This window comes from Streptomyces ardesiacus, from assembly GCF_003112575.1.
Taxonomy (GTDB): Bacteria; Actinomycetota; Actinomycetes; order Streptomycetales; family Streptomycetaceae; genus Streptomyces; species Streptomyces ardesiacus.
The window spans coordinates 285,435-480,673 of the sequence record NZ_BEWC01000003.1 but is presented as its reverse complement, the minus strand read 5'-3'; the positions used below and the strand labels follow the sequence as shown (position 1 = coordinate 480,673).

Below are 195,239 nucleotides of genomic sequence, written 5' to 3'. Positions count from 1 at the left end.
CCCGTGAGGACCGACCACGTTGCTCAAGTTGGCTGCCAACTTCTCTGTACTTATCTCCGCTTGGGAGCGGCTCATAACCACCTTTCCGTGAACTGCCCAAAGATGGCGGGAAGTTGTAGTGTTTGGTCGTGGAGCCGGAACACGTCGCCGTCAACGGGCGGAGGAGACCGCAGCCGCCACAGCCCACCCCTCGCGAAGTGGCCGACGAGCTGCGTGCCCGGATCAGGTCCGGGCGGCTGCGGCCGGGGCAGCGCATGCCCACGCAGGCCCGGCTGGCCGAGGAGTTCGGCGTGGAGCGCGGCGCCGTCCGCCAGGCCCTGCGCATCCTGCAGTCGGAACGTCTGCTCACCAACGTGTCCAAGGGGAGCCCCGCGACGGTCGCGCCCGAGCCGTACGGCCCCCACGACGGTCCCGAGGCGCGGCCCATGCCCACCACCGTCGCCCTCGCTCCCCGGATCGCGGCGGCCTTCGCCGCCGAGCACGTCGAGATCGACGCGCTGTGCCTGACCTCCGTCTCCCTCACCCTCGCCATCGGTGAAGCGCTGAGCCAGGTCCACGCCGGACGGCTGAAACCGGCCAAGGTCGACGTCCGGGTCCTGCTGCCGGGCAGCGACATCGACCTCGCCTTTCCGGTGGCGGTGACGGGCGGCGCGGCGGGCGGTCCGGTGCACGACCGCTGGCTGGCGATGCGCAACGCCCAGGGGCAGGTGCTCCGGCACAGCCTGCTGAGCCTGCGCGCCACGCACGGCATCGACGTCCGCGTCTCCTTCCGCGCGCTGCCCTTCACCCCGCCGGTGAAGCTGTACGTGCTCAACGGCGAGGAGGCCCTCTTCGCGTACTACACCCTCGGCCGGCGCGAACGGGAGATCGGGCACGAGCAGGTGGAGATGTACGACGCGGAGGGCATCCGCTCGACGCTGTTCGCCTTCGGCCGGGGCGGTGACCTGCGCGACGGCGTGTTCGTGAAGCAGTCCCGGCTGTGGTTCGACGCGCTGTGGGAAACGATCAGCTCGGAGCTGCGGCTCACCCGCTGACCGCCCCCGTCACCGTGCGGGGCCCGTGAGCAGGAGGGCCAGCAGCACCGCGCCGGCGGAGCTGACGGAGGGACTCTTGGCCTTCACGCCGATGGTGAGCAGGAGCAGGCCGACGATTCCGGTGGCGCCGTACTTCCACTGGACGATCTGCTCGAAGGCGACGACGAAGACCGCGGAGACCAGGGCGAGGACGGGCATGGTCTTCCTCCCTTCGGGACGTTGGGGAGTGCGCGGTTCCGGTGGATACCGGCTGGGTGAACTCCCACCAAGTGGGGAAAGTTGGCAACCAACTCTCCCTGTGTTGTCCCCACTTGGTACCTATCTATAAACAAGTTGCAAACAACTCGCTGTAGATAGGGCGAAGTTGTAGCGTTTGGTCGTGACTCAGGAGAACGTGTCCGTGAACGACGGCAGAAGGCTCTCGTCCCAGGAGATCGCCGAGGTACTGCGGGAGCGGATCCGCGAGGGAGACCTCAGGGCGGGCGACCGCCTGCCCACCCAGGCGGAGCTGGCCGAGGAGTTCGGGGTGGAGCGCGGCACCGTCCGCCAGGCCCTGCGCGCCCTTCAGGAGGACGGCCTGCTCACCAACGTCAGCAAGGGCAGCCCGCCGCGCATCGCCGAGCCGGCCGTGCCCCGGGCCGAGCCGCAGTCGACGATGGTCACCCTCGGGCCGCGCCTGTCGGAGGCGTTCGCGGCACCGCACGTCCGGATCGACGTCGTGTGCCACACCTCGGAGACGCTGATGCTGGCCCTCAGCGAGCCGCTCCGCCTGATCCACGAGGGCCGCATCCGACCGGAGTCGATCGACTTCCGGGTGCTGATGCCCTCGCGCGACATCGCGCTGGCCTTCCCCGTCCTGATCGAGCGGGAGGAGGGCGACCCGGTCCACCAGCGCTGGCTCCAGATGCGCAACGCCCAGGCCCGCGTCCTCCAGCACAACCTCCAGGCCGTGCGCTCCACCCACCGCATCGACGTGCGCATCGCCTTCCGCGCCCTGCCGTTCACCCCGCCGATGAAGCTCTACCTGCTCAACGGCGAGGAGGCCCTGCACGGCTACTACACGGTGACCCGGCGCGAGGAGGAGTACGAGAGCCGGACGCTGGAGATGTACGACGCGCTCGGCTCGCAGTCGCTGCTGTTCTCGTTCCTGAAGCAGGCCGGTCACCGGGACGCCGTGTTCGTGGAGGAATCACAGAAGTGGTTCGACGCCCTCTGGGAAACCATCACCACGGACATGACACTCTCCTAGTGACCTCCGACACGGAAAAGACGGAACCGGTGAGCGAGCGGGCCGGGCACGAGAAGGAGTCCCGGGCGCTGCGGGACCTGGTCGTGGGCGCCCGCGTCGTCCTGTGGGACTTCGACGGCCCCATCTGCAGACTCTTCGCGGGCTACGCGGCCGACCGGGTGGCGCGCGAACTCGTGGACTGGCTGGAGACGCAGGGCCTGAAGGACCTGCTGACCCGGGAGGAGCAGGTCCACCCGGACCCGCACGTCCTGCTGGGCGCGGTCGACCGCAGCCGCCGCCAGAGCGACCTGGTCGCCGAATTCGAGGAACGGCTGACCCGGGAGGAGCTGCGCGCCGTGCCCACCGCCTGGCCGACCGCGTACGCCGACCCCCTGATCCGCACCTGGTCCGCGCTCGGCGTCGGCCTCGCGGTCACCACCAACAACTCGCCCCGCGCGGTGAGCGAGTACCTGGAGAACCGGGGCCTGCTGGGCTGCTTCGCCCCGCACATCTACGGCCGCACCCAGAACCTGCACCGGCTCAAGCCGGACCCCTCCTGCCTCAACCGCGCCCTCAGCGCCACGGGCGTCGCCCCCGAGCGGGCCCTGATGGTCGGCGACTCCCCCTCCGACCTGACCGCCGCCCGGCGGGCCGGCGTGCCCTTCCTGGGCTACGGCCACAACGAGCGCAAGGTGAAGGCCCTGAAACAGGCGGGCGCGGACACGGTCGTGGACTCCCTGGAACCGGTGCTGCGGCTGTTGTGGGAGTCGGGGGATCTCGCACCGCAGGGCGCCTGAACCCTCCCGGCCGGACCCGGGTCTCGCACGCGTGCCCGTCGGTTCGCCCGGGCGGCGGGACGGCGCGGCCGGGTTCGACCGCGTTTCGGGCGGATCGCGGGGGCGGCAGGAGTACCGTTCTCCCACTCCTGCACCTCCGCAAGGGTCAAAGGCGAGAGAAAAACGGTAGATGCCGCCTGAATCGGCCTCCCCCGCCCGGCTCCGTGCCGTCGGGGTGAGCGGTGACGAACGTACGGTCGAGGGTCCGCTGCGCGGCTACCACCACGAGACGTACGTGGTGCCGCTGCCCGCGGCGACGGGCGCCGTGGCGGCGGCGCGCTGGAAGTGCCGGGAGCCGCGGAGCAACCTGTTGTGGTTCGACCGCCGGTGCTTCGCCTCCGAGGAGCGGCTGCTGCCCGCCCTGCACGGCCGGATCGACCACGTGCCGGACGTCTTCGAGTTCGAGGGACTGCACCTGCAGCGCTTCATCGAGGGCCGGACCCTGGGAACCCTGTACGGGGCCGGTCGCGCGGTGCCGCCCGACCTGGTGCGGCAGATCGTGCGGCTCTTCGGGCAGACGGCGGCCGTGACGTCACGGGCCCTCCCCGTGGAGCGGGTGTGCCGCCCCGAGGACCGGCCGGCGGACGGCGACAGCGACGGCTTCATGGAGCGGCTCGTCTGCTTCACGCAGGAGCGCGTCTACGCGGCCAACCAGCCGGAGTTCGGGGCCCTCTTCGCCGAGCTGGGCCTGGACGACGACGCGTTCACGCGGCTGCGCAAGCACGTCGCCGGGCTCCGTGAGCGTCCGTTCTGCCTGCTCCACGCCGACCTGCACCGCGAGAACCTCGTCGTGGACGCGGAGCGGCGGCTGTGGACCATCGACTGGGAGCTGGCGATGGTCGGCGACCCGCTCTACGAACTGGCCACCCACCTGCACCTGATGCGGTACCCGCCCTGGCAGCGCCGTCAGGTGGCGGAGGGCTGGCGGCGCGCGGTCGAGGCCGCCCGCCCCGGCGCGACGCACGGCTGGCGGCAGGACCTGGACCTGCTCCTCGGGTACAAGCGGGCCCAGTCGGTGTTCACCGACGTCGTCCGGGAGGCCGTGTCGCTGGGGCGGGCCGCGCGGTCGCCCGGCGTCCCGGTCTCGCTCGCGGCGGCCCGGCTGCACGGCATCCTGTCCGCCGCGGTCCTGCCCCTCGGCCTCGACGCGGTGCCCGGCCCCGCCGAGATCTCCGCCGCCCTGGTGCGGTGGGGCCGCACGCACGCGGACGAAGAGCCGCCGGGCACGCAATAGGCTCGGCCCCATGAACGCCCCCGGTCTGCGCGAGCGCAAGAAGCAGCGGATGTTCCGGACCCTGTCGGACACCGCCGTCGCACTCTTCCTGGAGAAGGGCTTCGACGCGGTGTCCGTCGCGGAAGTGGCCGCCGCGGCCGAGGTCTCCAAGCCGACGCTCTTCCGGTACTTCCCGGCGAAGGAGGACCTCGTCCTGCACCGCATCGCCGACCACGAGGACGAGGCGGCCCGGGTGGCGCGCGGGGCCGCTGCGCCGCTCGACGCGCTGCGCCGCCACTTCCTCGCCGGACTGGAGCGGTGCGACCCGGTCACCGGTCTCAACGACCACCCCGCCGTGCTCGCCTTCCACCGGCTGCTCTACGGCACCCCCGCCCTGGTCGCCCGGATGCACACCCAGTTGGAGCGCTCCGAGGCCGCGCTCGCCGAGGCCCTCGGTGGCGACCTGGAGGCCAGGCTGGCAGCCGGCCAGATCATCGCCGTCCAGCGCATCCTCGCCCTGGACAACTGGCGGCGGATCGCGGCCGGGGAGCGGGTGGAGGACGTACGGGAGGACGCGGTGGCGGCGGCGGAACGGGCGTTCGCGGGGCTGGCGGCGGGACTGCCCGCCCGCATGACGAAGTAAAGAATGTAACTCGGTAACGTCTTTCCCCTATGCTTGCCGGAATGACGTCGACCGAACCCGCCCTCCGGCGCGCCCTCGACCGCGAACGCGCCCACCACGAGCACTGCCGTACCGTCCTCGCCGCCATGGTCGAGGGCGCCCGGGAGCACGTCGTCACCGGGGAGGACGTCTCCGCCTCCGGTGCCGACGCCGAGGTCCTCGGACACCGGCTGCGCAGCAGGGCCAGGGAGATGCGCGAACTGCCGCAAGGCCCGCTGTTCTTCGGGCGGCTCGACTTCGCCGAGGGGGAGGAGGCCGGGCGGGCGCTGCACATCGGGCGGCTGCGGATCACCGAGCACCCGGCCGCCCCGCCCCTCGTCGTGGACTGGCGGGCCCCCGTCTCCCGCGCCTTCTACCAGGCCACCGCCGCCGACCCCCGGGGCGTCGCCGTCCGCCGCCGCTTCGGCTGGGCGCCGGACGGCCGAGGCGACCGGGCCGACCTCACCGGCCTGGAGGACGAGCACCTCGGCCGGGGCGAGTCCCCGGCCGGCGCCCTCGTCGTCCGGGAGATCGAACGGCCCCGCCTCGGGCCCATGCGGGACATCGCCGCCACCATCCAGCCCGAGCAGGACGACCTGGTCCGCGCCGGGCTCGGCGACACCGTCTGCGTCCAGGGCGCCCCGGGCACCGGCAAGACCGCCGTCGGCCTGCACCGGGCCGCGTACCTCCTCTACACCCACCCGCAGCGCATCCGGCGCGGCGGCCTGCTGATCCTCGGCCCCGACCCGGTCTTCCTCTCCTACATCGCCGAAGTGCTCCCCGCCCTCGGCGAGACCGGCGTGCGGCAGTCGACCCTGGCCGAGGAGATCGCCCGGCACCCGGTCACCCGCACCGACGGCGCGCGGACGGCCGCCCTCAAGCACGACGCCCGCACGGCCGAGGTGCTGCGCCGCGCCCTGTACGCGCGCGTGGACCCCGGCGCGGCGTACGACCTCGCCGTGCCGGACGGCTCCTACCGCTGGCGCGTCCCGGCCGGGACGCTGGCCCGCGTCGTCGCGGACGTCCGGGAGGAGGAGCCGCCGTACACCGTCGGGCGGGAGCGGGTCCGGGCCCGGATCGCGGCCCGCGTCCGGGAGGGGGCCGAACGGCGCGCCGGGCCCCGGACCGACGCCTGGCTGCGCCGCGTCGAACGGTCCCGGCCCGTCGGCGCCGCCCTGGACGCCGTGTGGCCCCGGGTGCGCCCCGAGGAGGTCCTCGCGCCGCTGCTCACCGACCCGGACGTGCTGGCGCGGGCGGCCGACGGGATCCTGGACGCCGACGAGCAGCGGGCCCTGCTGCGGCCGGGGCCCGCGCCGCGGTCGTGGAGGTCGGCGCGCTGGTCCGCGGCCGACCTGGTCCTGCTCGACGAGGTCGCCGGACTCCTCGGACACCCCGAGGGCTACGGCCACGTCGTCGTCGACGAGGCCCAGGACCTCTCCCCGATGGAGTGCCGGGCCATCGCCCGCCGCTGCGCCTTCGGATCGCTCACCGTCCTCGGCGACCTCGCCCAGGGGACGACGCCGTGGGCCGCGCGCACCTGGCGCACCACCCTCGCCCACCTGGGCCGCCCGGACGCGGCCGTGACGCCGCTGACCACGGGATTCCGGGTGCCGAAGGAGGTCGTGGACCTCACCAACCGGCTCCTCGCCCGGCTCGGCGTGGACGTTCCGCCGGCCCGCTCCCTGCGCGGCGGCGGCGAGCTGACGCTGCGCGCGTGTGCGCCCGGCGCCGTGCCGGAGACGGTCGTGGAGGCCGTACGGCACGCCCTCGCCCGGGACGGCTCGGTGGGCGTCGTCGCCGTCGGCCCGGACGTCCCCCGGCTGCGCGCGGCCCTCGGCGCGGCCGGCCTCCCGGCGGCGGGTCCCGAGCACCTGGGCGCCCGGGTCGCCGTGGTCCCGGCGAGCGCGGTCAAGGGCCTGGAGTACGACCACGTCGTCGCCGTCGAACCGGCGGCGATCGCGGAGGCGGAGGAACGCGGCCTGCACCGGCTCTACGTGGTCCTCACCCGGGCGGTGTCCCGCCTGGACGTGGTCCACACGCGGCCGCTGCCGTTCTGAGCGGGGGCGGGCGGCCCGGTCAGAGGTCGGTGATGCCCTCGGTCCTGCGCAGTGCGGAGTCGAGCCGGTCCAGCACGGCGTTCTGCCGGCGCGCACCCGCCGCCCGGTCCGCCGGCACCAGCCGGGCCGCGACCCGCACGGCGTGGGCGTCGGGGTCGCCGAAGGCGGTGCGCGGGTCCTCCCCGTGGTCCGCGCAGTGCGTCGTGACCTCCTTGACCGCCGCGAGCACGACGGCCCGGTCCACCCCCGGCTGGAGGGCCAGCCGCACCTGGAAGCGCGCCATCCACTTCTCGCGGTCCTTCTGCCGCGCCTCCTCCGGCGTCCGCGTCCTCTTCGCCACGAGCCCTCCTCGGTGATCGGCCGTCGTCCGTCACGGAGGGGGACGTCGGAGCGCCGGGAGGGGTTGCGGAGGCCGCCCGGATCCCGCCGGATCCGGCTCGCCCCGCCCTGGACGCACTATTGCAAGCAGCTTGCTTGCAATAGTTAGCGACCTGCTGCATGGTGGAGGCATGGCATCGCTCAACGTCGGCAACCTCGGTGAGTACCTGCGCGAGCAGCGTCGCAACGCGCAGCTCTCGCTGCGGCAGCTCGCCGATGCCGCGGGCGTTTCCAATCCGTACCTGAGCCAGATCGAGCGCGGGCTGCGCAGGCCGAGCGCGGAGGTGCTGCAGCAGGTCGCCAAGGCGCTGCGGATCTCCGCCGAGACGCTGTACGTCCGCGCGGGGATCCTCGACGCAGAGCGCGACAGGGACGACGTGGAGACGCGTGCGGTCATCCTCGCCGACCCCTCGCTGAACGAGCGGCAGAAGCAGGTGCTGCTCCAGGTCTACGAGTCCTTCCGCAAGGAGAACGGATTCGGGGCCGACACGGAACCGGGCGCCGGCGCCGATGCCGCAGTCGACGGGGCTGAACCAGTAAAAAACCCTCATTCATAAGCCATTCCGGAGGACCATCACCATGGCCATCACCGACGACCTGCGCAAGACCTTCAGCGACCCCACCCCGCTCTACTTCGCCGCGGGCACCGCCGACCTCGCCTTCCAGCAGGCCAAGAAGGTGCCGGTGCTGGTGGAGCAGCTGCGCGCGGAGGCCCCGGCGCGGATCGACGCCGTACGCAACACCGACCCCAAGGCCGTCCAGGAGAAGGCGACGGCCCGCGTCAAGGAGACCCAGGGCAGCCTCCAGGCCAAGGCCAACGAGCTCTTCGGCAACCTCGACGCCGACTTCAAGAAGCTCGGCGAGACCGCGCAGGACCTGGCGCTGCGTTCCGTCGGCGTCGCCGCCGAGTACGCCATCAAGGCGCGGGAGACCTACGAGAAGGTCGCCGAGCGCGGCGAGCAGGCGGTGCGCACCTGGCGCGGCCAGGCCGCCGACGGCATCGAGGACCTCGCCGAGGACGTGGAGGAACTCGCGGTGGCCGTCGAGCCGGCCAAGCCCGCCCCGGCCAAGCCCGCGACGGCCAAGTCGGAGCCGGTCCGGGTCACCGAGGACAAGCCGGCCGCGGCCAGGAAGACCCCCGCCGCGCGCAAGGCCCCGGCGAAGAAGAGCACCGCGAAGAAGGCGACGCCGCCCGCCGAGTAGTGCGGGGCGTCACGAATGCGGCGGGCCGGGCACCCTTGGGGTGTCCGGCTCGTTCTGCGGGTACGGTGACCGCGTAATGATGAACCGAGTCTGGTGGTGGACGTTGTGCTGATGCAGGGGTTCGCAGGCTTCATGTGGCTGCTGAGCACCGCCCTGATCCTTTTCAGCGGCTTCGCTTTGATCGACGCCGCCACGCGCCGCGAGGACGCCTACCGCGCGGCCGACAAGAAGACCAAGCCCTTCTGGCTGATCATCCTCGGGCTCGCCTTCGTGGTGAACCTGATCTTCAACATCCTGTCGTTCCTGCCGATCATCGGTCTCATCGCGACGATCGTGTACATGGTCGACGTACGGCCCGCCCTGCGCGGCCTGTCCGGCGGCGGCCGCAGCAGCCGCCGCGGCTCCAGCAGCGACGGACCGTACGGGCCGTACAACGGCGGGCGCTGACCCGGGCGCCCGCACGCGGGGACACCGGGTCCGGGGCCGGGCGGCTCAGGCCGTCCGGTCCAGCAGGACCACCGCCAGGTCGTCCGCCAGCTCGCCGCCGTTGAGCCGGCGGACCTCGTTGACGGCCGCCCGCAGCAGTTCCTCGCCGTCCAGGCCCTCGGACCGCTGGCGGCGGACCATTTCCACCATGCCGTCCTGGCCGAGCCGCTCCCGGCCCTCGCCGACGTGGCCCTCGATCAGGCCGTCGGTGTAGAGCATCAGGCTCCACTCGGCGCCCAGCTCCACCTGCATCCGCGGCCAGCGGGCGCCCGGCAGCAGCCCCAGCGCCGGGCCGTTGTTGTCGTACGGCAGCAGACGCGCGGGCACGCCCGGTGCGGCGAGCAGCGGGGACGGGTGACCGGCCAGGCACAGGCCCGCGCGGCGGCCGTCCGGAGAGATGTCCACCGCGCACAGGGTCGCGAAGATCTCGTCGTCCGAGCGTTCGTGCTCCAGCACCTGCTGCAGCGTGCCGAGCAGTTCGTCGCCGCAGAGCCCGGCCAGGGTCAGCGCCCGCCAGGCGATCCGCAGCTCCACGCCGAGCGCCGCCTCGTCCGGACCGTGCCCGCAGACGTCGCCGATCATGGCGTGCACGGTGCCGTCCGGGGTGCGGACCACGTCGTAGAAGTCGCCGCCCAGCAGTGCGCGCGAGCGGCCCGGACGGTAGCGGGCGGCGAAGCGCAGCGGGGAGCCCGCCAGCAGCGGGGTGGGCAGCAGACCGCGCTCCAGCCGGCGGTTCTCCTGCGCCCGCAGCCGGCCCTCGGCCAGCCGCCGCTCCGCCGAGTCGGACCGCTTGCGCTCGACGGCGTAGCGGATCGCCCGGCTCAGCAGGCGCCCGTCCAGCTCGTCGCGGAACAGGTAGTCCTGCGCGCCGACCGCCACGGCCTCGGCGCCGCGCTCGGCGTCGCTGGAGGAGGTGAGCGCGAGCACGGCGTGCCGGGGCGCCAGCTCCAGGACGTGCCGGAGCACCGCCAGCTCGTCGGCGCCCTCGCCGTCGCCCTCGCCGTCGGCGGTGCCGTCGCCGCCCGGACGGGCCGGTGACGGGGCCGACAGGGCGAGGTCCAGCAGGATGCAGTGGACGTCGTCCGTGAGCAGCCGCTCGGCCTCGGTGAGGTTGCGGGCGGTGCGGACGCGGATCGGCTTGCCGGCCTGGTCGATCAGGTCGGGCACGATCGGCGAGCCGGCCGGGTCGTCCTCGATCAGCAGCACCGTCAGGTTCGTGGGCGCCGCGCTCTCGGTCCGGTCACGCGGGCTCCGGTCGGGGCCGGCGTCCGTGCCGGTGTGGGTGCCTGTCCTGGTGTCCGTGGGGTTCTCGCGCTTCTCCGTGGCGTTCTCTGGGGTCTTCTCGTGCCGGGTGGCGGGGTGCTCGGCCGGGTGCGTCCCGGACGGGGCCTGTTCCGTGGAAGGGCCGCGGTCCGGGGACGCGGCGGGCGCCTGACCGCACTCCACGGCCGGGATCGCCCTTGGCCGCGGTACGGGTACGGGCATGGTGGTGTCTTCCTTCCCTCCCCCCGAGGGCATGGCGGGGCGAGGGACCTCGACCCACCGACGGGGACCATAGCGGGTGACGGCGCCGCTGCGGAATGGTCCAGAACACGTCGGACGGCCGCCGGCCACTGTCATAAGCCGCGTTATCGCCCGCAGTTGGACACGTCGGCCGGCCGCGGGGGATGACGAACGTCACGCGGGTGCGGGTGCCGGGCGTGCACTGGGTCACGTGTCCCGCCTCACCTCCCCGGGGCCGGGCGCGTGACCCGCCTCACTGCCCGGGCGTCCGCTCCGTGTCCGGCCGGACCACGCCGAGGATCGGCATCGAGCCCGCGCCCGCGAGGGTGATCGAGCGCCCCGGTCGCGGGGCGTGCACCATGGAGCCGTCGCCGACGTACATGCCGACGTGGCTGGCGTCGTCGAAGTAGATGATCAGGTCGCCGGGGCGCATGTCCTTGATGTCGACGTGCCTGAGCTGCTTCCACTGCTGCTGCGAGGTGCGCGGGATCGCCTGCCCGGCCGCCACCCAGGCCTGCGAGGTCAGACCGGAGCAGTCGTACGACGACGGGCCCTCGGCGCCCCACTGGTACGGCTTGCCGATCTGGGCGGTGGCGTACTCGACCGCCTTGCGGCCCCGCTCCGTCGCCCCCGCGTCGAGGTCCTCCAGGATGCCGGAGTCGAGCCAGGCGGTCTGGGCCCTGGCCTGGGCCTCCTTCTCCAGCCGGGCGAGGCGCTCCTTCTCCTCCTTCTCCAGCTCGGACTCCAGCTTCTCGGCCGCCGCGATCTGCTGCTCGACCTTCTTACGGGCCCTGGCCTTGGCCTTGCGGTTCGCCTCCAGTTCCTTGAAGCGGGCGGAGGCGTCCGCCGCGAAGGTCTCCAGGTCCTCCTGGGCCCGGGTCAGCTCGCCGAGCAGGCCCTTGGTGGCGCGCTGGCCCTGGAGCACCCGGCCGGTGCCGTCGAGGAAGTCCTCGGGGTCGTCGCTCAGGACGAGCTTGGCGCCGTCGGGCAGGCCGCCGGTGCGGTACTGGGAGCGGGCGGCGGCTCCCGCGCGGTCCTTCAGCCCGTCCAGCTTCTCCTGGCCCTTGACGATCTTCTTGGCCAGCTCGACGATCCGGGCGTTCTGCTGCTCGGCCTTCTCCTCGGCCGCGTTGTACTCCTCGGTGGCCGCGGCCGCCGCGCGGTAGAGCGCGTCGAGCTTCTTGCGCACGGCTTCCAGGTCCTTGCCGGGCGCGGCCGCCGGGGCGCCGGACGAGGGCGACGGCGAGGGGCCCGGGTCCGCGAACGCCGTGCCGGGTGCCGCCAGTACGGTGACCGCGCAGACCACGGCCACGGCGGCGGTCGTCACGCCGCGCTTCCCCGTACGCATACCGCTCCCCCCACCTGGTTAACCGCCAGTAACATAGCTCGCTCGGGGGATCGTGCCATGCCGGAGCGAAAAGCGACAGAGGTCGACAGAGGCCGACAGAGGTCGCGCCTTGCTCCCGCCTCCCGCAGGCGCGCTCGCCCCGGCCGCCGTCCCCGCGGCTGCGCCGGTCACGCGCGGGGCGCCAACGCCTCCCAGGCCACGGTGACTTCGCCCTGCCGCCACCGCACCGGCCCGTCCGTCACCGGCCAGTCCGCCGCGAGATCCCGCACGGTCCGCATCCAGCGCTGCCGGGCGCCGTAGGAGGCGTAGGGCGCGGCCGCGGCCCAGGCGCGGTCGAAGTCGCGCAGGAAGGCGTGCACGGGCTCGCCGGGGACATTGCGGTGGATCAGCGCCTTCGGCAGCCGTTCGGCCAGGTCGGAGGGGCGGTCCAGGGAGCCGAGCCGGGTGGCGAGGGTGACCGTGCGCGGCCCCTCGGGCCCGAGCGCCACCCACACGTGCCGGCGCCCGATCTCGTCACAGGTGCCCTCGACCAGCAGCCCCCCGCGCGAGGACCCCGACGCCGGCGCGAGCCGCGCGCACAGCCGCTGCCAGACGGCCGCGACCTCCCCCTCGTCGTACTGGCGCAGCACGTTCGCCGCGCGGATCAGCAGCGGGGGAGCGGCGACGGGGACCTCGAAGCCGCCGTGCCGGAAATCGAGCCCCGCGCGCGCGTACGGCCGGGCCGCCGCCACCCGGGCCGGGTCGATCTCGACGCCCACCACGCGCGCGTGCGGTGCGACCGTGCGCAGGCGCAGCAGCAGTTCGACGGCGGTCCAGGGGGCCGCGCCGTAGCCGAGGTCGACGGCGACGGGCTCGGCGGCGCGACGCAGTTCCGCGCCGTGCACGGCCGCGATCCAGCGGTCCATGCGGCGCAGCCGGTTGGGGTTGGTCGTCCCGCGCGTGACCGTGCCCACGGGACGGGTGGCGGTGGCGCGGGGTGGCATGCCTACGAGGGTAGGCGGCGCCCGCCGCTCCCCGCGCCGGAGGGGACCCGTGGAGGACCCGCCCTCGGATCGAACGGTTGAGCGAGGAAGGGTAATGATTCGGCAAAGTTGATTCCGTGGAGCCCGGAACTCCGGAATGGAGCACCGCCCGTCCGGTGTTCCCACCCCCTGGAGGGCAACCCGGGTCCTCCGACCGGCATGCCCGCAGCGAGGAGGAACGGCCCGTGAGCCAGTACGTCAGCAGGCTCGGGCGCCGCTCACCGGCGGCCTCCCCCCGGCTCCGGCTGCTGCGCAGGCCCCGCCGCGTCGCCATGCTCTCCGTGCACACCTCACCGCTGCACCAGCCCGGCACCGGCGACGCCGGCGGCATGAACGTCTACATCGTGGAACTGGCCCAGCGCCTCGCCGCGATCAACATCGAGGTCGAGATCTTCACGCGGTCGACCACCGCCGCCCTCCCGCCCGCCGTCGAACTCGCCCCCGGCGTCCTCGTCCGGCACGTCGACGCGGGCCCCTACGAGGGCCTGGCCAAGGAGGAGCTGCCCGCCCAGCTCTGCGCCTTCACCCACGGCGTGATGCAGGCCTGGGCCGGCCACCGCCCCGGCCACTACGACCTCGTGCACTCCCACTACTGGCTCTCCGGCCACGTCGGCTGGCTCGCCGCCCAGCGCTGGGGCGCCCCGCTCGTGCACGCCATGCACACCATGGCCAAGGTCAAGAACGCCAACCTGGCCGAGGGCGACACCCCCGAGCCCGCCGCCCGCGTCATCGGCGAGACCCAGATCGTCGCCGCCTCCGACCGCCTGATCGCCAACACGGCCGAGGAGGCCGACGAGCTGATCCGCCACTACGACGCCGACCCCGGCAAGGTCGCCGTCGTCCACCCCGGCGTGAACCTCGACCGCTTCCGCCCCTTCCCCAAGGGCGCCGTGCCCGGCCCCGGACAGCACGGCAACGCCCGCGCCGCCGCCCGCGCCCGCCTCGGCCTGCCCCAGGACGCGCTGATCCCGCTCTTCGCCGGGCGCATACAGCCCCTGAAGGCGCCGGACATCCTGCTGCGCGCCGTCGCCGTACTCCTCGACGAGCGCCCCGAGCTGCGCTCCCGCATCGTCGTCCCCGTCGTCGGCGGCCCCAGCGGCAGCGGCCTCGCCAAGCCGGAGGGCCTGCAGAAGCTCGCCGCGCGGCTGGGCATCGCCGACGTCGTACGCTTCCGGCCGCCCGTCGGGCAGGAGCAGCTCGCCGACTGGTTCCGGGCCGCGTCCGTGCTGGTCATGCCGTCCTACAGCGAGTCCTTCGGGCTGGTCGCCATAGAGGCCCAGGCGGCCGGCACCCCGGTCCTCGCCGCCGCCGTGGGCGGCCTCCCGGTCGCCGTGCGCGACGGGGTCACCGGCCGCCTCGTCGACGGCCACGACCCCGCCGCGTACGCGCGGGTGCTGCGCGACTTCGCCGACAACCCCGAGCTGACGCCCCGCATGGGCGACGCCGCCGCCCGGCACGCCCAGTCCTTCGGCTGGGACAGCGCCGCCGCCGCCACGGCCGACGTCTACACGGCCGCGGTCCAGTCGCACCGCCGTCGCGTACGCTCGCACCATGGCTGAGGCACCGGACAAGGCAGCACAGGTCGTCGAGGCGGCGCTCAAGGACGCCGGCCTGGAGTGGGAGAGCCCGGAAGCCGGCGCCTACGTCGTCAAGCTCCCCGGCACCCGCAAGCTCTCGACGACGGTCTCCCTCGTCCTCGGCCGCCACTCCCTCTCCCTCAACGCCTTCGTCATCCGCCACCCCGACGAGAACGAACCGGCCGTCCACCGCTGGCTGCTGGAACGCAACCTCAAGCTCTACGGCGTCGGTTACGCCGTCGACCGCCTCGGCGACGTCTACGTCACCGCGAAGCTCCCCCTGGCCGCCGTCACCCCCGACGAGATCGACCGGATCCTCGGGCAGGTCCTGGAGGCCGCCGACGGCGCCTTCAACACCCTGCTGGAGCTGGGCTTCGCCTCCGCCATCCGCAAGGAGTACGCGTGGCGGACCTCGCGCGGGGAGTCGACGCGGAACCTGGAGGCCTTCCAGCACCTCATCGAGCGCCCGGACAACGCCGGGGAGTGAACCGGCCCCGACCCACGGCAGTCACCGTGCGCTGGTGCGGTAGCGCCCCGGCGTGACGCCCACCAGCCGCTTGAAGTGCCGGGTCAGATGGGCCTGGTCGTAGAACCCGGTGGCGGCGGCCACCTCCGCCGGGGACCGCCCGGCCAGCAGCAGCCGCCGGGCCCGCTCGACCCGGCGGGACATCAGGTACTGGTGCGGCGCGATGCCGTACGCCCCGCTGAACGCCCGTACGAGGTGCGCCGGATGGGCCGGCACGAGCGTGGCCGCCTCCTCCAGCCCGATCCCCGCGACGATCCGCTCGTCCAGCAGTTCGCGCAGTCGCCGGGCCAGCGCGGGGTCCCGGCGGGCGCCGGGCGCGCCGCTCCCGGGCTTCAGATGCTCGTGCAGCCGGTCGCCGATCAGCGTCAGCCGGCTCTCCGCCTCCAGTTCGTCCCCGGGCCGCGCGAGCGCGGCGTGCAGGTGCCCGACCCGCCGCCGCAGCACCGGGTCGCGCAGGTCGGGGGCGTCCACGGCCGGCCCGATCAGCTCGTCGCCCAGCCGGGAGGCGTCCAGGTACAGGACGCGCTTGCGGAAGCCGTCCGGGGTGGCCGGGGAGCCGTTGTGCGGCACGTGCGGCGGCAGCAGCGACACCGTGTCGTGCGGGGTGCCGTGCTCGTGCCGGTCCAGGTCGTACCGTACGGCGCCGGCGTCGACGATGAGCAGCGTCCAGGCGTCGTGGACGTGCATCGGGTAGGCGTACTCGGTGTAGTGGGCGTGGAAGACCTCGACGACGCCGGGGACGCCGGGCCGCCACGCGGAGACGTTCCCCCCGGTCCTCCGCTGGTCGTCGCGCCGGCTGCCCATGCAAAAAACGTACAAGACCGGGTGGGGCGCGGGTCGGCAGTCTCACCCTATGAGCACCGATGACACGGCCCCCGGGCCCGAGACCCCCGTCCGCTTCGACACCAAGATCGCCGTACTGCTGCGCGAGGACCTGGAGACCTGGCAGCGCCTCAACGTCACGGCCTTCCTGGTCAGCGGCCTGGGCAGCCAGTTCCCCGAGGTGATCGGGGAGCCGTACGAGGACGCGGACGCCGTGGGCTACCTGCCGATGTTCCGCCAGCCGGTCCTGGTCTTCGAGGGCACGAAGGAGACGCTGACCAAGGCCCACGCGCGCGTGCTGTCCCGCGCCCTGCCCCGCGCCCTGTTCACGTCGGACCTCTTCACCACCGGCAACGACCGCGACAACCGCGCGGCCGTGAAGGCCGTGACGACGGCGGACCTGGACCTGGTGGGCCTCGCGGTGTACGGGCCGAAGAACGCGGTGGACAAGGTGCTGAAGGGGGCGCGGATGCACCCGTGAGCGGGGTGCACGCGGGGGGGGGGTGTCCACGTGCGGGCGCGGAATGCGGGTGCGGGTGCGGATGTGGCGCGGGGTGGGATCGGACGGCGCCGGCGCCGGCGCGGGCGTGGCGCCGTGCGGGTCAGACGGCGCCGGCGTCGACCCGGGGCGCCGGGACGGCGTCCTGCGCTCCCTGCGCTCCCTGCGCTCCCTGGGCGTCCTGCGCTTCCTGGGCGTCCTGCGCTCCCTTCGCCCCCTGGGCTCCCTTCGCTCCTTGGGCGACCGGTGTCTCCTCCGACAGCCCTCGCATGAGCCACCAGTACCCGGCCGCCGTCACCGTGCCGACGACGGCGCAGATGCCCCACAGCCACTCGGCGCCCCAGTGGTCGATGACGAACCCGGACATCAGCGGGGCGACCAGGGCGGCGACCGCCCAGGACATGGTGTACATCCCCTGGTACCGCCCGCGCCCGTGAACCGGCGACAGCCGGACGACGAGCCCCGTCTGGGTCGGCGCGTTCACGACCTCGGCCAGCGTCCACACGCACACCGTGAGGGCGAAGACCCCGACCGACCCGGCGAAGGCGGTGAGCCCGAAGCCGTACCCGGCCAGCAGCGAGGAGGCGACCAGCAGCAGCCGTGGATCGCGGTGCTCGATGAACCGCGTGACGGGGATCTGCAGGACGACGATCAGGACGCCGTTGACGGCGATGGCCAGACCGAAGTCGGCGGGCGTGAACCCGGCCTCACCCATGGCGACGGGCAGCCCCAGGTACCCCTGCTGGAAGATCACGGCGACGAGGAAGGACAGTCCGACGACGCTCATGTACCGCCCGTCGCGCAGCACGGTCCACAGCGAGACGGCGGGCTCCTCGCCCCCGCCGGCCTCGGCGCTCTCCGTCTGCTCCGGCCGGGACTCGGGCAGCTTCACGAAGATGAGGACGGCGCAGGCGAGCGTCATCCCGGCCTCGATCAGGAACCCGGCGAGATAGCTGACCTCGGCGATGAACCCGGCCGCCATGGAGGAGATCGCGAAGCCGAGGTTGATCGCCCAGTAGTTGAGGGAGAACGCCCGGACCCGGTCCTCGGGCCGCACGATGTCCGCCATCATCGCCTGCACGGCGGGCCGGGAGGCGTTGCTCGCCATGCCGACCAGGAAGGCGACGGCGGCGATGGTCACCGGGTCCCGCACGAAGCCGAGCAGCGCGACGGACAGCGCGGTGGAGGTCTGCGCGACCAGCAGCGTCGGCCGCCGCCCCATCCGGTCGGTCATCACCCCGGCGCCCAGCGAGGACACGACCCCGCCGAGCCCGTGCAGGGCGGCGACCAGACCGGCGTACGAGGCGGAGTAGCCGCGGTCGATGGTCAGGTACAGTGCCATGAAGGTGGCGACGAAGGCACCGAGCCGGTTGACCAGGGTGCTGGTCCACAGCCACCAGAACTCGCGGGGGAGCCCGGAGACGGTCTCCCGTGCGGCACGTCTGAGTCCGGCGACTGACATGGGTCCCCCGAGGTGGCTGTAAGCGGCTGATGCGGTAGGCACAACTTACAAACCGCTCTCTCGGCGAAGCCATTCAATTAACACTTCCCGTCAACCGTCCGCCCACCGGGCGCACGCGCGGGGGATCGCGGCCTTGGATTACGCTCGGGAGCATGGCCGACGCACCGTACAAGCTGATCCTCCTCCGCCACGGCGAGAGCGAGTGGAACGAGAAGAACCTGTTCACCGGCTGGGTGGACGTCAACCTCACACCGAAGGGCGAGAAGGAGGCGACGCGCGGCGGCGAGCTGCTCAAGGACGCCGGCCTGCTGCCCGACGTGGTCCACACGTCCGTCCAGAAGCGCGCGATCCGCACGGCCCAGCTCGCGCTGGAGGCCGCCGACCGCCACTGGATCCCGGTCCACCGCCACTGGCGCCTCAACGAGCGCCACTACGGCGCCCTCCAGGGCAAGGACAAGGCCCAGACCCTCGCGGAGTTCGGCGAGGAGCAGTTCATGCTGTGGCGCCGGTCCTACGACACCCCGCCGCCGCCGCTGGACCGCGACGCCGAGTACTCCCAGTTCTCCGACCCGCGCTACGCGGTCCTCCCGCCGGAGCTGCGCCCGCAGACGGAGTGCCTCAAGGACGTCGTCGGCCGCATGCTGCCCTACTGGTTCGACAGCATCGTCCCCGACCTCCTCACCGGCCGCACGGTCCTGGTCGCCGCCCACGGCAACTCCCTGCGCGCCCTGGTCAAGCACCTCGACGGCATCTCCGACGCGGACATCGCGGGCCTGAACATCCCGACGGGCATCCCGCTGTCCTACGAACTCGACGCCGAGTTCAAGCCGCTGAACCCGGGCGGCACGTACCTCGACCCGGACGCGGCAGCGGCAGCGATCGAGGCCGTGAAGAACCAGGGCAAGAAGAAGTAGGCACCCACGAAGAAGCCCCCTGCCTGCGGTTCTTCCGTCAGGAGGGGGCTTTTCGCTACCTCTTGCCTGGGACCTCTCCGGCGCTGTCGTCGTCACGCGCGCCGCATGCGTTTCTTCGTCGACCGGTACAGGCGGAACGTGCCGAACGAGAGGAACAGCATCCGTAGTGTGGGGTCTCCGCGGCGCAGGCGGGACTGGCGATACACGTCGTGTGAAGCGATGTCCTTGACCCACGAGAAACCGTTGGCGTCTTGGAAAGCGATACCACGGGCAAGAGTGCGCCGGCCGTTCGTGTATCGCGGTACTTCCAAGGTGATTTCTTCGTCCTTCAGCACTATGGGCGCGTTGGAGGGCAACCGCTTGATGCCCTCGGTGCCCTCGTAGAGCGCACCGACGTACAGGATGGGGCGATCAGCGGTGTTTCGGACATGGATGCGGATGAAGCTACGTTCATCGTTGGCATCGCGTTCCGCCCATGTGACGACCTTCAGAGCTTCATTCCGCTCCTCCTTCTTCCTGTCACGCAGAAGGATGTGGAAGCCCATGAGGAGGGAGCCCCCTGTGAGTACGGCGCTGAGCCATGCGGGGACCGTGCCCCATTCCCATCCGTTCATGACTGGGTCTTGCGTCGCCTACTTCGTACAGAAACACGGCTTGAGCCACTTCTGAGCCGCGGGAACGCGCCCCTGGCCCCAACGTCCTTCTTCAGCGGGCAGGTCCACCCCCTGGCACCGACGACCGTCCGGAACCGCCCTCACCGCGACCCGCCCGTCGCGATCGTCGCCCTGCTTGCCCCCCCCCCGGAGCCGTCCGCCCTGCGATCCCGACCGCGTCACCGACATCGTCCCGCTCAGAGGGCCTCCAAAGAGCGTCGGCTGACCGTCACCGATCACCGGGCCAGCCGGTCTGACGGTGGGCTGGCCCGCCACGGTCAGGTCTCCGACCGCAGCCGGTCCAGCTCGCTGCCGATCGCTTCCCGCAGCGCGCCATGCTGCGGACCGAGTCTGAACTGCTCGTCACTCCACCGTTCACGCGGATAGAGCCATACGGGAGCACCCACCATGTCAGCCGGCTCCCACTCGAACCGCGGCCAGACATGCGCATGCAAGAACGGGTCCGTGTTCCCCAGGATCTCCAGGTTGACCCGGCGGAATGCCGGGTCCAGCCGCCGACAGGCACGCTCGACCGCTTCGCCGAGCTGGTCCATGTCGGACAGGAACGACAGCCGCTTCGCCCTCGGCAGGTCCGACAGCCGCTGCACATCCGGTTCGTCCACGAGCAGAACCGAGTAGCCCGGCAGGAACTGAACGTCCCCGATCACCGCGAACCCCGCCGTCAACCGTCGCAGCACGGTCGGGTTCTCACCTCTCAGCGCAGTCCCGATTCGGTGCGTCCGCCAGTCACCAGTCATGGCCAGAAGCTACATCTGGGATCAAGAACCGCTCTTCGATCCCACCCTTCTCAGACAGTTCACAGATCAAGGTGATCTGCGAGGGCTTGCGGCGAGGTGGGTGCGGACGACCTGGGGGCTGCCCCGGTGGCCGCGCGCCTGGATCTCCAAGAACAGCCGGGTGCCGCACTCCTGACCTTGGGCGTCGGTGAAGTGGGCGTCGAGGCACGCCATTAACTACATGACGCTGGACGCCGCCTCCTTCTTCACAGGTTCAAGGTGGCGCGGGCCGGCCCCCGGCCGGAATCAGTCGGCCCTCTTGATCACCCGGGCAGGGACTCCCGCGACCAGGGTGCCGGCAGGGACATCACGCGTGACCACCGCGCCGGCAGCGACCACCGCGCCGGCGCCGACGGTCACCCCCTGCGTGATCACGGCGGCCGTCCCGATCCAGACGTCGTCCTCGATGACGATGGGGGCGAAGGAGAGGTACTCGCCGCGCTCGGCCAAGGGCAGTGGATGGCCTCCGGTGATGAGGCTTGCCTTCGGGGCGATCATGACGCCGTTCCCGATACGGATGCCTCCCTTGTCCATGAAGGTGCATCCCTGATTGACGAAGACGTTCTCCCCGAACGTCGTGTTCAGCCCGTGCTCGGTGAAGAACGGCGGGTAGATCGTCACCGATTCCGGCAGCGGGCCGCCAAATACAACTGAAAGTAGTTCCTTGCGGCCTTCGCTGTCGCTGAACGGAAGGACGTTCAGCCGAGACGTCGCGTCGGTCACTTCCACGACCCGCTCCGCGTGGCGTGCGAACTCGGGCGTGCGGACGTACATGACCTGCTCTGTGCGGGTAGACATGCGTCGATCTCACCACCGCGCAGAACAGTCGATCAAACAACCCCGGTCGGACCAGACACAACGGAAGGTTGTGGAAGTAGGGTTGGGGGCGTGGATGTTGAGGCGCTGCGGACGTTCGTGACCGTCGCTGAGGTCGGTCAGTTCCAGGCCGCGGCCGATGAGTTGGGGGTCAGCCAGCAGGCGGTCTCCAAGCGGATCGCGGCCCTGGAACGGCACATCGAGGTCCCGCTGCTGGTGCGGACCTCCCGAGGTTCTCGGCTGAGCCTGGACGGGCAGGTCTTCCTGCCCCACGCCAAGAAGGTCCTGGCGGCCGTCGCGCAGGCCGAGCAGGCCGTGCGTCCCGGAAGCCGTCCCTTGCGCGTCGACGTCCTCAACCGGCGTATCGCCCCGGCCCAGGCTGTCTACCGGTTCTACCGCTCCCATCCCGAGGTGGGTCTCGACGCGGTCACGCTGAGCACGGAGAACGCCGCCCAGGCCGCCCAAGCGGTACTCGAAGGGACCGTAGACGCGTCCTTCCGTGCCCTGCCGGCAGATCAGGTCCCGGCCGGGATCAGCGGCGAACGACTCCTGGACGCACCTCTGGAGCTCCTCGTCGGCCCCGGTCACCCGCTGGCTGACGCGCCCTGGGTCAGACCTGCGGACCTGGCCGGTCACCGCATCTGGATCCCCGGGATCCAGCCGGGCACGGAGTGGGCGGCGTTCTATCGGGCGCTGTCCGACGCCTTCGGCCTGAGCATCGACGCGCTCGGCCCCAACTTCGGTGACGAGGCCCTGATGGACGCGCTGGCCGACTCGGCCTCGCTGGCCACGCTGGTCGGCAGCGGGGACCGGTACCTGTGGACACAGACCCACGACCTGCGGCGTATCCCGTTGCGCGACCCGACTCCGGTCTACCCGCACGTGCTGCTGTTCCGCAGCGGAGACCAGCACCCCGTGCTGGCCGCGCTGCGCGAGCATCTGCGCACCACAGGCCCGAGAGCCCCGCACGACGTGTGGGCACCGAGCTGGGTAGACCGCTGACCAGACAACCGAACAGGTAGGGCGATGTCCCCTCCTTGCGGTGCTCCCGCCGAGGGAGGGGACCTGTCGCTGGTTTTCGGTCATCCCCGGACGCTCCCCGCACCCGGGGTCTAGCTCGTGCGGGCGCAGTTCCCCCGGTTTGCGTGCTGGGGGCCGTTGGCGGACGGGCGGATGTCGAAGTCGAAGATGGCGGTGGGCAGGTAGAGCGTGGCGCAGGAGTTGGGGATGTCGACCACGCCGCTGAAACGGCCTTCGACCGGGGCGGCGCCGAGCAGCAGGTAGGCCTGCTCGGGGGAGTAGCCGAACTTGGTCAGGTACTCGATCGCGTTCAGGCAGGCCCGCTGATAGGCGAGGTGGGAGTCGAGGTAGTGCTGGCGGCCGTCCTCGTCGACGGAGATGCCGACGAAGGTGAGGAACTCGCTGTAGCGCGGCTCCACGTTGCCGGGGAAGAAGACGGGGTTCGTCGTCACCCCGTAGGTCTGCATGCCGCCCTTGATGAGGTCGACGCCGAGGTCGAGGTAGCCGCCCATCTCGATCGCGCCGCAGAAGGTGATCTCGCCGTCGCCCTGGCTGAAGTGCAGGTCACCGGCGGAGAGCTTGCCGCCCTCGACGAAGACCGGCAGGAAGATGCGGGCGCCGCGGGTGAGGTTCTTGATGTCCTGGTTGCCGCCGTTCTCGCGCGGCGGCGCGGTGCGTGCCGCCTCCTGTGCCGCGCGTTCGAACGCGTCGCCCTCCAGCGTGCCGAGGAGCGCCCGCTGCGGTTCCGGCGGCAGCGCGAGCGGGGGTACCCGGTCGGGATCGGTCGCGATCAGCTCGGCCTCCCGGGCGTTCCACCGGGCGAGCAGGTCGTGCGAGGGGGCGGTGCCGATCATGCCGGGGTGGGTGATGCCGGTGAAGCGCACGCCGGGCAGGTGGCGGGAGGTGGCGATCTGCCCGTGGAAGTCCCAGACCGCCTTGTACGCGTCCGGGAAGCGCTCGGTGAGGAAACCGCCGCCGTTGGACTTGGCGAAGATGCCCGTGTAGCCCCAGCCCTGGCCGGCGACCGGGCCGGTCTCCTGCGGGACGGGGCCGACGTCGAGGATGTCGACCACCAGCAGGTCACCGGGCTGCGCGCCCTCGACGGCGACCGGTCCGCTCAGCGGGTGGACGATCGAGAGGTCGAGGTCGCGGATGTCGTTGGCGGAGTCGTCGTTGTGGACCATGCCGTCGAACCACTCGCGGCATTCGAGGCGGAACTCGGCGCCGGGCCGGACGGTCGCCACCGGCGGGATGTCGGGGTGCCAGCGGTTGTGCGGCGGGACTGCCTGGTCGTAGAACGACCGGGACTGGTCGACGCTGAAGAGCACTTCGGGCATCTGTCGTTCCTTGCCTGTCGGTCACGGTTTGGGGAGGCGGGCGTGCAGGGGATTCGGTGGGCGAGCAGGGCGACGGGGTGGTGCGGGCGGGCTGTGCAGTACCGCCGGCTCGTGTGCGCTGGCCTCGGCGGTGTCGCGTGCCCGTCGCAGGGCGGAGCGGGGAGAGGTGAGGGCAGGCGGGGCGTACAGACGCGTCGCCGCTCCGCCGCAGGTGGCGCACGTCGGCGGCTCGGGTGTCGGGGCGTCGATCGGGCGGACGACCTCGAACACGCCGCACCGGCCGCACGTGTAGTCGTACCTCGCCATGGGGTGCCTCCGCGTCGCTGGGGGCCGGGGGTGGGTGGTGCTGGGCGGGCTTCCCCCCCACTGCCGCTGAAGTGATTTGTGGCGGTTTGACCATAATGTTCGTTCAGCGGTGCGGCGGGGCGACGCGGTGCGGAGTAACTCTGTCGGGTACGGCGGCGCGCAGATGGGGGTCCCGCGCTGGTTCCGGCGCCCAACTCGTGTGCGCCGGGGCGCGTCGGCTGCGTAGAGTCGCGGCGTGCCCGAGTTGGAGCAGTTGGATGCCGGTCATGTCCAGGCGGTCCTGGACTTCGAGGTGGCGAACCGTGCGTACTTCGCCGCCTCCGTTCCCGATCGGGGCGACGCGTACTTCGAGCGGTTCGAAGAGCGGTACCGCGCCCTGCTCGCCGAGCAGGAGGCGGGTGTCTGCGTCTTCTACGTGCTGGTCGCAGAAGGCGGTCGCGTGCTGGGGCGGTTCAACCTGTACGACCTCGCGGAGGGCTCCGCCGGCCTCGGGTACAGGGTCGCGCGGGAAGTCTCCGGGCGCGGTGTGGCGACCGGGACCGTACGGGAGGTGTGCCGGCTGGCGGCGGAGCGGCACGGACTGCGGACGCTGCGGGCAGCCGCCGCCGACGCCAACCCGGCGTCGCAGAAGGTGCTGACCAAGGCCGGGTTCGTCGCGGTCGGGCCGGCCGGTCCCGCCGACCTCGGCGGGAAGACCGGGCTCTGGTACCGGCGCGACCTGGTGGTCCCGGCGTAGGCGGCGCGGTCGGTCACGGTCGGTCCAGCCGGTCCAGCCGGTCCAGCCGGTCCGGTCGGTCCGGTCGGCTCAGGGTGCCGGGTCCGGCGGTTCCACGATCGCGCGCAGTGCCGCGAGGTGGCCCTGGTACGCGGCGTGGCCCTGCTTGGTCAGGCGGAGCCAGACGCGTTGGCGGGTGTCGCGGACGGCCTTGCGTTGTTCGGCGTAGCCGGCGTCCATCAGTACGGTGACGTGTTTGCTCAACGCCGATGCGGACAGGCCGAGTTGCTTCTGGACCAGGGCGAACTCCGCCTCCCCGGCGCCCTCCAGCAGCGCGCAGATGCGCAGGCGGTGCGGGGCGTGGATGGTGGTGTCGAAGCCCGCCATCGGGTCGCCCGGGTCGCCGCTGCCGGCGCTCACGCGGACCTCCGGTGCAGGCGTACGAAGGTCAGGTGGAAGCCGACGGACACGGCCGCGCCGATCAGTGAGGACGCGATCAGCCAGGCCGCCCGGCCCGTGGCGTGGAAGGCGTACGGTCCGCCGACCAGCAGGAGGGGCAGGCCGACCGCGAGCGGCATGGTCGCGCGCTTCGGCAGGACGTCCAGCCGCAGGGCCACGCCGGTCCTCTCGCGCCACGACTTCGAGGCGACGGCGAGGAGTGCCGCGTAGAGGGCGGTGGCCGCCAGCATCACGGCCATCCAGGCGGGGCGCGGGAGCAGCCAGTCCCGGTCGGCCACGATGCCTCCGACGGTGACCGGGAGGGCGGCGACGTAGAGCGTCAGCGTGATGAAGAACCAGGTCGGCCAGGGTGTGGCCGCCAGCGCCGTGGCCGAGGCCCGGACGCGGTCGGTGTCGGCCAGGGCGGCGCGGGCCTGCTCCGGCGTCAGGGGGACCCCGTTTGTTTCCATGCCGGAAAGAGTAGCCTTTTGTTTCCGGTGTGGAAAGTCTTGGGTTTCCGGTGTGGCAAGTCTTGGGTTTCCGATGTGGCAAGTGAGGGAGTGGTTCAGCTCAGTGGCTCAGCTCCCCGCCGACGGCGCCCCGGAGCCGTTCCCGGCGTCGACCGCGTACCCGGGCACGGACGGCCACCGCACCGTCAGCACCACCGCGTCCTCCTCCGCGTACCAGGAGTGGTCGACGCCCCGGCCCCACACGACGTAGTCGCCCTGCCGGGCCAGGACGACGCTGCGGCCGGGCAGTTCCACCCGGAAGCGGCCGCTGACCAGGACCTGCAGCGTGGTGCGCTGCTCGCCGGTGACCCAGTGGACGCGCTCGTCGCCCTTCGGGTGGACGCCCCACTTGATCTCCACGTCCTCGCTGTGCCGGGGATCGGAGGCGTCCTTGAAGTGCCCCAGCAGCCATCCCCGGTCCAGTGCCGCGTCCTCGCCCGCGTTGCCCACGTACACGCTGTCCGTCATGGCTCCGGAAGCTAGCAGCCCGCTCGGCCCGGGGGCGGGCGCCGCCCCCCTTCAGGCCGGTTCCACCGGCAGCCACAGTTCGGTGGTCGCCGTCGTGAAGTCGGCCGTTCGGTCCAGGACCGCCACGATCGACGGGCCGGGGCGCAGGCGCCACGGGTGGGAGGGGAACCACTCGGACGCCGTGGCCGCCCAGGTGGTCTGGAGGGATTCCGGGTAGGGGCCCGAGCTGCGGAAGACCGCCCAGGTGCCCGCCGGGACCTCGATGGCGTCGAGGTCGTCGGGGGCGGGGGTGCCGGCGGAGACGGCCACGCCGTGGAGGTAGGTCAGCTCCGTGCCCTCCGCGCCGTCCTGGGCCACGTCGTCGCAGACCTGGAGCAGTCCGGCCGGGTCCGTGTCGCCGAGGGACTTCAGGCGGACGTGGGCCTCCTGGGGGAGTGCGGCGATGTGCTGCCGGATGTGCGGGTTGACGCCCTCGTGGATGAGGGGGACGCGGGCCGCGTGGCCGATCAGGCGGAAGGCGGGGCGGTCGGTGAAACGGGTGTCCATGGGGGTGCTCCCTTCGACGGTCAGGCGGAACCTGAGCTGCGGTTGGCTCCGAAGGGGGCCGCCGTCGCGGCGTACGTCGCGCGGGGCGGCGCCGTGCACCGACCGGAACGCGCGCCCGAACGCCTCCGTCGAGCCGTATCCGTACCGGACGGCGATGCCCAGCAGGTCGTCGCCGCCCCGTACGACGTCGGCGGCGGCGACGGTCATGCGGCGCCGGCGGACGTACTCCGACAGCGGCATGCCCGCCAGCGACGAGAACATCCGCCGCAGGTGGTACTCGGTCGTGCCGAGCCCCGCGGCCAGCGCGGGTACGTCGGGTTCCTCGCCGAGGTGCTCCTCGACCAGGTCGACGAGCCGGTTCAGTGCCGGGATCATGCGGCCTCCCTTCGGCGTCCACCGTGGCAGCGGGTGCCGTCGCGGCGCCCGATCGCCGCGGACCGGTTCGGTCGGCCGGGTTCGGGCGTTCCGGTCAGGCGGGCGCGGACACCTGCGGCTGGTCCGGCCACGTGAAGGCGTAGCGGGGGTCGCCTCCGCGGGTCAGGCGGACGTGGCGCAGGAGTTCGCGCACGATGCCCGCGCCGCCCATCGCCCAGCCGGTCCGCGGTTCGAGGTCGCCCGGCGTGGACCGGAAGTCGACGTTCGACCAGCGGGCGCCGTCGGCGTCCCGGGTCGCGCGGGCGGTCAGGTCCGCGACCAGGACCCCGGCGAAACCGGACGCGTCCCGCTGCTCGGCGAGCCGGTCGCAGGCCAGGGCCAGGACGCCCGCCGTGCCGCAGCAGCGGCCGTTGTTGTCCCAGAAGCCGGGGCGCAGCCGCCGGGGGAGGCCCGAGTGGGTGACCGTGTGCCAGCAGCGGTCGGCCAGTGCGGTCCAGGCGGCATCGGACGTGACGTCGCGCAGGGTGCGGAAGAGCTGGGCGTCGCCGGCCGGGCCGTGGCACCAGCCGTAGCTGACCGGGTCGATGAGGTCCGGGAGGTACTGCGGGGTGGAGTGCGGGGCCAGGAAGCCGTCGGGGCCCGCCGAGTCGCGGGACACGACGTCGGCCGCGGCGGACAGCGCGAGGTCGAGCAGATCGCCCCGGCCGGTGGCCGCGCCGACGCGGGCGAGGGCCAGGGCGATGCCGAGGGTGCCGTGCGAGACGTGGTGCAGGCGGGCCTCGACGCCTGTGCGGTGCGGCCAGTGGACGCCGTTCGGCGTCCGTTCCGCCGTGCGCAGGTACGGCTCCACGGCCAGGACGGCCAGGTCGGGGTCGCCGGCCAGCAGGGCGCCGAGGCCGATGCCCGCGTTGCCGCCCATCAGCTCGAACAGCTCGCCCCAGCGGGTGCCGTCGAAGCGGGAGCGGACGAGGCGGAGGGCGCGGTCCGCCGCCTCGCCCGCGGCCGTGTCGCCCAGGGCGTCGTGGACGGCGCGCAGGACCAGCGCCAGTCCCGTACGGCCGAAGTACAGGGAATCGTCCTCCAGGCTGTCGACCGAGGACGCGAGGGAACGGGCCGCGCGCAGGGCGGTGTCGGCGTAGGCGTCGTCGCCGAAGTGGTGCCATGCCTCCAGGAACACCGGGACGATGCCCGCCGTGCCGTCGTAGAGCATCTGCTCCACGGCTTCGTCGGAGGGCTTCGTCGGCCAGGCGAGACCGCCGCCGGGGGTTTCCCGCGCCGTCCCCGTCAGCCACCGCAGCCCGTCCACCGCGAGGTCCTCGACCTCGTCGGCCGTCACGAGCGTGGTTCCCGGTGCCGTCATGGGGCCACTCTCGCACCCGGGTGTTCCCCGGCCCCAGGGGGGTGCCGCGGTCAGTTCGCCGGCGTCAGGTGCCGCGTGCGCCGTCCGCGCAGCGTCTGCCACACGGCACCCAGGGCCAGCGACTGGACCAGCGCCGAGAGCACGATGCCGCCGACGAAGAACCACGTCGGGGTGTCGCCGCCCCAGCCCGCCTCGCCGAGCCAGGCCACGAGACCGAAGGCCGGGAAGGTGAACAGGGCCGGCCAGACCCAGACGAGGGAGGCGTCGGGGCCGGAGCCGAAGAGGGGCTCCGCCGCGGCGAGCGCCGTCGCCCCGCCGACCAGGGCCAGGTAGACCGCCGAGACGCGGTTGGCGACGGCCAGACGGGCCAGGGCGCGCATCCGGTCGGCGCGTATCGGGTTGAGGCGTGTCCGGCTGGTGGTCTTCGTCATCAGGTCTCGGCCCCCGGGGGTCGTGTGCGTCCGGCTTCCTGTCTCCAGGGTCGGACGGAACGGTTTCGGGGGCCTGAGTACCCGTACTCAAGCCGTACGACGCGGCACTCAGGGACGGTCGTACGACTTGAGTACGGCGTACCGCTACCGCGTCAGCCGCACTGGCAGGGGCTGCCCGACTGGCAGCCGCAGCCGCAGCCCGAGCCGCAGCCGCACGCGGCGATCAGCGGCAGGCTGCGGATCTCGGCGGGCTGCTCGGTGGGGCGTTCCTGTGCGGGGTCGGGCTTCGTGCTGGGGGAATCGGCCATGGTTCCTCCTGGAAGCGGGTGCCGGGGACCGGGTGTGCGGGTCCATTGCACGCCCCCGGCGGCCGTCGCATCAACGGCGCACTGGAGCGGACGCGCGCCCCCGGCCCGCTCCCGCGCGGCTCAGGCCCCCTCGGCCTGCGTCGCCGGCTGGATGTCCGCCTGCAGGTTGTCCGCGTGCTCGCCGGTGACCAGGTAGACCACCCGCTTGGCGACCGCGACCGCGTGGTCGGCGTACCGCTCGTAGTAGCGGCCCAGCAGCGTCACGTCGACCGCCGTCTCGATGCCGTGCTTCCAGCGGTCGTCCATCAGGTGCTGGAAGAGGGTGCGGTGCAGGAGGTCCATCGCGTCGTCGTCCTGCTCCAGCTGGAGCGCCAGGTCGACGTCCTTGGTGATGATCACCTCGGCGGCCTTCGCCATCAGGCGCTGCGCGAGCTGGCCCATCTCCAGGATGGTCGCGTGCAGGTCGTGCGGCACCGCGCGCTCCGGGTAGCGCAGCCGGGCCAGCTTGGCCACGTGCTGGGCCAGGTCGCCCGAGCGCTCCAGGTCGGCCGACATCCGCAGCGAGGTGACGACGATGCGCAGGTCCGTCGCCACCGGCTGCTGGCGGGCCAGCAGCGTTATCGCCCGCGCCTCCAGCTCGTGCTGGAGGTCGTCGACCTTCTGGTCCGCCTCGATGACGGCCTCGGCCAGCTTGAGGTCGGAGTCGAGGATCGCGGTCGTGGCGCGTCCGATGGCCGACCCGACCAGCCGGGCCATCTCCACCAGACCGTCACCGATCGAATCAAGTTCCTCGTGGTACGCGTCCCGCATCAGGATTCCCTCTCGTACGTCCGTTTAAGGGCGCGAAGAGCGGCCTCGTGCCCCTCGCCGTGCCCCCACGCTTACACGTTCCGGCCCGTACGCGTCCGTTTCCGGCACCCCACGTGAACCGGCCCTGGCTCCAAGGTGAACTCTGGGCGACGAGTGTTCGAGGTCGCACCCCGATGGCTGGGGCGCGGCCGTTCGGCGTGCCTAACCTGGAGACATGGACGTGAACGCGGCGGTCGCCGCAGTGGCGGCGATCGCCGGAGTGCTCACCGGTGTCATCGCCGTGCTGGCGTTCCGCTGGAGCGAGCGGGAGCAGAAGCGCCCCACGCGCAGCTCGCTGCACACGGACCCGGTGCTGCCGCCGGGTGTCGACACCGTCCTGTCCGTACTGCGCTCCTCCGCGGTCGTCCTCGACGAGGCCGACGCGGTGGTCAAGGCCAGCTCGGCGGCGTACGCCCTCGGCCTGGTCCGGGGCGGCAAGCTCGCCGTCGAGCCGATGCTGCAGATGGCCAGGGACACCCGGCGGGACGGGGAGATACGGCAGGTCGAGCTGGACCTGCCGCGGCGCGGCAACGGGCGGGGGGAGGCCCTGGCCGTCTCCGCACGCGTCGCGCCCCTCGGCTCCCGGCTGGTGCTGCTGCTGGTCGAGGACCTCACCGAGGCCCGCCGCATCGAAGCCGTACGGCGCGACTTCGTCGCCAACGTGAGCCACGAGCTGAAGACGCCGGTGGGGGCGCTCTCGCTGCTGTCCGAGGCCGTCATGGACGCCTCCGACGACCCGGAGGCCGTGGAGCGGTTCGCCGGACGGATGCAGATCGAGGCGACCCGGCTCACCAACCTCGTGCAGGAGCTCATCGACCTCTCGCGGGTGCAGAACGACGACCCCCTCGACGACGCCGAGCCCGTCCGGGTGGACGAGCTGGTCGACGAGGCCATCGACCGGTGCCGGCACGCGGCCGGCACCAAGCAGATCACCATGGCCGCCGGAGGCACGGCGGACCTGCACGTACGCGGCAACCGCGGCCAGCTCGCCGCCGCCCTCGGCAACCTCGTCGAGAACGCCGTCAACTACTCGCCGGCCCGCACCCGCGTCGGCATCGCCGCCCGCCGCGTCGCCGCCACCGGCGGCGACCTGATCGAGATCGCCGTGACCGACCAGGGCATCGGCATCTCGGAGAAGGACAAGGAGCGCGTCTTCGAGCGCTTCTACCGCGTCGACCCGGCCCGCTCCCGGGCCACCGGGGGCACCGGTCTGGGTCTCGCGATCGTCAAGCACGTGGTCGCCTCGCACGGCGGGGAGGTCACGGTGTGGAGCGCCGAAGGCCAGGGCTCCACGTTCACCCTGCGACTGCCGGAGGCGGGCCTGGCCCGCGACCGCGCGCAGCAGCGGTCCGACCGCGCCGGGCTCAGCGACGAGACCGAGCGGTCGTCCTCATCCCCGCATTCCCCCCATACATCCCCGTACGAAACGTTTCCCGCCCCGGAGGTCCTTCCGTGACCCGTGTGCTCGTCGTCGAGGACGAGGAGTCCTTCTCCGACGCCCTGTCGTACATGCTCCGCAAGGAGGGCTTCGAGGTCGCCGTCGCGGCCACCGGCCCCGACGGACTCGACGAGTTCGAGCGCAACGGCGCCGACCTCGTGCTCCTCGACCTGATGCTGCCCGGCCTGCCGGGCACCGAGGTCTGCCGCCAGCTGCGCGGCCGCTCCAACGTCCCCGTGATCATGGTGACCGCCAAGGACAGCGAGATCGACAAGGTCGTCGGGCTGGAGATAGGGGCGGACGACTACGTCACCAAGCCCTTCTCCTCCCGCGAGCTGGTCGCCCGCATCCGTGCCGTACTGCGCCGGCGCGGCGAGCCGGAGGAGGTCGCCCCGGCCGCACTGGAGGCCGGGCCCGTCCGGATGGACGTCGACCGGCACGTGGTGACCGTCGGCGGCACCAAGGTCGACCTGCCGCTCAAGGAGTTCGACCTGCTGGAGATGCTGCTGCGCAACGCGGGCCGCGTGCTGACCCGCATGCAGCTCATCGACCGGGTGTGGGGCGCCGACTACGTCGGTGACACCAAGACCCTCGACGTCCACGTCAAGCGGCTGCGCGCCAAGATCGAGCCCGACCCGGGCGCGCCGCGGTACCTGGTGACGGTGCGCGGGCTGGGGTACAAGTTCGAGCCGTAGGCCGGTCCACGGGCCGGACGTGACGAAGGGCGGGACCTCACGCAGAGGTCCCGCCCTTCGGCGTGGTCGCGTACGGCGGTCAGTGGCCGGCTTCGGCGTCCGTGCCGGTGCCGTTCTCCTGGGAGGTGCCGTCGGCCGGGGCGCCGGACTCGCCGGTCGAGGGGGCGCCCGAGGAGGCGCCGTCGGACGGCTCGCCCGAGGCGTCGGCGGAGGCCTGGCCGGAGGCGTCGTCGGAGGGCGTCGCGCCCGGGGCCGAGGGGACGTCGCTCGGGCCCCACTCGGAGAAGTAGCTCTCGGCCGGGACGACCAGGGCGCGCAGGCTCACCTCGCCGGTCTTGCTGAATGTGAAGGTGATCTTCTGCGCGTTGCCGTCCTGGACCGCCTCGCGGCTGCTGGGCAGGACCGCGGCGGCGTTGTCCTTGCCGCCGAGGATCAGGGAGCCGCCGGCCGGGACGACCAGGTTGCCCTTCCCGCCCTTGGCGGGCTTCAGCTCGGCGGTCTTGCCGCCGCCCGGGACGGTGATGGACTCGAGGGTCTGGTCCGACCGGCCGTTGTTGAACAGGGTGACGGCGACCACGGCCGGGCCGGTCGACTTCAGATCGGGCTGCGTGATGACGACCGCGTTCTGGACCTCGATGTCACCGACGGTCGTCGCAGCGTGATCCGGCTTGATATCCAGCGTCTGGGCGTTGTGACCGGCACCGCACGCGGCGAGCGAGGCGATCGAGAACGCGATGGCGGCGGCGGCGAGGGCACCGCGTCGAAGGCTGCTGCTCACGGCGGCGGCAACTCCTTGGACTCGAGCGTGGTGGCGGCAACGGATAAAGCCGCCCTAAGTGGCTGTCAGCGGCCTTAGGCTACCGAGCCGTTCTCCGGCTGCCGCACCCGACCCTCCCCGAAGACGCCCGGCGTCGCCCGGCAGGCGGTAGGACGCGGGCGGGGCCGGAGCGCGGTGCGGGTGCGGTCCAAGCGGGGTTCGAGCGGGGTTCGGGCGGGGTTCGGGCACGCTTCACGGTCGTTCCGTGCGTCGTTTTGCCGCTCGTACTCGTCCGACATTCAGCTATGCGGCCCTCCGCCATACCGGCCGTGGATCGGTGTGCGAAATGCCGGTGAAGGAATGCGCCGGCGGGCCGTGGAATTGATCACCGACGCGCCGGGCGGAGCGTGTCGTGATCAATTCGGGATTCGTCCGGAACCCCGCCGCGGCCACCGAACGGAGTAGCGGAAGTCGCACGCGTGGAACCGGACATATCGGGACCTTCGGGCGCGTGGCGCGGGCCCCGGACGTGTGTGACGTGCGTGTTTCGCCCGCCCTGGACAGCCGCTCCGACCTGCGAATACTTTCTTCCGCTCGCCCCGCGCAGCACGTTCCTGTTGCTGTTGTCAAGCCCCGAGATATGCCCTGACCTGCGAAAACGCCATTCAGAAGACGCCGTTTCCGTGTTACCCTGGATAGCCACGGAAGGGGTACCTGTCACATGACGTTCAAGGTTGGCGACACCGTGGTCTATCCCCATCACGGGGCCGCGCTGATCGAGGCTATCGAAACTCGCCAGATCAAAGGCGTGGACAAGACCTACTTGGTGCTGAAGGTCGCCCAGGGCGACCTGACGGTACGTGTGCCAGCGGACAATGCGGAGTTCGTCGGCGTGCGTGATGTGGTCGGTCAGGACGGGCTGGACCGGGTCTTCGAGGTGCTGCGCGCGCCGTACGCCGAGGAGCCCACGAACTGGTCGCGTCGTTACAAGGCAAACCTGGAGAAGCTCGCCTCCGGCGACGTCATCAAGGTCGCGGAAGTCGTGCGCGACCTGTGGCGGCGCGAGCGCGAGCGCGGACTCTCCGCAGGTGAGAAGCGCATGCTCGCCAAGGCCCGCCAGATCCTGGTGAGCGAGCTGGCCCTCGCGGAGAACACCAACGAGGACAAGGCGGAGGCCCTGCTCGACGAGGTGCTCGCCTCCTGAGCCCACTGGATCCGGGGCGAGGCGCACACCGTCAGCCACTCGGTTCAGCGCACTGAAATGCCGCGGTGCCCGATGACATCCTTGCTGTCGCCGGGCGCTGCGGCATGTTCGTACCCGGACACCCGTTTCCGGCATCCGGGCGTGCGGACGACCATGATCCTCGTACGCTCGTCCCGGGAAGGCTCGCCCGGTTCCTGGCGTGCCGGGCCCGGGCTGCTGGCTCGACCAGGGTCACGGAAGGGTCCGGTCAAGCCGTCGCGCCCGGCACGGTGAGGCCATACCCACGTAGGTCGAGCACACAAACCTGACAGGAACCGATGTCTGACGAATCGCGTCCCTCGCCCACCGAAACCTCCGCCGCGGCGCATGCCGAGGCGCCGGCCGCGGACCGCACGCGCGCCAGGGCCGCCGCCGTGATCCCGGCCGCGGGCCGGGGCGTACGGCTCGGCCCGGGCGCCCCCAAGGCGCTGCGCGCGCTGGGCGGCACGCCCATGCTCATCCACGCGGTCCGGGCGATGGCCGCCTCCCGGGGGGTCTCCCTCGTCGTGGTCGTCGCACCGCCGGACGGCGCGGCCGAGGTCAAGAACCTCCTCGACACGCACGCGCTCCCCGAGTGGACCGACTTCCTCGTCGTGCCCGGCGGCGAGAGCCGGCAGGAGTCCGTACGGCGCGGCCTGGACGCCCTGCCGCCCGAGTACGCCGTCGTCCTCGTCCACGACGCCGCCCGGCCGCTGGTGCCGGTGGACACCGTGGACGCCGTGATCGACGCCGTGCGGGAGGGCGCGCCCGCCGTGGTGCCGGCGGTGCCGCTCGCCGACACCGTCAAGCAGGTCGAGCCCGCCGCGGCGCCGGGGGAGCCGGAGCCGGTGGTGGCGACGCCGGAGCGGGCGCGGCTGCGCGCGGTGCAGACCCCGCAGGGATTCGACCGCGCGACGCTGGTGCGGGCCCACGGGACGGTGACCGACGACGTCACCGACGACGCGAGCATGGTCGAACGGCTCGGGCTCACGGTGGTGGTGGTGCCGGGACACGAGGAGGCGTTCAAGGTGACGCGCCCGCTCGACCTGGTGCTCGCCGAGGCGGTACTGGCGCGCAGGAGGCTGAACGATGGGTTCTGAGGCGGACGCGGGGCTCGTGCTGCCGCAGGTGGGGATCGGTACGGACATCCACGCCTTCGAGGACGGGCGCGAGCTGTGGTGCGCGGGGCTGAAGTGGGAGGGCGAGGGGCCGGGGCTCGCCGGGCACTCCGACGCGGACGTCGTCGCGCACGCGGCGTGCAACGCGCTGTTCTCCGCGGCGGGGCTCGGGGACCTGGGGCAGCACTTCGGCACCGGGCGGCCGGAGTGGTCGGGGGCGTCCGGGGTGACGTTGCTGACGGAGGCCGCGCGGATCGTGCGGGAGGCGGGGTTCCGGATCGGGAACGTCGCGGTGCAGGTGGTGGGCGCGCGGCCGAAGATCGGGAAGCGGCGGGGGGAGGCGGAGGCGGTGCTGTCCGGAGCCGTGGGAGCGCCGGTGTCCGTGTCGGGGGCGACGACGGACGGGCTGGGGTTCCCCGGGCGGGGGGAAGGGCTGATGGCGGTGGCCACGGCGCTGGTCGTGCGAGCGGGTTAGACGGCGGGCCGCCCACCCGCCACGCGGCTCGGGCGGCCAGGAGGGTGCCGCTCGGGGTTCTGGTCCGGGCGGCCAGGTGGGTGCCCCTCGGGGTTCTGGTCCGGTCGGCCAGGTGGGTGCCGCTCGGTGTTCCGGCGCGGGCGGCCAGGTGGGTGCCGCGCACGGTTCCGGCCCGGTCGGTCGAGCGGTTGTCCGACGGCGTATCGGCCCCGGTGGGGGAGGGGGGCGGTGCACCGGTTGCGACTCGGTCCGGCAACAACCGGTATGTGCGCCCTGGGCACTGTCCGGGGCCTACTACCCTGGACTCGTGACTATTCGCCTGTACGACACCAGCGCCCGGCAGATTCGTGACTTCGCCCCCCTCACGCCGGGCTGTGTCTCGATCTACCTGTGCGGTGCCACCGTGCAGGCGGCCCCGCACATCGGGCACGTCCGGTCGGGACTGAACTTCGACATCATGCGCCGCTGGTTCGCCTACCGCGGCTACGACGTCACCTTCGTCCGCAACGTCACCGACATCGACGACAAGATCATCAAGAAGGCGGCCGAGCAGAACCGCCCCTGGTGGTCCATCGGGTACGAGAACGAGCGGGCGTTCAACGACGCCTACGACGCCCTCGGCTGCCTGCCGCCCACCTACGAACCGCGCGCCACCGGCCACATCACCGAGATGGTCGAGATGATGCGCGGCCTCATCGAGCGCGGCCACGCCTACGAGGCCGACGGCAACGTCTACTTCGACGTACGGTCCCTGCCGGGCTACCTGTCGCTGTCCAACCAGGACCTCGACGAGCTGCGCCAGCCCGCCGGGGAGGGCGAGACCGGCAAGCGGGACCCGCGCGACTTCGCCATGTGGAAGGCGGCCAAGCCCGGCGAGCCGAGCTGGGAGACGCCGTGGGGGCGGGGACGGCCCGGCTGGCACCTGGAGTGCTCCGCCATGGCGCACAAGTACCTGGGCGAGGAGTTCGACGTCCACGGCGGCGGGATCGACCTGATCTTCCCCCACCACGAGAACGAGATCGCCCAGGCCAAGGGCTTCGGCGACGCCTTCGCCCGCTACTGGGTGCACAACGCCTGGGTCACCATGAGCGGCGAGAAGATGTCCAAGTCGCTCGGCAACAGCGTGCTCGTCAGCGAGATGGTGAAGAAGTGGCGGCCGGTCGTGCTGCGGTACTACCTCGGCACCCCGCACTACCGCTCCACCATCGAGTACAGCGAGGAGTCCCTGCGCGAGGCCGAGTCGGCCTACGCGCGCATCGAGGGCTTCGCGCAGCGCGTCACCGAACTGGCCGGCCACGCCGTCGAGCCCGCCGACGAGGTGCCGCCCGCCTTCGCCGAGGCGATGGACGACGACCTGGGCGTCCCGCAGGCGCTCGCGATCGTGCACACCACCGTCCGGCAGGGCAACAGCGCGCTGGCCGCCGACGACAAGGAGGCCGCCGTCGCCCGCCTCGCCGAGGTGCGGGCCATGCTCGGCGTGCTGGGCCTGGACCCGCTGGACGCGCAGTGGGCGGGGGAGCAGGAGCAGGGCGAGGACCTGCGGCACGTCGTCGACAGCCTCGTACGGCTCGTGCTCGACCAGCGCGAGGCCGCGCGGGCGCGGAAGGACTGGGCCACCGCCGACGCCATCCGCGACCGGCTCGCCCAGTCCGGACTGGCCATCGAGGACAGCCCGCAGGGACCCCGCTGGAGCCTCGGCGCCCGCTGACCCGGCGGGGCGGCGGGAGCCGGGTCCGGAGATCGATTGTGCCGCCCGGCCCTCCGGGCGGCACACTGCATACGACACAACACCACGCCAAGCACCACGCACACTCCCGTAGAGAGCGGAGACAGGTAACTCATGGCCGCGAACAACCGCCGCATGTCCGGCAAGAAGGGCGCGCAGGTCGGCAGCGGCGGCAAGCGACGCCGGGGCCTGGAAGGCAAGGGGCCCACGCCCCCCGCCGAGATGCGCAAGGGGCACGCCAAGCAGCGCGCCGCCAACGCCAAGGCGCGCCGCGCCACGGGCCGCCCGCAGGCGCGGCGCGGCGGCGGCCGGTCGACGTCCGAGCTGGTCGTCGGCCGCAACCCGGTCTACGAGGCACTGCGCGAGGGAGTGCCCGCCTCCACGCTCTACGTCCAGCAGTTCATCGACAACGACGAGCGGGTGCGCGAAGCCCTCCAGCTCGCCGCCGACCGCGGCGGGATCAACCTCATGGAGGCCCCGCGTCCCGAGCTGGACCGGATGACCAACGGGCTGAACCACCAGGGGCTCGTGCTCCAGGTGCCGCCGTACGAGTACGCGCACCCCGAGGACCTGGTCGCCGCCGCCCACGACGAGGGCGCCGACCCGCTGATCGTCGCCCTCGACGGCGTGACCGACCCGCGCAACCTCGGTGCCGTCGTCCGCTCCGTCTCCGCCTTCGGCGGTCACGGCGTCGTCGTGCCCGAGCGGCGCGCGGCCGGCATGACGGCGGGTGCCTGGAAGACGTCCGCCGGCACGGCCGCCCGTACGCCGGTGGCGCGCGCCACCAACCTCACCCGGGCGCTGGAGTCGTACCAGAAGGCCGGGCTCACGGTCGTCGGCCTCGCCGCCGACGGCGAGGCCGAACTCGGCGACCTGGAGGCCCTGGACGGGCCCTTGGTCGTCGTCGTCGGCAGCGAGGGCAAGGGCCTGTCCCGGCTCGTCGGCGAGACCTGCGACGTCCGGGTGCGGATCCCGATGCCGGGCGGCGCGGAGTCGCTGAACGCCGGTGTGGCGGCGGGGATCGTGCTGTACGAGGCGGCGCGTCGGCGCTCCTGAACAAGCGTTCGCCATATAGCTCGAACGGGGCGTTCGAGGCTGTCCGGACATGCTTGACGCGGTCCGGACAGATCGGGGCGGTCAAGGCAGTGTCCTAACGACACATCACTCGGTTAGATGAGTGTGGACACCAGAACACCCCGCACACCCACGGGGGACCGCTCGTCGGGATACGACGACGCTCCCGCGCTGAGCATGGTGAAGGTGCCGAGCGATCCGGCCCAGGTCATCGTCAACCACGCGAGTTTCCGCGTGCAGTTCGGTGCCTCCGCGCGGCGGACCCAGTCCCCGCGGATCGCGCGGCACCTGAGCGCCACCCAGAACACCGCCCGCATGCCCGCAGCCCCGGGCCGCCGCCGCCCCGTCGTGTGGAGCGGGCGCTCCGACCCGGACGACACCGGCGCGCACCGGCTGCTCCAGGCGGTGCGGGCGGGAGCCGGTCACCACGCCGGGGACGACGCGGCCGCCGACGCCGGGGCCACCCAGGTCATCCCCCGGGTCGACCTGGACGGCGGCCCCCTCGACTACGACGACGGCCCCGCCACCCAGACGCTGGAGACCCCCCTCGTCGGCGCCCAGCGCGGCCCCGTCCCCGAGGGCACCCGGCTGCTGCCCGCCATGCGCCCCGTGGGCAGCGCCTACGACGAGCCCGGCTACGACACACTGGACTTCGGGACCGGACCCGACGGCCACCACGACGACGGACACCGCCCCGACGACTACGCCGGGCACGACGACCCGGACCAGGGCGAGCCCCGCAGCAGGCGCCGCACCGACGACCCGGCGCGCCACGCCTACTTCCCCGGCCGCCGTATGAACCTCGGCGTCGTCCTGCTGCCCCTGCGCGTCTTCCTCGGCTTCATCTCCATCTACGCCGGCATGGGCAAGCTCTGCGACCCCGTCTACTTCGACGGCGGCGAACGCGGCTCCATGGTCAAGTGGCTCAACACCCTGCACCCCTGGGACGTCGCCGAACCGCTGCGCCAGTTCGCCCTCGCCCACCCCGTGGGCGCCGGACTCGTCATCGCCTTCCTCCAGGTGCTGGTCGGCGTCCTGACCGTCCTCGGCTGCTGGCAGCGGGTGGCCGCCGTCGTCGGCGCCGGCCTGTCCGCCGCGCTCCTCGTCACCGTGAGCTGGAAGAGCGTCCCGGCCTACGACGCGCCCGACATCATCTACCTCGCCGCCTGGTCCCCGCTGATCATCGCGGGGGCGCCCGTCTACTCCGTGGACGGCAGGCTCGCGAGCAGCGCCTGGCGGCGCCTCGGCCCCCGCTCCGACATCTGGGACCTGCGCCGCTACGTCCTGCGCCGCGGCGCCCTCGTCACCTTCCTCGTCGCCGGGGTCACCCTCCTCGTCGGCTCCGTCCTCGGCGGTGCCGTCCGGGATGCCGACCGCGTGGTCGTCCCCGGGCCCGGCGAGGCCCCGCGCAACGAACTGCCTGGCTCGCCGCTCCCGCAGGAGCCCGGCACCGGCAAGCCGAAGACCTCTTCCCCGGCGGAGGCGTCCGCCTCGCCCACCCAGGGCGCCACCGGCGACGCGGCCACCCCCTCCCGGGAGTCCGCGACCACTCCGGGAGCGACCCGGGACAGCGGCAGCGCCACCGGCGGCGGTGCACCGAGCCAGACCCAGGGCACCACGGGCCAGGCCCCGCCCCAGCGGCAGTCCTCCCCGGCCGGCCAGGCCCCGAGCACCACGTCGGGCCCGACCGCCGGCGGCACCTCGACCGGCGGCACCGGCGGCTCCGCAGACGACACCGACGGCGGCGGCGACGGCGGCTCGTCCTCCACCGGAGAGCCGGGCGGACGCCTGGTGGGCGGCCTGTTGGGCTGAGCGGGCAGCCGCGCCCGCGCACACGGCAGCAGGGCCCCGCACCCGATGTGCGGGGCCCTGCTGCCGTACGCCTGCGCGCGGAAGGCCCTCAGCGGCCGGCCAGGGCCGCCAGTTCCCTGGCCGCCTCCGTCAGGTCCTTCGCGGTGTCGATCGCCCGCCAGTAGGAGCCCTGCGGGATCGGGAAGCCGGCCAGGCGGCGTTCGCGGGCCAGGCGGGGGAAGGTGGTGCGCTCGTGGTCGCCGCGCTCCGGGAGCATCGCGGCGAACTCCGGCGAGAAGACGTACACGCCCGCGTTGATCTCGAACGTCGACGGCGGCGCCTCGATGAAGTCGGTGATGTGGCCGAAGCCGTCCGTCTGCACGGCGCCCCAGGGCAGCCGCGGACGGGCCAGGGCGAGGGTCGCGACGGCGCCCCGCTCGGCGTGGAAGTCGGCCATGTCGCGCAGCGAGAAGCGGGTCCAGATGTCGCCGTTGGTCGCGTACCAGGACCGGTCGGGGTGCGGGAGGTGGGCGGCGGCGTAGCGGAGGCCGCCGCCGCGGCCGAGCGGTTCGGTCTCCACGACGGTGGTGACGGAGAGGGGCAGGTCGGCGCTCTCCAGCCACTTCTGCAGCACCTCGGCGAGATGGCCGCAGGAGACCACGACGTCGGTGACGCCCTCCTCGGCGAGCCAGGCGAGCTGATGGCCGATGATCGGAGTCCCGGTGCCCGGGATCTCGACCATGGGCTTGGGCCGGTCGTCGGTGTAGGGGCGCAGCCGGGAACCCTGCCCGCCGGCCAGGACGACGGCTTGAACGGGGCGGCGGGACGCGGCGTTCGGATCGGTCATGCCCGAACTGTACGCGGCGCCCCGCCCGCCTCCGGCCGACAGGTCCTAGCCGTGCGCGGCCAGCACGCCCGAGGCGAAGGCGGTGTCGCAGACGGGACGGGCGTAGGACTGGGCGCGTGTCGGGCCGTACACCTTCACCGCGGCGCGGCCCAGCGCGCGGGCGATGGTCGCGCAGTGGTCGGCCAGCGACGGACGCTCGTTCACCGCCTGCTGGAGGTGGGTCAGCGCGACGCCCGGGTCCTCCTCCTGCAGCTCGGTCAGCAGCCGGTCGCGCAGCACCTCGTGCGGGGCGCGGGCGGCGCGGGCGGTGGACGCCTTGGCCGAGGAGGCCTCCGACGCGGCGAGCACCGAGTCCGAGGGATCCCCGGACCAGTCGACGCGGGTGACCGCGAGAGTCCCGGAGAGCACCAGGACGACGGGCAGGACGAAGGCGAGAGAGCGGCCGATCCGGCGGGCGGGGCCCCGGCCGCGTCGCGTCTGTCGGGTGGTGGAGTGCTTCACGGAGTGCTTCACGCGAGTGAGGGTAGCGCCCGGTAATGATTTGGCGACATTTAGTCACCCTTTCGGGGGATGAAGAGTCCCCGCGAAAGGGATAGGGGATTGACGAACACCGGTCGAAACGTCCGGTGTGCCGGGGTATTTGTCGACAACGAAAAGAGCCCCGCAGCAGGCCGCGGGGCTCTTTTCGTCAACGCGGGTGAAATCACCCGGTCGCGTGGTTTCTCAGTCGGTGAGACGCTCGCCCGTGGAGGTCGAGAACACGTGGGTCTCGCCCGGACGCGGCACGACGTGGACGGTCGCGCCCTTCTCCGGCACCGCGCGGCTGCTGACGCGGACCACGAGGTCCGTCGTCTCGCCGCCGACCTCGACCGTGCCGTAGATGTAGCCGTCGGCGCCGGTCTCCTCCACGACGTTCACCGAGACCGCGAGGCCCGCCGGGGCGTCCGCCGAGTCCTTCGACAGGGTCTTGGCGGCGCCGCCGTCCAGCTCCACCACGTCGAAGTGCTCGGGGCGCACACCGACGGTGACCGTGCGGTCGCCCTTGTCGGCGGCGGCCTTCAGGGCGTCGCGGTTGACCGGGACGACGCTGTTGCCGAACTTCACGCCGCCGTCGGTGATCGGGACCTCGACCAGGTTCATCGCCGGGGAGCCGATGAAGCCGGCGACGAAGAGGTTCGCGGGCTTGTCGTACATGTTCCGCGGGGTGTCGACCTGCTGGAGCAGACCGTCCTTGAGGACCGCCACGCGGTCGCCCATCGTCATGGCCTCGACCTGGTCGTGGGTGACGTAGACGGTGGTGATGCCCAGACGGCGCTGGAGCGAGGCGATCTGCGTGCGGGTGGAGACGCGGAGCTTGGCGTCCAGGTTGGACAGCGGCTCGTCCATGAGGAACACCTGCGGCTCACGCACGATCGCGCGGCCCATCGCCACACGCTGGCGCTGACCGCCGGAGAGCGCCTTCGGCTTGCGGTCCAGGTACTCGGTGAGGTCGAGGATCTTCGCGGCCTCCTCGACCTTCTGCCGGATCTCCGCCTTGTTGACGCCGGCGATCTTGAGCGCGAAGCCCATGTTGTCGGCGACCGTCATGTGCGGGTACAGCGCGTAGTTCTGGAACACCATGGCGATGTCCCGGTCCTTCGGCGGCAGGTGCGTCACGTCGCGGTCACCGATGCGGATGGCGCCGCCGTTCACGTCCTCGAGCCCCGCGAGCATGCGGAGCGAGGTGGACTTGCCACAACCGGAGGGACCGACCAGGACGAGGAACTCGCCGTCCGCGATGTCGATGTCGAGACCGTCGACGGCGGGCTTGGTGGAACCCGGGTACACACGGGTCGCCTTGTCGAACGTAACAGTGGCCATGGTGAATGGGCCCCCTTCTACCGGCAGGAACGTGCCGGACGATCCGTTGTAGGAAGGTGGTGGTGTAGTCCACACGGGTGAAGCTGAGCAGGACGGTACCCGGCGTTCACCTGATCTGTCAGTAGCTGGGGGCCTGTGAACTTCGCCGGAATTCTCGAATCACATCGTTCACCTGCTCTGTGTACAGTGGTGCAGCCTGCGCGCGCCCGCCGCGCGCGTGCCTCCTTAGCTCAGATGGCCAGAGCAACGCACTTGTAATGCGTAGGTCGTCGGTTCGAATCCGACAGGGGGCTCTGCCAGGGGAAACGCCCCCGCGATCTCGGATCGCGGGGGCGTTTCGCGTGGGTGCCGCTACTTGCCCTTCGGGAGCGGGTCCGCCTCGCAGATCGTGTCGGGGGCGGGGAGCTTGCCGGTCAGGAGGTAGGTGTCGACCGCGTTCCGGACGCAGTCGTTGCCGCTGTCGTAGGCGCCGTGGCCCTCGCCCCGGTAGGTCAGCTCCACGCCCACCTTCTCGCCGAGGCGTTCCGCCATGCGGGCCGCGCCCTCGTACGGGGTGGCGGGGTCGCCGGTGTTGCCGACGAGGAGGACCGGGGGTGCGCCGGGGGCGCTGACCTCGGGGTGCGGGGCGGTGCCGGGGACGGGCCAGCCGTCGCAGGTGAGGGCGCTCCAGGCGAGGCCGGGTCCGAAGAGCGGGGAGGCTTCGAGGAAGTCGGGCAGGCGGGACCGCACGTCGGCGACGGTGTAGCGGTTGCTGGAGTCGTCGCAGGTGATGGCTCTGAAGGCGTCGTCCTCGTTGCTCGGGTGGTCGTCGTCGTCCGGGGCGCCGCCCCTGCCGCGCTGGCCGAGGGCTTCGGCGAGGTCGTGGAGGACGTCGGCGTTGTCGTCGGCGGCGGCTTCCAGGCCCACGCGGAGGGCGGGCCAGTAGTCCTGGCGGTACAGGGCGCCGCTGATGGCGTCGATGAGGGCGTCGCCGTCGAGTGCGCCGCCGTCGGGGGTGGGCAGCGGGGTGTCGTCGAGGGCCGCTTCGAGGGCGACGGCGAGTTTCACGATGTCCTCGGCGTCGTCGCCGAGCGCGCAGCCCTGCCGGGCGCACCAGGTGGCGAAGTGCTCGAAGGCGAGCTGGAAGCCCCGGGCCTGGGCGAGGGCTTCCTGCATGGTGTCGTGGGTGGGGTCGACGACGCCGTCGAGTACGGCGCGGCCCACGTGGTCCGGGAACAAGTGGGCGTAGACGCCGCCGAGTTCGGTGCCGTAGGAGATGCCGAAGTAGTGCAGCCGGGCGTCGCCGAGGACGTGGCGGAGGAGGTCCAGGTCCTGGGCGGCCTGGGTGGTGCCGACGTGGGGGAGGACGTCGCCGGAGTTCTTCTCGCAGGCGGCTGCCGTCGCGCGGTTGAACCGGACGAGGGCGTCGGTCTCGGCGGTGCCGTCGTCGGGGGTGTGGTCGATGTCGTCCTCGTCGGGGAGGCCGGCGTCGTGGCAGCGGACGGGGGCGCTGTTGCCGACGCCGCGGGGGTCGAAGCTGACGAGGTCGTAGCGGGTGCGGAGCTTTTCGTAGTCGGCGGCGAGGCCGGGGAGGGTGGCGACGCCGGAGCCGCCGGGGCCGCCGAAGTTGAAGAGGAGGGAGCCGATCCGGTCGTCGGGGGTGCCGCTGGAGCGGGCCCGGACCAGGGCGAGGCCGATGGCGTCGCCGGAGGGGTTCTTCCAGTCCAACGGCGTGCGCAGGGTGGCGCATTGCCACCGGGTGCCGTCGGGGAGGGCCGCGGGGGCCTTGCCGCCGCCCTGGGCGGGGGAGGGGGCGGGGCAGGGTTTCCAGTCGAGGGACTGGTCGCGGAGGCTGGTGAGGGCCTGTGCGTCGGTGGTGCCGCCGGTGCCGTGGTGCCGGTCGCGCTGCTGGTCCGCCGGCGCGCAGGCCGTCAGGGACGAGGCGAGCAGGGTGGCCGTGGACAGCAGGACGGCGGTGGATATCGCTCGTGCTGTGGGCATGGCCTCAGCCTCTGGCGGCCGGGCGGGGGACGCATGGTGTGGCGTCCGTTCGGGTGGGGCCCCGCCGGCCGGGGTGTGCCCGGCGGCGGGGCTCCGGCGGGGTCAGGAGGAGCGGTTGGCGCTGGAGGGGCCGAAGAACTCGATCTCGGCGATGGCGACCTGCTTGTCGGCGGAGGCGGCGTGGGCGGACTCGATGGTGAAGCGGACCTTGGTGACCTCGCCGACGCGGAAGGGGCGCCGCTGGCCGCCGGCGCCCTGGTCGAGGGTGAGGTCGCGGGTCTTGATCGAGCCGTCCTTCATGGTGATGGTCGCCTTGATGCGGTGGGGCAGGGCCGATTCCTGGAGCTTGTTGGCCCGGGAGGAGACGCCGGGCGTGATGATCACGTCCAGCAGGCGGGTCGGCTCGGTGAAGGTGGCCTCGACCCATTCGCCCTGGCCGGACTCCGAGATGCCGGGGCCCCACCAGGTGTTGCTGAGCTTGTCGATGAGGAGTTCGGGCTTGTGGCCGGGGAAGGAGTGCGAGGCCTTGATGCCGTCGGGGGAGACGGGGGCGCGCTTGGCGAAGTGGTCGCGGGTGTTGTCGATGCCGTCGGGGACGTAGACGAAGCCGAGGACGGCGAGGGAGCCGACGACCGCGATGGTGATCCAGGTGCCGATGCGGTCGAAGACGCGGCGCAGGCGGGGGCGGTCGCCGGCCCAGGGGGTTTCCCGGCGTCGTCCGCCGAAGAGGCGGCGCCACCAGGGGGCGCGTCCGGGGTCCTGGTCGTTGCTCGCGGCGAGGGGCATGGCGCAGCGGGCGCAGTAGTGGCGGTCGGGGCGGTTGGGGGTGGAGCACCAGGGGCAGGGCGGGCCGTTGGCGATGTCGGGCTGGTGGCCGGGGGCGCGGACCTGGGGGCGGTCGGCGTCGGGGCGGCCGGGCAGGACGGGGGCGACGGCCGGGGGCGGTGTGGGGGCCGGTGCCTCGGGGTCGGCGACGGGGACGAGGAGGGAGCGGGCGCGGTCGGACATGGTGTCGGTGAGGGCGCCCGGGGCCGCGGCGGCGGGCACCGGGGCGGTGGGGGCCGTCTCGTCGGTGGCGGGTTCGCCGGTGCGGGTGCCGGCGCCGGTGCCAGCACCGGTGCCGGCGGGTCGGCCGGCCCCGCCCGCCGTGGTGCCGTCGTCGGGGTCCGGGGCGTCCGGAGTGTCCGCCGTGTGGGGGGACCGGGGCGGGGCGGGGCTGTCGCCCGGGGTGCCCGCGGCCGGTTCGTCGGGTGCGGGCGCGGTGGCGGGGCGGTCGGTGCGGGCCGGGGGGACGCCGGCGTTGCCGAAGGCGTCGAAGGCGGGGCCGCGGTCGGGCTTGGCGGTGGCGGACTGGGCGCCGCGGGCCTGGTCCCAGCTCAGTACGGCGCCGCACGCGTCGCAGAAGGACTGGCCCGGTTCCGCGCGGGTGCCGCACTCGGCGCAGTTCTGCGTGGTCATCTCTCCGGGGTCCTTTCGGAGGCGGTCACTTCGACCGTGTAGGGCATGTGGGCGGGGCGGGCGGCGGCGACGAGGGCGTCCAGCCGGTGGGTGTCGGCCGGTTTCGGGTCGGGCAGCCGGAGGGCGACGTGCAGGTAGGGGCGGGGGCGGCCGGGGAAGGGGCCGAGGGGGCGGGCGTTCCATGCGGCGCCGCCGCTCTCGGTGATCTCCGGTTCGACGCCGAAGGCCAGCCGTACGGCTTCGGAGAGTCCTTGCCGGGTGCCGCGTACGCGGTGCAGGCGGGTGGCGGCGGCGACGGCGGCGCGCAGCCGGTCCTCGGGTTCGGTGCCGTCGGTTTCGGCACCGACCCAGGTGCCGAGCCACTGGGCGAAGTCGGCCGGGGTGAGGGCGGGGTCGAAGTAGGTGTCGAGGCAGTCCAGGACGCTGAGGATGGGGGCGAGGACGTCGTCGAGTCCGCCGACGAAGCGCAGCGCGAGGTCGTCGTCGGCGAAGACGGCCGGGAGCATGGAGGCGATGGGCAGGGAGGAGCCCAGCCCGTCGACGGAGCCCCGCTGCGAGGCCGGGGCGGTCGTCACGTGTTGTCCCCGATCACGCGGACCCGGTGGTCGTAGGAGAAGACCAGGGCGGGTGCTTCGAGGTCGATGCGGTCGGTGGGGTCGCCGCGCTTGCCGGTGAGGGGGTCGGCGGGGTGCAGGACGACTTCGTCGACGAGTTCGACGCCGGGCACGCGCTGGAGGACGGCGAAGACCTCGCCCGCCTGCACGGGGCGTCCGAAGGGCCAGCCCTTGCCGTCGGCGCCGCCGGTGAGCGGGTCGAGGTGGCGGTAGAGGGCGTCGTGGGTCTGGCGGCGGACGCGGTCGGCGTCGACGTCGCGGAAGGCGTGGACGGTGGCGACGACGGTGATGCCCTGGTAGTAGGGCGGTCCGACGGACAGGCGGGTGCCGATGAGGCGGCGTTCGTCGAGGTGGCGGGTGATGCGGCTCAGGAGGGCGTCGCCGGGGACGAGTTGCTCGAAGCGCAGGCGGCCGCCGGGGTCGGGGACGGCCTGGGGGACGACGAGGACGCGGACGGCGTGGGCGCCGTATTCGTTCTCCTGGCCCTCCAGGCAGGTGATGCGGGCGGTCTCGGGGGCGGCGCGGCGGGCGAGTTCCTCGTAGTCGCGCAGGGTGACGGCGCGTTCCTGGGCGCGCAGGGTGATGGGGGCGCGGAGTTTGGCCTCTTCGACGGTCTCGCCGTCGACGCCGCCGCGGGCGGCTTCGCGGTTGACGACCTCGGAGACGTACGGGATGGAGGTGCGCAGGACCTGTACGGCGCCGCGGGCGACGTTGCCGGCCCTGCCTCCGCCGGTGCGGTAGCGGCGGGCGCGGACGACGGAGCCCTTGGGAGGGACGGCGCCGTACTGGCGCAGGGTCCCGTCGGCCTCGCGGACGGCGGGACCGAAGGCGATCTCGCCGGTGGCGGCGTCGAGGGTGATGTGGTGGTCGTCGGGGCGGGAGCCGGCGAAGTGGGGGACGACGTCCCAGTCCTGCCAGCCGTTGTCGTCGGCGGTCTGGAGGAGGACGGGCGGGTCGCCGGCGACGACGGGGGCGTGCTCGAGCCGCAGCCGCTGGCCGGGCAGGCCGGTGGACTCGCCGAGGAGTTCGTCGAGGACGGTCTCGGCGTGGACGGCGCCGGTGGTGCCGCCGATGGTGTAGGCCTCGGCGGAGCGCACGGTCGGCGAGGTGGTGTAGAAGGGCTGGCCGTTCAGCGGTTCGGTGACCCGGCAGCGGATCCAGCCGGCCTCGTGGCCGCCGTTGCGGGACAGGACGTGTCCGCCGGGTATGTGGAGCACGATGTCGCCGGGGCGGTTGAGGCCGCCGGTGCCGTCGCGGTCGACCTCGCAGGGCTGCCAGCCGTCCTCGGTCCACGCCTCCCAGACCAGCGGGGGCTGGCGCGGGTCGACACCGACGCCGTCGACGCGGCTGTCGAGTTCGAGGGCGAGGGCGCAGTCGGGGATGGCGGCGGTGAGGCCGATGAGCATGCAGTCGCCGGGGTTGGGCGACTCGGCGAAGCACATCACGTCCTTGCTCTCGGCGAGGTCGGTGGTGCGGTCGCTGACGGCCTCGCCGCGGATCTGCGTCACCAGGCGGTCCAGGGTGCAGGGGACGATGCGCAGGTCGCGTTCGGTGGCGAAGACGACGGCCTCGTCGCGTTCGCTGCGCAGGGTGGCGATCTCGGCGCCGACGGGGACCAGGATCGTGTCCTCCTGCGGTGCGGACAGCCAGAAGGTGACGTCCGTGCGCGCGGCCGACGGCGGGAAGAGCGTGATGCCGACCAGGTCCAGGAAGGCGAGGTGGTTCTTGTCCGGGACGCGGTTGAGCCGGTAGACGATCTGGTCGGCCATGTGGGCGAGCGTCTCGACGAGCGTGATGCCGGGGTCGGAGACGTTGTGGTCGGTCCACTCCGGGGCGCGCTGCTGGATGTAGCGCTTGGCGTCGTCGACGAACTGCTGGAAGCGGCGGTCGTCGAGGTTGGGGGAGGGCAGGGGCATCAGCGGTCGCTTTCGGGAGAGCCCGGGAGACCGGCCGGCGCGTCGGGGAGGTCGGGCTCGTCGTGGGAGGGGATGACGTAGAACGGGAAGACGAGGCTGCGCGGGTTGTTGGTGCCGCGGATCGAGTAACGGACGTCGATGAAGAGGACGTTCTGGTCGCCGTCGGAGGTGACCTCGACGTCGTGGACCTCGATGCGCGGCTCCCAGCGGTCCAGGCTGATGTACACCTCGTGCTGGATGCGGCCCGCGGTCTGTTCGTTGACCGGGGCGAAGACCAGGTCGTGGATGGCGCAGCCGAACTCGGGGCGCATCGGCCGCTCGCCGGGGGCGGTGGCGAGGACGAGCCGCATGGCCTCCTCCACCTCCTGCTCGCCGCTGACGAGGGCGATCCCGCCGGTGGGTCCGATGCGCAGGGGGAACGACCAGCCGGAGCCGACGAACTGTTCGGCCATCAGAGAGCAACCTGCCTTCCTCGGAAACGCTTCGTCACAGGCCCGGTACGGGGATGGTGGCGACCTTGAAGATGGGCGTCTTGGCCTCGAGGGTCGCGCCGATGATCCGTGTCATGACGGAGTTGATCTGCACGTTGACGGTACCGGAGATGGTCGTCGCGGCCCCGGCGCTCAGGGTCGCCGCACCGCCCGCACCGAGGTTGAGGGCGGCTCCCGCGGTGACTCCGATCTGGCCGCCGCTGCGCATGTTGATCATGCTTTCGCCCCGGATGGTGAGGGGGCCGCCGCTCTTGATGCTCAGTGAGCGTTTGGCGGAGAGCGAGAGGTCGGTGCCCGCCTCCACCGACACCGAGCGGCTGCCGGTGATCTTGACGGTGCCCTTGCTGTCGACGGTGATCTCCGTCTTGGTGCGGTCGAGGTTGATGGTCAGTTTGTCGTTGCCGCTGGCGATCCGCACGCCCTGCTTGCGCCCGCCGGTGCGCTGGCTGAGCAGGTCGACGCGGTTGCCCTGGCGGTCGGACAGGGTGTGCCGCACGGCCTTCTTCTTCAGGCCGTCGTGCAGGGGCACGTCGTTCTTGGTGGGCACGTCCCGGCCGTTGTAGAGGCCGCCGATCACGAAGGGGTGGTCAAGCGCCCCGCGGTCGAAGGCGACCAGCACCTCGTCGCCGACGTCCATGGGGAAGACGCCGCCGCCCGCCACGCCGCCCATCTGGACGCTGCGCGCCCAGTCGCTGACGTAGGTGTCGTCCAGCCACGGGAACTGCAGCTTGACCCTGCCCTGTTTGAGGGGGTCCGCCACGTCGGTGACGACGGCGTTGGCGACGCTGGGCAGCCGGGCGGCGCTCGCCGGGTCCGTGCCACCGCTGCCGCCGGAGGCGAGGCCGTACAGGGAACGCCACTGGCGTCCGCTGACCGTGATCCAGGACTCGTAGGGGACGCCGTCGCCGAAGTGGTGGCGCACCGAGGTGACGGTGTACTTGCCCTCGAAGGGCGTGCCCACGTCGGCGAGGGCGACGGGGACGCCGGGCCGCAGGTCGGGGTGGCCGTTGGCGGCGACCTCCAGCTCGGCGAAGGAGGCGGTGACGTCGGCGGCGAGGGCCTTGGCGGCGTTCTGGACCTCGTCCTGCCGGTCGTAGGGGTTGGCGGTCTCGACGAGTGTGCCGGGCTTGAACTTGCCGGCCGCGGTGCCGGGCGTCCACTTGATGTCGATGCCGGGGTCGGTGGTGGCGGGCGCGGTCTCGGTGATCTTCCTCTTGGTGGTGACGTTCCAGCCGCGCGACTCGACCTCGCCGATCTGGTCGGCGGCGGTGACGGCGGCGCGCAGCCGCAGGATGTCGTGGCCGGCCTGGAGGACGAAGGTGCTCTTGTCGCCGTCCGTGCTCGGCGAGGGCGCCCCGGCCGACGGCTTGGGCGTGACGAAGCGGAACTTCCCGTGGGAGTCCAGGTACATGACCATCTTGTTCTCGTCGGCGAGCCGGGCGAGGAAGTCCCAGTCGGTCACGTTGGGCTGGGCGAGGAATCCGTAGGTGCCCTTGGTCGCCTGGATGCGGCCGATGGAGACGCCGTCCAGGGCCACGAGTTTGCGGGCGATGTCGGAGGCCTTCTGGTTGCGGTACGCGGCCACGCGGCGCTGGCGCATCAGCCGGTGCCCGTAGTCGTAGCCGCGGATGACGGTGAAGCTGCCGGTGCCGTCGTAGTCGGTCTCCAGGCCGGTGACCTCACCGGTCAGCAGGGGGTTGCCCTTGCCGTGTCCGTCGGCGATCGGGGTGATGACGACCTTGGTGCCGAACTGCACGTTCAGCTTGCCGAGGAGCCGGTGGTAGGGGTCGCGGAAGGTGAGGCGGAACGCCGCGGGCACGTTGACGCCCTGGTCGACCCAGCCGTCGGTGAGCATCGGGGCGATGGTGTCGGGCAGCTTCGCGCCGCCGATCTTCACCTCGACGATGCTGGAGAAGGAGGGGCGCACCATCAGCGGGGCACCTCCTCGGTGGCGGGCAGGATCAGCTCCGTACCGGTCGGCAGGTGGGACGGGTCGTCGATGCCGTTGGCCTCGGCGATCACCCGCCACGCGTTGGCGCTGCCGTACTCGCTCCAGGCCAGCGACTGCAGCGAGTCCCCGGCGACGACCCGGTGCATGCGCTGGGCGGTGAGGGCGCCGGAGGTCGGGTTCTGGTTCGGGGTGGGGCCGGGGATCTCCACCAGGGCCAGCCGGCAGGTGGCGCGGATGGGGACGCCGGAGGTGCCGAAGAGCGTGTACTGGGTCTCGATGGACTGCACGTAGGCGTTGAACCGGGCCGTGGAGAACGAGCCCCACTCGAAGATCACCCAGGGCGGGGACGGCTGGTCGGCGCCCAGGCTGCTGGCCGTCACCTCGCAGCAGACCAGCAGCGACTCGACCTTCTTCATCACGGTGGTGTCGCCGGGCTTCATCGAGGAGTCCAGGAAGATCTCCAGGGTCATCTCCCGCGGCTCGGCACCCATGAACTGCGGCTTGGCGGCCTTGCGCACGGCCGCCGTCGGGGTCGACTTCCACTGGGCGCGCTGACTGATCGACAGGTGCGCCGGGTTGAACTCGAACGGGAACCGCTTGATCAGCCCACCGGGCGAGGTGGAGTCGCCGGTGGGCGGCTCGTGGATGGCGAGGTTGGCGCGTACGAGGCTCTTGCCGGCGCCACTGCTGCTGGCCATGGGTGTTCCTTTCTGCTGTCCGGCGCCGTCAGTCCGTGAAGCCGTGGTGGGCGATCTCCAGCACCTCGGTGGCCACGGACAGGTTGCCGGGGTCGAGGCTGGGGCCCTGCCAGCTCACCGGCAGGACGTCGATCAGTCCCCAGCGGGCGACCAGCGACCCGTCGGCGCGCAGGGCGGAGATCTGCGCGGTGGGGCGCTGGATGCCGGTCTGCACGGACGAGATCCACTTGGCGACCTTCGCCGTGTCGGGGGTCAGCGGGCGGGTCAGCCGGATGTTGGAGAAGGTGACACGGGTGGGCAGTTGCCACACGAAGGCGTTGTTGCCGCCCTCCTGGCGCTGTTCCACCTCCACCTGGGTCGACAGGCCCTCGCACCCGTTGAAGTAGCCGAGGCTCTCGCCGTCGATGGCGAGGCTGAACCAGATGGAAGAGCCCGGGTCCTCACGGGTCATCGGGGGTCGACCTTTCTTGTCGGGGAACGGTGGCGGGCGGGCGGGGCCCTCGGGGCGTCCGGCGGTCCGGCGGGGCCGGTGCGGTCCGGTCAGCGCGGGTCGCGCAGTCTGCCGATCCGTTCGCGGTCCATGCGCAGTTCGGTGCGGACGAGACGGGTGACGCGGCCGATGATCCGGTGCACCAGTTCGTCGAGCTGGAAGTCGGTGAGTTCACGCGGGTCGAACCCGCCGGCCGGGACCGCCGTGTACTCGGGCGGCGGATCGCCCGCTCCCGGTGACGACTGTCCCGAACCCGCCGAGTACGGGGGCGGGCTGCCGGGCGGGGAGGACTCGTAGGGGGGTGGCGGCTCGGCCGGGCCGTGCTGCGAGGAGGAGGACGACGAGGCCGAGGGGGTCCGGAAGCGCGCGAGGCTCTCGGACACGGCGGCCGCGGCGCTCGCGGCCAGGGCACTGGTGGTACGACCGGAGCGGCTGCCGAGGCCGAACGCACGCTGGACCGGCGGCGCGGAGGCGCCGCCGGAGGCGGGGGCCGCGGCCGTGACGGCGGGCTCCGCGGGCGGCGGAGTCCCGGTCGACGGCGCGGGTGGCGTCGCCGTGCCGACGGGCAGGGGCGGGCGGGGCGCCGACGCCGCGGGCGGCGTGAGGGGGGCCACCGGGAGCGGTGCGCCGGTGGCGCCCGGGCGGGCGGGCCGGCGCAGCGGCACGGCCTGCGTGGCGGCGCGCTGGACGGGGGGCGGCTTGGGGCCGCCGCCCGGTGCGGGCGGGGGAGGCGCGAGGGCCGTCATGGGCGGGGCCGGGGGCGTGAGCGCGGGCGCGGCCGGCCGGGGCATCGGGGAGGACACCGGCAGGGGCGGGGGCGCTGCCGCGAAGGGCGGCACGGCGGGGCTCGGCGCGGCGGACCGCTGGACGGGCACGGCCGTACGGGGCTCGGCGGCGGCCGGGCCGGGGGCCGCCGCCGGGAGGAGCGGAGCCGACGGCGCGGTGCCGGCCGGCGGGAAGGGGGCACCGGGCGGGGAGGAGCGGGGTGCGGGCGCTGTCGGGGGGACCGGGGCGGCGGGGGGTGCCGCCGGGCGTACGGCGTCGGCCGGTCCGGAGGAGGTGGGGGCGCCGAGTCCCGGACGCCGGGGCGCGGCGCTGCGCTGCACGGGGTGGGCGGGGGCGGCCGGGGAACCGCTGCGCCCCGGGCGGCTGCCGCCGGTCCGGCCGGTCTCCCCGCGCCCTGCCTCCGGCCGGCCGAGCGGTACGGAGCCGAGCGGTACGGAGGGGACCGGGCCCGAGGGGCTCGGGGCCGAGGGGCTCGTCGCCGAGCGCTGGACGGGGGCGGCCGCGGCCGTGCCGCCGTGCGGCGCGCGTGCCGGGGCCGCGGAGGGCGTGCCGGGGAGGCCGGCGGCCGGGCTCTGGGCGGACCGCTGGACCGGGGGCGCCGGGGTGGCCGGGGTGGCCGGGGTGGCCGCCTCGGAGGGGCGGGGGGACGCCGGCGTCTGCGTCGGCTGCACCGGCCGGTCGGCGGGCGTCCGGCGCTGGACCGGGGGCCGTGCACCGGGCGGGGTGCCCGGGGACGCGGAGGAGCCGGGGGACGCCGAGGCGCGGTTCGTCGGCCGGGGAGGGGACGCCGGCGGGGTGGCGGGGGAGGCCGCCCGTCGGCCCGGCGCGGGCGTGGGGTCCGGTGCCGGGGCGTTCGCCGACGCGGCGGCCGCAGGGGGAGTCCCCGGGGTCCCGGCCGGTGCGGCTCCCGCCACGGGCGTCGGCGCCGAGGACGGCGTCGCGGGGCCGGCACCCGGGCTCTTGGCCCCGGGCGCGGGGGCGGTGACGGGGTCGGACACCGACGCCCGCTGCACCGGCAGGCCGGACGCCGTGCCGTCGGGGGCCGGGGCGGTGCGGGGGCGCGTGGGAGGTGCCGGGTGGGCTGCCGGTCCGGAGGCGGCGCCGGACTCCGGTCGCCGTACGGCGCGTTGGACGGGAGCGGGGGACGTCGCGTCGCCGCCGGAGCGCGAAATGGCGGGCCCGAGGCCCGCCCTGGGCCGCCGCTCCGCCGACCGCTGGACCGCGGGCCCCGATGACGCGGAGCCCGGCGAGGCCGTCGGACGCTCGCCGGAGTCCCCGGCGGGGGCGGGCGCGGTGCGGGGCGTCTGCGCGGGGCCGTGCTGCGGGGCGGACGCGCGGTGCACCACCGGGCCGGGCGCCGTCGCCGGGCTGCCGCCGGACTCGCGCGGCGCTCGCCGGACCGGGGTGGTGTCCGACGCGGGGCGCGGGGCCGGAGGCGTGGTCGCCGGGGCGGGGGCGCCGGTGGGCTCGGGTGCGGGTACGGGGGCCGGTGGTGGGGTGGGGTTGGGCTCGCGGGTGGCGCGCTGGACGGGCGCGGCGGGTTCGCGTGCGGGCGCGGGCGCGGGCGTTGGGGCCGTGCCGTCGCTGCGGTCGCGGGTGGCGCGCCGCGCCGGTGCGCTGGGCTCGGGTGTGCCGGTGTCACGGGTCGGGCGCGTGGGGGTCGGGTCGGCGCTGGTGCCGGGTTCCCGTACGGCGCGCTGGACGGGTGTGCCGGTGTCGCGGGCCGGGGGTGTGGGTGTCGGGTCGGTGGTGCCGCCGGGTTCGCGTGGGGCGCGTTGTACCGGCGGTGTTGCGGGTGGTGGCGTGGTGCGGTCCCGCGCGGGGGTGGGGCTGGGTTCGCGGGTGGCGCGCTGGGCGGGCGTACCCGCGTCGCGGGTCGGGCGCGTGGGGGTCGGGTCGGCGCTGGTGCCGGGTTCCCGTACGGCGCGCTGGACGGGTGTGCCGGTGTCGCGGGCCGGGGGTGTGGGTGCCGGGTCGGCGGTGCCGCCGGGTTCGCGTGGGACGCGTTGCACCGGCGGTGCTGCGGGTGGTGGCGTGGCGCGGTCCCGCGCGGGGGTGGGGCTGGGTTCGCGGGTGGCGTGCTGGGCGGGCGTACCCGTGTCGCGGGTCGGGCGCGTGGGGGTCGGGTCGGCGCTGGTGCCGGGTTCCCGTACGGCGCGCTGCACCGGCGTACCGGACGACGACGTGCCGCCGTCCCCGGCCGGTGCCGTACCGCCGTCGGGCCGGGGTCCGGTTCCGCGCACCGGGGCGGCGGAGGCGGGCCGGTCGTCCGGAGCGGACACCGGTGCCGGTGCCGTGCCGGCGGATGCCGCGCGCTGTACGGGAGGGCCGGCCGGGGACGGTGCTCCGGCGGAGGCCGGGGGCTGTTGCCGCGGAACCGAGGCGCGCTGCACCGGAGCGGCGGGCTCCGCTCGGTCGCCGTCCGCCGACGTGGGCGCCGTTGCGGAGGACTCCGGCGGGGAGCCGGTGGTCCGGCGGCTCGCGGGCAAGGAGCGGCGCTGCACGGCCGACGCCCCGGACGGAGCCTTGGTCAGGGCCTGCCGGGGGCGGGGCGCGGCGGGCGGTACCGGCGTCACCTGGACGCCGCGCGCGGCCCGGGCGGGCGGTGTGCCCGCCGGTGCCCCGGAGGACGGGGCCGGGGCCGGCGCCGGCGCGGGTGCGGCGGAACGCGCGGCCCGCTGGACCGGCGACGGCGACGGCGACGGCGACGGGGACGTGGGCGCGGGAGCCGACGCGGCCCTGCGCGACCCGGGTGTGCGCGGCGGCGCACCCGAGGCGGAGGTACGCGTCGGCGCCACGGAACTCGCGGGAGGGCCGGGAGTTCCGGGCTCGGTCGTGTCCTGCGGTATCGCGCGCAGGGGCGCGACCGGCATCCGCTGGGCCGGTGCGCCGGGCGGGGGCGCCAGGCGCGTGGAGGACGTCTGGCGGGACGGCGTGCCGAAGGCGCCCGACAGCAGGCTGTCGCCGGCCGCCGGGTTCAGTACCGCCGGGGACGGCGCGCTCGTGAACGACGGGTTCTGCCACGTCGGAAGGCGGCCGCCGAAACCGGCGTCCGCCACCACTCCCGTACGTGCCGCTCCCGTGGCCCGCTGGATCGGCGGCAGGCCCGTCCAGGCGGCGACGGCCACGGGCGCCGGGCCGGTCGCGGGCGCCGGGCCGGTCGCGGCACCGGACTCGGACGCCGTGCTCCCGCCCGCGTCCGGGTGCGCACCCGAAGCCGTGCCGGAGCCCGGGTCGGGGGAGGCACCCGCGGTCGGCGCGGCCCCGCCCCCGTTCCCGTCGACGCCGCCGTCCCCGCGGCCCCGCAGCCGGTCCAGGAATCCCACCGATCAGCCCTCCGCCGTGCCACGCGTCACGAGGGACGCGATCTGGTCCGTGTACCGGCGGCGGTCCTGGTGTTCCAGGTCCAGGATCGCCTCCAGGCTCCAGTGGAAGTGGTAGGCGACGTACGCGATCTCCTCGTGCAGCCGGTCGGTCGCGTACGTCACGATTCCCCCAGGCGGCTCCCGCCGAGTTCCACCTCGAAGGCCTCCGAGCAGTGCGGGCAGGCGACGGCCGCGCGGGTGTGCCCCTCCGCGTTGATCTGGCGGTAGAAGTCCTGGAGGAACGCCAGGTCGGAGGCGAACATGTTCTCCACGATGCCGTCGTGCACCGACGGCAGCGTGCCCAGCCGGGTGATGACCCGGCCGAGCAGCACCACCGACAGGTACGCCGGGTTCTCCTGCACCCGCACGTCGCGCAGCGGGATCAGCTCGTCCCGGGCCGTCGACAGGCGCATCACGCCGTCCCGGTGCACCGTGCCGGAGTCGTCGACGTACCCGCGCGGCAGCTCGAAGGGGAACTCGGTCCGCAGTTCCTGCCGGGGCGCCGTGTCGACGGGCGGCCCGGCGGGAGCACCGGCCGGCGGACCGGCCGGTGACTCCGCCGGCGCGGCGGCGGGAGCCGAACGGGGGAAGTCCGCTCCCGCCGCCGCGGCCTGGGGTGCCGCGGCGGGTGCCTTGGCAGCCATACGCCGCATTACTCGATGACCAGTTCTTCGAACACGATGGTGACGGTCTCGGTCAGCGCGGAGGCCTCACCGGCCTTCACCGGGCTCATGTCGAGCTTGCTGCACCAGGCGTTGCGCAGGTTGTACCGCTTGACCGGGTTGTCCTCGTAGTCCATCACGATGATCGAGGCGTTCTTGCGGGCGGAGGACATGCGGCCCTCGAGCGAGTCGTTGATCCACTGCGTGAACGCGGACGACTGGGTCATACCGCGGACGACGGTGCAGGAGCCGTCCTTCGCCGAACCCGGCATCACGGCGATCTCGAGCTTGCCGGTCGCGCCGTTGTTCTGCGGGTACTTGATGACGTCCTGCTCGAGGGTGATGCCGTTGACCTCGGAGAGGTACTCGATCATCACGCCGTCGATCTGGAGACCGAAATTGTGTGAAGTAAGGGAGTCACCGGGGTTCAGACTCATGTGTTCTCAGTCCTTCTGAGGCTCTTGACGATGGCGTACGGGGCGGAGCGGCGCTCGCTACTCCTCCAGCTCCCCGCCGCCGCTGGAGAACTGGGCCAGCCGGAAGATCACGAACTCGGCGGGCTTGACCGGCGCGATGCCGATCTCGCACACGACCCGGCCGAGGTCCACCGACTCCGGCGGGTTGGTCTCCTCGTCGCACTTGACGTAGTAGGCCTCGGACGCGCTCTGGCCGAACAGGGCGCCGCTGCGCCACTCGTTGACCAGGAACGCGGAGATGTTGCGGCGGATGCGGGCCCAGAGGTTGTGGTCGTTCGGCTCGAACACCACCCACTGGGTGCCGATCAGGATCGACTCCTCCAGGTAGTTGAAGTACCGGCGGATGTTCAGGTAGCGCCACGCCGGGTCGGAGGAGAGGGTGCGGGCACCCCAGACGCGGATGCCGCGGCCGGGGAAGGAGCGGATGCAGTTGACGCCGATCGGGTTGAGCAGGTCCTGCTCGCCGCGGGTGATCTGCAGCTCCAGGTCGACGGCGCCGCGGACGACCTCGTTGGCGGGGGCCTTGTGCACGCCGCGCTCGGAGTCGTTGCGCGCCCAGATGCCGGCGACGTGGCCGCTCGGCGGGACCAGGCGGGACTGGCCGGTGGCCGGGTCGAACGACTTGATCCAGGGGTAGTACAGGGCGGCGTACTTGGAGTCGTAGCCGGCCGTCTCCTGGCGCCAGACGCGGATCTGACGGGCGTTCTGGCTGGGCGGCGGGTCGATGATGGCGACGCGGTCGCCCATCAGCTCGCAGTGGGCTATGAGGCCGAGCTGGACGGCCTTGACGGCCTCCAGGTCGATCGCGCCGCGCTGGTAGGCGGCCATCAGGTCGGGCACCGCGACCATGGAGATCTCGTCGATCGCCTCGAGGCCGCCGAAGCCGGTGCGGTCCGCGGAGTCGCCGATGTACTCGGTCGGACCGGGCTGCGCGATCTCGCCCTGCCCGGCCGGGACGGCGGGGGCGGCGGACGGCGGCGCGGGCAGCGTCAGGGTCTGGTTCTCCGGACGGACCAGCTGCGCGGCGGGCGCGGCCTCGGTCACGGTGATGAGCTTGGAGCGCTCCTTGACCTGGGTGACGACGTAGGAGCGGTTGCCCTTCTTGGCGCTCACGTCGAAGGTCTCGACCGGCTTGTCGCCGTCCTTGACGATCAGCTTGAACCGCTCGGCGGGGCCCTCGCCCTCGGGGTCGGCGACCTCGACGGTCAGCGGGCCGCTCTGGCCTGCGGCGGTGGCCGTCACGGAGAACGTACCGAGCTGCTTGGGCTCGGCGGCGGGCAGCGCGGCCTTGGTCATGCCGCCGGTGACGGCGGCGGGGGCGCCGGTGCCGGCCGCGGCGTCGCCGACGCCGGCGTCCTCGGCGGAGCCGCCGACGCGGACGACGTAGGCGGCGGAACCGCCGTTGTTGAAGAACCCGTAGACGGAGTGCGCGAGGTAGTACCCGCCGGTGAAGTCACCGAAGGCCGCGACGTACTGCGTCCAGTTGGTCACCAGGGTGGGCTCGTTCAGCGGGCCGGTCGGGGCGAGACCGACGAAGGCCGCCACCGACGTGCCCACTCCCTCGATCGGGCGCGAGCCGCTGGCCACCTCCTCGACGTAGACGCCGGGCGACAGGTAGGACGGCATGCTCTGCTCTCCTCGGGGTACGAGACAGGACGCCCCTCAGACTCACGCGCGCGTTGCCGCGGCCGAAACGTCCTTCGGTGCCGGAGCGGGGGCACGGTCATTGCCCCTGGTCGTGCCCGTAGGGGCAGACTCCCGGCCCTTCCCGGTCCTTCCCCTCCAAGACCCCTGGCGGTCGCCCGGCGTTTCTGATTCAACATCTTGTGTCGACTGCCAGTTCGCCAGGATGTCATCTTGCGATCGAGCCCCGTTACCGGGGCGCGCCGCCCTGCCGCGCCGGGGCGCCGCCCGGTGCGGGCGGCGACGGTGACGTGGTGTCAGGAAGGGAACGTCCGTGTCGGACCGCTTGAACCAGACGCCGGGGCACCGCGTGGCCGGGGAGCCCCCGGCCCGCACCCGTCCGCAGGGCCGTCCGCGACCGCCGTTGGCCTCGCTGCAGGCCGCGGCGGGGAACCGGGCCGTCGCCACGGCGATCCGGCGGGGGGCCGGTACGGCGATCCAGCGCGCGGGCGGCACGGCGCAGCTCCCCCCGGGCGCGGTGGTGGCGCGGGCGACCGCGGCGCCGGTGGACGACCTGCAGATCACGCCGGTGACGGAGACCGAGCGGCCGGCCCGTGAGTCCGGCGGGGGCGCGGACACGGCGGCCGAGCAGCAGGCGGCCGTGGACGAGGTGGCCGCCCAGAAGGCGAAGGTCACGGAAGCGTCGCTGGGCCGGGCGGCCGCCGAGACCGAGGTGTGGAACGCGTCCGGGGAAGCCGTCGAGGCGCACAAGAAGGCGGCGGAGGCCCGGGGCAGGGCGCACCGGCTCACGACGGAGGCGGAGGCCGCCGAGCGGGACGGGGAGAAGTCGCGCGCAGACGCGGACCTGCACACCGGGGCGGCCCGCAGGAAGACCGGGGAGCAGCGGGCGGCCGAGGCCAGGGCGAGCGGGTTCCGGGGGACCGAGCGGGGGAAACGCCAGGAGGCCGAGAAGGCCCGTGACGACGAGCGGATGTACACGGAGAGGGCCGAGAAGGCCGAGAAGGAGCGGAAGGACGCCGAGGACAGGGCGGCGCGCTTCCAGAAGCTGGCCGACGAGGCCAGGGAGAAGCAGAAGGCCGCCGAGGAACGGGTGAAGCGGCTCCAGAAGGAGGCCAAGGAGGCCGGGGAGAAGCAGAAGGCCGCCGAGGCCGAGGCGCGGACGAGGGCGGAGGCCCAGGACCAGGCGCTGCAGAAGGCGGCCAAGGCCGAGGTGGAGGCCGAGGCGGAGGCCGAGATCGCCGAGAGGGTGAAGCAGTGGGCCGCCGCGGCAGAGGCCGCGCTGAGGCAGGCGGGGGCGGCCCAGAAGGACGCCGCTCTGCGCAAGGGGGAGGCCGGCGACGCCGACGCCTCGAAGAAGGAGGCCGAGGGCGAAGCGGCCGAGTGTGCCGAAGTTCGGAGCACGGCGGAGGAGCAGGCGAAGAAGGCCCGGGAGCTGGCGGCGCTGCGGGACAGGGAGGCCGACGAGGCGGCGCAGGAGCGCGGCAAGGCCGAGCGCGAGGCGGAAAAGCACAAGGAGGCCGCCGACAAGGCGATGGAGCAGGCGGCCCAGGCCCAGGCCAACGCCCAGCGGCACGAGAACACCGCGCAGGAGCGGCGGCGGCAGGTGTCCCAGGCCCGCGCCGAGGAGCAGAAACACGCGCAGGACGCGACCGCGGCACAGAACAGGGCGGCGGCCGCGGGGCAGCGGCAGCAGGACCAGAGGGCGGCCCAGACCACGGCGTCGGACGCGATGAGCGCGGCGAAGAAGGCCCAGGAGGCGGAGAAGAAGGCGAAGGAGGAGGCGGAGAAGAAGGCGAAGGAGGAGGCCGCGGCGGAAGCCGCGAAGAAGAACGGGACGGAAGCGGCGAGCACCGACAAGGCGGGCCAGTCCCTGGGCAAGCGTGTCGGGGGCGCGATCAAGAAGGGCGCCGCCAAGGCCAAGCCGTGGATCGACCAGCCCGACACGGTGGCGCTCCGCCTCAGCTCGCCGTACAGCGGAACGCATCGGGCGGAGGCGACGAAGCTCGGGGACACCGGGACGGCGCGCAACACCACCATCCAGCAGGACGTCGAGAACCCGATCAACCTGGCGAGCGACTTCACCGGCGCCTTCAACGACGTGGTGACGTACAAGGACTCGGTCGGAAAGCGCCACGAAAAGGGCCCGGCGTCCCACGGGCACCGGAAGAACGTGAACACCAAGCCCCTCGCCGGGACGACGAACACCCTCATGACCGTCAACGACGGCGTGAAGATCAGCGACAACCTCATCAGGACCGCCAAGGGCGCGTCCGGGGTGGCGGAACTCGGCGACGCCAGCGGCGCCCTCACCGTCGCGTTCTCCACCCTGACCGCCGGCCGCGAAGTGAGGGCCCTGAAGAACACCCGTGCCCAGCGCAACGAGCTCAAGGAGCACTTCAAGGGTGAAGTCGCCCAGCGCGGCCGGAAACTCCAAGACGTCCTGAACGAACTGGGGGCGGCCAACACCGCACTGGCCGGGACCTCGGTGAGGCTGGCGGCCGCCCGGCCCGGCGAGGAGGCGGAGGCCCTGCAGGCCGTCGAGAACGAGCGCACCCGCATCGACGGCCTCAGGAAGGAGCTGCTGGAGCATCTGGCCGCCGGACGGGACTACGCGGTGGAGAAGAAGAAGAGGAAACTCACGCACCGGTCCCTCGCCCTGGGCGGCAACGTCGCGCGGACCGCAGCCGGTGCCGTGGCGATCGCGGCCGCGACAGGAGCGGTCTCCGGTGGCATCGTGCCCGGCGTGATGGCCGCCGGCACGGCGCTGGGCCTGGGCGGCCTCGCGGCCAAGAAGGGCGTGAAGAAGGCGAACAAGCGCTACAACTCGGTGCGCGACTACCAGAAGCACGCCCGGACCACTACGCCCCAGGAAGGAACACCGGCGTCCGAGAAGCCCAGGCTGGACGAGGACGGACGGGGCAGAAGGAGCGACGCGTGGAAGGAGGCGGTCATGGTGACGCACGCCATCAAGCAGGGGAAGCGGCAGCTCAACGCGCAGGAGATCTACGCGCAGGCGGCCGGACCGGCCGTTCCCGCGAGTGAGAACGTCCCCGACGACATCCGGCGCAAGGCCCGCGACTTCCTCAAGACCCTCAAGTGCGGCCCGGACCACCACAACCAGACGGAGCCGGAGTGGGAGGCGTCGCTCAACGACCCCGACCAGCAGACCGAATGGGAAGAGGCGATAGCCAAGGCGCTCTCCTCGCTCTGAGTCCCCACCGCCGGGGACGGGGTCAACTGCGGTGCCCTGCCCCCGGCGTTGCCCTCGGGGACCTGTCGGGAGCGGGTGCCCTCCGGTAGGGCTGGTGGTGGCCACACGTTCGTGTCGAAGGGAGCCATGGTGCGCGCGCACGAGGAAGCCACCGAGCAGAAGGCCGTGCGGGGTGGTCGGCCTCCGCACCGGCCCGCGACCGCGCCCACCACCGGGGTGAGCGGCGCTCCGATGACCCCGGCGGCGGTCATGGCGCTCCAGCGTTCCGTCGGCAACCACGCCGTGCAGCGGCTCATCGGCCAGGAGACGCACCAGCACGGCGCGGGCTGCGGACACGACGGGTTCGACGACAAGAGCCCGCAGGGCCAGGTCCAGCTCCTCAACGAGGCCATGGCCACGCCGAGCAGCCCGCTCGGAGGGTCCATCCGCTCCGAGGCGGAGTCGTTCTACCAGACCGACCTCTCCCCCACCCGCGTCCACGACAACCCGGTGGCCCAGCGCGCCACCGCGGCCCTGGGCGCCCAGGCGATGACGGTCGGCACCCACGTCTTCCTCGGCCCGCAGGCGGCCGGCCGCAAGGACGTCATCGGCCACGAGCTGGGACACGTCAAGGAGAACCTGGCGGGCGTGCGCGAGACGGGCAACGACAACGGTGCCGGGCTCGCCGTGACCGACCCGGGCCAGGGCTCCGAACGGGCCGCGGAGGCCGACGGCGCCGCCTTCGGGGCGGGCAGGAAGATCGCCCCGTCCGTCGAGGCCCGGGCAGCGGCCACGGACCACGCGGACGACACGGAGTAGAACGGTACGGATCCGATGAGCCTTTGGACTTCCCTGGAGCCCGCGTCCGCGACCGTGGACCCCGGCAGCACCACGAGCGTACGGCTGCGGGTGCGCAACACCGGTGACGTGGTGGACGAGTACCGCTTCGAGCCCGTCGGGGACATCGCGCCCTGGACGACGGTGGAGCCGCAGACGCTGCGCCTGTATCCCGGCACGACCGGCACCGTGGAGCTGACGTTCGCTCCGCCGCGTACGTCGGACGCGGTGGCGGGGCCGAATCCGTACGCGGTGCGGATCACGCCGACGGAGCATCCGGACGCGGTGACGGTGCCGGAGGGGAACCTCACGATCACGGCGTTCACCGAGGTGCGGGCGGAGTTGGTGCCGCCGACGGTGAAGGGGCGTTTCCGGGGCCGGCCGCGGCTGGCGGTGGACAACCTGGGGAACACGAAGGTGACGGCGTCGGTCGCGGGCAGCGACACGGGCGACCATCTGTCGTACGAGATCCGGCCGTCGAACGTGCAGATCGAGCCGGGGCGTGCGGCGTTCGTGGAGACGACGCTGAAGCCGAAGCGGATCATCTGGTTCGGGGCGAAGGAGGAACGCCCGTACACGCTCGCGGTACGGCGCTCCGGGGTGGATCCCACCGGCGTCGAGGGCACGTATGTGCAGCGGGGGTTCCTGCCGCGCTGGCTGGCGACGTTCCTGGGCATCTTCGTCGCGGTCGCGGTGGCGTTCGTGATGATCTGGATCGCGTACAAGCCGCAGGTCCGCACCAGTGCCACCGAGCAGACGCAGCAGGCGGGCGTGGCGCTGTCCCCCAGTGCCACCCCGGAGACCCTGCCCAGCAGCGCCGAGTCCGCACCCGCCGCCGAGCCCGAGCAGCCGGCCGCGGAGGAGACCGGGAAGGACGACGCGGGCGGCGGCGGAGGAGGAGGTTCCGGCGGCGGTGACGGGGGGGACAAGAAACCCGCGAAGCCCGCCGTGAAGCCGGTGGTCCCCGCCCGGAACGTCATGCTGCGCAACGCCACCACCCACATGTGCGCCGACATCCCCGGACGGGGCAAGGGCCAGATCAACGGGGTCGTCCAGCAGGCCAACTGCCACGAAGAGGGCGACAACGAGTACTGGCACCTCGAGGTGAAGTACAAGAAGGGCGGCCCCGGCGGGGCGGACCTCTTCCAGATCCGCAACGCCACGGACGAGTTCTGCATGGACCTCGGGGAGTTCGGGGCCCGTCCCGAGGGCACGGGGATCGCCGAGTTCCACTGCGACGGCACGATGGCCGACAACCAGCTCTGGTGGGTCGACAAGCAGGAGAGCGGCGACTACTGGATCCGCAACTACGCGAGCAACCACCTGTGCCTGAACGTGAAGGGCCAGAACGGCGGCACCGAGACCCCGCTGAACATCGCCAAGTGCACCAACACCGACGACCAGGAGTGGCAGATCATCCACCCGAACAAGGACTGACCCAGGTCCGGACAGCCGTGCGACCAGGCACCTTGGGGCAGCCAGTAATGCCCCGATTGCCGCTGTTCAAACCTGAGTTGGCGCGTAGCGTCGGCGTGTGAGCCTGTGGACTTCCCTGGAGCCCGCGTCCGCGACTGTGGACCCCGGCAGTAGTACGCGTGTGCGCCTGCGGGTGCGCAATACCGGTGACGTGGTGGACGAGTACCGGTTCGAACCGGTGGGGCAGGTGGCCCCCTGGACGACGGTGGAGCCGCAGACGCTGCGCCTGTATCCGGGGACGACGGGGACGGTGGAGCTGACGTTCGCTCCGCCGCGTACGTCGGACGCGGTGGCGGGGCCGAATCCGTACGCGGTGCGGATCACGCCGACGGAGCATCCGGACGCGGTGACGGTGCCGGAGGGGAACCTCACGATCACGGCGTTCACCGAGGTGCGCGCGGAGTTGGTGCCGCCGACGGTGAAGGGGCGTTTCCGGGGCCGGCCGCGGCTGGCGGTGGACAACCTGGGGAACACGAAGGTGACGGCGTCGGTCGCGGGCAGCGACACGGGCGACCATCTGTCGTACGAGATCCGGCCGTCGAACGTGCAGATCGAGCCGGGGCGTGCGGCGTTCGTGGAGACGACGCTGAAGCCGAAGCGGATCATCTGGTTCGGGGCGAAGGAGGAACGGCCCTACCGGCTGGCCGTCCGCCGCTCCGGGGTGGATCCCACCGAGGTCGAGGGCACGTACGTGCAGCGGGGCTTTCTGCCGCGCTGGCTGGCGACGTTCCTGGGCATCTTCGTGGCCGTCGCGGTGGCGTTCGTGATGATCTGGATCGCGTACAAGCCGCAGGTCCGCACCAGTGCCACCGAGCAGACGCAGCAGGCGGGCGTGGCGCTGTCCCCCAGTGCCACCCCGGAGACCCTGCCCAGCAGCGCCGAGTCCGCGCCCGTGGATGAGCCGAAGCTGGAGCAGCCCGTCACGCAGGAGCCGAAGGACGACGGCGGTGGCGGCGGCGACAAGGGCGACGGCGACAAGGGCGGCGGCGGGGAGTCCAAGAAGCCCGCGAAGCCCGCCGTGAAGCCGGTGGTCCCCGCCGAGAACATCCTGCTGCGCAACACCACCAGCCACATGTGCGCCGAACTCCCCGGGCGGGAGAAGGGCGAGCTCGACGGGCCGGTCCAGCAGGCGGTCTGCGACGACACCGACGGGGACAACCAGATCTGGAACCTTGAGGTCCGGTTCAAGAAGGCCGGCCCCGGCGGGGCGGACCTCTTCCAGATCCGGAACATCAAGGACAAGTACTGCATGGACCTGCCCGACCACGTCTCCGCCGCCGTGGGCACGCCCGTCACCGAGTTCCACTGCGACAACGAGGTCCCGACCGACAACCAGGTCTGGTGGGTCGACAAGCAGGAGAGCGGGGCCTACTGGATCCGCAACTTCTCCAGCAACCAGAAGTGCCTGGGCGTGGAGGGTGCGAACGGCGGCGCCCTCTTCTCCAAGCTGGTGCTCGACGACTGCACCAACGTCGACGACCAGGAGTGGGAGATCATCCACCCGAAGAGGGGCTGAGGCTCAGGCGGTCCCGGCGGCGGTCACCAGCCGCCTTCCCCCGGGACCAGCCGGCCGGCCTTGCGGTACTCACGGCGGGCGCCCTCCAGGAGGTCGTCCGCCGTCACCGTGTCGTCGCGCCCCGCGGCGAGGTAGGCGGCGGTGACCACGGCGCTGCGGATCGAACCGCCCGCCAGCTCGAACTCCCGGGCCAGCGGCTCCAGGTCGATCCCCTCGTCGGACGGGACCCGGGACAGGCCGTGCCGCCACAGCGCCAGCCGCTGCTCGACGTCCGGGAAGGGAAAGTCCACCACGAGGTCCAGGCGCCGGGTGAAGGCCTCGTCGATGTTGGCCCGCAGGTTGGTGGTGAGCAGGGCGATGCCGTCGAAGGACTCCAGGCGCTGGAGCAGGTAGGCGCTCTCCATGTTGGCGTACTTGTCGTGCGCGTCCTTGACCTCGGAGCGCTTGCCGAAGACGGCGTCCGCCTCGTCGAAGAGCAGCACGGCGTCGGTGCGGTCGGCCTCCGTGAAGATCCGCTCCAGGTTCTTCTCGGTCTCGCCGACGTACTTGTCCACCACCGACGACAGCTGCACCACGTACAGGTCCAGGCCCAGGTCGGCGGCGACCACCTCCGCCGACAGAGTCTTGCCGGTGCCGGACTCGCCCGCGAACAGGCCGAGGACGCCCCGGCCGCGCCCGCCGCCCGCGCTGAGCCGCCAGTCGCCCAGCACGCGGTCGCGATGGCGGGCGCGCAGGGCGAGTTCGCGGAGCTGGACCAGGGGCTTGTCGGGCAGCACCAGGTCCCGCCAGTCCACGGCGGGCCGGATGCGCCGGGCGTGGCTCTCCAGGCCGGAGGCCGACTGCCGGCGGGCGGCGAGCCGGACGTGGTCGGCGGTGACCGGGGTGCCGTCGAAGGCGGCGAGGGCGCGGGCGGTGTGCGCGGCGCGCTGGATGCGGTCCCCGCCGAGCCGGTACGGGGCGACGGCCGTGGCCAGGTCGAACCCGTCGGCGTCGCTGCCCAGCGCGGCCCGCCAGGCGGCGGCGCCACCGGCCCCGCGCGCCGGGGCGTCCAGGACCAGCGGGTCGTGCGGCGACCACTGCGGGTCGTAGGGGCGCGGGTCCGTCATCAGGACGGTCACGTCCCGCGCCGCGGTCAGCGCCCGCACCAGCGCGGCCGGCTTCTCGGGCAGCCCCGCCACCACGAGGGCCCGGCCGCTCAGGCGGGCCTCGCGCAGCAGCTCGGGCACGTGGTCCGCGGGCTCGCCGCAGCGCAGCGCGTCCACGCCCGCGGCGTCCAGGGCGGCGGCGACGGCGGCCAGGCCGTCGCCCTCGCGGGGTTCGCGCAGGTGGGCGACGAGCGGGCCCTCGCGCAGCAGGGCGGCCAGCCGGCCCACGAACGCGTCGGCGTCGGGGCCCGCGGCGGGCAGCGGCTCCGGCATCGGGAGCAGCAGGCCGAGGAGCGCGGCGTCCGGGGTGTCGTCGCCGAGCAGATGGCCGATCAGCCGGTCCGGGACCTTCAGCGCACGGGTGAGGAAGGGCCGTTCGGGCTCCTCCACCTCCAGCAGGCCGAGGGTGCGCAGCGGGGCGGAGGCGTGGAACCGGGCCCGGGCCGCCGACGCGTGCGCGGGCACCCCGCACAGGTCGAGGGCGAGGCCCACGGTGGCGCGGCGGCGGCTCACGTCGTTGTTGAGGTAGCCGTAGAGCGGCTCGAAGGCGCGGTCGACGTCGGGGGCGAGGGCGACGAGCAGGGCGGCGGTGTCCAGCTCGGTCAGCCGTGCCCGCTCGCCCAGCGCCGCCAGCCGGTCCACGGGGCCCGCCGGACCGCCGACGTGGGCCGGCGCCTCCCCGGACCCGGCCGCCGCGGCGGGGTCCGGCCAGGTGCGCAGCAGGTGGTGGACGGCCTCGTCGGGCAGGTACAGGCCGCGCAGCGGGTCCTCGGCCGTGGGGTCGTCGGCGGTGCGGTGGTCCACCAGCGCGGCCACCCGTTCCCGCAGGACGCCGAGCCGGGCGAGCAGCGTCTGCGCGCAGTCGCCGGACGGGTCGGCGGGCGCGGGGCCGGTGCCGGGGGTGTGCACGGTCGTTGCGGGGGTCACTGGCGTCACTGGTGTCACTGTCGTTTCGTACGGCCGTCCTGGGCGGCCCTGCGGGCGACGCGCGCCGCCGCCACCTGGTGCGGCCGGTGCGAGCGTCCCTCCGGCAGCGGCGGGTCGCCCTCCATGCCGCCGACCCGGACCGTCGCGCCCTCGGTGACCGGGGGCCCGGCGTCGTACTCGGGGAAGGCCGGGAAGGGCGCGGTCACCACCAGGTCGAGGGACGGCTTGAGTTCGCCGCCCAGGGCGGACCAGATCTCGGCGAGGGAGCGGGTCTCCGACTGGATGCCGGCCACCGTCAGCGGCACGGAGAGGTTCAGCGCGCCGAGGGAGCCCGGGAGTTCGGAGGGCGGCAGCAGCTCGCGCGGCAGCAGGGTCGCCAGGACGGCGGACAGCAGCCGGTGTTCGTCCTGCGGGGTCTTGGTCCACGCCGTCACCAGGTACGACAGCCGGAACCAGCGCGGCGGCTGACGGCGCTTGATGACGATGTCGTCCTGGTCGCGCACCGCCATCTGGCCGCGGTGCCGGCGGTTCACGTCCTCGCGGATGTCGTACAGGTAGGCGTTGACGACGGGGGCGTTGCGGCGGGCCGCCCAGTCACGGGTGGGCGCCTCGAAGGCCACGTCGATGCCCGAGTCCGTCAACGCCCCGCTCTTGAGGAGGCTCTTGAGGACCTCGTCCACCTCGTGGATCACGCTCGTGCTCCCGACTTCCCGCCTTGACCGTCATGGACATCCACCGTCGATCGTGCCTCGGGGCCCTTGCGCCCGCACGCGCCACGGGGACGACGGCCGGGCAGGGTGCCCTGCCCGCGCGGCCCCGGGGGTCCGCCCTCGATTGCCCGTTCGGTCAGATGTAGCCTTCCCGGAGGGCATAGGCCACGGCGTGGGCGCGATTGCGCAGATGAAGCCGTGTCGTCAGTCCGTGCATGACGTTCTTGACGGTGCGTTCGGAGTAGGACAACTTGCCGGCGATCTCTCCGGTGTCGAGACCCTCGGCGACCAGCCGCAGGACGTCCACCTCTCGGGGTGCGAGGCCCAGCGACGGGGCCCCGGGGCGGCCCGCCGCGCCCCGGTGCAGGGTGCCGACCTGGCTGATGAGCCGGCCCAGCAGGTCCGCGGGCAGGTCCCCGTCGCCGCGCGAGGCGGCCAGTACGGCCTGCACCAGCCGGTGGGCGGTGGCCTCGTGCCGCCAGACGATCGCGCCGACGCCGCACTCGACGACGTCGAGCAGTTCGCTCTCGCGGATCGTGCCGATCACGAGGACGGCGCGCGCACCTTCGCTGCGCACGATCCTGCGCAGCCGGGTGAGCGCCGCGTCGTCGAGCGCGTCCTCGATGAGCAGGGCGACCGTGCCGGGACCCGACTCCTCGCGCAGGTCGATCTCCGGGTGCCGCCGCAGCTGGCTGACCGCGCCCTCGCGGCTGATCGGGTCCGGGGCGGACACCGCCACCGGGACCCGCCGGTCGACGACGCCGGCGGCCGCGCCGGAGCCGCGTGCCGAGGTGGTGGTCGTGATGGATGTGGTGGTGGCCCGGGGTGAGTTGAGCAACCGTTTCCCCCCTGTTCACGTGCGCGCAATACGGCACAGACCCGTAGCGGATGTGCGTGTTCCACACTTGTGGGGCCGCTGGGACTTCGCAATCGTGGACCACCACGAGGTGGACCACGAGACCGGCGCGTCTGCCGCCGCAAGGGGCCGTGGGGCAGGAGTCGGGGCAGTTCACAGGGTCCGCACAAGGACGCGGGGGCCCGGGGCGGCGACCGCGTGCCCACGTGACCCGCGCCACTTCGCACCACCGCCGGCCGCGGACGTTCGTCTCACACACCGGGGGAGCACCATCCACCACAGGAGGCACCGATGACCGGACCGCTCCGTGAACGCGACGACGCACAGGCGCTGTTGGCCGCCGAGATCGAGCGCGCCCGGGCCGGCACCGGCCGCCTCGTCCTGCTGCGCGGCGCCGGCGGCACCGGTCGCACCGCCGTCCTGGAGGCCGCCGCCGGGCTGGCCGAGGACCGCGGCCTGCGGGTGCTGCGCGTGCGCTGCTCGCCCGAGGACACATCGGTGCCCTTCGCGATGGTCCTCCAACTTCTCGGTCCTGTGCCGGAGTTCACCGACATGCTGCTCGGCAGCGGCGACCGGGCCGGCGCGGCCCGGCTGTGGCGAGTGCTGCGCGCGTACGCCGCCGAGGGCCCGGTCCTGGTGGCCGTCGACGACGTCCACCTCGCCGACGAGTCCTCGCGCCGCTGGCTGACGGAGGCGGCCCGGCACGTCGACCGATTACCCGTACTGCTGGTCGCCACCGAGCGCAGCCAGTACGACATCGACCCCCGGCCCCCCGGACTCACCCGGGCCCTGTCGCCGTCCCTGGTGCGTACCCACACCCTGGCCCCGCTCAGCGACGCGGCGGCGGCCGGGCTGGTCCGCGACGCCTTCCCCGACGCGTCCGCGTCCTGGACGCGGGAGGTCGTGCTGGCCGGTGCGGGCAGCCCGCTGCTCCTGCACGCCCTGCTGGACGACCTCGGCGGCACCCCGCACCCCGACGGCACCCCGCCCGTGCCGGCCAGTTGCGCCGCGCTGTACCCCGGGTCCTACCCGGCCGCCGTGTCCTGGTGGCTGGAGAGCGCGGGCCCCGCGACGGCCGACGTGGCCCGCTGCCTCGCCGCCCTGGAGCAGGCCTGCCCCGCCGGTCCGCCGTCGCGCCGGGGCGCGCCCCGGCCTGCCCTCCCGCACCCGCGGACCCCGCCGTTCGCGCACCCGCACGACGCCCCGGCGGTGCGGACGCGCCGGCCCGGGGACATCGCCCCGGGCTGCCGGGACGTGTGGAGCGCGGACCCCGGGGACGCCGGGGACCCGGAGGCGGCGTTCCCGGTGTCCGGGGCGCCCGGCCTCCTCGCCGCGCCGCGGGAGCACGGCCCCTACCCGCACCCCACCGAACCCGCCGCCGAGGCGCCGTACCCGCCCCACCGGGACCCGCGTCCCGCCCTCGCGCACGCCCCGTACGGCCCCCGGCCGGCGCCCGCGCCCGGTGCCGGCGGCTACGGCCGCACCGATCCGCCCGCGCACCCCGCCCACCGGACGGCGCCGCGGCCCGCCCTCTCCCCGCCCGCGGCGTGGGGGACGGCCGGGGACCCGGTCGACGTGCTCGCCGAGGCGGCCGGGGCCGACCCCGTGCGGATCGAGGGATGGCTCGCGGCCATGACACGGCTCGGTCTGCTGCGCCCCGACGCGGCCGGCCGCCCGCGCTACGCGCACCCGTTGCTGCGCGACGCCGTGCTCACCGGCTGGCCCCGCCCGCGCCGCGAGGCCGTGCACCGCTCGGCGGCCCAGGCACTCCTGCGCCGCGGCGGCCGGGTCGAGGCGGTCGCCCGGCACCTGCTGCGCACCCCGGCCGTCGGCCTGTCCTGGGCGCTGCGCGTCCTGCGCGACGCCGTGACGGTCGCCGTGCACGACGCCCGGCCCGCCGACGCCGTCGGCTACCTGCGCCGGGCCCTGGACGAACCGCTGACCGACGACCTGCGCCAGCGCCTGCTGACCGAACTGGGCTCCCTGGAGTACGCGTCGGCCGACACCCCGGCCGCCATCGCGCGCCTCGCCGAGGCCCAGCACCTGCCGGCCGAGCCCCGCAACCAGGTGCGCACGGCCGTCGCCCTCGGCACCGCCCTCGCCGGGCGCGGCGAGATCCGTACGGCGATGGAGGTGCTGCGCCGCACCGAGGGCCGGCTCTCCGGTCACCCGGACCTCGCCCGCACCGTGCAGACCGCGACCGCGCTGCTGTCCGACGAGGACCTGGCCACCCGGCAGGAGGTGTACCGGTGGCTGTCCGACACCGGACGGCACTCCCCGGAACTGGTCGGCACCGCCGGACAGGCCCTGCTGGTGCGCTACGCGGCGACGGCCGCCCTGATCTCCGCCGACGAGGCGATGACCCGGGTACGCCACCTGCTCGCCCAGCCCGCCGACCCGCTCGCCGAGCCCTTCCTGCTGGGTACGGCCGCCGCGGTCGCCCAGTGGGCCGACGAACTCGACGAGGCGGAACGGCTCGTGGAACGCGGCCTGGCCGGACAGCACCCCGCCCTGCTGCACCCCATGCAGCACGCCCTGCTCAACACCCGCGCCGACATCGTCGCCTCCCGCGGCGACCACGCCCGGCTGCTCGCCCTCGCCGCCGACCCGGGGCCCGGCCCCGGACCCACCAACCGCGACGCCCACGCCCTGATCGCGCTCGTCGAGACCGGCCGCGCCGACGAGGCCCTGCGCCACGCCGACCGCTTCGACCTGCGCGAGGCGCCGGAGAACTGGGAGCTGAACCGCTACCTGTACGCGCGGGGCGTGCTGCGCGCCGCCACCGGGGACCCCATGGGAGCGCTCCACGACTTCCTGGAGTGCGGGCGGCGCCAGTCGGCCCGCGAGGTGGTCAGCCCGGTCGTCACCCCGTGGCGCACCGCCGCCGCCGAGATACGGCTGGCGTTCGGCGGCGGCCCCGAGGCGCTGGCCCTCGCGACGGAGGAACTGAGACTGGCCAGGGTGTGGAACACCCCGCGCACCGTGGGCCGGGCGCTGCGCGTGCTGGGCACCGCGACCGGCGGACGGCGCGGTCTCGAACTGGCCGAGGAGGCCGTACGGACCCTGCGCGACGCGTCCGCCGACACCGACATGGAGCTGATCCCCGCCCTGCTCGCCCAGGGCCGCCAGCTCCTCGACGCGGGCGAACGCGGGCGTGCCCGGGCCCGGCTGCGGGAGGCCGCCGACCTGGCCGAACACAAGGGCGCCCGGCGCTGGCTCGCGCTGACCGGGCAGGCGCTGCGCGAGGGCGGCGCCCGGGGCTCCGCGGCGGACCGCACGGGGGCCGACGCGCTGACCGGCAGCGAGCGCCGGATCGCCGAACTGGCCGCCGACGGACGGACCAACACCGAGATCGCCGAACTCCTCCACCTCGCCCGGCGCACCGTGGAGACCCACCTGACCAGCACCTACCGCAAGCTGCGCATACGCCGCCGGACGGAGCTGCCGGGCGCCCTGGAGCGCGGCGGGCACCGCGAGCGGGAGGCGCGCCCCGACACCCGCTGCTGACCGGGTCCGGCGCGGCCCGCCCTCACAGGTCGCGCAGCAGCCGCCCGATCTCCATCTGCTCGGTCTCCAGCGGGTCGCCGTCCTCGACGTTCCACAGGCTGTTCTGCAGCACGCGGCCCAGGCACCAGGCGCGGGCGCGCTGCCGGTCGAGGCCGAGGACGTCGGTCATGGCGTCGAAACGCCAGCGGGTCTCGGCCGGGTCGTAGCGGTTGTCGAGCGCGGGCATCAGGTCGAAGCCGGGGTCGCCGGCCAGCGGTTTGGGATCGATGGCGAGCCAGGGGGCGCGGTCCGCGGCGAGGACGTTCTCGTAGTGCAGGTCCCAGTGCAGCAGCCGGTCGCCCGGTTCGTCGGCGACCTCGCGCACGGCGGCGGCGCAGTCGGCGACCAGCCGCCGGTCCGCCGGGTCCGCGATGTGCTCCAGCGTCCCGGGCGTCCGCTCCAGCATGCCCCGCGCGATGTCCCCGAGCCGGCGCACACCGGGCGGCGCGGGCGTCGCGGTGAGGTGCGCGAGCATCCGGGCGACGACCAGGACGGCCTCGCGGGAGTCCGCGACGTGACCGAGCGTGCGGCCGGAGTCCAGGCGTTCCAGGAGCATGGTCCCGGTCCCCGGATCGTGGTCGAGCAGCCGCACCGCGCCGTCCCCGGCCCACTCCCGCAGCGCGAGGGGCTCGCCCTCGGTCTCCGCGTCGAGGAGCTGCAGCTTCAGCACCGCCTCGCCGCCGTCGCGCCGCACGACCGGCAGCACCAGCGCCGCCCAGCCGTGCATCGGCGGCCCGTCCGGCCGCAGCTCCCACCGCTCCAGGAACCCGGCGGCCAGCGCGGGCAGCCCCGCGGCGAAGGCGCGCCCCGCCTCGCCGCTGTACTTCGCCAGGGAGACGGCCAGTGCGTCCGGAACGTCGATCATGGTCAACGAGGCTACCGGGCCGTCCGTTTGGCCGGGCCCGAACGGCCGGCCCGGGCGGACGGCTCGAACGGACAGCCCGGACGGACGGCCCGGACGGACGGCCCGGACGGACGGCCCGGACGGACCGCCCGGACGGACCGCCTCCCGAGAGCGCGGGCGGCGGCCCGGCACGGGACCTCACCGCGGCCGAGGAGGCCGTGCCGGCGCGGGCCGGGGACGGCGCGTCCGGCACCGCACGGGGCCGGTTGCTCCCACCGCGGCCCGTCTCAGGCCACCGGCTCCGGCACCGGGCGGTCCGCCGGGTTCCCGTGCTTCGGCGCCTTCGCCGTCACCATCACGCCCGCGACCACGCCCGCCAGCAGCATCACCCCGGCGGCCACCCAGATGGCGACCGTGTAGCCGTGCACGATGCCCTCCCGCACGATCAGCTCCCGCTGGGCGGGGTTCGTCAGGTGCGCGGTGATCCAGGACGCGCTGGTGCTGGTCGCGATGGTGTTGAGCAGCGCCGTGCCGATCGAGCCGCCCACCTGCTGCGAGGTGTTGACAGTCGCGGAGGTCACGCCGGAGTCCCGGGGGGCGACCCCGGCGGTGGCCGTGGAGAACACCGGCATGAAGGTCAGGCCCATGCCGAGGCCCATCAGGAGCAGCGCGGGGAGGATCTCGGACACGTACTCCGAGTGCACGGTGATCCGCGTGAGGATCACCATGCCGCCCGAGGCGAGGAGCATGCCGGGCACCATCAGCGTGCGCGGGCTGACGTGCGGCAGCAGCCGGGCGGAGATCTGGGTGGAGCCCACGATGATCGCGGCGGTCAGCGGCAGGAAGGCCAGGCCGGTCCGCACGGGGGAGTAGCCGAGGATGACCTGGAGGTAGTAGGTCATGAACAGGAACAGCCCGAACATGCCGATGACCGCCAGCATCATCGTCAGGAAGCAGCCGGCGCGGTTGCGTTCCCGGATGACGTGCAGCGGCAGCAGGGGGGTGGGCGCCCGGGTCTGCCACCACACGAACGCCGCCAGCAGGGCCACGGCCAGCGCGAACAGGGACAGCACCAGCGGGTCGGTCCAGCCGCGGGGCTGGGCCTCGCTGAAGCCGTAGACGAGCGCGACCAGGCCGCCGCAGCCGAGGACCACGCCGGGCACGTCGAGCCCGGCGTCGGCGTGGCCGGGCCGGTCGTGCAGCAGGGCGAAGGCGCCGATCACCGCGATGATCGCGATGGGGACGTTGACGTACAGACACCAGCGCCAGTTCAGGTACTCGGTGAGCACGCCGCCGACGATGAAGCCGATCGCGGAGCCGGAGCCGGCCAGCGCGCCGTAGATGCCGAAGGCCTTCCCGCGCTCCTTCGGGTCGGTGAAGGTCGTCGTCAGCAGGGACAGCGCGGACGGCGCGAGGACGGCGGCGAACACGCCCTGGAGGGCACGGGCGCCGAAGAGCATCGCCGACGTGGTGGCGGCGCCGCCGATCCCGGAGGCGGCGGCGAAGCCGATCAGCCCGATGACGAAGGTGCGTTTGCGTCCCACCAGGTCCGCGACCCGCCCGCCGAGCAGCAGCAGACCGCCGAACGCGAGGGTGTACGCGGTGATCACCCACTGGCGGTTGGCGTCGGACATGTGCAGGTCGCGCTGGGCCGAGGGCAGCGCGATGTTCACGATCGTCGCGTCGAGGACGACCATCAACTGGGCCAGGGCGATCACCACCAGCCCCCACCAGCGATGCGGATCGGCCTCCGGGGGCGTGGCCGCGGGTTCGCCTGTCCGACCTGTCCGGGAGCCACTCATTGGGCCAGAAGACCACGATTCGGGACGAGTCGCATCCCGTTGCGCGGGCCGTCGCCCGGCTCGGCGCCACCGGCCGCCGGTCATGGTTCCAGGACCACCTTGCCGGTCGTCGCCCGGTTCTCCAGGGCGCGGTGCGCGGCGGCGGCCTCGGCGAGCGGGAAGCGGTGCACGGCCGGGACGAGCCGGCCCCCGGCGGCCTCGGCGAGGGCGCGCAGTTCGAGGGTGCGCACGGGGTCGGCGCCGCCGGTCCGCTCCCTCATCGCCGGGCCGAGCACCTGCTCGGAGACGCCGTCGACCAGGTAGGGGGCACCGTCGCGCAGGCCCTGGGCCGACCAGCCGAAGACCACGTGCCGCCCGCCGGGTCCGAGCAGGGCGACGGCCTCGCGCGCCACGTCCCCGCCGACGCCGTCGAAGACGACGGTGGCGGCCTCGCCGTCCAGGTGGGCGCGGACCTTCGCTGGCCACCCGGGGTCCGTGTAGTCGACGGCGAGATCGGCGCCGTTCGCCGCGACGAGGGCGGTCTTGGCCGGGCCGCCGGCGAGGCCGATCACCGTGGCGCCGGCGTTCTTCGCGTACTGCACCAGCAGCGTGCCGATGCCGCCCGCGGCGGCCGGGACCACGGCCACGGCGCCGGGGCCCAGCTCGGCGAACTGCACGATCCCCATCGTCGTACGCCCGGTGCCGATCATGGCGACGGCCTGGGCGAAGTCCAGGTTCGCGGGGACCTCGTGGACGCGGGCGAGGTCGGTGACGGCGAGTTCGGCGTAGCCGCCCGGGGCGAAGCCGAGGTGGGCGACGACGCGCCGGCCCAGCCAGCTCTCCGGCGTGCCCTCCCCGAGTGCGTCGACGACCCCGGCGACCTCGCGGCCGGGGATCGTGGGCAGCTCGGGGAGGGCGGGCACCGGCCCCCGGACGCCCTCGCGCAGGGCGCCGTCCAGGAGATGGACGCCCGCCGCACGGACGGCGATCCGGACCTGGCCCGGTCCCGGCGCCGGGTCCTCGACCTCGTCCAGGACGAGGTTCCCGGCCGGACCGAAGGCGTGCAGACGGATGGCGTGCATGACGGAACCCCCAGGGGAAGAGTGCGCTGCTGCGGCTGCTGTGCTCCCCACCCAACGACCTCAAGCTCGCTTGAGGTCAAGCCCGTGCCGCCCCAGGGCGAGGGAGACCGCCGTCAGGGCGCTGTTGAAGGAGACCTCGGAGAGCAGGCCGGGCGCGGCGACCTGGTCCCCGGCGAGGTAGACGCCGTCGCCGCGGTCGAGGGCCGGCCGGTCGCGCCAGGTGGTGCCGGGCAGGTCCACCGCGCCGGTACGGCCGTTCGCGACCGCCTCGCGCCGCCAGGTCAGCCGCTCGCGCCAGCCGGGGAAGCCCAGGTCGAGCAGGTGCTCGGCGCGTGCGACGCCCTCGGCCTTCGACGCGTCCGGCGCGAGGGGGATCTGCCCCTGGATCAGCTGCTCGCCCGCCGGCGCGAGCGTGCGGTCCTGCGCCGTGAACCGCTCGATCCACCCCGGCGCGTCCAGGTCGGAGACGGCGAAGGCGTCCCCGCGCCGGGTGCGTACGGCCAGGTCGACCAGGGTGGTGCGGCCGCTCGGCCACGTCAGCGTGGGGTCGTCCAGCAGGCGGCGGGCCGCGTCGAGGGAGGTGGCGACGACGACGGGCGTGTCGGTGGGCAGCGTGTCCACGCGGGAGAGCGTCTCCACCCGTACCCCGAGGTTCCAGGCCAGGGCGGCCATCCGGTCCACGACCCCGGCCCAGCCGCCGCGCGGGTAGTGCGCCTCGGGCGGCAGCTTGGCGGCCCGCCGCAGCCGCTCCTGCACGAAGGCGGCGGACAGCGAACCCGGATCGTGGTGGAAGAGGGCGACCGCGCAGTAGTGGGCGGCGGCCCGGGCGCCCTCCTCGCCCGCGATCCCGGTCGCCCAGGTCAGGAAGTCGGTGTCGACCGGCGCGGGCCCGACGCCCCGGCGCAGCAGCTTCAGCATGGCGAACGGCGGGGTGCGGCGCAGCGCCCCCTTGTGCCGCAGCCGGAGCCGGGCCGCCTCCAGCGGCGGGATCGGCGCGAGCGGGCCGATCAGGTCCCGCCGGCGCAGCCACGCCCAGTGCGGGCCGCCGTTGTAGAGGGCGTGCGGGCCCTCGTTGGTCCGGTAGGGGCCGTCGGCCGTCCGGGCCCGGCCCCCGAGGGTGTGGTGGGCCTCGTGGACGGTGACCTTGGCACCGGCCTCGGCGGCCGTGATGGCCGCGGTCAGTCCGGCGAAGCCGCCGCCGATGACGGTGATGCGGTGCATGGCTCGGGTTCTCCCTCGGGTCGCGGTCGCGGCGCCGGGCGCGGCGCCTGTCCGCTCCTACGACGTCCGAGGGGGCGCCGGATGTGACATACGGCCGGGGAGAGCGGTGTTTGCGCAGGTCGGAGGCGGTTGTCAGTGCCGGGGTGCAGCATGGGTCCATGGCGAGGAGAGCGGCGGGGACGACGGGCGGGCGCGGTACGACGACGGTGCGCGGGGCGAGACGCCCGGAGCTGCGCCTGCCGCCGCTCACGCCGTACGAGGACGGCGGGGGACTGGAGCCCGACGGGGACTACGACGCGCTGGACTTCCGGGAGACGGACCTCACCGGCCAGGACGGCGCGGGCGCCCGCTTCATGGACTGCGCGCTGACGGGCTGCGCCCTGGACGAGGCGTCACTGCCCCGGGCCCGGCTGCTCGACACGGTGCTCACCGGCGTCAGGGGCGTGGGCACGAACCTCGCGGAGGCGACCCTGCGCGACGTCGAGCTGCTCGACGCCCGCCTCGGCGGCACCCAGCTGCACGGCGCCGTGCTGGAACGCGTCCTGATCCGCGGCGGCAAGATCGACTACCTCAATCTGCGCCGGGCCCGCCTCAAGGACGTCGTCTTCGAGGGCTGCGTCCTGGTCGAGCCGGACTTCGGCGGCGCCCGCCTGGAGCGGGTCGAGTTCGTGGACTGCGCCCTGAAGCAGGCAGACCTCAGCGCGGCCACCCTCACCGACGTCGACCTGCGCGGCGCCGCCCCACTGGAACTCTCGCGCGGCGTGGACCGCCTCTCCGGCGCCGTGATCAGCCCCGCCCAGCTCCTCGATCTCGCACCGGTCCTGGCGGCGGAGCTGGGGGTGCGGGTGCTGGCGGAGGGCTAGCGGCGCGGGCCGCTGCGGCCGTCGGGGCGGTCAGGGCAGGCGCGGGAAGCGGGCCTGGAGGGACCAGACCGCCGGGTTGTCCGCCAGGTCCTCGTGGAGGTCGGTGAGGTCGGCGAGGAGGTCGTGCAGGAAGTCCCGGGCCTCCCGGCGCAGTTCGCCGTGGGAGAAGGACAGCGGGGGCTCGGCCGCCGGGAGCCACTCCGCCTCGATGTCGACCCAGCCGAAGCGGCGCTCGAAGAGCAGACGGTCGGTGGACTCGGTGAAGTCCAGCTCGGCCCGCTGCGGCCGGGCGGCCCGGGATCCCGCCGGGTCCCGGTCGATCTGCTCCACGATGTCGCACAGCGCCCAGGCGAAGTCGAGCACCGGCACCCATCCCCAGGCTGTGGACAGTTCCCGGTCCGCCTTGGTGTCGGCGAGGTACACGTCCCCGCAGAACAGGTCGTGGCGCAGGGCGTGGACGTCCGCGCGCCGGTAGTCCGTCTGCGGCGGGTCCGGGAAGCGGGTGGAGAGGGCGTAGCCGATGTCGAGCACGCAGGTGATGGTGTCACGGACCGGACGCGCGCCCGGACCGGTGGGCGCACCGGTGCTCCTCACGGGCTGTCCGGCCTGCCGTCCCCGCGCAGCCAGTCCTTCCAGATCTCCGTGAAGTCCTCGTCCGGCGCGGACTTCTCCACGTACGCCGTGAAGTCGTCGGTGTCCGCGTTGCCGTGCCGGTGGGCGGCGGACCAGCCGCGCAGCAGCTTCCAGAAGGCGTCGTCGCCGACCGTCTCGCGGATCTTGTGCAGGACCATCGCGCCCCGCTGGTAGACCGGGCTCTCCGAGATGTGCGCCGCGTCGGGCGGGTCCGCGGGCGGGAACGCCCAGACCGACTCGTTCGCGGCCGCGTCGTCGTAGTACGTCCCGTCGTACAGCGCGTCGAAGGACTCCTGGGCGGTGTCGCCGCCGTGGTCCTCCTCCCACAGCCACTCCGCGTAGGTGGCGAAGCCCTCGTTGAGCCACATGTCCCGCCAGGTCTTCGGGCTGACGGAGTTCCCGTACCACTGGTGGGTCAGCTCGTGGACGAGCAGGACGGTGTCGGGGGCGCCGGGGAAATAGGGCCGGTTCTGGGTCTCCAGGGCGTATCCGGCGTCCTCGTCGCGGTCGACGATCGCGCCGGTGGAGGAGAAGGGGTAGGGGCCGAAGTTCTCCTGTCCCCACTCCATGATCTCGGGAATCCGCTTGAGGACCTTCCGGCTCGCGTCGGCCTGAGTCGGGTCCACCGCCGTGTAGACGGACAGGCCGTCGTCCGTGGTGGAGCGGGCGGTCTTCCACGTGCCCACGGCGACCGTGACCACGTGGCTGGACATCGGCTCGGCGGTGTGCCAGGTGAACGTCGTACGGCCGTTCCGGGTGCGCTCCTCGCGCAGTTCGCCGTTGGAGACCACGCCCAGGCCCTTCGGCACGGTCATCCTGATGTCGTACGTCGCCTTGTCGGAGGGGTGGTGGTTGCCGGGGAACCAGGCCATCGAGCCCGTCGGCTCGCCCAGTCCGACCGCGCCGTCGGCGGTGGGCAGCCAGCCCTCCTCGGAGTCGTCCGGGTCGGTGATGGTCTCCGGGCCGCCGGAGTAACGGACGCTCACGCGGAACGTCTCCCCGTCGTGCAACTCGTCCGCCGGGCGCACGGTCAGCTCCTGCCCGGCCCGGTGGAAGCGCGCCTCCCGGCCCTCGACCTCGACCTTCTCGACGTCCAGGCCCTTGAGGTCGAGGTTGAAGGCGGACAGGTCCTCGGTCGCGCGGGCGGTGATCACCGCGGTGCCGGCGAGGTGCCCGGCGTCCGCGTCCGTGTCCGGGTCGTAGTCCAGGGTCAGGTCGTAGTGGCCGACGTCGTAGCCGCTGTTGCCGGCCTTGGGGAAGTACGGGTCGCGCACCCCCGAGCCACCGGGGGTGCCATCGACCGAGCCGCCTCCGCTGCACGCCGTGAGGGCGAGGGCGGTGGCGGCGGTCACGAGCAGACGGGGGGTGCGCACCTCGTGATCCTATGGGGTGTTTCACGTGAAACGCCCGCCGGCAACGGCTGTTGGGACCCCGAAGCGCTCCGGAAGGGCCTAGTTCAGCGATGCCGCGCCCGCCTGTGCGAACTTCTCGTCCAGGGTGCCGGACGGGGCGCCCGCGACGCCGATGCCGGCGATCGGCGCCTTGTCGGCGGTGACCGGCACGCCGCCGCCCAGGAACAGCGTGCCCGGGATGTCCTTCAGGTTGGGCGCGTTCTCCAGGCGGCCCTCCAGCTCGCTGGTCGGCGCGTTCCAGGAGACGGCCGTGTACGCCTTCTTCTCGGCCGACTCGTACGACTGCGGGCCCGCGCCGTCGCCGCGCAGGGTGAGGATCGTGTTGCCGTTGCGGTCGACGACCGCGACCGTGACCCGCTGGCCCTCCTTCTTGGCGGCCTTCAACGCGGCCTGCGCGGCCTTGGTGGCGGCGTCGATCGTCAGATGCGTGGAGGTGGTGGTGTCACGCTTGCCCGCGGCGACGGGAGCGGCGGACACCGCGGAGTCCCGGGCGCTCTCGGGCGCGGAGGCGTTCGCGGCCACCGTGCCGAAGGTGCCGGCGGCGACGGCGGCGAGCACGGCACCGCCCGTGGCGACGCGGGCACGACGGGAGAGGGTCTTCTTCATGGTGGGCTGCTCCTCCGGTGGGGGCGGTCGGGTTCGTGCTCTCCACCCTCCGGCCGGAACCCGGCGCCCGCCGTCGCCGTTCTGGCTGCTCGTGGGCGACGGAACGGGCGACGGCGGGGTCGTCCGATCGGTTGACCCGAAAGACGTCCGAAGAGGGCACCATGGGAGTGTTCGCGCAGCTCAGCCGTCTTCTGCGACACGTTGGAGACAGCGCGGCGGACGGCGAAGCACCAGGAGACGGACGGCGAAGCACCAGAGGAACGGGCGACGGACGGACCGGAGAAGCGGACGAGAGGAGGCGGGTGCGGGGTGGCGAGGGCGAAGCCGTACGACCACCACCCGGACGCCCGGTGGCTCGGCGCCGTCATGCACGTGGCGTTCTTCCTGCTGCTCGGCGGAGCCCTCGCCCGCTTCCTGCTGCGCCACCCCGGCGAACCCCGCACGCCTTGGATCTTCGCGCTGTCCCTCACCCTCGCGGTGCTGCACCTGCTCGGGCCGGTCCTGGGCGGGCCCCAGCCGTCCGAGCCCGGTGCCGTGTCCGCCCGGCGACGCCTGGCCCGGCTGGGCCCGGTGGTCGTGGTGTGGATGGTGCTGGTCGTGCTCGCGCCCAGCTTCGCCTGGTGCGCGGTGCCCCTCTTCTACACCGGCCTGCGCACCCTGCCGGCCCGGGCTGCGCTCGGCCTGGTCACCGTCCTGACGGTGTTCGTCGTCGCCGCGCAACTGCGGCTCGCCGGGGGCTTCGACCCGAACCTGCTGCTCGCCCCGCCCGCCGTCGCCGCCCTCGCCGCCGCCGTGTTCCTGCACACCGAACGGCAGGCGGCCCGGCAGCGCGCCCTGATCGACGACCTGATCCGCACCCGCCGCGAACTCGCCGCCTCCGAGCGCCGCGAGGGCACCCTCGCCGAACGCCAGCGGCTGTCGATGGAGATCCACGACTCCCTCGCCCAGGGGCTGTCCAGCCAGCGGATGCTGCTCCAGGCCGCCGAGCGGGTCTGGGAGTCGGACCAGGACAAGGCCCGCACCCATGTCCGGGGCGCCGCCTCCGTCGCCGAGCACAACCTCGCCGAGGCCCGCCGCTTCGTGCACGACCTGGCCCCGGCCGACCTCGCCCGGGGCGGCGGTCTGGAGGCGGCGCTGCGGGCGCTGGCCGAGCGGGAGTCCGGCGACCACCTCACCGTGCGCGTCCACGTCGACGCCGGTGCCCGCGTCCCGGCGCTGCCCGCCCGCGTCGAGTCGGCGCTGCTGCGGGTCGCCCAGGGGGCCCTGGCCAACGTCCGGGAGCACGCGGGGGCGTCCACCGCCGCGCTCAGCCTCACTCTCCTCGACGACGAGGTCGTCCTGGACGTCACCGACGACGGGCACGGCTTCGACCCGGCGCCGCCGTCCGGCGCCGCCACCGGGGTGCGCGGCCACGGACTGCCCGCCATGCGCGCCCGGTTGCGCCAGCTCGGCGGCACCCTGACCGTCGAGTCCGCGCCCGGCGAGGGCACCGCCCTGTCCGCCGCCGTGCCCCTGGACCCGCCCCGCACCGACCCGGCGGACCCCGCCGACCCGCAGGAGGCACCCCGATGACCGACCCGGCAGCCGGCGGGCCCGCCGGCCCCGTCCGCATCCTGGTCTGCGACGACCACGTCGTCGTACGCGCCGGACTGCTCGCCCTGCTCGACAGCGCCCCCGGCATCGAGGTGGTGGGCGAGGCGGGCACCGGCGAGGAGGCGCTCGCGCTCGCCGCGCGACTGGCGCCGGACGTCGTGCTGATGGACCTTCAGCTCGGTGCCGGCATCGACGGCGTGGAGACGACCCGCCGCCTCACCGCGGGCACCGGCCGTGTGCCGCACGTGCTGGTGCTGACCACCTACGACACCGACGCCGACATCACCCGCGCCATCGAGGCGGGCGCGACCGGCTACCTGCTCAAGGCCGAACGCCCCGAGGAACTGTTCGCGGCCATCCACGCCGCCGCCCAGGGCCGTCCGGCACTGTCCGGGCCCGTCGCCGGCCGGGTCATGGCCAACCTGCGCAGGCCGCGCCCCGCCCTCACCGGCCGCGAACGCGACATCCTGGCCCAGCTCGCCACCGGACTCGGCAACCGGGAGATCGCCCGCGCGCTGTACATCAGCGAGGCCACGGTGAAGACGCACCTGCGCCGCATCTACGACAAGCTCGGCGTCGACACCCGCGCCGGAGCGGTCGCGGTGGCCAAGGAGCAGCGCCTGCTGCCGTGACGGAACGCCGAAGGCCCCCCGGCCGGACATCCGGGGGGCCTCCGTACGCAACGAACGGGCGGGTGAACCTCAGACGTTCACGCCGAAGTCCTGGGCGATGCCCACCAGGCCCGAGGCGTAGCCCTGGCCGACGGCGCGGAACTTCCACTCGGCGCCGTTGCGGTACAGCTCGCCGAAGACCATGGCGGTCTCGGTGGCCGCGTCCTCCGACAGGTCGTAGCGCGCGATCTCGGCGCCGCCGGCCTGGTTGACGATGCGGATGTAGGCGTTGCGGACCTGGCCGAAGTTCTGCGAGCGGTTCTCGGCGTCGTAGATCGAGACCGGGAAGACGATCTTGTCGATGTCGGCCGGGAGGCCGGCCAGGTTGACGTTGATCGCCTCGTCGTCGCCGGCGCCCTCGCCGGTGCGGTTGTCACCGGTGTGGACGATGGTGTTGTCCGGCGTCTGCTTGTTGTTGAAGAAGACGAAGTGGGCGTCGGAGTAGACCTTGCCCTCCGCGTTGACCGCGATCGCGGAGGCGTCGAGGTCGAAGTCGGTGCCGGTGGTGGTGCGGACGTCCCAGCCGAGCCCCACGGTGACTTCGGTCAGGCCCGGAGCCTCCTTGGTGAGCGAGACGTTGCCACCCTTGGACAGGCTTACAGCCATTGTTGGGAGTCCCTTCCCTCGTTTACGTACGGCAAGAAAGCTACAGCTACCACCATGAACGTCGAGAGGGGTCCACAAGGTTCCGCCTGTCTTTACTTTCTTTACCGAGGCCGGGAGTCGGGGGCCCGGGACACCGCGCGGGATATTCGGGTGACTCGGGCCGCCGGGGGGCGGGAACATGGAGGGCATGTCCGGTCCCCATGTCATCCGCGGCTCCGTCTCCCTGCCCGAGGCCGAGCTGGTCTGGCGCTTCTCGCGCTCCTCGGGGCCCGGCGGACAGCACGTCAACACCACGGACACGGCGGTGGAACTGCGCTTCGACCTGGCGCGGACCGAGGCCCTGCCCGAGGTGTGGAAGCAGCGCGCGCTGGAGAGGCTGGCCGGGCGCCTGAACGACGGGGTCGTCACCGTCCGCGCCTCCGAGCACCGCTCCCAGTGGCGCAACCGCGAGACCGCCGCCGTGCGCCTCGCCGCCCTCCTCGCCGAGGCCACCGCCCCGCCGCCCAGACCCCGCCGGCCGACCCGCGTCCCGCGCGGCATCAACGAACGCCGGCTGCGGGAGAAGAAGCAGCGCGCGCAGACCAAACGGGGCCGCTCGGCGCGGGACTGGGACTGACCGGGCGGGACCGTCCCGGCCCGGGTCCGGCACGCCGGCCGTTCCCTGCCCGGCTTCCTCCCCGTTGGGACGGACGGAGGCGGAGAGCCGGGCCGGCGGCGTGCTCAGCCCAGGTGCCGGTACCGCCCGCGGAAGTACGTCAGCGGTCCCCCGTCCGCGCTCGGCAGTGAGGCGGTCAGGACGCGGCCGATGACGAGGGTGTGGTCGCCGGCCGGGACCCGTTGCTCGGTGCGGCACTCCAGGGTCGCCAGGGCGCCGCCCGCCAGGGGGGCGCCGGTCGCCTCGCCCCGCACGTACGGGATGTCGGCGAACAGGAGGCGGTCGCTGACGCGGCCCTTCATCGCGAAGCGGCCCGCGATGTGCCGCTGGCTCTCGGAGAGGACGGAGACCGCCCACAGGGGCTGCTCGTCGAGCAGGTCGTCCATGCGGGAGCCCTCGCGCAGGCTGACCAGGACCAGCGGCGGGTCCAGGGAGACCGACACGAACGCGGTGGCCGTCATGCCGACGTCCTCGCCGCGCGGTGCCAGCGGGTCGTCGGGGTCCAGCGGCGGCTCCTGCGCGGTCACCAGGACCACGCCCGAGGCCAGCCGGGACATGGCGGCACGGAACTCCTCGTTGCTCACCCCCTCAGAATGCCCGGAGGCGGGCGACGGGAACGGGGACGCGGGGGAGGTGAGAGACGAAGTGTTCGGCACCCCGTCACGCTAATCTCCGGGGCACGGGCCCGGCATCGGACCCCGGTCCCAACCGGGTCCTAGGACCAGGGACGGAGAGGTGCGCATCCCTACAAACTTTGCGATCGGTAAACCCGCTGGGAAAACGCGGAAAGCCCTCTCAATTGTTCAGGTTTCGCTGTGACTTGAGTCACAAGGGGCGGTAATTGTTGACCCTGTGTACCGAGTGCGGAGCGCGCTGTGATTCAGTGGCGGGGAACCTGCAAGGGCACCATCAGTAAAGGCGCCGAAGAGAACCCTTGATTCACTGCGAGGTCTCGGGGGGAGGGCGAGCATGGAGACCGACTCGGAGCCCTATGTCCGCCTGGCGTCCCTGCGGCAGTTGCACCAGGCCATGGCCGACATGAACAAGGCCCGCAGTCTGGCCGACACCCTGCAGGCCGTCGCCGACGGCGTCGTCCGGGCCCTCGGGTACGAACTGGCGTGCGTCAATCTGGTCGGGCCCGACGGCGACCTCGTCGTCGCCGCCTTCGCGGGCAACCAGGCCGCCGAGGCGCTCATCACCGGCCGCTCGGGCTCCCGCGCGTCCTGGGACCGGCGCCTGAACATGGGCGAGCAGTGGGGCGACCTGATCTTCATACCCCACACCGAGGGCTGGGTCCTCGACGACGACGACGTCCCGCAGTGGTACACCGACGGCCCCGCGCCCCGCTTCGAGGACGAGTGGCACCCCTCGGACCGGCTCTTCGCCCCGATGTACGCGCCGGGCCCGCAGGGCGGCGGCAGCAGCGGCGAGCTGATCGGCGTCCTGTCCGTGGACCGGCCGCGCAACGGCCGCCGTCCCGGCGCCTGGGGCCGCGAGGCTTTGCAGATGTACGCGTTCCAGGCCGCCATCGCGATCAGCAACGCACGGCTCCGCTCCAACATGCAGCGCGCCCTGGTCCGCCTCGAGCGCGACCAGCAGGCGCTCAGGGCCAGCGAGGAGAGCTTCCGCCAGGCCTTCGAGTACGCCCCCTCCGGCATGGCCATCGCCGAGATGGGCGGCGACCAGCACGGCCGCATCCTGCGCACCAACGACGCGCTCTGCCGCCTGCTGGGCCGCCGCGCCTCCGCGATGCGCCGCTACGCCTTCTCCGACCTCGTGCACCCCGAGGACATCGGCACCCTGCTGCGCACCTCCGCCGAGGGCGGCCGGGCCGAGCTGCGGCTGGGCCGCCGCGACGGCACCTACGTCTGGGTCTCGCTGCGCAACAGCGTCGTCGCCGACGCCGCCGACGGGCCGCGCTTCCTGCTCACCCACGTCGAGGACATAGAGGAGCGCAAGCGCCGCGAGCTCCAGCTCGCCCACCGCGCCTCCCACGACTCCCTCACCGGCCTGCCCAACAGCGCCGAGCTGCGCTCCCGGCTCGCCGCCCGGCTGTGCCAGCGCCCGCAGTCCTCGCACGCGGCGGTGGCCGACGCCATGGACGCCGCCTACGGGCACTCCGCCGTCTTCGACTCCGGCGGCCACACCTTCGACTTCTCCGCCGCCCCCGAGCCGTACGGCGCCTTCGACCACCACGTGCACGCCGTGGCCCCCGCGGACGGCCGCGACGACGGCACCAAGGGGCTCGCGGTCCTCTTCTGCGACCTGGACGGCTTCAAGTCGATCAACGACCGGTTCGGGCACAACGCGGGCGACGCCGTGCTCATCGAGGTCGCCCGGCGGCTCAGCGGCGGCGTCCGCGACGGCGACACCGTGGCCCGGCTCGGCGGCGACGAGTTCGTGATCCTCGCCAACGGGCTCGGCCGGGCCGACGCCGAGGACCTCGCCGTACGGCTGCGCAACGAGATCATCCAGCCGATCCGGGCCGAGGGCCGGGCCGTCCGCGTGGGCGCCAGCTTCGGCATCGGGTGGGCCCACTGCGGCATGACGGCGGACGAAGTCCTGAAGTCGGCTGACGAACGGATGTACGTCGAGAAACGATCTCGTCCCAAACAGCACCGCCGAGCCGGATGATCAGCAGGTCAGCGCGTTGATGCGGTCTGGGTCACCCGTTCGGGTCAGCGGGAGCGGGTAGGCTCGCTCTCTCACCCACCCGTACCACGCACCGCATCTGGTTAGGAGACCAAGGGATGACGCCCGGCAACAACGGCGCGAGCACGCCCGAGGACGACGACCCCTTCGGCTACCTCTACGCCGACGGGCAGGCCAACGGGGCCCAGCCGCCGTCCGGTGGCTACGGCTACCCGAACTCCGTCAACCGGGTGCGTCCCGTCGGCACACGGCAGTACGGCGCACCGCAGGGCCAGGCCGCCCCGCCCCAGCAGGGCGCCTACGGCCAGCCGCAGGGGGCGTACGGACAGCCGAACGCGCACTACGCGGCGCCGGAGACCTTCCCCGGCGGTGGCGGCCCCGGTGCCCCGCAGCAGCCGTCCGGGCGCGGCGGGGGCGGCGGGCGCCGCGGCCCCAACACCAAGGGGCTGCTGATCGGCGCGGTCGCGGTCGTCGCCGCCGTGGTCATCGGCATCGTCGTGGCCATGACGAGCAGCGGCACCGACGACGACAAGAGCGGCGACGAGGCGGGCGGCGGCACCACCCCCACCCAGTCCCAGAGCACCGAGCCGAGCCCGTCGGCGAGCGACGACGACGCCGAGAAGGAGGTCGACCTGCCCTCCGCCGACGCGAAGGCGATGCGGCTCGGCGGTCCGGCCTCCCTCGCCTCGGACGTCGAGGGCGCCGAGTCGGACGGCGGCGTCTACGTGGCCAACCTCAACCAGCCGGGCGCCTCGGTCACCTGGACCGTGAACGGCATCCCCGAGGACGGCCTCTACACCCTCTTCACCACCTACAGCGCGGCCGGCGAGGACCAGTCGATGACCCTCACGGTCAACGGCAAGGAGTTCGGCAGCAAGCTGAACCTGGGCAACTTCGCGCAGGCCAAGGACGGCGACTTCGCCAAGGGCTGGACCAAGACCTACGCCTGGCCCACCCTCAACAAGGGCACCAACACCATCACCCTGTCCTGCACCGACGGCGACAAGTGCGACGTCCTGCTGGACCAGTTCTCCCTGAAGAAGGGCCAGGTCAAGAACTAGCGGCGCCCGCGCGTCCTTCAGGCCGCGCCCGCCTCCGCCGTCACCGCGACTCCGCGGCCGAGCAGTTCCTCGTAGGCCGCCCGGTCGAACTCGCCCGCCACCGGAGCCCGTACGGTCGCCGCCGACAGCGCGACCGCGCGGGTCAGCCGGTCCGGCCAGGGCAGGTGCTCCACCAGCCCGGAGAGCAGGCCCGCGACCGCCGAGTCGCCCGCGCCCGTCGGGTTGCCGTGGACGTGGGCCGGCGGGGCGGCGCGCCAGCGGCCCTCCGGGGTCACCGCGAGCAGCCCCTCGGGGCCCAGCGAGGCGACCACCGAGCGGGCACCGCGGCGCCGGGCGGCCTGCGCGGCGCGCTGCGGCTCGTGCGAGCCGGTCAGCTCGGCCAGTTCGTCGGCGTTCGGCTTGATCAGGTCCGGGCGGGCCGCCAGCCCCCGCCGCAGCGGCTCCCCGCTCGTGTCGAGCAGCACCGGCACGCCCGCGGCCCGCGCGGCCCGCACCAGTCCGGCGTACGCGCCCACCGGGACGCCCGGCGGCAGGCTGCCGCACAGGGCCACCGCGGCGGCGCCGGTCAGGAGGTCCTCGTAGGCCCCCTGGAAGGCGTTCCACTCGGCGGGCGCCACGGCCGGGCCCGGCTCGTTGAGCTGGGTGGTGTCGCCGGTGCGCTCGTCGACGACGGCGACGGTGCGCCGGGTGGCCCCCTCCACCGGCACCAGCGCGTCGGTCACCCCGTGCACGCCGGTGAGGTGCTCGCGCACGACGGCGCCGGTGGTGCCGCCCGCGAAGCCGGTGACCGTCGCCTCGTGCCCGAGGGCCGCCAGCACCCGGGCCACGTTCAGCCCCTTGCCGCCGGGCCGCTCGGTCACCTCCGTCACCCGGTGCGAGGCGTGGGGCCTGAGGCCCTGGACGCGGTAGGTGATGTCGAGCGCGGTGTTGAGAGTGACGGTGAGGATCACCGTGCCGACCTCCCCCGATCGTGTGCTGCTGGGCGTGCCCGCGGAGCGGCGCTCCACGACACGATCATGCCAAAAGGCGGGCGGTCGGCCTAGGGGGCGGCGTCCGGACGGGGGCTTTCCGGAGCCGGACGGGGACGGATCAGCCCAGGTGGGGATCGACCACCCAGGAGCCCTGCCGCATCACGCCCACCAGGTCGAAGGCGTCGTCCAGGACCACCAGGTCGGCGTCCTTGCCGGGCTCCAGGGAGCCGATGCGGTCGTCCAGGCCGAGCAGCCGCGCCGGGTTGGCGGAGATCGCCGCGACGACGTCCCCGACGGGCAGCCGGTCCACCGTCACCGCCCGCTTGAAGGCGCGGTCCAGCGTGAGCGTGGAGCCCGCGATCGAGCCGCCCTCCACCAGCCGGGCCACCCCGTCCGCGACCTCGACCTCCAGCGGACCGAGCAGGTACCGGCCGTCGCCGAACCCGGCCGCGTCCATCGCGTCGGTGATGAAGGCGACCCGGGCGGCGCCCGCGTGGTGGAAGGCCAGCTGCAGCGCGGCCGGGTGCAGGTGCGTGCCGTCGTTGATCAGCTCGACGGTGATCCGCTCGTCCTCCAGCAGCGCCGTGATCGGACCTGGGGCGCGGTGGCCGACCGGGGGCATGGCGTTGAAGAGGTGCGTGGCGACCCGGGCGCCCGCGTCGATGGCCTGCACGGTCTGCTCGTACGTCGCGTCGGTGTGCCCGACGGCCGCGATCACGCCGTGCTCGACGAGCAGCCGTACGGAGTCCAGGCCGCCCGGCAGCTCCGTCGCCAGGGTCATCATCTTCGCGTGGCCGTGCGCCGCGTCGATCAGCTTGCGGACCTCGGCCGGGTCCGGGTGGCGCAGCAACTGCTCGTCGTGGGCGCCCTTGCGGCAGGGGGAGATGAACGGCCCCTCGAAGTGGATGCCAACGATGTCGCCCTGCTGCGCGAGTTCGGCGAGCATCCCGGCGTGCCGGGCGAGGAAGTCCAGCTCACCGGTGACGGCGGAGGCGACCACCGTGGTGGTGCCGTGCCGCCGGTGGGTCTCGACGCCCTTGAGGATCTCCTCGGCCGTGCCGCCGGCGAAGGAGGCGCCGCCGCCGCCGTGGTTGTGGAGGTCGACGAAGCCGGGCACCACCCAGTGGCCCGACAGGTCGACGACCTCGGCCTGCGGGGGAGCGGTGTCCGCGATCCGCGTGCCGTCGACGACCACGCGGCCGTCGTCCACGGTCCCGGTGGGCAGCACCACCCGGGCACCGGCGAGAACCTTGCTTGGGGCCATCAGGTGGTTACCTCCGGGGAGTCACGGTCGTGGGAGCCGTGGAAGTCGGGTCGGCCGTGGAAGCCGTGTCGGTTGGTGCGGCCGTGGCCGCCGTGCCTGTCGTGGCGGTGGCGGCCGGGGCGGCACCGGCAGTCGGAGCAGCGGTGTCGAGCAGGTCCCAGGCCATCAGCCCGGCACCGAGGCAGCCGGCGGTGTCCCCGAGTGCGGCGGGGACGATCTCCGGCAGCTTCTGGAAGGTGACGCGCCGCCGGACGGCGTCCCGCAGCGGTGTGAACAAGGTTTCCCCCGCCTCGGCGAGGCCGCCACCGATGATCAGGACCCGCGGGTCCAGCAGGGTGAGCGCGGTGACCAGCCCGTCGGCGAGCGCGTCCACGGCGTCCCGCCACACGGCGAGCGCGCGGGCGTCGCCCGACTCGACGGCCTTGGCGCAGTCGGCGGCGTCCGCCTCGGGGTCGCCGCAGGCCTCGGCCCACGCCTGGCTGACCGCCGACGCGGACGCGAACCGCTCCAGACAGCCCCGCTGCCCGCACGGGCAGGCGATGCCGCCGGGACGGACGACGACGTGGCCGATCTCGCCCGCGAAGCCGTGGGCGCCCGCCTCCACCCGGCCGTCGATGCCGATGGCGCCCGCGATCCCCGTGCCCAGCGGTACGAACAGGAACCGGTCGGCGCCCCGTCCGGCGCCGATCCGGCCCTCGGCGAGCCCACCGGTGCGCACGTCGTGGCCGAGGGCGACCGGGATGCCGCCGAGCCGCTCGCCGAGCAGCCCGCGCAGCGGTACGTCGCGCCAGCCGAGGTTGGCCGCGTACACGGCGACGCCCTGCTCGGCGTCGACGATGCCGGGGACGGCGACGCCGGCGGCACGGGCCGGCTCGCCGAAGCGGTCGGCGCCGTAGGCACGCAGCTCGGCGGCGAAGTCGAGGATGCCCGCGACGACCGCCTCGGGTCCCCGCTCGCGGCCGGTGGCCCGGCGGGCCTGGTGCAGCAGTTCGCCCCCAGGTCCCGCCAGGGCGGCCTTCATCCCGGTGCCGCCCACATCGAGGGCGATGACATGTCTCACGGGGACAGTGTGGCCCGTCCACCCGGGAGAGGTCTAGTCCACTCACGTGGTGTAGACCTTAATCCGGTAAGCGGACAGACGCAGGGTTGGGGATTCAGGGTGCGGCGGCGTAGGACAGGAACGATCGCGGTGGTGTCCGCACTGGGCATGACGGCGGTCCTCGGCGGCTGCGGGCTGACCGGCGACTCGGACGGGGTGACCCTGAAGCTGGTCGCCGCCGACTACGGCGACGGCAAGGAGAACAGCTCCCAGAAGTACTGGGACGCGCTGGTCGAGTCCTACGAGGCGAAGAACCCCGACGTGCACGTGGACGTCACCGTCTACTCGTGGAACGACGTCGACCGCAAGGTCCGCGAGATGGTCGAGGCGGGCAGGGCGCCCGACATGGCGCAGATCGGCGCCTACTCCGACTACGCGGACGAGGGCCTGCTCTACCGGGCCGACGACGTCCTCTCCATACCGGTCCAGGCCGACTTCGTCTCCCAGCTGGCCGGCGCCGGCCAGGTCAACAACGTGCAGTACGGCCTGCCCTTCGCGGCCTCCACGCGCGTGCTCTTCTACAACAAGACCCTCTTCGACAAGGCCGGACTCCAGCCGCCGAAGTCCTGGGACGACCTCGCGAAGGCCGCCGAGGCGCTGGAGGAGGAGGGCGTGAAGTACCCGTACGCCCTGCCGCTGGGCCCCGAGGAGGCGCCGGCCGAGACGATGCAGTGGATGCTCAGCGGCGGGGGCGGCTACACCGACGACGTCGGCACCTACTCCGTCGACTCCCCGCAGAACGTCACCACCTTCACCTGGCTGCGCGACGAACTGGTCGGCAAGGGCCTCACCGGACCCGTCGCCCCGGGCCGGCTCAACCGCGCCGCCGCCTTCGAGGCCTTCGCCAACGGCGACGTGGGCATGCTCAACGGCCACCCCTCGCTGATGAAGGCGGCCTCCGAGAAGGGGGTGAAGTACGGCATGGTGACCACCCCGGGCATCGACGGCGAGAGCAGGAACACCCTCGGCGTCTCCGACTGGATGACGGCCTTCAAGAAGAACGGCCACCAGGAGGAGGTCGGTGACTTCCTCGACTTCGTCTACAGCGAGGAGAACGTCCTCGACTTCTCCCGCGAGTACGGCCTGCTGCCGGTGACCACCTCCGCCTCGCGGACCATGAGCACGGCGGCGGAGGACCGGAAGCTCAAGCCGTTCCTGGACGAGCTGCTGCTCTCCCAGCTCTACCCGGTCGGCAAGACCTCCTGGGCCTCGGTCAGCGCGGACGTCAAGAAGCGCATCGGCGAGGCGGTCGCCCCGGGCGGCAGCCCCAAGGAGGTCCTCGGCCAGATCCAGACGACGGCCGTGCGGGCCGGCAGCGAGGGGTAGCGGCCCGCGTTGTCGGTGGCGGGCGTTACGGTGCCGTACATGGACCCGGGAGAGCTGGCCGAGCGGGAGCTGAGCATCCTCGCGATGGAACGCCGGGGCTTTTCCGGCCCCGGCGCCAAGGAGCGCGCCGTCCGCGAGGAGCTGGGCCTGGCCCCCGTCCGCTACTACCAGCTCCTCAACGCCCTCCTGGACGACCCCCGCGCCCTGGCCGCGGACCCGGTCACGGTCAACCGCCTGCGCCGCGTACGCGACTCCCGCCGCGCGGAGCGCTGAGCCGCCCGCGCGGGCGGGGCAGCGGCCCACGGCGCGCGGGCGCCGGCACGCCCGGCGGCCCGCCCCGGCCGGTCTCAGGGGTGGGCATGGGGGCCGGGGGCCCGCGCCGGTCCGTGGGATGTGCTGATGTGCGGACGTGCTGATGTGTGTCGGGCGGAGCGCCGCCCCGCCGGGCCGGCCGGCGGAGGGGCGGCAGAGCGGCACCGGTACGCCGGGACGCGGCCGTCGTGGCGTGGGCGGATGTGAGGCGTGCGCCCGGCCCCCGCGGGATAGGTTCCCGGTATGGGCAGCCACCAGGACTCCACCCGAGACGACTCCCCACACTCCCTGCCGACGCCCGCGACGGCCGCCGGACGCGCAGGACTGGACGCCTTCCTCGCCGACCCCGGCCGGGCGGTGGTCGTGCTCGACTTCGACGGCACGCTCGCCCCGATCGTGCCCGACCCCGACCAGGCCCGCGCCCACCCGGATGCCGTGCCGGCGCTCGCCGCCCTGGCCCCGAAGGTCGCCTCCGTCGCGGTCCTCACCGGCCGCCCCGCCGAGGTCGCCGTCCACCACGGCGGCTTCGCGGGCGTCCCCGGCCTGGACCACCTCGTCGTCCTCGGCCACTACGGCGCCGAGCGCTGGGACGCCGCCACCGGGACCCTCGCCACGCCCGCACCGCACCCCGGCGTCGCCGCCGTCCGCGCCGAACTGCCGGGGCTGCTGGAGCGGACCGGGGCCGCGGCCCGGGGCACCTGGACGGAGGACAAGGGCCACGCGGTCGCCGTCCACACCCGCCGCGCCCCCGACCCGCACGCCGCCTTCGAAGCCCTGCGTGCCCCCCTCGCCGACCTGGCCCGGCGCCACAGCCTGATCGTCGAGCCCGGCCGCATGGTCCTGGAACTGCGCCCGCCCGGCATGGACAAGGGCGCGGCGCTGCGCTCCTACGCCCACTCCCTCGACGCGGCCTGCGTCCTCTTCGCCGGCGACGACCTCGGCGACCTCCCGGCCTACGCGGCGGTCGACACCCTCCGCGCCGAGGGCACCCCCGGGCTGCTGGTCTGCAGCGCCAGCGACGAGGTGACGGAACTGCGCAAGCGCGCCGACGTCGAGGTCCCCGGCCCCGCCGGTGTGGTCGCCCTCCTGGCGGCCCTCGCCCACCGGCTGGCCTGAGACAACGTCACGGACGGTTCCCCCGCCTGTCACAGACGTGTCCGGACCCCGCGGGCGGGGCAACCCGGTCTGCCGCCCCCACGCTCTTGCACGCCGTAGAGCCGCTCAGTGAGGCCCAAGACCGTGGAGGAACCCGTCATGTCCGCTCGTACGACCCCGATGCTCGCCCTCGCCGCCGTGGCCCTCGGCCTGGCCCTCACCGCCTGCGGCAACGGCGGCGGCGGCGGCCCCTACGACGCCCTCGCCTCGGGCTCCCCCACCGCCACCGCGACGGGCACCGCGCAGCCCCCCGCCGCCGGCGACTCGGCCCCGGCCGGGGGGAGCGCCACCGGCGGCACGTCCTCGCGCACCCCGGAGGAGTCGAAGCCGGACCGGGGGCAGAAGTGCACGGACCGGGTGAACTACGCGGGCGACCCCAGGCCGAACGCGGAGATCAACTCGATCGGCGAGGAGACCGGCACCTGCCCCGAGCCGCAGTCGGGCGGCACCCCGTCCGGCACCCCGAAGCAGGACGGGGTGAAGTGCACGGACCAGGTGAACTACGCGGGCGACCCGAGGCCGAACGCGGAGATCAACTCGATCGGCGAGGAGACCGGCACCTGCCCGCCGGTCCGGGCCGAGTAGCCCGTCAGCCGCGCAGCGCGTCCAACTGCTCCAGGAACCACCGCGCCGGGGGCAACGCGGTACCGGCGGCGGCCAGCCGCTCCGACCGCTCGGCCCGTTCCCCCGCCGGCAGGCCGAGCGCCGCGTGCAGCGCGTCCGCCGTGCCCACCACGTCGTACGGGTTCACGACCACCGCGTCCGCGCCCAGCTCCTCGTACGCCCCGGCCTCCCGCGACAGCACCAGCGCGCACCCCTGGTCGGAGACGACCGGCACCTCCTTCGCGACCAGGTTCATCCCGTCCCGGACGGGGTTGACGAGTGCCACGTCCGCCAGCCGGTACGCCGCCAGCGACCGCGCGAAGTCGTCCTTGAGATTCAGCACGACCGGCGTCCACCCCGGGGTGCCGAACTCCTCGTTGACCGCGTTCGCCACCCGCTCCACCTCGGCCGTGTACTCCCGGTACACGGCGAGGTCCTGCCGCGAGGGGTAGGCGAACGCGACGTGCACGACCCGCTCGCGCCACTCGGGCCGCCCGGCCAGCAGCTCCCGGTAGGCGAGCAGCCCCCGCACGATGTTCTTGGACAGCTCGGTCCGGTCCACCCGCACGATCGTGCGGCGTCCCTCCCCGATCTCCGCCCGCAGCTCCGCCATCCGTTCCTCGACGTCGGCCTCGTGCGAGCGCTTCCGCAGGAAGTCCCCGTCGGCGCCCAGCCCGTGCACGCCGATCTCCGTGCCGCCGAGCCCGCCCACGACGGCGTCGCAGCAGGCGGTGAACGCGTCGGCCCAGCGCCGGGTGAGGAACCCGAGCCGGTCGGCGCCCAGCATCCCGCGCAGCACCTGCTCGGCGATGTCGTCCGGCAGCAGCCGGAAGTAGTCCACCGGGGCCCACGGCGTGTGCGAGAAGTGGCCGATCCTGAGGTCCGGACGCAGCTCGCGCAGCATCCCCGGCACCAGCGTCAGGTGGTAGTCCTGCACGATCGCGACGGCGCCCTCGGCCGCCTCCTCGGCCAGTGCCTCGGCGAAGGCCCGGTTGTACGCCTCGTAGGAGGCCCACTGCCGCCGGAACTCCGCGTCGAAGACCGGCTCCAGGGGCGTCTGGTACAGCATGTGGTGCACGAACCACAGCACCGAGTTCGCGATCCCGTTGTACGCGTCCGCGTGCACGTCGGCCGGCACGTCCAGCATCCGTACGCCGTCCTCGCCGACCCCGCGCCGCACCGCCTCGCGGTCGCCGTCGCCGAGCGCCGAGCACACCCACAGCGCACCGGCGTCGGGCCCGATGGCCGACAGTCCCGACACGAGCCCGCCACCACCCCGTTTGGCGTGCAGCGACCCGTCCTCCCGCACCTCGTACGAGACCGGCCCCCGGTTGGAGGCGACCAGCACCTGAGCAGCACCGAAGCTTGAAGCCATACGCCTCAACCTAGCCCGGCCCCACGCACCTCAAACGTTCCCCGGCGTCACCCCGACGACGATTCGGTCACGCCTCTTGTGGGGGAACTGTGAACGGGCCGAGGATATGCGGTGCACATTTCAACTTCTTGGGGGGCGGGCGCACCATGCCCATACGCATCCGTACACGACACCGGCGCACGAGCGGACTCGCCGGCGCGACGGCACTGGTCGCGGCGTGCGCGCTGACCCTGGCGGGCTGCGGCGACGGCGACGGCGACGGCGACACGAGCACCGGGGCCCGGGCGGCGGCCGCGACGGCCACCGCCACCGCCACGCCGAGCGACAGCCCCACCCCCGAGGCGTCCCCCAGTACCGGGACCGCGACGCCCACCCCGACTCCGACGCCGACCCCGACCGCCGTCACGCTGCGGGACCTCACCGGCCGCACCATGGGTTCGGCCGTCCTCGCCGCCAAGGGCGCGCACGTCGACTACACCGTGCGCCTCCAGGGCACCGGACAGCGGGCGTCCTCCTGGGGCCTCGACGAGAAGGTCTGCGAGCAGAGCGGCGGCCCCGGCGCCGTGACCTTCACCGTTCCCCGCGACGGCCGCGACTGCGCCGGGCGCCTGCTGCACACCCCGCCTCCGGCCCCGTTGCCGACGAAGGCCCCGGGCGGCGCCACGGGCGGAACCGGCGGCGGCACCGGGGGTGGCGGTACGAGCGGGGGCGGCGGGGGCGGCGCCGTGTGCGAGCTGAAGAGCCCCGCCGGCAACTGCTACGCCGACGGCCAGTTCTGTGCCGACAAGCACCACGGGCTGAGCACCCACGGCCGCGGCGGCGAGTACCTGACCTGCGAACGCGACTCCGGCGGCAGGTGGCGCTGGTCGGACGGCGTCCCCGGCTGAGGCCCGGCGCTCAGGCCACCCGCCGGGCCGCGTACTCCGCGATCTCCGTCATCGGCGGGCGCTCCTCGGTGTCCACGGTGTAGGTGCGCGGCTCGAAGCCGTCCACGCCGCGCTCGAACTGGGTGAGCGTCGGGCGGACCAGGTGGCCGCGGGCCAGGCGGAGCTGGGCGGTGCGGTAGATCGCGGCGGCCATCCGGCCCAGGGCCCGGCCGTCCTGGTGGCGGTGGACGCGGACGCCGACGTCGACCTGGGCGAGCGCGTCCAGGCCCACCAGGTGCAGGGCGTCGACCAGCATGCCCAGCTCGACGCCGTAGCCGACCGGGAAGGGGAGCCGTTCCAGCAGGGAGCGGCGGGCCGCGTACTCGCCGCCCAGCGGCTGGACGAAGCCGGCCAGCCGCGGCCAGTGCATGTTGAGCAGGGGGCGGGCCATCAGCTCCGTGACCCGGCCGCCCTGCCCGGGAGCCGTGCCCAGCGGGCGGTCGTACATGGCCTTGACGAGGTGCACGTCCGGGTCGGTGAGCAGCGGGCCCACGATCCCGGAGACGAAGTCGGCGGAGAACTCCCGCAGGTCGGCGTCGACGAAGCAGACGATGTCCCCGCCGGTGACCAGCAGCGACCGCCACAGCACCTCGCCCTTGCCCGGCAGGGCGGGGATGCGCGGGAGGATCGCGTCCCGGTGCTCGACGCGCGCTCCCGCCGCCGCGGCGACCTCCGCCGTACGGTCGCCGGAGCCGGAGTCCACGACCACGATCTCGTCGACCAGCGGAACCCGGAGCATCAGCTCCCGCCGGATCACCGTGACGATGTCGCCGACCGTCGCCTCCTCGTCCAGGGCGGGGAGCACCACGCTGACCGACTGCCCGGTGGCGCGCTTCGCGGACAGAAGGTGCTGGACGGGCCGGTCCCCGGCGGACCAGGAGCGCGCGTTCAGCCAGCGCTCGACTTCTTCCAGCACGTCCGGTGACTCCTTTGTGATCCATCTCGCCTTACGGACGACTATCTCAACCGTCCTGGCCTTCGGTTACAGTCTTGAACAACGCGTGGGACCACCGCATGCCGGGGTCGCCGCGCGCACAACCGAACAACAACCACATACCGCTCATCCAGAGGGGCAGAGGGATACGGCCCGATGAAGCCCCGGCAACCCTCCAGCCGGCTCTTGTCACACAGACGTGGCGAGGCTCCCGGCTAGGGAAGGTGCCAAATCCGTCTCACGGCGAGATGCGTCGTGAGGAAGATGAGGAGAAAGGGCCTCGCCTCCATGGCTGTGCAGACTGCCGAAACCGCCACGAACACCACGAACCCCGCGGTCGACCTCGGCCCCGCCGCCGCCCTGAGCTGCCGGGAGTGCGGCCACAAGGTCCCGCTCGGACCGGTCTTCGCCTGCGAGGAGTGTTTCGGCCCCCTCGAGATCGCCTACGACTTCTCCGCCTACGACGCCGACGAGCTGCGCAAGCGGATCGAAGCGGGCCCCGCGAACATCTGGCGCTACGCCCCCCTGCTCCCCGTCCCCGCCGACGTGGCGACCAAGCCGAACATCAACCCGGGCTGGACCAAGCTCGTCCAGGCCGACAACCTCGCCCGTGAACTGGGCGTCACCGGCGGCCTGTACGTCAAGGACGACTCCGGCAACCCGACGCACTCCTTCAAGGACCGCGTCGTCGCCCAGGCCCTGGAGGCCGCCCGCGCCTTCGGCTTCACCACCCTGTCCTGCTCCTCCACCGGCAACCTCGCCGGTGCCGTCGGCGCCGCCGCCGCCCGGGCCGGCTTCCGCTCCTGCGTGTTCATCCCGCACGACCTGGAGCAGGGCAAGGTCGTCATGGCCGCCGTCTACGGCGGTGAGCTGGTCGGCATCGAGGGCAACTACGACGACGTGAACCGCTTCTGCTCCGAGCTGATCGGCGACCCGGCGGGCGAGGGCTGGGGCTTCGTCAACGTCAACCTGCGGCCCTACTACGCCGAGGGCTCCAAGACCCTCGCCTACGAGATCTGCGAGCAGCTCGGCTGGAGGCTGCCCGACCAGCTCGTCGTGCCGATCGCGTCCGGCTCCCAGCTCACGAAGATCGACAAGGGGCTCAAGGAGCTGATCGCGCTCGGCCTGGTCGAGGACAGGCCCTACAAGATCTTCGGCGCGCAGGCCGAGGGCTGCTCGCCGGTCTCCACGGCGTACAAGGCCGGTCACGACGTGGTCCGCCCGCAGAAGCCGAACACCATCGCCAAGTCCCTGGCCATCGGCAACCCGGCCGACGGCCCCTACGTCCTCGACATCGCCCGCCGCACCGGCGGCGCCGTGGAGGACGTGACCGACGAGCAGGTCGTGGACGCGATCAAGCTGCTCGCCCGCACCGAGGGCATCTTCGCCGAGACGGCCGGCGGCGTGACCGTCGGCGTGACGAAGAAGCTGATCGAGAACGGCGTGCTGGACCCGTCGCTCACCACGGTCGTCCTCAACACCGGTGACGGCCTCAAGACCCTCGACGCGGTGGCCGGCACCGGCCTCACCGCCACGATCCGCCCCACCCTCGATTCCTTCCGCGAGGCCGGCCTTGTCTAGGGGCCCGGCTCCCTCGTTCCTCACCTGCGGGCCGCATGTGGCCGGCCGCGCAGTCTTCCGCGCCCCTGGGCACGACACCTGACCGGAGGTTCCACGTGAGCGTCACCGTTCGCATCCCGACCATCCTGCGCACCTACACCGGCGGCAAGGCCGAGGTCAGTGCCGAGGGCGTCACCCTCGGCGAGGTCATCTCCGACCTGGAGAAGAACCACACCGGCATCGCCGCCCGCGTCCTGGACGACCAGGGCAAGCTGCGCCGCTTCGTCAACGTCTACGTCAACGACGACGACGTCCGCTTCGAGCAGGGCCTGGAGACCGCGACGCCGGACGGCGCGGGCGTCTCGATCATCCCGGCGGTCGCCGGCGGCTGACGCGTGCGGCGCAGACCGCCGCAGATACACCTTGTAGTGCGTATTGCCCTCTCCGTGAGAGAAACGGAGGGGGCAATTCCATGGGGTTGAGCGCGGTAGAGTTGGGGAACCCGCTCCCGATCAGCACAACGGGAACCGTTAATTCCTGCCGCCCGCCCGACAAGAAGCAGCCAAAGTGCGAGCGTGTTCTGCGGCTTTTGTTCCCTTTGCGTGCCCCGACTTGACCCGAATTCAGGCGAATTCTCGCTACATTCCGGACCGGGCGCGTCCAGATTTCTCGTCCGATTGACCTGTTGCAGACGGCAGTTGGACAGATACATTCAGCCGCGGTCGACGCGTTCCGGCGCACGCCCCCAGTCGTGGGGGGTGAGGTCTGACCCGGGTCCGCGAAGTGCGGATCTGTGCAAGGGCCAGTAATAGGGGAGTTAGGCATGGCTCAGGGCACCGTCAAGTGGTTCAACGCGGAGAAGGGGTACGGCTTCATCGCGGTCGACGGTGGTGCGGATGTTTTCGTCCACTACAGCGCGATTCAGATGGACGGCTACCGCACCCTCGAAGAAGGCCAGCGGGTCGAGTTCGAGATCTCGCAGGGTCAGAAGGGCCCGCAGGCCGACATGGTTCGCCTCAGCGCCTGAGACGCGCGGCCACCGCAGCACCCGGTCTTCATCCGAAGGGCCCGTACCCGCTGGGTACGGGCCCTTCGGCCTGTTCGCCGCCGGCCGGCGACCGCCCCTCGACGAGCCCGCTTCGCGGGCGCACCTTGCACTCGGGCATGCCGAGTGCTAATCATTGGCGTTAGCACTCTGAAGGTGAGAGTGACAACGAAGGACCGGGTCGGTGAGGCCCGCGGACCGGGTGGGGAAGGAACCACAAGGTCGGCGAGCCGTCCGTCGCGGGCGCGGGCGCGGTCCGAAGGAATCACCCCCAGTCCTGGAGGGACCACTTCACATGGCCAAGATCATCGCGTTCGACGAGGAGGCGCGGCGCGGCCTCGAGCGCGGCATGAACCAGCTCGCGGACGCCGTCAAGGTGACGCTCGGCCCCAAGGGCCGCAACGTCGTCCTCGAGAAGAAGTGGGGCGCCCCCACGATCACCAACGATGGTGTCTCCATCGCCAAGGAGATCGAGCTCGAGGACCCGTACGAGAAGATCGGCGCCGAGCTGGTCAAGGAAGTCGCCAAGAAGACGGACGACGTCGCCGGCGACGGTACGACCACCGCGACCGTTCTCGCCCAGGCCCTGGTCAAGGAAGGCCTGCGCAACGTCGCGGCCGGCGCCAACCCGATGGCCCTCAAGCGCGGTATCGAGAAGGCCGTCGAGGCCGTCTCCGCCGCCCTGCTCGAGCAGGCCAAGGATGTCGAGACCAAGGAGCAGATCGCCTCCACGGCCTCCATCTCCGCCGCCGACACCCAGATCGGCGAGCTCATCGCCGAGGCCATGGACAAGGTCGGCAAGGAAGGCGTCATCACCGTCGAGGAGTCCCAGACCTTCGGTCTGGAGCTGGAGCTCACCGAGGGTATGCGCTTCGACAAGGGCTACATCTCGGCGTACTTCGCCACCGACATGGAGCGTATGGAGGCGTCCCTCGACGACCCGTACATCCTGATCGCCAACTCCAAGATCGGCAACGTCAAGGACCTGCTGCCGCTCCTGGAGAAGGTCATGCAGTCGGGCAAGCCGCTGCTGATCATCGCCGAGGACGTCGAGGGCGAGGCCCTGTCGACCCTGGTCGTCAACAAGATCCGCGGCACCTTCAAGTCCGTGGCCGTCAAGGCCCCGGGCTTCGGCGACCGCCGCAAGGCCATGCTCGGCGACATCGCCATCCTCACCGGCGGCGAGGTCATCTCCGAGGAGGTCGGCCTCAAGCTCGAGAACGCCACGCTGGACCTGCTGGGCAGCGCGCGCAAGGTCGTCATCACCAAGGACGAGACCACGATCGTGGACGGCGCCGGCTCCGCCGACCAGGTCCAGGGCCGGGTCAACCAGATCCGCGCCGAGATCGAGAACAGCGACTCGGACTACGACCGCGAGAAGCTCCAGGAGCGCCTGGCGAAGCTGGCCGGCGGCGTGGCCGTCATCAAGGCCGGTGCCGCCACCGAGGTCGAGCTCAAGGAGCGCAAGCACCGCATCGAGGACGCCGTCCGCAACGCGAAGGCGGCCGTCGAGGAGGGCATCGTCGCCGGTGGTGGCGTGGCCCTGCTCCAGGCCTCCCAGGTCTTCGAGAAGCTGGAGCTGTCGGGCGACGAGGCGACCGGCGCCAACGCCGTGAAGCTCGCCCTGGAGGCCCCGCTGAAGCAGATCGCCGTCAACGGCGGTCTCGAGGGCGGCGTCGTCGTGGAGAAGGTCCGCAACCTGACCGTCGGCCACGGCCTGAACGCCGCTTCCGGTGAGTACGTCGACATGATCGCCGAGGGCATCATCGACCCGGCGAAGGTGACCCGTTCCGCGCTGCAGAACGCCGCCTCCATCGCCGCGCTGTTCCTCACCACCGAGGCCGTCATCGCCGACAAGCCGGAGAAGGCCGCTCCGGCGGGCGCCCCGGGCGGCATGCCGGGCGGTGACATGGACTTCTGATCGACCGGTTCCGGTTGATCGGCCGTCCCGTACGGACCGAGGGCGGCACTCCCCGAGAGGGGGGTGCCGCCCTCGGGCGTGTGCGCACCACCAACAAACAGAACCGCTCAACACCTGTCTTCTGCCAGGATGTTGTATATGAACACTGCGCACATCCGCATCGTCGCGCACGCGGGGGCCGGCGCCGACGAGAAGGAACGTGTCGAGGCTTCGAGGCAGTTGCGGGAGATGCTGCTGCGGCAACGGGTCGAGCAGGTGGTACCCGCCCGGGCCGGAAGCGCGCCGCCGGGCAGCAAAGCGGGCGACCTGGTGGCGATCGGGACCCTGATCGTCACGCTCGTCCCCGCCGTCATCGGCGCGGTGGTGGCCACCGTGCAGGCGTGGTCGGAGCGGGCGGCGGGACGCAGTGCCAGTCTGGTGCTCGGCGAGGACAGCCTGGAGCTGACCGGGCTGTCCGCGGGGCAGCAGCAGCAACTGATCGACGTCTTCCTGGAGAGGACGGCAGGGACAGCGGAACGGGATGCGTCCGATGAGCCGTCGTAGGGCCCTCCTGATCGCCACCGGGCGGTACGAGGACTCCCGGTGGAATCCGCTGGAGGCGCCCCTGCGGGACGCCGGGGAACTGGCCCGTGTCCTTCGTGACCCGGTGATCGGCGGCTACGAGGTGACCCAGGTCCTCGACCAACCGGCCTACTCGATCCAGCGGGCGCTGCAGCGGTTCTTCACCGAGGCGCAACGTGACGACGAACTGCTCGTCTATTTCTCCTGCCACGGCATCAAGGACTACGACGAGTCGCTGTACTTCGCCGGTACGGACACCCTGAAGGAGCCGGACCTCCTGGAGTCCTACGCGGTCCCCGCCGACTTCGTCAGCAGGCAGCTCCAGCGATGCCGGTCCGAGCGGAAGGTCCTCCTGCTCGACTGCTGTTTCAGCGGCGCCTTCCGGCTGGGCGCGAAGGGCGACAGCACGAGCATCGACCTCGGTGGCCCGTTCGACGGCAGTGGCACCGTGGTGATCAGCGCGACCGACGAGACGCAGCTGGCGTTCGAACTGGTCCCGGAAGGGACGGGCGGCGGCGGGCCGCTGTCCGTGTTCACCTCCGCGCTCGTCGAGGGGCTGCGGAAGGGGGTGGCCGATGCGGACGGTGACGGCCGGGTCTCCGTGCTGGACCTCTTCCGGTACGTCAGCCAGGAGATGCGCCGCGCCCATGCACGGCAGACACCGAAGCTGTGGATTCTGGACGGCGTGGGCAGCCTTGTCGTCGCACGGCGCGGACAAGGCGGTGAATGGCCGTCCGCGCCGTCACCGGCAAGACCCGACGGCCGCTCCCAAGGCCACGCGGCTCGCGCGGTGCCGGCGGGCATCGCGGTTCCGGTCGGCGGGCCCGCCGCCGAGGTGCTCGCCGGCCTGGCCCCGGTGGCACATCTCCTGGAACGCACTGTCGGACCGCGCCCACGCCCGGCGATGGTCAGCCGCGGAGACGGTTCGGTGGAACCGTTCACCGACACGGTCGTGATCGCGCGGGAAGTGGTGACACCTCCCGGCCGGGCCGCCGTAGGTGCAGGACTGGTGCGCGACCTGGTGCACAGGATGCGGCGGCAGGCCGGTGACGGCGCGGCCACCGCCGCCCTCGTGCTGCACGCGTCACTACGGCACCTGCAGCGCGCCGTGGACGCCGGCACGAGCCCGATTCTCCTGGCGCGCGCCCTCCCCGGCACCCTCCGGCGCGCGGAGACGCTCCTGGGCGAGGGGCGTCGGGTGGAGACCAAGGAGGAGATCACCCAGATCGTCGTGACCACGCTGCAGGCGTCGCGGATGGGCCGTGCGATCGCCGAGGCCCTGGACAAGGTGGGCCGGGAGGGCGTCCTCGTCGTCGAGGAGTCCCAGTCCTTCGGTATGGAAGTGGAGATCGTCGAGGGCATGGCCTTCCGGGGCGACTGCCTCTCCCCCTACTTCATCACCGACGAGGAGGCGGGCACCGCGGTCCTGGAGAAGCCCTACGTCCTCCTGCACGAGCAGGCCATCTCATCGGTCGGCTCTCTCCTCCCCCTGGTGCAGAAGGTGAAGGCCACCGGTGCCCCCCTGCTGGTGGTGGCCGGGGATGTCGAGGCCGAGGTGCTGTCGATGCTGGTCGTCAACAACACGAAGGGCGCCTTCACCTCTGTCGCCGTCCAGGGCCCCCACCGCGGACCGCGGGGCAGCCTCGCCCTGCTGGGCGACCTCGCCGTTGTCACAGGAGGGGAGGTGATCACCGAGAGGGTCGGTCTCACGCTGGAGAGGACCGGGCTGGACCTGCTCGGCCGTGCTCGCCGAGTGGTCGTGACCAAGGAAGGTACGACGGTCATCGGCGGGGCCGGCTCCAGCGAACAGGTGGTCAGCCGCGTCGGTCAGATTCGGACCCAGATCGAGAACAGCGACGCCGAGGACGCCCGGGACCGGCTCCGCGAGAGGTTGGCCCGACTCGCCGGCGGGGTGGCGATCGTCCGCGCGGGGGCTCCCACCCAAGCCGAACGCGAGCAGCAGGCGGACACCTTGCGCCTCGCGACCCGGCTGGCCAAGGCCGCGGTAACGGAGGGCGTCGTACCGGGCGCGGCTGCCGCGCTCGCTGCCGTCGGCGGCCATCTCGCCACGCAGGACGACTCCGGTCCCGGCACGGGTGCGGCGGGCGCGGCCGCCGATGCCCTGGACCACGCTCTGGCCCACGGACTCGTAGAGCCCTTGCGGGTCCTGGCCGACAGCAGTGGGGCCCCGGACGCCGCGGCCGTGGTCGCCACCGTCCAGGCGGCCTGGCCGGAGCGTACCTACGACGCGGCGTCAGGCACCTGCGCCGAGGCGTCGACGGCGGGGATCTGGGACCCGGTGACCGTCCCCCGCACGGTCCTGCGGGAAGTCGCCCGTTCCATCGACGAGTACCTGTCCGTCATCTAGCGCTCCGAGCACCGGCGGGACCTCGGCCGGGTAGCTGGCACCAAGGCCCCACACCCGCCCAACCCGGAGGAGGTATGCGGGTCAGAGCGCCGGTAGTCCAGCTGTGAGGCGGGTCATGGGCGGTGCACGGCCGGAATGCGCGGGGGAGCCGCTCGGTTGTTGCCGGTGTCTGCATGCGCATGCACATACTGACCGGTACCCACCTCAGGAGCCCCCACGTGACCGTCACCCCCGCCGAGGCCGCCACCCGCGCCGCCCAACTCCTCGCCCGCCCGGCCACCATCAACGGCCTCACTGTGCCAAACCGCATCGCGATGGCGCCGATGACCCGGATGTTCTCCCCGGGCGGCGTCCCCGGCGAGGACGTGGTCTCCTACTACGCCCGCCGCGCCGCCGCCGGAGTGGGACTGATCGTCACCGAGGGCACCTACGTCGGCCACGACTCGGCAGGGCAGAGCGACCGCGTCCCGCGCTTCCACGGCGCGGAGCAGCTCGCCGGATGGGCGAAGGTTGCCGAGGCGGTGCACGCGGGCGGCGGCACGATCGTGCCGCAGCTGTGGCACATCGGCATGGTCCGCAAGGCCGGGGACCAGCCCTTCCCGGACGCCCCCGCCGTCGGCCCGTCCGGCCTGCGCATCGGCGAGGACGAGCCCACCGGGAAGGCCATGACCCAGCGCGACCTGGACGACGTCGTCGGCGCCTTCGCCGAGGCCGCCGCGGCCGCCGAGCGCATCGGCTTCGACGGCGTGGAGATCCACGGCGCCCACGGCTACCTCGTCGACCAGTTCCTGTGGTCCGGCACCAACCGCCGCACCGACGCCTACGGCGGCGACCCGGTCGCCCGGACGAAGTTCGCCGCCGAGATCGTGGCCGCCGTACGGGAGACCGTCTCCGCCGACTTCCCGGTGATCTTCCGCTACTCCCAGTGGAAGCAGGAGGCGTACGACGCCCGCCTCGCCGAGACCCCCGAGGAGCTGGAGGCCATCCTCACCCCGCTTGCCGCGGCCGGTGTCGACGCCTTCCACGCCTCCACCCGCCGCTACTGGCTGCCCGAGTTCGAGGACTCGGACCTCAACCTCGCCGGCTGGACCAAGAAGCTCACCGGCAAGACCGCCATCACGGTCGGCTCGGTCGGCCTCGACGGCGACTTCACCAAGGCCTTCCAGGGCGAGGGCGCCCCCGTCCGCGGCCTCGACAACCTCCTCGACCGCCTGGAGCGCGACGAGTTCGACCTCGTCGCCGTCGGCCGCGCGCTGCTCCACGACCCGCGGTGGGCCGACAAGGTCCTCGGCGGCCGCTTCGACGAACTCGCCCCGTACGACGCGGCATCGCTGAAGACCCTCAGCTGACCGCGGTGCGCACCACCGCGTAGGGTCCGGAGGATGACGATCCCTGGACCTGCCGAGTCAGCGGAACCCGTGGTGCGCACCTCCTCCGGCGCGGTGCGCGGCCGAACCGAGGACGGCCTGACCGTCTTCCGCGGCATCCCCTTCGCCCAGCCCCCGGTGGGGGACGCCCGCTTCGCCGCCCCGCGCCGCCCCCGCCCCTGGGACGGCATACGCGACGCGTACGCCTTCGGCCCGCCGCCCCCGCAGGACCTCGGCGTCCCCGATCCCCCGGCCGTCCCCGAGGGCGACGACTGGCTGACGGTCAACGTCTGGACCCCCGCGCCCGACCCGGCCGCCCACCGCCCGGTCATGGTCTGGATCTACGGCGGCGCCTACAAGATGGGCCACTCCGGCAACCCCGCCTACGACGCCCGCCGCATCGCCGCCGACGGCGACCTCGTCGTCGTCACCCTCAACTACCGCATCGGCATGGAGGGTTTCGCCCACATCGAGGGCGCCCCCGCCAACCGGGGCCTGCTCGACCAGATCGCGGCGCTGGCCTGGGTGCAGGAGAACATCGCCGCGTTCGGCGGCGACCCCGGGCAGGTCACGGTCTTCGGTGAGTCGGCCGGCGCCGGTTCCGTGGCCTCGCTGCTGGCGATGCCCCGCGCGGCCGGACTCTTCCGGCGAGCCGTCGCCCAGAGCGTGCCGGGCACGTTCTTCTCCCCGGAACTCGCCGCCGATATCGGTACCGCCCTCGCCGCCGAGCTGGGCCTGCGCCCGACCGTCGAAGACCTCGCGGAGGTCACTCCGGACCAGCTCGTCAAGGCGGGCCAGGCCCTCGCCCCGAAGATGCCCGGCAACGTCGCCCGCTGGGGGCAGGCGGCGCCCACGATCACCCCGTACGCGCCCGTCGTGGACGGCGAGTTCCTGCCGGTCACGCCCTGGCAGGCGCTGGCCTCCCGCGCCGCTCGCGACGTCGACCTGATCGTCGGTCACAACCGCGACGAGAACCGGCTGTTCACCGCGATGTCGGGCAAGCTCGGCCAGATCGGCGAGGACCGCGCGACCGCCGCCTTGCGCCTGTACGCCCCGGGGGGCGAGGCCGCCTACCGCGCCGCGTTCCCCGGGGACTCGGCCAATGATCTCTACGAACGCGTCCAGACCGACTGGCTCTTCGCCATGCCGTCCCTGCACCTGGCCGAGGCCCACCTCGCGGGCGGTGGCCGGGCGTACTTCTACGAACTCACCTGGCCCGCCCCCGCCTTCGACGGCGCCCTGGGCGCCTGCCACGCCCTGGACATCCCGCTCCTCTTCGGCACCTTCCAGGAGAGCCTCGCGCTGCTCCAGTTCGGCGGCGCGGAGCCGTCCGAGGAGGCGCTGGCCCTGTCGTCCCGCTTCCGCGCCGCCTGGACGGCCTTTGCCCGCACCGGCGACCCGGGCTGGCCCGCGTACGACACGCAGCAGCGTCTCGTGCGGGTCTTCGACGCCGAGCCGACCGTCGCGCCGTACCCGGAGGAGACCTCCCGGCGCCTGTGGGAGGGGTACGAGTTCACGCCGCTGCCGCTGGCGGGACTCGAGGCGTGAGCTTCCGGGGTCTCCTGCTCGGCCTGTTCGTCGTGCCGGTCGTCGTCGGCGGGTACTTCCTCACCCAGGCGGCGACCACCGACGGCACCCCGCAGTGCGACGGCATCATCGAGGAGTACGGAGACCAGGAGCGCTCCGGGCCCATGAAGCCGGGGGAGACGTGCGACCTGTACGACTTCGCCGACGGCCGCTCGGCGGGCACGCGGACGTACGAGCAGCAGCGGAAGGCGCAGGACGCGGACGCGGGGCGGGACTACTGGACCGGCGGCCTGTGGCTGGCGTACGGCGTGGCGGGGCTGACCGTGGTCACCGCCCACCTCGCCCGGAAGCGCCGCGGCTGAGGCTCTCGATGAACGCGGTCCAGGCATCGGCCCGGAAGGAAAGTTCCGGGCCGTGGGGATCCTTGGAGTCGCGGACTGGGACAGCGGTCGGGTGACCCGTCGCTATTTCGACGCAGTCGGCGCCGTCGCCTCCGCTGTAGCTGGAGCTGTGCCATTTACGGGTGTGGTTCTCCATGCTCGTAATCCTGCGCCACCGACTCGATCAGTACCAAGGACTCCCGGGGGGAGAGAGCGCCAGCCCTGACTAGGTCGAACGTCAACTTATGCCGAGTCACGGTCGGGGGACCGTCTGTCAGGTGTCCCATGCCGACGCCCTCGACGTAGGCGAAGGGAGCGGAATCGGAGAAGTACATGAGCTTGATGCCGCTCACCAGGGCCCCGACCTCGCCGGCGCTGAATGGCAGGACCTGCATGATGATCCGGTGGCGGCGGACGAGGGCGGCAATGTGGCACAGGGCCTCTGCCATGACCTGTGGGCTGCTCACCTTGCGCCGCAGGGCGGCTTCGTCGAGCACCGTCCACAACATGGGGGTTGCTGGATGGTCGAGGAGCCGACCGCGTGCGATGCGATCTGCTACTGATTCGTCGACCTTCTCTCTCGGCGCCGTCGGCTCGTAAGCGCGGAACAGCGCCTGTGTGTAGCCCGGCGTTTACAGCAGTCCGGGGATCAGCGTGGGTGTGTACTGCTTGATCGAGACAGCACGGGACTCGGCTTCCACTGCCTCGGCGAAGTGGGTCGGGTAGCTGGACTTGGCGGAAACCCCGCAGTTGCGCCGGAAGAAATCCTCCGTGCCCAGGACGTCGTCCAGTAGCCGTGCGTACTCCGGCTGTATTCGGCGCGTGCCGGACTCCAGCTGTCCGATGAACGAACCGCTGACGAACAGGCGCGCGCCCAACTCCTCCTGGCTCAGGCCGGACTTCTCGCGGGCGTGGCGCAGCTCGGCGCCGAGGAGGGTGCGGGGGGACGAGGACGGGTCGAGGTCTTTCGGTCCTGGCATGGTGACGGAACTCCCGGTCGCACAGCAGGGGTTGTTGGAGCGCCCTGTATGGCCAGGTTAGGGGCGGAACGGACACGCTGTGTCGCGAATCACGAACTCAGCGTGGAGGTGAGGAAGGGTGCGGTCGACCGAGGAAGTCGTCGAATCCCTGCGCCAGGCCCTCGTGGGCGCCGGTGTCGTACTGCCGTCCCTGTGCGTCGATCCGGTGACCGGCGCGAGTGGCGAGCCGTTCGCCCTGGTCGACCTGGGGCGGTGCAACGTACGGGTCGCGGAGCGGCTGGCGTCGGTGGTGCGGGGCGAGCGTCCGGCCGTCGGCACGCATGCCGTGGACGCGAGGGACGGGCGGGTGGGGGAGGTGATGGGGCACGTGGGCGGCAGGGTGCAGATGCGGCCGGTCGCCGGGGGCCGGGAGTGGGACTGCCCGCGGGCGTCGGTGACCGTGGCGCGGCCCGAGGAGGTGCTGAAGGCGCGGCTGCGCAGGACGAACCACGAGAGCGTGCGGCCCTAGGAGCGGGTCAGGCGGGTGGCCAGTTGCGCAGGGCCGCGTCGGCCACCCGCTGGAGTTCCTCCCGGGCGGCGCCCCCGGTGGCCTGCACGGAGATGCCGTTGGCGAACGTCATCAGGTAACGGGCGACGTGCAGCGGGTCGGTGCCGGGCGGCAGGTCGCCGTCGTCCACGGCCTGCCGGAACCGGTCGCGGAGCTGGGCGACGCCCCCCTCGCGCCAGCCCGCGAGCAGGTCCCGGGCGGAGCGTCCCGTCTCGCCGGAGGCGAGGGAGCCCTGGACGCCCAGGCACCCGGCCGGGCAGTCGGGGCGGGTGCTGACCTCCACGGCGCCGCTCAGGAACGCGGTGGCCACTTCGCGGGCGGTGGGCTTGCGCACGGCGCGGGCGACGTAGGAGGCGGGGCCTTCCTCGTAGCGTTCGAGCGCCTTGCGGAACAGGTCCTCCTTGTTGCCGAAGGCCGCGTACATGCTGGTGCGGGTGATGCCCATGGCGCTGGTGAGGTCGGTGAGGCTGGCGCCCTCATAGCCCTGCTCCCAGAAGACCCGCATGGCCTTCTCCAGGGCCTCGTCGGCGTCGAAGCCCCTCGGCCGGCCGATCGATCCCTTCCGTCGCGTCTCCATGGTCCTCAGTCTACGGCTTACGTATCGATCGGTACGGATGTGCTACGGTCGCTTTCAGTATCGATCGGTACTGAATGTCATCGGAGGTCATTCACCATGGGACAGCTCGAAGGCAAGACGGCCGTCGTCACCGGCGGCGGCACGGGAATCGGTCTGGCCAGTGCCGTGCGGCTGGCGGACGAGGGGGCGCACGTGTTCATCACCGGGCGGCGCGCGTCCGCGCTGGACGCGGCCGTGGAGATCATCGGCGCGGAGCGGGTCACGGCGGTGGCCGGCGACGTCTCGGACCCGGCCGACCTGGACCGGCTCTACGAAGCGGTCCGCGCCCGCGGCCGGGGGCTCGACGTGGTCTTCGCCAACGCGGCGACCGCCTCGCTCGTGCCGCTGGAGGAGATCACCGAGGAGCGGTTCGACGAGATCTTCGGCGTCAATGTGCGGGGCACGCTCTTCACCGTCCAGAAGGCGCTGCCGCTGCTCAACGACGGCGCCTCGGTGATCCTCAACGCCTCCACCGCCGCGGACAACGGCGCGGAGGCGTTCAGCCTGTACGCCGCCTCCAAGGCCGCCGTCCGGACCTTCGCGCGGGGCTGGGCCAACGAACTCAAGGGCCGCGGCGTCCGGGTCAACGCGATCTCCCCGGGCCCGGTCGACACCCCCGGGATCACCAACCTCTTCGCCGGGCAGGACGCGTCCTCGGCACGGGACAAGCTCGCCGGGGACACGGCGGTGGGGCGGATGGGGCGCCCCGAGGAGGTCGCCGCGGTGGTGGCCTTCCTCGCCTCGGACCAGAGCAGCTTCGTCCTCGGCGCCAACTGGTACGTCGACGGCGGCGAGAACCAGATCTGACCCGGCGGAGGGTCAGCCCCGGTCCGGTCCGTCCGGCGCCACGATCCGCTCGACCGCCGCCGCCACCAGCTCGTCGCGCTCGGCCGGGGTGAACACGTCCGGCAGGGTGAGCTGTTCGACGACCAGCCAGTTGAGGGCCAGGTAGAGCAGCTTGACGGCCATCGCGTCGCCGGGGAGGCCGGAGGCCTCGTGGTAGGCCACGTTGGCGGCGACGTCCTCGCGGATGCGTGCGGTCAGCACCGCGCGCAGGCCGGGGCGCCGGGTGGCCTCCAGGCGCAGTTCCAGCAGGGCGAGGTACCCGGTGCGGAACGAGGTGATGCGCTCGACCAGTTCACGCATCAGCTGCACGTAGGTGTCCCGGTCGCGGCCGGCGACGCGCTGCCGGGCGAGGGTGGCCTCGTCGGGGCGCAGCCGCTCGTAGACGCGGGCGCCCGCCTGGGTGAGCAGGTCGTCGCGGTTGGCGAAGTAGTTGGACGCGGTGCCCGCCGGCACGGCGGCCTCCGTGTCCACCGCCCGGAAGGTCAGCCCCCGGGCCCCCTGCGCGGCCAGCACCTCGATCGCGGCGTCGACGAGGGCGGCGCGGCGCTGGTCGTTCCGTCTCACCATGTTCCGGCTCCCGACAGCTTCCTCAGGCCACTGGCATCAGACCACTGCGCCCAGAGTACTACGGTCGGAGTGTCGTGGCGGCGGCTCAGAGCCCGCCCATCGGTTCGATGTCCACCCGTACCGGCGTGCCCCACACCCGCAGGACCTCGTAGTCGGTGAACTCGTGGACGATCCGGTACGCCATCGCGGCGTGCGGGCCGCGCAGTTGGGCCGCGACGTACAGTTCGGCCTCGCGGCGGTCGCGGCGCGGGGTGCCGCACAGCTGCCACGCCTGGCCGTTCCACAGCTCGGGCAGCCAGCGCTGCTGGGGCTGCGGCCGGTCGCCCCGGACGCCGTACCGGGACGGGACCGGTTCGGCGGGCCGGGGCGGCACCGGGCCGCCGCCGTACTCGGCACGGCGGGCCGTGCGGCGGCGGGTCTCGCACAGCAGGCACAGGTCGGGGGCGGCCTGGTCGACCGGGCCGTTCGGGTGCTCGGGGCAGCGGGTGCTGGGGGCCGCCGTCGTGACGCTCTCCTCCAGGTGGTCCAGCGCGCGCTTCAGGTCCGCGCGGACCTCGTGCAGCTTGGCCTCGGGCGTGTCGGCGGTCAGGGCCTCGCCGTGCTCACCGAGGAGGCGCAGGGCGCGGCCCAGGGCGGTCAGCTGGGCGTGGTTCATGGTCCTCAGAATCGCACACCGCGCCGACGGCCCGGGACGGTCAGCCGTGCGCCGTCGCCAGGGCCGTCCGCAGGTGCCCGTCGGACTCCCGGAGCAGACGCGCGGCCGTCGGCCCGTCCACGTCGGCCAGCAGGACCAGGATCGCGTCCTTGACCTCGCCGCCGGTCGCCGTCAGGGCGCGCTCGACGTCGTCGTCGGCGGCGCCGGTGGCGAGCGCGACGATGCGGCGCGAGCGGGCGCGCAGCTTCTCGTTGGAGGCGCGGACGTCGACCATCAGGTTCCCGTACGTCTTGCCGAGCCGGATCATGGTGATCGTCGACAGCATGTTCAGAACCAGCTTCTGCGCCGTGCCCGCCTTCAGCCGGGTGGACCCGGTGAGCAGCTCGGGCCCGGTGACCACCTCGATGCCGTGCTCGGCGGCGGCGGCGAGCGCGCTGCCCCGGTTGCAGGCGAGGCCCACGGTCAGGGCGCCGAGCGAGCGGGCGTACTCGACGGCGCCGACCGCGTACGGCGTGCGCCCGGAGGCGGAGACGCCGACCACCGTGTCGTCGGCGGTCAGCGCGAGGGCGTCCAGGTCGGCGCGGGCCAGCTCCGGGGAGTCCTCGGCGCCCTCGACGGACGTGACCATGGCGTCCGGGCCGCCCGCGATCAGGCCGACGACCTGTCCCGGGGCGGTGTTGAAGGTGGGCGGGCACTCCGAGGCGTCCAGCACGCCGAGCCGGCCGGCCGTACCGGCGCCCGCGTAGACCAGCCGCCCGCCGCGTGCCATCCGGGCGGCCACGGCGTCGACGGCGGCGGCGATCTCGGGCAGCCGCTCGGCGACGGCGGCGGGCACGGCGGTGTCCTCGCCGTTCATCAGCCGCGCGATGTCGAGCGTGGGCATCCGGTCGATCTCGGCCAGCTCGGGCCGGAACGCCTCGGTGGTCAACGTCTCCAACTGGGAACGCAGGTCGGGGTGATGGGGGGTGGAGGTCATGGGGGTATGGCTCTTTCCGGTGACGTGTGGATGCCGGGTGGTGCGAGGCTCCAGGGGGCGCGGGGCTGTATCGATGTGCGGCTCCGCCGCGTGGGCGCGACCGGCCGCGACGAACCCGCGGTCGCGCACGGCGATCACCTGCCGCGGTCCCCGCGGAGCGCCCCGTGCCGATGCGCCAGCGCCTCGTAGGACGCCGCCAGAGCCGGTGCGGCCGATTCGTAGATCCGCTGCGCCACCCCCACGAACAGGCAGTCCACCACCAGCAGCTGGCTGGTCCGCGACGACATCGCCGCCGGGCGCAGCTCGCTCTCCCGCGCGGTGGACGTGGTCAGTACGTGGTCGGCGTACTGGGTGACGGGTCCGTCGGGGCGTCCGGTGATCGCGACGGTCGTCGCGCCGCGTTCGAAGGCGACCCGCAGCGGTTCGATCACGTCGCCCGTCGAGCCGGAGTGGGTGATCGCCAGGGCCACGTCCCCGGCGCGCAGCTGCACCGCGTTGGTGACGGCGAGGTGCGTGTCGCCCGGGGCGTGGGCTATGAGCCCTATGCGCAGCATCTTCTGGGTGAGGTCCTGGGCGACCAGGCCGGAGGCCCCGATGCCGTACACGTCGGTGCGCCGGGCGGCGGCCAATGCGGCGACGGCCGCGCCGAGCTGGACGGTGTCGAGACCGGCGGCGGTGTCCGCGAGGGTCTGCTGCTCGTCGTAGGCCAGCTTGGCGACCACGTCGGCGATCGGGTCGTCGACCGCGATGTCGGTGGTGATGGCGGGAGCGCGGCCGGACTGCTGCTGGGCGGCGAGCCCGGCGAGCGCGAGGCGCAGGTCGCGGTAGCCGGGGTAGCCGAGCAGCCGGGCGGTGCGGACGACGGTCGCCTCGCTGGTGCCGGTCAGCTCGGCCAGGCCGGTGACCGTGAGGGCCGCGCAGCCGGCCGGGTCGCCCGCGACCGCCTCGGCGACCCGCTGCATGGACCGCGTCATCGACGGCGCCAGGGTGCGGACCTTGGCCGCGAGGGCGGCGGGTGCGGGCGGCGCGCCGCCACCGCCGGTGGCGCGGCGGCCCCCGGCGAGGGGGGCGAAAGTTTCCTTCACTTCATCGGTCACTCATGAAAGATATTTTCGGTTCGGTCCGCGGGTCAAGAGTGCGCACAATGGGTGTATGAACCCCATCAGCCCCCTGGAGCAGGCGTTGCATGCCGCACGCGCCCTCGTGCTCGCCGACCTGGTGGCGGGCGAGGTCGCCGAGCCGGACGTCGTCTCGCTGGTCGAGGAGTCCGTCGTCCAGCGGCGCTGGTGGGTCGAGCAGTGGCCCGAGGGCGCGGAGTTCGTGGCGGGGCTGGTGGCGCAGGACGTGCAGGACGCCCTGCTGGAGCGGTACGGCCGCTGGCCGCTGTGCCCGGTGTGCGGCTCCGGCGACCCGCACGCGCTGGACGTCGAGCCCGAGCTGGGTCCCGACCCGCACTGGGTGTGCGGCAAGGCCGGGGTGAAGGTCGCGGCGGTCGGCTCGCTGGGCGCGGCCACCGGCGGCACCGCCTCGTGAGGGCGCTCCGGTGACCGTCTACATCGACCCGCCGTCCTGGCCGGGCCACGGCCGCCTGTGGTCGCACCTGGTCAGCGACGTCTCCTACGCCGAACTGCACGCCTTCGCCGCGGCCCTGGGCGTGCCGCGCCGCGCCTTCGAGCGCGACCACTACGACCTGCCCGCCCAGCGGTACGCCGACGCGGTGTCCGCCGGCGCGCGGGAGGTCAGCAGCCGCGAGGTGGTGCGCCTGCTGCACGCGGCGGGACTGCGCCGGCGCAAGGGCTCCACCGGCACCGGCGCCGGGCCCGGTCTTCAGTCGCGCAGCTCGTAGGTGAGCAGTTCCCCGTCCTCGGCGGCCAGGCGGTAGCCGGCCCGGGTGACGACGGCCTGCGAGCGTATGTTCGTCCGGTCGATCTTCGCCAGGAGCGTGGTGCCGTCCTGCCGCGCCGGCGGCCATGCCGACAGCGCGCGCAACGCCTCCGTGGCGTACCCCCGGCCGCGGCCGTCCTCGGCGAGGTCGTAGCCGATCTCGGCCCGGCCGTCCTCGTCCGGCGGGCCGTGGAAGCCCATGGCGCCGACCGCCCGGCCGTCCTCCTTGCGCACGAGCACGAAGACGCCCCACTCCGGCCGGTGCGTACCCGCCTCGTACGCCTTCAGCAGCATCCCGGCGGCGTCCCGGGTGCCCTGGAAGGGGCCGCTGCCGACCCACGTGAAGCCGCCGTCGCCGCCCGCGGCGAGGTCGGTGGCGGCGGCGGGGGTGACGCCCTGGAGGGTGAGCCGTCCGGCCGGGATCACCAGGTTGTTGCGCCAGCGCCACTCGGTGACCGGAGCGCGTCCGGGCAGGTCGCCCCGGCCGGTGGCCCACAGCAGGGTGCGCCAGGGGTCGGTACCCGGCTGGACGTGCGGGAAGATCCGGGCGAGGAGGTCCGCGCACGCCTCGGCGGGCGGTGCGTAGGCCAGCCCGAGGCCCTCGGCGATGTCGTGGGTGTGCAGGAACACCTCGGTGATCCCCATCGCGGCGAAGCCCTCGCGGTCCGCGCTGCGGAAGGGGTACGGGTGGAAGGCCCGCACCTCGGGCGGGGTGGTGCGGACGGCGGCGGCGAGCAGCGCACCGGTCGTCTCGATCACCTGGAGCACGTCCTCGTTGCCGGTGCCCTCGTCGAGGGTGATCTCGAAGGGCACGTACGCCTCGGTGGCGCGTCCGGCCAACTGACCGGCGTAGGCGATGAGATCGCTCGCGATGTGCTCCGCCGTGTACCGGCAGTCCCACTCCAGCCGTCCGGCCCGCGTCGCGCGCCAGTCCCGGTCCGTCGCCGTCCGCAGCAGCGCCACGGCGCCCGCGACGGCCTCCTCCACCCGTTCCCCGCCCATGCTTCGCATGCCGGGCAGGCTAGCCCTCCGGCGTGTCCGGGAGCGACAGCATTTCCAGCTCACCGGCCAGGTTGCGGCGGGCGGTCGCCTCCCACTCCCGCCGTCCGTGCGGGGTGTGGAACAGGGCGTCCAGACCGAGGAGTTGGCGCAGGATCGCGGACCGGCCCCGGCGGAAGGCGTCGCTCGGGACGAAGTGGTACTCCGCGCGGACGGCCGCCGTGTACGCCGCGTACGCCGACGGCGGCGCGGCGAGCACCGCCAGGTCCGCGTCGCACAGCACCTGCCCGTCGCGGTCGTCGCCGGCCGGGGCGTGGGTGACGGTGAGCCGGACCAGCCGGGCCACCTCGGCCGTCTTCTCCGCCGCGACCCCGGCCTCGGGCAGCGCGCGCTCGGCGAGCCGGGCCGAGCGCTCCTCGTTCTCCGACCGGTCGGGCAGGTAGACCGCGTCGTGGAACCAGGCGGCCAGGCGCACGACGTCCGCGTCCTCGGCGTGCTCCGCCAGGACGTCGACGTGGTCCAGGACCGCGGTCAGGTGGGCCAGGGTGTGGTAGCGCCGCTGGGGTTCCTGCCAGCGGGCGAGCAGGTTGTCGGCGTACGGCGACGGGTCCGGGCCGCCCCCGGGTCCACGGGCCCCTTCCAGGGCACGGGCGAAGCGGGCGCGCAGGGCATCGAGGTCGGCGGGACCGGCGGGACCGGCGGGACCGGTGGAATCGGCGGGATCGGTGAGGGCGGCCATGGGCGCATTGTCCCAGATAATGTTCGTGATAGCTTCTCACCGCCATGTGAACGTCCCGGCCGGTGGGGCCGGGCAGAAGCCGGAGAGGCGGCGGACGGGCCATGTCCAAGGCGCGCACCAGCACCCCGCGCGAGCGGTACCGCGCCCAGGTGCGCGCGGAGATCAAGGAACACGCCTGGGAGCAGATCGCCACGGCGGGCGCCTCCGCGCTCTCCCTCAACGCGATCGCCAAGCGGATGGGCATGAGCGGGCCCGCGCTCTACCGGTACTTCGACGGGCGCGACGAACTGATCACGGAACTCATCCGGGACGCCTACCGCAGCCAGGCCGACACCTTCCGCACGGCCGCCGGGGCGGGCGCCGGCCTGGCCGGGCTCGCGCACGCCCTGCGCGCCTGGGCCCTGGACGACCCGCAGCGCTACTTCCTCATCCACGGCACCCCCGTCCCCGGCTACCACGCGCCGGACGACATCACCGAGATCGCCGCCGAGACCATGGCGGTCATCGTCGACGCCTGCGCCGCACTGCCGCCGTCGGACGGCGCCGGCGGCGCGTTCGACGCGCACCTCGACACCCACCGGCAGTGGGCCGGCGACCGGGCGGCCGACTCGGCCGTCCTGCACCGCGCCCTGTCCTTCTGGTCCCGGCTGCACGGCGTGCTGTCCCTGGAACTCGCCGGACAGTTCACCGGGATGGGATTCGATCCCGCCCTTCTCTTCGAGGCCGAACTGAAGGACCTGCTCGGCCCCTAACGTGGAGTCCATGACGACTCCCGCAGACCTGAGCGACGTACGCGACCCCGAACTGCCCGGCCGGCTGCTGACCCTCGAACGCGACGCACTGGTGCCCCTGCTGCGCTCCCGACCGGACGCCGACTTCGCGCTGCCGGTGGCCGCGTGTCCCGGCTGGACCGTGCGCGACGTGGTGGCGCACTGCTCCAGCGCGCTGGTCCGGGTGGTGGAGAGCCGCTTCGAGAAGGGCGTCTTCTCGCCCGAGTGCAACGACCGCGACATCGCCGAACGCGCCGACTGGAGCCACGCCCGGATCCTCGACGAACTGGAACGCGGCATGACCGAGGCCGGCCCGGCGATCGCCCGCGCGGGCGGCGTGCTGGACGCCGTCGCCCTGGGCGAGTGGGTGCACGCCGGTGATCTGCGGGTGACCTTCGGCGAGCCGGGGGCGTACGCGGGGTGCGGGCTCCCGGAGGCGCTCGCGCTGCTCGGCGCGGTCACGCGGGCGCGCGGCCACGTGCCGCTCCACGCCGACGTGGACGACCTGGACGAGCCCCTGAAGCTGGGCGGGGCGAGCGGCGAGCGGACGCCGGGCCGGTACATCGGCGACGGCCCCACCCTCGTACGGCTCTACGCGGGTCGCCCCCTGGACGGGGCGGCGGGATACGAGCTGGCCGGGGTGGAGGCGGCGGAGCTGAACATCTTCGGCGACTGAGCGGCGACGCGGGCACCCCGGTCTGCCGTCGGGGCGTAGTCTTTGATTGGACTAGACCTGTAGCAGGCCGACGAATGGGGTCCCATGAGCAAGCGTGCAGTCCTGGAGGTGATCGCCCTCGACGTCGAGGACGCGGTCGCCGCCCAGGCCGGAGGCGCGGATCGCCTCGAACTGGTCACCGACATGGCGGCCGACGGACTCACCCCGTCGGCCGCGACCGTCGCCGCGATCCGGGCCGCCGTGGACATCGACCTACGGGTGATGCTGCGGCTCGCGGACGGGTTCGCCGCCGGTGACGTCGAGCGGCTGACCCGCGTCGCCGGTGAGCTGCGGGAGGCCGGGGCCACGCAGTTCGTCCTGGGGTTCCTGGACGCCGACGGCGGCGTGGACCTCGGGGCGGTGGAGGGGATCGCCAAGGTGCTGGACGGGTGCCGGTGGACCTTCCACCGCGCGATCGACCGCTCCGCCGACCGGGACGCCCTGCGCAAGCAGCTCGCCGACTTCCCGGGCCTCGACACGTACCTGACGGCCGGCTCGGCCGGCGGCGTGGACGAGGGCCTGAACGTCCTGCTCGCGGAGGCGCGCCGGCGGGGGGAGCCGGGGTACGAGCAGCACCTGCTGGTGGGCGGCGGCCTGCGGCTCGACCACGTGCCCGGTCTGCTGGACGCGGGGATCGACGGCTTCCACATCGGCGGAGCGGCACGGCCCGCGGGATGGGCGGGCCCGGTGTCGGCGGACGCGGTCGCGCAGTGGCGGCGGGTACTGGGGGAGTAGGCCGCCCGGGCCGCGGGCAGTCGTCCCTCCCCCGGTGCCTGAACGGCCCGGGAGGTGCCCCCGGGCGGCCCGGGTGGGCGGGCACCCCGCCGACGCGGGCGCGTGTCGTCCCCTCCCGCCGTACGACCGCCCGCGGTTCAGCCGAGCTGCGGCGGCAGCCCCGCCGCGTGGGTCACGACGAGCCCCGACACCGCGCGGGTCAGGCAGACGTACAGCCGCCGCAGTCCCGTCCGTTCGTCCGGCTCGCCGTCGACCACGGCCCGCGGCTCGTCCAGGACCACGTAGTCGTACTCCAGGCCCTTGGCCAGCGAGGCCGGGACCAGGGTCAGCCGGGTGGCACGGGTGGTCTCCTCGCCGGGGCCGACGTGGCCGATCCCGGCCGCCGCCAGGGCCGCCGCCAGCTCCGGCACCCGCGCGTCGGCGGCGATCAGGCCGACCGAGCCCTCCCGCTCCAGCAGCTCACGGCAGGCCGCCACGACGTCGGCGGCCCCGTCCGGCGCCGTACGGATGTCGAAGAAGCCCGGGTTCTCGCGGATCGACGCCACCGGCGTCAGGCCCGGCGCGATGTGCGGCAGCAGCCGGGAGGCGTACGCGATGACGTCCGTCGGCACGCGGAAACCGGCCGTCAGCTCCTCGATCACCGCCTCGCCCTTGCCCAGGTGCCCCAGCGCCTCCTCCCAGCTCCGGGTCGCCCACGGCGTGGTGCCCTGCGCCAGGTCGCCCAGGACGGTCGCCGAGCCGGTGGTGCAGCGCCGGCCCACCGCGCGGTACTGCATCGGGGACAGGTCCTGCGCCTCGTCCAGGACCACGTGCCCGAGGGAATGGGTGCGCTCGATCAGGTCGGTCGCCTCGTCGATCAGCACGGCGTCGGCGGGCGACCAGGCCGCCGCCTTCACCGAGCGGGCGGGCTTCGCCCACAGCACCGCCTTCTGCTCGTCCTCGGTGAGGATCCCGTCGGCGTGCTCGGCGAGGAAGTCCGCGTCGGCGAGGAGACGCAGGACCAGCTTGGCCGGGTCGACCTGCGGCCAGACCGACTTCACCAGCGCCTTCACGGCCGCGTTGCGCGCCACCGCGTTCTGCACCCGGTCGTCCGGCGCCTCGCCCGCCCGTTCCATCTGCACCAGCACGGCGTGCGCGATCCGCTGCGGCAGCGCCTCACGGGCGGCGCCGTAGCGGATGTTCCGGGCGAGCAGCTCGCGGACGATCTCCTCCAGCTCGTACACCGGCACCCGCCAGCGGCGCGAGCCGCGCACCACGACCACGCCCTCGGTGGGCGGGGCGACGTGGGAGTACAGGGCCCGGCGCAGGACCTCCGCCATCCGGGCGTCGCCCTTGACCACCGCCGTCGCCGCCTCGTCCGTGCCGCGCACCTCGACGTGGGCGACCAGGTCGTCCACGGTGGCCTGGCGGACCGTCAGCTCGCCGAGCGCCGGGAGGACCTGCTCGATGTAGTGCAGGAAGGACCGGTTCGGGCCGATGACCAGGGTGCCGGTGCGGGCCAGGCGCTCGCGGTGCGCGTACAGGAGGTAGGCGACCCGGTGCAGGCCGACCGCGGTCTTTCCGGTGCCGGGACCGCCCTGCACGCAGACCGAGCCGGTCAGCCCGGCGCGCACGATCTCGTCCTGCTCGGGCTGGATCGTCGCCACGATGTCCCGCATCGGTCCGACGCGGGGCCGTTCGATCTCCTCCTGGAGCAGCCTGCTGGTGGTCGCCGCCTCGGCCGGGTCGAGCAGGTGCTCGTCCTCGTACGCGGTCAGGTCCCCGCCGGTGTAGCCGAAGCGGCGGCGCAGCGAGACGTCCTGCGGGTCCTTCCTGGACGCCCGGTAGAACGGCTGGGAGACCGGCGCCCGCCAGTCGACGACCATCGGGTCGCCGTCCGCGTCGTGCACGTGCCGCCGCCCGACGTAGAAGCGCCCGCCCGTCTCCCACCGCCGCCCTTGCAAGGAAGGCGCTTCGCGCCCCTCTGATTCTTCGCCGCCCTCGGCCTGCTCGGCGCCCGGGGCGTGCAGGTAGTCGAGCCGGCCGAAGAACAGCGGGGTCTCGCTGAGGTCCGCGAGCGCCTTGATGCGCTGCTCGATCTGGTTCTCCAGGACGGCGGCGTTGACCCAGTTCGCGGTCACGTCGGTGATGTCGAGGGACTCGATGTCCTCGCGCATGGCGCGCAGCGCGGAACGGGACGCGGCGAGGTGAGCGCGTTCCCTGGAGAGGGGGTCGTCGTGGACGGGCGTGGACAAGGGGGTGCCTCCGGATGACCTGCGGTGGGGTGGGCGCGGGACGCGCGCGGGGCCGACCGGTTTCCGTCCGGACGGCAGCCTTCCGTGGGGAGGCGGGCAAGAGCGGAGATTCTAGGGGAGCGGGTGCGGCGCGGGCCAACCGTTTTTCTCCGCCCCGCGGTCGACCCCTAGGGGATCACGTCATCCGCTCTGGGGGATGCGCTCCCTCCAGGGTCGTAGCGGAGGCGGACGAGGGTTGGGTCCGCAGACCGATGCCGGTCGGGGGGCGGCAGTCGCACCATGGAGACATGAGCGCAGCAACCATCTCCCCCGCCCCGGCACCGGGCCGCGCGTCCGGTGCCACGCCCGTGGCCGGCAGCCACCGGCACCGGCTCGGTGACACCCTGCGCGCCGTCAGGGTGTTCGCGGGCGCCGCCTTCGACGTGGTCATCCTCGGCGAGTACGGCGAGGAGGCCGGCGTCCGCCGCCACTGAGCCCGGAGGCAGCCCGTCACCGGGACCGGAGGTCTCAGCCCTCCTGTGCCAGGACCTCGTCCGCGTCCATGATCCGGTAGGCGTAGCCCTGCTCCGCCAGGAAGCGCTGGCGGTGGGCGGCGAAGTCCTGGTCGAGGGTGTCGCGGGCGACGACCGAGTAGAAGTGCGCCTGGTGGCCGTCCGCCTTCGGCCGCAGGACCCGCCCCAGGCGCTGGGCCTCCTCCTGCCGCGAGCCGAAGGTGCCCGAGACCTGGATGGCGACGGTCGCCTCCGGCAGGTCGATCGAGAAGTTCGCGACCTTCGACACGACCAGCACGCTGATCTCGCCCTCCCGGAAGGAGTCGAAGAGCTTCTCCCGCTGGGCGTTGGACGTCTCGCCCTTGATGACCGGCGCCCCCAGGTGCTCGCCCAACTCGTCGAGCTGGTCGATGTACTGGCCGATGACGAGGATCTGCTGCCCGGCGAAGCGCCGCACGATCGCCTCCGTCACCTTCCGCTTGGTGTCGGTCGTCGCGCAGAAGCGGTACTTCTCCTCCGCCTCCGCGGTGGCGTACGCGAGCCGCTCGGAGTCGGTGAGGTTGACCCGGACCTCCACGCAGTCGGCGGGCGCGATGTAGCCCTGCGCCTCGATCTCCTTCCACGGCGCGTCGAACCGCTTCGGGCCGATCAGCGAGAAGACGTCCGACTCGCGGCCGTCCTCGCGCACCAGGGTCGCGGTCAGCCCGAGGCGGCGGCGGGCCTGGAGATCGGCGGTGAACTTGAAGACCGGCGCGGGCAGCAGGTGGACCTCGTCGTAGACGATCAGGCCCCAGTCGCGGGAGTCGAACAGCTCCAGGTGCGGGTAGACGCCCTTCCGCCGGGTCGTCAGCACCTGGTACGTGGCGATGGTGACCGGCCGGATCTCCTTGCGGGTGCCGCTGTACTCACCGATCTCGTCCTCGGTCAGCGAGGTCCGCTTCACCAGCTCGTGCTTCCACTGCCGGGCGGAGACGGTGTTCGTGACCAGGATCAGCGTCGTCGACCTGGCCTGCGCCATCGCGCCCGCGCCGACCAGCGTCTTGCCCGCGCCGCAGGGGAGGACGACGACGCCGCTGCCGCCGTGCCAGAAGTTCTCCACCGCCTGCTTCTGGTAGGGACGCAGCGCCCAGCCGTCCTCGGCCAGGTCGATCGGGTGCGCCTCGCCGTCGACGTACCCGGCGAGGTCCTCGGCCGGCCAGCCCAGCTTCAGCAGCGTCTGCTTGATCTGCCCGCGCTCGGAGGGGTGCACGGTCACCGTGTCGGCGTCGATGCGGGCCCCGACCAGCGGCGCGATCCGCTTCGACTTCAGCACCTCCTCCAGCACCGGCCGGTCGGTGGTCGTCAGGACCAGGCCGTGCGCCGGGTGCTTGGAGAGGGTGAGGCGGCCGTAGCGGTCCATCGTCTCGGCGATGTCGACCAGCAGCGCGTGCGGCACCGGGTAGCGGCTGTACTCGACCAGCGCGTCCACGACCTGCTCGGCGTCGTGGCCCGCCGCCCGTGCGTTCCACAGGCCCAGCGGGGTGACCCGGTAGGTGTGGATGTGCTCCGGGGCCCGCTCCAGTTCCGCGAAGGGCGCGATGGCCCGACGGCATGCGCCGGCCTGCTCGTGGTCGACTTCGAGGAGCAGGGTCTTGTCGGACTGGACGATCAGCGGACCATTCACGGGCGGCACCCTTTCGCGTGCGTACGGCCGGACGACGGCTCGGCCAATCCTCAAGTGTGCCTGATCGTCAGCCCGCGTCGTCGGCGAGTTCCGCGACGCCCGTGACCCGGTGCAGCGGGTAGGTGCGCACCTCGTCCGCCGTGTGGTCGTACGCCGTGACGAAGCCGCCCTCGACCCGGATCGGCGCGATCACGCGCTGGCTGGCGGCCCCCTCGGCGTTCACGTAGCCGATCCACAGCGCCTCGCCGGTCAGCACCGCCGCCTGCATCGTGGCCAGCGTCTCGGCGGCGCCGGTGCGGGGCAGCGCGCCGCCCGGGGCACCGCCCGCCCCGTCCTCGTCGCCGGGGCCCGGCTTGCGCGGGGCCGTGGAGGCCAGGTCACCGGCGCGCACGGCGCGGATCGCCGCCGCCAGGAGCGTGTCGTCGGGGGCCGGCGGCCCGTCCGGGACCGGCTCCGGCGCCGCCCGGGGCGGGGTGCGGCGGGAGTCCGCGCGGGCGATCAGCACGTCACCGGCGGCGGACTCGGCGGCCGGCGCGAACCCGATCGCGCGCAGCCCTTCGAGGAGCGCCGCCGGTTCCGCCTGCGCGGCCAGCACGGTGGGCGCCAGGCGGCGCAGGCCCAGGGCGGCGGCCCGCTTGTCGGCGAGGATCTCGTCCAGCGTCGCGTCGTCGTCGCAGCGCACGTACGCCGAGGCCGCCCCCACCCGCAGCCGCCCGTGCCGCCGGGCCACGTCGTCGATCAGGTACGTCAGGGGCTGCGGCACCGGCGTACGGGAGTGCCGGGCGAGGAAGGCGTGCAGGTCGGCGGCGCTCTGCCCGGCGTCCAGGGCCCGGCGCACCGAGCCCGGCGTGAACCGGTAGACGGTCGCCCCGCCCTTGGACTCGACGTCCGCGAGCACCCCCAGCACGTCGGCCAGCTCCCGCTCCAGCGGCCCCGGCGCCACCGCCGTCAGGTCGGCCTGGAGCAGCACGTGGTCCAGCGGTTCGGGGAAGAGCGGTGCCAGCAGCCGGGCGGCGGACGCGGTGGCCGCGGCCCGGTCGGCGGGCGTCGGGGGAGCTGCCGCCGGGGGCAGGCGGTGGTGGTGGACGGGGAGCTTGTCGCCGGGGCCCTCGGGCTCGTCCTCCGCCGCCGGACGGGGTGCGTCGGGGGCGCCGATCAGGGCCCGGCCCGGCGCCGCCAGCGCGCCGCGCCCGGTGACGCCCAGCAGCTCGGCCTCGGACAGCGTCCAGCGGGCGATCCGGCTGCGCAGGTCCTCGTCCCGCGCCGCGCCCGACGCGTGCTGTTCGCGCTGCGGGCCGCGCAGGGGACGCTCCCAGCGCAGCCGGGCCAGCACCGACTCCTCGACCGGTGCGGCACCCTCGGGCAGGCCCGCCAGCAGGGCCAGCACCCGGTGCCGCACCTCGGGCGCCGCCGAACGGTCCAGGTTCGGGCCCAGCGCCGAGAGCGCGCGGTCCTTCGCGTCCCGCCCGCCCACCACGCCCGGCGTCCGGGTGGCCGTCAGCCACGTCGCCGCGAGGTGCGCCCAGCGCTCGGCGGGCGGCAGCTCGCGCCACTCGTCGTACGCCGGGGTCGCGGCGTACCGCTCGTCGGCCTCCCCGTCCGAGGCGATCAGACCGGCGCCGTAGGCCAGCTCGACCCAGAACGCGGCGACCGGCTCGGGCACGTCCAGGGCGACCGCGGTCCGCTTCAGGTCCCGCACGCTCAGGCCGCCCGCGCGCAGCACCGCCGGGCCGCCCTCGTCCCACTCCTTCAGCAGTTCCTCGACGGTCGCCAGCGCGGCCAGGGCCTGTCCGGCCGCGGTGGCGTCCACCACCTGTGGACGGTGCGTGGCGGCGGCCTCCACCGGCGGCGGCACCGGCTCCGGCGCCCGGTGCGCCCGGCCCGCGCGCAGGTGCAGGGCGACCTCGCGGGGCAGCACCACGGTGCCCGGCGCGGTCGGCAGCAGCAGGCCCCGGTCGAGCAGCGCGCGCAGGTGCGGGGCCGGATCATGGGTGACCTGGCCGTACGGCGGCCCCCACACCAGGCGGGCCAGCACCTCCCGGGACTCCTCGGGCAGCCCGGCGAGGAGCGCCGCCATCCGCCGCCGGTCGGCGAACAGGGCGCCGAGCGCCGACACGGCGGAGACCGGGTCGTGGGTCGAGGGCAGGCCGACGGCGCCGAGGATCTCCTGGATCCGGCCCGGGGACATCCCCGCCGTCGCCTCCCGCACGGTCGGGCCGAGGCCCGTCGGGGACGGGTGCTGCGGGGAGGGCGCGAGCAGTTCACGGGCGGTGCGCACCAGCCGCAGCCGGTCGTCGGCGCCCCACACCAGCGCCTGTTCGCGCAGCAGCGCCGTGGCCCGCGGCAGGGCGGCGGCGACGGCCGGGTCCTGCTCGTCGCCGCCCATCAGGGCGAGCAGCTCGCCGTACGACGCCGGGTCCGGCGCGACGGCCAGCGCCTCGGCGGTCTGCAGCGCGAACCGGTCCAGCCGCTCCAGCGCCCGCACGACCGAGGCGCGGGTGCCGGCGCGGGTGGCGAGCTGGGTGAGGTCGGTCGGCACGGGGGTGATGAGGTCGGGGCGGCTGCGCAGGAGGGCGGCCAGGGAGACGTCGTCCCTGACGCGGAGCGCCTCCGCGAGGGACCGGGGGGCCGCGGACTTCTCCTCGGTGCTCATCCTGCCCACGGTAGCGGGTGGGTGCGACGGCGGAGGGGCGCGTGCGTGGGCGCGGTGCCGTCGGCCGGACGGGGAAGATTCGGTACCTTCGTCCGACGGGGTACGCCGGGTACCGCAACGCACCGCCCCGGAGGGGAACATGGGGATCGAGAGCGACCAGGTCGTCTTCGAGTACCTGAGCCGCGTCGGCGACGTGGCCCAGCAGCGCCAGCTGCCGTCGGCCACCCGGATGCGCCTGGTGTCGGAGCTGCGCAACGAGATCGACCGGCACCGGGCGAAGACCACCGTCGACAGTCCCGCCGCCGTCCGCCGCATCCTGGACCGGCTGGGCGACCCCGACGACGTCGTCACGGCGGCGGGCGGCACGAGCGGCGTACGGAAGCAGGCGCCGGCCCCCACCGCCGTACCCGAGCAGCGGGACCCCGAGGCCGCGGACCCCGAGCCCCGCCGGGCCGAGCGGCGCAAGGGCCGGCGGCACCCCGGGCCCGAAGCACCGGCCGCACCCGAGGCCGCCTCCCCGCCCCATCTGGCGGGCGCCGGGGAACTGGGCGAGGCGGGCGACGGGCAGCCGGACTGGTGGCGGGTCGACGACGGCCCCTTCGCCGGCATGGGCCTCGGCGACAGCGTCCCCGGGTTCGTCGGCGGCGTCGAGATCCCGGAGCTGCTGAGGAAGCCGCCGAGCAGGGAGGACGAGGCGGAGAAGGAGGACGCCGCCGGGACGAAGGTCCCGCCGGCGGAGGCCGGGGAACCGGCCGCCGAGGCCGCCGGGGGGCGCCAGGGCCGCCGCCTGCCCCGGCTGTGGCCCGAGGGCGGCTGGAACAACCCCCTGCTGCTGATCGCCGCGGTCCTCCTGATCGTCGGCGCCGTCCTGGGCAGCCTGGTCCCGCTGGGCCTCGGCTGGCTGATCGCCTACCTCACCCGCCGGCTCACCCCGGCCCAGTCGAAGTGGGCCGTCCTCGGCCTGCCCGGCACGGTCGCCGCCGCCGGCGCCGTCTGGCTGTGGGGCCGTACCGAGGGCCGCTGGGGCGACCCGGTCACCGAGGGGCACATGAGCGACGCCGTCGCCGACACCTGGCCCTGGGTCCTGCGCTCCGCCGCCGTGGCCACCGCCCTGTACCTCCTGTGGCGGGCCCGCCGCCCCCGGGGCTGACCGCCCCGCACGGCTGTCGGGCCTGCGGCCGACCGGTGCCTGCGGCTGCCGGGTCCGCTGCTGCCCCGCGGCACCCGGCCGCGGCCCTGGCCGAGGGGCTTGCGTGGCCGACGCCGTCCGGGCTGGCGGCTTGCGTGGTTGACCGCGGTGCGGGTCGACGGGTTTGCGTGGCCGTCCGGGTGGCGTGGCGGTGCGTTTTTACGGCTGGCTGTTCCTGGGGGCGGGCTGCTTGCGTGGCCGGCCGCAGTCCCGGCCCACGGTTTGCGTGGCCGACGGGCCGAAGGCTTGCGTCGCAGGCCATTGCCTGGGCCGACAGCTTGTCTGGCCGGCCGCCGCTCGGGCCCACGGCCTGCGTGGCCGACCGCGGCCCGCGCCGACGGGCTTGCGTGGCCGTCCGGGTGCCGTGGCGGGCCGTCTTTGCGGCTGGCTGCTCTTGGGGCGGGCTGCTTCTGCGGCCGACCGCCGTCCGGGCCGACGGCTTGCGTGGCCGGCCGCCGCCCCGGCCGACGGCTTGCCCGGCCGGCCCGCCCCGTGGCCGACGGGGTTCGTCGGGCGCCCGGCACAATGGGAGCCATGTCCTCCACGACCCGTCCCGCGCCCACCGTCGGTTTCGACCTCGACATGACGCTGATCGACTCGCGGCCCGGCATCCGCGCCTGCTACCTGGAGCTGAGCGCGCGCACGGGGACGCACGTGGACGCCGACCTGGCCGTCACCCGGCTCGGACCGCCGCTGGCCGAGGAGTTGGCCCACTGGTTCCCGGCCGAGGAGATCGAGGCCGTCGCCGACCTGTACCGGGAGATCTACCCGGCGTACGCGATCGCGCCCACGCTCGCGCTGCCCGGCGCCCGCGAGGCCGTCGCCGCCGTGCGCGAGGCCGGGGGGCGGGCCGTCGTCGTCACCGCCAAGTACGAGCCGAACGCCAAGCTGCACCTGGCCCACCTCGGCATCGAGCCGGACGCCGTGGTCGGCGGGCTGTGGGCCGAGCAGAAGGCCGTCGCGCTGCGCGAGCACGACGCGGACGTGTACGTCGGCGACCACGTCGGCGACGTCCGGGGAGCCCGCGCCGCCGGGGCCCGCTCGGTGGCGGTGGCCAGCGGGCCGTGCGACGCCGGGGAACTGCGCGCGGCCGGTGCGGACGTGGTCCTCGCCGACCTCACCGCCTTCCCGGCGTGGCTCGCGGCCTACCGGGACGGCGAGGGCGACACCGAGGGGCGCGACGCGGCGCGCGCCTGACGCCGCCCGGCGGCGACCGACCGGAGCACCCCGGCACCGGCGACCAGGAAGCCCACGCCCATCAGCATGCTCAGCAGGAACATGAAGGTGGGGAAGGGCGTCGTGCCCAGCAGCAGCGGGGCCACCGTGACCAGAGTGGCCACGGCGCCGACGAAGAAGACGATCGCACCGGCACGGATCAGACCGTCACCGGGCGCGGCGGAATTCGTTTGGGTTTGTTCGCGCACCCGACCAGGGTAGTTCCCAGGCCTGGGAACCGGCCGGGGGACGTCTTGTCACCCGGTCACAGACCATTAGCCTTGGTACCGGCGGGTCCGGACGACCCGCCCAAGTGCTATCAAGAGCCGTTTCCGAGCATATTTCCGAGCAGTTTTCCCGACGAGTACGAGGACGAGGACAGACGTGCCTACCGGCAAGGTCAAGTGGTTCAACAGCGAGAAGGGCTTCGGCTTTCTCTCCCGCGACGACGGCGGTGACGTCTTCGTCCATTCCTCGGTCCTCCCCGCCGGAGTCGAGAGCCTGAAGCCGGGACAGCGCGTCGAGTTCGGGGTCGTCGCGGGACAACGCGGCGACCAGGCACTCTCGCTCGCCCTCCTCGACCCGGCCCCCTCGGTCGCGGCCGCGCAGCGCAAGAAGCCGGACGAGCTGGCCTCCATCGTGCAGGACCTGACGACGCTCCTGGAGAACATCACGCCGATGCTGGAGCGCGGCCGCTACCCGGAGAAGACGGCGGGCAAGAAGATCGCCGGGCTGCTCCGCGCGGTCGCCGACCAGCTCGACGTCTGACCCGCCCCCCGGTCAGGGGAACGCCAGCGCCTGCGGGCCGAGGGCCGGCACGAGGCCCTCGGCCGCCGCACGGGTCAGCAGGCCCCGGATCGCCGCGTAGCCGTCCTCGCCGAGGTCGGCGGTGAACTCGTTGACGTACAGCCCGATGTGCTGGTCGGCGACGGCCGGGTCCATCTCCTGCGCGTGCGCCATGACGTACGGCCGGGACGCCTCCGGGTCGTCCCAGGCCGCGCGCACGGAGTCGCGGACGGCGTCGGCGAGGCGGTTCAGCGTGCCGGCGCCCAGCGAGCGCTTCGCGATGATCGCGCCGAGCGGGATCGGCAGCCCGGTGGTCCGCTCCCAGTGTTCGCCCATGTCGGCGAGCTTGTGCAGCCCGTAGTTCTGGTACGTGAAGCGCGCCTCGTGGATCACCAGTCCCGCGTCGACCTTTCCGTCCCGCACGGCCGGCATGATCTCGTGGAACGGCATCACCACGATCTCGCCGACGCCGCCGGGCACGGTGTCCGCCGCCCACAGGCGGAAGAGCAGGTAGGCCGTGGAGGTCTCGCTCGGCACCGCGACCGTGCGTCCGCGCAGGTCGGCACCGGCCTCCCGGGTCAGCACCAGCGGCCCGCAGCCCCGGCCCAGCGCGCCCCCGCAGGGCAGCAGGGCGTACTCGCCGAGGACGTAGGGCAGCACGGCGTACGACACCTTCAGCACGTCGAACTCGCCGCGCTCGGCCATGCCGTTGGTGACGTCGATGTCGGCGAAGGTCACGTCGAGGGCGGGGGCGCCGGGGACACGGCCGTGGGCGAGGGCGTCGAAGACGAAGGTGTCGTTGGGGCAGGGGGAGTACGCGATCTGCAGGGTCTCAGTGCTCATGTGGGTTCCAACTCGTGAGGACGGGGGCGAGCTTCCCGAAGGCGTCCGTCAGCGCCGCGAGGGCCTCGCCGATGCGCCAGGCGGCGCGGTCGCGCGGACCGACCGGGTTGGAGACCGCGCGCAGTTCCAGCACCGGCACGCCGTGCGCGGCGGCGGCCTCGGCGACGCCGAAGCCCTCCATCGCCTCGGCCAGCGCCTCGGGGTGGCGCTCGCGCAGCAGCGCGGCGCGCTCCGCGGTGCCGGTGACGGTCGACCCGGTCAGGACGGTGCCGGGACGGGCGCCCGTCGCGTCGGCGACGGCGGCGACGAGGCCGGCGGGCGGGTGGTGGGTGACGGTGCCGAAGCCGAGTTCGGTGACCGGCAGGAAGCCGTCGGCGGTCTCGGCGCCCAGGTCGGCCGCGGTGATCGCGTCGGCGACGACGAGCGAGCCGACGGGCGCGTGCGGGGCGAAGCCGCCGCCGATGCCGGCCGAGACGACCAGGTCGTACGGCGTGCCGTCGAGAGCCGCGGCGGTCAGCGCGGCGGCCGTGGAGGCGGCCGCGAGGGCCGGACCGACCCCGGCGGCCAGCAGGTCCGGGCCGCCCGGCAGCCGGTGGAGGGCGATCCCCGGCCGGGACACGTCCGCGCCCGGACCCGGGAACGCCCGAGCCACCGCGTCCCGTTCGACGGGGACCGCGGTGGCCACGAGGAGGTGCACGGAGGACGTGGGCGGTCAGTCCTTCTTCAGCTCGAAGACCCACACACCGGTGATGTTCTGGCTGTTGTCCTTGCCGTCCCGGGCCGCGACGGCGACGTTCGTCGAGTTGCCCTGGGCGCCGTACTGCGCGTTGAAGAACACGCTGCCCGGCACCGTGCGGTACGTCTTGTCGCTGTCCTCGACGAGCTGCTGGCCGTTCATCAGGATCGTCCAGTGCTTGTCGGCGATGTCCGGGTCGACACCGAAGCGCACGGTCTCGTCCGGGTCGACGGTGATGGACTTCGCGTTCTTGTCCTTCAGGCACTTGGTGATCTCGGCGGCCGAAAGGGTCTTGCCCTCCCCGCCGCAGGTGGCCTGGGAGCTGACCGAGTCACTGCCCACCGTGATCGTCGAGATCGGGGTCGGCTTGTCACAGGCGGACAGCAGGAGAAGTCCGGCGGACACGGCGCCTGCGGCGGCGACGGCGCGGCGGCGTCGCACAACGCGGTGTCCGAGAGCGGCGGTGCCGCGGGGCAACGTGGTCATGGCGGAAGGCTATACGGCGCCCCGGCCCCGCTCCCCACCTGGGTACGGCGTGGCGTGGTCACGCCACCCTCGGCCGGGTCCTCCCCCCGTGCCGCGCCGAGTCGAGCAGTCCCCGCACGGTCGTCAGCCACCCGGCGGCGATGATCGCGGCGGCCACCGACAGGCCCAGCGTGCCGTTGAGCGGCAGCACGATGCCGACGGCGCCGCCGAAGACCCAGGAGACCTGGAGCAGCGTCTCCGAACGCGCGAAGGCCGACGTGCGCACCAGTTCCGGCACGTCCCGCTGGATCAGCGCGTCCAGGGACAGCTTGGCCAGCGCCTGCGCGAACCCGGCGACCGCCGCCAGACACGCCACCAGGAACGCGCTGAAGAACACCGCGGCCACCACCGCCGTGCCCAGCACCACCGCGACCACCGTCACGATGATGACCTCCGGTGCCCGGGACCGCAGCCACGCCCCGACCGCCGTGCCCAGCGCGTTGCCCGCGCCGGCCGCGACGCCCACGACGCCCAGCGACACCGCCGCGCTCTGGCCGGTCATGGGGTGCACGCGCAGCAGGAACGCGAGGAAGAAGATCAGGAAGCCGGTCAGGCAGCGGATGGCCGCGTTGGCGGCCAGCGCGTGCGTCACCGCCGGGCCCACCGTGCGCAGCCCCGGACGCCTGCCCCGCCCCCGCAGCGGCCCCGGCAGGTGCTCCTCGTCCGCGGCCAGCAGCGCCCGTGCCTCGCCGCGCGCCGAGTCCACCTTCCGCGGCAGTGTGAACGACAGCACGGTCCCCGCCGCGAAGATCACGAAGGCGCCGTACAGCGGCCACCGCGGCCCCACCTGCTGGAGCCCCGCGCCGATCGGCGCCGCGGCCCCGGTGGCCAGCAGCCCGCACAGCGTGACCCGCGAGTTCGCCTTCACCAGGGAGACCCGGGGCGGCAGCAGCCGCGGCACCACCGCGCTCCTGACCACGCCGTACGCCTTCGAGGCGACCAGCACGCCCAGTGCCGCCGGGTACAGCTCGATGCCGCCGGTGACGACCGCGCCCGACAGCACCAGCGCGAGCAGCGCGCGGGCGGCCATCGCGCAGGCCATCGCCGCGCGGCGCCCGTGCGGCAGCCGGTCCAGGAGCGGGCCGATCACCGGCGCGAGCAGCGTGAAGGGCGCCATGGTGATGGCGAGGTAGAGCGCGACCCGCCCGCGCGCCTCGTCGGTGGGCACGGAGAAGAAGACCGTGGAGGCGAGCGCGACGGTGATCATCACGTCACCGGCGCCGTTCACCCCGTGCAGTTCGATCAGCTTGCCGAGCCCCGACTCGCCCGCGCCGTGCGCGTGCGTCGCCCGGCGGATGCCGCGCGCCGTACCGGTCACCGGCAGGCGCAGCGCCCGGCCGACCGCACGGAACCGGGAGCCGGGGCCGCGCCCGCGGCTCCCGCCCTTGAACTCCGTCCGTGCGGCTGCCACCCCGTCATAGTGCCCCGTCGGCGGCGGCTGTAGCGTCGATACGGCACGTATGGCGGTGATCGAGTCGGGTGACACCGGCGCCGGAGCCGCCGGAGAACGCCGGGTCGTACCCCGCCGAAACTCCCGTCGGTGTAGGCCCAGCGCACATGAGCAGGTAGCGTGCCTAGCGCGCCGTGGCGAACGTTCTCGGCCGCGCGCCGTACGGCCATCCCGCAGAATGGATGACGTAGGTGCGCCCGAGCGCGATCGGGCGCGGACGTCGACGCGGTCCACGGGTCCGCTCCGTCCGCCCCCTCGCAGGCAGCGGCGCACTCGTGAGACGGCGTATGGAGAGAAGCGATACCTGTGAGCGCAGCGACAACGCGAAGCCGCACCCCTGACCGCCTGTGCGCCGAGGCCGTCGACCTCGCCCGGGGCGCCGCCGAGGAGGCCGCCGCCCCCGGCGTCGTCGGCGAGCACGAGGGCATGGTGTCGGAGGGCGACCGGGTCGTCACGCACTTCTTCGCCTGCAAGGAGATGGGGTACCGGGGCTGGCGCTGGGCCGTGACGGTGGCCCGCGCCTCCCGCGCGAAGATCGTCACGGTGGACGAGGCCGTGCTGCTGCCCGGCCCCGACGCGCTGCTGGCCCCCGAGTGGGTGCCGTGGAGCGAGCGGCTGCGCCCCGGCGACATGGGCCCCGGCGACCTGCTGCCCACGGACGCCGAGGACCTGCGCCTGGAGCCCGGCTGGACCGGCGAGGACGAGCCGCCGCCCAACTCCGCCGTCTCCCACGAGATGGCCGACCTGGTCGAGGCCGAGGACGCCGAGGTGACCGCCGGTCCGCCCGCCGAGCTGCCGGCCGTCCCCGCCCGCGGCACGATCGCGGGGATCGCCGAGGAGCTGGGACTGCGCCGCCCCCGGGTGCTGTCCCGGTACGGGCTGCACGTCGCCGCCGACCGCTGGGAGGAGGGCTACGGCCCGAAGACCGCGATGGCCCAGGCGGCGCCCGCCTCCTGCGTGAGCTGCGGCTTCCTCGCCCGCATCGGCGGCTCGCTCGGGCAGGCCTTCGGGGTGTGCGCCAACGAGTTCTCCCCGGCCGACGGACACGTGGTGTCGCTGGCCTACGGCTGCGGCGGGCACTCCGAGGCGGCCGTCATGCCGAAGCCGCCGCGGGTGGCTCCGCCGGTGATCGACGAGACGCGCGTGGATCCGTTCCCGTTGCGGCCCGCCGCCGACTCCGGGTCGGTTCCGGTGGCCGAGGACCAGGCGTCGGCGGAACTCGGGCATTCGTAAGGTGCGGGTGCGGGGTCGGCCGGCGTCCCCGGGGGCCGCGCCCCCGGGCCCCCGTCGGCCTTGACGGCCTCGTCCTCGAGCGCCGGACGGGCCGCACGAGGCCGGCCGGAGCCACCGGAGCGCCGTCGGCATGAGGGTGCGTCGCCGGCGCCGACGGGTGAGCGCCGGGGCGGTACCTTCGTGGTCCGTCGATGAGGAGAGTCACCGTGAGCATGTTCGTACGGCCTGCCGCCGAGGGTGCCGATCCGTTCGGTACGGCACGGCTGCGGCGCGGGGTGCTGGACGCCTGGGCGACGAGCCCGGCCCGCTTCCGTGAGGACGCCAACGCGGAGGAGGACCTCGTCCTCGGCGGCTACCGCGACCGGCTGGTCGTCGAGCTGGCGCAGAACGCCGCCGACGCCGCCGCGCGGTCCGGCGTGCCCGGGCGGCTCCGGCTGACCCTGCGCGACGGTGTCCTCGTCGCCGCCAACACCGGCGCCCCGCTGGACGCGACCGGTGTCGAGTCGCTGTCCACGCTGCGCGCCTCCGCCAAGCGGGAGGCGGCGGACGGCTCGGTCGGCCGGTTCGGGGTCGGCTTCGCCGCCGTCCTGGCCGTCACCGACGAGCCCGCCGTCGTCGGACGGCACGGCGGGGTGCGCTGGTCGCTGGCCGAGGCGCGTGACCTGGCCGCCGACACCGCCCGGCACAGCCCCGGCCTGGGCGACGAGATCCGGCGGCGCGACGGCCACGTTCCGCTGCTGCGGCTGCCGTTCCCCGCCGAGGGCAGCGCCCCCGCGCCGTACGACACGGCCGTCATCCTGCCGTTGCGGGACACGGCCGCCGCCGACCTCGCCGAACGGCTGCTGCACGCCGTGGACGACGCCCTGCTGCTCGCCCTGCCGGGCCTGGAGGAGGTGGTGATCGAGGCCGGGGACGACGTACGGACCCTCTCCCGCCGCGTCGAGGACGCCCTGACCGTGGTGGAGGACTCCGCCCACGGCGCCACCCGCTGGCGCACCGCCGCCGCGCACGGCCCCCTCACCCCCGACCTGCTCGCCGACCGTCCGGTCGAGGAGCGGCTGCGTCCGCACTGGTCCGTGACCTGGGCGGTCCCCGTCGACGCCGACGGCGCCCCGGCCCGCCCCCGCACCAGCCCCGTGGTGCACGCGCCCACCCCCAGCGACGAGCCGCTCGGCGTGCCCGCGCTGCTCATCGCGTCCTTCCCGCTGGACTCCACCCGCCGGCACACCGCGCCGGGGCCGCTGACCGACTTCCTGACGGAACGGGCCGCCGACGCCTACGCCGGGCTGCTCGCCGACTGGCGGCCGGTCACCGCCGGTCTCGTCGACCTGGTGCCCGGCGCGTTGGGCCGGGGCGAACTGGACGGCGTACTGCGCCAGGCGATCCTCGCCCGGCTCCCGCGCACCTCCTTCCTGCCGCCCGCCGTCCCCTCCGCGGGCGAGGACGCGGAGGACGATCTTCCGCAGTCCCTGCGGCCCCGCGACGCCGAGGTGGTGGAGGGCGCGGGCGCCGAGACCGTGCGGGTGCTGGCCGAGGTGCTGCCCACACTGCTGCCCGCCGGGCTCGAACGCCGCGCCGAACTGCGCACACTGGGCGTGGCCCGGGTGCCGCTGACCGACGCGATCGACCGGCTGGCGGGCCTGGAGAAGGACCCCGCCTGGTGGCGCGGCCTCTACGACAGCCTCGCCGGGGTCGACCCCGACCGGCTGTCCGGGCTGCCGGTGCCGCTGGCCGACGGGCGTACGACCATCGGGCCCCGGCAGGTGCTGCTGCCCTCCCCGGAGGCCGCCTCCCTCGACCCGGAGGTCCTCACCCGGCTCGGCCTCAAGGTCGCCCACCCGGACGCCGCGCACCCGCTCCTGGAGAAGCTCGGCGCCCTCCCGGCCACCCCGCGCGCCGTGCTCACCACCCCGCAGGTCCGGGCCGCCGTCGCCGCCTCCCTGGACGACGAGGGCGGGGCCGGCTGGGAGGAGGACGCGCTCGACGCCGAGGAACTGGCCGACACCGTGCTCGGCCTGGTCCGCGACGCCGGACTCGACGCCGGGGACGAGCCCTGGCTGGGCGCCCTGGCGCTGCCCGACGAGGACGGCGAACTCTCCCCGGCGGGCGAACTCGTCTTCCCCGGAGGCCCGTTCGCCCAGGTCATGCGCGAGGACGAACTCGCCGCCGTGGACGCCGAACTCGCCGAGAAGTGGGGCCCCGAACCGCTGGCCGCCTGCGGCGTCCTCGTCACCTTCGCCCTGGTCCGCGCCACCGACGTCGTCCTGGACCCCGACGAACTGGAGCCCCGCGAGGGCGACTTCGCCGAACCGGACGACGCCGGACTGCTGGACGCCGTGGACGTGTGGAGCGAGGACGTCCTCGACCGCTTCCCGGACAGTCCCGTCCCGCCGGTCGCCACCGAGATCGTCGCCGTGCGCGACCTCGACCTCGTGGACGACGACCACTGGCCCGAGGCCCTCGCCCTGCTGTCCCGGCCGCCCCTGCGCGACGCGCTCGTCCAGCCGGTGCGCGTCCTGCTGCACGACGGCACCCACGAGGTCGTACGGCCCTACACCGCGTGGTGGCTGCGCGGGCACCCGGTGCTCGGCGGGCGCCGCCCGGCCGGACTGCGCTCGGCGGGCGGCGACCCGCTGCTGAGGGGCCTGTACGACGAGGCCGACGCGACCGGCTTCGAGGACGAGCAGGTGCTGCGGGCGCTGGGCGTGCGCACCTCGGTCGCCGCCCTCCTCGACGAGCCCGGCGGCGCGGCCGAACTCCTCGACCGCCTCGCCGACCCCGACCGCCCGGTCACGGCCGCCCAACTGCACGCCCTGTACGGCGCGCTGGCCGACCTGGACCCGGAGCAGGTGACCCTGCCGGACGAGGTGCGGGCCGTGGTCGACGGCGCGGTGCGCGTGGTGGACGCCGCCGACGCCGTCGTGGTCGACTCGCCCGACCTGCTGCCCTTCACCTCCGGCGTGCCGCTGCTGCCGGTCCGCCCGGCGCGGGCCGCCGAACTGGCGGAGCTGTTCCAGGTGCGGCGCCTGAGCGAGTCCGTCACCGGCCGCGTGGACTCCGAGGGTGCCGAGCACGACGTGCCGGAGCCGGTCAGGGTGCTGCTGGGGGCGCGGACCCCGGCGTCGTACGTGGAGCACGAGGAACTGGTCGTCGACGGCGTGGAGATCGACTGGCGGCTGACGGACGACGGGGCGCTGCACGCGGCGACGCTGGAAGGGGTGGCCGCGGGGCTCGCGTGGGCGGCGGGGCAGTGGCCGCGTCGGTTCGAGGTGGCGGCGCTGCTGGAGGACGAGTCGCGGACGGAGGAGCTGGCCAGGGACCGCTGGTTCGACTGAACCCACTGGATGTGAAGGCGTGCGCACATTTCCTTCACCTCCCGTACAACCATCGCGCCCCGCCGGGGATCTATGAGGCGAGTCAGCAGACTCACGACCCTCCGGGCCCCGGCGCGGCGACGACCACCGGGGTCCCCTGTCACCACGTGGGGAACACATGCGCACACGAGTCCTGGCGGCATCCGCCACCGGCGCCCTGGCCCTGACCGCCCTCGCCGTCCCGGCCGCGCAGGCCGACGGCGGGAGCGGCGACATCCGGATCACCAAGGTCGTCGTCGACGGCGACAACAAGGTGACCATCGGCACCGGCTCCGCCAAGACCTTCTCGGTCAGCGTCACCGCCACCGACGACTCCGGCATCGCGGGCGCCGAATCCTTCACGCTGGCGGGCCCGGGGTACGGCTTCGAGTCGACGGGCAAACCGTCCTGCAAGAAGGTCAGCGCCACCACCTCCACCTGCACCGCCTCGGTGAAGACCGACCCGCGGACGGACTACCTCAGCAACGCGATGGCCGGCACCTGGTACGTCGGCGTGTGGATCGACGCCAACGACCACGACTACGTGTGGAAGGACAAGGCCGGGTCCTTCAAGTTCCAGCGCGGCAGCGCCCTGACGACCAACGCCTCGCCGGAGCCGGTGAAGAAGGGCAAGACCCTCACGGTCACCGGCAAGCTCAGCCGCGCCAACTGGGAGACGCTCAAGTACGGGGCGTACGGCGGGCAGTCGGTGCAGCTCCAGTACCTGAAGAAGGGCGCCAAGAGCTACACCACGCTGAAGACCGTCAAGTCCAACACGTCGGGCAACCTCAGCACCACCGTCAAGGCCACCGCGGACGGCTACTACCGCTACGTCTTCGTCGGCAACTCGACGTCCGGGGCGATCACCTCGGTCTCCGACTTCGTCGACGTGAAGTAGCCCCCCGGCGGGGGAGCGGCGGTCAGACGGGGAAGCGGCGGTCGACCCACCTCCACAGGAGCTCCAGGGCGGCCGCCGCGATCACCGCGACGCCCACGGCGGTCCACGGCATCGTCACCCCCACCAGCTTCAGCGCGAAGAAGCTCTGCAGCCACGGCACCACCAGCACCACCACGAAGGCCAGGCCCATGGCCGCCACCAACGCCAGCCGCCACCACGTGTACGGCCGCGCGATGATCGCCAGCACCCACATCGAGATCAGGAACAGGGTCAGCGTCGCCGCGCTCGTCTCGGCGTTCAGCGCGTCCGGACCGGTGTAGTGGTGCCGCGCGACCAGGTACGTCACGAAGGTCGCCGCACCGGCCACCACCCCGCCCGGGACCGCGTACCGCATCACGCGCCGTACGAAGTGGGGCCTGGCCCGTTCCTTGTTCGGGGCGAGGGCCAGGAAGAAGGCGGGGACACCGATGGTGAGCGTGGAGAGCAGGGTGAGGTGGCGGGGCAGGAACGGGTACTCCACCTGCGAGCAGACCACCAGGACCGCCAGGAGCACCGAGTACACGGTCTTGACCAGGAACAGGGTCGCCACGCGCGTGATGTTGCCGATCACGCGGCGGCCCTCGGCCACCACCGACGGCAGGGTGGCGAAGCTGTTGTTGAGCAGCACGATCTGCGCGACCGCCCGCGTCGCCTCCGAGCCGGAGCCCATCGCCACGCCGATGTCGGCGTCCTTGAGCGCGAGGACGTCGTTGACGCCGTCACCGGTCATCGCGACCGTGTGGCCGCGCGACTGCAGGGCGCCCACCATGTCCCGCTTCTGCTGCGGGGTGACCCGCCCGAACACCGTGCCCTCGTCCAGGGCACCCGCCATCTCCTCCGGCTCGGCGGGCAGCCGGCGCGCGTCGACGGTGGTGCCGGACAGCCCGAGCTTGGCCGCCACCGCGCCGACCGACACCGCGTTGTCGCCGGAGATGACCTTGGCGCGGACGTCCTGGTCGGCGAAGTAGCGCAGCGTGTCGGCGGCGTCCGGGCGCAGTCGCTGCTCCAGGACGACCAGGGCGGTGGGCTCGGCCCCCTCGGCGACCTCCGCGTCGTCCAGGCCGCGCCGGGCGCGGGCCAGCAGCAGGACGCGCAGGCCCTGTTCGTTCAGGCGCCCGGTCTCCGCGAGCGCCGGGTCGTCCTCGGCCAGCAGCACGTCCGGCGCGCCCAGCAGCCAGGTGCCGGTGGTGCCGTCGCCCTCGTCGAAGGCGGCGCCGCTGTACTTGCGGGCGGAGGAGAAGGGCAGCGCCCCCGTGCACGTCCACGCGCCGGCGGCACCGGCGACCGGGTAGGCGTCGATGATCGCCTGGAGGGAGGCGTTGGGCCGCGGGTCGGACTGGCCCAGGGCACCGAGCACGCCGCGGACGTGCTCCTCGTCGGCGCCGCCGAGCAGGCGCAGGCCGGTGACGTCCATGCCGCCCTCGGTGAGGGTGCCGGTCTTGTCCAGGCAGACGGTGTCGACGCGGGCCAGGCCCTCGATGGCCGGCAGCTCCTGCACGAGGCACTGCTTGCGGCCCAGCCGGACGACGCCGATCGCGAAGGCGACGGAGGTGAGCAGCACCAGGCCCTCGGGGACCATGGGCACGATGCCGCCGACGGTGCGCGCGAGCGAGTCGTCCAGCGTGTTGTTCTTGGCGAGCAGCTGGCTGAGGACCAGGCCGATCGCGGTGGGGACCATCATCCAGGTGACGTACTTGAGGATCGTGGAGATGCCGCTGCGCAGCTCCGACTGGACCAGCGTGAAGCGGGACGCCTCCTCGGCGAGCTGCGCGGCGTACGCCTCGCGCCCCACCTTGGTCGCCCGGAACGCGCCGCCGCCCGCGACCACGAAGCTGCCCGACATGATCGCGTCGCCGGGCCGCTTGACGACCGGGTCGGCCTCGCCGGTCAGCAGGGACTCGTCGATCTCCAGCCCGTCGGCCTCGGCGCACACCCCGTCGACGACCGCCTTGTCGCCCGGGCCGATCTCGATGACGTCGTCCAGCACGATCGCGGACGTACTGACCTCGGTGGGCTTCCCGTCCCGGCGGACCGTGGGGCGGGCCTCGCCGATCACGGCCAGCGAGTCGAGGGTCTTCTTCGCCCGCCACTCCTGGACGATGCCGATGCCGGTGTTGGCGAGGATCACGAAGCCGAACAGGCTGTCCTGGATCGGCGCGACGAACAGCATGATCACCCAGAGCACGCCGATGATCGCGTTGAACCGGGTGAAGACGTTGGCACGGACGATCTCGGCCAGGGAGCGGCTGCTGCGCACCGGCACGTCGTTGACCTGACCGCGGGCGATCCGCTCCGCGACGTCGGCCGCCGTCAGTCCGGTCGCGGGCGGAGGGCTGTCCACGGCGTGCGCGGGCGCGGGGTCGCGTCTGTCCGCGTCGAGATGCGTCATGCATTCGACGGTACGTGCGGTTCCGCCCCTCCACCCACCGGGCAGGGCGAAGATCCGACCTGGGTACGAGGGGTTCCGGCGCGGTCTGCTGCCCCGGTACTACCCCGGTACTAGGCGGTGGGGTGATCCGCCCGCGTGCCCTCGCCGTCCCGTGCGGCGGCCTGCCGCTTGAGCGCGGCGTCGCGCCCCCGGACGTACCAGATGCCGATCAGGCCGAGACCGGCACCGGCCAGGCAGGTCCACACCCACCAGGCGTGCCCGTGGTCGTCGAACCAGCCGTAGAAGGGGAGCTGCACCAGGAAGAGGACGAACCAGAGGACGGTGCCGCCGACCACGGTCGGTACCACGGGGCCCTCCAGGGGCTCCGGTGCCTCGTGCGTGGGTGTCCACTTCGTCATGCGTACAGCTTACGAGGAGCGCGCGGACGGGTTGACGGCGCGGCACCACCCCGGGTCTACGCGCGGAGATAGCGATCTGCGGCTCATACGTTCATACTGAACCCGTTTGTCTCTGACCGCTTTCATTCGTAGAAAACACCAAGAGGAACACCGACAAGGCCGTGGGGGAACCTGTTGGTGATGAGGTCCCCGCATGTCCACCTCGGCCACCGCCAAGGTCCCCCCGTCCCCCGAGCCGCCGGAGGACCGGCGGCCCCCGCAGAACGGTCTCGACCGTTACTTCAAGATCTCCGAGCGCGGCAGCACCCTGCCCCGTGAGATCCGAGGCGGCTTCGCCACCTTCTTCGCGATGGCCTACATCATCGTGCTGAACCCGATCATCCTGGGCAGCGCGAAGGACATGTACGGCCACCAGCTCGACAACGGCCAGCTCGTCACGGCGACCGCGCTGACGGCCGCCTTCACCACCCTGCTGATGGGCGTCATCGGCAACGTCCCGATCGCGCTGGCCGCGGGCCTCGGCGTGAACTCGGTCGTCGCCCTGCAGCTCGCTCCGCGGATGTCCTGGCCGGACGCCATGGGCATGGTCGTCCTGGCCGGCTTCGTCGTCATGCTGCTGGTCGCCACCGGTCTGCGCGAGCGCGTGATGAACGCCGTCCCCTACGGCCTGCGCAAGGCCATCTCCATCGGTATCGGCCTGTTCGTCATGATCGTCGGCCTCGTCGACTCCGGCTTCATCACCCGGATGCCGGACGCCGCGCAGACCACCGTCCCGCTCCAGCTCGGCGTCGGCGGCCACCTGCACGGCTGGCCGGTGCTGATCTTCGTCCTGGGTGTGCTGCTGACCCTCGCGCTGATCGTCCGCAAGACCCCCGGCGCCATCCTGATCTCGATCGTCGTGATGACCGTGATCGCGGTGATCGTCAACGCCGTCACCGAGATCCCGTCCTGGGGCCTGACCACCCCCGAGTGGCCCGGCAACCCCGTGGCCACGCCCGACTTCGGACTGGTCGGCCAGGTCAGCCTGTTCGGCGGGTTCGGCAAGGTCGGCGTCCTGACCGGCGTCCTGTTCGTCTTCACCGTGCTGCTGTCGTGCTTCTTCGACGCGATGGGCACGATCATGGGCGTCAGCGACGAGGCGAAGCTGACCGACGGCGAGGGCCAGATGCCGGGCATCAACAAGGTCCTGTTCGTCGACGGCGTCGCGGTCGCCGCGGGCGGTGCCAGCTCCGCCTCCGCCACCACCTGCTTCGTGGAGTCCACGGCCGGTGTCGGCGAGGGCGCCCGCACCGGCTTCGCCAACATCGTCACCGGTGCGCTGTTCGCCGTGGCGCTGTTCCTCACGCCGGTCGCCACCATGGTGCCGTCCCAGGCGGCGACCCCGGCGCTGATCGCGGTCGGCTTCCTGATCCTGGCCGGTTCGATCAGGGAGATCGACTGGTCCGACTTCACGATCGCCATCCCGGCCTTCGTGACGATGCTGATGATGCCGTTCACCTACTCGATCACCAACGGCATCGGCATGGGCTTCATCACCTTCTCGGTGCTGCGCCTGGCCTCCGGGCGGGGCCGTGAGGTGCCGGTGGCGATGCACGTGGTGTCGGCGGTCTTCGCCTTCTACTACCTGATGCCGGCCCTGGGCCTGACGTGAGACCCGCGGGGCCGCCTCAGGTGACCCCGTAGAACCGTTCCGTCTCCTCCACGGCGGACTGGAACCGCTCGTCGAAGTCATCCCGAATGAGCGTCCGGACGACATAGTCCTGGACGCTCATTCCTCTTTTGGCGGCATGGTCCCGGAGCCGGTCGAGCAGCTCCCTGTCCATCCGCAGGCTGAGCACGCTGGTCCCCATGAGCACGAGGGTCGCCGGGCCCGCCGGGTGACGCTCCGATTTCCGGAAACGACTCACTCGTACGGGTGAACTGTGGGTTTCAGTGGCGGGCGTCACGGGCACACGTGCGCTCCAGCGGTGGTATTTCGCGAGACTAATGAGTTACGCTAAGGAACATGCCGGACCTCAAGCATGGCGACGACGCCGCCGCCGTGAACTCCCTGCGCTCCGCCGTGATGCGGTTGTCCCGTCGGCTCAAGCACCAGCGGGTCGACGAGTCGCTCAGCCCCACCGAGATGTCGGTGCTGGGCACCCTGTCCAACTGCGGCAGCGCGACCCCGGGCGAGCTGGCCCGCAAGGAGCACGTCCAGCCGCCCTCGATGACCCGCATCGTGGCCCTGCTCGAGGCCAAGGGCCTGGTCCGGCTGGAGCCGCACCCCGAGGACCGGCGCCAGAAGGTCGTGACGCAGACCGAGCAGGCCGTGGTGATGCTCGAGGAGAGCCGCCGCAAGCGGAACGCGTTCCTGGCCACGCTGGTCGAGGGACTCGACGAGGACGAGTGGGCGAAACTGCGCGCCGCCGCCCCCGTGCTGGAGAAGCTCGCACACCGGTAAGCATTTTCGCGAGGAGGCGAACCCTTTTGAGTACGGGACCCGGAGCAGCTTCCGCCCCCGCACCCGACGGCCACGACGACCCCACCGGCACCCCCCGGACCCCTCGCAAGACGTCGATGTTCGCCTCCCTGAAGGTCAGGAACTACCGCCTGTTCTTCCTGGGCCAGGTCGTCTCCAACATCGGCACCTGGATGCAGCGCATCGCCCAGGACTGGCTCGTCCTCAGCCTCACCGGCTCCTCCGCCGCCGTCGGCATCACCACCGCCCTGCAGTTCCTGCCGATGCTGCTCTTCGGCCTCTACGGCGGCGTCCTGGTCGACCGCTGGCGCAAGCGGACCACGCTGCTGTTCACCCAGTCCGCGATGGCCCTGTCCGCGCTCGCCCTCGCCGTCCTCACCCTCAGCGGCCAGGTCCAGGTCTGGCACGTCTACGTCGCCGCCTTCGCGATGGGCCTGGCCACCGTCCTCGACAACCCCGCCCGGCAGTCGTTCGTCGCCGAGCTGGTCGGCCGGGACCAACTGCAGAACGCGGTCAGTCTGAACTCGGCCAACTTCCAGTCCGCCCGCCTGGTCGGTCCCGCCGTCGCCGGTGTGATGATCACCGGCGTGGGCACCGGCTGGGCGTTCCTCGCCAACGGCCTGTCCTTCGTCGCGCCGCTCACCTGCCTGCTGCTGATGCGCGCCCGCGACCTGCACGCCGTGCGGCGCGCCCCGCGCGGCAAGGGCCAGCTCCGCGAGGGCCTGCACTACGTCGCCGGCCGCCCCGAGCTGATCTGGACCATCGTGCTGGTCGGCTTCATCGGCACCTTCGGCTTCAACTTCCCGGTCTTCCTCTCCGCCTTCGCCGACGACGTCTTCCACGCGGGCGCCGGGGCGTACAGCCTCTTCAACACCCTCATGGCCGTCGGCTCGCTGGCCGGCGCCCTGCTCGCCGCCCGCCGCGGCACCGCCCGGCTGCGTGTCCTGATCGCCGCGGCCCTCGGCTTCGGCGCCCTGGAGATCGTCGCGTCGGCGGCGCCCGAGTTGTGGCTCTTCGCGCTGCTGATGGTCCCGATCGGCGTCTTCAGCATGACGGTCAACGTCACCGCCAACACCAGCATCCAGATGTCCACCGACCCGGCCATGCGGGGCCGCGTGATGGCCCTCTACATGATGGTCTTCCTCGGCGGCTCCCCGATCGGCGCCCCGATCGTCGGCTGGGTCACCGACGCCTACGGCGCCCGGGCCGGCTTCGCCGCGGGCGGCGCGGTGGCGGCCGGCGCCGCACTCGTCATCGGCCTGGTCCTGGCCCGCGTCGGCAACCTCCGCCTGTCCGTCGGCTGGCACCGCGGCCATCCCCAGGTCCGCTTCGTGCCCCGGGACCGGCGGGAGGCGCTGGCGCCGGTGGCGTAGGACGGGGGCGTTCCCGGTCAGCCGCGGGGGAAATCGTCGGTCTTGAGGGTGAGGCCGACGACGGTGCGGGTGAGGTCGATGTCCTCGCCGAAGCCGAAGCCGACGCACGCGTGGTACTTGCCGTCCTCCGGCAGGGTGTGCAGGTGCCACTCCCCGGCGTAGGGATCCACGATCAGGTACACCGGGACACCGGCGGCGGCGTAGGCGTCCTTCTTGGGTCCGTGGTCGTTGCCGGCTGTGCTCCGGGAGACGACCTCGGCGACGAACTCGACGTCCTCCGGTCGCCAGTGCCCCTTGTCGTCCTTCCGGGCTCCTTCGGCCAGGGCCACGACGTCGGAGGCGAAACCGTTGAGATAACCGGGGTAGTCCATACGGACGTCGGACTTCACGCGCTTGCGGGGATACTTGGTCCGCAGTTGCTCGACGATGTCCAGAATGATGTCCCAGTGGGTGTCCCGCTGCGGCGTCATGAAGATGTGACCCCCGACGATCTCGGTCTTGTATCCCTCGGGGACGGGCATCTTCTCAAGCCACTCGAACATGACGTCCAGAGTCAGCTCGGTGCTCTCTTCGGCCATCTCGATCCTGTCGTCAAGGACGGTCATCGTGGCGCTCCTCCCCGGCTGCCCCCGACGCGAGTGCAGCCGCGCGGTACAACGATACGCACGGTGACCAGGGCACGCGCGGACGTACACGTGTTCTCCGGGGAAGACTGACCGGCATGAGACTGTTCGCCGCCGTGCTGCCCCCCGAGGACGTCACCGCCTCCCTCGCCGCCGAGGTGGCCGCGCTGCGGCGGCTGCCCGCGGCGGACGGGCTGCGCTGGACCGGGCGGGACGGGTGGCACCTCACGCTCGCCTTCTACGGCGAGGTCGACGACGGCCTCGTCCCCGACCTGTCGGCCCGCCTGGAGCGGGCGGCGCGCCGCACCGAGCCCTTCGAGCTGGCGCTGCGCGGCGGCGGGCAGTTCGGGCGCGGCAGGGCCCTGTGGGCGGGTGCGCAGGGCGACCTCGCGACGCTGCGGCTGCTGGCCGGCCGCGCGGAGTCGGCGGGGCGCAGGGCGGGCCTGGCGATGTACGGGCACCGGCGCTACACGGCGCACCTGACGCTGGCCCGCAGCCGGCAGGCGCACGACGTACGGCCCTGCGTCGAGGCGCTGGCCGGATTCGCCGGGCCCCCCTGGACGGTGACGGACCTGGCGCTGGTGCGCAGCACCCTGCCCGCCTCGGGCGTGCCGGGCGAGCAGCCCCGTTACGACACGGTCGCCCGCAGTCCGCTCGGCGCCTCCGGTTAGGCTCGGGGGCGTGGACCCGAAGACCCGTAACCGGATCATGGCCGGTGTGCTCGTGCTGATGCTCGTCGTGGTGGCGGTGGCGGCGGCCCTCGGCTGACCCGCCCGGGGGCGGCCGCCCCCCCCGCTCACCCCGCTGCCGCCCCGGCTACCAGGCGAAGGCCTCCGGCGACGGCCCCGGCCCCGGGAAGACCTCGTCGAGCCCGGTCAGCAGCTCGTCCGACAGCTCCAGCTCCACGGCGCGCAGCGCCGACGCGAGCTGCTCGGCCGTGCGCGGGCCCACGATCGGGCCGGTCACGCCGGGCCGGGTCAGCAGCCAGGCCAGCGCGGCCTCGCCGGGCTCCACCCCGTGCTTGTCGAGCAGGTCCTCGTACGCCTGGATCTGCGCCCGCTTCGCCGGGTCGGCCAGCGTGTCGGCCGCGCGCCCGGAGGCCCGGCGCCCGCCCTGGACCTCCTTCCTGATCACCCCGCCGAGCAGCCCGCCGTGCAGCGGCGACCACGGGATGACCCCGAGGCCGTACTCCTGCGCGGCCGGGATCACCTCCATCTCGGCGCGGCGCTCGGCCAGGTTGTACAGGCACTGCTCGCTGACCAGGCCGATGGTCCCGCCGCGCCGGGCGGCGGTCTCGTTGGCCTGCGCGATCTTGTACCCGGGGAAGTTCGACGACCCGGCGTAGAGCACCTTGCCCTGCTGGACCAGGGTGTCGATCGCCTGCCAGATCTCGTCGAACCCGGTGGCGCGGTCGATGTGGTGGAACTGGTACAGGTCGATGTGGTCGGTGCGCAGGCGCTTCAGGCTCGCGTCCACCGCCCGCCTGATGTTCACGGCGGACAGCTTGTCGTGGTTGGGCCACGCCTCGCCGTCGGCGCCCATGTTGCCGTACACCTTGGTGGCGATGACGGTCCTGTCGCGCCGGTCGCCGCCCTGGGCGAACCAGTTGCCGATGATCTCCTCGGTACGGCCCTTGTTCTCGCCCCAGCCGTACACGTTGGCGGTGTCGAAGAAGTTGATGCCGGCGTCCAGCGCCGCGTCCATGATCGCGTGACTGTCGGCCTCGTCGGTCTGCGGACCGAAGTTCATGGTGCCGAGGACGAGCCGGCTGACCTTGAGTCCCGTGCGTCCGAGCTGCGTGTACTTCATGGTTCCCAAGCCAACGACGTGGAGTGCGCTCCAGGCAAGCGGGTGCGGCCGGTCGGTCGCGGGGGAATGTGTCGGGCCTGGGGGTGGGGCCGAGGACGGTGTCGGCGAGGTCCGGGTCCTGCCCGAAGGAGGACGCCGCGGGCCGCTGGGCGCGGGGCTCCTACGAGCAGGCGGCGTACGGCCCGCCCAGCCCCCACTCCTCGTACAGCGCCTCAGCGAACGCCTCCGCGATCCGGTGTTCGCCGCTCTCGTTGGGGTGCGTGCCGTCGTAGGTGTCCGTGTGGAAGTCGTACGCCGGCGGGGCCGGGACGAGCAGCAGCGGGGCGCCGGGGTCGTCGAGGTCGGTGACGGTCTTGGTGAGGAGTTCGTTGAAGTGGGCGACCTGCTCGGCGAAGGTCTCGTCGGCGTCCACCCGGATGTTGTGCAGGACCGGCATCACGGCGATGCGGACCCGCGGGTTGGCCGAGCGGGCGGCGGCCACGAAGGCGCGGACGTTGGCGGCGGTCTGCTCGGCGTTGGTGTAGAAGCCGAGGTCGATCAGGCCCAGGGAGACCAGGAGGACGTCCGCGCGGCAGGAGCGCACCGCCTCGCCGATCAGCGGGGTCATGTGGTGCCAGCCCTCGCCCCAGCCGGCCAGGTGGGCACGGGGGAAGGCGGGTTCGGCGTAGGCGTACGAGGTGGGGGCGTCCGTCACCCGGTCGTGGAGGGTCTCGCGCGGACCGACGAAGGTGAAGGGGCGGCCGTGGGAGTCGCGCAGGTGCTGCCACAGCCGGTAGCGCCACGTGTGTTCGCCGGCGCTCCCGATCGTCATGGAGTCACCGACGAACATGAACCTGAGCATCCGCTCATCATGGACGATCGGCCCGGTCGACGCGATGTGAGCCCTCCCACGCACCTGGCCGCCGTCGTGAACGCCCGTGCGGGATGGCAGGCTTGGCGCATGCGCCGACCCTTCGCCCTCCTCGCCTCGGCCCTCCTCGTGGGCGCGTTCGCCGTGCCCGCCTCGGCGGCGGACGGGGACGACGGCCCCGCCGGGAGCGACGGGTTCACGATCAAGGACCCGCGCATCACCGAGTCCAGCGGCCTCGCCGCGTCCCGCCTGCACCCCGGCGTCTACTGGACGCACAACGACCAGGACACCGGGCCCTACCTCTACGCCGTGGACGGCGCCACCGGCGAGACCGTCGCCCGCGTCGCCCTGTCCGGCGTCGGCACCCCGCGCGACGTCGAGGCCATCGCCATCGGCCCCGGCAACAAGATCTTCGTCGGCGACATCGGGGACAACGACGGCGTGACCTGGCCGCACGTGTGGATCTACGAGCTGCCCGAGCCGACGGAACTCAAGGACCAGACGGTGAAGGCGACGCAGTACGTCGTCACGTACACGGACGGTTCCCGCGACGCGGAGTCGATGCTGGTCCACCCGAAGACCGGCCGGGTCTACATCATCGACAAGCACGAGGACGGCGGGCACCTGTACGAGGGCCCGGCGAAGCTGTCGTCCTCCGGCACCAACATCTTCCGGCCCACCGTCCCGGTGGACCTCTGGGCGACGGACGCCGCGTTCTCCCCGGACGGTGAGCAACTCGCCGTGCGCGGTTACCTCGGGGGCATCTGGTACGACTGGAACGGCGGGAAGATCCGGCGCACGGGACGGATCAACGTGCCCCTGGGGCAGGGCGAGTCCGCCACGTACACGATCGACGGCAAGAAGCTGCTGCTCGGCATGGAGGGCGTCAACAGCCCCGTGAAGGCCCAGGACGTGCCCGGGCGGGCCGGCGGCGACTCCGGCGGCGGAGCGGGGTCCGGGTCCCACGCCTCGGGCGAGGGCTCCGGCGCGGCGGGCGGGGACACGCTCAAGATCGGCGCGGTCGGGCTGCTCGTCGCGTTCGCCGCGCTCTTCGGCCTACGCCGGGTCTTCGGGCGCCGCTGATCCGGGCGCCGCCGAGCGGCCGGGCCGCGTGACGGGCCCGCGCTCCGCCGGGGCCGGGGCGTCCGCGGCGGTGGGGGCGTCGGCCGGGGCGGGGGCGTCCGCCGGGGCGGGGGCGTCCGCCGGGGCGGGGGCGTCCGCCGGGGTGCGGTGGTCCGTCGCCCGTCGGGAGGCCACCAGCGTCTCCAGCCCGTCCAGGATGCGCTGGAGCCCGAACTCGAAGTGGTCGAAGCCCCCGCCGAAGGCGTCCTCCGAGAGGGAGGCCAGCACGGGGTAGCGCCCGCTCGTCATGGCCTTCACGAGCACCGGCTCCTGGGCCCGCCAGAACTCCGCGTCCGTCAGGCCGGAGCTGCGCTCGGCCTCCCGCTCGTACACCTGGGTGCGGGCGGCCCCGACGACGTACCCGTCGATCATGACGATCACCGACACCAGCTCGGGGTCGGTCAGGCCCATCGGCCTGATCCGGGCGAGCACCTTCTCCATGCTGTCCAGGGCGGCCGGGCCGAGGATCGGGCGGGACTGGTTGACCTCCAGCAGCCAGGTGTGGCGGCGGTAGAGGGCGAGCGTGGCGTGGCCGAGCGCGTGGAGCGCCGAGCGCCAGTCGCCGTCGCCGAAGCCGGCGGGGTCGTCGGACGGGCGCTGCACGCGGTCCAGCATGAGGTCGAGCAGCTCGGCCTTGCCGGGGACGTAGCGGTACAGCGACATCGTGCCGGTGCCCAGCTCGGTGGCGATCCGGCGCATCGAGACGGCGCGCCCAGACCCTCCCGGTCCGCGACCTCGACGGCGGTCTCGACGATCCGGTCCAGCGTCAGGCCGGGCCTCGGCCCCCGGCTGGGGCGCCGGCCGGTGTCCCACAACAGTTCGAGGGTGCGGCCGATGTCGCCGCCGCCGCTGGTCTCCGTGCCGCGAGTCACCGGGTGCACCGATCTCGACGTGTTGAGCACCTGGCTGGACCGGTCCCTCAGCCTGGCGCGCGCCGAGGAACTGTTCGCCGACGGGTAGGGCCGTCCGAACACGCGAAGGGCGCCCGGCGACGTGCGTCACCGGGCGCCCTCTTGCACGTCGTCGCCGGAGGCTAGAGCTTCTCGATCACGTAGTCGACGCACTTCGTCAGTGCCTCGACGTCCGACGGGTCGATCGCCGGGAACATCGCCACGCGGAGCTGGTTGCGGCCGAGCTTGCGGTACGGCTCGGTGTCGACGACGCCGTTGGCGCGCAGCACCTTGGCGACCGCGGCGGCGTCGATGTCGTCGGCGAAGTCGATGGTGCCGATGACCTGGGAGCGCTTGGCCGGGTCGGAGACGAACGGGGTGGCGTACTTGGACTCGTCGGCCCACGTGTACAGGCGGTTCGAGGAGTCCTTGGTGCGGGCCGTGGTGAAGTCCAGGCCGCCCTGGCCGTTCATCCAGTCGAGCTGCTCGCCCAGCAGGAAGAGCGTGGCCAGCGCAGGGGTGTTGTACGTCTGGTTCTTGCGGGAGTTGTCGATCGCCGTCGGCAGGGAGAAGAATTCCGGGACGTGCCGGCCCGAGGCGTGCACCCGCTCGGCGCGCTCCAGCGCGGCCGGGGAGAAGAGGCCGATCCACAGGCCGCCGTCGGAGGCGAAGGACTTCTGCGGGGCGAAGTAGTAGACGTCGGTCTCGGAGATGTCCACCGGCAGACCGCCCGCGCCCGACGTCGCGTCGACCAGGACGAGGGCGCCCTCGTCGGCGCCGGCGACGCGCCGGATGGGCATCGCGACGCCGGTCGAGGTCTCGTTGTGCGTGAGGCCGTACACGTCCACGCCCGCCTCGGCGTGCGCCTCGGGGTGGGTGCCCGGGTCGGCGGAGACGACGGTCGGCTCGGCCAGCCAGGGGGCGAGCTTGGCGGCCTTGGCGAACTTGGAGGAGAACTCGCCGAAGCTCAGGTGCTGCGACTTGTTCTCGATCAGGCCGTGCGTCGCGACGTCCCAGAACGCGGTGGAACCACCGTTGCCGAGGATCACCTCGTAGCCGTCGGGGAGCCGGAACAGCTCGCGGATGCCCTCACGGACCTTGCCGACCAGGTTCTTGACGGGCGCCTGGCGGTGGGAGGTGCCGAGCAGGGACGTACCGGTGGCGGCCAGGGCGTCCAGCGCCTCCACCCGCACCTTGGAGGGACCCGCGCCGAATCGACCGTCCGCGGGCTTGATGTCAGCAGGAATCTGGATCTCAGCCACGAGCCGGAGGGTATCGCCTCGGCCAAACCGGACGAAGACATGTCCGTCCGATGAGACGAGATCTCCGCCGTGCGGACCTGTAGGGAGCTACGAGCGCCATGCTGGAGGGCATGACGGATCTGGAGGCAGCACTGCGCGGGGCCGTCCGCGGCGAGGTCGGGTTCGACGTCACCGCCCGGGCCCTGACCACCATGGACGCGTCGAACTACCGGAGGGTCCCCCTCGGTGTCGTGGCGCCGAGGGACGCCGACGACGTGGCGGCCGTGCTGGAGGTGTGCCGGGAGCGCGGCGTGCCGGTCGTGGCGCGCGGCGGCGGCACCTCGATCGCCGGGCAGGCGACCGGCACGGGGGTGGTGCTGGACTTCACGCGGCACATGAACCGGCTGCTCGCCCTCGATCCGGAGGCGCGCACGGCCGTCGTGCAGCCGGGGCTCGTCCTCGACCGGCTCCAGGACGCCGCCGCCCCGCACGGGCTCCGGTTCGGACCCGACCCCTCCACCCACAGCCGCTGCACCCTCGGCGGCATGATCGGCAACAACTCCTGCGGCTCCCACTCGGTGGCCTGGGGCACGACGGCGGACAGCGTGCGCGAGCTGTCCGTGCTCACCGCGCGGGGGCAGCGGCTGCGGCTGGGGCAGGAGTGGGCCGGGGCGCCCGAGGGGCTGCGGGAGCTGGTGGACGGCGACCTGGCCCGCCTGCGCACCGGTTTCCCCGACCTCCCGCGCCGCATCTCCGGCTACGCGCTGGACGCCCTGCTGCCGGAGAGGGGCGCGGACGTCGCCCGCTCCTTCTGCGGCTCGGAGGGCACCCTGGGCGTGCTGACGGAGGCGGTCGTGCGGCTGGTCGAGTCCCCGCGCGCGCGTGCGCTGGCGGTGCTGGGCTACGCCGACGAGGCGGGCGCGGCCGAGGCGGCGGCCGGGCTGCTGCCGCTCGGCCCGCTGACGGTGGAGGGCATGGCGGTGGACCTGGTGCCGTCCACGCAGGGGCTGCCCCGGGGCGGCGCCTGGCTGTTCGTGGAGACCGGCGGCGACACGCAGGCGGAGGCACGCGCGCGTGCGGAGGCGGTCGTGGCGGCGGCGGACGTCGTGGACGCCCTCGTCGTCACCGACCCCGCGGGGCAGCGGGCGCTGTGGCGGGTCCGGGAGGACGCGAGCGGTACGGCGACCAGGATGCCGGAGGGCTCCGAGGCGTGGCCGGGGTGGGAGGACTGCGCGGTGCCCCCTGCCCGCCTGGGCGGCTACCTGCGCGACTTCCGGGCGCTGCTGACCGCCCACGGACTGCGCGGCACGCCGTACGGGCACTTCGGCGACGGCTGCATCCACGTCCGTATCGACTTCGACCTGCTCACGGAGGCCGGGATCGCCCGCTTCCGCCGCTTCTCGGAGGAACTGGCGGACGTGGTGGTGGCCCACGGCGGCTCGCTGTCCGGGGAGCACGGGGACGGACAGGCACGGGCGGAACTGCTGCCGAGGATGTACGGCGCGCAGACCGTCGCCCTCTTCGAGCGCGCGAAGGCCCTCTGGGACCCGGACGACCTCCTCAACCCCGGCATGCTGGTCCGCCCGGCCCCGCTCGATGCGAACCTGCGCTTCTCCGTCCTGCCGCGCGAACCGGTGGACGTCGCGTTCGGCTACCCGTCCGACGGCGGCGACTTCTCGGCGGCGGTGCGCCGCTGCGTCGGGGTAGCCAAGTGCCGTACGACGTCGGTGTCCGGGGCGGACGTGATGTGCCCGTCCTTCCGGGCGACGGGCGAGGAGGAGCACTCCACGCGGGGCCGCGCCCGCCTGCTGCACGAGATGCTGGCCGGCGACCTGGTGACGGACGGCTGGCGGTCGGCAGAGGTCCGGGACGCCCTGGACCTGTGCCTGTCCTGCAAGGGCTGCCGCTCCGACTGCCCGGTCGAGGTCGACATGGCCACGTACAAGGCCGAGTTCCTGCACCACCACTACGAGGGGCGCCGCCGTCCCGCCGCCCACTACGCGCTGGGGTGGCTCCCGGTGTGGCTGCGCTGGGCGGCGCGGACCCGGACGGCGCCGGCCGTCAACGCGCTCGCGTCGGTCGGGCCGTTGGCCGCGGTGGCGAAGCGGCTGGGCGGGATCGCGCGGGAACGGGAGGTGCCGAGGCTCGCGGGGGAGACGTTCAGCAGGTGGTGGCGGAGGCGGGGCGGACCGGGTGGGGCGGGGGACCTGGTGGTCCTGTGGCCCGACACGTTCACCGAGCACCTGTCGCCCTCCGTGGGCCGGGCGGCCGTACGGGTGCTGGAGGCGGCCGGGTTGCGGGTGGTGCTGCCGCCGACGCTGGGGCGGGGGCCCGCGGTCGGGGACGGTACGTCGAGGTCGGCCCTGGCGCTGCTGACGGCCCGCCGGGGGCGGGTGTGCTGCGGGCTGACGTACGTCTCGACGGGTCAACTGGACCGCGCCCGCGCGGTGATGCGCCGCACGCTGGACCTGATGGCCCCGGTGCTGGAGACGTCCGCGCCGGTCGTCGTCCTGGAGCCGAGCTGTGCGGCCGCCCTGCGCACGGACCTGCCCGAGCTGCTGCACGACGACCCGCGCGCGGCCCGGCTCGCCTCGCGCGTCCTGACCTTCGCGGAGGCGCTGGAGCGCCATGCCCCCGACTGGAGGCCGCCGGCCGTGAACCGTCCGGCGGTCGGCCAGACCCACTGCCACCAGCACGCGGTCCTGGGCGACGCGGCCGACCGCCGGCTGCGCGGGGCGGCCGGCCTGACCGGCGAGTTGAGCGGCGGCTGCTGCGGACTCGCGGGCAACTTCGGTTTCGAGGAAGGCCATTACGAGGTGTCGGCCGCCTGCGCGGAGGACCACCTGCTCCCCGCCGTGCGCGAGGCACCGGACGGAGCGGTGGTCCTCGCGGACGGCTACTCCTGCCGGACCCAGCTGGAGCAACTGGCGGGGGTGCGGGGGCGGCATCTGGCGGAGGTGCTGGCGGAGGGGCTGGGTGAGGGCGGGCGCGGGTGACGTCTTCTCCAGGTCCGCTAGGGCCGGTGGAACTCCACCTCGGGGTGGGCGGAGGTGGGGCTCTGGAGGAGCGGCTGGGGGATGCCCCGCAGGTGGAGGTCGAAGAAGGCCCGGACGTAGTCGCGGGTGATGTACCACCCCCGCTCACCCGAGAGGGGAACCTCCGGATCGGCCAGCCCCAGCCGATCGGCCAGCCAGGGGATGTCGGTGAAGGAGAAGTGCCCGGCCCCCGCCACGGTCAGCCAGCGTTTCCAGCCGCGCAGGCGGCCCCAGGTGGCGGCCCAGTCGCTGCCGGTGTGGGCGGGACCATGGACGTCCTCGGCGCCGACCATCATGAACGGACGCCGGCCGAGCCCGGACCCCGCGTCGCGTACGAAGAACCCCCCGTCGAGGTTGACCCCCGCCCGTACGCGACGGTCGGCGGCCATCGTCGCCATGGCGGCCGCCCCGCCGATCGAATGCCCGGCAACGCCGATGCGCTGCGCGTCGATCACGTGAGCGAGTGCCCCCGCTCGCCGGTGACCCGTCAACTCGTCGATCACGAAGGACAGGTCCGCGGCCCGGCCCTGCACGACCGCCGCCTCCTCGACATCGGCGCCGACCCGGTCGCAGGCCACGCAGGACGGGACCCGCCCGCCGGGGAACTCCGTGCCGACGGACTCGTAGGCGTGGTCCACGGCGGCGACGACGTAGCCGCCGGCGGCCAGTTCCCCGGCGAGTGCGGTGAGCGTGGTGCGCGGCATGGAGAAGCCGGGGGACAGGAGGACCAGGGGGAAGCAGCCCGGCGCGGGGGGTGCGTCGACCCGCGCGTGCGTACGCGTTCCCGCGACCGTCGTGGCCGGTACGACCCCGGCGAGCCCTTTCGCCTCCAGGAGCCGTTGCGCCTCGCTCTCGGTCATGTACGCCGCCGGAGCCCCGCCCGACGGACGTGCCGGGTAGGACACGGACACCATCAGCTCCCTGCCGCGCGCCGTCGGCACCCAGGGATCGGCGCGGTGCCGGTCGACGAGGTGCAGGGTGCGGCGGCCCACGGGGCGGTGACCGGAGGGGGAGGGCAACGCCAGTACGGCGGCGGGTGCCGACGACGCGGGGGCCGCTCCGAGGAGGGGGACGGACAGACCTCCCGCGAGCAGCGCGGTCAGGACGGTCCTGCGTGAGGTGTTCGATCTGCTGGGCATGCGGTCGAAGTTAGACGCCTGACGCCGCCCAACGCGTCGGCTCCTGGCGGTACTTGGGCGTACGACTGACGCCTGACAGGCGGGGTCCCGGATGGCGCCGTGGTATCAGTTCCGGCCCCCGGAGCCTGCGCCCCCGGCTCCCGGCCGGGGTCCGGACCGGTCCCGCGCGCGGGCAGAGGCACCACGGGTGTTCCGGCCGGCCCACACGCCGGGCGGCCCGAGAGGCCGGAACCGGGAGCCGGTGCCCTCGCGTGATCGTTCGTATGGATGGTTCGGACGATCAGGCGGCGGCGCGGCAGCGACGGTTCGGCGGGCGGGGCCGGCTGGTCGGGGGCGGGGCGGCCGTCGTCGCCCTGGTGGTCGCCGCGGGGTTCGTGGTCGCCGGCGGCGGGGCGGACGGCATCGCCTCGCCGTACGCGTGCGGGACCGGCGGAGCCCGGGGCACCGCGGCCGGCGCGCACGCCCCGGAGGGTGCCGCCGACTTCGACGGGGACGGGCATCCCGACCTGGCCCTCGGGTCGATGGGGAGCGTGGAGGGCGGGGCCGGCGGCGGGAGCATCGAGGTCGTCTACGGGGCGGGGGAGGGGACGGCCGTCGCCCGGTGCCAGTACCTGACGCAGGACGACGCCGGGATACCGGGGAACAACCGCGACGAGGCCTTCTTCGGGACGGACGTCGTGGCGCGGGACTTCGACGGGGACGGGTACACCGACCTCGCCGCCTCGGTCTTCGACTGGAAGCCCAGTGTGATCATCATGTGGGGGTCGCAGGACGGCCTCTCCCGTGCCGTCCGGGTGCCGGGGACGGACGTCAGCCACGTCGCGTGGGACAACGACCCGATCCTGGACGAACAGCTCGTCGCCGGGGACTTCGACGGGGACGGTCACCCCGACCTGGTCTTCGGGCTCGGCTCCGGCAAAGGGCTGCTCAAGGGGCCCTTCGGGCGCGACGGCACCCCCGCCGGGACCGGCCGCGTCCCCGCCCCGCGCCGGCCCTCCCCCGACGTCGGCAACGCGCTCTACGGCGACCTCCTCGCCGGGGACCTCGACGGCGACGGCGTCGACGACCTCGTGAGCTTCCACTCCGCCGACCCGGAACCGGAGGCGCCCTGGGCCGACTTGAACCGGCCGGTGAGCTACCTGCGCGGCGGCCGGGACGGGTTCACGCAGCCCGCGGGTGTCCGCCTCCCCGACGCGGGGACCGGCGCGGTCGGCGACGTGGACGGCGACGGCATCGACGACCTGGTGCTGAGCCCCCGCGGGGGTGACGCGAGCCGCAGCTCGGTGACGGTGGTGTACGGGACGCAGGACGGGCCGGGGCGGCGCAGGACGACCGTCGACCGGGACACCCCCGGAGTGCCCGGCGCGGAGCCCCAGGACGAGGACGCCGTCTTCACCGGCCTGGACACCGGGGACGTCAACGGCGACGGGTACGCGGACGTGGTCGCGGGGGCCCCTCGGTGGGACGTGTACGGCAAGCCGGGGCCGGAGCAGGTGCTGTTCCTGGCGGGCGGGCCGGACGGGCTCGTGGGCGAGTGTGCCCGGCTGTTCGACGGCGACGACCTCGGCGCCGCCCCGGGCGGGGCCGCCGACTTCGGCACCGCGGTGGGCCTCACCGACCTGGACGGCGACGGCCACGCCGACCTCGTGGTGACCGCGCCGGGCAGCGACACGGTGGACGGCGTCGCGTACCTGCTGCCGGGCACCGCCGACGGCCCCTCCGCCTCGGGCGTCACGCGGCTGTCCGGGGACGCCTTCGACGACACCGAGGGGCTGGGGCTGCTGATGGGCGGGGGAACGCTCGCGCACTAGGACGGAATCCGACCTAGATGGTTCCTAACGTGGTTCTCGACCGACGGAGCAGGAACACCGGAAGGCGGAGACCAGCCATGACCCTCGACGCGTCGACCACCAGCGAGCCGACCACCACCCCCGACCAGACCACCCCCGACCGAACCACCCCCGACGCGGCCCAGGCCCCGGCCGTCACCGGCGAACGGGCCGACCTGCTGGCGATGCTGGCCAAGCACCGGCACTTCCTGCGCTTCACCACCCGCGACCTCACCGACGAGCAGGCCGGGCTCCGGACCACCGCCAGCGAGCTGTGTCTGGGCGGCCTGATCAAGCACGTGGCCGCGGTCGAGCGGAACTGGGCCGAGTTCATCGTGAAGGGCCCGTCGGTGATGGGGGACTTCACCGCCATGACCGAGGCCGACTGGGCCCGGCGGGCCGACGAGTTCCGGATGCTTCCCGGCGAGACGCTGGCCGGTGTGCTGGCCGACTACGCCGAGGTGGCCCGCCGGACCGACGAACTGGTCGTCACCCTGCCGGACCTGGACGCCACGCAGCCGTTGCCGAAGGCCCCGTGGTTCGAGGCCGACAGCGAGTGGTCGGCCCGCCGGGTGCTGATGCACGTCATCGCCGAGACCGCCCAGCACGCCGGTCACGCCGACATCATCCGCGAGTCCCTGGACGGCGCCAAGAGCATGGGCTGACCGGCGGAGTCCGGCCGGGGCGCGTCACGAGGCGGTACTTCAGGCGGGTGGCCGACGGCGTCCCGACGGCCCCGGCCCGCGGACCTCAGGGAACCGTCTCGCCCCGCACCAGCGGGCCGCACACCGGCTGGGCGTCCTCGGGGAGGTCGTCCGGGCGGCACCAGCGGGCGTCCAGGATCTCCGACGGGTCGAGGCGCAGTTCGCCGCCGACCAGGCGGGCCTCGAAGGCCACCTCCAGGCGGGTGCGCAGGCCGCTGTTCAGCATGACCAGCCGGCCCACCTCCACGTCGAGGCCGGTCTCCTCCTTGACCTCGCGGACCACGGTCTGCCGGAAGTCCTCGCCCTGGTGCGCGAAGCCGCTCGGCAGACCCCACTGGCGGCCCGGCGCCCACATCCGGTGCTTCAGCATCAGCACCCTGCCCTCGTCGTCCCGCACGACGCCGGTCACGCCGACCACGAACTTGGCGTTCACCAGCCACATCACACGGCTCTGCACGGGGCGCAGCAGGCGCCAGAGGCGGGTCAGGAGTCGTCTCACAGGGCGGACGGTACCCGGTCGGTCCGCGGGTCGGCCGGGGCGGTCCCGCCCGCACCGCGGACGCGCTTTGACAGGCGGCGCCCGGGCCCGGACAGTTGCGTAAGAGCGCTACGCGCCTGACAGAGGGTGCGGTCGAAACTCCTGCCGGGATTCCGGGGGTGTCCATTACTCTGTACTTGGCAGTGCAGCTTGATGAACGACGACGCCCTCGCACACCGTCCCGGAGCCCCCGTGAGTACCCCCAGCGCCACCCCCGGTGCCGCACCCGGCACACCGTCCCCGGCCGCCGCTGCCGGGGCCGCCCCCGACGTCGCGTCCGCCGCCGGCCGTACGCCGGTGCCGGACGGTGCGCCGGGAGGGCGGTTCGGTTCCCTCGGGCCGGTCGGCCTGGTCCTCGCCGGGGGCATCTCCGTGCAGTTCGGTGCCGCGCTGGCGGTGAGCCTGATGCCGCGGGCCGGGGCGCTCGGCGTGGTGACCCTGCGGCTGGCCGTGGCCGCCGTCGTCATGCTGCTGGTCTGCCGGCCCCGGCTGCGCGGGCACTCCCGGGCCGACTGGGGCACGGTCGTCGTCTTCGGCATCGCCATGGCCGCCATGAACGGCCTCTTCTACCAGGCCGTCGACCGCATCCCGCTCGGCCCCGCCGTCACCCTGGAGGTGCTCGGCCCGCTCGCCCTGTCCGTCTTCGCCTCCCGCCGCGCGGTCAACCTCGTCTGGGCCGGGCTCGCCCTGGCCGGCGTCTTCCTGCTGAGCGGCGGCGGCTTCACCGGCCTGGACCCGGCCGGTGCCGCCTTCGCCCTGGCGGCGGGCGCGATGTGGGCGGCGTACATCGTCTTCAGCGCCCGCACCGGGCGGCGTTTCCCGCAGGCCGACGGGCTGGCCCTGGCGATGGCGGTCGGGGCGCTGCTGTTCCTGCCGCTGGGGATCGCCGAGTCGGGGTCGAAGCTGGTCGACCCGGTGACGCTCGGACTGGGCGCCGGTGTCGCCCTGCTCTCCTCCGTGCTGCCCTACACCCTCGAACTCCTCGCCCTGCGCCGCCTGCCCGCGCCGACCTTCGCCATCCTCATGAGCCTGGAGCCCGCCATCGCCGCCGCGGCCGGTTTCCTCATCCTCGACCAGGCCCTGTCCGCCACCCAGTCCGCCGCCATCGCCCTGGTCATCGCGGCCAGCATGGGAGCGGTGCGGACCCAGGTGGGACGACGGAGGGTGAAGGCGCTCCCCGAGGTGCCCCAGGGTTAGGTACCGGGCGCCGGGCGCCCGCGAGTGCCGGACGGCTCGTTGCGGGCCGTTGTCGGTGACCTGCTGGCCAAGGGGCTGCTCGTCGCGGAAGGCGCACACCTGGTCGCGGCGGACGACGGGCGGGAGCTGATCGCCGCCCTCGCCGCGGCGACCGCGCCCGTCACCGCGCGCATCCGGGGCGGGATCCCCGCGGAGGACCCGGCCGCCACCGGCCGTGTCCTCGCGCTGGTCACCGAGCGCGCCAACGCCGAACTCGCCGCCCTGACGGCCGGACGACCGCCGGCCGCGGGGGAGCGGCCCCCGGCGTCCCGGTCACCCCGCCCGAGCCGGGCGGCCGTCGCAACGCATAGGCTGCGCACCTGGTCAGCTCATCGGGATCACGGGGAGGGAACCGATGAATCACCCGGCCGAGGTCTTCCAGCCCTTGCAGGACGACGACCCGCGCACCGTGGCCGGTTACCGTCTCGCGGCCCGGCTCGGAGCGGGCGGCATGGGGCGGGTCTACCTGTCGCACACCCGGGGCGGCCGGCCCGTGGCCCTCAAGGTCGTACGGTCGGAACTGGCCGACGACCAGACCTTCCGGCGGCGTTTCGGCCGGGAGATCAAGGCGGCCCGGAAGGTCAAGGGCGCCTACACCGCCGAGCTGATCGACGCCGACCCCGACGCCACCCCGCCCTGGCTGGCCACGCTGTACGTGCCCGGCCCCGCCCTGTCGGACGCCGTCGCCCGCGGCGGACCCCTGCCGGTACCCGCGGTGCTGTGGCTGATGGCCGGGGTCGCCGAGGCGCTGCAGGCCATCCACGGCGCGGGGATCGTGCACCGGGACCTCAAGCCCGCGAACGTGCTGCTGGCCGCCGACGGACCGCGGGTCATCGACTTCGGCATCTCGCTCGCCGCCGACAGCACCGCGCACACCGCCACGGGCACCACCATCGGGACGCCCCAGTACATGGCCCCCGAACAGGCCACCGGGGGTGCCGTCACGGCGGCCACCGACATGTTCTCCCTCGGGCAGACGGCCGCCTACGCGGCACTGGGCAGGCCGCTGTACGGCGACGGCCCGGCCGCCACCGTGCTCTACCGGATCGTCCACTCCCAGCCCGACCTGTCGGAGCTGCCCGAGCGCCTGCGCGACGTGCTCGGCCGGTGCCTGGCCGCCGACCCCTTGGACCGGGCCACCCCGGCGGAGATCGTCGAGTGGTGCCGCCGGGAACTGGGCCGGGACGACGCCGGGGAAGCGGCGGGCCAGGCCGTGTGGCGGGAGATCGCCGGGCCGCCGGTGACGGTTCCGCCGCCGGTCGCGGCCACCGGACCGGCGACCCTCGCGGCTCCGGTCGCGGCCCCCGGGCGGACCGCGCCGCACACGGCGCCGTGGACCGCTCCGCAGGGGACCGTCCCGCAGGGACCCGTCCCCGTGCCCTGGCCGAGTGCCGGACCGGGCGGGCCGCTCGTGCCGCGGCGGCCGGACGGGCCGGAGGAGCGGAAGCGCCGCAGAAGACGCGCCGTCCTGGTGTCGGCCGCCGCCGTCGTCGCGTGCGGCCTGGTGATCGCGGCGGGGTCGGCCCTCCTCGACGCGGCGGGACGGGGCCTCGACCGGGCCCGCGACGCGTCGGCGTCCGCCTCGGCCTCCGCCTCGGCGTCCGCACCGGCACCCGACTCCGCGTCCGGCACGCCGCGTCCGGCGGCGGGGGGATCGGCGGGGGCCGGGGAGGCGGTGTCGGGTGCCGGCGCGGAGGCCGGCGCGTCCGCCGAAGGCTCCGACGGCTCCGCCGCCGGGACGGCGACGCCTCGGGCCCACGCCTACGGCGGACTGCTGGTGAACGGTGACAACTCGATCAGCCTCTCCGAAGGCACGATGCGCGAGGACCGCAAGGGGGACATCCGGTTCGACTGCGCGAACGCGAGCTGTGCCCTGGAGAGCGACTCCAGCGTCTTCATGATGCTGTTCGGTGACCCGGGCGCCACCTATGAGGAGTGCCGCCGGATGACCGCCGGACGGGAGCCGTCCCATCGTCTTCCCCTGGCCGCCGCATCCGCCGGCCAGGAGATCTGCGTCAGGCGCGACAACGGGGACATCGCGTTGCTCGTCGTCCAGGTGAAGTCGACCGCCATGCCGGACTCCGCCTTCGTCACCGTGGACACGACCGTCTGGCCGGCGAAAAGGGACTGAGCCACCCCGCACAGCCGCTCCTCCCGTCGCTTCCGAAAATCATGCAAGCGTGCTTGATTGTTCTCCCCGCCCCTGCCATGCTCCTCCCCACACCGCGCCGCACGCCGCCGTGCCCGAGGGGAGCGACCCGTGTCCGACCCGACGCCCGTGATCGACGACCTGCGCGAGGAGAGCGAGGAACTCGACGCGCTGGTGGCCAAGTTGAGCCCGGAGGAGTGGCGGCTGGCCACCCCGGCGCCCGGCTGGACGATCGCCCACCAGATCGCGCACCTGCACTGGACCGACCGCGCCGCCCTGGTCGCCGTCACCGACGAGGACGGGTTCGGGGCGCTGATCGAACAGGCCCTCGCCGCGCCCGACCGGTACGTCGACGACGCCGCCGAGGAGGGCGCCGAGCAGCCCCCCGCCGAGCTGCTGGCCGCCTGGCGGGAGGGCCGTACCGCCCTCGACGGGGCCCTGCGCGCCGCCGCCCCCGGTGCGCGCTTCCCCTGGTACGGGCCGCCGATGGCCACCGCGTCCATGGCCACCGCCCGCCTGATGGAGACCTGGGCCCACGGCCTGGACGTCGCGGCGGCGCTCGGCGTGTCCCGCCCGCCCACCGACCGCCTGCGCCACGTCGCCCGCCTCGGCGTCCGCACCCGGGACTTCGCCCACGCCGCCCAGGGACTCACCCCGCCCGCCGAGCCGTTCCGCGTCGAACTCACCGGCCCCGGCGGCGACCTGTGGACGTACGGCCCCGAGGACGCCCCGCAGCGCGTCACCGGCCCCGCGCCGGACTTCTGCCTGCTGGTCACCCAGCGCGCCCACCGCGCCGACCTCGCCCTCACCGCCGAGGGCCCGGACGCCGACCGCTGGCTGGACCTCGCCCAGGCCTTCGCCGGACCGCCCGGAGCCGGACGCCCGCCGCGGGGGGAGGCCCGGTGAGCGTGCTCCGCGTCGGCAACGCCTCCGGCTTCTACGGCGACCGTTTCTCCGCCCTGCGGGAGATGCTCACCGGCGGCCCCCTGGACGTCCTCACCGGCGACTACCTCGCCGAGCTGACCATGCTCATCCTGGGCCGCGACCGGCTGAAGGACCCCGGCGCCGGATACGCCCGCACCTGCCTGCGGCAACTGGAGGAGTGCCTCGGTCTGGCCCACGAGCGAGGTGTCAGGATCGTCGCCAACGCCGGAGGGCTCAACCCCGCCGGACTCGCCGACGCCGTACGGGCGCTGGCCGGGCGGCTCGGCGTCCCCGTCCGGGTCGCGCACGTCGAGGGCGACGACCTCACCGCCGCCCACCCGGGCGCCCTGGCCGCGCACGCCTACCTCGGCGGCTTCGGCATCGCCGCGTGTCTGCGGGCCGGCGCCGACGTCGTCGTCACGGGCCGCGTCACCGACGCCGCGCTGGTCACCGGGCCCGCCGCCGCGCACTTCGGCTGGGGGCCGACGGAGTACGACCGGCTCGCGGGCGCGGTCGTCGCCGGGCACCTGCTGGAGTGCGGGGCCCAGGTCACCGGCGGCAACTACGCCTTCTTCCAGGACGGCGACGTACGGCGCCCCGGTTTCCCGCTCGCCGAACTGCACGCCGACGGCACCTGCGTCCTCACCAAGCACGACGGCACCGGCGGCTTCGTCGACACCGGCACCGTCACCGCCCAGCTGCTCTACGAGACGGGCGGCGCCCGCTACGCCGGACCCGACGTCACCGCCCGGCTCGACACCGTACGGCTCGCCCAGGACGGGCCCGACCGCGTCCGCGTCGAGGGCGTGCGCGGCGAGGCACCGCCACCCACCCTCAAGGTCGGCCTCAACCGCCTCGGCGGCTTCCGCAACGAAGTCGCCTTCGTGCTCACCGGCCTCGACGTCGAGGCCAAGGCCGCGCTGGTGCGGGAGCAGATGGAGCCCGTGCTCGGCAAGATCGCCGACGTCCGCTGGGAGCTGGTCCGCACCGACCGGCCCGACGCCCCGACCGAGGAGACCGCCAGCGCCCTGCTGCGGCTCGTCGTCCGCGACGCCGGCCAGGAGGCCGTGGGGCGGGCGCTGAGCGGCGCCGCGATCGAACTCGCCCTCGCCGGCTACCCCGGCTTCCACGTGCTCGCGCCTCCCGGGAAGGGCGCGCCCTACGGGGTCTTCGAAGCCCGCCACGTCCCCCGGGAGACCGTCGAGCACGTCGCCGTCCTCCCCGACGGGCGACGGACGACCGTCGCACCCGCCCCGCACACGGCCGTACTCGCCCCCGTACCGGAACCGCCCCTGCCCGAGCCCCTGCCGCCCGGCCCGGTCCGCCGGGCCCCGCTCGGACGCGTCGCCGGCGCCCGCAGCGGCGACAAGGGCGGCGACGCCAACGTCGGCGTGTGGGCGCGGACCGACGACGCCTGGCGCTGGCTCGCGCACGAGCTGACCGCCGACCGGTTCCGCGAGCTGATCCCGGAGGCCCGCGACCTGCCCGTCACCCGGCACGTGCTGCCGAACCTGCGCGCCCTCAACTTCGTCGTCGAGTCCCTGCTCGGCGAGGGCGTCGCCGCGCAGGCCCGTTTCGACCCGCAGGCCAAGGCGCTCGGCGAGTGGCTGCGCGCCCGCCACCTGGACATCCCGGAGGTACTGCTGTGACGGTCCTGCCCACCGTCGTCGACCCGGCCGCCCCCGACCACCGCGCCCACCGCGAGGCGATGCTCGCCAAACTGGCCGACCTGGACGCCGAACACGCCAAGGCCCTCGCGGGCGGCGGCGAGAAGTACGTCGCCCGGCACCGGGGGCGCGGCAAGCTCCTCGCCCGCGAGCGCATCGAGCTGCTCCTCGACCCGGACACCCCCTTCCTGGAGCTGTCCCCGCTCGCCGCCTGGGGGAGCGAGTACGCGGTCGGCGCATCCCTGGTCACCGGCATCGGCGTCGTCGAGGGCGTCGAGTGCCTGATCACCGCCAACGACCCCACCGTGCGCGGCGGCGCCAGCAACCCCTGGTCGCTGAAGAAGGCCCTGCGCGCCAACGACATCGCCCTCGCCAACCGGCTGCCCTGCATCAGCCTCGTCGAGTCCGGCGGCGCCGACCTGCCCTCCCAGAAGGAGATCTTCGTCCCGGGCGGCGCCATCTTCCGCGACCTCACCCGGCTGTCCGCGGCGGGCATCCCCACCATCGCCGTCGTCTTCGGCAACTCGACCGCGGGGGGCGCCTACATCCCCGGCATGTCCGACCACGTGATCATGGTCAAGGAGCGCGCCAAGGTGTTCCTCGGCGGCCCGCCGCTGGTCAAGATGGCCACCGGCGAGGAGAGCGACGACGAGTCGCTCGGCGGCGCCGAGATGCACGCCCGCACCTCCGGCCTCGCCGACCACTTCGCCGTCGACGAACCGGACGCCCTGCGCCGGGCCCGCCGGGTCGTCGCCCGGCTCAACCACCGCAAGGCGTACGCCGATCCGCCCCTCGCCGAGCCGCCCAAGTACGACCCCGAGGAGCTCCTCGGCATCGTCCCGGACGACCTCAGGACACCCTTCGACCCGTGCGAGGTGATCGCCCGGATCGTCGACGCCTCCGACTTCGACGCCTTCAAGCCCCTGTACGGGACGAGCCTGACCACCGGCTGGGCCACCCTGCACGGCTACCCGGTCGGCATCCTCGCCAACGCCCAAGGGGTCCTGTTCAGCGAGGAGTCGCAGAAGGCCGCGCAGTTCATCCAGCTCGCCAACCAGCGCGACATCCCGCTGCTCTTCCTCCACAACACCACCGGCTACATGGTCGGCAAGGAGTACGAGCAGGGCGGCATCATCAAGCACGGCGCCATGATGATCAACGCGGTCTCCAACTCCCGCGTCCCCCACCTGTCCGTCCTCCTGGGCGCCTCCTACGGCGCCGGTCACTACGGCATGTGCGGCCGCGCCTACGACCCCCGCTTCCTCTTCGCCTGGCCCAGCGCCAAGTCCGCCGTCATGGGCCCGCAGCAGCTCGCCGGCGTCCTGTCCATCGTCGCCCGCCAGTCGGCCGCCGCGAAGGGACAGCCGTACGACGACGAGGGCGACGCCGCCCTGCGCGCCATGGTGGAGCAGCAGATCGAGTCCGAGTCGCTGCCCATGTTCCTGTCCGGGCGGCTCTACGACGACGGCGTCATCGACCCCCGCGACACCCGCACCGTCCTCGGCCTGTGCCTGTCCGCGATCCACACCGCCCCCTACGAGGGCGCGCGCGGCGGCTTCGGCGTCTTCCGGATGTGAGGAACCACGTGATTGCTTCCGTACTGGCCGCCAACCGGGGCGAGATCGCCTGCCGCGTCTTCCGCACCTGCCGCGACGCGGGCATCCGCACCGTCGCCGTGCACTCGGACGCCGACGAGAACGCCCTGCACACGCGCATGGCCGACGTCGCCGTCCGCCTGCCGGGCGCGTCGCCCGCCGACACCTACCTGCGCGGCGACCTGATCGTGAAGGCCGCCGTCGCCGCCGGCGCCGACGCCGTCCACCCCGGCTACGGCTTCCTGTCCGAGAACGCCGACTTCGCCCGCGCCGTCCGGGACGCGGGCCTGGTGTGGGTCGGGCCGCCGCCCGAGGCCATCGAGGCGATGGCGTCCAAGACCCGCGCCAAGGAACTGATGGGCATCGCGCCCCTCACCGACGTCACCGAGGCCGACCTGCCGGTGCTCGTGAAGGCGGCGGCGGGCGGCGGCGGACGCGGCATGCGCGTCGTACGCCGCCTCGCCGACCTCGACGCCGCGCTGGCCGCCGCCCGCGCGGAGGCCGCGAGCGCCTTCGGCGACGGCGAGGTCTTCGTCGAGCGATACCTCGGCGGGGACGCGGGCGGCCGCCACGTCGAGGTGCAGATCCTCGCCGACAGCCACGGCACCGTGTGGGCGCTGGGCACCCGCGACTGCTCCCTCCAGCGCCGCCACCAGAAGGTGATCGAGGAGGCCCCGGCACCCGGTCTCACCCCCGAACTGACCGCCGAACTCCACCGGCTCGCCGTACGCGCAGCCCGCGCCGTCGACTACGTCGGTGCCGGGACCGTCGAGTTCCTCGTCGCCGGCGGCACGGCGCACTTCCTGGAGATGAACACCCGCCTCCAGGTCGAACACCCCGTCACGGAAGCCGTCTTCGGCATCGACCTCGTCGCCCTCCAGCTCCGGATCGCCGAGGGCCACGCCCTCGACGCCGATCCGCCGCACCCGCACGGCCACGCCGTCGAGGCCCGCCTGTACGCCGAGGACCCGGCGAACGGCTGGGCCCCGCAGACCGGCCGCCTGCACCGCCTCGCCGTGCCCGACGGCATCCGCCTGGACACCGGCTACACCGACGGCGACGACATCGGCGTCCACTACGACCCGATGCTCGCCAAGGCCGTCGCCCACGCGCCCACCCGCGCCGAAGCCGTCCGCCGGCTCGCCGGGGCCCTGGAACGGACGGCCGTCCACGGCCCGGTCACCAACCGCGACCTGCTCGTCCGCTCCCTGCGCCACGAGGAGTTCACCTCCGGCCGCATGGACACCGGCTTCTACGACCGCCACCTCGCCGCCCTGACCCGGCCCGCCCCCGACCCCCTCGCCCCCCTGGCCGCCGCCCTGGCCGACGCGAGCACCCGCACCGGCCGCTTCGGCGGCTGGCGCAACCTGCCCTCACAACCCCAGGTCAAGCGGTACGCGATGGCGGGGGAGGAGCACGAGGTCCACTACACGCACACCCGGACCGGCCTCACCGCCGAGGGCGTCCGTGTCGTCCACGCCGACGCCGAGCGGGTCGTCCTCGAGACGGACGGCGTCCAGCGCCGCTTCGACGTCGCCCGCTACGGCGACCGCGTCCACGTCAACACCACCACCCTCACCGCCCTCCCCCGCTTCCCCGACCCCACCACCCACCACGCCCCCGGCTCCCTCCTGGCCCCCATGCCGGGCACCGTCGTCCGCGTCGCGGAGGGCCTCACGGAGGGCGCGACCGTCCAGGAGGGCCAGCCGCTGCTGTGGCTGGAGGCCATGAAGATGGAGCACAGGATCACGGCTCCGGCCACGGGAACACTGGCCGAGCTGAACGCCGTACCGGGGCAGCAAGTGACGGTCGGCTCCGTGCTGGCGGTGGTGCAGGCGGCCTAGGGGCGCGGAGCCGCAGGGACCACGCGGCTCCGCCGCGTGGGCGCGAAAGACCACAACGAACCCGGCACCCGAAGGAGCACAGTGACCACCCTCGTCGAATCCGAAGAGCACAAGTCCCTCCGCGCAGCGGTCGCGGCCTTCGCCAGGACCCAGCCCCACACCCTCGACGCCGAGGACAACAAACGCCTCTGGCAGGCCGCCGCCAAGCTCGGCTACATAGGCGTCAACCTGCCGGAGGCATACGGCGGAGGCGGCGCCGGCATCACCGAACTCTCCCTCGTCCTCGAAGAACTGGGCGCCTCGGGCAACCCCCTCCTCATGATGATCGTCTCCCCGGCGATCTGCGGCACCGTCATCGCCCGCTTCGGCACCGAGGAACAGAAACGCGAGTGGCTCCCGCCCCTCGCCGACGGCACCCGCCTGATGGCCTTCGGCATCACCGAACCCGACGCCGGATCCAACAGCCACCGCATCACCACCACCGCCCGCCGCGACGCGGCCACCGGGGACTGGCTCCTCACCGGCCGCAAGGTCTTCGTCTCCGGCGTCGACATCGCCGAGGCCACCCTGATCGTCGGCCGCACCGAGGACGCCCGCACCGGCAGGCTCAAGCCCTGCCTGTTCATCGTCCCGCGCGACGCCCCCGGCTTCGAACGCCGCCCCATCGACATGGAACTCAGCGCCGTGGAGCGGCAGTTCGAGCTGACCCTCGACGACGTACGGCTGCCCGCCGACGCCCTGGTCGGCGACGAGGACGCGGGCCTCCTGCAACTCTTCGCCGGACTCAACCCCGAGCGCGTCATGACCGCCGCCTTCGGCATCGGCATGGGCCGCCACGCCCTTGCCCGCGCCCTGGACTACGCCCGCGAGCGCACCGTCTGGAAGACCCCCATCGGCGCCCACCAGGCCATCGCCCACCCCCTCGCCCAGGCACACATCGAACTCGAACTCGCCCGCCTGATGATGCAGAAGGCGGCCCACCTGTACGACGCGGGCGACGACGCGGGCGCGGGCGAGGCCGCCAACATGGCGAAGTACGCGGCCGGAGAAGCCTGCGTGAAGGCCGTCGACCAGGCCGTGCACACCCTCGGCGGCAACGGCCTCACCCGCGAGTACGGCCTCGGCCGCCTGATCACGGCCTCGCGCGTCGCCCGTATCGCCCCCGTGAGCCGGGAGATGATCCTCAACTACGTCTCCCACCAGACCCTGGGCCTGCCCAAGTCCTACTAGGCCGCCACCAGTCCGCGTTGGAGGAACCGTGTTCCGCAGCGAGTACGCAGACGTCCCGCCCGTCGACCTGCCCATCCACGACGCCGTGCTCGCCGGGGCCGCCGCCTTCGGGGACGCACCGGCGCTGATCGACGGCACCGACGGCACCACCCTCACCTACGAGCAGGTGGACCGGTTCCACCGGCGGGTGGCCGCCGCCCTCGCCGAGACCGGCGTGCGCAAGGGCGACGTCCTGGCCCTGCACAGCCCCAACACCGTCGCCTTCCCCCTGGCCTTCTACGCCGCCACCCGCGCGGGCGCCTCCGTCACCACGGTGCACCCGCTCGCCACGGCCGAGGAGTTCGCCAAGCAGCTCCAGGACTGCTCCGCCCGCTGGATCGTCACCGTCTCACCCCTGCTGGACACCGCCCGCCGCGCCGCCGCACTCGCGGGCGGCGTCCAGGAGATCCTGGTCTGCGACAGCGCGCCCGGCCACCGCTCGCTCGTCGACATGCTGGCCTCGACCGCCCCCGAACCGTCCGTCGCGATCGACCCGGCCGAGGACGTCGCCGCCCTGCCGTACTCCTCGGGCACCACCGGCACCCCCAAGGGCGTGATGCTCACCCACCGGCAGATCGCCACCAACCTCGCCCAGCTCGAACCGTCCGTTCCCGCCACACCCGGCGACCGCGTCCTCGCCGTCCTGCCGTTCTTCCACATCTACGGCCTCACCGCCCTCATGAACGCCCCGCTCAGGCTCGGCGCCACCGTCGTCGTCCTGCCCCGCTTCGACCTGGCGCAGTTCCTCGCCGCCATCCAGAACCACCGCATCACCGGCCTGTACGTCGCCCCGCCGATCGTCCTGGCCCTCGCCAAGCACCCCCTGGTCGCCGACTACGACCTCTCCTCGCTGAAGTACGTCGTCAGCGCCGCCGCCCCCCTCGACGCCCGACTCGCCGCCGCCTGCTCGCAGCGGCTCGGCCTGCCGCCCGTCGGCCAGGCCTACGGCATGACGGAACTGTCCCCGGGCACCCACGTCGTCCCCCTGGACGCCATGAACGAGGCCCCGCCCGGCACCGTCGGCAAGCTCATCGCGGGCACCGAGATGCGCATCGTCTCCCTCACCGAGCCCGGCACCGACCTGCCCGCCGGCCAGTCCGGGGAGATCCTCATCCGCGGCCCCCAGGTCATGAAGGGCTACCTCGGCCGCCCCGACGCCACCGCCGCGATGATCGACGCGGACGGCTGGCTGCACACCGGCGACGTCGGCCACGTGGACACCGACGGCTGGCTGTTCGTCGTCGACCGCGTCAAGGAACTGATCAAGTACAAGGGCTTCCAGGTGGCCCCCGCCGAACTGGAGGCCCTCCTGCTCACCCACCCCGGCGTCGCCGACGCGGCCGTCGTCGGCGCGTACGACGACGACGGCAACGAAGCACCGCACGCCTTCGTCGTACGCGGGCCGGCCGCACCCGCCCTCGCGGAGGGCGAGATCATGATGTACGTCGCCGAACGCGTCGCCCCCTACAAACGCGTCCGCAAGGTCACCTTCGTCGACACCGTCCCCCGCGCCACCTCCGGCAAGATCCTGCGCCGCGCACTGAGGGAGCAGCAGTGACCCCGGCCGCCCACGTCGCCCGCACGCGCGCGGGGGGCGTCGAGACCCTCACCCTCGACTCCCCCCACAACCGCAACGCCCTCTCCGCCGCCCTCGTCGGGGACCTCGCCGCCGCCCTCACCGAGGCGGGTGAGGACCCCGGCGTGCGCGCCGTCGTCCTCGCCCACACCGGGAACACCTTCAGCGCGGGCGCCGACCTGCGCGACCCGCCCCACCCGGACGCCCTGGTCGGCCTCCTCCGGCAGGTCGCCGAGGTGCCCAAACCCGTGATCGCCCGCGTCGCCGGACACGTCCGCGCGGGCGGCCTCGGCCTCGTCGCCGCCTGCGACGTCGCGGCGGCGGCCACCGGGTCGACGTTCGCCTTCACCGAGGTCCGCATCGGCGTGGCCCCCGCCGTCATCTCCCTGACCCTGCTGCCCCGCACCGACCCCCGCGCCCTCGCCCGCTACTACCTCACCGGCGAACGCTTCGACGCCGCCGAAGCCGCCCGCATCGGCCTGGTCACGGCGGCGGGCGACGACGTGGACGCCCTGCTCCACCCCGTCCTCGACGGTGTGCGCCGCGCCTCACCGCAGGGTCTGGCCGAGACGAAACGGCTGCTCACGGCTAGGGTGCTGGAGGCCTTCGACCGGGACGCGGCCGACCTGACCGCGCTCTCGGCCCGGCTGTTCGCCTCCCCGCAGGCCCGCGAGGGGATGACGGCCTTCCTCGAACGACGGGATCCGGAATGGGTGGTGTCAGCGGCGCCGTGACCACGGCCGACCGCGCGGAGCGCGTCCCCAAGCAGGACCGCAGCCGGGCCACCCGGCAGCGGCTCCTGGAAGCCGCCGTGGCCTGCCTCGCCGAACGCGGCTGGGCCGGTTCCACGGTCTCCGTCGTCGCCGAACACGCCGGCGTCTCCCGCGGCGCCGCCCAGCACCACTTCCCGACCCGCGAGGACCTCTTCACCGCGGCCGTGGAGTACGTCGCCGAGGAACGCTCCGTCGCCCTGCGCGCCCTCTTCCCCGAGGGCGCGGCCGCGGCCGGCCGCCGCGCGGTGGTCGCCGCCCTCGTCGACCTCTACACCGGCCCGCTCTTCCGCGCCGCCCTGCACCTGTGGGTGGCCGCCTCCAACGAGGAGCAGTTGCGCGGCCGGGTCACCGAGCTGGAGGCCCGCGTCGGCCGCGAGACCCACCGCATCGCCGTCGACCTCCTCGGCGCCGACGAAAGGCGCCCCGGCACCCGCGAAACCGTCCAGGGCCTCCTCGACATGGCCCGCGGCCTGGGCCTCGCCAACCTCCTCACCGACGACGCGGCACGCCGGGACCGGGTGGTGGAACAGTGGGCGCGCCTGCTGGAACAGGCGCTGGACTGAAGCGGCGGGCCCGGCCCGCGGACCCGGCCGCGGCGCGGTGGCGGCGGCTCACGGACTCAGCCGCTCCACCCGCCACCCCCCGCCGCCCTCCGCCACGTACCGCAGCCGGTCGTGCAGCCGGTTCTCGCGGCCCTGCCAGAACTCCACCGCCTCCGGCACCACCCGGAACCCGCCCCAGTGCGGCGGCACCGGCACCTGCTCGCCCTCCGGATAGCGCGCCGCCAGCTCCGCGTACGCCGCGTCCAGGGCACGCCGGTCCGCCACCACCGAGGACTGGACGCTCGCCCAGGCGCCGAGCTGGGAGCCGTGCGGCCGGGTCCGGAAGTACGCGGCGGTCTCGTCCCGCCCGGTGCGGCGCGCCACGCCCGTGACCACCACCTGCCGGGCCATCGGATGCCAGGGGAAGAGCAGCGAGACGTACGGGTTCGCCTCCAGCTCGCGCGCCTTGCGGGAGTCGTAGTTGGTGTAGAAGACGAACCCCTGCCCGTCGAAGTGCTTCAGCAGCACCGTGCGGGAGCTGGGCCGCCCCTCGGCGTCGGCCGTGGAGACCACCATGGCGTTCGGTTCGAACAGCCCGCCCTCCGTCGCCGCCTGCTTGAACCAGCGCGCGAACTGCTCGACGGGCGTCGCCGCCAGCTCGGTCTCGGACAGTCCCTCGGCGCGGTACTGCTTGCGCATCGAGGCGAGATCGAAGGGGACTGGGGCGGCGGCGGGCACGGCGGATACGGCGGAATCGGCTTCGCGATCGGTCACGTCGCCCATCCTGCCGCATCCGCCCCGCCCCTCGGCCGGGGTGGCACCCGGTGCCGCACCCTCTCCCCAAGGGCGGCACGCGGGGTTATGGTTCTTGGTCCCGCTCCGGCCGGATGAGCGACGGCCGCGCGGGGCATCACAGGGGTGACCGCCGGGACCGCGAGTCGAACACCGACCGTGGATCCATGGAGGCGCCGCACCGCCTCCGCCCAGGTCACCGCAGACCACTGATCACGAGGAGCCGCCTGATGTCCGACTTCGTACCCGGGCTAGAGGGAGTCGTCGCCTTCGAGACGGAGATCGCCGAACCCGACAAGGAGGGCGGCGCCCTGCGCTACCGCGGCGTCGACATCGAGGACCTGGTCGGCCACGTCTCCTTCGGCAACGTCTGGGGACTGCTCGTCGACGGGGCCTTCAACCCCGGCCTGCCGCCCGCCGAGCCCTTCCCCATCCCCGTCCACTCCGGCGACATCAGGGTCGACGTCCAGTCCGCCCTCGCCATGCTCGCGCCCGCCTGGGGCCTCAAACCCCTCCTGGACATCGACGCCGCCCAGGCCCGCGACGACCTCGCCCGCGCCGCCGTCATGGCGCTGTCCTACGTCGCCCAGTCGGCGCGCGGCCAGAGCCTGCCCATGGTTCCGCAGCGCGAGATCGACAAGGCCCAGTCGGTGGTCGAACGCTTCATGATCCGCTGGCGCGGCGAACCCGACCCCAAGCACGTCGCCGCCGTCGACGCCTACTGGACCTCCGCCGCCGAGCACGGCATGAACGCCTCCACCTTCACCGCCCGCGTCATCGCCTCCACCGGCGCGGACGTGGCCGCCGCCCTCTCCGGGGCCGTGGGCGCCATGTCCGGCCCGCTGCACGGCGGTGCCCCCTCGCGCGTCCTGCACATGATCGAGGAGATCGAGCGCACCGGCGACGCCGAGGCCTACGTCAAGAAGACGCTCGACGCGGGCGAACGCCTCATGGGCTTCGGCCACCGCGTCTACCGCGCCGAGGACCCCCGCGCCCGCGTCCTGCGCCGCACCGCCCGTGAACTGGGCGCCCCGCGCTACGAGGTCGCCGAGGCCCTGGAGAAGGCCGCCCTCGCCGAACTCCACGCCCGCCGCCCCGACCGGGTCCTGGCCACCAACGTCGAGTTCTGGGCCGCCATCATGCTGGACTTCGCCGAGGTCCCGGCCCCCATGTTCACCTCGATGTTCACCTGCGCCCGCACGGCCGGCTGGTCCGCCCACATCCTGGAACAGAAGCGCACCGGCCGCCTGGTCCGCCCCTCCGCCCGCTACGTGGGCCCGGGCACCCGCGACCCGCGCGAGATCGAGGGCTACGCCGACATCGCGGGCTGAGGCCCCGGGAACGCAGGCGACCCGCGAGTCTGGTTCCTCCGTGGAGGAGCCGGCCGGACGTACCGGCGACTCGCGGGTCGGGTGACTGCTTGGGATTGGGCCGGCTGCACGCGTCTGTCACGCGCTGGTCCGGCGCCGCACTCCGTGTGGTGCCGGGCCGCTAGCCCGCAGCCACCTCACGCGTCCGGTTGTCATACATTCGCCGGATCACCTCCTTTCGGTGTGGTGCCCACATTAGGAACGCGTCGGCCCCCGATCAACCTCTTTTTCCAGAGGCGGAGCGCAGGGGCTCGCCACACGTGCCGTGCTGCCGCGTTGGTCCGGCTAGCCCCGCTCGACCGCGCCGGCCAGGTCCAGTGCCGTCGCGATGCGGACCGCCACGTCCTCGGCGTACATCGCGTCCGGGCGCTCGAACGCGCTGCGGCCCGCGCCCCGCAGGAAGGTGACGACGCCCAGGGTCCGGCCGCGGCTGCGCAGCACCGCGCACAGGCCGTGCACCGTGTCCGCGGGCCACTGCCGGGCCGCCGCCCACTGCCGCACCTGCTCCTCGGGCACCGTCCGCACCCCGGCGCTGGCCCGCACGGAGCCCGCCCGCTCGACGCACTGGACGGCGGGGTGCCCCTCGCCGTAGCGCACCGGCATCCCCGACGCTCCGGACGGCACGCTCGGTCCCGGCGCTCCGGACGGTGTGGCCGCGACCCGCACCAGCCGCACCGGCTCGGCCGCGTCGGTGTCCGCCTCCGCGCCGCCGACGACCCGGTCGATGAGGGCGTGGTCGGCGAACCCCGCCAGCGCGAAGTCCAGATGGACGATCGCGGCCTCCGCCGGGTCCTCGCACTCGGCGGCGGCACGCGCCGCCCGGTGCAGCTGGTTGGCCCGGAAGCGCAGCAGCGCCGCCTCCTGCTCGCCCTGCTTCGACTCCGTGACGTCCTGGAACAGCCAGCCGACGCCCAGCGGCACCGGCTCCTCCGCGAGCGGCGAGGCCAGCCGCACGAATCCGCTGCGCCAGCACCGGCGCCGCTCGCCCTCCGGCGTGCGCAGGCTCACCCACACCTCGGCCGGTGCGGGCGGCGCGCCCTCGGCGAGGACGTGCGTCAGCGCGTTCTCCAGCTCCTCCACGCCCTGGGAGAGCAGGTCACCGAGCGGTCGTCCCAGCACGGCCGTGCGCCCGGCGCCCAGCGCCCGCGCCGCGTGTGCGTTGACCACGGCCGGCCGCAGATCGGCGTCCACCAGGACCACGCCCCAGCTCGCGTCCTCCAGCAGGGCCTCGCTCAGCGCGATGGACCGCTCCAGGTCGATCTGCGCGTGCACCTCGCTGAACGCGCAGTACACCCCGGCGGGCCGCCCGTCGGGGCCGCGGACCGCCGCGGACTGGGTGCGCACCAGCACCCGGCCGCCGTCCTTGGTCAGCAGCGCGAACTCGTGCACCTGGCGCCCCGGTGCCCGCATCGCGGACAGGAGCCGGTCCTCCACCTCCCCGGCGTCCGCGCTGCGCACGGCCCATCCGGCGAAGCCCTGCCGTCCCACGGCCTCGGCCGCGCTCCAGCCCAGGATCCGCTCCGCCTCGCGGTTCCAGTGCGTCACGACCCCGTGCGCGTCGAAGGCGCACAGGGCCGCGTCCATGCCGTCGAGGAGCGCGGCCAACAGGTCCGCGCCGTCCCGCTCGGGCTGCTCCGGCTCGTCCGGCCCCAGCTCGTCGGTGGTCCCACTACGCCGGGAAGCACTCACCTGGACCCCCTGCAGGCTGCGTCCGCCGTTCGGTACGTCGGTTCGCTCACTGGCCTTCATTCAACTCGAACGTGATGCAGCACACGTCGAGTTCCCGCAAGTTCGCGGAAATCGTTGTACTGCGGAAACACGGCATACGCCTCCGTCATGACGGGGCACGAAGGATCACGCCGGAGTGGCGGCGAGCCTCAGGTCGACCCACTCGTCGCGCTCGCCGTCGAGCACGTACCGCTCCTTCTCCACGAACCCGCGCGCCCCGGCGAACCGCAGCCCCTCGGCGTTCGCCGCCAGCACCACGGTCTCCACCGCCCCGGCGCCCAGCTCGCGCGCGTGCCCCAGCCCCGCCTCGTACAGCGCCGTACCGATCCCACGGCCCCGGTACGCCGGCAGCACCCGGGCTATCACGGTCGCCACCCGCTCCTCGCCGCCGGGCGGCCGCAGGGTGGAACAGCCGACGAGCACGTCATCGAGGTAGGCGTTGGCCAGCCGGTTGCGCCCGGTGCGTTCCCGGGCCTCGGCGAGGGTCATGGCGGCCGGCGGCACGATCACGTTGTGCACGTGCCGCCACTCCTCCACCATGGCGTCCCCCTCCACCGGCTCGATCCGCAGCGCCGAGCCGGGACCGGCCGCGACCGTCCCCCGCCGCGCGTCCACCTCGATCTCGATGCGCATCCGTTCGTCCGCGAGCCCGCACACCGTCATCGTCGCGGCCGGCCGCACCCGTGCGAACGTCCGCCGCAGCACGGGCCGGCACGGTTCGAAGTCCTCCCGCGCGGGCAGCAGGTAGCGCACCCGCACCACGTCGGCGAAGGTGCACCCCGCCTCGGCCAGCGCGGCCCCGATGTTGCGCAGGCACTGCTCGGCCTGCTCCACCACGTCCCCGGAGATCGTCATCGACGCGTAGTCGAACCCGGTCGTCCCCGACACGTGCACCCTGTCCCCGTCGACGACGGCCCGGGCGTACCCGATCCGCTCCTCGAAGGCCGACCCACTGACGATCGCCCGCCTCACCTGCGGTCCCCCCTGTCGTTCCGTCATGGACGAGACCGTAGGCGAGCCGCGAGGAGACGATCAATGCCATGGGCGCCCCGAGAGGCGTGGCCGTGGGCCGGTCAGCGGCGGTAGAAGATGCGGTCGCCGTACTGGTCCAGCACGCGGCCGTTCCACTCGTGGCCGCCGTCCACGTTGCCCGAGCGGAGCAGCGGGGGTTCGATGCCGCGGTCGGCGAGGGCGGCGGCCGCCGTGGCGGTCATGGCCTGCACGAGGGCGCTGGTGACGACCGTGGAGGCGGGGGCGAAGGGGGCGGGGACGGTGTCCAGGGTGAGTTCCGCGTCGCCGACGGCGATCTTGGAGTCCAGCACGATGTCGCAGTGGTCCTTGAGGAACGTGCCGGAGGCGTGCCGCGACGTCGTCTCGGCGGCGTACGCCACCGAGGTCACGCCGATGACCCGGACGCCGAGCGCGCGGGCGTTCATGGCCATCTCCACGGGCAGGGCGTTGCGCCCGGACAGGGAGATGATCACCAGGGCGTCGCCCGCGCGGAGCGGGGAGGAGTCCAGGACGGCGCTCGCGAGGCCGTCGACGCGTTCCAGGGCGGAGCCGAGCGTGGCCGGCATGACGTCCACGCCGACGACGCCGGGTACGGCGAGCAGGTTCATCAGCGCGAGACCGCCGGCGCGGTACACGACGTCCTGGGCGGCGAGGGAGGAGTGCCCGGCGCCGAAGGCGAAGAGCCGGCCCCCGCCCTGCACGGTGTCGGCGAGCAGCGTGCCGGCCGCCTCGATGCCGTCCGCCTCCTCGTCGCGGACGCGTCGCAGGAGGTCGATCGCCGCGTCGAGGAACTGTCCGGCCGGCTTGCGGTCGCTCATGCGGGACCCCTTCGGAGTGGCTGCGTCGCGGATCACGGTGCGGTCTGGACCAGCGCGGTGTCAATACGGCGTCAACGCGAGCGCCGGGGTCCGCGCGGGGGCGGTCGGGCCCGGCTTTCCGCGGCGAGGCACGGTTGTCGGTGGTATGCGTCAGAATTGGTGACAGGGCCAGCGCACGCGCCGGTGGGCCGCAGCCTCCGGCAATCTCATCGAGGGGCACGTATGTCCGGACTGATTGACACCACGGAGATGTACCTCCGCACCATCCTCGAGCTGGAGGAGGAAGGTGTGGTCCCGATGCGCGCCCGGATCGCCGAGCGGCTCGACCAGAGCGGCCCGACGGTCAGCCAGACGGTGGCGCGGATGGAGCGCGACGGCCTGGTGTCCGTGGCGGCCGACCGGCACCTCGAGCTGACCGACGAGGGCAGGCGGCTGGCGACGCGCGTGATGCGCAAGCACCGGCTCGCGGAGTGTCTGCTCGTCGACGTGATCGGCCTGGAGTGGGAGCAGGTGCACGCGGAGGCGTGCCGCTGGGAGCACGTGATGAGCGAGGCGGTGGAGCGCCGCGTCCTGGAGCTGCTGCGGCACCCGACCGAGTCGCCGTACGGCAACCCGATCCCGGGCCTGGAGGAGCTGGGCGAGACGGACGGGGCCGATCCCTTCCTGGACGAGGGCATGGTGTCCCTCGCCGACCTCGACCCGGGTGCCGAGGGCAAGACGGTCGTCGTGCGCCGGATCGGCGAGCCCATCCAGACGGACGCGCAGCTCATGTACACGCTGCGCCGGGCGGGCGTGCAGCCCGGTTCGGTGGTGAGCGTGACCGAGTCGGCCGGCGGTGTGCTGGTGGGCAGCAGCGGGGAGGCCGCCGAGCTGGAGGCGGAGACCGCCTCGCACGTGTTCGTCGCCAAGCGCTGACCGCGCGGGGCCGGGCCGCAGTACGCCGATCCGCAGCGGCCGGGCGATTCCCGTGCGAGGCTGTGGCATGACGACGTGCGGGCTCTTGGCCGCGGCCGACAGCGATGTCACCCGGGCCGGAGAGGGGGAGGCGTGCCGGAGAGACGGAGAGGGCCCCGGCGCCGTGCGGCGCCGGGGCCTGTCCTCCCCTGTACTGACCTGGAGCCCCGAGCTCTCAAGGTCAATCCCGTCGGACCGTTTTCCCCGAGCGGTCCGCCTCCCGTTGAAGATCTCCCCTGGGCGACGGCGATCAATCCCTGACCGGTGTCACTCGAATGAGCGGTGTTGTTCGGCGAGAGGGTTTTTTCGAATGGTTATTCGATAATCTCGGTACTCTGCACGGCAGGCAGGACACGGTTCACAGGACCGGCCGGTCCGCGAGGGCGGGCGGGTCCGAGCGGAGCTTGGGGGGTGCCAGGACCAATGGCGCGGCGCATCGACGTGACCGGCGCGGGCGGCGTACGCCTGGCCGCCTGGGAGTTCGGCGACCCTCCCAAGACCGACCGGGCGGACCCGGCCGGCCGGGCGGATCCGCCCGGCCGGGCCGACCGGACGCACGACCTGCCCGGCGTGCTGTTACTGCACGGACTGATGGGCCGCGCCTCGCACTGGGCGCCCACGGCCCGCTGGCTCTCCGCCCGCCACCGTGCCGTCGCCCTCGACCAGCGCGGCCACGGCCGCAGCGACAAGCCCCCGCGGGCCGCCTACACCCGCGAGGCCTACGTGGGGGACGTCGAGGCCGCCCTGGAGCAGCTCCGTCTCGGCCCGGCCGTCCTCGTCGGCCACGCCATGGGCGCGCTGACCGCCTGGCAGCTCGCCGCGAAACGCCCCGACCTGGTCCGCGGGCTGATCATCTGCGACATGCGGGCCTCGGCCCTCGGCGCGGCCTCCCAGCACACCTGGACCGAGTGGTTCCGCGCCTGGCCGGTCCCCTTCGCCACCCTCGCCGACGTCCGCAAGTGGTTCGGCGAGGACGACCCGTGGGTGGAGCGTCCGAACCCGGCCCGCGGCGAGTTCTACGCCGAGGTGATGGCCGAGTCCCCGGACGGCTGGCGCCCCGTCTTCGACCCCGAGACGATGCTGCGCTCCCGCGAGACCTGGGTCTATGACGCCCACTGGGAGGAGCTGGCCCAGGTGCGCTGCCCCACCCTGGTCGTGCGCGGCCTCGACGGCGAGCTGGGCCGCGCCGAGGCGCAGGAGATGGTCCGCGTCCTGCCGGACGGGCAGTACGCGGAGGTCGCCGACGCCGGCCACCTCGTCCACTACGACCAGCCGGAGGCGTGGCGGGCGGCCATCGAGCCCTTCCTGGACACCCTCCGGGACGCGTGACCGCTCCCTGACGCCTGCCGGCGGCCCCGGTCACCCCTTGCTGACCGCCGCGAGGATCTCCGGCAGCCGCCCTGCCGTGCGCGGTGCGGCCAGCCGCAGGCCGAGCAGCGTCAGCGCCGCGCCGTACACCGCGCCCGCCGGCAGCAGTGCCCAGCCCGCGTCCCCGGCGCCCGCGCTCACGTGCACCCAGATCGTCACCGCGATCACCGGCGCGCACAGCAGGGCCGCGCCGATCATGCCGCCGAAGATCGAGACCCAGGCCAGCCCGACCTGTCCGGGGGCGACGTTCTTGTACCCCTCCTGCGGGATGGAGTACGGGAAGCGCGCCGAGGTCCACGCGCCGGTCGCCAGCATCGCCCCGAGCAGCGCGTAGGACAGGCCCAGCGCCTCGGGCAGGGTCCGCCAGTCGTCGAGCATCGCGGTGGTCAGGACCGTCACGAGGGTGGCGTACGGCAGCGTGATCAGCAGCAGCGCCAGCGCGCGGGCGCGCAGCTCGACGTAGGCGTCCCTGGCCGAGGAGATGGTCATGGCGACCATCCAGAACGCGGACGTGTCCTGGCCGAACTGGTTGTACATCTGGATGCCGAGCATCCCGGCGGCGAAGCAGGCGAAGTAGACCGAGCCGGTGCCCTGCCAGGCGTTGAACACCGGCACGATCAGGCCGATGGCCAGCGAGGTCACCCACGCCGCCTTGGTCTTCGGGTCGCGCCACACATAGCGCAGGGTGCGCTCCATGGTGGTGCCGGTGCGGCCCGCCGGCAGCCACCGCGCGGGCCCGGCCGAGCCGCGCTCGCGCACCGCCCCGCTGTCGCCGTGCAGCGTGGAGCCGTCGGGCGCCGTCATCAGCCGCGTCAGATGCCGTGCCCACACCCGCAGCAGCAGCACCAGCGCCGCGGCCGTCAGCGCCAGTTGCGCCACCGCGACGCCGTACGACCCCTCGCTCGCCGCGTCCATCGCGCCGACCGCCGACGCGGGCGGCACCCAGCGCACCACGTCGGCCACCGGATCCAGCTCGCCCAGCCCCGAGGAACCCAGCCGCTGCGCGCCGAAGTTGACGAGCTGCGCGCCGACGGCGACGACCAGCCCGCTGAGCACCGCGAGATCGCGCCCCTTGCGGCTGGTCAGCAGCCGCACGTTGGCGGCGGCGACGGCCCGCGCCAGGGTCACGCACACCAGCAGCGCGAGGACCACTGCGACGACGCCGACGGCGTACGCCGCCGCGCCGTGCGCGACCGCGACCACGGAACCGGCGAACACGCACAGCGTGAACAGCGGTCCGATGCCGACCAGCGAGGACGTGAGCAGGGCCCGCACCAGGGGGCCGGGCCGCAGCGGCAGCATCACCAGCCGGGTCGGGTCGAGGGTCTCGTCGCCGCCCGGGAAGAACAGCGGCATCACCGCCCAGCCGAGGGCCAGCACCGCGGCCAGCAGGACGACCAGGGAGTCGACGTGCGCGTGCCCGCGCAGTGCGATCAGGCCGAGGAGCTGGAGCGCGGCGAAGAGCAGGACGACGACGGCCGAGCCGATGTAGGCGGCCCGCCGCCCGCCGGACTGGCGCAGCCCGTTGCGCAGGAGCGAGAGCTTCAGCCGCACGAAGATCGAGGTGAGGGACGGGACGGCCCCGCCCGCCGGGGACGGGACCGAGACGTCCGGTGCGGTCGGCGCGCTCATCGGGACCCGCCGCCCAGCCAGTCCAGGCCGGACCCGGCGTCCCGGCCGCCCGCGCCGACGAGTTCGAGGAACGCCTCCTGCAGCGAGGCCGCCCCGCCGCGCACCTCGGCGAGCGTGCCGGTGGCGCGGATGCGGCCGGCCGCCATGACGGCCACCCAGTCGCACAGCGACTCCACCAGCTCCATGACGTGGGAGGAGAAGACCACGGTGGCGCCGGAGGCGGTGTAGCGCTCCAGCACCCCGCGGATGGTCTGCGCGGAGACGGGGTCGACGCCCTCGAACGGCTCGTCCAGGAACAGCACTTCGGGGTTGTGCAGCAGCGCCGCGGCGAGCCCGGTCTTCTTGCGCATGCCGGTCGAGTAGTCGACGACCAGCTTGTGCTGGGCCCCCGTGAGGTCGAGCACGTCGAGCAACTGCGTGGCCCGCCTGTCGACCTCGTCGCCGGGCAGCCCGCGCAACCGGCCCGTGTAGCCGAGCAGTTCGCGCCCCGACAGCCGCTCGAACAGCCGCAGTCCCTCGGGCAGCACGCCTATCCTGGCCTTCACCTCGGCCGGATCCCGCCACACGTCGTGCCCGACGACCTCGACCGTCCCCCGGTCCGGCCGCAGCAGCCCGGTCACCATGGAGAGCGTGGTGGTCTTCCCGGCCCCGTTGGGTCCGACGAGCCCGATGAACTTCCCGGCCGGCAACTCCAGATCGACCCCGCCCACGGCCACCTGCTCCCCGAACCGCTTCCAGAGCCCCTGAACCCGCACGGCGCTGTCACCCATCACATCTCCCTCCGTCGGCTTCGACCCTACGGGGGAGCAGCGCCGGCAAGAGGCGCGGGACTGTGCCGATCCGCGGCGGGCCGCGTGGGCGCGACCGGCCGCGCGGCCGGCACCCGCCGCGTCACGGCGGCCCGGCGGACGCATGGGCGCCCCTAACGGTCCCTGCCGCACGCGTACACCAACGCCGAGATCAACTCCTCCACATCCGGCAGCCACCGATTGGCCGCAGTCGGCCGGCAGGCCCACTGCACCGCCCCCCAGGTCCCGCACCGCGTGGGCGGCGCCACCACGTACGCCCCCTCCCCGAGCACGGCCAGATCGAGTGCCCGGGGCGCCCAGCCCAGCCGCCGTACGAGATCCGGCACCTTCGCCCCCGCCCCGGGCAGCACGAAGAACCGCATCCGCCGGTCCGGCGCCAGCGTCACCGGCCCCAGCGTCAGCTCCATCCGCTGCATCCGGGCCAGCGCCAGGAACCCGGCGGTCTCGGGGACGTCGACCGCGTCGAAGGTCCGCCCCGTGGGCAGCAGGATCGACGCCGTCTGCTGCTTCTGCCACATCCGCCGGGCGACGGTCGCGCTGCCCGTCGCGTGCGCCGCCCAGTCCTCGCGCGCCGGGTGCGCGCCGGGCGCGCGGCACGCCGGGTCACCGCAGGAGCAGCGGTGCGTCCCGCCGACGGGCACCAGCCAGGTGCCGGGAAGGACGTCCCAGTGACGCTCCTCGGCGTAGCGAACGGCGGTCTCCAGCAGCGAGGTGCCGCGCTGCTGCGGGATCTGTGCGGCTTCGGTGCCGGGGATGGTCTCTTCCACGTCACCCTCAACTCCCGGGCCCACCAGGGGTTACGGGGGTGGCGCGCGCGGGGGGAGGTGCATCGGCTCGGCGTTCGGGGCGCATGGGTGCACATATGGGGGCGCGCAGGAGGATTCGGTGCGGGAGCTGGGTAGCCAGGACTGGGGCCGGCAACGGCCGTTACCCGACAATCCTCGCAAGCTTCGCACGTCTCGCATTGTCGGCACATCGACTGGGCATTGATCTTCACGGCCGGATCCGATTCGTCCGCAGAATCCGCCGGGACGGCATCGAGACCGCAAGAGACCGCATGGGGGTTACGCCATGGCCGCAAGGCCGCTCGTCGCGCGGCAGCCGAACGAACGACTGCAGGCGCTCATTCAGGAAGCGGGCTGCTCGAACGCGGGCCTCGCCCGCCGGGTCAACGTGTGCGGGGTCGAGCACGGACTCGACCTGCGGTACGACAAGACCTCCGTGGCCCGTTGGCTGCGCGGACAGCAACCGCGGGGCCGGGCACCGGCGATCATCGCCGAGGCGCTCGGACGCAAGCTCGGCCGCACGGTCACGATCGACGAGATCGGCATGGCCAACGGCAAGAACCTCGCCTCCGGCGTCGGCCTCCAGTTCTCGCCGACGGTACTGGGGGCCATCGAGCAGGTCTGCGAGCTGTGGCGCAGCGACGTGGGGCGCCGGGACTTCCTGTCCGGGTCCTCCGTCGCCGCCTCCGCGCTCGTTGAGCCCAGCCGTGACTGGCTGATTTCCGCCCCCGACCCGCAGGTGTCCCGTTCGGCGGGGCCGCGGGTGGGCCAGTCCGACGTGGCGGCCGTCAAGGCGATGACGCAGGCGCTGGTGGACCTCGACCACCAGTACGGCAGCGGGCACGTGCGCCCGGTCCTCGTGCACTACCTGAACAGCGTCGTCTCCGGACTGCTGGCCGGTTCCTACCGGGAGGCGGTCGGACGGGAGCTGTTCGCCACGGTGGCGCGCCTGACCGAGCTGGCCGGGTACATGGCCGTGGACACCGGCCAGCCGGGCCTCGCCCAGCGGTACTACATCCAGTCCCTGCGGCTCGCGCAGGCGGCAGGGGACCGCGGCTACGGCGGGTACGTGCTGGCCGCCTCCATGAGCCACCTGGCCGCGCAGCTCGGGAACCCGCGCGAGATCGCCCAGTTGGCGCGGGCGGCGCAGGAGGGCGCACGCGGGCGCGTCACACCCCGCGCGGAGGCGATGTTCCACGCGGCCGAGGCCCGCGGCCACGCGCTCCTCGGCGACGTGCGGTCGGCCCACGAGGCGGCCGGACGGGCGGTCGGGGCGATGGAGTCGGCCGATCCGGCCTCCGGGGACGACCCGGTGTGGATCGCGCACTTCGACGACGCCTACCTGGCCGACGAGTTGGCGCACTGCCACCGGGACCTCGGCCAGGCCGACGCGGCGGCGCGCTACGCGCGGCAGTCCCTGGACGGCCACCCCGCGTCACGGGCGCGCAGGCGGGCCATCGGCCATGTGCTGTTGGCCACGGCCCAGGTGCAGCAGCGCGAGATCGAACAGGCCTGCCACACGGCGACGAAGGCCGTGGAGCTCCTGGAGACGCTGCGTTCCAACCGGGGCGCGGAGTACCTGGACGACTTCCAGGCCCGGCTCGAGCCGTACCGGGAAGAAGCCGTGGTCAGGGAGTTCGGTGCCCGGCTCGACCTCCAGGCCGCCGCGTGAGCGGGGGCGCGGGTGGGTGAACTGGCGTGAATCCGCGCCGTGGTGAGAGGAAGGAGACATCAACAGCGTGCCGCGGCCTGGTTTTGTTACTGCCGTCACAGGGAAGGAGCCGACGCCCCGGGCGGCGTGGCAGCGGGCTCGGGGGACCCGGTAGCGTGAGCCGACGATTCCGAAGGTCCCCCATTCGTAGGAGTCCCGGTGACGCAGAGTGGACAGGGCGAGGAGCCCTCGGCGCGGCAAGCGCGCGAAGGCATCGTGCTGCCCTCGGACGGTGGCGAGCCCCTGCTGCCGGGCCGGACCGACGTGCCCGTCGGTCCGCAGGCCGGTGGTCCGCCCCCGTCGGCGCCGCCCGGTGGCCAGGCCTGGGACCGGCCCTGGGGCCCCGAGCAGCAGCACGCCCCGGCGGGCGGCCAGGGCTGGCCCACGCCGCCCGACGCCCAGCCCTGGGGCGATCCGCAGACCCCCCAGCCGCCCGCGACGCAGGCCTGGCCGCCCGTGCAGGGCGACCCGGGCCAGGTCCCCGGGGCCCTGCCGCCGCAGGCCGGCCCCGGCCCGCTGCCGCCGGAGGGCGCACCGCCCCCGTCGTACGGGGCCCCGGTGGGCGACCAGTCCTACGGCGCGCAGCAGCCGTACGGGCACCAGCATCAGCAGTACCAGCAGCACCAGCAGCACCACCCGGATCATCAGCAGCACCAGCAGCACCAGCAGTACGGCGGGCCGGTCGCGCCCCTTCCGTCGGCGCCGCTCCCCTCCGCGCCCCTGCCGTCCGCCGACGAGGGCGCCACCCAGTACCTGCCGCCGGTCGTGGCGGCCGCCGACGAGGGTGCCACCCAGTACATACCGCACATACCGCCCGCGGGGCCGGGCGCCCTGCCCCCGGAGGCACCCCCCGCGCAGCCGCACGCCGAGCCGACCCCGTACCTCGGCCAGGCACCGCAGTACTCCGCACAGCCGGCGCCCGCCGCCGCGCACCCCGACGCGGAGGCCACGCAGTTCATCGCGCCCGTGCCCGGCGGGCCCGCCGGGGCCCCGTTCGGCGCCGGACCCGGTGCCGACGAGGGCCGTCAGCCGCCCGCCGAGTTCGACAACCTCTTCCGCGGCGCGCCCGGCGCCGACGGCCCCGCCTCGGCCACCCAGCAGATGCCCCGCTTCGACGCCCCCGAGGCGCCGTACCCCGGTGACCGGCCCGGGTACGCCCCGAAGGGGCCGGGCGGTGGCGGCGGCAGGCGGCGCGGGGCCGGAGACGACGGCGGCCGGGGCGGCCGGGGTGGCCGTACACCTACGCGCGTGCCGCTGCTCGCCGCCGTGGGCGTGGGCATCGCCGTCGTCGGCGTGGGCGCCGGCGCGATGATGGCCGGCGGGGGAGAGGACGGGGACAAGGGCGCCAACCAGCCGGTGTCCGCCACGGCCCCCGTCTCCGAGTCCGCGTCCGCCTCGCCCTCGCCGTCCGTCGACCCGGCCGAGCAGCAGGCCGTCGAGCTGGACAAGCTGCTGGCCGAGAGCGGCACCGGGCGCACCACCGTGATCAACGCCGTGGCCGACGTGAAGACCTGCGACAACCTGTCGAAGGCGGCCGCCGACCTGCGCGAGGCCGCCAAGCAGCGCAACGGACTGGTCGAGAGCCTCGGCAAGCTCTCCGTGGACAAGCTGCCCCGGAACACCGAGCTGACCAGCGCGCTCACCAAGGCGTGGCAGGCCTCGGCGTCGGCCGACAACCACTACGCGGCCTGGGCCGACCGGACGGCCGGCAAGAAGGGCTGCAAGAAGGGCAAGGCCACCACCCAGCCGTCGGCGGCCAACCGGGAGAGCGGCACGGCCAGCAAGGAGAAGGCCAAGGCCGCGAAGCTCTGGAACGCCATCGCCAAGAAGTACGGCCTGACCGAACGCCAGCCGACCCAGCTGTGAGCCGGGCCGGACCCGGGGCGCCCGCTAGGCCACGTCCGCGTTCCGCAGGGTCGCGGTGGTGTCCACGGCGCCCTTGCGGGCCGCGACCAGCCGGCCCTCCCGGACGACCTGGAGGGTGACCTCGGCGTTGACCAGGCGCGGGAAGCCGACCGAGGCCAGCTTGTCGGCGAAGGTCCACCGCAGGTCGGGGGTGAGCCCGTCCGTGCCGACCTCCAGGCCGCCGTCGAGGGCCCGCCGGACGGTGTCGGCGCTCACCTCGCCGTCGCCGAGCGACTCGACGACCTGCCGGAAGACGGTGTACGCGATCCAGGTGGTCTGCACCCCGGCGTCCGCCGCGTCCACGTCGTTGTCGCCGAACGCCTCCTCCTTGATCAGCTTCTTCAGCCCGTCCCAGGCCGGGTCGCCCACCGCCGGGTACCAGCCGGTGACGTACGCCCCCTCGTAGGGCCCGGACGCCCCGCCGCTGGCGTTGACCGCCGTCTGGTCGGCGCTGCCGAGCACGGTGGCCGTCCGTACGCCGGGCCGGTCCTCGCGGGCGCGCCGGAAGGAGTCCATGAAGGTGCCGGTGCGGTCCCCGAGGACGGGCACGACGCACCCGGGGCTCCCTCCGCCGGTGCCCTCCCGCGCCAGTGCCTGCGCCGACTGGTCGTCGTACGCGGTGGCGTCCTCCGCCGCCCGCTGGTCGTGGGCCCGCTCGTGTCCGCCCGAGACCAGGCCCGAGTCCAGCAGCGGGGGCAGCTGGTCGCCCGCGATCGTGTCGGGGCGGACCAGCGTGACCGGCCCGCAGGAGTCGGCGAGCGCGCTGCCGAGCCCCGCCAGGAGGGCCGGCTGGCCCCCGTTGACCGGGTACGACAGCGGACTGGTGAACTCCATGTTGGTCAGGCCGTATCCGCCGATGTACGGGATGCGGGCGCCCTCCAGGACGGGGAAGAACGCGTCGGCGTGCTGGCTGTAGGAGCCCACCACGGCGACCACGTTCTCCTTGACGGCACGGCGGGCGCACTTCGCGGCGGCCACGCTGTCGTTGTGGTCGTTGCAGGTCAGGACGTCGACCTTGCGCCCGCCGATCCCGCCCTCGGCGTTGAGCAGGCGGGCGTAGGCCCGGGCGAGCGCGGGCATGCCGGGTTTGTTGGTCGCGCCGGTGTCCTGCGGGGCCCAGGTCATGACGGTGATCGGGCCGTCGCCCCCGGAGCCCCCCGTGGCACCGGGGACGACCCCGCAGCCGGCGGCGAGCGACGCGCACGCCACCAGCGCGCCCGCGGTCAGGGCGCCGGTGCGGGGGGCCCGCAAGCGGTCGCGGGGGCCGCCGGGGAAGGTGCTGCGGGTGGGTCGCCTGCCGGTCATGCACCCGCACGATTCCCTCACACGGCCAACCGGGGAGTGACCCGCGGTCAACGCACGGTGACGCGGAGGTGAATTGCGGGGGCCGGGGGGACGCGGAGGAGGGGAACGTAGGATCGATGACCGTGCAAGGTTCGGAGAACTCTTCCCGTCGCGGCCGTCGCTCCACCACCATGGGCGGCATGCCTCTCAACGACATGCCGTGGTGGCGCTGGCGCAGTCAGGTGCGCTCCGCGCTGCACATGCTCTCCGCCCCCGCCTTCCAGCGGGACGTCTGGCTGGCCGGCGTCGACGGCTACGGAGACGTCACCGACGCGGTGTACCGCCTGGTGGAGGACACCTGGCTGGACCACTGGTCGGCCGAGAAGTACGTGGGCACGGTCTTCCGCGACTCGCAGGAGGCCGCGCTGGTCGACACCGCCGTGCTGCGGGTCCTGCGGATCATGCACCAGGTGGGGCCGGACGCGCCGGTGACCGCGTACCTGGAGCACGCGGACTGGCCGGAGGCGGTGCGGGCGGCGCGCGACGCGCACGTACGGCTGGCCACCAGCGACGGCGAGGACCCGGAGGCACCGCCGCGCACGCTGGAGCTGCTGCGGATCCTGACCCGGTCCGCCTGACGGGACGGCACGCGGACCGCGGGGCCGGATATGGGACCCTGTGCTGCATGAACGCGCAGTCCTCCGCCGCCGTCCCCTCGGCCGACGCCCCGGCCGACCAGTACGTCCTCACCCTGTCCTGCCCCGACAAGCAGGGCATCGTGCACGCCGTGTCGAGCTATCTGTTCATGACCGGCTGCAACATCGAGGACAGCCAGCAGTTCGGGGACCACGACACGGGTCTGTTCTTCATGCGGGTCCACTTCTCGGCCGACGAGCCGGTGACCGTGGACAAGCTGCGTGCCAGTTTCACGGCGATCGGCGACGCCTTCCACATGGACTGGCAGATCCACCGGGCCGACGCGAAGATGCGCGTCGTGCTCATGGTGAGCAGATTCGGGCACTGCCTGAACGACCTGCTCTTCCGGGCGCGGATCGGCGCGCTGCCCGTGGAGATCGCGGCCGTGGTGTCCAACCACACCGACTTCGCCGAGCTGGTGGGGTCCTACGACATCCCCTTCCACCACATCCCCGTGACCAAGGACACCAAGCCGGAGGCCGAGGCCCGGGTCCTGGAGATCGTGCGCGAGGAGAACGTGGAGCTGGTCGTGCTGGCCCGCTACATGCAGGTCCTCTCCGACGACCTGTGCAAGGCGCTCAGCGGCCGGATCATCAACATCCACCACTCCTTCCTGCCGAGCTTCAAGGGCGCGAAGCCGTACCACCAGGCGCACGCGCGGGGCGTGAAGCTGATCGGCGCGACCGCCCACTACGTGACGGCCGACCTCGACGAGGGGCCGATCATCGAGCAGGAGGTCGAGCGCGTCGGCCACGACGTCACCCCGGACCAGCTCGTGGCGGTCGGACGGGACGTGGAGTGCCAGGCGCTGGCGCGGGCCGTGAAGTGGCACGCGGAGCGCAGGATCCTGCTGAACGGCCGCCGCACGGTCGTCTTCGCCTAGTCGTCTTCGCCTAGCCCCGCGGCCTCCGAGAGCATCGTCCGGGCCGCCGACCAGGCCCGGGAGGCCCTGCACCGGCGCCCGCCGCGCCGCCGGAGGACGCCGAGTGAGCCCCGGCCCTACATCCGGCTCAGGCCGGCCGCAGCGAACAGGACGTCCCTGATCGCCTCGCGGTCGCCCACCTGACCGGCCGCCGCCTCCGCCGGGGGCACGTGGCCCGCCGCCAGCCGGCAGAACTCCACGCCGTCCAGGGCGACGTGGGCCACCTCGTGCTCGGGGGAGCCCACGGCGCCGGGCGAGTCCAGCGGGATGAGCCACTCGCCGCCGCCCGAACCCTCGATCTCCAGCCGCAGGCTGCGCCCCGGCCGGCCGGCGGCGACCAGGCGCGGACGGTCGCCGGGCGCGGCCAGCCCGGCCCGGCGGCGGGCCGCGAGGACGCCCGGCAGCATCCGGACCGCGAGGTCGATCATGCCGTTGAGGTGGCGCGCGGACGGCGGGTCGTACGGGTAGTCCACCGCGTCGGCGATGTCCTCCGCGTGCACCCAGCACTCGAACGCCCGGTCCAGCATCGCGTCCCGCAGCGGCAGCTCGAAGTCGCCGTAGGAGACCGGCATGCCGCCCGCGTCGCCGGTGAACGCCACCGTCCGCACGATGCCGTGGCTCTGCTCGCGCCAGGGGGCCCGCACCGCGCGGGTGGGCGGGTAGTGCGAGGCCCGCCAGTACGCCTCCGTGCGGGCGGCCGGCGCCCCGCTGGGCGCCTCGACGTCCCCCAGCGGGTCGTCGAGGCCCAGGGCGGTCGCGACCGTCCCGTCGACGGTGAGCAGGTGCGCGATGACCCCGGCGACGGTGGTGCGGCGGCTCGCGGCGCCGTCGTCCTCGTACCAGCGCAGCCGGACCGGCGCGTGCCACTCGGCGTCCCCGAAGTCCTGGAGCAGGGCGTCCAGGCGCGCGGTCTCGGCGTCGTAGGGCGTGGCCCACTCGGGCACCGGGATGCGGGGCGGGCGCCGTTCCAGGCAGCCGTCGAGGACCCGGGTGCGCAGGGCCGGGTCCAGGTCGAGGCTCTCCGGCCGCTGCAGCAGGGTGACCGCCTCGCGCAGGCGCTGCGCCTCGTCGGCGCAGGCGTCGCACTCCCCGAGGTGCTCCTCGACGGCCGCCGCCTCCTGCGCCGAGCAGGCAGCCAGCGCCCACGCCCCGAGCAGCGAGGTCAGCACCTGGTGCTCCAGCGGGGCCGGTGCCGCAGCGGGCAGCGCCCGCCCGCCGTCCTCCGCGGAGGCTCGGGGCAGCGGTTTACGCGCTCCGGTGCCGGTGCCGGTGCCGGTGCCGGTGCCCGAGTCGCCGTCGGCTCCCCTGGTGCCGGCCCCGTCGTTGCCGTCGTCCTCGTCGTACGCCTTCAAGCCGCACCCCCGTATCCGGGCGGGCCCGGGGCGGTGCCGGCGTCGCGGGCCGTGGCCAGGAGCTGGAGGCCCAGGCGCAGGCGGCGGCGGGCCTCGTCCTCCGTGACGCCGAGGTCGACGGCGGTCTGGCGGTAGTCCCGGCGCTGGAAGTAGGCCAGCTCCAGCGCGGCGCGCAGCGGCGCCGGCATGGACTGGACGATGTAGTCGGCGCGGGCGGCGACCGAGGCGTGCCGCACCTTCGTCTCCAGCTCCTCCGCGGTGCCCGGCCCGCCCCGCGCGAGCGCCGCCGTCTCGGTCGCCCGCAGCCGCTGGACGGCGAACCGGTGGGTGAGCGTGGCGACCCAGGTGCGCAGCGGGCCCTGCCGGGGGTCGTAGGCGTCGGGGTGCTCCCAGACGTGCGCGAAGACGTCGCGCGTGATGTGGTCGGCGGCCCGCTCGTCGTCGAGGACGCGGTGGGCCAGACCGTGCACCAGCGAGGCGAACCGGTCGTACAGCTCACCCAGGGCTGCGGCCTCGCCGCGGGCGAGCCGCTGCTGCATCTTGCGGTCCCAGCGCAGGGGCACGTCCCTCTTCGCCATGCGGTTCCTCCACCCCCTCCTCGGACCGGCCCGCGACCTACGCGTTCCCCGAAATGTAGTCGGCACCTCCGGCCGTGCACGCCCCTTTGCGGCAATGTGCGCCCCCGGCGGGCCGGAGGTGATATGGACCTCCCCTATCCTCTAAAGAGCGACCGAATTCGATCGAACAGGATCGAAAGCGTCTGAAACAAGCCTCTTGCGACCGGTCTCCGTTTCCGCCCCGGCGTTTGCGGGAACGGCCGGTGGGCAGGCGCGCCGCCAGGAAACGTAAGTGAGGCTTCCGTTTCGGGGGGATCCAGGCGTACCGACGGATGAAGGGCATGGTGGTGACGTTCAACGTGACCGGCGGCGAGCGGGGCCGGTGGGCCGTGCTCCAGGTGTCGGGCGAACTGGACCTGGTGACGTCACCGGTGCTGCGGCAGCGCGTGCACGACGAGGTGGCGGAGGGGCGGCACAGCCTCGTCCTGGACCTGTCCGAGGTCCTGTTCTGCGACTCCAGCGGGGTCGGCGTCCTCATCGCCTCCCGGCGGCTCATCCGCTCCTGCCAGGGCAGGCTGCGCCTGATACTGCCCGCCCAGGGCGCCGTCGACGGCTCCCACGTCAACCGGGTCCTCGGCGCGCTGGGCGTGCGCCGGCTCTTCGACTGCCACCCGGACCTCGCCTCGGCGACCGGCGACGAGCCGCGCCCCCTGTCCGCGTAACCCGGGTTACCCGGGTAACCCGGGTAGCCCGTGCAATCCGGGTAGCCCGTGCAGCCCGCGCCGGGGGTGACGACCCCCTGTCCGCGGGCGCCCCGCTCGCGCAGCGCATGTCGTGGATCGTGGCAGAACGGCGTCACGGAGCGTTGATACCGGGTCGTGTCCGTGGTCCGACCCGTTACGGCCCGGAGTCGGTGCCACGCTCCGGTACCTTGGGGGAGATGCGAGTGGTCCCGAGCGCCGGCCGTGCCGGAGCCGCCCCTGCGGCGGTTCCGGAACCGAGGGTGTGCGCCCTGCCCCGCAGGGCGGAACGGCCGTTGGCCGCCGCCTGTTCGACTCCTCGGAACGTGCGTCGCACAGTATGGCGCACGCGTACTCCTTCGCGCTGGAATATGCCCGAAGCGCTTGTTGACGTGACTGTCCGTCAACCATGCTGTTCCACAAGGGATTCACGTTGGGTGATCCCCGCCCCGGCCGTTGTTCTGGCCATGCTGGAAATGGCTACGATCGTGGCCCTCATGAGGCGTGAGCCTTTGTGTCCGCCGGTTCGGATGGTGTGAGCGGTGCAGGTTCTTCAACTGGAGCTGGAGGTCCGTCCAGACCCCTCGGAAGTGGGACGCGCCCGGCGCTGGGCCCGCTCCCGCCTCGCCGGGTCGGGGATACGGGCCGACGAATCACTCGCCGAGACACTGGTCCTGCTCGTCT

179 protein-coding genes, 1 tRNA gene, 2 pseudogenes and 1 riboswitch (1 of these 183 only partly in view) are annotated in these 195,239 nt (G+C 73.6%); of the genes and pseudogenes, 91 read left to right on the top strand and 91 right to left on the bottom strand.

The annotated features are described in order from the left end of the window. The first annotated feature begins 122 nt into the window (after positions 1-122). Entirely contained in the window at positions 123-1,034 is a 912-nt protein-coding gene (locus Sdi02f_RS15075; protein WP_031086049.1) for a winged helix-turn-helix domain-containing protein, read from the top strand. 9 nt (positions 1,035-1,043) lie between these two features. Here the strand turns inward: Sdi02f_RS15075 and Sdi02f_RS15070 are convergent, their stop codons facing one another. Beyond that, positions 1,044-1,232: a hypothetical protein gene (locus tag Sdi02f_RS15070; RefSeq protein ID WP_030403578.1), complete on the bottom strand. Its 189-nt coding sequence runs from the start codon at positions 1,230-1,232 to the stop codon at positions 1,044-1,046. Positions 1,233-1,407: 175 nt separating this feature from the next. Here Sdi02f_RS15070 and Sdi02f_RS15065 point away from each other — a divergent pair, with 175 nt between their 5' ends. The 5 genes from Sdi02f_RS15065 to Sdi02f_RS15045 all read left to right on the top strand — a co-directional run bounded on the left by Sdi02f_RS15065 (position 1,408) and on the right by Sdi02f_RS15045 (position 7,029). Then, positions 1,408-2,283: a GntR family transcriptional regulator gene (locus tag Sdi02f_RS15065; RefSeq protein ID WP_107049739.1), complete on the top strand. Its 876-nt coding sequence runs from the start codon at positions 1,408-1,410 to the stop codon at positions 2,281-2,283. Next, positions 2,283-3,059, top strand: coding sequence for an HAD family hydrolase (locus tag Sdi02f_RS15060; RefSeq protein ID WP_245962191.1), 777 nt, complete (start codon positions 2,283-2,285; stop codon positions 3,057-3,059). The genes Sdi02f_RS15065 and Sdi02f_RS15060 overlap by 1 nt, the downstream gene beginning before the upstream one ends. Before the next feature lie 169 nt (positions 3,060-3,228). Next, on the top strand, positions 3,229-4,332 hold the full coding sequence (locus Sdi02f_RS15055) for an aminoglycoside phosphotransferase family protein (RefSeq protein ID WP_108933413.1): 1,104 nt from the start codon (positions 3,229-3,231) through the stop codon (positions 4,330-4,332). 10 nt (positions 4,333-4,342) lie between these two features. After that, complete coding sequence (locus Sdi02f_RS15050; RefSeq protein ID WP_053638702.1) at positions 4,343-4,954, top strand: TetR family transcriptional regulator; 612 nt, start codon at positions 4,343-4,345, stop codon at positions 4,952-4,954. Between the two features lie 41 nt (positions 4,955-4,995). After that, the gene (locus Sdi02f_RS15045) at positions 4,996-7,029 is read left to right on the top strand and encodes a HelD family protein (protein ID WP_108933411.1); all 2,034 of its coding nucleotides are present in this window, start codon (positions 4,996-4,998) and stop codon (positions 7,027-7,029) included. 19 nt (positions 7,030-7,048) lie between these two features. Here Sdi02f_RS15045 and Sdi02f_RS15040 read toward each other — a convergent pair whose 3' ends face one another. Next, the gene (locus Sdi02f_RS15040; RefSeq protein WP_108933410.1) at positions 7,049-7,369 is read right to left on the bottom strand and encodes a hypothetical protein; all 321 of its coding nucleotides are present in this window, start codon (positions 7,367-7,369) and stop codon (positions 7,049-7,051) included. A 169-nt stretch (positions 7,370-7,538) separates the two neighbouring features. Between Sdi02f_RS15040 and Sdi02f_RS15035 the strand changes: the two genes are divergently transcribed. The 3 genes from Sdi02f_RS15035 (at position 7,539) to Sdi02f_RS15025 (ending at position 9,057) form a co-directional block, all read left to right on the top strand. Beyond that, positions 7,539-7,964 carry a helix-turn-helix domain-containing protein gene (locus tag Sdi02f_RS15035; RefSeq protein WP_037800649.1) on the top strand — a complete coding sequence of 142 codons (426 nt, stop codon included), beginning with the start codon at positions 7,539-7,541 and terminating at the stop codon, positions 7,962-7,964. Between the two features lie 22 nt (positions 7,965-7,986). After that, positions 7,987-8,610: a hypothetical protein gene (locus Sdi02f_RS15030; protein ID WP_108933408.1), complete on the top strand. Its 624-nt coding sequence runs from the start codon at positions 7,987-7,989 to the stop codon at positions 8,608-8,610. A gap of 111 nt (positions 8,611-8,721) precedes the next feature. After that, positions 8,722-9,057 (top strand): DUF2516 family protein, encoded by a 336-nt coding sequence (locus tag Sdi02f_RS15025; protein WP_030403569.1) that lies wholly within the window; start codon positions 8,722-8,724, stop codon positions 9,055-9,057. A gap of 45 nt (positions 9,058-9,102) precedes the next feature. Here Sdi02f_RS15025 and Sdi02f_RS15020 read toward each other — a convergent pair whose 3' ends face one another. The 3 genes from Sdi02f_RS15020 to Sdi02f_RS15010 form a co-directional block, all read right to left on the bottom strand. Further along, complete coding sequence (locus tag Sdi02f_RS15020; RefSeq protein WP_053663828.1) at positions 9,103-10,581, bottom strand: PP2C family protein-serine/threonine phosphatase; 1,479 nt, start codon at positions 10,579-10,581, stop codon at positions 9,103-9,105. 271 nt (positions 10,582-10,852) lie between these two features. Then, on the bottom strand, positions 10,853-11,947 hold the full coding sequence (locus tag Sdi02f_RS15015; RefSeq protein ID WP_031086031.1) for a C40 family peptidase: 1,095 nt from the start codon (positions 11,945-11,947) through the stop codon (positions 10,853-10,855). Between the two features lie 167 nt (positions 11,948-12,114). Continuing rightward, complete coding sequence (locus Sdi02f_RS15010; protein WP_030403566.1) at positions 12,115-12,930, bottom strand: class I SAM-dependent methyltransferase; 816 nt, start codon at positions 12,928-12,930, stop codon at positions 12,115-12,117. A gap of 224 nt (positions 12,931-13,154) precedes the next feature. Between Sdi02f_RS15010 and mshA the strand changes: the two genes are divergently transcribed. Next, positions 13,155-14,528, top strand: coding sequence for a D-inositol-3-phosphate glycosyltransferase (gene mshA, locus Sdi02f_RS15005; RefSeq protein ID WP_030403565.1), 1,374 nt, complete (start codon positions 13,155-13,157; stop codon positions 14,526-14,528). Next, entirely contained in the window at positions 14,521-15,033 is a 513-nt protein-coding gene (locus tag Sdi02f_RS15000; protein ID WP_031186182.1) for a type III secretion system chaperone family protein, read from the top strand. Before mshA ends, Sdi02f_RS15000 begins: the two co-directional genes overlap by 8 nt. 21 nt (positions 15,034-15,054) lie before the next feature. On the opposite strand, the gene Sdi02f_RS14995 is transcribed toward Sdi02f_RS15000, so the two are convergent. Continuing rightward, the gene (locus Sdi02f_RS14995) at positions 15,055-15,876 is read right to left on the bottom strand and encodes an AraC family transcriptional regulator (protein WP_031186183.1); all 822 of its coding nucleotides are present in this window, start codon (positions 15,874-15,876) and stop codon (positions 15,055-15,057) included. Positions 15,877-15,925: 49 nt separating this feature from the next. On the opposite strand from Sdi02f_RS14995, the gene Sdi02f_RS14990 reads away from it, so the two are divergent. Further along, complete coding sequence (locus Sdi02f_RS14990; RefSeq protein WP_030403562.1) at positions 15,926-16,375, top strand: DUF2000 domain-containing protein; 450 nt, start codon at positions 15,926-15,928, stop codon at positions 16,373-16,375. 121 nt (positions 16,376-16,496) lie between these two features. On the opposite strand, the gene Sdi02f_RS14985 is transcribed toward Sdi02f_RS14990, so the two are convergent. Beyond that, the gene (locus Sdi02f_RS14985; RefSeq protein ID WP_245962190.1) at positions 16,497-17,855 is read right to left on the bottom strand and encodes an MDR family MFS transporter; all 1,359 of its coding nucleotides are present in this window, start codon (positions 17,853-17,855) and stop codon (positions 16,497-16,499) included. 152 nt (positions 17,856-18,007) lie between these two features. On the opposite strand from Sdi02f_RS14985, the gene Sdi02f_RS14980 reads away from it, so the two are divergent. Next, positions 18,008-18,769: a phosphoglyceromutase gene (locus tag Sdi02f_RS14980; RefSeq protein WP_031047797.1), complete on the top strand. Its 762-nt coding sequence runs from the start codon at positions 18,008-18,010 to the stop codon at positions 18,767-18,769. Between the two features lie 92 nt (positions 18,770-18,861). Here Sdi02f_RS14980 and Sdi02f_RS14975 read toward each other — a convergent pair whose 3' ends face one another. The 3 genes from Sdi02f_RS14975 to Sdi02f_RS14965 form a co-directional block, all read right to left on the bottom strand. Continuing rightward, positions 18,862-19,314: a hypothetical protein gene (locus Sdi02f_RS14975; RefSeq protein ID WP_159107651.1), complete on the bottom strand. Its 453-nt coding sequence runs from the start codon at positions 19,312-19,314 to the stop codon at positions 18,862-18,864. A 386-nt stretch (positions 19,315-19,700) separates the two neighbouring features. Beyond that, a complete protein-coding gene (locus Sdi02f_RS14970) occupies positions 19,701-20,180 on the bottom strand; it encodes an HIT family protein (protein WP_031086021.1) in 480 nt (159 codons plus the stop codon). 285 nt (positions 20,181-20,465) lie between these two features. After that, positions 20,466-20,993 carry a DapH/DapD/GlmU-related protein gene (locus Sdi02f_RS14965; protein WP_108933437.1) on the bottom strand — a complete coding sequence of 176 codons (528 nt, stop codon included), beginning with the start codon at positions 20,991-20,993 and terminating at the stop codon, positions 20,466-20,468. 114 nt (positions 20,994-21,107) lie between these two features. On the opposite strand from Sdi02f_RS14965, the gene Sdi02f_RS14960 reads away from it, so the two are divergent. Further along, positions 21,108-22,037 (top strand): LysR family transcriptional regulator, encoded by a 930-nt coding sequence (locus tag Sdi02f_RS14960; protein WP_108933406.1) that lies wholly within the window; start codon positions 21,108-21,110, stop codon positions 22,035-22,037. A gap of 110 nt (positions 22,038-22,147) precedes the next feature. Here the strand turns inward: Sdi02f_RS14960 and fmdA are convergent, their stop codons facing one another. After that, complete coding sequence (gene fmdA / locus Sdi02f_RS14955) at positions 22,148-23,392, bottom strand: formamidase (protein WP_031186190.1); 1,245 nt, start codon at positions 23,390-23,392, stop codon at positions 22,148-22,150. Positions 23,393-23,413: 21 nt separating this feature from the next. Next, positions 23,414-23,698, bottom strand: a complete 285-nt coding sequence (locus Sdi02f_RS36855) for an FmdB family zinc ribbon protein (RefSeq protein WP_108933405.1) — start codon at positions 23,696-23,698, stop codon at positions 23,414-23,416. Between the two features lie 235 nt (positions 23,699-23,933). Between Sdi02f_RS36855 and Sdi02f_RS14945 the strand changes: the two genes are divergently transcribed. Next, positions 23,934-24,434 carry a GNAT family N-acetyltransferase gene (locus Sdi02f_RS14945; protein WP_108933404.1) on the top strand — a complete coding sequence of 167 codons (501 nt, stop codon included), beginning with the start codon at positions 23,934-23,936 and terminating at the stop codon, positions 24,432-24,434. 69 nt (positions 24,435-24,503) lie between these two features. Here the strand turns inward: Sdi02f_RS14945 and Sdi02f_RS14940 are convergent, their stop codons facing one another. The 8 genes from Sdi02f_RS14940 to phoU form a co-directional block, all read right to left on the bottom strand. Then, positions 24,504-24,833: a transcriptional regulator gene (locus Sdi02f_RS14940; RefSeq protein ID WP_382143935.1), complete on the bottom strand. Its 330-nt coding sequence runs from the start codon at positions 24,831-24,833 to the stop codon at positions 24,504-24,506. Continuing rightward, complete coding sequence (locus tag Sdi02f_RS14935) at positions 24,830-25,321, bottom strand: hypothetical protein (RefSeq protein WP_108933403.1); 492 nt, start codon at positions 25,319-25,321, stop codon at positions 24,830-24,832. Before Sdi02f_RS14935 ends, Sdi02f_RS14940 begins: the two co-directional genes overlap by 4 nt. A 108-nt stretch (positions 25,322-25,429) precedes the next feature. Further along, on the bottom strand, positions 25,430-25,828 hold the full coding sequence (locus Sdi02f_RS14930) for a cupin domain-containing protein (RefSeq protein ID WP_108933402.1): 399 nt from the start codon (positions 25,826-25,828) through the stop codon (positions 25,430-25,432). 51 nt (positions 25,829-25,879) lie between these two features. Then, positions 25,880-26,749, bottom strand: coding sequence for an AraC family transcriptional regulator (locus Sdi02f_RS14925; RefSeq protein ID WP_053638694.1), 870 nt, complete (start codon positions 26,747-26,749; stop codon positions 25,880-25,882). 94 nt (positions 26,750-26,843) lie between these two features. Then, positions 26,844-28,109, bottom strand: coding sequence for a lanthionine synthetase LanC family protein (locus Sdi02f_RS14920; RefSeq protein ID WP_108933401.1), 1,266 nt, complete (start codon positions 28,107-28,109; stop codon positions 26,844-26,846). A gap of 50 nt (positions 28,110-28,159) precedes the next feature. Further along, positions 28,160-28,540: an SCO4225 family membrane protein gene (locus tag Sdi02f_RS14915; RefSeq protein WP_108933400.1), complete on the bottom strand. Its 381-nt coding sequence runs from the start codon at positions 28,538-28,540 to the stop codon at positions 28,160-28,162. Positions 28,541-28,692: 152 nt separating this feature from the next. Continuing rightward, positions 28,693-28,848, bottom strand: coding sequence for a hypothetical protein (locus tag Sdi02f_RS14910; protein WP_167458176.1), 156 nt, complete (start codon positions 28,846-28,848; stop codon positions 28,693-28,695). A gap of 120 nt (positions 28,849-28,968) precedes the next feature. After that, on the bottom strand, positions 28,969-29,658 hold the full coding sequence (gene phoU, locus Sdi02f_RS14905) for a phosphate signaling complex protein PhoU (protein WP_030403547.1): 690 nt from the start codon (positions 29,656-29,658) through the stop codon (positions 28,969-28,971). A gap of 214 nt (positions 29,659-29,872) precedes the next feature. On the opposite strand from phoU, the gene phoR reads away from it, so the two are divergent. Continuing rightward, entirely contained in the window at positions 29,873-31,153 is a 1,281-nt protein-coding gene (gene phoR / locus Sdi02f_RS14900) for a two-component system sensor histidine kinase PhoR (RefSeq protein ID WP_030403546.1), read from the top strand. 5 nt (positions 31,154-31,158) lie between these two features. Continuing rightward, positions 31,159-31,830, top strand: a complete 672-nt coding sequence (phoP, locus tag Sdi02f_RS14895) for a two-component system response regulator PhoP (RefSeq protein WP_465269179.1) — start codon at positions 31,159-31,161, stop codon at positions 31,828-31,830. Positions 31,831-31,909: 79 nt separating this feature from the next. On the opposite strand, the gene Sdi02f_RS14890 is transcribed toward phoP, so the two are convergent. Further along, the gene (locus tag Sdi02f_RS14890) at positions 31,910-32,608 is read right to left on the bottom strand and encodes a copper chaperone PCu(A)C domain-containing protein (RefSeq protein WP_030403544.1); all 699 of its coding nucleotides are present in this window, start codon (positions 32,606-32,608) and stop codon (positions 31,910-31,912) included. A gap of 700 nt (positions 32,609-33,308) precedes the next feature. On the opposite strand from Sdi02f_RS14890, the gene Sdi02f_RS14880 reads away from it, so the two are divergent. The 6 genes from Sdi02f_RS14880 to Sdi02f_RS14850 all read left to right on the top strand — a co-directional run bounded on the left by Sdi02f_RS14880 (position 33,309) and on the right by Sdi02f_RS14850 (position 40,014). Further along, positions 33,309-33,791 carry a CarD family transcriptional regulator gene (locus Sdi02f_RS14880; protein WP_003953493.1) on the top strand — a complete coding sequence of 161 codons (483 nt, stop codon included), beginning with the start codon at positions 33,309-33,311 and terminating at the stop codon, positions 33,789-33,791. A 317-nt stretch (positions 33,792-34,108) separates the two neighbouring features. Then, positions 34,109-34,909, top strand: a complete 801-nt coding sequence (gene ispD / locus Sdi02f_RS14870) for a 2-C-methyl-D-erythritol 4-phosphate cytidylyltransferase (RefSeq protein ID WP_031086014.1) — start codon at positions 34,109-34,111, stop codon at positions 34,907-34,909. Continuing rightward, positions 34,899-35,402, top strand: coding sequence for a 2-C-methyl-D-erythritol 2,4-cyclodiphosphate synthase (gene ispF / locus Sdi02f_RS14865; protein ID WP_031086012.1), 504 nt, complete (start codon positions 34,899-34,901; stop codon positions 35,400-35,402). Before ispD ends, ispF begins: the two co-directional genes overlap by 11 nt. Before the next feature lie 307 nt (positions 35,403-35,709). Continuing rightward, entirely contained in the window at positions 35,710-37,110 is a 1,401-nt protein-coding gene (cysS, locus tag Sdi02f_RS14860; RefSeq protein ID WP_031086010.1) for a cysteine--tRNA ligase, read from the top strand. 132 nt (positions 37,111-37,242) lie between these two features. Next, a complete protein-coding gene (rlmB, locus tag Sdi02f_RS14855; RefSeq protein WP_030403540.1) occupies positions 37,243-38,184 on the top strand; it encodes a 23S rRNA (guanosine(2251)-2'-O)-methyltransferase RlmB in 942 nt (313 codons plus the stop codon). Between the two features lie 117 nt (positions 38,185-38,301). Further along, a complete protein-coding gene (locus Sdi02f_RS14850; protein ID WP_167458175.1) occupies positions 38,302-40,014 on the top strand; it encodes a DoxX family protein in 1,713 nt (570 codons plus the stop codon). An 88-nt stretch (positions 40,015-40,102) separates the two neighbouring features. On the opposite strand, the gene Sdi02f_RS14845 is transcribed toward Sdi02f_RS14850, so the two are convergent. From Sdi02f_RS14845 to msiK, 3 genes are all read right to left on the bottom strand, one after another. Next, positions 40,103-40,840 (bottom strand): nucleotidyltransferase family protein, encoded by a 738-nt coding sequence (locus Sdi02f_RS14845; RefSeq protein WP_030403538.1) that lies wholly within the window; start codon positions 40,838-40,840, stop codon positions 40,103-40,105. A 45-nt stretch (positions 40,841-40,885) separates the two neighbouring features. After that, a complete protein-coding gene (locus Sdi02f_RS14840; RefSeq protein WP_030403537.1) occupies positions 40,886-41,341 on the bottom strand; it encodes a hypothetical protein in 456 nt (151 codons plus the stop codon). Positions 41,342-41,563: 222 nt separating this feature from the next. Beyond that, on the bottom strand, positions 41,564-42,700 hold the full coding sequence (gene msiK, locus Sdi02f_RS14835; RefSeq protein WP_108933398.1) for a diacetylchitobiose ABC transporter ATP-binding protein MsiK: 1,137 nt from the start codon (positions 42,698-42,700) through the stop codon (positions 41,564-41,566). A gap of 219 nt (positions 42,701-42,919) precedes the next feature. On the opposite strand from msiK, the gene Sdi02f_RS14830 reads away from it, so the two are divergent. Continuing rightward, positions 42,920-42,993 (top strand) — tRNA-Thr (locus tag Sdi02f_RS14830). A 58-nt stretch (positions 42,994-43,051) separates the two neighbouring features. Here Sdi02f_RS14830 and Sdi02f_RS14825 read toward each other — a convergent pair. The 13 genes from Sdi02f_RS14825 to Sdi02f_RS14770 form a co-directional block, all read right to left on the bottom strand. Further along, complete coding sequence (locus Sdi02f_RS14825) at positions 43,052-44,680, bottom strand: alpha/beta hydrolase (RefSeq protein WP_031086006.1); 1,629 nt, start codon at positions 44,678-44,680, stop codon at positions 43,052-43,054. A 102-nt stretch (positions 44,681-44,782) separates the two neighbouring features. After that, positions 44,783-46,138, bottom strand: coding sequence for an NADase-type glycan-binding domain-containing protein (locus Sdi02f_RS14820; RefSeq protein WP_108933397.1), 1,356 nt, complete (start codon positions 46,136-46,138; stop codon positions 44,783-44,785). Continuing rightward, positions 46,135-46,644: a phage tail protein gene (locus Sdi02f_RS14815; protein WP_051783841.1), complete on the bottom strand. Its 510-nt coding sequence runs from the start codon at positions 46,642-46,644 to the stop codon at positions 46,135-46,137. Before Sdi02f_RS14815 ends, Sdi02f_RS14820 begins: the two co-directional genes overlap by 4 nt. A 65-nt stretch (positions 46,645-46,709) precedes the next feature. Continuing rightward, a complete protein-coding gene (locus Sdi02f_RS14810) occupies positions 46,710-48,668 on the bottom strand; it encodes a putative baseplate assembly protein (RefSeq protein WP_030405256.1) in 1,959 nt (652 codons plus the stop codon). Next, complete coding sequence (locus tag Sdi02f_RS14805) at positions 48,668-49,120, bottom strand: GPW/gp25 family protein (protein ID WP_030405257.1); 453 nt, start codon at positions 49,118-49,120, stop codon at positions 48,668-48,670. Before Sdi02f_RS14805 ends, Sdi02f_RS14810 begins: the two co-directional genes overlap by 1 nt. Positions 49,121-49,154: 34 nt before the next feature. Then, the gene (locus Sdi02f_RS14800) at positions 49,155-51,089 is read right to left on the bottom strand and encodes a VgrG-related protein (protein WP_030405258.1); all 1,935 of its coding nucleotides are present in this window, start codon (positions 51,087-51,089) and stop codon (positions 49,155-49,157) included. Further along, the gene (locus tag Sdi02f_RS14795) at positions 51,089-51,808 is read right to left on the bottom strand and encodes a CIS tube protein (protein WP_030405259.1); all 720 of its coding nucleotides are present in this window, start codon (positions 51,806-51,808) and stop codon (positions 51,089-51,091) included. Before Sdi02f_RS14795 ends, Sdi02f_RS14800 begins: the two co-directional genes overlap by 1 nt. A 28-nt stretch (positions 51,809-51,836) precedes the next feature. Beyond that, on the bottom strand, positions 51,837-52,259 hold the full coding sequence (locus tag Sdi02f_RS14790; RefSeq protein ID WP_030405260.1) for a phage tail protein: 423 nt from the start codon (positions 52,257-52,259) through the stop codon (positions 51,837-51,839). An 89-nt stretch (positions 52,260-52,348) separates the two neighbouring features. Then, entirely contained in the window at positions 52,349-56,410 is a 4,062-nt protein-coding gene (locus Sdi02f_RS36065; RefSeq protein ID WP_176589867.1) for a hypothetical protein, read from the bottom strand. 3 nt (positions 56,411-56,413) lie between these two features. Continuing rightward, positions 56,414-56,572: a DUF6760 family protein gene (locus Sdi02f_RS35875; RefSeq protein ID WP_007450918.1), complete on the bottom strand. Its 159-nt coding sequence runs from the start codon at positions 56,570-56,572 to the stop codon at positions 56,414-56,416. Beyond that, positions 56,569-57,102, bottom strand: a complete 534-nt coding sequence (locus Sdi02f_RS14780) for a hypothetical protein (RefSeq protein ID WP_030405221.1) — start codon at positions 57,100-57,102, stop codon at positions 56,569-56,571. The genes Sdi02f_RS35875 and Sdi02f_RS14780 overlap by 4 nt, the downstream gene beginning before the upstream one ends. Further along, complete coding sequence (locus tag Sdi02f_RS14775; protein ID WP_030405220.1) at positions 57,102-57,548, bottom strand: phage tail protein; 447 nt, start codon at positions 57,546-57,548, stop codon at positions 57,102-57,104. The genes Sdi02f_RS14780 and Sdi02f_RS14775 overlap by 1 nt, the downstream gene beginning before the upstream one ends. A 57-nt stretch (positions 57,549-57,605) precedes the next feature. Continuing rightward, positions 57,606-59,213 (bottom strand): phage tail sheath subtilisin-like domain-containing protein, encoded by a 1,608-nt coding sequence (locus Sdi02f_RS14770; protein WP_055469842.1) that lies wholly within the window; start codon positions 59,211-59,213, stop codon positions 57,606-57,608. Between the two features lie 331 nt (positions 59,214-59,544). Here Sdi02f_RS14770 and Sdi02f_RS14765 point away from each other — a divergent pair, with 331 nt between their 5' ends. The 4 genes from Sdi02f_RS14765 to Sdi02f_RS14750 all read left to right on the top strand — a co-directional run bounded on the left by Sdi02f_RS14765 (position 59,545) and on the right by Sdi02f_RS14750 (position 66,250). Then, the gene (locus Sdi02f_RS14765) at positions 59,545-62,442 is read left to right on the top strand and encodes a hypothetical protein (protein ID WP_108933396.1); all 2,898 of its coding nucleotides are present in this window, start codon (positions 59,545-59,547) and stop codon (positions 62,440-62,442) included. A gap of 111 nt (positions 62,443-62,553) precedes the next feature. Further along, complete coding sequence (locus Sdi02f_RS14760; RefSeq protein WP_234320022.1) at positions 62,554-63,240, top strand: eCIS core domain-containing protein; 687 nt, start codon at positions 62,554-62,556, stop codon at positions 63,238-63,240. A gap of 15 nt (positions 63,241-63,255) precedes the next feature. Next, a complete protein-coding gene (locus Sdi02f_RS14755) occupies positions 63,256-64,695 on the top strand; it encodes an RICIN domain-containing protein (RefSeq protein WP_108933395.1) in 1,440 nt (479 codons plus the stop codon). A 97-nt stretch (positions 64,696-64,792) separates the two neighbouring features. Further along, positions 64,793-66,250, top strand: coding sequence for an RICIN domain-containing protein (locus tag Sdi02f_RS14750; RefSeq protein WP_079080592.1), 1,458 nt, complete (start codon positions 64,793-64,795; stop codon positions 66,248-66,250). A gap of 23 nt (positions 66,251-66,273) precedes the next feature. Here the strand turns inward: Sdi02f_RS14750 and Sdi02f_RS14745 are convergent, their stop codons facing one another. The 3 genes from Sdi02f_RS14745 to Sdi02f_RS14735 all read right to left on the bottom strand — a co-directional run bounded on the left by Sdi02f_RS14745 (position 66,274) and on the right by Sdi02f_RS14735 (position 69,870). Further along, a complete protein-coding gene (locus tag Sdi02f_RS14745) occupies positions 66,274-68,304 on the bottom strand; it encodes an ATP-binding protein (RefSeq protein ID WP_167458178.1) in 2,031 nt (676 codons plus the stop codon). A gap of 32 nt (positions 68,305-68,336) precedes the next feature. Continuing rightward, positions 68,337-69,014, bottom strand: coding sequence for a Pvc16 family protein (locus Sdi02f_RS14740; protein WP_055468479.1), 678 nt, complete (start codon positions 69,012-69,014; stop codon positions 68,337-68,339). 154 nt (positions 69,015-69,168) lie between these two features. After that, complete coding sequence (locus tag Sdi02f_RS14735; protein ID WP_030399409.1) at positions 69,169-69,870, bottom strand: helix-turn-helix transcriptional regulator; 702 nt, start codon at positions 69,868-69,870, stop codon at positions 69,169-69,171. A gap of 309 nt (positions 69,871-70,179) precedes the next feature. Here Sdi02f_RS14735 and Sdi02f_RS14725 point away from each other — a divergent pair, with 309 nt between their 5' ends. Beyond that, entirely contained in the window at positions 70,180-73,395 is a 3,216-nt protein-coding gene (locus Sdi02f_RS14725) for a helix-turn-helix transcriptional regulator (protein WP_108933393.1), read from the top strand. Between the two features lie 22 nt (positions 73,396-73,417). Here Sdi02f_RS14725 and Sdi02f_RS14720 read toward each other — a convergent pair whose 3' ends face one another. The 4 genes from Sdi02f_RS14720 to Sdi02f_RS14705 form a co-directional block, all read right to left on the bottom strand. After that, positions 73,418-74,299 (bottom strand): aminoglycoside phosphotransferase family protein, encoded by an 882-nt coding sequence (locus Sdi02f_RS14720; protein ID WP_030399407.1) that lies wholly within the window; start codon positions 74,297-74,299, stop codon positions 73,418-73,420. Positions 74,300-74,565: 266 nt separating this feature from the next. Continuing rightward, on the bottom strand, positions 74,566-76,080 hold the full coding sequence (locus Sdi02f_RS14715) for an MFS transporter (RefSeq protein ID WP_037800556.1): 1,515 nt from the start codon (positions 76,078-76,080) through the stop codon (positions 74,566-74,568). Between the two features lie 80 nt (positions 76,081-76,160). Further along, the gene (locus Sdi02f_RS14710) at positions 76,161-77,141 is read right to left on the bottom strand and encodes a zinc-binding dehydrogenase (protein WP_031083663.1); all 981 of its coding nucleotides are present in this window, start codon (positions 77,139-77,141) and stop codon (positions 76,161-76,163) included. A 60-nt stretch (positions 77,142-77,201) separates the two neighbouring features. Further along, positions 77,202-78,362 (bottom strand): NAD(P)-binding protein, encoded by a 1,161-nt coding sequence (locus Sdi02f_RS14705; RefSeq protein ID WP_030399404.1) that lies wholly within the window; start codon positions 78,360-78,362, stop codon positions 77,202-77,204. Between the two features lie 158 nt (positions 78,363-78,520). Here Sdi02f_RS14705 and Sdi02f_RS14700 point away from each other — a divergent pair, with 158 nt between their 5' ends. Continuing rightward, complete coding sequence (locus Sdi02f_RS14700) at positions 78,521-79,225, top strand: pentapeptide repeat-containing protein (protein WP_030399403.1); 705 nt, start codon at positions 78,521-78,523, stop codon at positions 79,223-79,225. A 30-nt stretch (positions 79,226-79,255) separates the two neighbouring features. Here Sdi02f_RS14700 and Sdi02f_RS14695 read toward each other — a convergent pair whose 3' ends face one another. The 3 genes from Sdi02f_RS14695 to Sdi02f_RS14685 all read right to left on the bottom strand — a co-directional run bounded on the left by Sdi02f_RS14695 (position 79,256) and on the right by Sdi02f_RS14685 (position 81,876). Continuing rightward, on the bottom strand, positions 79,256-79,756 hold the full coding sequence (locus tag Sdi02f_RS14695; protein WP_030399402.1) for a hypothetical protein: 501 nt from the start codon (positions 79,754-79,756) through the stop codon (positions 79,256-79,258). Between the two features lie 59 nt (positions 79,757-79,815). Beyond that, the gene (locus tag Sdi02f_RS14690; protein ID WP_108933392.1) at positions 79,816-81,231 is read right to left on the bottom strand and encodes a M1 family metallopeptidase; all 1,416 of its coding nucleotides are present in this window, start codon (positions 81,229-81,231) and stop codon (positions 79,816-79,818) included. A gap of 78 nt (positions 81,232-81,309) precedes the next feature. Next, entirely contained in the window at positions 81,310-81,876 is a 567-nt protein-coding gene (locus Sdi02f_RS14685; protein WP_053663702.1) for a GlcG/HbpS family heme-binding protein, read from the bottom strand. 366 nt (positions 81,877-82,242) lie between these two features. On the opposite strand from Sdi02f_RS14685, the gene Sdi02f_RS14680 reads away from it, so the two are divergent. Then, positions 82,243-83,448 carry a sensor histidine kinase gene (locus Sdi02f_RS14680; RefSeq protein ID WP_108933433.1) on the top strand — a complete coding sequence of 402 codons (1,206 nt, stop codon included), beginning with the start codon at positions 82,243-82,245 and terminating at the stop codon, positions 83,446-83,448. Beyond that, the gene (locus tag Sdi02f_RS14675; RefSeq protein ID WP_031186120.1) at positions 83,445-84,101 is read left to right on the top strand and encodes a response regulator; all 657 of its coding nucleotides are present in this window, start codon (positions 83,445-83,447) and stop codon (positions 84,099-84,101) included. The genes Sdi02f_RS14680 and Sdi02f_RS14675 overlap by 4 nt, the downstream gene beginning before the upstream one ends. A gap of 69 nt (positions 84,102-84,170) precedes the next feature. Here Sdi02f_RS14675 and Sdi02f_RS14670 read toward each other — a convergent pair whose 3' ends face one another. Then, complete coding sequence (locus Sdi02f_RS14670; RefSeq protein WP_030399397.1) at positions 84,171-84,746, bottom strand: TerD family protein; 576 nt, start codon at positions 84,744-84,746, stop codon at positions 84,171-84,173. A 178-nt stretch (positions 84,747-84,924) separates the two neighbouring features. Here Sdi02f_RS14670 and arfB point away from each other — a divergent pair, with 178 nt between their 5' ends. Then, positions 84,925-85,362, top strand: coding sequence for an alternative ribosome rescue aminoacyl-tRNA hydrolase ArfB (gene arfB, locus Sdi02f_RS14665; protein ID WP_030399396.1), 438 nt, complete (start codon positions 84,925-84,927; stop codon positions 85,360-85,362). Between the two features lie 104 nt (positions 85,363-85,466). On the opposite strand, the gene Sdi02f_RS14660 is transcribed toward arfB, so the two are convergent. Next, entirely contained in the window at positions 85,467-85,958 is a 492-nt protein-coding gene (locus tag Sdi02f_RS14660) for a flavin reductase family protein (protein ID WP_203715084.1), read from the bottom strand. Positions 85,959-86,370: 412 nt separating this feature from the next. On the opposite strand from Sdi02f_RS14660, the gene cdgB reads away from it, so the two are divergent. Both cdgB and Sdi02f_RS14650 read left to right on the top strand, forming a co-directional pair. Beyond that, positions 86,371-88,035, top strand: coding sequence for a diguanylate cyclase CdgB (gene cdgB, locus Sdi02f_RS14655; protein WP_030399394.1), 1,665 nt, complete (start codon positions 86,371-86,373; stop codon positions 88,033-88,035). A 116-nt stretch (positions 88,036-88,151) separates the two neighbouring features. Next, complete coding sequence (locus Sdi02f_RS14650; protein ID WP_030399393.1) at positions 88,152-89,114, top strand: carbohydrate-binding protein; 963 nt, start codon at positions 88,152-88,154, stop codon at positions 89,112-89,114. 17 nt (positions 89,115-89,131) lie between these two features. Here the strand turns inward: Sdi02f_RS14650 and Sdi02f_RS14645 are convergent, their stop codons facing one another. The 3 genes from Sdi02f_RS14645 to Sdi02f_RS14635 form a co-directional block, all read right to left on the bottom strand. Continuing rightward, positions 89,132-90,064 (bottom strand): 1-phosphofructokinase family hexose kinase, encoded by a 933-nt coding sequence (locus Sdi02f_RS14645; protein ID WP_108933432.1) that lies wholly within the window; start codon positions 90,062-90,064, stop codon positions 89,132-89,134. A gap of 139 nt (positions 90,065-90,203) precedes the next feature. Beyond that, positions 90,204-91,349, bottom strand: coding sequence for an N-acetylglucosamine-6-phosphate deacetylase (gene nagA, locus Sdi02f_RS14640; protein WP_030399391.1), 1,146 nt, complete (start codon positions 91,347-91,349; stop codon positions 90,204-90,206). Positions 91,350-91,356: 7 nt separating this feature from the next. Then, positions 91,357-92,409: an ROK family protein gene (locus tag Sdi02f_RS14635; protein ID WP_078886515.1), complete on the bottom strand. Its 1,053-nt coding sequence runs from the start codon at positions 92,407-92,409 to the stop codon at positions 91,357-91,359. 99 nt (positions 92,410-92,508) lie between these two features. Here Sdi02f_RS14635 and Sdi02f_RS14630 point away from each other — a divergent pair, with 99 nt between their 5' ends. The 4 genes from Sdi02f_RS14630 (at position 92,509) to Sdi02f_RS14615 (ending at position 95,826) form a co-directional block, all read left to right on the top strand. Next, positions 92,509-93,774, top strand: a complete 1,266-nt coding sequence (locus Sdi02f_RS14630) for an extracellular solute-binding protein (protein ID WP_107062320.1) — start codon at positions 92,509-92,511, stop codon at positions 93,772-93,774. A gap of 39 nt (positions 93,775-93,813) precedes the next feature. After that, positions 93,814-94,047 (top strand): DUF3263 domain-containing protein, encoded by a 234-nt coding sequence (locus Sdi02f_RS14625; RefSeq protein ID WP_030399388.1) that lies wholly within the window; start codon positions 93,814-93,816, stop codon positions 94,045-94,047. 282 nt (positions 94,048-94,329) lie between these two features. Further along, positions 94,330-95,202: a trehalose-phosphatase gene (otsB, locus tag Sdi02f_RS14620; RefSeq protein ID WP_108933391.1), complete on the top strand. Its 873-nt coding sequence runs from the start codon at positions 94,330-94,332 to the stop codon at positions 95,200-95,202. A gap of 138 nt (positions 95,203-95,340) precedes the next feature. After that, a complete protein-coding gene (locus Sdi02f_RS14615; protein ID WP_108933390.1) occupies positions 95,341-95,826 on the top strand; it encodes a hypothetical protein in 486 nt (161 codons plus the stop codon). A gap of 4 nt (positions 95,827-95,830) precedes the next feature. Here Sdi02f_RS14615 and Sdi02f_RS14610 read toward each other — a convergent pair whose 3' ends face one another. Continuing rightward, on the bottom strand, positions 95,831-97,219 hold the full coding sequence (locus Sdi02f_RS14610; RefSeq protein ID WP_030399385.1) for an alpha,alpha-trehalose-phosphate synthase (UDP-forming): 1,389 nt from the start codon (positions 97,217-97,219) through the stop codon (positions 95,831-95,833). A gap of 146 nt (positions 97,220-97,365) precedes the next feature. Here Sdi02f_RS14610 and Sdi02f_RS14605 point away from each other — a divergent pair, with 146 nt between their 5' ends. Beyond that, positions 97,366-98,106, top strand: a complete 741-nt coding sequence (locus Sdi02f_RS14605) for a hypothetical protein (protein ID WP_108933389.1) — start codon at positions 97,366-97,368, stop codon at positions 98,104-98,106. 10 nt (positions 98,107-98,116) lie between these two features. Here the strand turns inward: Sdi02f_RS14605 and Sdi02f_RS14600 are convergent, their stop codons facing one another. Beyond that, complete coding sequence (locus tag Sdi02f_RS14600) at positions 98,117-99,061, bottom strand: glucosyl-3-phosphoglycerate synthase (protein WP_030399383.1); 945 nt, start codon at positions 99,059-99,061, stop codon at positions 98,117-98,119. 141 nt (positions 99,062-99,202) lie between these two features. Then, positions 99,203-99,350: riboswitch (SAM riboswitch) on the top strand. A gap of 17 nt (positions 99,351-99,367) precedes the next feature. On the opposite strand from Sdi02f_RS14600, the gene thrC reads away from it, so the two are divergent. From thrC to Sdi02f_RS14555, 9 genes are all read left to right on the top strand, one after another. Continuing rightward, positions 99,368-100,660, top strand: coding sequence for a threonine synthase (thrC, locus tag Sdi02f_RS14595; protein WP_030399382.1), 1,293 nt, complete (start codon positions 99,368-99,370; stop codon positions 100,658-100,660). 95 nt (positions 100,661-100,755) lie between these two features. Beyond that, positions 100,756-101,031: a MoaD/ThiS family protein gene (locus Sdi02f_RS14590; RefSeq protein WP_030399381.1), complete on the top strand. Its 276-nt coding sequence runs from the start codon at positions 100,756-100,758 to the stop codon at positions 101,029-101,031. Between the two features lie 431 nt (positions 101,032-101,462). Beyond that, complete coding sequence (locus Sdi02f_RS14585; RefSeq protein ID WP_004929928.1) at positions 101,463-101,666, top strand: cold-shock protein; 204 nt, start codon at positions 101,463-101,465, stop codon at positions 101,664-101,666. Between the two features lie 313 nt (positions 101,667-101,979). Further along, positions 101,980-103,605 carry a chaperonin GroEL gene (gene groL, locus Sdi02f_RS14580; protein WP_030399380.1) on the top strand — a complete coding sequence of 542 codons (1,626 nt, stop codon included), beginning with the start codon at positions 101,980-101,982 and terminating at the stop codon, positions 103,603-103,605. A gap of 138 nt (positions 103,606-103,743) precedes the next feature. Then, positions 103,744-104,148 carry a hypothetical protein gene (locus tag Sdi02f_RS14575; RefSeq protein ID WP_108933388.1) on the top strand — a complete coding sequence of 135 codons (405 nt, stop codon included), beginning with the start codon at positions 103,744-103,746 and terminating at the stop codon, positions 104,146-104,148. After that, the gene (gene groEL / locus Sdi02f_RS14570; RefSeq protein ID WP_159107650.1) at positions 104,135-106,534 is read left to right on the top strand and encodes a chaperonin GroEL; all 2,400 of its coding nucleotides are present in this window, start codon (positions 104,135-104,137) and stop codon (positions 106,532-106,534) included. The genes Sdi02f_RS14575 and groEL overlap by 14 nt, the downstream gene beginning before the upstream one ends. A 218-nt stretch (positions 106,535-106,752) precedes the next feature. Then, the gene (locus tag Sdi02f_RS14565) at positions 106,753-107,883 is read left to right on the top strand and encodes an NADH:flavin oxidoreductase (protein WP_108933386.1); all 1,131 of its coding nucleotides are present in this window, start codon (positions 106,753-106,755) and stop codon (positions 107,881-107,883) included. A 33-nt stretch (positions 107,884-107,916) separates the two neighbouring features. Beyond that, positions 107,917-109,449: a carboxylesterase/lipase family protein gene (locus Sdi02f_RS14560; RefSeq protein WP_108933385.1), complete on the top strand. Its 1,533-nt coding sequence runs from the start codon at positions 107,917-107,919 to the stop codon at positions 109,447-109,449. Then, entirely contained in the window at positions 109,446-109,790 is a 345-nt protein-coding gene (locus tag Sdi02f_RS14555) for a hypothetical protein (RefSeq protein ID WP_108933384.1), read from the top strand. Before Sdi02f_RS14560 ends, Sdi02f_RS14555 begins: the two co-directional genes overlap by 4 nt. Here Sdi02f_RS14555 and Sdi02f_RS14550 read toward each other — a convergent pair. Both Sdi02f_RS14550 and Sdi02f_RS14545 read right to left on the bottom strand, forming a co-directional pair. Beyond that, complete coding sequence (locus Sdi02f_RS14550) at positions 109,756-109,965, bottom strand: DUF397 domain-containing protein (protein WP_037800554.1); 210 nt, start codon at positions 109,963-109,965, stop codon at positions 109,756-109,758. The two genes, Sdi02f_RS14555 and Sdi02f_RS14550, sit on opposite strands and share 35 nt — an antisense overlap. Beyond that, a pseudogene (locus tag Sdi02f_RS14545) lies at positions 109,946-110,788 on the bottom strand (helix-turn-helix domain-containing protein). The gene Sdi02f_RS14550 and the pseudogene Sdi02f_RS14545 overlap by 20 nt, the downstream one beginning before the upstream one ends. Positions 110,789-110,906: 118 nt before the next feature. On the opposite strand from Sdi02f_RS14545, the gene Sdi02f_RS14540 reads away from it, so the two are divergent. Continuing rightward, complete coding sequence (locus tag Sdi02f_RS14540) at positions 110,907-111,296, top strand: hypothetical protein (RefSeq protein WP_108933383.1); 390 nt, start codon at positions 110,907-110,909, stop codon at positions 111,294-111,296. A gap of 7 nt (positions 111,297-111,303) precedes the next feature. Here Sdi02f_RS14540 and Sdi02f_RS14535 read toward each other — a convergent pair whose 3' ends face one another. After that, positions 111,304-111,912, bottom strand: a complete 609-nt coding sequence (locus tag Sdi02f_RS14535) for a TetR/AcrR family transcriptional regulator (protein ID WP_108933382.1) — start codon at positions 111,910-111,912, stop codon at positions 111,304-111,306. Between the two features lie 96 nt (positions 111,913-112,008). Here Sdi02f_RS14535 and Sdi02f_RS14530 point away from each other — a divergent pair, with 96 nt between their 5' ends. After that, positions 112,009-112,758: an SDR family NAD(P)-dependent oxidoreductase gene (locus tag Sdi02f_RS14530; protein ID WP_108933381.1), complete on the top strand. Its 750-nt coding sequence runs from the start codon at positions 112,009-112,011 to the stop codon at positions 112,756-112,758. A 12-nt stretch (positions 112,759-112,770) separates the two neighbouring features. On the opposite strand, the gene Sdi02f_RS14525 is transcribed toward Sdi02f_RS14530, so the two are convergent. The 4 genes from Sdi02f_RS14525 to Sdi02f_RS14510 form a co-directional block, all read right to left on the bottom strand. Then, positions 112,771-113,364 carry a TetR/AcrR family transcriptional regulator gene (locus tag Sdi02f_RS14525; protein ID WP_031186116.1) on the bottom strand — a complete coding sequence of 198 codons (594 nt, stop codon included), beginning with the start codon at positions 113,362-113,364 and terminating at the stop codon, positions 112,771-112,773. Between the two features lie 85 nt (positions 113,365-113,449). Then, positions 113,450-114,019 (bottom strand): hypothetical protein, encoded by a 570-nt coding sequence (locus Sdi02f_RS14520; RefSeq protein WP_030399371.1) that lies wholly within the window; start codon positions 114,017-114,019, stop codon positions 113,450-113,452. Positions 114,020-114,059: 40 nt separating this feature from the next. After that, positions 114,060-114,995 carry an N-acetylmuramic acid 6-phosphate etherase gene (gene murQ, locus Sdi02f_RS14515; RefSeq protein WP_030399370.1) on the bottom strand — a complete coding sequence of 312 codons (936 nt, stop codon included), beginning with the start codon at positions 114,993-114,995 and terminating at the stop codon, positions 114,060-114,062. 134 nt (positions 114,996-115,129) lie between these two features. Next, on the bottom strand, positions 115,130-116,092 hold the full coding sequence (locus Sdi02f_RS14510; protein WP_030399369.1) for a MurR/RpiR family transcriptional regulator: 963 nt from the start codon (positions 116,090-116,092) through the stop codon (positions 115,130-115,132). A gap of 55 nt (positions 116,093-116,147) precedes the next feature. Between Sdi02f_RS14510 and Sdi02f_RS14505 the strand changes: the two genes are divergently transcribed. Together Sdi02f_RS14505 and Sdi02f_RS14500 are read left to right on the top strand one after the other, a co-directional pair. Further along, positions 116,148-116,528: a DUF8819 family protein gene (locus Sdi02f_RS14505; RefSeq protein WP_030399368.1), complete on the top strand. Its 381-nt coding sequence runs from the start codon at positions 116,148-116,150 to the stop codon at positions 116,526-116,528. Positions 116,529-116,538: 10 nt separating this feature from the next. After that, positions 116,539-116,841: a DUF4031 domain-containing protein gene (locus Sdi02f_RS14500; protein ID WP_108933380.1), complete on the top strand. Its 303-nt coding sequence runs from the start codon at positions 116,539-116,541 to the stop codon at positions 116,839-116,841. Here the strand turns inward: Sdi02f_RS14500 and Sdi02f_RS14495 are convergent. After that, positions 116,823-117,890 (bottom strand): GNAT family N-acetyltransferase, encoded by a 1,068-nt coding sequence (locus Sdi02f_RS14495; protein WP_107087379.1) that lies wholly within the window; start codon positions 117,888-117,890, stop codon positions 116,823-116,825. The two genes, Sdi02f_RS14500 and Sdi02f_RS14495, sit on opposite strands and share 19 nt — an antisense overlap. A gap of 10 nt (positions 117,891-117,900) precedes the next feature. Next, positions 117,901-118,617: an HD domain-containing protein gene (locus Sdi02f_RS14490; protein WP_051783160.1), complete on the bottom strand. Its 717-nt coding sequence runs from the start codon at positions 118,615-118,617 to the stop codon at positions 117,901-117,903. A 101-nt stretch (positions 118,618-118,718) separates the two neighbouring features. On the opposite strand from Sdi02f_RS14490, the gene Sdi02f_RS14485 reads away from it, so the two are divergent. The 3 genes from Sdi02f_RS14485 to Sdi02f_RS14475 all read left to right on the top strand — a co-directional run bounded on the left by Sdi02f_RS14485 (position 118,719) and on the right by Sdi02f_RS14475 (position 120,837). Beyond that, positions 118,719-119,369 carry a TetR/AcrR family transcriptional regulator gene (locus Sdi02f_RS14485; RefSeq protein ID WP_030399364.1) on the top strand — a complete coding sequence of 217 codons (651 nt, stop codon included), beginning with the start codon at positions 118,719-118,721 and terminating at the stop codon, positions 119,367-119,369. Between the two features lie 10 nt (positions 119,370-119,379). Then, positions 119,380-120,063, top strand: coding sequence for a maleylpyruvate isomerase family mycothiol-dependent enzyme (locus tag Sdi02f_RS14480; RefSeq protein WP_108933431.1), 684 nt, complete (start codon positions 119,380-119,382; stop codon positions 120,061-120,063). Between the two features lie 84 nt (positions 120,064-120,147). Then, the gene (locus Sdi02f_RS14475) at positions 120,148-120,837 is read left to right on the top strand and encodes a copper homeostasis protein CutC (protein ID WP_030399362.1); all 690 of its coding nucleotides are present in this window, start codon (positions 120,148-120,150) and stop codon (positions 120,835-120,837) included. 137 nt (positions 120,838-120,974) lie between these two features. Here the strand turns inward: Sdi02f_RS14475 and Sdi02f_RS14470 are convergent, their stop codons facing one another. Then, entirely contained in the window at positions 120,975-123,071 is a 2,097-nt protein-coding gene (locus tag Sdi02f_RS14470) for a HelD family protein (protein WP_108933379.1), read from the bottom strand. A gap of 287 nt (positions 123,072-123,358) precedes the next feature. Here Sdi02f_RS14470 and Sdi02f_RS14465 point away from each other — a divergent pair, with 287 nt between their 5' ends. Next, on the top strand, positions 123,359-123,544 hold the full coding sequence (locus Sdi02f_RS14465; protein WP_030399360.1) for a hypothetical protein: 186 nt from the start codon (positions 123,359-123,361) through the stop codon (positions 123,542-123,544). A gap of 34 nt (positions 123,545-123,578) precedes the next feature. On the opposite strand, the gene Sdi02f_RS14460 is transcribed toward Sdi02f_RS14465, so the two are convergent. Together Sdi02f_RS14460 and Sdi02f_RS14455 are read right to left on the bottom strand one after the other, a co-directional pair. After that, complete coding sequence (locus Sdi02f_RS14460) at positions 123,579-125,225, bottom strand: DNA repair helicase XPB (RefSeq protein ID WP_108933378.1); 1,647 nt, start codon at positions 125,223-125,225, stop codon at positions 123,579-123,581. Positions 125,226-125,292: 67 nt separating this feature from the next. Then, entirely contained in the window at positions 125,293-127,878 is a 2,586-nt protein-coding gene (locus Sdi02f_RS14455; protein ID WP_053663734.1) for a helicase-associated domain-containing protein, read from the bottom strand. 139 nt (positions 127,879-128,017) lie between these two features. On the opposite strand from Sdi02f_RS14455, the gene Sdi02f_RS14450 reads away from it, so the two are divergent. Further along, complete coding sequence (locus Sdi02f_RS14450) at positions 128,018-129,028, top strand: hypothetical protein (RefSeq protein ID WP_053637640.1); 1,011 nt, start codon at positions 128,018-128,020, stop codon at positions 129,026-129,028. 573 nt (positions 129,029-129,601) lie between these two features. Further along, on the top strand, positions 129,602-130,264 hold the full coding sequence (locus Sdi02f_RS14445; protein WP_107049454.1) for an HAD family hydrolase: 663 nt from the start codon (positions 129,602-129,604) through the stop codon (positions 130,262-130,264). On the opposite strand, the gene Sdi02f_RS14440 is transcribed toward Sdi02f_RS14445, so the two are convergent. Then, positions 130,213-130,491 (bottom strand): hypothetical protein, encoded by a 279-nt coding sequence (locus tag Sdi02f_RS14440; RefSeq protein WP_108933377.1) that lies wholly within the window; start codon positions 130,489-130,491, stop codon positions 130,213-130,215. The two genes, Sdi02f_RS14445 and Sdi02f_RS14440, sit on opposite strands and share 52 nt — an antisense overlap. A 175-nt stretch (positions 130,492-130,666) precedes the next feature. Between Sdi02f_RS14440 and Sdi02f_RS36740 the strand changes: the two genes are divergently transcribed. Further along, positions 130,667-131,050: a cold-shock protein gene (locus Sdi02f_RS36740; RefSeq protein ID WP_003974650.1), complete on the top strand. Its 384-nt coding sequence runs from the start codon at positions 130,667-130,669 to the stop codon at positions 131,048-131,050. 12 nt (positions 131,051-131,062) lie between these two features. Here the strand turns inward: Sdi02f_RS36740 and Sdi02f_RS14430 are convergent, their stop codons facing one another. From Sdi02f_RS14430 to Sdi02f_RS14415, 4 genes are read right to left on the bottom strand one after another with little or no spacing between them, the layout of a single operon-like run. Then, the gene (locus Sdi02f_RS14430; protein ID WP_108933376.1) at positions 131,063-131,911 is read right to left on the bottom strand and encodes a 1,4-dihydroxy-6-naphtoate synthase; all 849 of its coding nucleotides are present in this window, start codon (positions 131,909-131,911) and stop codon (positions 131,063-131,065) included. Next, entirely contained in the window at positions 131,901-132,608 is a 708-nt protein-coding gene (locus Sdi02f_RS14425; RefSeq protein ID WP_037800553.1) for a futalosine hydrolase, read from the bottom strand. The genes Sdi02f_RS14430 and Sdi02f_RS14425 overlap by 11 nt, the downstream gene beginning before the upstream one ends. 15 nt (positions 132,609-132,623) lie before the next feature. Next, the gene (locus Sdi02f_RS14420; protein ID WP_174843349.1) at positions 132,624-133,133 is read right to left on the bottom strand and encodes a DUF2771 domain-containing protein; all 510 of its coding nucleotides are present in this window, start codon (positions 133,131-133,133) and stop codon (positions 132,624-132,626) included. Between the two features lie 58 nt (positions 133,134-133,191). Beyond that, complete coding sequence (locus Sdi02f_RS14415; RefSeq protein ID WP_030399351.1) at positions 133,192-134,583, bottom strand: MFS transporter; 1,392 nt, start codon at positions 134,581-134,583, stop codon at positions 133,192-133,194. Between the two features lie 345 nt (positions 134,584-134,928). Between Sdi02f_RS14415 and Sdi02f_RS14410 the strand changes: the two genes are divergently transcribed. The 3 genes from Sdi02f_RS14410 to Sdi02f_RS14400 all read left to right on the top strand — a co-directional run bounded on the left by Sdi02f_RS14410 (position 134,929) and on the right by Sdi02f_RS14400 (position 140,106). After that, complete coding sequence (locus tag Sdi02f_RS14410; protein ID WP_030399350.1) at positions 134,929-135,855, top strand: DUF3027 domain-containing protein; 927 nt, start codon at positions 134,929-134,931, stop codon at positions 135,853-135,855. 191 nt (positions 135,856-136,046) lie between these two features. Beyond that, positions 136,047-139,190 carry a sacsin N-terminal ATP-binding-like domain-containing protein gene (locus Sdi02f_RS14405; protein ID WP_174843348.1) on the top strand — a complete coding sequence of 1,048 codons (3,144 nt, stop codon included), beginning with the start codon at positions 136,047-136,049 and terminating at the stop codon, positions 139,188-139,190. A 157-nt stretch (positions 139,191-139,347) separates the two neighbouring features. Then, positions 139,348-140,106, top strand: coding sequence for a calcium-binding protein (locus tag Sdi02f_RS14400; protein WP_108933374.1), 759 nt, complete (start codon positions 139,348-139,350; stop codon positions 140,104-140,106). A 22-nt stretch (positions 140,107-140,128) separates the two neighbouring features. Here the strand turns inward: Sdi02f_RS14400 and Sdi02f_RS14395 are convergent, their stop codons facing one another. Together Sdi02f_RS14395 and Sdi02f_RS14390 are read right to left on the bottom strand one after the other, a co-directional pair. Continuing rightward, positions 140,129-142,534: an HAD-IC family P-type ATPase gene (locus Sdi02f_RS14395; protein WP_108933373.1), complete on the bottom strand. Its 2,406-nt coding sequence runs from the start codon at positions 142,532-142,534 to the stop codon at positions 140,129-140,131. A 110-nt stretch (positions 142,535-142,644) separates the two neighbouring features. Then, complete coding sequence (locus Sdi02f_RS14390) at positions 142,645-142,932, bottom strand: DUF2530 domain-containing protein (protein WP_030399346.1); 288 nt, start codon at positions 142,930-142,932, stop codon at positions 142,645-142,647. Between the two features lie 193 nt (positions 142,933-143,125). Here Sdi02f_RS14390 and Sdi02f_RS14385 point away from each other — a divergent pair, with 193 nt between their 5' ends. Further along, positions 143,126-144,583: an NCS2 family permease gene (locus tag Sdi02f_RS14385; RefSeq protein ID WP_030399345.1), complete on the top strand. Its 1,458-nt coding sequence runs from the start codon at positions 143,126-143,128 to the stop codon at positions 144,581-144,583. Positions 144,584-144,599: 16 nt separating this feature from the next. On the opposite strand, the gene Sdi02f_RS14380 is transcribed toward Sdi02f_RS14385, so the two are convergent. Further along, complete coding sequence (locus tag Sdi02f_RS14380) at positions 144,600-144,788, bottom strand: hypothetical protein (RefSeq protein ID WP_030399344.1); 189 nt, start codon at positions 144,786-144,788, stop codon at positions 144,600-144,602. 149 nt (positions 144,789-144,937) lie between these two features. On the opposite strand from Sdi02f_RS14380, the gene Sdi02f_RS14375 reads away from it, so the two are divergent. After that, positions 144,938-145,375, top strand: a complete 438-nt coding sequence (locus Sdi02f_RS14375) for a MarR family winged helix-turn-helix transcriptional regulator (protein WP_007450858.1) — start codon at positions 144,938-144,940, stop codon at positions 145,373-145,375. A gap of 26 nt (positions 145,376-145,401) precedes the next feature. After that, positions 145,402-146,766: an MFS transporter gene (locus Sdi02f_RS14370; RefSeq protein ID WP_108933372.1), complete on the top strand. Its 1,365-nt coding sequence runs from the start codon at positions 145,402-145,404 to the stop codon at positions 146,764-146,766. 17 nt (positions 146,767-146,783) lie between these two features. On the opposite strand, the gene Sdi02f_RS14365 is transcribed toward Sdi02f_RS14370, so the two are convergent. After that, positions 146,784-147,371, bottom strand: coding sequence for a Uma2 family endonuclease (locus Sdi02f_RS14365; RefSeq protein WP_031083574.1), 588 nt, complete (start codon positions 147,369-147,371; stop codon positions 146,784-146,786). Positions 147,372-147,487: 116 nt separating this feature from the next. Between Sdi02f_RS14365 and thpR the strand changes: the two genes are divergently transcribed. Continuing rightward, positions 147,488-148,060 (top strand): RNA 2',3'-cyclic phosphodiesterase, encoded by a 573-nt coding sequence (thpR, locus tag Sdi02f_RS14360; protein ID WP_108933371.1) that lies wholly within the window; start codon positions 147,488-147,490, stop codon positions 148,058-148,060. Between the two features lie 145 nt (positions 148,061-148,205). Here the strand turns inward: thpR and Sdi02f_RS14355 are convergent, their stop codons facing one another. Then, positions 148,206-149,198, bottom strand: coding sequence for an aldo/keto reductase (locus tag Sdi02f_RS14355; protein WP_030399340.1), 993 nt, complete (start codon positions 149,196-149,198; stop codon positions 148,206-148,208). A gap of 160 nt (positions 149,199-149,358) precedes the next feature. Further along, positions 149,359-150,039, bottom strand: a complete 681-nt coding sequence (locus tag Sdi02f_RS14350) for a GDSL-type esterase/lipase family protein (RefSeq protein WP_108933370.1) — start codon at positions 150,037-150,039, stop codon at positions 149,359-149,361. A gap of 99 nt (positions 150,040-150,138) precedes the next feature. Here Sdi02f_RS14350 and Sdi02f_RS14345 point away from each other — a divergent pair, with 99 nt between their 5' ends. Then, positions 150,139-151,131, top strand: coding sequence for a WD40 repeat domain-containing protein (locus Sdi02f_RS14345; RefSeq protein WP_167458174.1), 993 nt, complete (start codon positions 150,139-150,141; stop codon positions 151,129-151,131). Between the two features lie 144 nt (positions 151,132-151,275). On the opposite strand, the pseudogene Sdi02f_RS14340 reads toward Sdi02f_RS14345, so the two are convergent. Beyond that, a pseudogene (locus Sdi02f_RS14340) lies at positions 151,276-152,042 on the bottom strand (TetR/AcrR family transcriptional regulator); the annotation flags it as partial. Here Sdi02f_RS14340 and Sdi02f_RS36735 point away from each other — a divergent pair. Then, a complete protein-coding gene (locus tag Sdi02f_RS36735) occupies positions 152,005-152,130 on the top strand; it encodes a hypothetical protein (protein WP_281262864.1) in 126 nt (41 codons plus the stop codon). The pseudogene Sdi02f_RS14340 and the gene Sdi02f_RS36735 sit on opposite strands and share 38 nt — an antisense overlap. Positions 152,131-152,203: 73 nt before the next feature. Here the strand turns inward: Sdi02f_RS36735 and serC are convergent, their stop codons facing one another. Next, the gene (gene serC, locus Sdi02f_RS14335) at positions 152,204-153,322 is read right to left on the bottom strand and encodes a phosphoserine transaminase (protein ID WP_108933368.1); all 1,119 of its coding nucleotides are present in this window, start codon (positions 153,320-153,322) and stop codon (positions 152,204-152,206) included. 110 nt (positions 153,323-153,432) lie between these two features. Here serC and Sdi02f_RS14330 point away from each other — a divergent pair, with 110 nt between their 5' ends. After that, a complete protein-coding gene (locus Sdi02f_RS14330; protein WP_108933430.1) occupies positions 153,433-156,297 on the top strand; it encodes an FAD-binding and (Fe-S)-binding domain-containing protein in 2,865 nt (954 codons plus the stop codon). Between the two features lie 17 nt (positions 156,298-156,314). Here Sdi02f_RS14330 and Sdi02f_RS14325 read toward each other — a convergent pair whose 3' ends face one another. Further along, entirely contained in the window at positions 156,315-157,475 is a 1,161-nt protein-coding gene (locus Sdi02f_RS14325) for an alpha/beta hydrolase family protein (RefSeq protein ID WP_031186107.1), read from the bottom strand. Positions 157,476-157,738: 263 nt separating this feature from the next. Between Sdi02f_RS14325 and Sdi02f_RS36730 the strand changes: the two genes are divergently transcribed. Together Sdi02f_RS36730 and Sdi02f_RS14315 are read left to right on the top strand one after the other, a co-directional pair. Then, positions 157,739-159,286, top strand: a complete 1,548-nt coding sequence (locus tag Sdi02f_RS36730; RefSeq protein ID WP_108933367.1) for an FG-GAP-like repeat-containing protein — start codon at positions 157,739-157,741, stop codon at positions 159,284-159,286. A gap of 77 nt (positions 159,287-159,363) precedes the next feature. Continuing rightward, positions 159,364-159,969 carry a DinB family protein gene (locus Sdi02f_RS14315; RefSeq protein WP_030399332.1) on the top strand — a complete coding sequence of 202 codons (606 nt, stop codon included), beginning with the start codon at positions 159,364-159,366 and terminating at the stop codon, positions 159,967-159,969. Positions 159,970-160,054: 85 nt separating this feature from the next. Here Sdi02f_RS14315 and Sdi02f_RS14310 read toward each other — a convergent pair whose 3' ends face one another. Continuing rightward, complete coding sequence (locus tag Sdi02f_RS14310; protein ID WP_053663744.1) at positions 160,055-160,507, bottom strand: NUDIX hydrolase; 453 nt, start codon at positions 160,505-160,507, stop codon at positions 160,055-160,057. Positions 160,508-160,738: 231 nt separating this feature from the next. On the opposite strand from Sdi02f_RS14310, the gene Sdi02f_RS14305 reads away from it, so the two are divergent. From Sdi02f_RS14305 to Sdi02f_RS14255, 10 genes are all read left to right on the top strand, one after another. Further along, entirely contained in the window at positions 160,739-161,743 is a 1,005-nt protein-coding gene (locus tag Sdi02f_RS14305; RefSeq protein WP_167458173.1) for an EamA family transporter, read from the top strand. A gap of 394 nt (positions 161,744-162,137) precedes the next feature. Continuing rightward, positions 162,138-163,913: a serine/threonine-protein kinase gene (locus tag Sdi02f_RS14295; protein WP_108933366.1), complete on the top strand. Its 1,776-nt coding sequence runs from the start codon at positions 162,138-162,140 to the stop codon at positions 163,911-163,913. Between the two features lie 129 nt (positions 163,914-164,042). Further along, on the top strand, positions 164,043-164,837 hold the full coding sequence (locus tag Sdi02f_RS14290) for a TIGR03084 family metal-binding protein (RefSeq protein WP_108933365.1): 795 nt from the start codon (positions 164,043-164,045) through the stop codon (positions 164,835-164,837). Continuing rightward, a complete protein-coding gene (locus Sdi02f_RS14285) occupies positions 164,834-166,504 on the top strand; it encodes an acyclic terpene utilization AtuA family protein (RefSeq protein WP_108933364.1) in 1,671 nt (556 codons plus the stop codon). Before Sdi02f_RS14290 ends, Sdi02f_RS14285 begins: the two co-directional genes overlap by 4 nt. After that, positions 166,501-168,099, top strand: a complete 1,599-nt coding sequence (locus tag Sdi02f_RS14280) for an acyl-CoA carboxylase subunit beta (protein ID WP_108933363.1) — start codon at positions 166,501-166,503, stop codon at positions 168,097-168,099. The genes Sdi02f_RS14285 and Sdi02f_RS14280 overlap by 4 nt, the downstream gene beginning before the upstream one ends. A gap of 8 nt (positions 168,100-168,107) precedes the next feature. Next, positions 168,108-169,961, top strand: coding sequence for an acetyl/propionyl/methylcrotonyl-CoA carboxylase subunit alpha (locus tag Sdi02f_RS14275; protein WP_108933362.1), 1,854 nt, complete (start codon positions 168,108-168,110; stop codon positions 169,959-169,961). An 81-nt stretch (positions 169,962-170,042) separates the two neighbouring features. Further along, positions 170,043-171,191, top strand: a complete 1,149-nt coding sequence (locus Sdi02f_RS14270; protein WP_108933361.1) for an acyl-CoA dehydrogenase family protein — start codon at positions 170,043-170,045, stop codon at positions 171,189-171,191. A 28-nt stretch (positions 171,192-171,219) separates the two neighbouring features. Beyond that, a complete protein-coding gene (locus Sdi02f_RS14265) occupies positions 171,220-172,788 on the top strand; it encodes a 4-coumarate--CoA ligase family protein (RefSeq protein ID WP_108933360.1) in 1,569 nt (522 codons plus the stop codon). Next, positions 172,785-173,540, top strand: coding sequence for an enoyl-CoA hydratase family protein (locus Sdi02f_RS14260; RefSeq protein WP_030399322.1), 756 nt, complete (start codon positions 172,785-172,787; stop codon positions 173,538-173,540). Before Sdi02f_RS14265 ends, Sdi02f_RS14260 begins: the two co-directional genes overlap by 4 nt. Continuing rightward, positions 173,516-174,142 carry a TetR/AcrR family transcriptional regulator gene (locus Sdi02f_RS14255; RefSeq protein WP_167458172.1) on the top strand — a complete coding sequence of 209 codons (627 nt, stop codon included), beginning with the start codon at positions 173,516-173,518 and terminating at the stop codon, positions 174,140-174,142. Before Sdi02f_RS14260 ends, Sdi02f_RS14255 begins: the two co-directional genes overlap by 25 nt. Positions 174,143-174,190: 48 nt before the next feature. Here Sdi02f_RS14255 and pdxH read toward each other — a convergent pair whose 3' ends face one another. Next, positions 174,191-174,904: a pyridoxamine 5'-phosphate oxidase gene (gene pdxH / locus Sdi02f_RS14250; protein ID WP_107087406.1), complete on the bottom strand. Its 714-nt coding sequence runs from the start codon at positions 174,902-174,904 to the stop codon at positions 174,191-174,193. A gap of 239 nt (positions 174,905-175,143) precedes the next feature. Between pdxH and Sdi02f_RS14245 the strand changes: the two genes are divergently transcribed. Beyond that, positions 175,144-176,244: a citrate synthase 2 gene (locus Sdi02f_RS14245; protein ID WP_030399319.1), complete on the top strand. Its 1,101-nt coding sequence runs from the start codon at positions 175,144-175,146 to the stop codon at positions 176,242-176,244. Between the two features lie 324 nt (positions 176,245-176,568). On the opposite strand, the gene Sdi02f_RS14240 is transcribed toward Sdi02f_RS14245, so the two are convergent. From Sdi02f_RS14240 to Sdi02f_RS14230, 3 genes are all read right to left on the bottom strand, one after another. Then, positions 176,569-177,972 carry a PAS domain-containing protein gene (locus Sdi02f_RS14240; protein WP_108933427.1) on the bottom strand — a complete coding sequence of 468 codons (1,404 nt, stop codon included), beginning with the start codon at positions 177,970-177,972 and terminating at the stop codon, positions 176,569-176,571. A gap of 165 nt (positions 177,973-178,137) precedes the next feature. Beyond that, positions 178,138-179,010 carry a GNAT family N-acetyltransferase gene (locus Sdi02f_RS14235; RefSeq protein WP_108933359.1) on the bottom strand — a complete coding sequence of 291 codons (873 nt, stop codon included), beginning with the start codon at positions 179,008-179,010 and terminating at the stop codon, positions 178,138-178,140. Between the two features lie 74 nt (positions 179,011-179,084). Beyond that, on the bottom strand, positions 179,085-179,840 hold the full coding sequence (locus Sdi02f_RS14230) for an SIS domain-containing protein (protein WP_108933358.1): 756 nt from the start codon (positions 179,838-179,840) through the stop codon (positions 179,085-179,087). Between the two features lie 222 nt (positions 179,841-180,062). Here Sdi02f_RS14230 and Sdi02f_RS14225 point away from each other — a divergent pair, with 222 nt between their 5' ends. Then, positions 180,063-180,755 (top strand): iron-dependent transcriptional repressor DtxR, encoded by a 693-nt coding sequence (locus Sdi02f_RS14225; RefSeq protein ID WP_030399315.1) that lies wholly within the window; start codon positions 180,063-180,065, stop codon positions 180,753-180,755. A 462-nt stretch (positions 180,756-181,217) separates the two neighbouring features. After that, on the top strand, positions 181,218-182,123 hold the full coding sequence (locus tag Sdi02f_RS14220) for an alpha/beta fold hydrolase (protein ID WP_030399314.1): 906 nt from the start codon (positions 181,218-181,220) through the stop codon (positions 182,121-182,123). Positions 182,124-182,153: 30 nt separating this feature from the next. Here Sdi02f_RS14220 and Sdi02f_RS14215 read toward each other — a convergent pair whose 3' ends face one another. From Sdi02f_RS14215 to Sdi02f_RS14205, 3 genes are all read right to left on the bottom strand, one after another. Then, positions 182,154-183,794 (bottom strand): transporter, encoded by a 1,641-nt coding sequence (locus Sdi02f_RS14215; protein WP_108933357.1) that lies wholly within the window; start codon positions 183,792-183,794, stop codon positions 182,154-182,156. Continuing rightward, a complete protein-coding gene (locus tag Sdi02f_RS14210) occupies positions 183,791-184,564 on the bottom strand; it encodes an ABC transporter ATP-binding protein (protein ID WP_030399312.1) in 774 nt (257 codons plus the stop codon). The genes Sdi02f_RS14215 and Sdi02f_RS14210 overlap by 4 nt, the downstream gene beginning before the upstream one ends. Before the next feature lie 152 nt (positions 184,565-184,716). Beyond that, positions 184,717-185,370, bottom strand: coding sequence for a bifunctional DNA primase/polymerase (locus Sdi02f_RS14205; RefSeq protein WP_031083539.1), 654 nt, complete (start codon positions 185,368-185,370; stop codon positions 184,717-184,719). Positions 185,371-185,674: 304 nt separating this feature from the next. On the opposite strand from Sdi02f_RS14205, the gene Sdi02f_RS14200 reads away from it, so the two are divergent. Together Sdi02f_RS14200 and Sdi02f_RS14195 are read left to right on the top strand one after the other, a co-directional pair. Further along, entirely contained in the window at positions 185,675-187,060 is a 1,386-nt protein-coding gene (locus tag Sdi02f_RS14200; protein WP_108933356.1) for an NsdA family TPR-like regulatory protein, read from the top strand. 198 nt (positions 187,061-187,258) lie between these two features. Next, entirely contained in the window at positions 187,259-188,965 is a 1,707-nt protein-coding gene (locus tag Sdi02f_RS14195; RefSeq protein WP_167458171.1) for a hypothetical protein, read from the top strand. Positions 188,966-188,989: 24 nt separating this feature from the next. Here Sdi02f_RS14195 and Sdi02f_RS14190 read toward each other — a convergent pair whose 3' ends face one another. Beyond that, a complete protein-coding gene (locus tag Sdi02f_RS14190; protein ID WP_108933354.1) occupies positions 188,990-190,309 on the bottom strand; it encodes an ABC transporter substrate-binding protein in 1,320 nt (439 codons plus the stop codon). Between the two features lie 116 nt (positions 190,310-190,425). Here Sdi02f_RS14190 and Sdi02f_RS14185 point away from each other — a divergent pair, with 116 nt between their 5' ends. Beyond that, entirely contained in the window at positions 190,426-190,926 is a 501-nt protein-coding gene (locus Sdi02f_RS14185) for an SCO4402 family protein (RefSeq protein WP_030399307.1), read from the top strand. A 47-nt stretch (positions 190,927-190,973) separates the two neighbouring features. After that, the gene (gene purU, locus Sdi02f_RS14180) at positions 190,974-191,867 is read left to right on the top strand and encodes a formyltetrahydrofolate deformylase (protein WP_030399306.1); all 894 of its coding nucleotides are present in this window, start codon (positions 190,974-190,976) and stop codon (positions 191,865-191,867) included. A gap of 116 nt (positions 191,868-191,983) precedes the next feature. On the opposite strand, the gene Sdi02f_RS14175 is transcribed toward purU, so the two are convergent. Both Sdi02f_RS14175 and Sdi02f_RS14170 read right to left on the bottom strand, forming a co-directional pair. Further along, complete coding sequence (locus Sdi02f_RS14175) at positions 191,984-193,258, bottom strand: zf-HC2 domain-containing protein (RefSeq protein WP_108933353.1); 1,275 nt, start codon at positions 193,256-193,258, stop codon at positions 191,984-191,986. Next, complete coding sequence (locus Sdi02f_RS14170) at positions 193,255-193,836, bottom strand: sigma-70 family RNA polymerase sigma factor (protein ID WP_030399305.1); 582 nt, start codon at positions 193,834-193,836, stop codon at positions 193,255-193,257. The genes Sdi02f_RS14175 and Sdi02f_RS14170 overlap by 4 nt, the downstream gene beginning before the upstream one ends. A 320-nt stretch (positions 193,837-194,156) precedes the next feature. On the opposite strand from Sdi02f_RS14170, the gene Sdi02f_RS14165 reads away from it, so the two are divergent. Both Sdi02f_RS14165 and Sdi02f_RS14155 read left to right on the top strand, forming a co-directional pair. Then, entirely contained in the window at positions 194,157-194,537 is a 381-nt protein-coding gene (locus Sdi02f_RS14165; RefSeq protein ID WP_007388697.1) for an STAS domain-containing protein, read from the top strand. Positions 194,538-195,112: 575 nt separating this feature from the next. Then, positions 195,113-195,239, top strand: the 5' portion of a protein-coding gene (locus tag Sdi02f_RS14155) for an ATP-binding protein (protein ID WP_030399304.1). Its footprint extends 344 nt past the window's final position; only the first 127 of its 471 coding nucleotides appear in the window; its start codon is at positions 195,113-195,115; the stop codon falls past the right edge of the window.

Bases quoted from the DNA above. Each gene is read 5' to 3' on its own strand.
- Sdi02f_RS14650 (WP_030399393.1), top strand. From the start codon at position 88,152: ATGACGCCCGGCAACAACGGCGCGAGCACGCCCGAGGACGACGACCCC.
- Sdi02f_RS14990 (WP_030403562.1), top strand. From the start codon at position 15,926: ATGAGCACCGATGACACGGCCCCCGGGCCCGAGACCCCCGTCCGCTTC.
- Sdi02f_RS14330 (WP_108933430.1), top strand. From the start codon at position 153,433: ATGACGGATCTGGAGGCAGCACTGCGCGGGGCCGTCCGCGGCGAGGTC.
- Sdi02f_RS14210 (WP_030399312.1), bottom strand. From the start codon at position 184,564: ATGGGTGACAGCGCCGTGCGGGTTCAGGGGCTCTGGAAGCGGTTCGGG.
- ispD (WP_031086014.1), top strand. From the start codon at position 34,109: ATGTCTGACGAATCGCGTCCCTCGCCCACCGAAACCTCCGCCGCGGCG.
- Sdi02f_RS14845 (WP_030403538.1), bottom strand. From the start codon at position 40,840: ATGACCGATCCGAACGCCGCGTCCCGCCGCCCCGTTCAAGCCGTCGTC.
- Sdi02f_RS15035 (WP_037800649.1), top strand. From the start codon at position 7,539: ATGGCATCGCTCAACGTCGGCAACCTCGGTGAGTACCTGCGCGAGCAG.
- Sdi02f_RS14390 (WP_030399346.1), bottom strand. From the start codon at position 142,932: ATGACGAAGTGGACACCCACGCACGAGGCACCGGAGCCCCTGGAGGGC.
- Sdi02f_RS14480 (WP_108933431.1), top strand. From the start codon at position 119,380: ATGACGACTCCCGCAGACCTGAGCGACGTACGCGACCCCGAACTGCCC.
- Sdi02f_RS14200 (WP_108933356.1), top strand. From the start codon at position 185,675: ATGGCCGCAAGGCCGCTCGTCGCGCGGCAGCCGAACGAACGACTGCAG.
- Sdi02f_RS14965 (WP_108933437.1), bottom strand. From the start codon at position 20,993: ATGTACGTCCGCACGCCCGAGTTCGCACGCCACGCGGAGCGGGTCGTG.
- Sdi02f_RS14970 (WP_031086021.1), bottom strand. From the start codon at position 20,180: ATGACTGGTGACTGGCGGACGCACCGAATCGGGACTGCGCTGAGAGGT.
- Sdi02f_RS15045 (WP_108933411.1), top strand. From the start codon at position 4,996: ATGACGTCGACCGAACCCGCCCTCCGGCGCGCCCTCGACCGCGAACGC.
- Sdi02f_RS14395 (WP_108933373.1), bottom strand. From the start codon at position 142,534: ATGACGCATCTCGACGCGGACAGACGCGACCCCGCGCCCGCGCACGCC.
- Sdi02f_RS14185 (WP_030399307.1), top strand. From the start codon at position 190,426: ATGACCGTGCAAGGTTCGGAGAACTCTTCCCGTCGCGGCCGTCGCTCC.
- Sdi02f_RS14615 (WP_108933390.1), top strand. From the start codon at position 95,341: ATGTCCGCTCGTACGACCCCGATGCTCGCCCTCGCCGCCGTGGCCCTC.
- Sdi02f_RS14350 (WP_108933370.1), bottom strand. From the start codon at position 150,039: ATGCTCAGGTTCATGTTCGTCGGTGACTCCATGACGATCGGGAGCGCC.
- Sdi02f_RS14550 (WP_037800554.1), bottom strand. From the start codon at position 109,965: ATGGAGAACCACACCCGTAAATGGCACAGCTCCAGCTACAGCGGAGGC.
- Sdi02f_RS14495 (WP_107087379.1), bottom strand. From the start codon at position 117,890: ATGCGAAGCATGGGCGGGGAACGGGTGGAGGAGGCCGTCGCGGGCGCC.
- Sdi02f_RS14770 (WP_055469842.1), bottom strand. From the start codon at position 59,213: ATGCCGTCCTACCTGTCGCCCGGCGTCTACGTCGAGGAGGTGGCCAGC.
- Sdi02f_RS14355 (WP_030399340.1), bottom strand. From the start codon at position 149,198: ATGAAGTACACGCAGCTCGGACGCACGGGACTCAAGGTCAGCCGGCTC.
- Sdi02f_RS14405 (WP_174843348.1), top strand. From the start codon at position 136,047: ATGAGGAGAGTCACCGTGAGCATGTTCGTACGGCCTGCCGCCGAGGGT.
- rlmB (WP_030403540.1), top strand. From the start codon at position 37,243: ATGGCCGCGAACAACCGCCGCATGTCCGGCAAGAAGGGCGCGCAGGTC.
- Sdi02f_RS14525 (WP_031186116.1), bottom strand. From the start codon at position 113,364: ATGGTGAGACGGAACGACCAGCGCCGCGCCGCCCTCGTCGACGCCGCG.
- Sdi02f_RS14930 (WP_108933402.1), bottom strand. From the start codon at position 25,828: ATGACGGACAGCGTGTACGTGGGCAACGCGGGCGAGGACGCGGCACTG.
- otsB (WP_108933391.1), top strand. From the start codon at position 94,330: ATGGGCAGCCACCAGGACTCCACCCGAGACGACTCCCCACACTCCCTG.
- Sdi02f_RS14315 (WP_030399332.1), top strand. From the start codon at position 159,364: ATGACCCTCGACGCGTCGACCACCAGCGAGCCGACCACCACCCCCGAC.
- Sdi02f_RS14680 (WP_108933433.1), top strand. From the start codon at position 82,243: ATGCACGTGGCGTTCTTCCTGCTGCTCGGCGGAGCCCTCGCCCGCTTC.
- Sdi02f_RS14790 (WP_030405260.1), bottom strand. From the start codon at position 52,259: ATGACCCGTGAGGACCCGGGCTCTTCCATCTGGTTCAGCCTCGCCATC.
- Sdi02f_RS14975 (WP_159107651.1), bottom strand. From the start codon at position 19,314: ATGGGCTTCCACATCCTTCTGCGTGACAGGAAGAAGGAGGAGCGGAAT.
- Sdi02f_RS14850 (WP_167458175.1), top strand. From the start codon at position 38,302: ATGAGTGTGGACACCAGAACACCCCGCACACCCACGGGGGACCGCTCG.
- Sdi02f_RS14520 (WP_030399371.1), bottom strand. From the start codon at position 114,019: ATGAACCACGCCCAGCTGACCGCCCTGGGCCGCGCCCTGCGCCTCCTC.
- Sdi02f_RS14575 (WP_108933388.1), top strand. From the start codon at position 103,744: ATGAACACTGCGCACATCCGCATCGTCGCGCACGCGGGGGCCGGCGCC.
- Sdi02f_RS14505 (WP_030399368.1), top strand. From the start codon at position 116,148: ATGAACCCCATCAGCCCCCTGGAGCAGGCGTTGCATGCCGCACGCGCC.
- groEL (WP_159107650.1), top strand. From the start codon at position 104,135: ATGAGCCGTCGTAGGGCCCTCCTGATCGCCACCGGGCGGTACGAGGAC.
- Sdi02f_RS14775 (WP_030405220.1), bottom strand. From the start codon at position 57,548: ATGAGTCTGAACCCCGGTGACTCCCTTACTTCACACAATTTCGGTCTC.
- Sdi02f_RS14190 (WP_108933354.1), bottom strand. From the start codon at position 190,309: ATGACCGGCAGGCGACCCACCCGCAGCACCTTCCCCGGCGGCCCCCGC.
- Sdi02f_RS14820 (WP_108933397.1), bottom strand. From the start codon at position 46,138: ATGACCACGCAGAACTGCGCCGAGTGCGGCACCCGCGCGGAACCGGGC.
- Sdi02f_RS14935 (WP_108933403.1), bottom strand. From the start codon at position 25,321: ATGGAAACAAACGGGGTCCCCCTGACGCCGGAGCAGGCCCGCGCCGCC.
- Sdi02f_RS15055 (WP_108933413.1), top strand. From the start codon at position 3,229: ATGCCGCCTGAATCGGCCTCCCCCGCCCGGCTCCGTGCCGTCGGGGTG.
- Sdi02f_RS14700 (WP_030399403.1), top strand. From the start codon at position 78,521: ATGGCGAGGAGAGCGGCGGGGACGACGGGCGGGCGCGGTACGACGACG.
- Sdi02f_RS14225 (WP_030399315.1), top strand. From the start codon at position 180,063: ATGTCCGGACTGATTGACACCACGGAGATGTACCTCCGCACCATCCTC.
- Sdi02f_RS15020 (WP_053663828.1), bottom strand. From the start codon at position 10,581: ATGCCCGTACCCGTACCGCGGCCAAGGGCGATCCCGGCCGTGGAGTGC.
- Sdi02f_RS14215 (WP_108933357.1), bottom strand. From the start codon at position 183,794: ATGAGCGCGCCGACCGCACCGGACGTCTCGGTCCCGTCCCCGGCGGGC.
- Sdi02f_RS14465 (WP_030399360.1), top strand. From the start codon at position 123,359: ATGAGCGCAGCAACCATCTCCCCCGCCCCGGCACCGGGCCGCGCGTCC.
- Sdi02f_RS14995 (WP_031186183.1), bottom strand. From the start codon at position 15,876: ATGGGCAGCCGGCGCGACGACCAGCGGAGGACCGGGGGGAACGTCTCC.
- Sdi02f_RS36730 (WP_108933367.1), top strand. From the start codon at position 157,739: ATGGATGGTTCGGACGATCAGGCGGCGGCGCGGCAGCGACGGTTCGGC.
- Sdi02f_RS14255 (WP_167458172.1), top strand. From the start codon at position 173,516: ATGGGTGGTGTCAGCGGCGCCGTGACCACGGCCGACCGCGCGGAGCGC.
- Sdi02f_RS15025 (WP_030403569.1), top strand. From the start codon at position 8,722: ATGCAGGGGTTCGCAGGCTTCATGTGGCTGCTGAGCACCGCCCTGATC.
- Sdi02f_RS14795 (WP_030405259.1), bottom strand. From the start codon at position 51,808: ATGGCCAGCAGCAGTGGCGCCGGCAAGAGCCTCGTACGCGCCAACCTC.
- arfB (WP_030399396.1), top strand. From the start codon at position 84,925: ATGGAGGGCATGTCCGGTCCCCATGTCATCCGCGGCTCCGTCTCCCTG.
- groL (WP_030399380.1), top strand. From the start codon at position 101,980: ATGGCCAAGATCATCGCGTTCGACGAGGAGGCGCGGCGCGGCCTCGAG.
- Sdi02f_RS14165 (WP_007388697.1), top strand. From the start codon at position 194,157: ATGGTGGTGACGTTCAACGTGACCGGCGGCGAGCGGGGCCGGTGGGCC.
- Sdi02f_RS14235 (WP_108933359.1), bottom strand. From the start codon at position 179,010: ATGACGGAACGACAGGGGGGACCGCAGGTGAGGCGGGCGATCGTCAGT.
- Sdi02f_RS14705 (WP_030399404.1), bottom strand. From the start codon at position 78,362: ATGCACCGCATCACCGTCATCGGCGGCGGCTTCGCCGGACTGACCGCG.
- Sdi02f_RS14920 (WP_108933401.1), bottom strand. From the start codon at position 28,109: ATGACGGCACCGGGAACCACGCTCGTGACGGCCGACGAGGTCGAGGAC.
- Sdi02f_RS14985 (WP_245962190.1), bottom strand. From the start codon at position 17,855: ATGTCAGTCGCCGGACTCAGACGTGCCGCACGGGAGACCGTCTCCGGG.
- Sdi02f_RS14295 (WP_108933366.1), top strand. From the start codon at position 162,138: ATGAATCACCCGGCCGAGGTCTTCCAGCCCTTGCAGGACGACGACCCG.
- Sdi02f_RS14245 (WP_030399319.1), top strand. From the start codon at position 175,144: ATGTCCGACTTCGTACCCGGGCTAGAGGGAGTCGTCGCCTTCGAGACG.
- Sdi02f_RS14800 (WP_030405258.1), bottom strand. From the start codon at position 51,089: ATGGTGCGCCCCTCCTTCTCCAGCATCGTCGAGGTGAAGATCGGCGGC.
- Sdi02f_RS14400 (WP_108933374.1), top strand. From the start codon at position 139,348: ATGCGCACACGAGTCCTGGCGGCATCCGCCACCGGCGCCCTGGCCCTG.
- Sdi02f_RS14780 (WP_030405221.1), bottom strand. From the start codon at position 57,102: ATGCGGCGTATGGCTGCCAAGGCACCCGCCGCGGCACCCCAGGCCGCG.
- Sdi02f_RS14925 (WP_053638694.1), bottom strand. From the start codon at position 26,749: ATGATCCCGGCACTGAACCGGCTCGTCGACCTGGTCGAGGAGCACCTC.
- Sdi02f_RS14535 (WP_108933382.1), bottom strand. From the start codon at position 111,912: ATGGAGACGCGACGGAAGGGATCGATCGGCCGGCCGAGGGGCTTCGAC.
- Sdi02f_RS14450 (WP_053637640.1), top strand. From the start codon at position 128,018: ATGGGGATCGAGAGCGACCAGGTCGTCTTCGAGTACCTGAGCCGCGTC.
- Sdi02f_RS14915 (WP_108933400.1), bottom strand. From the start codon at position 28,540: ATGACGAAGACCACCAGCCGGACACGCCTCAACCCGATACGCGCCGAC.
- Sdi02f_RS14825 (WP_031086006.1), bottom strand. From the start codon at position 44,680: ATGCCCACAGCACGAGCGATATCCACCGCCGTCCTGCTGTCCACGGCC.
- Sdi02f_RS14980 (WP_031047797.1), top strand. From the start codon at position 18,008: ATGGCCGACGCACCGTACAAGCTGATCCTCCTCCGCCACGGCGAGAGC.
- Sdi02f_RS14385 (WP_030399345.1), top strand. From the start codon at position 143,126: ATGTCCACCTCGGCCACCGCCAAGGTCCCCCCGTCCCCCGAGCCGCCG.
- ispF (WP_031086012.1), top strand. From the start codon at position 34,899: ATGGGTTCTGAGGCGGACGCGGGGCTCGTGCTGCCGCAGGTGGGGATC.
- Sdi02f_RS14910 (WP_167458176.1), bottom strand. From the start codon at position 28,848: ATGGCCGATTCCCCCAGCACGAAGCCCGACCCCGCACAGGAACGCCCC.
- Sdi02f_RS14625 (WP_030399388.1), top strand. From the start codon at position 93,814: ATGGACCCGGGAGAGCTGGCCGAGCGGGAGCTGAGCATCCTCGCGATG.
- Sdi02f_RS15010 (WP_030403566.1), bottom strand. From the start codon at position 12,930: ATGCCACCCCGCGCCACCGCCACCCGTCCCGTGGGCACGGTCACGCGC.
- Sdi02f_RS14455 (WP_053663734.1), bottom strand. From the start codon at position 127,878: ATGAGCACCGAGGAGAAGTCCGCGGCCCCCCGGTCCCTCGCGGAGGCG.
- Sdi02f_RS14805 (WP_030405257.1), bottom strand. From the start codon at position 49,120: ATGGCCGAACAGTTCGTCGGCTCCGGCTGGTCGTTCCCCCTGCGCATC.
- Sdi02f_RS15070 (WP_030403578.1), bottom strand. From the start codon at position 1,232: ATGCCCGTCCTCGCCCTGGTCTCCGCGGTCTTCGTCGTCGCCTTCGAG.
- Sdi02f_RS36735 (WP_281262864.1), top strand. From the start codon at position 152,005: ATGTCGCCGCCGCCGCTGGTCTCCGTGCCGCGAGTCACCGGGTGCACC.
- fmdA (WP_031186190.1), bottom strand. From the start codon at position 23,392: ATGCCCGAAGTGCTCTTCAGCGTCGACCAGTCCCGGTCGTTCTACGAC.
- Sdi02f_RS15015 (WP_031086031.1), bottom strand. From the start codon at position 11,947: ATGCGTACGGGGAAGCGCGGCGTGACGACCGCCGCCGTGGCCGTGGTC.
- Sdi02f_RS14170 (WP_030399305.1), bottom strand. From the start codon at position 193,836: ATGGCGAAGAGGGACGTGCCCCTGCGCTGGGACCGCAAGATGCAGCAG.
- Sdi02f_RS14345 (WP_167458174.1), top strand. From the start codon at position 150,139: ATGCGCCGACCCTTCGCCCTCCTCGCCTCGGCCCTCCTCGTGGGCGCG.
- Sdi02f_RS14660 (WP_203715084.1), bottom strand. From the start codon at position 85,958: ATGTCCCGGCTGGCCTCGGGCGTGGTCCTGGTGACCGCGCAGGAGCCG.
- Sdi02f_RS14420 (WP_174843349.1), bottom strand. From the start codon at position 133,133: ATGACCACGTTGCCCCGCGGCACCGCCGCTCTCGGACACCGCGTTGTG.
- Sdi02f_RS14610 (WP_030399385.1), bottom strand. From the start codon at position 97,219: ATGGCTTCAAGCTTCGGTGCTGCTCAGGTGCTGGTCGCCTCCAACCGG.
- nagA (WP_030399391.1), bottom strand. From the start codon at position 91,349: ATGGCCCCAAGCAAGGTTCTCGCCGGTGCCCGGGTGGTGCTGCCCACC.
- cdgB (WP_030399394.1), top strand. From the start codon at position 86,371: ATGGAGACCGACTCGGAGCCCTATGTCCGCCTGGCGTCCCTGCGGCAG.
- msiK (WP_108933398.1), bottom strand. From the start codon at position 42,700: ATGGCCACTGTTACGTTCGACAAGGCGACCCGTGTGTACCCGGGTTCC.
- Sdi02f_RS14605 (WP_108933389.1), top strand. From the start codon at position 97,366: ATGCCCATACGCATCCGTACACGACACCGGCGCACGAGCGGACTCGCC.
- thrC (WP_030399382.1), top strand. From the start codon at position 99,368: ATGGCTGTGCAGACTGCCGAAACCGCCACGAACACCACGAACCCCGCG.
- murQ (WP_030399370.1), bottom strand. From the start codon at position 114,995: ATGACCTCCACCCCCCATCACCCCGACCTGCGTTCCCAGTTGGAGACG.
- phoR (WP_030403546.1), top strand. From the start codon at position 29,873: ATGGACGTGAACGCGGCGGTCGCCGCAGTGGCGGCGATCGCCGGAGTG.
- Sdi02f_RS14725 (WP_108933393.1), top strand. From the start codon at position 70,180: ATGACCGGACCGCTCCGTGAACGCGACGACGCACAGGCGCTGTTGGCC.
- Sdi02f_RS14220 (WP_030399314.1), top strand. From the start codon at position 181,218: ATGGCGCGGCGCATCGACGTGACCGGCGCGGGCGGCGTACGCCTGGCC.
- Sdi02f_RS15050 (WP_053638702.1), top strand. From the start codon at position 4,343: ATGAACGCCCCCGGTCTGCGCGAGCGCAAGAAGCAGCGGATGTTCCGG.
- Sdi02f_RS14430 (WP_108933376.1), bottom strand. From the start codon at position 131,911: ATGAGCACTGAGACCCTGCAGATCGCGTACTCCCCCTGCCCCAACGAC.
- Sdi02f_RS14815 (WP_051783841.1), bottom strand. From the start codon at position 46,644: ATGCTCCCGGCCGTCTTCGCCGACGACGACCTCGCGCTGCGCTTCGTC.
- Sdi02f_RS14375 (WP_007450858.1), top strand. From the start codon at position 144,938: ATGCCGGACCTCAAGCATGGCGACGACGCCGCCGCCGTGAACTCCCTG.
- Sdi02f_RS14720 (WP_030399407.1), bottom strand. From the start codon at position 74,299: ATGATCGACGTTCCGGACGCACTGGCCGTCTCCCTGGCGAAGTACAGC.
- Sdi02f_RS15000 (WP_031186182.1), top strand. From the start codon at position 14,521: ATGGCTGAGGCACCGGACAAGGCAGCACAGGTCGTCGAGGCGGCGCTC.
- Sdi02f_RS14685 (WP_053663702.1), bottom strand. From the start codon at position 81,876: ATGAAGAAGACCCTCTCCCGTCGTGCCCGCGTCGCCACGGGCGGTGCC.
- Sdi02f_RS36855 (WP_108933405.1), bottom strand. From the start codon at position 23,698: ATGGCGAGGTACGACTACACGTGCGGCCGGTGCGGCGTGTTCGAGGTC.
- Sdi02f_RS15030 (WP_108933408.1), top strand. From the start codon at position 7,987: ATGGCCATCACCGACGACCTGCGCAAGACCTTCAGCGACCCCACCCCG.
- phoU (WP_030403547.1), bottom strand. From the start codon at position 29,658: ATGCGGGACGCGTACCACGAGGAACTTGATTCGATCGGTGACGGTCTG.
- Sdi02f_RS14530 (WP_108933381.1), top strand. From the start codon at position 112,009: ATGGGACAGCTCGAAGGCAAGACGGCCGTCGTCACCGGCGGCGGCACG.
- Sdi02f_RS14325 (WP_031186107.1), bottom strand. From the start codon at position 157,475: ATGCCCAGCAGATCGAACACCTCACGCAGGACCGTCCTGACCGCGCTG.
- Sdi02f_RS14670 (WP_030399397.1), bottom strand. From the start codon at position 84,746: ATGGCTGTAAGCCTGTCCAAGGGTGGCAACGTCTCGCTCACCAAGGAG.
- Sdi02f_RS14710 (WP_031083663.1), bottom strand. From the start codon at position 77,141: ATGCACGCCATCCGTCTGCACGCCTTCGGTCCGGCCGGGAACCTCGTC.
- pdxH (WP_107087406.1), bottom strand. From the start codon at position 174,904: ATGGGCGACGTGACCGATCGCGAAGCCGATTCCGCCGTATCCGCCGTG.
- thpR (WP_108933371.1), top strand. From the start codon at position 147,488: ATGAGACTGTTCGCCGCCGTGCTGCCCCCCGAGGACGTCACCGCCTCC.
- Sdi02f_RS14880 (WP_003953493.1), top strand. From the start codon at position 33,309: ATGACGTTCAAGGTTGGCGACACCGTGGTCTATCCCCATCACGGGGCC.
- Sdi02f_RS14560 (WP_108933385.1), top strand. From the start codon at position 107,917: ATGACGATCCCTGGACCTGCCGAGTCAGCGGAACCCGTGGTGCGCACC.
- Sdi02f_RS14485 (WP_030399364.1), top strand. From the start codon at position 118,719: ATGTCCAAGGCGCGCACCAGCACCCCGCGCGAGCGGTACCGCGCCCAG.
- Sdi02f_RS14585 (WP_004929928.1), top strand. From the start codon at position 101,463: ATGGCTCAGGGCACCGTCAAGTGGTTCAACGCGGAGAAGGGGTACGGC.
- Sdi02f_RS14755 (WP_108933395.1), top strand. From the start codon at position 63,256: ATGAGCCTTTGGACTTCCCTGGAGCCCGCGTCCGCGACCGTGGACCCC.
- Sdi02f_RS14445 (WP_107049454.1), top strand. From the start codon at position 129,602: ATGTCCTCCACGACCCGTCCCGCGCCCACCGTCGGTTTCGACCTCGAC.
- Sdi02f_RS14675 (WP_031186120.1), top strand. From the start codon at position 83,445: ATGACCGACCCGGCAGCCGGCGGGCCCGCCGGCCCCGTCCGCATCCTG.
- Sdi02f_RS14490 (WP_051783160.1), bottom strand. From the start codon at position 118,617: ATGGCCGCCCTCACCGATCCCGCCGATTCCACCGGTCCCGCCGGTCCC.
- Sdi02f_RS14810 (WP_030405256.1), bottom strand. From the start codon at position 48,668: ATGCCCCTGCCCTCCCCCAACCTCGACGACCGCCGCTTCCAGCAGTTC.
- Sdi02f_RS14365 (WP_031083574.1), bottom strand. From the start codon at position 147,371: ATGACCGTCCTTGACGACAGGATCGAGATGGCCGAAGAGAGCACCGAG.
- Sdi02f_RS14475 (WP_030399362.1), top strand. From the start codon at position 120,148: ATGAGCAAGCGTGCAGTCCTGGAGGTGATCGCCCTCGACGTCGAGGAC.
- Sdi02f_RS14715 (WP_037800556.1), bottom strand. From the start codon at position 76,080: ATGAGTGGCTCCCGGACAGGTCGGACAGGCGAACCCGCGGCCACGCCC.
- Sdi02f_RS14230 (WP_108933358.1), bottom strand. From the start codon at position 179,840: ATGAGCGACCGCAAGCCGGCCGGACAGTTCCTCGACGCGGCGATCGAC.
- purU (WP_030399306.1), top strand. From the start codon at position 190,974: ATGAACGCGCAGTCCTCCGCCGCCGTCCCCTCGGCCGACGCCCCGGCC.